The organism is Ornithinibacillus halotolerans (genome assembly GCF_014637405.1).
GTDB classification, from domain to species: Bacteria; Bacillota; Bacilli; order Bacillales; family Amphibacillaceae; genus Ornithinibacillus; species Ornithinibacillus halotolerans.
Window position 1 is genome coordinate 57226 of the sequence record NZ_BMEY01000001.1, and the last position, 230686, is coordinate 287911.

A 230686-nucleotide genomic window follows, 5' to 3' on the forward strand; every position below is an offset into this window, starting at 1 on the left:
ACAAGGGGGAGCATGTCAATTGGAACAAACCAATACATACACCTACTTCGGTATTGAAAGTAATGGACAAATTGTTAGCAGGGGATTAGTGGCCTACGAAAGAGGGATCTTTAATCCAGAAGATATTACGAATTTACTAGGGATCCAACCGTTTCAGAGTTGGAACAAAGGAGATCGTAGTAAAAATGGGAGGGAGTATTTATTTTCTTCCTGGGATGCAGAGAAGTCTGATATCGAGAGATTGGACGTAGGGGCACAGATTTTGGATACGATTAAAAACTTAAAAAATAAGATTCCATTATTAAATCAAATTAAGGAACAATATGATGTTAATTTTGTAATTATGGTTGTTCAATATATTCGTGGTGATGAACAACCTCATATCTATATGAATAAAGAAATCATTGAATTTTGCTATTTAACAGATACGATCATAAACTTTGATACGTATATCGATCATCTGGATGATGAACTTGCGATTAGCGAATAAGGAACGGAGTGGGACAAGTAAACGTCCCACTACAATCCAGTACTTAATTTACCTTGTAAAGCTTTCAACTGTTGTAATAGCGCTTCATACTCCGCTAGTTCAATATTACAAGCTAACACTTCTTTAGCAATTACTTCAGTGATTGCATGTTTTTCATCTAGCGCTTTTGCTTCCAAAAAGATACATACCTTCCGTTCATCATTTGCGGCACGTTCTTTCCGGACCCAGCCATTCGTCTCCATCCGTTTAATCATTGGTGTCAGTGTTCCAGTACCTAATTTTAAACGTTCTCCTAACTCTTTTACAGTCATTCCATTTCTTTCCCATAGAGCAAGAAGTACTAAATATTGTGGATACGTAATGCCAAAGGGATGAAGTACATTGGAATATAATTTTGTGAATTGGCTATTTGTTTCATAAATGGCAAAGCAAAGTTGATTTTCTAATGTTAAAAAGTCTAGCAATGAACTCATCCCCAGTCCTAAAATTATAATACTTTCCGAATATCTTTATCCATCTTAGCAGGTTTTGTTGTAGGAGCATAACGTTCAACAACTTCACCGTTGCGATCGATTAGAAATTTAGTGAAATTCCATTTAATATCTTTGGAAAGGAGGCCACCTTTTGCTGATTTTAAATAAGTGAATAGAGGATCTTCATTCTTTCCGTTTACATCAATCTTGCCATACATAGGAAAGCTTACGCCATAATTTAATTGACAGAATTCCGTTGTTTCTTCAATATTATCAAATTCTTGGTTGTTAAACTGGCTACAAGGGAATCCTAAAACGACTAAATCTTTATCTTTATACTGACTGTAAATTTCTTGTAATTCTTTAAATTGGTCAACTAACCCACATTTACTAGCTGTGTTAACAATGATAAGTGGTTTTCCTTCATAATCTCTTAGTGATTGTTCTTCTCCATTTGCTTTCTTAACTGTAAAATCATAAACCGTAGTCAATGTAATTCCTCCTCAATTAAATCGTGTACGATTTAATTGTACACGATTTAATTAACAAATTCAATTTTTGTTTCGAATTCGTTTAGTATTCTCTATATTTCATTTATTTCTCCCATCCCCATAAATTAGTATGAACTTTCGAATATAGTAACGTTGAAATATTGTACAAAAGTACGATTCCTTTTTAAGAATGTTATGAGGTCCATGTGAATATGAATATAGATGTGATTTAACGACAAAAATAAACGAATATTGCGGGGGATTAAATTGACAACAGAGAATGTACTAATTAATAAAACTTATTATCAAAGTTTGTTAGATGATAACAAACAAAGTCATCCGATAAAACTATTAGGTGATAAGTTCAGAGAAGAAATGCGAACAGAACAGCCGGATTTATCTTCTATTCGCTATGCACAAGGGGAAGTCTACTTTATGAATGGGGATTATGAAGCAGCCGTTCATAAATGGCAATTTCCATTAGAGCCTTCACTCGTTCCTTGGGCACAGAAAAATATAGCTGATGCTCATATGGAAATGGGTATTTTAGATTTAGCGGAAAAATTTTATCATGAGGTAAAAACGGAATCACTCGTGTTAAAATCAGAAGTCCTATTACAGTTATTTTCTTTGTACATACAACAAGATGAAAGTAATAAAGCGGTTAATACGATTAAAGAAGCGGTTCAATTACATCCCGATTATGGCCGTATTACCGAAATTGCTCAAACGTATTTTGAAGATATTCAAGATTGGGATAGTGCAATTGAGTTAGCAGTAAATGAAGCCATTCGAACGCAAGCTTTTTCTTGGTTTGAAATCTTACAAGGGTATGCGGAGCATGGTCTTACAACAAATATTGATCCGACATACTTTAAGGATTGTTTAAAGACAGTAATACAACTCGACCCAAAACGATTTGAAAGTTTACTAGAAGTATTTTGGAAGAGTTATCGAGGAAGTACGAATTATATTGAATGGTTATCTGTATGTAACGAAATCCTTTTAGAAACATTACCAGACCAAACGTTTACTTGGGAGAAGCTTCCACAGTTATTTGCTGACACGTTCTTTGAATTAATTAGTGGACGGTTCTTAATTCGAGAGATTCGTGATGTCATGAATAGTCATGTAAGGAATTGGCTAACATTATCTTCAGCTAATGCATTATCCGTATCATCTGCCATTCTTGCTTGGGATGAAATTTTCCCAGCGGAACTGGATGCTAATTTAATAAAGGAAGCAGAACAACTTTATGCTCAATCACCAGCAGCTCATAATGGTAGGGAAGAGGGCCTTCTCATTTATGAAGCTATTAAAGTTTGGGCTGAGAAAGAAGGTTTGCTAGAACGCTTAATCGAATATATGGCGCCAATAATTGATCATGAAGTTATAACACAAGCAAATCCAACTACGATCAGAAATATGATCAAAGAAGCGATAAGTTTCTTAATGGAACAAAAGAGGGAATTGCTAGTCTCTATTAAGCAGGACATTCAATGGAATGAAGAACGACAAACTGAAATTATTGATATGGAACAGCAAATTCGTGACATGGAAAAAGAAAAAGCAACGACCATGATTACTTCGTTCCAGGAATTTAAAGAGAAATTAAAGGAAAACATGACAAGTAAAATCCCTAAAATTATTCGTTATTGTTCTGAACTAGTTCAGGAAGATAGTGACTTTACCAAACTCCATGTCGAACTAAATACAGAAATGAACAAACGTTTGAACCAATACTTAGGTAAAACCGTTATGTATGAGTATGATCGTTATCGTAAGCAATGGCTGGAGTCTTGTGAAAACGAATGGAGAGACAGTCAGGAGACAATTGATCAACTAGCATTACAAATGAATGAAACATTTGGTGAGGAAAGAGTTAAATTAAAAGGGGACTTTAAAGTATTAGAGGATTGGCAACGGGATTTAGACCGAATGTCTAGAGGATTAATATTGCGAGAAGAAGTTAATATTATGTTACGAAAAAATGCTTCCCAACTTCTTCTAAAAGGTGCTGGAAAAATTCTTGGTTCCATCACGAAAAATAAAGATATGCTTTATACTCGCTATAAAAACTACATCGAAAATGGTGATTATAGTGACATTGCAGAAGAAATTATTCGTCCATTCCTTCAGCAAATGGAGTCGTTTGAGGATTCTATTGAATGGGATGTGAATCGTTTCTTTACTAATTCCTACGATGTATTAAATGTAGTCAATGAAGAAGTACAAGATGAAATTGGAAAACTACAACATACATTAACAACCTTGCTCGAAAAACCGGAGATTTACCGAGATCCACTTACCCTATTTGAATTACGACTACATCACTATGAGTTGATGAATCGTATAAGTTAATAGAAGAAAGCCTTAGATTCTTTTTAGCAATCTAGGGCTTTTTTATTAGAATTATAATCCAGGTGAAGTGACCCAGAGTTAATATTACCTAGATTTCTAAATTTACAGCTCTAAGTTTTGTACTTATGAACTATGTTGTATGAAATAAAATTAATGTATGGTAAATAAGGGGTTTATTTTTATAATTTACACCAGTGTTCAAACAAGAACGATATTTAATAATAATAGGGGGAGTACATATGAAGTATTATCTTAATATTATGATGGTGTTATTGATATTAACTATGGGTGCTTGTAATGATAAAGAAGCAATTGAAAAAGATGAAAATAATGAAGAAGTTACGCCTGATGAAGTGAATGATGAAAATAAAGAGGAACAAGAAGAAAATGACGCTTCAGAAAGTAATAATGAAACAACCGAGAACAATGAGAACATAAGTAAGGAAGAAAACAATAATGAATTTAATCAAGAATTTAACGAGGAAATTTATGATTCTGATGATATAAGAATTGTATTGAAAGAAATTAAAAGACAGGAAGGAGGGATTATGAATAAAGGTTACTATATTGCATTAGAAGTCGAGAATAAATTAGCTAAAGATGTCGTTGTTTTTTCTACTAATGAGTCTGCAGACGATAAAATGATTGATAGTATGGCATCTTTATCCGCACCTGTAAAAGGGAATAGCGTAGAACTGATTGAAATGTCTATCAAGAGTTTTGATAAGGATTTATTATTCATCCAAGAAAAACTAGAATTTACTGTTAGTCTTTCAGATGAAGATTTTGACGTGATTGGTGAACATCCTGTAATAATTGATTTTACACCGGTTGCTATTAATGGAAATCAAGAAGAAAACGAAGGGAAAGAAGATAATTCTGGATTGAATGAAGAGAAAGAGAACGGTGATTTCGAGCGTAACTACAATGATGTTATTTATGATTCCGAACAGATAAAAGTAACATTAAAAAGAATTAAAAAGGAAACGGTTAGGGATGTGCGAGAGAAACAAACTTATTATATAAATTTGGAAATTGAGAATAAGTTAGATAAAAATATTTCATTTTGGTCTGAAAAAACGATTGCAGATGGTAAGTCTATCGATAAATATATTGCATTTATCGATAAGGTTGTCGCAAATAAAACAGTAGATGCAGTAATGAAAGTTCAAGATTTTAGTGATGATCCATTACCTATTATAGAAGATTATATTGAATCAGAAATAGTCGTTGTTGATGAAGAAAGTTCTCAACGAATAGGGGTCCACACGATAAAATTTGATTTTCAATAAGATTGATGGATAAGTTCAGAATGAATGGATGACAAAAGGGGAGAGCTTTTTATGCTTTCCCTTTTTTCTATAGATAAGTTACCTACTATGAAATTTGATGGAATCCGCTTGTTACATTAAACTAAAATAAACTAATTATTTGAGGAGAAACACGTTATGGAAAAAATCATGATTGTAGAAGATGATAACAAGATAGCCGAATATCTTTCATCTTATATTGAAAAGTACGGTTATCATGTCATAATTGCAAAAGACTTCGATAACATCATTGGTACATTTCAAGATGAACAACCAAGTCTTGTTTTACTCGATATAAATTTACCAAGCTATGATGGCTATTATTGGTGCAGACAAATCCGTAAAGAATCCATCTGTCCGGTCATCTTTATTTCCGCACGCACAGGTGAGATGGACCAGGTTATGGCGTTAGAAAATGGTGGCGATGATTTTATTACGAAACCATTCCACCCAGATATTGTTATGGCCAAAATCCGTAGCCAAATGCGTCGAGCATATGGAGAATATGCTACCAAACAAGAAGAACGGGTACTGCAAAGGGAAGGATTAAGTCTTTATCCGGAACGATTAGAATTACGGTTTGGAACGATGATGACACAATTAACAAAGAAAGAGGCAGATATTATCGAAAGTCTTTTGGAGAGATATCCTCGCGTCGCTGGAAGACAAGATTTATTAGTGAAACTGTGGGATGATGAAATGTATGTGGATGAGAACACGTTAAACGTGAACATTACACGGGTACGGAAAAAATTCCAAGAATTAGGCATTGAAGATGCGGTAGAAACTGTTCGTGGTGCAGGCTACCGATTGCGTATAACGTGGAAAGAAGGGTAACTATGAAACTATTTCTTCGTGAACATATACTACTTATCGTCATCTATGTCGTACAAAGTGTGTCCATTCCGATTCTTTTCTGGTTAGACGGATTTCGAGGCAGTGGTGTTAGTGTATATGCTGTTTTTTTATCTATATTTCTTTTAACGATTTATTTAATGTATCGTTATTTGAGTAGGAGAAAGTTTTACAAAAGATTAGTAAAACCAATGGAAACTTTAGATAGCTCTCTGGAACTTACTGGAGGATCTCCAGTCGAAAGAGCACTGGACAATCTACTACAATCCCAGTATCGCCAATATTTAATGAAAATCCAATTAGCAGAAGAAAGACAGGAGGAACATCTGTTATTTATGGACCGGTGGGTTCATCAGATGAAAACCCCACTATCTGTAATTGAACTGACAGCCCAAGACTTGGACGAGCCAGCATCTTCTAGTTTAAGAGAAGAAACGGAACGAATGAGAAATGGACTGAATACGGTACTATATATGGCAAGGCTGCGAACTATTTCGGAGGATTTTCATATAAAACCAGTTCACTTAGCTAAACTCGTCCATGAAGTTAATCAAGAAAACAAACGTTTGTACATACGAAATGAAGTATACCCACAATTGAAAGAAAAGACTAAAGGAATTACTGTAGAGACCGATGAAAAATGGCTTTTCTTTATTCTGTCTCAACTAATCCATAATGCAGTTAAATATTCAACTGGAAAATCAAATCAGATAGTTATTACATTATTTGAGCGCTCAGGCGAGGCAGTACTAGAAGTACAAGATTTTGGAGTTGGAATTCCAGTTGTCGATCAAAAGCGGGTATTTCATAAATTTTACACTGGTGAAAATGGACGGAAGTACCGGGAATCGACAGGAATGGGACTTTATTTAGTGAAAGAAGTAACAGAACGATTAGAACATGAACTTGAATTAGAGTCTGCAGTTGGAAAAGGCACCATTGTTCGAATCATTTTTACTCCTACACAAAACCTTACACAAATGTAAGATTAGTGAAAGCATAATCGATGGTTGACTGGTCTTGTAACGGGCTATACTTTGTACTAGATGAAGTATTGAGAGGAGAATGATTATGCTTAAACTTACAAAAGTTAGTAAGATTTATGAAGGAAAAGTAGCATACAGAGCGTTAACCGATATTGATTTAGAAATTGAAAAAGGTGAATTTGTCGCGATTATGGGACCATCTGGTAGTGGGAAAACGACATTATTGAATATCATCTCAACGAATGATTCACCTACGACAGGACAAGTTGAAATTGATGGGAGAGATCCCCATAAATTGAAGAAAAATGCGTTAGCAAAATTCCGACGCAATGAATTAGGCTTTATTTTCCAAGATTTTAATTTACTCCATACATTAACGGTAGAAGAAAATATCGTCTTACCATTAACATTAGATGGAACTCGTGTTAAAGAAATGAAGGAAAAAGCTCATCAGTTAGCTAAATCACTCGGTATTGAAGCCATTATGAGTAAGCGAACCTACGAAATATCTGGTGGGCAAGCACAGCGTGTAGCGATTGCTCGTGCAATGATCCATGAACCAAAGTTATTATTAGCAGATGAACCTACAGGTAACTTAGATTCGAAAGCATCCAAAGATGTGATGGGAATGCTTGTTTCTATTAATGAAAGAGAAAAAACAAGTCTATTAATGGTAACCCATGATCCGCAAGCAGCGAGTTACTCGGATCGTGTTGTCTTTATTCGAGATGGAAGACTACATTCAGAAATTCATCGTGGGGAGAGTAGGCAAGCATTTTTCCAAAAGATAATTGACATGCTCTCATTGATGGGAGGGGATGGCAATGACTTTTCGTCAGTTCGCGTTTAATAATGTCTTACGTAATAAACGACTATACATTGCCTACTTCCTAAGTAGTTTGTTTACAGTTATGGTATTTTTCACGTTTGCAATTTTCGCATTTCACCCTGCTTTTTCGGGTGGGAAAGTGAATCAAAATGCCTTAATTGGAATGGCAGTTGCTGGAGGAATCATCTATGTGTTCTCTTTCTTCTTCGTTCTTTATTCGATGAGTTCATTTTTACAATCGAGAAAGAAAGAGTTCGGTTTGCTTATTATGTTTGGTGCATCGAACAAGCAAATTCGATGGATGGTCTTTTTAGAAAATATCTTAATTGGATTTTTTGCTACGGTAGGTGGAATTTTAACGGGTTTAGTTTTTGCAAAAGCCATTTTACTTATCGCAGAAAATGTACTAATTATTGAAGAATCCTTATACTTTTATTTCCCAACATGGGCGATTATCATTACGTTTATAAGTTTTATCTTTCTATTTTTCTGTATTTCTCTATTTGTTTCGTTTATATTGCGGACAAATAAATTAGTAGATTTAATTAAAGGGGATAAGAAATCAAAAGGAGAACCGAAAGCTTCGGTCATTCTATCTGTTTTTGCAGCGTTATTAATTGCAGTAGGATATGGTGTATCCCTTTATGTAGAAGGGCTTCAAGTAGTTGCTGCATTAATACCGGTTGTTCTTGTTGTTACACTTGGAACATATCTCCTATTTACCCAATTGAGTGTCTATATCATACGTCGCTTAAAAGGAAATAAACTTGTCTTCTGGCGCAAGACGAACATGTTATTATTCTCTGATTTATCGTTTCGGATGAAAGATAATGCGCGAACATTCTTTATGGTGGCAATTATTTCGACCGTAGCATTTAGTGCAATTGGTACGTTATATGGATTTCAATCATATCTAACCAAGGGAATGAAAGAAGTTAATCAGTATACACTCTCGTATTCTCCATGGGGGAACGATTCAAATGAGACTATAGAGAATGATTTATCTATTATTAATGGGATTTTAGAAGAGGAAAAAATTGATTCAAAGATGGAAACATTGGAATTAACCTATTTTGATAATTTGATCCCAGATGCTCGAGTACTAGTTGTGAAGGCTTCAGATTATAATCGTTTTGCTGCTTTAATTGGAGAATCTGAAGTACATCCAGCCGAGCAAGAAGCGATTGTTGTGGAACAAAGTAGTGCAATGCTTTCGGAGGGACCAAAAGCTAGTGAACTATTAATGGATTCTCCTATAGCGCTAAAGGATGGTACTATTGTACTTCCTAGTCAGGTTGTTGATACGGAAGTGCTCAATATCATGACTGGCTATTATGTTGTTCATGATAACGTATTTGAAAAATTTACTTCTCCAGACTATCGTGATTTTATTGCTGTTTGGAAAGCAGAGGATGCTGGGAAAGAACAACTAATTGAAGTTGGAAGTAAAATTAACGAAGCTATCGAATATAAAGTAACTGCGATAGACTATCAATTATATGAAATTGATAAAACATTTGGACCGATTCTTTTTATTGGCTTATTTATCGGGATTGTCTTCTTTGTTTCCGCTGGTAGTTTCTTATATTTCCGTTTGTTTACTGATTTAGAAGGGGAGAAACAGAAATTCAGTTCGATTGCTAAAATTGGCTTAACCGATTCTGAGTTGAAAAAAGTGGTCAATCGACAAGTTGCCTTGTTATTTTTCTCACCAATTGTAGTGGCCTTAATCCACGGTGCAGTTGCACTTACAGCTCTATCCAATTTCTTTAATTACAATTTAACAGTAGAAGCTTCTATCGTATTAGGAAGTTTTACATTAATTCAGATTATCTATTTCTTAATTGTCCGCTATTTCTATGTGAAGCAAGTGATGCGTGCCGTCATGTAATAGAATGAAAGACCAATGCTACTTAGTAGTGTTGGTCTTTTCTTATTAGGATGGGATGAATGATTTTTTACAGCTGGAAGAAAATTTAAAAAGTTCTATTGAAACACTATCAAATAAAGTTATGGAGACTTATGCAACATGAAATATAGAATCTTATGTTTGTGCTAGTGGAACGTAAGACTTGTACTCACGTTATTTCTTTTGCTTTATCTAAGTGAAGATTATATTGTAATTAATGAGCAACTAAGTTATATAAAAAGGAAATAATTCTACAAATTGAAAACATTTTCGCTTTTATTTCGTATTACGTTAATAGAGGATTATGAATTAGGAGGAGAAGTTGATTATGTCTGATAGAAAACTAGAAAATACGTTATCACCAATATATCCGAAAATAAAACGAATTACTGCGTTAATTTCTAAATTTATACAATTTATCATACTCGGAGTTTTAATATGGATGTATAGTTATTTCGATTGGCCAACATGGATTTACTGGGTTCTAATTGGATTAATCGTGCTTAATGTTTTTATGACAATTTGGTCTATATTTGAACCGCACTACTATTATCGCAGTTGGAGTTATCAATTTGACGAAGAATATCTTCAATTAAGTTATGGCATCTTTCAGAAAGAATGGGTTACTGTTCCAATGACAAAAATACAATCCGTGACAACGACTCAAGGACCAATTATGAAACGCTATCAAATTCGTTCCATTTCTGTGGAAACCGTTGGCTCTTCTCATGTCATTCCTGCACTAGAAGAGGAAGTTGCCTTTTCATTAAGAGAAAAATTAGCAGAATTTGCGAAGTTAAAGGAAGTGGGTGAATGATGCGGTACCATCCATTGACAATGCTTTATCGGCTGTTTCATTTACTGAAAAACAGTCTATTTATCATCATTATCTTATTCGTTGTTAATCATGATTCAGATATGTGGATGATGAAGTACGGGAGATACATATTTATTGTTGTTATTATTATGATGATCTTTAATATTATCGTTTCTTGGTTTGTGGAGAAGTATGAATGGAAAGAGAAAGTTTTTTATATTCATAAAGGTATATTTGTAAAAGAAACGAGTACAATACCATTTTCTAGAATTCAAAACATAACCCGAAAGACGGAGATCTTTCATAAAATATTCGGTCTAACTTCCTTAACTTTTGAAACAGCAATGGATGGATTAGACGACTCCATTCATTTCAAAGTTATTACTAAAAAGCATGCTGATGAATTGATAGACTTAATAAAAGTAGAAAAAGATATCGTTAGTGAGAATGATGAAACTAACGAATTAAACGATGGTGAGATGATTGAACAAGTAAATACGAAAAACACTAAGCTAACAAAAGAACGCACCTTACATTTTACACCACGACAAAAAGACTTATGGAAGGCAAGTTTCACTTCGTTAAGCTTCCTTGCCATTATTCCAATCATTGCAGGTGGATTTGAATATGTACAACCATTTTTGGAGGATCGATATGAACTGGAGGGTGTCGTTCAAACGTTCTTGGATAGTTCTTGGATAATTGGAGTGGTTATTACGTTTGCAGTAATTATTTCTGTTTGCTTTGGAATTGCTACAACATTTATTCGATATGGAAAATATGAGATTTCTTCCGACACAACACATATTTATATTGAGCGTGGTGTTTTGAATGAGAGTTATTTTTCAATTGAGAAGAATAAAATCCAAGGTTTGGAAATACAACAAACCGTATTAAAACGACTATTTGGTTTAGCAGAAGTTAAAATTATTAGTTCTGCCAAAGCAGGTGAGGAAGATGGTAAGGTAAACGTCAATTCTCTTTATCCTTTCTTACCGCTCCAAGAAGCCTATGAGCTAATAGAAGAAATATTACCTAATTATCAAATACATGACCAATTAGAGAAGTTGCCACGTGTGGCTCTCTTCTTAAAGTTAATTCGACCGAGTTGGTTCTGGTTATTAGCAACTGTGGCTCTAATATACTTCAAACCTTCTTTCTTGTTTTTATCCTGGTGGGCGTTGAGTCTTATCCTTCTATTTATCATTGTAATCAATCGTGTATTAGATTATTTCCATACCCGATATATATTGGAAGGTGATCAAGTTCAATGGTGGAAGGGTGGTTTAACCAGTCGCATGTTCATCACGAAACGAAAAAATGTCGTCGAGATGAGTTATTCCCAATCACGATTACAAAAGCGATTCCAAGTATCTTCCGTAACAACTATTAATCGTTCTACACCAATTCATATGGAAACGATTCAAGACATCCCATTACCATATGCCTTAAGCATACAAGATTGGTACTACAAGCGAAGCGAAGATGTAGAAGTGATTTAAGGGGGACAGTCCCCCACACACTAAAGTGTTAAAGTTGGGCCATTACCCGGTTGACAATTATAAATGTGATAAGCTAAACTAAAATTAATTAAACAGTGGAAGGGTGAATTTATTAACATGTACAACTAATCCTATGAATTTGACATTCAATTGAAAAGCAATAAAGCAGATAGACGGGATATCTCTGTGCTTTTTTCGATTGTAATGTTCTAGAATAGGATTGGTGTATGATGTTAGTAAGCCAAGGGAGAGGTGTCTCTATTTTGGTATACACACTATTTTTATGCCTCCTATTCAGAACGAATATATAGGGGGCTTTTTTGTCTCCAAAATTTAAGATGTGGAGATGATATGATGATGTTGTTACAAGCACAAACAATTAAAGAATATATTGGCGACAGGCTTTTATTAGATATAAATCATTTAGAAATTCATCAAGGTGATCGGATTGGATTAGTTGGACTTAATGGAAGTGGGAAAACGACGTTACTAGAAATCCTCAGTGGTAAACGTAGACCAGAAGAAGGGAAGGTAAATAGATATACGACATGTGATCTAATCCCTCAATTTAAGCGAATCGATTCGGTGAAAAGTGGTGGGGAAGTAACACAAGAGTATATACGTGATGCCGTCATTGAACAAGCAGAACTGATGCTTGCTGATGAACCAACTACGAATCTTGATGCCGATCATATTGAATGGTTAGAAAATTTATTAGCTGAATGGCAAGGTGCCTATGTCCTTGTTTCCCATGACCGAAAGTTTTTGGATACACTTTGTACCACAATTTGGGAATTGGATGAAGGGAAAATTAATGTTTATTCTGGAAACTATAGTCAGTATATGGAACAAAAGAACTTAGAAGATGAACAGAAGAAGCAAGCTTATGAGCAATACGAAAAAAAGAAAAGACAACTCGAGGAAGCGTTAAAGAAAAAGGAACAAAAAGCGGAAAGAGCGACGAAGAAACCAAAACAAACAAGCAAGTCTGAAGCGAAAATCACAGGTGCTAAACCATACTTTGCTAAGAAACAAAAGAAACTTCAAAAGACCGCTAAAGCAATCGAAACTAGACTGGAGAAGTTAGAAAGTGTTGAGAAAGTAAAAGACTTAGCTCCAATTAAAATGGATTTACCAAATGAGGATACATTTAAGAACCGTATTGTTATGCGGGTGGAAGATCTAGAAGGAAAAATTGGGAAGCGGATATTATGGCATCACGTAAGTTTTCATGTACGTGGTGGCGATAAGTTAGCTATTATCGGTCCAAATGGTAGTGGTAAAACAACTTTTGTAAAAATGCTTATGAATCAAAAAAAGGAAATACATCTATCTCCTTCTGTAAAGTTAGGATATTTCAGTCAAAATTTATCGGTACTTGATTCCAAGCAAACTATATTGGAAAACGTCCAAAACAGTTCGAAGCAAAGTGAAACATTAATACGTACGGTACTAGCACGAATGCATTTTTATCGCGATGATGTCTATAAACAGGTTGACGTACTAAGTGGTGGGGAGCGAGTAAAAGTTGCTCTTGCAAAGATATTTTTAAGTGACATCAATACACTAGTATTAGATGAACCAACGAACTTTTTAGATACAGAAGCAGTAGAAGCGTTAGAATCCTTGTTAAAAGAATACGAAGGTACCGTTATTTTCGTATCCCATGACCGAAGATTAATAGAAAATGTAGCTAAAAAAATATTGGAAATTAGAGAACAACATATGCATTTCTTCGATGGAACATTTGACGAGTATAATCAAGCTCAAATGAAACATACAGAAGAAGAGTTGGATGAAGACATATTTCTAGTAGAAATGAAGATTTCTGAAGTGCTCAGTCGCCTCAGCCTAGAACCTTCAGAATCATTGGAACAAGAATTTCAGGAGCTATTAAAGAAAAAAAGAGAACTAACAGGGAGTTAATTAGAATGGAGAGGATATGTTGTAAAGGTAAAGTTACAACATATCCTTTTTTTGGATATAACAATCATCATAAGTGTTCGCAATAAAACGACAATATCGTATAATAAAAATAATTATGAAAACAATTAGTTAAATTGGAGGAAGTCATTATTGCAAACTACTAAAGGAACGATGGAAGCGTTAGGGCTAAGCATACCTTTTACATTGAATCAAAAGAATAATGATAATGAAAAGTTAGTAATTGTGCTCCCTGATAAAGAATATAGTACACAAGCACCTGTTCTTTTTTATGCAAGAAGGGTATTCTGGGAGGATAATTTTGATGTACTTGATTTTCGGTACGCCTTTCAAGAATTAGATGAAGATATATTACCTGTTGCCGTGAATGAAATGATTATATCTTTCTTACAAGAACATCATTATACAACCATTCATTTTGTATCCATGGGGTTAGGATCGAAAGTTGCAGCATATTTTCTCAAACATCAAGTGTACCCGGGAGTTCATGCAGTTTGGTTTTCTCCCCATATTACAGACGAGAAAGTACTTCAAGTCTTATTAAATAGACAAAATAAAGGGTTAATATTTTTTGGGGATGATGGGGAATTAGTATTGGAAGAAGTACAAGTATTAGAAGAAAAAGAACATTTAACTGTCGGCTATGCTAGTGGGAACGATTATCTCGATTCGTATTGGGTCGAAACTAGTCTTGATGTATTACAATCCATCATGAAGACAATGCAGCAATTTATTAAACACGGAAAAGTAGAGTTAATTGAAGACAAATCTGAAATTAAAGTTTACTTAACCCTATACGGTGATGATTTTCCTCTAGAAGAAGTAACCGAGAAACTGGGAATTGAGCCGACAAGAACTTGTAAAAAAGGCGATGAAATGGTGCCACCTCATGGTACCTACAAACCTGCTATAAAACGGTATTATCCAGATACAAGTTGGGAATTAGATAGCGGATATATTGAGTCAACGGATGTGGAAGTAGAATTTGACAAGTTAGTCGATAAACTACGAAGTAAAATATTCATTATCAATGAGCTTAGAGAGAAATATAACTTAAAATCATATATTCAAGTCGTTCCGCAGCTTTATAATGGTGACACGCCAATTCTTACTGTTAATAAAAAACTAATAAACTTTGCTTATCGGATCCAAGCAGAATTTATTGATTACGATATGTATATTTATCCTTTTGATAATACGGTTCGTTTTGAAAGAGATGGCTTTTACTTTAAGGGAAGAAAACTTTAAAGTGGAGAGTCGCTTTTCCTATTACCGAGATATCCCTTAACAACAATTTAAATTATCATGTATGATAGTCTGGTGTCATCAAGAACGAAAGCAATCAAGTAATAAAAGGAGTAAGAACTCATGCATGAATCGAGAGAATGGCTAGAACAGGAATTAATTACTATTCAAAAATGGGAGAAGGATCAAAGTGACTTATGGTTTTGGGAAAACTGGGTAGACTTCCATTTAAAATATTAGATAGATTTACACCGGCTATTATCCAACAGAAAATTGGCGAGATGCTAGATGAGACAGGGAATTATATCCAAACAGGAGGACGTTACTTAAGTTCTGTTTCTAACATAACCGAATACTATCCGGAAAAAAACATGGAAACATTAGAAGATGTACGTTATTTATCTGTAGAAGAAATGGATGGAGCTGCCGAAAACATTTCAAAAAACAGAAAAAAGATAGCAACTGCACAGGGAGCCAGTACTGGGTTCGGAGGGATTTTTACACTAGCTATTGATATTCCATTCCTACTTGGTTTACAACTGAAGACTGTGCAAGATATTGCGATTTGTTATGGCTTTGATCCAACGGATGTGAAAGAGCGTTTATTTATTGTTAAAGTACTACAATTTGTTTCTTCAGATTATGTAGGTAAACAAGCGATATTGACTACTTTATCGAAATTTGACCATCCGGATGAAGATACGAATCGGCTAGTTATGTCTGAGTTACAAGGTTGGAGGGAAGTGTTTTTCACATATCGAGACCAATTTGGTTGGAAAAAGTTATTCCAAATGATTCCGATTGCAGGTCTAATTTTTGGTGCGGTTATTAATCGATCGGCTGTTAAAGATATTGCCGAGGCAGGAAGAATGCTGTATCGAAAGCGAAGGATAAGTGAGAGGCTTTTAAATAATAATCTTATTGATCCAACTGTATAAACTGTCTATCTTCAATCTGCTAATAGCGCTATTTCATACTTTCTCCATTTCTAATAGGTTGGTTGACTTATCATTAATGGAGTTTTGAATTGGTCTTAACATGAAATCAACCTTTGAAAGACGTTTGTTTTCTACAATATAGTAATTATGAAGGGGGTATCAACCCTTACCCCTGTCTAATTTCCTAATAATTCAAATAATCTATAATTATGGATTCGATAGTGATATAATATAGACAAGTAATAATCGTGATTTCCTAAGGGGGGTCGGCGCATTCTCATCGTTGTAGTGTCTTGCGATATGCTATGACGAAAGGGGGTGTTGCCTTGTCTGTTTATGAAACATTGGTGTTAATGATTGCCTTTGCAACACTCGTTGTGACGATCTTAGACCAAAAAAAATAGACCTCCCTAAGGTTCCAGCCGTGTGAGGTCTATTCCTTGCATGCGCAGACCCCTCTTGAAGGGGAAGCGATTATTACTGACCGGAGATACGCCAATATCTTCGGTCTTTTTTATTTTATGTGTTAAATATGTTTCTATGTTTATTATAACACGAAAAGTTAGTTAGTAAACTAAAAGTTAGACTTACAAGCCGAATAATAAGTATTTTTAGATTTCTTAATAAAAGTGCGCTTTTTTCTGTGTGCAATGTTTTACTGTTTATCTTACGTAAAAAAAGTAAGTAAGTTTACTATTTTCTTTGGACAATCCGAATATAATTCTGAATATTACAAACTGGATAAGCATATAGGTAAAAAGAACGACTGTTTTTAGGTAGTACAAATGATATGAAGTCATTTATTCTACCGGGTTAAAAGGGGAAGGAGGATAGGGAGGTTACGAACTATGTAGTGATTACATAAAAAGAAAAAAGGATGGTGAATATAATGATTTGCAGTAATTGCAATCATAAGCAGCCTGGAGGTAAATTTTGTGAGTTATGTGGAGGTCAACTAGTGATTGAGCCTGAACCTACACCAATACAATCTACAAACTCACAACCAATTCAACATGAAGGAGATCGTGTACATGTTGAATCAACTGAATCACAACCACAATTAACACAATCGTATCAACAAGTTTCAACGAACAATCCAACTAAACAAGGGACGACATTACAAGAGTATAAAACGAGTTTTACTCAATTGATTAAAAATCCTACGAATGCTTTTACTTTAGGAGAAAAGGACTTTAGCGGTGGTTTAATAAGTATCGGTCTCTATATTGTTACATTTGGAATTGCTTTTTATTTAATAGCCAAGTCATTTTTAGAAATGATTGTAGACACAGCATTGAGTGCATTCACTGGATCACCTGGAATGTCTGAGTTTATGGAAATATTAGCGTATGCCATTATCTATCCTGAACAGTTTGCCAATCTTTTCAGCAATGAGGATTTACTTTACGGATTTTTGGATGGGGGAACACTTGACGTAAAAGTGGAATTTTTTGATACATTTTTACGGGGAGCATTTATTTCGATCATCTTCTTAGCAGTTGGATTAGGAAGTATGATTGTTATGTCTAAAATCGCAAAGAGCACATTAGATTTTAAAACTTTAATAACTAGATTTAGTGGTTTAGTCGTACCATTCGTCCTTTTAAATGGATTAGCATTAATAATTTCGCTTCTTGGCTCGAGCTCTTTTGCACTAATCCTATTAATGATGTCATTATTCTTTATCACGGTAATCATTCCAGTTATCCTGACATTCGTGAACACAGAAAATATCACTGTGCAACGTGTCTATATTAGTTTAGCTTCTGGAGTCGTTGCAATTGTAATTTCGTATTTTATTGTGAATAATTACTTAGATAATTATTTAAAAGCATTTGAAGAAATTATGAATATGCTTTAAGAAGATTTTATAACATAAAAGGACAGAATGAACGCCCATTCTGTCCTTTTTCTATTTAACAACATTCACCTAATCAGACGAACGATTGGTTTCTACGTATTTTACATCTACTAGTAAATATTTATCCCTGGTATAGAGTACTGTATATACTTTTTCTCGATCATAGTAAATTTCTTGATTTAGATGGTTTGTAAATGTAAATGTCTCTCTCGTTGTTACTTCAATGGTATCTTCATTAACTACTTTTATTGCTAATACTTCGTTACTTTCAAAATCGAAGTGAAAGGAGGAACCTTTTAAGTCAGCAATATATTGTTTTAAATCTTTATAGATTTGACTATTTGGTTGTAGAAAAGGTTCAATTAAGCTAAAGTTTACTTCGTTTAAAGCTTGTTCATACCTTTCTCGGAAACGCAGCACTTGATCACCAGCTAAAGTATGATCCACTTCTTTATCCGCTTCTTCCACAGTTTCTGCTTCCTGTTCTTGTTCTTCCTCTTGTTCATCTTGCTCTTCTTCTTCAACTTCTTCCGTCTCAGAAGCTACATCTAAGTCACTATTTTCAAAAAGTAATAGAATTTCTCCTCCGTTTGGATAATCATCAAGAGAAACAACATTAGATGTGATTCTTTCACCATTAGCATTGGTGGATTCGGCTTGTAAAGTAACAGCACTACTCTCAGGGAATGGACCTAATTGCTGAGAATGATCTAAAGTTATTCCAGAATGTTTATTATTTATTAATAAGGTCGATTCAGGAAGATTGGTGTTTATCGTATAAAACACAGCTGGGAATTCCAGAGAAACTTCTAAGATGTCTGTTTCAATTTCTATTGGTATTTCCAATGCAAATTCACCAAATTGACTTGTTGAATTTCCTGAAATTTCATAACTACCTGGATAAATCGATTCGATTTTCGTTAGGTTATTCGCTTGAATAACAGTATTAAAATCATTAATTGTAATTTCAGTATCATCTAAGTTTGTCGCAACATGAAGTTCAGTAGGTACAGCTCTCCAGGAAATTTTGCTATATAAACCAAATAAGACATCTTTTTGTTCTAATATAAATAATTCGTTCCCCTGGTAACTTGAAATCGATTGACTGGTTTTTAAAGATGTTTTAAGAATGGGGGTGGCTTGTTCTTTGATATGTTCCCATTCCATCTCTTTTATGTATTTGAAGTAACTTTCCTCATCAATAATCGCATTTTCTTCAAATGTTAGTGAGTCAATAAAATTTTCATAGTTATTCGTAATGATTGCTTCATCTAAAGCTTGAAAACTCTTCATTGGGTCATAATAGTTTTCAAGAAATTGATGTGCGGCAAACAATCCACATAGTATGATTGCGATTGTCCAAATTACTATTTTCTTCTGTTTCGTCATCGGTTTTCGGGTTCGTTGTTGTGGTGGTGGGGTATTACTTCTCGGGGTAGTATGAGTGTAGACAGGTGTTGTATTTTGTTCGATTGTTGTTTCTCGTTCTTGTCCACAATGAATACAGAAACGCTGGTTTGATTCCAATTTCATCCCACAATGAATACAAAAATTCATACAATCAACTCCTTCCTTTGATATATAGGTATTAGTTATTAATACCTACATAGTTATCTTATAAAATATTCAACGAGAATATGATTGAAATTGGGAACAGAAGGACAGACTAATTCCATTTAGGAGGGAATAATTGTTTGTAAAGCATTAGATTGTAGTATTTCATGTTATAGTTTCATTAGTATAATAGTTGTAGAATGTGTAAATATCTTATTAGATAAGGAGTGGAGTAATTTGAACAATTTTATAGAAGTAACTGAACAGAAGTCAAATGAAAAAATAATGATTAACACGTTGTTAATCTTAGATGTAAAAGGAAATATTATTACCGTGGCAAATGGATTCTCCATCAATAAATATAAAACGGTAGAAACGTATGATGAAATAAAGAATAAATTAAAGGCTATATAAACAAATAATGAGGGATAGAGGAGCAGTAGTAATTATTGAAAATGATAAGGTAGCTCTGATAAAACGCGAGAGAGAAAATTCCGTGTATTATGTTTTTCCAGGTGGAGGAGTAGAAAGCGAAAAGGGAGAGACTCCAATAGATGCTGCAAAGCGAGAAGCGATAGAAGAATTAGGGGTAGAAGTGAAAATAAACAAGCTTTTTTCCGAAGTACAGTTTAATGGTACACAATACTTTTTCTTAGCAGAAACTACAAATGGACTCATAGGAACTGGGAAAGGGGAAGAGTACACGAATAAAGAGCGAAATAGAGGTACATATGAGCCGATGTGGATTGAAATAAACGAATTAACGAAAATGGATGTTAGACCGAAAGAAGTGGCAGAACAAATTTATCAGCTTTATATCAAGTAAGATGAATGGAGAAGAAGGGGTAAAATCAATTACCCCTAGTTTCCGGAAATAGTAGAATTTAAGTTGCTAGCAACCCCCGACCAAACGTTATAAAATTCCTCTACCGTCGCATATCTTACTGACCTATCTTGGCTTACTGCTTTTGTAGCAATTTCATAAAGTTCCTTACCAGCATCCCATTTAGTAATGGAACGATCTGTTTCGCCGCCAAGTAATGCAAAAGCAATAGCCCCCATATTAAATACATTTGTTCGACTATCAATTTCAGCCCCTAGCTCAAATTCTTCAGGTGACATAAATCTAGATGAACCCCAAAGTCGCCCCATCTGATTAGTAAATGGTTTTTTCTTATATAAATCAATGTCACAAATCTTTATTTCATGCTGATTGAAATCATATAAAACACTGCCATCATAAAAATCTACTGCAACATAATGATTTCTTTCAACGTGGACATGAAACTCTAAAATACTTTGAAAAGCCTTTAATCGAGTGTGAGTAGGTAAGTTTTTAAACTTGAAATAAGGTGAGTCTGGATGTGTGTATTTTAGTGGTGGGGGAAAGGCCCAATGGGAGTGCAGACATTCACCTTCAAACCACTCAAATACTAGCGCATAACCATTCTCTACTTCAAAATTATCAAGTAAACGGATTAATTGTTTATGTTGCAAATCGTTATAAATATGAACTGATTTCTTTAATGTGTTGATTGCGTCCTCGGGTTTGCCATTGTATTCCTTTGTTTTTGCCCCAGCAAATTTAATAAACTTCTTCATTCCATCTTTTTCAATGCCGAAACTAATATTACCTGAATCTTGTTCATCGAAGACTTTAAACACATTGCCCATAGTTGTCAGCCAATCAAAGTTATATTTTTCTTGTAATTGGAATGATACATTATCTAAAGTAATCGTCTGTAACTTCCTCATTCAATCCCTCCACATTAACGATGGTCTTCATACCGGTTTTCTTTCGTGCTTGATTTCAATAAATGATAAACTTCTTCTGAAAGTGTCTTATCCATAGCAATGGCGGTATTTTCTTTAACTTGTTCAATGGAACTAGCACCAAATACAGCAGTTGCTACGGCAGGATGTGTTAACACGTATTGCAATGCTAACTCATTCATGTTGTTTGTGATAGAAGATAGTTTTTCATTTGTAGCTATTAAATCTTCAAATGAATAGTCTAAGAAGCCATTTTTCCCTTTATTTATGATTTGTTCTTTGGCACGATTACTCAACATTCCTTTAGCTAATGGTCCACGAACAAGTACACTTATATTATTTTTATGTAGTAAATCAAGTATTTCTTCCTCCGGTCTACGGTCTAAAAGACTGTACTGGGTCATCACCCCGTCAATGGAAGATCGCTTCACATATTCACGAATGACATTTGGTCGAATAGAAGAGATACCGTAAGCACGGATAACACCTTCTTGTTTTAATTCTTCAAATGCCTCAATCGTTTCATCGATTGGATCATCAAGTGTACCTCCGTGTAACATGTAAAAATCGATATAATCTGTTTGTAGACGACGTAAGCTTTCTTTAACTTCTGATTTAATGTATGGCTTCGATGGGTCCCAGAACCAAGCTTTAGACTCTTTATTAAAGTGATTTCCAACTTTTGTTGTTAAAACAATCTGATCACGTTTTCCTTTAATTGCCTCGCCAACTATTTCCTCATTTAAGCCAAAGTCATATAAATCTGCCGTATCTAAATGATTAATTCCTGTATCCAAGGCAAAATCGATTATATTTTTTGCTTTTTCTTTATCTGTACCAAGTGACATACACCCTAAGGTCAGTACAGAAACTTCCAAATCTGATTTACCGAGTTTTCTTTTTAACATGCTACCAACCTCCTAGTGTTAATCATATTGGAACGAATACAGATTGCCAAATAAATTTGCTTACAGTGATTGAAAAGAAATTTTAATATTAAGACAAGTTAAAAAATAAAAGGGTGGAGGGAGAAGTTTGAAAAGACCAAAAGTAATTTTAAACGTATTTTCTTCAATTGATGGCAAAATAACAACTGCACCTAATCATAATGTTTCAGAATGGACTAAATATGGGATTGATGGAGAAGCACATGACCTTACGTATCGGTTATACGATCAATTAGATTGTGATGGCTTAGTATCAGGTAGTGAAACATTAATGGTGTATGGAGGTCATTGGATAGAATTAGAACAGCCGATTTATGAACCAAAGAAATCGAAAGCATATATTGTTTTTGATGGAAGAGGGAGGATAAATTGGCAGCAAACAGAAGGTTTAATCGTTGTTACAAGAGAAGATGTACCAAAAGAATATATTGATCAACTTGAAAAGAAAGGTATTACTTATATAACATCAGGTACTGGGGAACATATTGATTTAACTTTAGCGTTACAGAAGTTATATGAAATGGGATTCCGTACACTTGGCATCAGTGGTGGTGGAGGTATAAATGGTGCTTTTTTAAGAAATGGATTAATTGATGAAATTAGCATTGTATTTGCACCTGTCGTCGTTGGTGGAAAGCTTACACCTGCTCTTTTCGATTGTGATGAACTACATTCTGTTCATGACATAACTAAATTAGAACTCAAACAGGTAAAACAATTTGATTCAGGTTCGATATGGATGCATTACAAAGTGCAGAGTGAAGATTAACTTTGTAATTTTCCTATGTTAAAATTAAAGCATAGTTTCGTACATAAAGGATGACAAACATGAAAAAATTCGAAGAAAAAACAATCAAAACAACACAAATTTTTGATGGGAAAGTAGTGAGGTTACAAGTTGATGATGTCCAACTCCCAAATGGGAACACGTCCAAACGGGAACTGATTAAACACCCCGGTGCAGTGGCCATCATTCCGATTACAAAAGATAATAAAATTGTACTTGTGGAACAATACCGAAAGCCACTAGAAAAATCAATTATCGAGATTCCAGCTGGAAAATTAGAACCAGGAGAGGATCCAGAAAAAACAGCCGTCAGGGAATTAGAAGAAGAAACGGGCTATACAACAAAAAGTATATCGAAAGTGACCTCTTTCTATACTTCTCCAGGCTTCGCAGATGAACTTATGCACATTTACTTAACAGATGATCTGGAGAAGCTAGAAAACCCTCCAGCATTAGATGAAGATGAATTTGTAGAAATACTAGAAGTCACATTAGAAGAAGCGAAACAATTGGTCCGTGAACAACGAATCCATGATGCCAAAACAAATTATGCCATTTTATATTTAGAGATGCAGGAGTTACGTTAATATGTTACAAACTTATTTTGCAGACATGCACATTCATATTGGAAGGGATATTTTTAATGGCCCAGTAAAGATAACGGCATCAAAGAATTTAACGATTACAAATATCCTGAAAGAATCAAGTAGAAATAAAGGAATCAACTTAATTGGTGTCATTGATTGCCAATCACCAAATGTGCAACTTGAATTAAAACAATTAATTGAACAAGGACAAGCTTATGAATTAGACGATGGGGGAATTAGGTTTGAGGAGGTAACTTTGCTGCTTGGTTCAGAAATAGAAGTCTATGATGAAAATTGTCAAGGACCTATCCATGTACTTTGTTTTCTACCAACTTTAGCAGAAATGGAACAATTCTCGGAATGGCTCGTATCTAAGATGAAAAATATTACTTTAAGTTCCCAGCGATACTATGGTTCAGCAAAGGAACTACAATATAAAGTAAAAGAACTTTCAGGACTTTTTATTCCAGCACATGTGTTTACACCATATAAAAGTTTATATGGAAAAGGTGTAAAGAGATCGTTAGAAGAAGTATTAGACCCAGATTTAATTGATGGTATTGAGCTAGGTCTTAGTTCTGATACGTTCATGGCTGATCAAATTTCTGAACTTCATGCTTATACATTTGTTACAAATTCAGATGCTCATTCCTTAGCTAAAATCGGTCGAGAATACCAGGAAATCGAAATGAAAGATCCATCATTTAAAGAGTTTATGTATGCACTACACCAGGTAGAAGGTAGGAAGATCGTCCGCAACTTTGGCATGAATCCTAAACTTGGCAAATATCATAATACCGTTTGTGATGCTTGCCTCCATCCAATGGATCCTGAAGCAACGATTTGTGAAAAATGTAGTTCGAAGAAGATTGTCAAAGGGGTTGCGGACAGAATTTTGGAATTGAAAGATTTTCATGGGGAAAATACATCAAGACCACCGTATTTATATCAAGTACCGTTAGAATACTTACCAAAGCTAGGACCGAAAACGTTTCAGAAATTATTAGACCATTTTCAAACAGAAATGAATATTATCCACCACGTTCCATATGAAAAATTAATAGAAGCCATTCCTGAAAAACTTGCTCATTCTATTATTCAAATGAGAGAAGGTAAGTTACAGGTTAACGCTGGTGGTGGAGGGAAGTATGGTACCGTTTCGGAAAGTTAATTTGTAAAAAGATAGATTTGATAGGAATGATTCGAGGGGATTCTTCATAACTTCTAATATAGACAAGAAGTGAATGGAGGATTCCTATGAATAGACGATCAGATCTACTAGACCATTTTCGCACATACGCAACGATATATGTATTTATGATTATATTATTTCTAACTGGGATTATTTTCGGGGCTATTATCGTTAATAGTATGCATTTCGTCCAAAAACAAGATTTATTCTTTTATTTAGAACAATTTTTCGGAACGCTATCCGCTGAGAACCCAATCGCAAGTAGTGAGATTTTAAAAGATAGTATTTTTTATCATATTCGATATTTGTTACTATTATTTGTTCTTGGTCTATCTGTTATTGGGCTACCAATCGTCTGGATATTAATATTCCTTAAAGGACTAGTTGTCGGTTTTTCGGTCGGGTTTATCGTTAATCAACTTGGTATGAATGGTTTTCTACTTGCAACATTATCGATTGCACCACAAAATATTATCGTCATACCAATTTATATTATTGCTGGTAGTTTATCGATGATTTTTTCGATTAGTCTTTTAAACAAGTTATTCACTAGAAAAGTATCATTATCACGGCCAGTACTTGCACCATTCGTTAGATATATTACTGCGTTTGCTGTATTAGTCGTTATTTCATTTATCCCGGCAATCATTGAAGCATATATATCAAATGAAGCAATGGTATCGTATATTAAATCACTTTATCCTAAAAACTAATATTACTTTATAATAATTACACTTTATGCTTTGACACTACTCTCCGGTGTGCATATAATAAAGATGGGATATGAGGAGGGAATCGCCATGGAACATCGAATTGATCGAATAAAAAAGCAACTTCATGCACAGAGTTATAAACTAACCCCACAACGTGAGGCAACTGTACGTGTGTTGTTAGAGCATGAGGCCGACCATTTAAGTGCGGAAGATATTTATTTGTTAGTAAAAGAAAAAGCTCCTGAAATTGGGCTTGCTACCGTATATCGTACGTTGGAATTATTATCCGAACTTAAAATTGTAGATAAAATTAATTTTGGCGATGGCGTCTCCAGGTATGATCTTCGTAAAGAAGGAGCCGAACACTTTCACCATCATCTCGTATGTATTGAATGTGGCTCGGTTGAAGAAATTATGGAAGATTTATTAGGTGATGTAGAAAAAATTATCGAGTCCCAATGGGGATTTCAAGTGCAAGATCACCGCTTAACATTCCATGGATTATGTAAAGTTTGTCAAACTGCAACAGTTAAATCTACGTAATACATATGCCTTTTCATCCGAGAAGGCATTATTTTATTTTTCAGGAATAATATTTTCGTGTAAAATGGAGATATGGTTGATATTATATGAGGGTTAATCAACTGATTTCTGGTTGTGATCAACCAAATTAATGGGGAATCGACCTAAAATGCGATCTAATCAACCGAAGTAGCGTGGGAATCAACCGAAATCAGGTCTAATCAACCAAACTTGAGGAGAATCAACCGAAACTCGAGTCTAATCAACCAAAGTAGCGTGAAAATCAACCAAAATCGGGTCTAATTAACCAAACTTGGGGAGAATCAACCGAAACTCGAGTCTAATCACCCAAAGTAGCGTGGAAATCAACCAAAACCAGGCCTAATCAACCAAACTTGAGGAGAATCAACCGAAACTCGAGTCTAATCACCCAAAATAGCGTGGAAATCAACCAAAACCAGGCCTAATCAACCGAAACTCGAGTCTAATCACCTAAACCTGTTACACCCGACCCTCACTATATCAACGGAGTGAGTTAGTTCAGTTAATTTTATTGGACTAGTTTTCTATTATATGTATAAAGTGATTCTTTTTAGGCATATCTTTTAATATTACTACATTTTATTAAAGGAGAAATGCCATATGAAAAAGATGGTATGGGATACGGTCAAGGTTTTTGTTATTTTCGTGGCGTGTACAAGTTTATTTTACTTTGGTTTACAAGTGATGCATTCTGAATATGAGCAATTTCATCGTTACGATACACCAGAGGGACCGTCTGTAAAAGTGTTTAATAGTGAACAAAGCTTTTTGGAACGTTTAAATATCTTTTTTCGATTAGGGGAGTAGAGAATGTTAAATCATGCCTATAATGATTTCTTTCATTATCTGCAAATTGAACGAGGGTTATCTGAAAATACGTTAAAGTCCTATAAACGTGATTTACATAGATACACAGAGAAAATGAAAAAAACGGATCATGCTTCATGGAACGAGATTACTAGAACCGATATTATTAGTTTCTTATACCAATTGAAGGATGAAGGAAAGTCATCCGCAACCATTGCAAGAACTATTTCTTCGATTAGACAATTTCATCATTTTTTACTGCGTGAAGATATTGTTAAACATGATGCCACTTTACATATTGAAACACCGAAGAAAGAACGAAAGCTGCCGGATGTTTTGTCCCTTGAAGAAGTGGACAAGCTGTTAGACATCCAGGGAACAACACCATTAGATATTCGTAATAAAGCAATGCTTGAACTTATGTATGCAACTGGCCTCCGTGTAAGCGAACTAGTTTCCTTGAAAATAGATGATTTGCATTTAACAATGGGATTCGTTCGTTGTACAGGAAAGGGATCGAAAGAGAGAATTGTTCCTCTAGGAGAAGTTGCGGAACAAGCATTAGAAACGTACTTAAAAAAATCTCGAACTATATTAATTAAAAAGAATAAAGAAGAAAGAAGTTTATTTGTCAATCAACATGGACGACCTTTATCGAGACAAGGCTTCTGGAAGATATTGAAAAAGCTTACAGATGAGGCGAATATTAGTAAAGATATAACGCCACATACGTTAAGACATTCATTTGCAACACATTTATTAGAAAACGGAGCAGACCTCAGGGCAGTACAAGAAATGCTCGGGCATTCTGATATCTCCACTACACAAATCTATACCCACGTCTCAAAAAGTAGATTAAAAGATATGTACAAAGCATATCATCCAAGGGCGTAGGGGGAAGTAATTAGTATAAATATTATTTGTAACTCCGGGAAGAAACAAAGACTCCATCTAATAGAAGTCAATGTTAATTCGGATGTCGCTCCTTTGCTTGAAGTAGAGAGGATAATTTTCCCGGAGCCATTTCTATGTACAAATAAATTTTGACAAGGTACTATTTTAGTTATAGTTGTCTGACATCCTACAACCTAACAAATAAACATATTAATAATAAAATAAGACAACATAAGTTTGGGAGGTTTTTATATTATGAGTAAATTTAAGCGAGTATTTTTAATTGTTATGGATTCTGTTGGTATTGGTGAAGCGCCAGATGCGGAAAAATACAATGACAAAGGTGCCGATACGTTAGGACATATTGCCGAACATATGGGTGGTTTACATATGCCAAATATGGGTGAATTAGGTTTGAGTAATATTCGTGAAATTAAAGGAATCGAAAAAGCAGTTAAACCAAAAGCCCACTTTACAAAAATGCAGGAAGCTTCTACTGGGAAAGATACAATGACAGGACATTGGGAAATAATGGGACTACATATTGATCAACCATTCCAAACATTCCCGGATGGTTTTCCAAAAGAATTGATTGATGAGTTAGAAAGTCGTACCGGCCGTAAAGTTATCGGAAATAAGCCTGCATCTGGAACAGCTATTCTAGATGAACTAGGTAAAGAACATATGGAAACTGGTGCGCTCATTGTTTATACGTCAGCAGATTCCGTTCTTCAAATTGCAGCACATGAAGAAATCATACCAATTGAAGAACAATACCGTATTTGTGAAGTAGCTAGAGAATTGACATTAGATGAAAAATATATGGTCGGTCGTGTTATTGCTCGTCCATTCATTGGAGAACCAGGAGCATTTGAACGTACATCAAATCGCCATGACTATGCGTTGAAACCATTTGGTAAAACAGTGATGAATACGTTAGAAGAAGAAAAATATGATGTGATTGCTATTGGGAAGATCTCTGATATTTATGATGGTGAAGGGGTTACGAAAGCTATTCGTACGAAAGACAATGATGACGGAATGACAAAAATTGTAGAGTCATTAGACATGAATTTCCACGGAATTAGTTTCTTAAACCTCGTTGATTTTGATGCGAAATATGGACATAGAAGAGATCCAGAAGGCTATGGTAAAGCACTTGAAGAATATGATGCAAGACTTCCTGAAGTATTAAATAAAATGAAAGATGATGATTTATTAATTATTACGGCTGATCACGGAAATGACCCTATTCACCATGGAACAGACCATACGCGTGAATATGTTCCTCTTCTTGTTTTCCATAAAGGAATAGAAGAAGGAACAGAACTACCTTTAAGAAAAACATTCGCAGATATTGGAGCAACAATCGCAGATAACTTTAATGTAAAGCTACCAGAACACGGAACAAGCTTTTTAAACGAAATTTAATTGGGAGAGAATGATTATGAATTATTCAAACATAAAAGAAGCAAGCGAGTTTATTCAAAGTAAATTAACAACACAACCGGAATTAGGATTAGTTTTAGGATCTGGCCTAGGTGTATTAGCAGATGAAATTGAAAATCCTACGATTATTTCTTACAATGAAATCCCATATTTCCCAGAATCAACTGTTTCTGGCCATAAAGGGCAACTAGTTGTTGGGGAATTAGAAGGAAAACAAGTATTAGTCATGCAAGGTCGTTTCCATTTTTATGAAGGGTATACGATGCAGCAAGTAACGTTCCCGATTCGTGTTATGAAAGAACTTGGCATCCAATCTTTAATCGTTACGAATGCAGCAGGTGGTATTAACGAAAGTTTTGAACCCGGAGATTTAATGGTTATTACCGATCAAATTAATAATATGGGAACAAGTCCATTAATCGGACCAAATGATGAACAGTTAGGTGCACGTTTCCCTGATATGTCATCTGCATATGATAAAGAATATGTACAGCTTGCTTTGCAAGCTGCAGAACAACTGAATATAAAGGTACAAACTGGGGTATATGTTGGTAACACTGGTCCTGCTTATGAGACACCTGCTGAAGTTCGTATGTTACGAACTTGGGGTGGAGATGCAGTCGGAATGTCAACCGTGCCAGAGGTAACAGTTGCTAATCACTCTAGCATGCGTGTGCTTGGAATTTCTTGTATTTCCAACATGGCTGCAGGAATTTTAGACCAACCATTAACACATGATGAAGTTATTGAGACAACGAATAAAGTAAAACAAGACTTTTTACAATTTGTAAGAAAAATAATTCAAACTTTACCATTATAAACGGGGTGATACGATGAGAATGTACGACATAATTGAGAAAAAACGTGATGGTAATGAACTATCTGAAGAAGAAATTCGATTTTTTATTAATGGATATACAAACGGGGATATCCCAGATTATCAAGTTAGTGCGTTAATGATGGCGATTTACTTCCAAGATATGACTGAAAAGGAACGAGCAACATTAACGATGGCAATGGTAGAGTCTGGAGATCAAATTGACCTAGCTGCGATTGAAGGTATTAAAGTGGATAAACACTCAACAGGTGGTGTAGGGGATACAACAACACTTGTCCTTGCTCCACTAGTTGCTTCAGTTGGCGCACCGGTTGCGAAAATGAGTGGTAGAGGGTTAGGTCATACTGGTGGAACAATAGATAAATTAGAGGCTGTCTCTGGATTTCATACTGAGATTTCCAATGAAGAATTTATTAACCTTGTAAATGAAAATAAAGTGTCTGTAATTGGTCAAACAGGGAACTTAACACCAGCTGATAAGAAACTTTATAGTTTACGTGATGTAACGGCAACAGTGAATTCTATTCCGTTAATTGCAAGTTCAATCATGAGTAAGAAAATCGCATCTGGTGCAGATGCCATTGTATTAGACGTAAAAACTGGTGCAGGTGCATTTATGAAAGACTTAGATGATGCAAAAGCATTAGCACACGCAATGGTATCGATTGGTAAACAAGTTGGTCGTAACACGATGGCGGTTATTTCTGATATGAGTCAACCACTTGGATTTGCAATTGGAAATGCTTTAGAAGTAAAAGAAGCGATTGATACATTACAAGGTAAAGGTCCAGAAGATTTAACAGAACTTTGCCTCGTATTGGGTAGCCAAATGGTCGTATTAGCAGAAAAAACAAATACGATTGAAGAGGCTAGAAAAATGTTAGAAGAAAATATGGCAAATGGTAAAGCTCTAGAACAGTTCAAAGTTTTCCTTGCATCACAAGGTGGCGATGCTTCTGTTGTTGATAATCCTGAACGACTTCCGAAAGCAACATATCAAATTGATGTAGCTGCTGATCAGTCTGGATTTATTGATACAATCGTAGCTGATGAAATCGGAACTGCAGCAATGATGCTTGGTGCTGGAAGAGCGACGAAGGAATCTGAAATTGATCTATCTGTCGGTATTGTCCTACATAAAAAAGTAGGCGATAAAGTAGAAGCAGGTGAAACGTTATTAACTTTACACGCTAATACAGAAAATGTAGATAATGTGATTCAGCTAATTAAAGAAAACATTCTTATTAGTGACAAGGCTGTAAAAGAACCGAAGTTAATATATGAAATGATTACAGAATAAAGAAATGAGAAGGGAATATCTAGTGGAATAACTAGATATTCTCTTTTTATAGGGTGGGCTTTTCATTTGTCATTTTAACCGTGATTCGAGTTCAAAATGAATAATGAGAATCACCCTCTACTAAACCGCATTGCAAATTTACAATTAAATCTCTATAAACTACTTATATAATTGTTTAAATTTGGCAATCCTAACATTATATTGATTGCTGGAGGTAAAACAAGATGAAAAAGTATGTTCTAATGATTAGTTTACTATTTTTCACATTTTCTATGTTCACTATACCAATAGTGGCAGAAGAAAAGAGTCAGTCAAATCAACAAGAATCACGTGATATTGCTCCCGATGCAAAATCCGGCATTTTAATAGAACGGGATACAGGAAAGATTTTATTTGAAAAAGGGGCTCATGAAAAGTTACCACCTGCTAGTATGACAAAGATTATGACCCTTCTATTAATAATGGAAGAATTAGATAATGGTAACTTAAAGAAAGATGAAATGATTCGAATTAGTGAGAATGCAGCCTCTATGGGTGGATCTCAGATTTTCCTAGAAGCAGGGGAAGAAATGAAGGTTGATGATTTGTTGAAGGCGATTGCCGTTGCATCTGCTAATGATGCTAGTGTCGCACTTGCAGAACGAATTTCAGGAAGTGAAGAAGCATTTGTGGATAAAATGAATCAACGTGCAAAAGAATTAGGTTTAAAGAATACGAACTTCCAAAATACAACCGGATTACCTGCGAAAGATCATTATAGTACTTCTTACGATATGGCAATGATGGCAAAAGAATTATTAAGCTATGAATCCATTACAGACTATACATCTATTTATGAAGATTATTTACGAAAAGGAACTGAAGATGAGTTCTGGTTAGTCAATACAAATAAATTAGTTCGATTTTATCCTGGTGTAGATGGGTTGAAAACAGGATTTACGAATGAAGCAAAGTATTGTTTAACTGCTACAGCTAAAAAAGGCGATATGCGTGTAATTGCAGTTGTGATGGGTGTCGATACACCAAAAGAGAGAAATGCAACTGTTTCTAGCATGCTTGATTTTGCATTTAATACGTATGAAACGAAAAAGTTATTTGATCAGAAACAACCGATTACGACATTAAAGCTATTAAAAGCAGAAAAAAATAAAGTCGATGTTGTCGCTTCTCAATCAATTAGTACCGTGTACAAAAAAGGGGAGTCAATTGATGATTTAACAACATCTGTTAAGCTAAATGATGTAACATTACCACTGAAAAAAGGTACACAAGTGGGTACATTGCAAGTGAAAAATGGGGAAAAGTTACTATCGGAGACACCTTTAATCGTTACAGAAGATGTAGAAAAAGCATCTATTTTTACACTATTTAAACGTTCACTTCAAAAGGTGTCGAAAAACGACTGATTTCATCTAGTTTAGGAGAATTTCTTCTTCTTTTGTCTATTGAGAAGGAGTTTACCCATTTCATCACGAATAGTACTTACATAAGCCATGTAAGGAGGATTAAAATGGGTCTACAATCAACATTTGAAGTAAAAGAAGATGTTCTTATTGTTCGACTGTCAGGAGAATTAGATCATCATGAAGCAGAGAAATTACGAGATGAATGGAAGAACATGTTATATCATCATCCAGTTAAACATGTGGTCCTGAATTTAGAGCAAGTTAGTTTTATGGACAGCTCTGGACTTGGAGTAGTCTTAGGTCGATATAAAGAAGTTTTACAATTGGGTGGGCAAATGGTTGTTTGTTCTATACCACATTCAATCAAACGTTTGTTTGAAATGTCTGGGATGTTCAAAATAATAAGGCTTGAGGAGAATGAAATGTTTGCTCTAGAAACTTTGGGGGTGGCTTCATGAGAAATGAAATGCATGTCGAGTTTTCGAGCGTAAGTCAAAATGAATCGTTCGCTCGTGTTACTGTCGCATCATTTGTAGCACAACTCGACCCAACGATGGATGAATTAACCGAAATTAAGACTGTTGTGTCAGAGGCAGTTACAAATGCGATTATTCACGGCTATAACAATGAACCTGATCATAAAGTTTCCATTACCTGCCGATATGATGAAGAAGGGGAAGTGGAGATTGTTATTCGTGATTATGGGGTAGGTATTGAAGATGTCGATGAAGCAAGACAGCCTCTTTACACGTCTAAGCCAGAATTAGAACGTTCTGGAATGGGCTTTACCATTATTGAAAATTTCATGGATTCTGTCGAAGTCATTTCTAAGCATGGAGAAGGTACTTCTGTTTATATGAAAAAGCAGTTAACTAAAAGTAAAACGGTTTATAATTAAGGATGTATGCCAATGGTTAATGTAAAGCAGGATAAACGGAATGAAGCATTAACAGATGAACAAGTAAAAGCGTATATTCTTAAAAGTCAGCAAGGCGATAAAGAAGCCAGAGATTTTCTAGTCGAAAAAAATATACGCCTCGTTTGGTCCGTTGTACAACGGTTTATGAACAGAGGATATGATCCAGATGATTTATTTCAAATAGGAAGTATCGGGTTGATTAAGTCTATTGATAAATTCGATTTATCTTATGATGTACGATTTTCAACGTATGCTGTACCAATGATTATCGGTGAAATTCAACGATTTCTTCGTGATGATGGAAGTGTGAAAGTTAGTCGTTCACTTAAAGAAATAGGGAACAAGATTCGAAAGAAAAAAGATGAACTGACAAAGGAATATGGTAGATCTCCAACGATTAATGAAATCGCCGAAGCATTAGAAATTTCACCTGAGGAAGTCGTTCATGCGCAAGAGGCTGCGAAAACTCCACATTCCATTCATGAAACAGTATTTGAAAATGATGGGGATCCGATTACATTATTAGATCAAATCGCTGACCAAGATTCGAATTGGTTTGATAAGCTTTCCTTAGAAGAAGCAATTCGTGGCTTGAATGAGCGGGAGCGGTTAATTCTCTATTTACGTTACTATAAAGATCAAACCCAATCCGAAGTAGCCGAACGACTCGGTATCTCTCAAGTACAAGTATCACGATTAGAAAAAAAAATACTATTTGAAATGAAAAGTAAAATCGATCCATAGAGCTATTAGGGGGAAAGTCCCCCTAGTAGCTCTTTTTAATTTATCAAGAGAAACTAATAATTTTCTTGTTTCAACAGATAATAAGTACTATCGAATGATTCCTCTCGAGGTGAAGAAGAATGGATGGAATTATTTACTTACGCATGAAAAGACATTTAGAAATTAGAAATCCGATGGAGATTAAATTAAAAGATGTAGCACATCTTACATCAAATTCTCCTCAAACAGCTACGAATCTAGAAGAGTTACGAATTTATCGTATTACCGAAAAAGATAAAGAAATTGTCATTATTGATAGCTTTTTAATTATTAAGCATCTCAGCGAACGTTTTCCAAATGTCGAGATTCAATTATTAGGTCCAGAACAGACAATCATCCGAATCAATAGATATAAGAAAAGACCGAGTGTTTTTATTGTCGCTTTAGTTTGGCTTCTATTATTCATTGGTACAGCAATGACCATCATCAATTTCCACTATGATGTTAGTATGCAAGCTGTTCAGCAAAAACTCCATTTTTTACTAACCGGTGAAGAAAATGAATATCCACTTTGGATTCAAATTCCTTATTCATTCGGATTAGGGGTTGGAATGATATTATTTTTTAACCATTGGTTTAAAAAGAGATTTAATGAAGAGCCAAGTCCATTAGAAGTTGAAATCCACAATTACCAGAAGTCATTAGACGATTATATGAACTATCATGAGAATAAATTAAATGATCCCAAGTATCCTAATTAATGTTATAGAAATTTTTATTGGATTTGCTGGTGGACTTGCGGTAGGTTGTGGCTTTGTTGCGTTTCTCACGGTACTTGGCATTATTCCTAGATTAATACAATTAACAAAAACATTACATCTCATTAAAGTGTACACAGGTTGTGTCATTCTAGGAACAATGATGGGGTCCTATTTATCCTTTGCTAATGTTTCTTGGAATCACCCAGTTATCTTGCTTGTCTTATGGGGAGCTTTTCATGGCATCTTTAATGGAATGCTTGCAGCGGCATTAACGGAAGTTCTTAATGTATTTCCGTTATTGTCGAAACGAATAAGATTAGATAATAAATTAATTACCTTAATGATGGCTGTTGTATTAGGCAAAATTGTCGGGTCATTGTTTCAATGGATTATTTTAGTAAGGTAAGAGAATGGAGGTAATATTTTGACAAATCATCCTGTATCACCAATGTTACGAGAAAATGAAGCCTATTTAAAAGAGCGAGTTGGAGTAGGTACGTCATTTGATGTAGGATTTAGGTCGATTACATTAATCAAAACAGATATTCAGTTATATTATGTTACAGGCTTAATTGATAGTTTAATCATTCAAGATATTATAGAAGAATTAGTTAACCTAAATGAAAAAGAGAAAGAAAGAAAAAAAGTAGCAGAAATTATTAAAAATCGTTTACTACACCAACAAGTGGATAACGTAAAAACAATGGATGAAGCAGTTGACCAAATGTTATCCGGATTAATTGTTATCTTCATTGATGGGGAACGATTTGCTTATGTTGTTGATGTCCGAAGCTATCCAGGAAGAAGCCCACAAGAACCAGATACAGAACGGGTTATTCGTGGTTCACGGGATGGCTTTACGGAAAATATTATTGAGAATACAGCCTTAACACGTAGAAGAATCCGTGATGAGAGACTTCGTAATGAAATGATGAAAGTAGGAGAACGTTCCAAAACAGATATCTGTATTTCCTACATAAAAGATATTGCTGATGAAGGACTAATAAAATTATTAAAAGAAAAAATTGAAAAGATCGATATCGATGGAATTACAATGGCGGAAAAATCATTAGAAGAATATATCGTCGAAAGGAGATGGAATCCGTATCCTTTAGTACGATTTACAGAAAGACCAGATGTAGCAGCAAATCATTTATTAGAAGGACATGTGCTACTTATCGTAGATACTTCACCAAGTGTCATCATTGTTCCAACAACATTTTTCCATCATTCACAGCATGCAGAAGAACATAGACAAGCACCGATGATTGGTACATTCATTCGTTGGATTCGCTTTTTAGCGATCTTTCTGTCTATTTTCTTATTGCCGACATGGCTATTATTTGTCATGGATCCTTCATTGTTACCGAAGGAATTATCCTTCATTGGGCCAAATGAAGAAGGGAATATTCCTATTTCAATTCAGCTCTTGCTCGCAGTAATAGGGATTGAGTTTTTACGAATGGCAGCTATTCATACACCGACCGCTTTATCTACTGCGATGGGTTTAATTGCAGCGGTATTAATTGGACAAATTGCCATTGATGTTGGTTTATTAAGTCCAGAAGTTATTCTATATGCTTCTATTAGTGCCATTGGTTCCTACGTGACATCCAGCTATGAACTCAGTGTTGCCAATAAGGCAGTAACTGTTGCCTTGTTAGTCATAACAGCACTGTTTGGATTAATTGGGTATGTCATTGCAACAACGATATTCATCTTGTTTTTAGCAAGTTTAAAATCGATGCGAACACCGTATTTATGGCCATTACTTCCATTTAATGGGAAGGCGTTGTTAACGACATTCATTCGAATCCCAACACCATTTGCTAATACTCGACCAAGTATCGTACACCCTAAAAATATTTACCGTCAACCTAAAAATAATTAAGAAAGGATAAAAGCCTTGTTCAAAATACTCCATTGAACAGGGTTTTATCCTTTTGTTTTTCGAGGGATTGTGATAAATTTTTTATAAGTATTTTTTGAATTGACAATAAATAGTAGAATAGGTGTGGTACAGATGGTATTAAATAATTACCCATTTACGATGAATGAACGTGGTCATTTAGAAATTGGTGGAATAGATACAGTAGAACTTGCAAGCAAATATGGTACACCCCTATATGTTTATGATGTCTCGTTAATTCGCCAGCGTTGTCGCGCGTTTGTGAAAACGTTTCAAAACTTAGGCGTAAAAGCGCAAGTAGCCTATGCTAGTAAAGCTTTCTCATCAATCGCAATCTTACAAGTGATGAAGCAAGAAGGACTATCTGTTGATGTTGTGTCAGAGGGTGAATTATATACAGCATTACAAGCTGGAGTAGACCCGAAAAAAATCCATATGCACGGAAATAATAAAAGCCGTCGTGAACTTGAAATGGCAGTAGAAAATAATATTGGTTGCATTGTTGTAGATAATTTTTATGAAATTGAATTACTTACAGAAGTTTTAGAACAAGCCGAGAAAAAGATAGACTGTATTCTTCGAGTGACCCCAGGTATCCACTCGGAGACACATCAATATATTATAACTGGTAATGAAGACTCCAAGTTTGGATTTGATTTACAAAATGGACAAGCTGACCAAGCATTTCAGTTAGTAAAAGATCATCCTTATTTAAATATGAAGGGCCTACATTGCCACATTGGGTCACAAATCTTTGATACGGAAGGCTTTGTTCAAGCAACTAAAATATTATTTAATAAATTAAGAGATTGGAACGAAGGGTTTGCCTATGCTCCAGAAGTACTAAATTTAGGTGGTGGCTTTGGGATCCGTTATACAGAGGAGGATAAACCGTTACCACTAGAAAATTATGTTGAGAGATTAGTAGATACGGTAAAACAAGAAAGTGATGCCCTTCAAATTCCAATGCCAGAAATATGGATAGAACCAGGACGTTCGATTGTTGGAGATGCAGGATTAACATTGTACACAATCGGTTCTAAAAAACATATCCCAGGCATTCGCGATTATATATCGGTTGACGGTGGCATGACGGATAATATCCGACCAGCTTTATACCAAGCAAAGTATCATGGAGTGCTTGCAAACCGAGTAAGGGAGAAATGTGAAGAAATTGTATCTGTCGCAGGGAAATGTTGTGAATCAGGCGATATGTTAATTTGGGATTTACCAGTTCCGAACGTTAATAGCGGAGATATACTTGCTATACTTTCTACAGGAGCATATGGGTATTCCATGGCTAGTAATTATAATCGTATTCAACGAGCTGCTGTTGTCTTCGTAGAAAATGGCGAGGACAAACTTGTCATTCGACGTGAATCTTATGAAGATATTATTAGTCACGATCTTTCCTATGAATAATAGGACATTTGGAGTAGAAACTTTAATTTAAAACATTAAAATGGTATCATGAGTTAGGTAATAAACATTTTTTACTTATTAGGAGATGAAATAATGGCTAAAAAAGGTTATATCTTAATGGAAAATGGAAATAAGATAGAATTTGAATTATATCCAAATGAAGCACCAGGAACAGTAGAAAACTTCGAGAAGTTAGTAAATGACAACTTCTATAATGGATTAACATTCCACCGAGTTATCCCTGGTTTTGTCAGCCAAGGTGGTTGCCCGGTAGGAAATGGTACAGGTGGTCCTGGTTACACAATTAAATGTGAAACAGATAATAATCCACATAAACACGAAGTAGGAACGCTATCAATGGCACATGCAGGTAGAGATACTGGAGGTTCTCAATTCTTTATCGTACATGAACCACAACCACATTTAAACGGTGTTCACACTGTATTTGGAAAAGTGACATCAGGTATGGAGTATGTTTTAGACATGCGTAATGGAGATGTAATGAAAGAAGTTAAAGTTATTTCAGAATAAGTAATTGTTAATTTAGGAAGGTTTAGATGAATACTTTCATTTTATTTGTTTATCTCTTATTTGTCGTTGCGCCACTAAGTAATTTAGTGCATGAATTAGGCCATCTAATTGGTGCGAAATTAGCCAAGGCAGATTCTATTACATTACTGCATGGTCGAGGGAGAACTGTTCAACAGTTTTCTTTCAAAAATATTAATATCCAATTTGGATGGTTATTCTTCACAACTGGTTTAACGAAAAGTAATAGAGAACAAGCCTATCATCCAAACGAGAAGATTTATATTTCGTTTATGGGTCCATTTTTTAATGGGATAATTGTATTCATCTTTTACTTCCTTTATCAACTATTACCGAATGCATACATTAGTTTAGTTGTTTTATATAATAGTTGGCTATTCATTATGAATATCATTCCATTTAAAATTGGTAAACAACGATCGGATGGATATATAATTATCCGTGAAATATTTAGAAAAATGTATACAAGTAGGTAATAATTGGCAATAATAGGGATAAAGGGATGAGTCATTTGAACCAACGAAAGAAAAATATCCTACTATTTATAACATTACTTGTAATTGGCATCATTTGGGGATTTGCTTACTGGATAATATTCGTTTTTTAATAAAGACAATTGACAAATATAGATTAATAGGTCAATATATATAACGAACTCCAACTTGTGATGTGAGAAAAAACAAGGATTGTAAACATATTTACATAATGAGGGGTAGCTATGTTAAATCGCTATAAAAAAAATTCGGAAAAGATTGCAATGGGTTTATTATCTTTTATGCCTGAGGAAAAAGATGTAAAGAAATTGCAGGCTACGATAAAAGAATATGAATCAAATGCTGATTGGCATCTTTATCTATGGAAAGAAGATGTTGATATTGTTGGTGCAATCGGTTTACGAGTTGATGGTGATCGTGCAATTATTCAACATATTTCTGTAAATCCTTCTCACAGAAATGTTGGTATTGGCAAGAAGATGATAAAAGAAGTGAAGAATTTATATGGTAAAAACTATGTAATTCTAGCAGAAGCATCTATTCAAAGTTATTTTGAGCATTGTAACCAATTAGATAAAACGGCAGAATAAGCTATTCATAGCAATTATTCCAAAAAAAGTGTGGCCGACCCAATTGGTGGGGTCAGCCACATTTTTATCACTAAATTAAGATGTGAATCTTATATATTGCTTGATTCTATAACCAAGCAGCACCAACGATGATTAAAAGAATAAATAATACTACGATTAACGCAAATCCTCCGCTGTTGTTATATCCGTGACCCATAAATAATTCCTCCTTATTATGTTCTTTTCATAAATGTTTTTGGTGAACATTTATCTTACGTTATAACTTATGTAGATACCTACCCCATTGTATAGGCGTTTGAAACAAGTAACATTAATTTTTTTAGTTTACATTAGAAAGGGCGAGTCGTATGAATCAAGCATATCAAGTTAAATTAGATACATTCGAAGGACCGCTTGATTTACTATTACATTTAATTAATCAATATGAGATAGATATTTACGACATTCCTGTAGCCCAAATTACCGAGCAGTACATGAATTATATTCATGCGATGCAACATTTGGAACTCAACATTGCTAGTGAATATTTAGTCATGGCTGCAACTCTTCTTGCAATTAAAAGTCAAATGTTGTTACCTAAACAAGAGATTGACGAAATAGAAGAGGAATATGCAGAAGATCCTAGAGAAGAATTAATGCAACGATTAATTGAATACCGGAAATTTAAAGAAGCTGCTGAAGCATTTAAAGAAAAAGAATTGGAAGCCCAGCAGACATATACAAGACCTCCTGTCATTTTTGAAAGTCTTGGTATTAAAAAGACTGTCGTTCAAGGGGATATTTCAATTTATGACATGATTGGTGCGTTAGGTAGAGTGCTAGAAAGAAAGAAATGGAAGGAACCATTAGATACTCGTATTCATAAAGCTGAAATACCTATTGAAGAACGGATGGACGAAGTACTTGAGGTTGTGAAACGAAACCAACGAAAGGCAATTGCCTTTGATGATTTGTTTACGTATCGTACGAAATCCTTTGTTGTGGTTACTTTTATGGCTATTCTAGAACTGATGAAAACAAATCAAGTTACGTGCAGACAAACGAAGCATTTTGATACGATTTATGTATACTATTCAGGGGATGACCGATAAATGAAAAATGTGAAAGCAATATTAGAAGGTTTGTTGTTTGCTAGTGGCGATGACGGTATTACTGTTAAAGAACTGGCGAAAATAATGGAAATATCAGTAAAAGCAATTGAACATCTTATTGAAGAATTAAAATATGATTATGAACATGCAAGCCGCGGAATTATGATCATGGAAGCAAAAGGGGTATACTATTTAACTACAAAACCAGAACATAGTGAATATTATAAAAAACTAGTAGAAGAACCACAATCCGGCAGAATGTCACAAGCTGCCTTAGAGACATTAGCTATAATCGCATACCGCCAACCGATTACTCGTACAGAAATTGATGAAATTCGTGGAGTGAAAAGTGATCGACCAGTTCAAACTTTGTTAGCTCGTTTACTAATAGAAGAAGTTGGACGAAAAGAAGGGATTGGAAGACCAGTATTATTTGGTACGACGAAAGAATTTTTAACGTTCTTTGGATTAACTTCATTAGAAGAATTGCCACCATTACCTGATAACTTTGATGAAAATGAGTTGGAAGAAGAAGCAGATTTATTTTTTGATCGATTTAGTGAGTTAGAGGATCCAACGAATTAGAAGAAAGTACTAGTACGTGAAGCAAATATTGATTTGACAATCTAATTAGTCTTCTTTTTATTTTTATACACATTTTGCCTTTATATTTAACAAAGCAATCTACAACACGTAGATTGCTTTTTTTATATGAATAATGGAAAAGATTTACTCCATAAATCCGCATTTGTTTAAAATTCTCAGCCATGTTTTATTCATATCAAAGGACAAGTTGCATAAAATGTATAGACATATTTTTGGGGAGGACAAATCATGCGTTATCTATCATTATTGCTTATTTTTATCTTGTGTTTTACCTTCTTTATCCCAATGAATGGACATGCTGCGCCTGGTGTTTCCGCTCATAATGCTGTGTTAATTGAGCAGTCAACAGGGAGAATTCTATATGAGAAAGATGCACATGAGAAACAAAATATAGCAAGTATTACAAAAATCATGACTGCAATTATCGCCATTGAGTCTGGAAAAATGGATGAGATTGCAACAGCTAGTAGAAAGGCTGTCTATACAGAAGGCTCATCTATTTACTTAGAACAAGGGGAAAAAATGCCTCTTGAAGATTTAGTATATGGACTCATGCTTCGCTCTGGTAATGATGCAGCTGTTACAATTGCAGAACATGTTGGTGGAAGTGAAGAAGGGTTCGTTTACTTGATGAACGAGAAGGCAGACTGGCTTGGAATGACCAATACACATTTTGATAATCCACATGGTCTAGATTCTGATACCCATTATTCATCCGCATATGATATGGCGCTGTTAATGCGATACGCAATGGATAATGACATATTTAAAACGATTAGTTCTACTAAAATGTATAAATCTGAGAAGAGGACATACAGTTGGAAAAATAAAAATAAATTATTAACTGCATATTACAAATATTGTACAGGCGGTAAAACTGGATTCACGAAGAAAACAGGCAGAACTTTAGTATCAACTGCTTCTAAAGATGGGATGGATTTAATTGCCGTCACCTTAAACGCACCTGATGATTGGCGTGATCATATGCAAATGTATGAATGGGGATTTGATAATTATAAAATGGAATCGATTGGCGAAGAAGGAATCATCAATATTCCATTTGGACAAGAAGGAATGAAACAAGGCTCCATCCAAGAGAATATTGTCTTTCCATTGAATAATAGTGAACAAGCTGCCATCCGATCAGAAATAACACCTTTTACAGAAACCCTCCCTGGCAATCAACATATTATCGGAAAACAAATCTATTATTTAAATGATGAACCAATCTATGAGGTTGCCATTTTTCAAGAGGAAAAAATAGAACAAGAGGATAGTTTTCTCTCACAATTAGCATTTATCGTAAAGCAAATTTTTAGGATGGATTAAAATGGTTAATATAATATGGGCATTTATGGCAATTGTTGGGATTGTATATGCGATGTTTAATGAAACGATGGATGAAGTAAACAAGGCAGTTTTTGAAAGTGCAAACGAAGCAGTAACATTATCTATCGGTTTAATTAGTGTATTGGTATTTTGGTTAGGTATTATGAAAATTGCAGAAGAAGCAGGAATACTAAGAGGACTAGCTAAACTATTCAGGCCCATCGTTGTTAGATTATTCCCTGAAATACCAAAGGACCACCCAGCCATCGGCTATATATTATCTAATATTACGGCTAATATGTTCGGTCTCGGAAACGCAGCAACACCGATGGGAATTAAAGCAATGGAAGAAATGAAGAAAATTAGTGGAACAGATGAGGCATCCAGATCGATGATTACTTTTCTTGCGATCAATACATCGAGTCTAACTCTAATTCCTACAACTGTCATTGCAATTCGAATGCAATACGAATCAGCATCTCCAACAGAAATCGTTGGGACTACTATTCTTGCAACGATAATTGGGACGATGAGTGCAATCCTAATCGATCGATTCTTTTATTACCGGAGTACATGGAGGAAATAATATGGTATTTATTACACAAGTCAGTTTATGGATTATCCCATTATTTATAATGTTTGTCTTATTAGTAGGAACGTGGAAAAGGGTGCCATCATATGAATTGTTTGTGGAAGGAGGAAAAGAAGGGGTTAAAATGGCCTTTTCTTTACTTCCTTTTTTAGTAGGGATGATCGTAGCAATTTCGATTTTTCGAGCATCGGGAGCTTTAGAAGCAATCATTGGTCTCATTTCCCCAGTCCTATTATTTTTAGGAGTACCGCCTGAAATCGTCCCACTCGCCCTTATTAAGCCAATCTCCGGTTCTGCGGCGCTAGGAGTAACGACAGAACTAATTGCAACACATGGGCCAGATTCGTTTATTGGTAGACTTGCTTCCACGATGCAGGGGAGTACGGATACAACACTTTATATTTTAACGGTCTATTTTGGAGCTGTCGGTATTCGGAAGATGGGTTATGCGCTAAAGGTTGGACTTTTAGCAGATTTAGTTGCTATAATAGCAGCTATAGTGATTGTTACATTAGTATTTGCCTAAGTGACCAATACATGGATAAAATCATTTATGTAGCGTTAACATAAGGTTAACGCTTTTACTATGCTAAAATTAGGGAGAAATTGGTGATAAAATGTCGAATACATACGAACGCCTGCAAAAGGTAATTTCCCAAAGTGGAGTAACTTCAAGAAGAAAAGCTGAAAAGCTAATTCAAGAAGGTAAGGTAAAAGTAAACGGAAAAACTGTTACAGAATTAGGAACAAAGGTAAGCTCTGATGACACTATTGAAGTAGAAGGTATTGAACTAGTGAAGGAGCCTAAAGTTTACTATATGTTGTACAAGCCTAGAGGAGTTATTTCTAGTGTAAGTGATGATAAGGATAGGAAAGTCGTGATGGACTTTTTCCCAGAATTAGAAGAACGTATTTACCCAATTGGAAGGCTTGATTACGATACTTCAGGTATTCTATTACTTACAAATGATGGCGATTTTGCCAATCTGGTCATGCACCCGAAATATGGGGTAGAAAAAGTCTATGTTGCCAAAATTAAAGGGATCCCGTCAAAAATGGATTTAGCCCGTCTTCGTAAAGGGGTAAAAGATAAAGGGGATCTATTAAAAGCAATCAACTATCGAATTCTTTCTACCGATAAGAAAAAGGATACGATGATTTTAGAAATCACATTATGTGAAGGTAAAAATAGACATGTACGTCGGATGATGGAGCAATTAGGCTTTCCTGTTATTAAATTAAAAAGAGAACGATATGGAATGCTAAACCTGGATGGATTACGGGTTGGCGAACATCGAAAACTCACTCCAAAAGAAGTTAAGCAATTGAGAAATTTAGCTTCTCAAAATGTTGAAGAATAGACATAATTTCAATTACCCTATAGTGGTATAATGAAACAGGGAGTGGTGACTTTGAGTATAGAACAGGCTAAAGTAAATAAGAAAAACAAACGAAGAAACCGGTTAATTTTCCGTTCTGTCATATTAGCTGTATTATTATTAGCTGTTGTGTATGCATTAGTTACAAATATAACAGGTGACAGCACAATTTATAAAGTGGGGGATAAGGCTCCTGATTTTCAGTTATCACAAGTTAATAAACAGAATGATTTAGAAACATTCCGTTTAAGTGATTATGAAGGTAAAGGAGTTATGTTGAATTTTTGGGGAACATGGTGTGAGCCTTGTGAAGCAGAAATGCCTTATATGCAAGAACTTTACCCTGAGTATAAAGTAAAAGGGGTAGAAATTATTGCTGTAAGTTTAGACGCAACAGAATTTGTTATTCATAAATTTATTGACAAGCATCAATTAACTTTCCCAATTCCTCATGACACGAAAGACCAAGTTCGAGACTTATATAAAATTGGACCAATTCCAAGTACATTTTTTATTAGTCCCGAAGGAGTTATCGTTGAAAAAGTAGAAGGAGCTCTAACGCTTGAACGATTAGAGGGCTACCTAAAACAAATCCAACCAACGGAATCATAGATCAGAGAGGGATTATTATGAATTCGATAAAATGTGAATGTGGCCATGTGAATCCAGAGGGAACGGTCCTTTGTGAAGCATGTGGAAAACCTATTGAAGGAAATCAACATATTGATGGTAATGACAAAAAGAAATTATTGAACATGCGCTATGAAGGTAGTGCGAGACGATCCAATACATACAACAAGACAATTATTGATAAGATCTGGAATTTCTTCTCTTCCGTAAAGATTGCGGTTTGGTTAATCGTAATTGCATTAATTGCATCAAGCATTGGTACGATTTTCCCTTTAGAACAATATATTCCAGCAGATGCTGTTTCTAGAGATCCTAGCGTATTTTATGAAGCAACGTATGGATTAGCAGGGAAGATTTTTTATCAACTTGGCTTCCATCAACTATATAGTTCTTGGTGGTATCTTTTATTAATTGCTTCAATCGGAGTATCTCTTGTTATTTGTAGTATTGACCGTTTTGTTCCTTTGTATCGTGCGTTAAAACGCCAAAAGGCAAAGCGTCACGAATCATTCTTAAGTAGACTACGCTTTTATAGTGAAACAGAAAGTGTACAAGAAGAAGAAATTAAACAAGTGAAAGAACAGTTAGCGAAACAACGCTATAACGTAAAAGAAGAAGATGGACATATCGTTGCAGAAAAAGGTAGATTTTCGCGATGGGGTCCATATGTCAATCATATCGGTCTTATTATTATTTTAATTGCTGCGATGCTCAGACTTTCTCCAATCTTCTTTTTTGAAGAATATGTTTGGGTTAGAGAAGGGGAATTACGAGTAATCCCTGGCACAGATAACGAATATTTTATTGAAAATAAACAGTTTATATTAGATACATATGATGCAGATGATGAACGTTTTAAGGATGCATTACAAAAAGAGGGTAGAGTAGTCCCTAGTAACTTCCAAACGAATGCCATAATCTATCGAGCAATAGAATCTGAAGTAGTTGGGGCAGAACAAGAATTAGAAAAAGTAGATGAATTTGAAATTCGTATGAATGAACCAGCTAAATTTGGAGGCTACACGCTTTATCAACAAGGTTATCAATTAAATGAGTTCTCCGAGATGACATTTAAATTATATGAAATGAATGATCCGGATACAGAACCATTAGGAGAATTTACCGTTGATTTATTTGACCCTGATTTAGAATATGAACTAGATAATGGGTTTAAAGTGGAGATCGCTGAGTTTTATCCAGACTATACTATTTCAGAAGAAGGAGTTCGTTCTAAAACGAACAGTTCCAATAATCCAGCTTTCGTATTCAAATTATATCCACCTAACAGTGAAGACGCTGAAATTAGTTTCGTAGGTGATGTAATCGGGACAGCAGAGCAAATGGGAATTGACCCAGAAGTGGTTGATCTAAGTCCAATGGGACAAGTAATTGGGACATTTACACCTTCTATTGATCCAACTGGTGGAGAAAATAACTATCGTATTTTAATTGACTCCATTGATTTTGATAGAAAAAGTGGGTTAAATGTGAAGCGAGATTACACCCTGCCTATCTTTATTATAGGTGCGATTATTTTCATGGCTGGAGTACTTCAAGGAATGTATTGGCAGCACCGTAGAATTTGGATACATCCGAAAAATAATGGAATTCTTTTAGCTGCACATACAAATAAAAACTGGTTTGGGCTGAAAAAAGATATAGAAAAAGCAATTGAAGGTACATCTATTAATATTGTTAATGATCAAAAGGAAGATTAGGGGTTTAAAGGAGGACACTCATGCAGAGTTTGATACAGACAAGTAGTACGATGCTTTTCACAGCATTTATTATCTACTTAGTTGCTACATTATTCTTTGGATTTACAATTAAAGATAAGTTAACAGATAAAAGAAATTCTAAATTAGCTGGAAAAATTGCTATTACGTTAACGATCATTGGATTTATTGCACATTTAATTTACTTCGTAACGAGATGGCTAGCATCTGGACATGCACCGGTTAGTAACATGTTTGAATTTGTTACGTTCTTAGGGATGTGTCTAGTGCTTGCATTCATCATCATTTGGTTTATTTATAAATTTAATTTACTAGGATTATTTGCTTTACCAATTGCGATGCTTTTTATAGCTTATGCAAGTATGTTCCCAACAGAGGTAGCACCTTTAGTACCATCTCTTAAAAGTCATTGGCTATATATTCACGTAACAACTGTAGCAGTGGGTTCTGGTATTCTATTTATTAGTTTTGTAGCTGGTCTTATTTATCTACTTCGTAATGTAGACCAGACAGAACGTAATAAACGTTCAATTTCATTAGAAGTTGTCATGTATTTAATCTTCCTATTAATTGGATTCATCGTTGCAAGTACGGCTTTTGGTGCAATGGATTATCATGCAAGCTTTGAGTACACGAATAATGATAAAGTACAAACTACTGATTATACATTACCGCCAATTGCAGCACCTCATAACGGGACTTTACTCACAGAAGATGTGATGAAACCATGGTTTGAATCACCATCATGGATGCGTGGAGCAGATGCTGGAAGGAAGTTTAATAGTGTTATTTGGTCATTTATTGTTGGTACGATTCTTTATGGCATCGTTCGTTTAATTCTTCGAAAGCGTGTTGCAGCAGCTATTCAACCATTGCTTCAACATGTTAAACCTGATTTATTAGATGAAATTAACTATCGTTCTGTTGCTATTGGTTTTCCAGTGTATACACTAGGAGGACTAATCTTTGCCGCAATCTGGGCTCAAGAAGCTTGGGGACGATTCTGGGGTTGGGATCCAAAAGAAGTTTGGGCCTTAATCACTTGGTTCTTCTATGCAGCATATTTACATTTACGTTTATCACGTGGATGGCACGGGGAACGTTCTGCTTGGCTAGCTGTAATTGGATTTGGAATCATTTTATTCAATCTAATCGTAGTAAATTTAGTTCTTGCAGGTTTACATTCTTACGCATAAGAATGAATCAAGAGTAAAAACTATAGAACGAAGTAATTATTAGTTTGATAAATTAAATATCAAATTTGGCGAAAACATGACATTTCATATAAATGTCATGTTTTCTTATACAATTATGAGTTGCATGGTTTATACTTAAAGTATATAGAAGTGTTAGGGGGACTTATCATGGAAAAAGAGAAAAAAGTTCTAGTTGTAGATGATGAGGAGCGTATCCGCCGCTTAATCCGTATGTATTTAGAACGGGAGGATTTCGTTGTAGAAGAGGCTGAAAACGGTACAGATGGACTAGAGATGGCATTAGAAAACGAATATGATGTCATTCTTTTAGATATAATGATGCCAGAAATGGATGGTATTGAAGTATGTAAAGAGCTTCGCAAAGAGAAGAACACACCTGTCATTATGCTTACCGCAAAAGGGGAAGAAGCAAACCGTGTTCAAGGCTTTGAAGTAGGTACAGATGATTATATCGTAAAACCATTCAGTCCAAGAGAAGTAGTTCTTCGTGTGAAAGCGTTATTACGTAGAACAAGTAATTCTCAATATCAAGACGTTAATGCTCAAGCAAAAGATTTATTAGTATTTCCACATTTAACGATTGACCATGATGCACATCGAGTAACTGCAGATGGACAAGAAGTCGCATTAACACCAAAAGAATACGAATTACTTTGTTATTTAGCAAAATCCCCCGATAAAGTATTTAATCGTGAACAGTTATTAAAAGATGTTTGGCAGTATGAATTTTTTGGAGACTTACGTACCGTTGATACCCATGTTAAACGTTTACGTGAAAAATTGAACAGCGTATCTAAAAAAGCTGCAAAAATGATTGTAACTGTTTGGGGTGTTGGATATAAATTTGAGGTAGATGATGAATAATGTTTTGGCGTAGTGTAGTAGGGAAACTAGCAGTAACAATTATGTTGCTAGTTTCTTTTGTCTTATTCGTATTAACTATATTTTTATTAGAGTTCTTTGAGAATTTTCACATCCAAGAAGCAGAAGCTGATTTATTACAAACCGCTACAAAAATCTCTGTGATGTTGGAATATCATGAAGAAGAATCTTATATTTTTGAAACAACAGAACGGGTAAAGGATCCGTCTAGTAAAGTGGTCATCGTCTTTCCGGATGGGGATGTTTGGAGTTCTGATACTAATGATGAACATTTATTAAGCATCCAAGGAAGTTGGTTTACAAGTCAATCAAACTTATCAAGAGTATTGACTTCTAGTGAACCTGTACATGATGAACTTGTCATTTCTGAAAAAGAACCTGGTGTTATGTTAGTTGGGACATCGGTGGAAGATACAGGTGCTGCTGTACTAGTGTATCAATCACTAAGTATAGTAGATAAAACAAAATCCGAGACAACGAAAATTATTCTTGGAGCAGCTGCTATTTCCATTATTCTTACAACAATTTTTGCATTCTTCTTGTCCACTAGGATCACTTCTCCGTTAATTAAAATGAGAGAAGCAGCCTTTGATTTAACACGAGGAGAATTTAATACAAAAGTTCCTATTTTAACACATGATGAAATTGGAGAATTAGCGATGGCATTTAATCATATGGGCCGTCAGCTTAAATTCCATATTAATGCGTTAAGACAAGAGAAGGAACAAGTAGCTAGTATCGTAAACTCAATGGCAGATGGTGTCATTACGTTAAGTAGAACAGGGGATATCATTGCCATAAACAACCCAGCTGAATTGTTTATTGAAGACTGGTACTTTGAAGAAAATAGTTCCCTTCAAAAAGGGACTTTAAAATTACCTAATGAGTTACACGGCTTCCTACAACAAGTTGTTGAAGGAAAAACCGAGGTTATTGAGGAATTTACAGTCCAAGGTCGCACTTGGGTAATGATTATGACGCCATTATATGATCAATCTTATATACGTGGTGCCGTTGCAGTTGTCCGTGATATGACAGAAGAGCGACGATTAGACAAACTTCGGAAAGACTTTATTGCTAATGTTTCTCATGAGTTAAGAACACCTATTTCAATGCTTCAAGGGTATTCAGAAGCAATTGTCGATGATATTGCGGAATCGAAAGAAGAAAAAAATGAGTTAGCTCAAATAATCTATGAGGAATCATTACGATTAAGTCGATTAGTGAATGAACTACTTGATTTAGCTAGCATGGAAGCTGGCCACTTAACATTAAATAAAGAAACTGTCCAACTTAACCCTTATGTCGACCGGATTTACCGGAAGTTTAAAGGGGTTGCTGATGATAATGAAATTAAACTAACGTTAACGAAAAACTTAACAGAATCCCATGCCTATTTTGATCCAGACCGAATTGAACAAGTATTAACGAACTTAATTGACAATGCGATACGTCATACTAACTCTGGTGGCTATGTGAATGTAACAGTTACAAATGACGAAAAGATGCTTTCCGTCTCTGTTGAAGATAGTGGTAGTGGTATTCCTGAAGAAGACTTACCATTTGTATTTGAACGATTTTATAAAGCTGATAAATCGCGTACACGAACAAAGCATGTTAAAGGTACTGGACTTGGTTTATCTATTGCAAAAAATATTATTACTGGTCATAAAGGTACAATATCAGCAAAAAGTAAACTAAATATCGGAACAACGTTTAATTTTACAATACCACGTCATAAAGAATAAAAATATTGTAAAAAAACAATATTGTGTTAATATAATTAGTAGAATTGAATACAAAGTTAATGAAATTGGTGTATGTAATACTTAAAAGGGAATCTAGTGAAAATCTAGAGCTGTCCTCGCAACTGTAAGTGATGACGAAATAAGCATATCCACTGTAGGAAACTATGGGAAGGGCTTAGAGTAGGATGAATCACAAAGCCAGTAGACCTACCAATTATCATTTGTATCAATGATCCCGAGGATAGGACAATTGAGACATTCTAGAATAAAAGGGCTTTTTATGCTTTTTTTATCATTTCAGACTGTCGAAAGAGTTAACTAGTTACGGGGTTAACTCTTTTTTTGTGCTCCCTGTTCTCAAATTTACATAATTTGGAGGAGAGAATATGAAGTCAATCTTATTGAAATTATTTGCAGTATTAACCGTATTCACATTATTAGTAGCCTGTGGAAATGAGGATGCTACTAATAATAATCAACAAAACCAAGAAAATAACAACACAACAAACGAAGCAAATGAACCACAAGAAGAAGCTGTCATAACTGTTACATTAACGAAAGATAAAGAAGCAGAAACTCTAGCAGAAAAGGAAATCGTCATCGAAGAAGGCGACATTTTACTAGATGTTATGAAAGACAACTTTGACATTGAAGAAAAAGAACCAGGCTATATCCTTGGTATTGATGGAACAGTAGCAGACGAATCAGAATCAATGTTTTGGGCTCTTACGATTAATGGGGAAATGGCCATGGTTGGTGCAGGGGAAGTAGAACTGCAAGATGGAGACACTGTCAATTTTGATTTACAATCATGGGAATGAGTTAAGTGAATATATATAAAATCACGTTACTAGCCTTACTAGCAACAATAGCTGTAGTTGGACGTATTGCAACAGGATATATTCCAAACTTCCAACCCGTAACCTCAGTAATTATTATTGGTGGTCTATACTTAGGCCCCATAGCAGGAATTATTTTAGCATTATTAATAACTTTTATAACGAATATGGTATTTGGCACAGGAATATGGACAATTTGGCAAATTGTCTCATGGGGATTAATTGGAGTAATCAGTGGATTAATAGGGATGAAGGTTAAAAAAGTACCGTTCTTCGTTCTAATTATCTTATCGATATTTAGTGGCTATTTATTCGGATTTATAATGTCCCTAACAAGCTACCAAATAACCGGACACAGTTTCCTAGCCTATTACCTCGTCGGCCTCCCATTCGACACCAGCCACGCCATAGGGAATGCATTATTTATGATTTTATTATATCCAGTGGTCGCAAGAGTGTTTGAGAGGTATATTAAAATTCATTTGAGTGACTAATGGTGGCAGTTTGTAAGAAGGCGTTATACCATTTTACACTTTACTAGCCCCGGAAATATACGGAGACTCCAATGGGAGGATAGGCATAGGTAAGACCCAGCAAGAGCGTTAGCTCTGAGGAGGCTTACCAGCCGCCCATGGAAAGCGAAGTATATTTCCGGGGCGGGTTATATGCACACACACAAAGCTAATCCTCAAACTTCAACGGATCACCATGAAACGGATCTTCACTTATTTTAATCGAATCACTTGGACAACCTTCATACGCATCCAACACATCATCTTCCAATTCCTCACGTATTTCTTTCGTACCTGTGTTATCATCTATTAAAACAAAGGCCAGGCCTTCATCATCATAATCAAAAATAGAAGGACAAGTCACACCACAAGCACCACATGCAATACAAGTTTCTTTATCTACAATTGTATATTTTACTCTCATTTATCGTATCCCCTAATTAAAAAATATTCGGTGCTCTATACTATTTTAATATATTCCTTTACCATCTATCAATGGTATGATAATAGATAAGGTAATGAGGTGGCAAACATGTATATCGAAGGCATCATTCTTGATGGATTAAATAAATTAAACATGAACCGTTCGATATTTGGAATCTATCATATTCTATTTGGAAAAAAGTCTGTACAATCTGTTCAAGATGCAAGTCTATTCCAACTGGAAACATATTACGGAATTTACCCGACTCTTTCAAGAGAGCATTATGTACGTATTATTAGTAAAATGAAAGAAGATGGATTAATCGAACAAGCTAGCAAAGATAATCATTTTACTATTACAAATAAAGGATTTAATTACTTAAAATCATTCCACAAGACTTCCATCTATCAATATATAAATGGGTTAATTTTTCAAGGGAAAGATGATTTATTTTTACTAAGGCTGTACTTATTAATTCAAACTTATTCCAATCTCCATAGGAATAACAATACATTTATCCCAATTGTCGATAACCAAGAAGTGATGAATTGGGTGAAACAATTTTATCGAAACCATCCAAAAACAACAACGAATGAACGATTATATGCTGAAATGCATCAATTATTATTATGCTTGACCGAGAAGGAAGCAGAATTTTTTGTCGACCGTTTAACAGGGTACAAATATTATGGGATGAGTATGGATCAATTAGCTGTGAAATATCTTCTAACACGAGATGATGCACACATCTTCTTACGTGGAATCACACACCAATTAATGACACAAATAGTAGGTCGAAAAGAAGATTATCCTATTCTTTCCCAATTAATAGTAGAACAGAAGCAAAGAAAGTTTATTACAGATACAGCAGCTAAAACATATCAATTGCTACGGGAAAACTACTCCATTCGACAAATAGCACAAATGAGAAAATTAAAAGAGAATACCATTTATGATCACATTATTGAAATTGCGCTTTATGATGAAAACTTTTCCATTCAATCATTTGTAAGCCCAAACGAACAGGTAGAAATAATTTCTATCATTCAACGACTGAAAACATATAAGTTGAAACAAATTAAAGAACATTGTCGGGATTCAATAACTTATTTTCAAATAAGACTTGTACTAGCAAGATGGAAAGAACTTTTACCGGAGGAAGCGCGTCATGATTAAGACAGGTACATTAGAAAACCAATTGGAATTCTATTTTGGCTATAAAACGTTTAGAACTGGACAGAAGGAAATTATCTCACGTGTTTTACAAGGGAAAGATGTTCTTGGGATTCTCCCGACAGGTACGGGTAAATCAATCTGTTATCAGTTACCAGCTCGACTCCAGAAAGGGTTAACTATCGTTGTATCACCTTTAATTTCCCTTATGATGGACCAAGTAAAGGAATTACGAGCAACGAATTTTAAAGAAGTAGTCGCATTGAATAGCTTTCTCGATTTCAATCAAAGAAAACGGATATACCGTTCTTTACACCAGTATAAGTTACTATATGTATCACCTGAAATCTTACAACAAAAGGAATTACAACATTATCTTGCAAAACAACATATTTCCTTATTTGTTGTTGATGAGGCCCATTGCATTTCACAATGGGGTCATGAATTCCGACCAGATTACCAGAAGCTAAATCAAGTCATCCAACTATTAGGTCATCCACCTATTTTGGCACTTAGTGCAACAGCAACGAAGGATGTTCAACAAGATATTATCGATTCTCTCAAGCGTCCCGAGATGGAAAAATTAATCTATCCAATGGATCGTAGTAATATTGCACTATCCATTCAAGAAGTGAGTAATAATGAAGAAAAGCTTGAGCGTATTACTTCGATATTATCTAAATATCAAGTACCTACATTAATTTATTTTTCCAGTAAGCTAGCTGCTGAAAATGTTTCTATATTTCTTGCGGAGAGGTTACCTAATCATCGGATTGCATTTTATCACGGTGGAATGGAACAAATGGACAGGATAGCTATCCAACAACAATTTATGAATAATCAAATTGATGTAATCTGTTGTACAAGTGCATTTGGCATGGGAATTAATAAAAATAATATTCGACTTGTGTTTCATTATCATTTTCCAAGTCAAATTGAATCTTATATACAAGAAATAGGAAGAGCTGGACGAGATGGAGAACAAAGTATTAGTATCCTACTATACAATCGGCAAGATGAATTTCTCCCGAGACAATTAATGGATAGTGAACTGCCTTCAGATGAAGACCTATCACGGGTCTATCGCATCATCGGTCAGTCTATCGCTTCGAAAAAAGCATTCCCTACAGATTTGACAGAGTTCCCATTATTTTTTGAAATAAGTGAAACTCAATGGAGATTTATTCAAGCACAGTTAGAAAAACATGGTCTGATCCTCGAAAATAGTTTACAATATGAACAAAGCAAACTAACTAAAATATTTCAACTAATTCGAACAATTCGGGATGAGCGTTTATTTTTTAAGCAACGTAAATTACATGAAATGATAAACTGGATACAATCAGAATCTTGTTTAAGAGAGGCGTTATATACGAAATTTCAAGAAGGATATACAAGTGTAGATGACCAATGTTGCAGTATTTGTGGAATTAACTTACAAAACTTTCAACCTGAAGAGATTCAACCACATAAAGTATTAGCATCTTGGGAGATGAAATTAAGACAACTACTAGTAGTAGGAGAGCAGCATGAAACAAAGTGATTTAATTAAACAAATTACGGATCAAGAATTAAGAAGAGCAGTGGTGTACTCCCAACTTTTATTTTTAGCAATTACAATCGTCTTAAGTTGGATACTATTTGATAGTTTTCTTGATTGGACAAGCTTGTTTGCATGGAATGTAAAAGAAATAGTTTATTATGGAGTAATACCGGGTATCGTAATAGTTGTTATTGACTTAATTTTAATTCGATTCGTTCCCGAAACGTATTATGATGATGGTGGAGCTAATAAACGAATTTTTTCTAACTTACAAGTCCATCATATTTTTTTCCTAACCCTATTAATTGCTATTTCTGAGGAGTTTTTATTCCGTGGTGTGATTCAAACGACCTTTGGTTTTATTATCGCAAGTATTGTATTTGCACTCGTCCATGTACGTTATTTACAAAAACCAGTATTATTAATTTCAGTTCTTTTTGTCAGCTTTCTTATTGGGTATATGTATGAATTAACCGGAAATTTACTTGTTACGGTTACTGCACATTTTATTGTCGACTTTTTATTAGGGTTAGCCATTCGTTACAAAATATGGGGTGATGTAGATGAAAGAGTTGACACCAGAAAATCATAAAGATGATTTAGAAAAACTTATTGAAGATATTAATGAAGGAACATCTCAATCTAACAAAGAGAGCAACGAAGAATTGGAAGAGATAAACAAAAAAGATGTTGAGCCTAAGCTTAACAATGAACTGGTTGAGATAAGTGAAGAAATAAATGAGCAAAAAAATGAAGTAGTTAATCTAGATGAAGAATTAATTCAGGAAAATATTGATAGGGTTGAGTCTGATGATGAAATCATTGAACTCAATGATAAAGTACTTCATCCAGAAATAAATGTATTAAATCTTCCCCCAAGAAGGGAAGTACATAGCCAAAACAACCAAAAAGTCCATTTCAAAATTAGTAAACCGTTCATACGACTAGCATTCGTCATAATTTTATTAGCCGTTGTACTTGGTATTTCATTTTATTTTAATCCAAATTTATTGGGTCTTTAAGATCAAAGTAGAATTCATTTTAAAATAACTTGTCTATCGTTCAACAAAAAGTAATTCGGCATATAATGATAAAAAGAGTTACTGAAAGCATATTTTTAGGCAGTATAGGCTCTTTCCTTATCTATATGGAAAGACATATCATTGTTATTTTGAGGAGGATGCTATGTGCGAATTGAAAGGGTGTCCAGTAGTCAATTTACAATATTTTTGACGTTTGATGACCTGGTGGAACGGGGATTTAATAAAGAGGAGTTTTTACACGATGCAACAAGCATCCAAAATTTATTTACTGATGTAATGTATGAAGCAAGCTCCGAATTAGGTTTTGAATTAGAGGGAAAACTAAATGTGCAAGTATTATTAATGCAAGCACAAGGTATGCATGTCATCGTCACGCAAAATTGCGATACTATAGATTGGGATGAGGACGTCATTGAAATGAAAGTTACACTGGATGAAAGCAAAGAGCTCATTTTTTCATTTGATGACTTTGAAGATGTTATTCAAGTATCTTCTTATTTGAGTAAACTAGCCGTTAGTGGCGGCCAAGTTTTTCATATGGGTAGTCGTTATTATATGTTGTTAAATCAAAACGAACTAAATGGCAACCATAAAGAAAATATCATCGCTTTAATGTCTGAGTTTGCAAATCCTAGTATTGTAACCTCTTATAGACTAAAAGAATATGGTAAAATTATTATCCAATCCAATGCAATCGAAACAATTGTTAATACATTTGATTCGTAAAAATGGATGAAATAAAAGTACTTACTAATACTAAAAAATGTTCGTTAAGATAGCGTTTTCATTTTTGTGTGGATTTAATCGCAAAAACTAAGTTTATTTATTGCATATTTATATTTAAAGTGTATACTAATCTCTGAGAATAGCTATTATTTTTACTATTTATTAGTTTCCTTAGGAGGTAAATTCATGGTAGCCGAAAAAGCAGCAGATTCTACCAAAGAGAAAAATAACAATAATGATGTATTAAGTTCGACACAAACTGTTATCAAAACCGCACTGGAGAAACTGGGTTACCCTGATGAAGTTTATGAGTTGTTAAAAGAACCACTTCGTATGATGGAAGTAAGAATTCCTGTGCGAATGGATGATGGTTCAACTAAAATCTTCACTGGATATCGAGCACAACATAATGATTCCGTAGGACCGACTAAAGGTGGAATCAGATTCCATCCAGATGTAACGGATAGAGAAGTAAAAGCTTTATCGATTTGGATGAGTTTAAAAGCTGGTATTGTCGATCTTCCTTATGGAGGAGGAAAAGGTGGTATCATCTGTGATCCTCGTGAAATGTCATTCCGTGAATTGGAAGCATTAAGTCGTGGATATGTAAGAGCAGTTAGTCAAATTGTAGGACCTACAAAAGATATTCCTGCCCCAGATGTGTTTACTAATTCACAAATTATGGCTTGGATGATGGATGAATATAGTAGAATGGATGAATTTAATAGCCCTGGCTTCATCACTGGTAAACCAATTGTATTAGGCGGTTCCCATGGTAGAGAATCTGCAACAGCAAAAGGGGTTACAATCTGTATTAATGAGGCAGCTAAGAAGCGAAATATTGATGTAAAAGGTGCAAAAGTAATTGTACAAGGATTTGGTAATGCAGGAAGTTTCCTATCTAAATTCTTACACGATCAAGGCGCTACCGTTGTCGGTATATCTGATGCTTATGGTGCATTATATGATCCAGAAGGCCTAGACATTGAATATCTTCTTGATCGTCGAGATAGCTTTGGTACGGTAACTAAACTATTTAATAACACCATTACAAACAAAGAGTTATTAGAAAGTGAATGTGACATTCTTGTTCCAGCAGCAGTAGAGAACCAAATAACGAAAGATAATGCACATAATATTAAAGCAAGTATTGTAGTAGAGGCAGCTAATGGTCCGACAACAATGGAAGCAACTAAAATTTTAACGGAACGAGGAATCCTACTTGTTCCAGATGTACTTGCTTCAGCTGGTGGGGTAACTGTTTCCTACTTTGAATGGGTACAAAACAACCAAGGATTTTATTGGACAGAAGAGGAAGTTGAAGAAAGATTACACGAAAATATGGTAAAAGCTTTTAATACAATATATGAAACCTCTCAGACAAGAAAAGTTGACATGAGACTAGCAGCCTATATGGTTGGTGTAAGAAAGATGGCAGAAGCTTCTCGTTTCCGCGGTTGGGTATAATTTTATCGATAATACATTGTTCAAAAGCTCTTATCCTAATGGTAAGAGCTTTTCATTTGTTATAATACATATATACAAAGTGTGAAGGCAAAAGGAAGTGTAGGGAAATGAATCAAAGAGAAAAGGTTATTATTATTGGTGCTGGCCCATGTGGAATGGCAACTGCTATACGTTTAAAAGAACAAGGAATTAACGCATTAATTATTGAAAAAGGAAATATTGTTAATTCCATTTATAATTATCCGACTCATCAAACATTTTTTAGCTCTAGCGAAAAATTAGAAATCGGAGATATACCGTTTATTACAGAAAGACAAAAGCCTGTTCGAAATCAGGCACTTGCCTACTACCGCAATGTTGCAGAACGAACAAATCTTCGTATTCATTCTTTTGAAAAAGTAACAACTTTAAAACAATCGAATAATGAATTTATTGTGAAAACAGTAAAAGATTCTGGGGAAGCGAATAGCTATCAAGCAGAACATGTCGTTATCGCTACAGGTTATTATGATCAACCAAACTGGATGAATGTGCCAGGAGAAGAATTACCAAAAGTTATGCATTACTTCAAGGAAGGGCACCCGTATTACAAGAAGGACGTTGTAATTATCGGAGGTAAAAACTCCGCTGTTGATGCTGCACTTGAATTAAATAAAGCAGGGGCAAATATTACTGTTTTGTACCGCGGAGAAACGTATTCTAAAAGTATAAAACCATGGATATTACCTGACTTCGATTCTTTAGTTCGTAAAGGTATAGTTAATATGGTTTTCAATGCACATGTTACAAAAATTACGAATGAAAAAGTATTCTACCGTGTTGGCAACGAAGATTATGAAGTCAAAAATGATTTTGTTTTTGCCATGACTGGTTATCGCCCTAACTATACTCTTTTAAAAGAAGTAGGGGTACAAATTAATCCTGAGAACGGGAAGCCAATTTATAATGAAGAAACATATGAGACTAACATTAAAGGTATTTTTGTATCTGGAGTAGTTGCAGCCGGAAATAATAATAACGAAATATTTATTGAAAATGGAAGATTTCATGGGGAAAAGATTGCCAAGGTAATAGCTGGCAGATAGTTGAGGAGTGAAGGAAATGGAATTAGGTATAACTACTTTTGTGGAAACAACTCCAGATGTTCATACGGGGCAAACAATCAGTCATGCAGAGAGAATTAGAGAAGTTGTTGAAGAAATAGTACTTGCAGATGAAGTCGGTCTAGATGTCTTCGGAGTAGGGGAACATCATCGGAAAGATTATGCATGTTCTAAACCTGCTGTCCTTTTAGCAGCGGCCGCTTCTCGTACGAAAAATATTCGATTAAGTAGTGCAGTAACGGTACTATCTTCGGATGATCCGGTTCGAGTTTTTCAAGAATTTGCTACTGTCGATGCTATTTCAAACGGACGAGCAGAAATTATGGCAGGACGTGGTTCATTTATTGAATCCTTTCCTTTGTTCGGCTATGATTTACAAGATTATCATGAGTTATTTGATGAGAAGTTGGATTTACTATTAAAAATCCGTGAATCTGAAATTGTCTCTTGGAAGGGGAAACACCGTGCAAGTATCCAGAACCGAGGAATATATCCAAGACCAGTTCAAGAGCCGATACCAGTTTGGATAGCAAGTGGAGGTACTCCAGAATCTGTAGTACGAGCTGGTGTGTTAGGATTACCACTTGTACTAGCAATTATTGGCGGAAGTCCATTACAATTTGCTCCACTAGTTGATTTATATAAACGTGCCGCTACACAAGCTGGTCATGATGCAACAAAATTAACGGTTGCATCTCATTCTCATGGTTTTGTTGCTAATAATTTAGATGAGGCAGTTGAACAATTCTTTCCTCCAACACAGCAAGCAATGAATGTATTAGCGAAAGAACGTGGGTGGGCACCTTATACGAAACAAACGTTTGATCATGCAAGGAGCCTTGAAGGCGCATTATATGTTGGTGATGTGGATACGGTTGCAGAAAAAATTATCTTCCTTCGTAAAAATGTAGGTATTACTCGCTTTATGCTTCACGTTCCAGTTGGATCTATGCCTCACGAACAAGTCATGCATGCTATTGAATTATTTGGGACAAAAGTAGCACCAATTGTTCGAAAGGAAATTGAAGAGTGGGAGCAGGAGAATAAGTAATTGTGAAGTGTAGAGTAGAAGAGTTAAATAATATAAACATAAGCACTAAAAAAGCCCTAGAAATATATTGGATAATTTCTGGGGCTTGTTAATTTCGTTTTAATAATTAATAAATATCATTTTCAAAAATATCTCGTATTACTTGTAAGTCAGATGTGTTTTCTAATGCAATTAGCAATTTGATTCTTGCTTTTGGACCAGTCAAGCCATTCGTAAATATAACTCCTAGTTCTTTTAGTTTTTTGCCACCACCTTCATAGGAATAGGTTGGTTGCACGTTTCCTCGAAAACTTCTCGACACTAATATAATAGGAATATCTTTAGCCAATATTCTTTTAATTGCAGGAATGGTCTGTTTTGGTAAATTACCTTGTCCTAATCCTTCAATTATAAGTCCATCTGGATTGCCATTCGCTATTAAATCAATAATAGTACTATCCATACCAGCGTAAGCCTTTAGTAATGGTACATTTTTTGTTATATTTTCAACTGGATAAGTAGTTCGTGAAATAAGTTGGTGGTGAAAGATAATCGTTTCCTTTGTAATAATTCCTATTGGTCCATATTGTGGACTCTGAAATGTTGCAACATTACTAGTTGATGTTTTAGTCACATTAACTGCACTATGAATCTCATCGTTCATCACAACTAATACCCCTTTAGAGTACGCAGCAGGACTTAACACAACTCGTATAGAACTGATTAAATTATATAATGCGTCCGAACCAATTTCATTACTAGAACGCATTGCTCCTGTAAGAATCACTGGTTTTTCTGTATCTAGAACTAAGTCCAATAAATAGGCCGTTTCTTCTAGTGTATCGGTACCATGAGTTATAACGACGCCTTCATATTCTGTTAATAACTTTTCAACGGTTTTTGCTAACTGTAACATATGATTCGGAGTAATATGGGGTGATGGTAATGAAAATTCAATATGTTCATCAATCACAACATCCTCTCCAAAGTTATACGTAATATTAGCTAGTGGGTGATCATTAGTCGTATTCACTTCCCCAGTCTCTTTATTTTCTAGCATCGATATTGTACCGCCAGTATGAACAATAATAATCTTTTTCATGTAACACACCTTACTTTCTCGTAAATTAGTATTCTCAATAGCACTTTTCCATGATACGATTAAATGAGTTGAGAGGAGAAGAGCTTTATCATGCTAGGTATTATTTCGGCAGGTGTTGCCCCTGCATTAGCATTAATGTCTTTTATATATTTAAAAGATAGAATTACGGAACCAATTCCATTAATAATGCGGACATTTGTCTTTGGCTGTTTGTTGGTTTTTCCTATCATGTTTATTCAATATGCATTTATTAGTGATGAGATAGGAAATGCGTTCGTTCAGTCTTTTTTTGTCGTAGCATTTTTAGAAGAATTTTTTAAATGGTTTATTTTTATGTATGTCATATATCAACATACCGAATTTGATGCCCATTATGATGGGATTGTCTATGCGGTTGCTATTAGTTTAGGATTTGCTACCGTAGAAAATATTCTGTACTTATTTGTAAATGGAATTGAATATGCATTATCGCGGGCCATTTTTCCTGTATCCTCCCATGCATTATTCGGTGTCATCATGGGATATTATTTTGGCAAAGCGAAAATGAATGCTAATCATCGAATTCGTAGCATTGTATTAGCTTTAATTCTTCCAATTGTTTTACATGGAATTTATAATTTTATATTAATTACTTTTGAAACAAACTGGATATTCTATGTTGTGCCATTTATGATTTTACTATGGATGTTCGGCCTACGTCGAATGAAAATGGCCATCGCTAGTTATTAATATTTATCATTTATTGAGGTTGAAACAAAAAGTAGGTAATTTGAACAAGTTGGTAGAGCATCTACCCCGGTGGAAAGATACTCCGCTTTCACTTCGAGCGCATGTTCGACAACTGCTCGGAAGTACCATCGCGGTGTCTTCTTTGACGCAGGTGTTGATGTAATTTGTTCATTTATAATTCCCTTACTTTTTTGTCTCAACCTTTATTTTTTATGACTACTATTTATAATCAACAATCTATAATCGACTATATTCAATGTTTAACAGTAAAAACCACATTTTTACATAGAAAAAATAATACTACTATTACTTTTCTTCAAGACAAATATAGTTTGTGATGCATAAATTACTTGATTCATCGAAAAATAGATATTACCAGACAAAAGAAAGTGAGAGGTAATGATATGACATTAAGAAAAGTAATCTTATTCATTATTATATGTCTATTTGCGATTGGACTTCAAGAAACAGTACAACCGAAAGAAGTAGATGCCTTTACGAATCAAGTGATACAACGTGGGGCGATGGGTGACGATGTAATTGAATTACAAGCAAGGCTTCAATATATTGGTTACTACAATGGTAAGATTGATGGAGTGTTTGGTTGGGGAACCTATTGGGCACTACGTAACTTTCAGAAAGATTATGGATTAGATATTGATGGATTAGCAGGATTAAAAACGAGGCAAAAACTTGTCGATGTAAGTAAATTCGATGGCAAATGGGTTCACACGCAAATTGCCCAAGGGAATGATTTTACGTACTATGGTGGCCAGCCATTATCCGAGCAAACCCGTTCTAAAAAAGGGTCGTCTGGAGGATCGAAATCGAAATCTGCTGCACCAAAAGGAACAACCAATACCAATAATAATACTGGAGGAAATAATGCCGGTACTACTAATAATACCGCAGATACTAGTAGTGAGCGAAAAACCACTGCAGTTAATGTTCCTCAAGGATTTTCCCAAAACGATATCGATTTAATGGCAAATGCTGTTTATGGTGAAGCTCGTGGTGAACCGTATGAAGGACAAGTTGCTGTTGCTGCGGTTATTTTAAATCGTGTAGAAAGTCCTACTTTTCCAAATACAGTAGCAGGGGTTATTTTTGAACCAAGGGCATTTACTGCAGTTGCTGACGGACAAATATGGTTAACACCTAATGATAAAGCAAGAGAAGCAGTTCTTGATGCAATAAATGGTTGGGATCCAACTGGAAATGCTATTTATTATTTCAATCCAGATACTGCAACATCAAGTTGGATATGGGGTAGACCACAAATTAAGCGAATTGGTAAACATATCTTTTGTAAATAAGGGGTGACGAATTATGTTGCGATGGATAACAATTGTTGTCCTTGCAGTAGGAGTAGCTGGTACTGCTGCATGGGGCTATAAAGAACATCAAGATAAGAATGCGATACTTATTCAAGCGGAAAATACGTATCAACGTGCTTTCCACGAACTGACATATAATCTCGATATGATGCACGATAAAATCGGAACTGCGATTGCGATGAATTCTAGGGAAAGACTTTCTCCTCAGTTAGCTGACATTTGGCGTCTAACTTCCGAATCACTGTCGAATGTTGGTCAACTTCCATTGTCTTTATTACCGTTTAATAAGACAGAGGAATTTTTATCAGATATTGGAGACTTTACGTATCGAACAGCGATTAGAGATTTAGAGAAAGACCCTCTTTCCGATGAAGAACTAAATACTTTAAAAGACTTATATGCACAAGCTGGCGATATTAAAGATGAACTACGTCAAGTACAACACACAGCACTAGAAAATAACTTGCGTTGGATGGATGTTCAACTTGCCTTAGCTACAGAAGATGAGCAAGCTGATAATACGATTATTGATGGGTTTAAAACAGTAGAGAAAAAGATAGAAGGATATGCTGAAGGAAATGTAGATTCGTCCATATCTGGAACTTCTTCTGAAAAACATAAATATGAAAATATTAGTGGCAAAGATATTAGTGAAAAAGAAGCATTAGTTTATAGTAGAGACTTATTTAATGTGAAAGAGGAAAAAAATTTACGAATAACAGGTACAGGTGATGGAGCGGATATTCCACTTTATAGTGTTTCCTACAATGATGGAAATAAAAATGCCTACCTTGATCTAACACAAAAAGGTGGACATCCTATTACCTTATTAGTCGATAGAGAAGTGAAAGAAAAGAAAATAAGTTTAAATGAAGGTTATAAAATTGCCGAACAATATATACAGGAACATGATTTTGAAAGTATGGAACTATTAAACAGTAGTGAATATGGAAATATTGGAATTTATTCCTTTATTTACAATCAAGATGGGGTTAGAGTTTTTGCGGATGCCATTGAAGTAAAAGTTGCTCTAGATAATGGCGATATTCTTGGATTAACTGCGAATAATTACTTCTTAAATCATCATGTACGTGATATACCTAAACCTAAATTATCTTCGGAGGAAGCAAGAAATTATGTTAATCCAAACGTCGATATTCAAGAAGAATATTTAGCAGTTATAACAAATGAATTAGGTGAAGAAGTTGTTACGTATGAATTTTTAGGAATTTTAGGGGATGACACTTACCGTATATTCATTAATGCTATGAATGGTGCTGAAGAAATGGTCGAAAAGCTTAACGGCAAAGAAATAAATTATGCTGGAATTTAAAATTTTTACTGGGAAAGGTCTTTGCCCTTTCCCTTTTTTTATTTTTTTGTGATAATAAGTAGCAGTGAGTTCTTTTTAAACAGATAGACTATATGGGGGTTTAAGTTGAAAATAGGCGATTTTATTACACTCATAATAAAAGATAAAGACAGCAAGGAAGAAGAAAAGTTTCGAAGTAAGATCATTGATCAAAATAATAATCATATATACATTGATTATCCTATCCATATGAAAACAAGACGAACAAAACACTACATAGAAATTGGAACTCCAGTTACAGCCGAATTTATAGGCCAAGATCAATTGTTATATCAATTTAAGACAACAATAGTTGACCGAATTCGTGGTAACATACCGGCATATTTACTGTTACTACCTAATGAGGATCAATTTCTTCGGATCCAACGACGACAATATGTACGTGTGAATGCTTCTTTAGATATTGCAGTACAAAGTAATGAATTTAATTTCTTACCATTTACTACAGTAACAATGGATATTAGTGGTGGAGGACTCTCGATTATCATACCCGAAGGAATACCTATGACAGAAAGTGAACGAATTAATCTTACGTTAGTTCTTCCGTTACATTCTGGGGAATATCATTATTTAGAATTAATAGGGGAAGTTGTTCGCGTCATTCATAAACAAGATTCCTTACGTACAGCGTCGATTAAATTTATATCACCTGAAAAACAAGATCAACAAGTGATTATTCATTATTGTTTTGAAGTACAACGAGAAGAAAGACAAAAAGAACTTATGTAAACATTTATATTGAATAGAAATTTTTTGAGAGGAATGAATAAACAACATGACAAAAAAAATCGCAATTGCAATTGATGGTCCAGCAGCAGCAGGGAAAAGTACGGTTGCTAAAATAGTTGCAAAAAAACTTTCTTATGTTTATATCGACACAGGAGCTATGTATCGTGCCCTAACATTAAAGGCTTTGAATGAATCGGTAGATGTAAACGATGAACAGGCATTAGTATCTTTATTAGATTCAACAACAATTAAATTAGTTCAAAGTGAGGAAGGGCAGCGAGTATTACTAGATGAAGAGGATGTTACAGTTTCCATTCGTACAAATGATGTAACAAATAACGTATCCTATGTTGCTCAACATTCAGAGGTTCGAATAGAAATGGTACGAAGACAACAACAATTAGCCCAAGAACGAGGCGTTGTGATGGACGGAAGAGATATAGGTACGAAAGTAATCCCTGATGCTGAAGTAAAAATATTCTTAATCGCTACGGTAGAAGAACGGGCAAAACGACGTCATAGTGAAAATCTTTCCAAGGGATTCCCATCTGATCTAGAATTATTAAAAAAAGAAATTGAAAAAAGAGATGAAATTGATTCCAAACGAGAAGCATCTCCTCTCGTAAAAGCAGTTGATGCTGTCGAAATAGATACAACTTCTTTATCTATCGAACAAGTAGCTGAAGCGATTTTAGAACAAGCGTATAAAATCATTTAATTTATGAAGGATAAGAAGACAATACTTGACAAATAAAAGTAAATATTAGAAGTTATAAAAGAAGGTTTATTCTGAGATTATAGTTTATTTTGGTGGTCCATAAGGAGGAATTGGAATGAGTGAAGTAAATCAAGAAAACTTAAATGTACAAGTTGGGGATAGGGTAACAGGTGTTGTCGTTAAAATTGAAGATAAGCATGTGTTAGTAGACTTTGGTTATAAAACAGAAGGGATTATTCCAATTAGTGAATTGTCTAACTTACATATCGAAACTCCAAATGACGTTGTCAAAGTTGGCGATGAATTATCACTTTCTATTAAAAAGATAGAAGATGATGAAGTAATTCTTTCCAAAAAATTGGTAGACCGTGAACTTGCATGGGGAGATTTGGAAGCAAAATTCCAATCTGGTGAAGTGTTTGATGTACAAGTTAAAGAAGTAGTTAAAGGTGGACTTGTAGCAGACGTTGGATTACGTGGATTTATTCCAGCATCTCTAGTAGAGGCTCACTATGTAGATGATTTTTCTGACTATCAAGATAAAGTACTTTCTGTGAAAATAGTAGAATTAGATCAAGAACAAAATCGTGTTATTCTTTCACACCGAGCAGTTGTAGAGGAAGAATTAGCAACTCAAAAAGCAAAAGCAATCCAGTCAATAGAACCAGGACAAGTTATCGAAGGAACAGTACAGCGCATTGCTGATTTTGGTGTATTTGTTGATATTGGTGGGGTTGATGGATTAGTTCATATCTCACAACTATCACATGAACATGTTACAAATCCTTCTCAAGTTGTTTCTGAAGGAGATAAAATTACAGTAGAAGTATTATCTATAGATCGTGATAATGAACGTATAGCACTATCACGCAAAAAAGTACTACCTGGACCATGGGCTAACATTGAAGAATCTATTAAACCTGGTCAAGTCGTAGAAGGTACTGTGAAACGATTAGTTAATTTCGGTGCATTTGTGGAAGTATTACCAAATGTAGAAGGGTTAATTCACATTTCACAAATTGCAAACCGTCACATCGGAAATCCAAATGAAGTATTAGAAGTTGGACAAACAGTAAAAGCAAAAGTATTAGATATTAATGCAAAAGAAGAAAGAATGTCTTTAAGTATTCGTGAATTGGAAGCTGAAGAAGAGGCAAAAGATTATAAACAATACCAAAAAGATGAAGAAACATCTAGTTTTCAATTTGGTGATTTAATTGGCGATAAATTGAATAAATTCAAGCAATAATATTAATTAATCATAAAGAAGTTGATCTGTATGACAGATCAACTTCTTTTTTGTTTAAAAATACTCCTTCATTGTAATAATAATGATGATGGTGGGTGAACATAAATGGACGGATTATTATTTTATTGGATTGCTTGGTTTCTTTGGATTATCGTGACGTTTTTATTGCCTAAAACGACATTTCGCACGATATGTGCCGTGTGGATATTATGCGCCATCATTGTAACTAATCTATACATAACGATTGGTTATTTAGAAATATCCATAACCTATTTGGCGCTTTTATTAGGTGGGTTTGTCTATATTGCATCACTTGAACGAAAGTATTTTCACATCTTCACGGCAATTACGGTTATGGTAGGATACACAAGTTTATTAATATGGGAAGCTAATGCACCAGTGTGGATCTTTTTACCAAGAATATTACTTATTCCTTTTATCTGCATTCTATTAATTTCTTTCGTTAGCAAACATCTCCATCATCGATTGGCAATCGCGTTAACTGGTATTAGTGCTGGTGAATGTCTATATAGTGTTTTACTTGCCAATTATTCGATAAGCCAGACTGTAGGGAGTTTTAAGTTTCTAGACACGATTTCCGTCATTCTTTTCATCGTAATACTCATTGAACTAGTTAAAGTTGGAAAAGAGTATTTACTTTCATTAATTTTAAAAAATAAGAACAGCATATGAGGTGGCAAAAATGAACGAATACATTATGCCAATTGTTTTTGGTATTATTTTAGGAACGATTGCAAGAGTGATGATGTTGCGCACGGATTATCGACAATACCCAACTTATTTACACGGAAAAATTATTCATGTAGCACTCGGGTTTATTGCAGCATCACTAGGAGCTGTCGCAGTACCAGCTATGCTTGAAATGAATTTTACTGCGGTAACGTTTTTAACTGTTGCAGCAACACAATTTAGGGAAGTTAGAAATATGGAACGAAATACGTTAAGTGAAATTGATGGGGATGAACTTGTGTCACGTGGAAAGGCGTATATTGAAGGAATTGCCATTTCATTTGAAAGTCGTAATTACTTAGTTATCTTAACAGCCTTTATTGGCACACTCTTTTATATTTTGTGGAATATTTATATCGCCTTTTTCGGTGCAATTATTTGCCTAATTATAAGTAAGGTATTACAAAGTGGAAGTACGATAAAAGATATTGTAGATATTGAATATTCACCACCTCATTTTGATGGTGCCGGACTTTATATAGACAATATTTATATAATGAATATTGGGCTTCCTGCAAGACAAGAAGAAATCTTAAAGTATGGAATGGGGTTTATTTTAAAACCAAAAAATATTAATGTCGTCAATACAATTGCACACCTCGGTCAGAGACAAGCTATTTTGCATGATGTATCTGTTTCGTTAGGAGTTTTCCGAGATTCAGGAACACCTGCATTAGTCCCATTAATAAAGCGTGATCTTGATGATGGACGGATTGGAGTGTTTATCCTTCCACAAATAAGGGACAAAGAAAAGGCTATGAAAGTAATTGGTGCGGTTCCAGTTCTAGAAACAGCGATTCGAATGCCTTCACGTGCTAATCAACGGAAGGAGGTTGAATAATCATGGTTATTGAAAAAGCCATACTCGCAATTGTAACAACTAATAAAGAACAAGTATCAGGTGGAGCACCTATTTTTATTTGTGAAACTCTCGAAGAAGTACATAAAATATCTGCTAATTTAGAAGCGATGTTAGACGGAATTGCCCATGCTTTAGGGGAGGATTTATTTGTCATCGTAAAACATTAAAGATTGTTAAGATTTATTTCTTTTGCTAGAATAGATAAAGTTATGTGGATGTCGATATTATAAAAAACTTTCCAGCCTTACCTCAAGTCTGAATAATGCGTTTTTCTATCTCAAAAAGTTCTATCTATTCGGACCGCTTCGCGCATCTCAAAATTTATACAAATCTATTTCGAAACAAAAAATAAACTTAATTGAAGAGAGGATGTTCCTTTCGTGAGGAAAGCTACTGTAGCTATTGTCGGACGACCGAATGTCGGTAAGTCTACGATTTTTAATAGATTAGTTGGAGAAAGAATATCAATTGTAGAAGATATACCAGGTGTAACAAGAGACCGGATTTATTCTCAAGCAGAATGGTTAAATACGAATTTTAATTTAATTGATACTGGTGGTATTGAAATTGGGGATGAGCCATTATTAATGCAAATGCGTCAACAGGCAGAAATTGCAATTGACGAAGCAGATGTCATTATCTTTATTGTAAATGGTAAAGAAGGCATCACAGCTGCTGATGAAGAAGTTGCCAAATTATTATTTAAATCTAATAAGCCGATTATTTTAGCCGTTAATAAAGTTGATAATCCAGAAATGAAACATGAAATCTATGAATATTATTCGTTAGGATTTGGTGAACCATTTCCAATCTCTGGTGCACATGGACTTGGGCTAGGTGATTTATTAGATGAAGTTGTTAAACATTTTCCAACATTAGAACAAGACCAAGATGATGAAGATACGATCTATTTTAGTTTAATAGGACGTCCAAATGTTGGGAAATCGTCACTAGTTAATGCGTTATTAAATGAAGAACGTGTTATCGTTAGTGACATAGAAGGTACGACTAGAGATGCTATCGATACGAAACTACATAAAGATGGACAAGATTATGTCATTATTGATACCGCTGGAATGCGTAAACGCGGTAAAGTATATGAATCAACAGAAAAGTATAGTGTATTACGTGCATTAAGAGCGATAGAACGATCTGATGTTGTCCTTGTTTTAATTGATGCAGAAACGGGTATCCGAGAACAAGATAAGAAGATAGCTGGATATGCACATGATGCTGGCCGTGGAATTGTTATTGTCGTTAATAAATGGGATACGTTGGAGACAAATGATAAAACGATGAAAGAATACGAAGAAAAAATTCGTGCTCATTTCCAATTTTTAGATTATGCACCTATTGTTTTCTTATCTGCCAAAACGAAGAAGCGATTACATACACTTCTTCCAATGGTTAAAATTGCTAGTGAAAATCATGCAAAACGTATACCTACCAATGTCCTTAATGATGTAATAATGGATGCTATTGCAATGAATCCAACACCTACTGTTAAAGGACAACGATTAAAAGTGTTGTACGCAACGCAAGTAGCGGTTAAACCACCAGCATTCGTTATATTTGTTAACGATCCAGAGTTGATGCACTTTTCATATAAACGCTTCTTAGAGAACAAAATAAGAGATGCATTTGGATTTGAAGGTACACCAATTAAAATATTAGCAAGAAAGCGGTCATAGGGGGAGTTAACATGACAAAAGTTGCAGTATTAGGTGCTGGAAGTTGGGGAACGGCTTTAAGTATTGTTCTAGCTGATAATGGTCATGATGTTCGACTTTGGACTCATCGAAAAGAACAAGCCGACCACATTAATTCCACACATAAAAATGAACAATATTTAGAAATTATGATTCCAGACTCGATTAGAGCCTATTATGAGTTGAAAGACGCACTTCAAGGTGTAGAAGTCATCTTGTTAGTTGTCCCAACAAAAGCAATTCGTGAAGTATGTCAACAAGTCAATGCTATCATTTCCCATAAACCTGTCATTATTCATGCTACAAAAGGAATTGAACCCGGCTCGTTAAAACGAGTATCTCAGCTGATTGATGAAGAAATGACTCAAGTGACTTATGAAGATATTGTTGTTTTATCCGGCCCGAGTCATGCAGAGGAAGTTGCTCAAAGACAACCAACAACAGTCACTGTCGCTTCGATTAATGAAAATAATGCAAAGGTCGCTCAAGACTTATTCTTCAATGAAGTCTTTCGAGTGTATACAAGTAATGATGTGATTGGGATCGAATTAGGTGGAGCATTAAAAAATATTATTGCTCTAGGTGCAGGTATATCCGATGGTTTAGGCTATGGTGATAATGCGAAAGCAGCATTAATAACAAGAGGTCTAGCTGAAATAACTCGACTTGGTACACATCTTGGAGCTAATCCATTAAGTTTTCTTGGTTTGCCAGGAGTTGGAGACTTAATTGTAACTTGTACAAGTGTACACAGTCGGAACTGGAGAGCTGGAAACTTATTAGGTAAAGGAAACGATCTACAAGATGTATTAGAACGAATGGGTATGGTTGTTGAAGGGGTACGAACAGTTCAAGCAGCATATCAATTTGCTAAAAAAGAAAATATTGAAATGCCCATAACAGAAGGTATATATGAAATTATTAATAGTGTTAAAAAACCAAAAGATGTAGTCGAACAATTAATGAATCGTGATAAACGAGAAGAAATGGATGACTTAGCATCACTACTTAGAAACCGAAATACTCGCTAACACATCGCTAGAAAACCTTGCATATACTATGTTGAAGTAATATAGCAGCAAGGAGGCGAGCGTGTGAGCAATAAAGGTAACAATAATCCTTTCGACAAAATACAACAAGGCGCAGGCATTAGTCCAGGTGAGGTTTATAAAGTTGCTGATTCGGTTAAAAATGCTGATTTTTCGGATGAAAAGACTGTTCGAAAACTCGTTCGGCAGTTAGCGAAAATGGCTAATAAACCGCTATCGAAAGAAAAGGAAGACATGTTAGTTAAGACAATAACAAATAATAATATGCCATCAGATCTTAACTCGCTAAGCCAGTTATTTAAAAAATAACTTAAAGCTGGGCAAGTGAGGATACAACCTCGTGTCTAATCGCATAAAATAATACGCAGAAGCATTCATAGATAGAGCTAGCTTGGGTGTTATTTAGTCATAACCAGGATGAAGAAGGCCCCTCTTTGTCCTGGCTATTTTTATTTCTTTTAAGATTATGTTTTTTTAAAAAAACAATCAGCATTTTATCCCTATTACTTAAACGATGGACAGGCCTTAGAATTTGACCTCTTAAAACATGCTCATTCTTATGGTTTGTGGTATAATAGCGGTTGCACGTAGGTGGACAAACAGAGTTAGAGGTGAAATTATGTCAGAGTCAATGCTTAAAATGTGGATATCGATTGCTGGGATGGTTTTTTTAATATTAGCAATTGGACTAATTGTATTAAGTAGACATAAACTAAAAGGGATTTTTGCAATTATCGTATCCTTTTTTGCATATGTTAGCTTGTTCTTAGGTGGTATTATTATCCTTTATATTGTTTTCAGTGGGCCAACTATATAAGCTAACGGAGGTTTATTTAAATGCGAAATACATACAGAGTTATTATGGTTTCTATCATTATGGTTGTTTTAAGCGGTTGTATGTATCCTAATAGTCAATTAGAGAAGAATCAAACACCAAATCAAGCACAATTGGATATGGTTCAATCAGCTGTAGATGATTACCGGGAACGAACAAATGGTTTAGTTCCAATCCGTACAAAACCAAATGAAACACCAATCTTTGAGAAATATTTAATTGATTTTACGATGTTAAAAGAAAAAGGTAGTATTGCAGAATTGCCTGGCAACGCATATGAAAATGGTGGATACTATCAATACGCACTACTATATCCTGATACAGATGCTTTCGTTAAATTAATTGATTTACGAATTACTGAAGAACTAAGAAGTGTTAATTTGCGTATAAATACGTATCGAAATCAAAATCTTTACCCTCCGTTTGGTGAAGTAATTGATAAAGAGGCAGGTTTATTTACAATTGATCATGAAAAACTAAAATTAGATGCTAGACCGACAATCAAAAGTCCTTATTCCGACAATCTATTACCCATTATTATGGATACGAATGGAAAAACTTATATTGATTACCGAATTGATTTAAACAATGCATTAAAAGAATATGAGCATAGTTACAAAGAAGGAGATGACATTCGTTATCTTCTTGCGGAAAACACACCATTTTTACCAGCATATTCTTTACCATATACCATAAAAGATGGAGAACCTGTTTTTATGGTCGAATAATTTTTCATAAAAATTCCCTTGCAGCATATATTTGTTGCAGGGGTTTTTTAATGCTTAAAGTTAGAAGATTAAAAAATACCGAACTACGAATAACAAATATTCATTAATTTTAATTCTTTTGCATAGATTAAGTCATAAATTGATAGGACAACATCATAGAATTGTAGTGTCAATTATTCGTAGTTTGTTCATTTAATAATGTTGTGATCGGGAGGGGATCGTTTGAAAAAGGTAGATATTTTTAAAGATATTTCAAAACGTACGAACGGTGATATATACCTAGGTATTGTTGGAGCTGTTCGGACAGGAAAATCAACATTCATAAAACGATTTATGGAACTTGTTGTGCTTCCAAACATTGAAGAAGAGAGTGAACGAGCAAGGGCACAAGATGAACTACCACAAAGCGCAGCTGGTAAGACGATTATGACTACTGAACCGAAGTTTATCCCTAATCAAGCAGTCAACGTAACCGTTGAGGAAGGGTTAGATGTCAACATACGTTTAGTAGACTGTGTAGGGTATGCAGTAGAAGGTGCAAAAGGATTTGAAGATGAGAATGGACCAAGAATGATTAACACCCCTTGGTATGAAGAACCAATTCCATTTCACGATGCTGCAGAAATTGGTACAAGAAAAGTTATCCAAGAACATTCTACAATTGGAGTAGTTGTAACTACAGACGGTTCCATCGGAGATATATCTCGAGGAGATTATGTAGAAGCAGAATCAAAAGTAGTTGAAGAATTAAAAGAAGTAGGGAAACCGTTTATTATGGTGATCAACTCTGTTAATCCTACAAGCCAAGAGACAGAGTTGCTTAGACAGGAACTTTCAGAAACACATGATATCCCTGTCCTTGCTATGAGTGTGGAGTCCATGACAGAACATGATGTATATAATGTTCTTCGTGAAGCATTATTTGAATTCCCAGTACTTGAAGTTAATGTTAATCTTCCAAGTTGGGTAATGGTCTTAAAAGAAGATCATTGGTTAAGAGAAAGCTATCAAGAAGCTATTCAATCAACTGTAAAGAACATCAAGAGACTACGTGATGTAGATTCCATTGTTGGTGATTTTGCAGACTATGATTATATTGACAAAGCGAACTTAGCTGGTATGGAAATGGGTGAAGGAATAGCGGAGATTGATTTACATGCTCCAGACTATTTGTATGACCAAGTTCTAAAAGAGATTGTCGGCGTCGAAATTCGAGGCAAAGATCATCTATTAGAGTTAATGCAAGACTTCTCCTACGCAAAAAGACAGTATGACCAGGTTGCTAGTGCATTACAGATGGTGAAGCAAACTGGATATGGAATTGCTGCTCCTACATTAGAAGATATGGAGCTTGATGAACCTGAAATTATTCGTCAAGGTTCCAGATTTGGTGTCAGACTAAAAGCAGTTGCACCTTCTATCCACATGATTAAAGTTGAAGTAGAATCTGAGTTTGCACCAATTATCGGAACGGAAAAGCAAAGTGAAGAATTAGTGAGATACTTAATGCAAGATTTTGAAGAAGACCCTCTATCTATTTGGGAGTCAGACATATTCGGTAGATCACTAAGTTCTATCGTAAGAGAAGGAATCCAAGCAAAAATCTCCTTAATGCCAGAAAATGCTCGCTATAAACTAAAAGAAACTTTGGAAAGAATTATCAATGAAGGATCTGGCGGTTTAATCGCTATCATCCTATAAGAAGTGAATAGTAAAAATGGGAATAACATATCAAATTCTGATGGATTTGGTATGTTATTTTTTTATGGGTTTGTTTGCTGCGTGGAGCGAGAGGGAGGTTTTGGATAATGGGTGCCTTTTGTTAGCTGGAATTGACGACAATCGTAGTTCTTCAAGTGAATGAGTGCTGTTGTTGTCGTATACAGGTAATAACGTTTCTCATCAAGGCAAATGAGTGAGAGTGGGTACTGCGGATGCGGATAAATGGTACTCATCAAAGCTATGAGTGACAATTGCAAGCGGAAACTAGGTATTAACGGCACTCATCCACGCTATGAGTGACCGTTACATGCTGAAACTAGGTACAATCGGCACTCATCCACGCTATGAGTGACCGTTACATGCGGAAACTAGATACAAACGTCACTCATCCACCTTATGAGTGACCGTTACATGCTGAAACTAGCTACAAACGTCACTCATCCACGCTATGAGTGACCGTTGCAACCACAAACTAGATACAAACGTCACTCATCCACCTTATGAGTGACCGTTACCAGCAGAAACTAGCTACAAACGTCATTCATCCACCTTATGAGTGACCGTTGCAAGCAAAAAATAGCTACAAACGTCGCTCATCCACGCTATGAGTGACCGTTGCAAGCAAAAAATAGCTACAAACGTCGCTCATCCACGCTATGAGTGACCGTTACCAGCAGAAAATAGCTACAAACGTCACTCATCCACGCTATGAGTGACCGTTGCAAGCGGAAACTAAGAACAAACGTCATTCATCCAAGCTATGAGTGACCGTTGCAAGCAAAAATTAATAACAAACGGCACTCATCTACCTTATGAGTGACCGTTGCAAGCGGAAACTAAGAACAAACGTCATTCATCCAAGCTATGAGTGACCGTTGCAAGCAAAAATTAAGAACAACCGTCACTCACCTACCTTATGAGAGACCGTTACTAGCAGAAACTAAGAACAAACGACACTCATCTACCTTATGAGTGACCGTTGCAACCAGAAACTAAGATCAATCGGCACTCACCACATTACTATTATAGAATCAAACTTCACCATCCACCCCAAATGCATTTCCAGGATATCCCATTACAATCCACTAACACCATAAACTTCTAATTCCATCTCCCAATTCCAACTTCTACAAAAAAGATTAATTTCTAAGAAGGATTTTTGAAAAGTGTAGCGAATACTTATAAACAAAGGGTTTGTTGAGATTAACGAAAATTACCTTTTATTACCAATAAAATTGCTAATTTCGGTAAAAATCATGATAAATTACAAAAAAATAGTAATAAATTGTTGAATTTTAAAAGAATCTCGTTTATTATTAGCCATGTCGCTATTGATTATAGGGGCTTATAAGTATAAAAGTAGGTAAATTGGTTAACAAATGATGAAAGAGAAATAATTTGTACCAATGTGACCCGATTTTTTTTGGGAGGAGGTGAATGTCATGAATAAAACAGATCTAGTAAATGCTGTTGCTGAAAAGAGCGAACTTTCTAAGAAAGATGCTACTAAAGCTGTTGATGCAGTTTTCGAAGCTGTCATGGATTCACTAAGTAAAGGTGAAAAAGTACAATTAATCGGTTTCGGTAACTTCGAAGTACGTGAGCGTTCTGCACGTAAAGGTCGTAACCCACAAACTGGAGAAGAAATCGAAATCCCTGCAAGCAAAGTTCCTGCTTTCAAGCCGGGTAAAGCCCTTAAAGACATCGTAAAATAATACGTACATAGGGTTAAAGGGTGCGTTCTATCGCACCCTTTTTTATTTTACATAATTATTCTTTTCATATTCCAAATAAATGCGATAATAATAAAGAGTAACAAAAGGGAGGAATCATGATGAGTCAAAATACGGACTTTTTCGTTATTAAAGCGTTAGAAGATGGCGTTAATGTAATTGGTTTAACTCGTGGGTCTGATACGAAATTCCATCATTCCGAGAAATTGGATAAAGGGGAAATAATGATTGCTCAGTTTACAGAACATACTTCTGCTGTAAAAGTTAGAGGAAAAGCAGTCATACAAACAAGTCATGGAGAAATTACTAACAATTAACGTGACATTCCATATATATTATAACTTTTGGACTACCCGTATAAGTTAAATATGTTATAATGACAAAGGCAACTAAATGGCTTGAAAGTAAGGTGAATATTCTTGCAGACAATGGAGAGGGAATTACAGAGACTAAATATAGAAATTGAGAAAAAAATTCATCATTCTTTCCTATTACAGCACATCAATAAGCCAAAAATTGATGAATATAAGCTATACTTTTTAATTTATATAGTAAATAAATCTTCACTTCCTCAACATGTAAAAGACCAATTAATTATTACTACAATGCTTGTTCAAGTAGCATTAGATATACATGAAGAGATACCAGATGATAACGGGGACAGTATCGACGTTAAAAATCAACTCTCCATACTAGCCGGAGATTATTATAGCGGACTTTATTATTCCATGTTAGCTGAAATAGAAGAACGGTCATTAATTTCCTTACTTGCTTCAGCAATTAAACAAATTAATGAACTAAAAATGAAAAACTATTATTTACAATCTGATTCAGTAGAAATGTATTGGAGTCTTAAGAAACAGATTACTTCGAGATTGATTCAATCAATTGCAGAGCATTTCCATTTGATTGATGAAATTCCGGTTATGTCTGAAATATTACTTACATGTGATATGATTAATCATATAAACAGTGACCCTGTCGATAGAGACGTAATAATAGATAAACAAGTAACTAAAACAAAAGGTATGATCGATGAGCTTCCTACTGATTGGGAGTTTAAACAGGATGCAGAACAAATACTTCATCGAATAGTTTATCAACATACCTCGTCGGAGATGGATTAACATGCAGGAAAAATCAAAAGAAGAACGTGTACACCACGTATTTGAAAAAATATACGACAAATATGATACGATGAATTCCATCATATCCTTCCAACGTCATAAAGCTTGGCGTAAAGATGTGATGAAGCAGATGAATGTACCAAAAGGGGCTTCAGCCTTAGATGTATGCTGTGGTACTGGTGATTGGTCTATAGCTTTAGCAGAATCAGTGGGGCCTACAGGAAAGATAGTTGGCTTAGATTTTAGTAAAAATATGCTTTCTGTAGCCACTCAAAAAAACGAATCACTAAACTACAAACAATTAGATTTTATCCATGGGAATGCAATGGAGTTACCATTTGAAGATAATACATTTGACTTTGTAACGATTGGGTTTGGTCTCAGAAATGTACCAGACTATATGACTGTTTTAAAAGAAATGTATAGAGTAGTAAAACCAGGTGGGAAGGTTGTTTGTTTAGAAACGTCGCAACCAACAATGATCGGTTTTAAGCAATTATACTTCTTTTATTTCCGCTTTATAATGCCATTGTTTGGTAGAATCTTCGCAAAAAGTTATAATGAATACGCATGGTTAAATGAATCTACTAGAGACTTTCCTGATAAACAAACATTAAAGAAAATGTTTAGTGATGCAGGATTTTCATCAGTTAAAGTGAAAAGTTATACTGGTGGAGTTGCTGCTATGCATATGGGAATAAAATAAAACGATTAGCGTTCTAACAAAAGGTGAATCACATGAAATTACCAAAGACATATAACTATCTAAAGAAAGACATAGACAAAATTGAATCTTCTTTAATCGATGCGATTCAAGCGGACCATCCCATTTTAAGGGAAGCATCTACTCATTTGCTAAAGGCAGGGGGAAAACGAATTCGACCTGTCTTTGTTTTGTTATCTAGTCAATTTGGTAAGATTGATATAGATCAAGTAATCCATGTTGCTGTTTCCTTAGAACTTATACATATGGCTACCTTAGTTCATGATGATGTCATAGACGATGCAGAACTACGAAGAGGACAGCCCACAATTAAAAAACAATATGGTAATCGAGTTGCTATGTATACGGGTGACTACATTCTTGCTCGTGCACTAGAAACGATTACAAAACTAGAAAATCCTGAATTACATAAAACATTATCAGAAGCTTTAGTTGAAGTGAGCTTAGGTGAGATTGAACAAATTAGAGATAAGTTTAACTTTGATCAAGATGTACGTAATTACTTTAGAAGAATCAAACGGAAGACCGCATTACTAATTGCACTTAGCTGTAAACTCGGTGCAATGACTTCAGGCTTATCCCAAAAAGAAATTAACAAATTATACCAATACGGCCATTATATCGGGATGAGCTATCAAATAATCGATGATATCTTGGACTTTACTTCTTCTAGTGAAGAATTGGGTAAACCTGCTGGAAATGATTTGTACCAAGGTAATATTACGTTACCAGTTCTATTTGCCATGCAAGATGAACAATTTAATTCTTTGTTGCGAAACACTTTTGAAACACCAAATGATGTAACAAAGGAACAAATGGACGAAATTATTCAAGCATTAAAAGCTACCGATGCTATTGAAAAGTCTTACATAGTAAGTGAACGATATTTAAGAAAAGCTTTTGACGCTTTGAAGGGATTTCCCAATAGTAAAGCAAAAATTACACTTGAACAAATCGCTAAATATATTGGAAAACGAAAACGATAGTAGTTTATATTGTTATTTTCCCTATTATTTGATAGAATTTATACGGTTAATAAGCCGAGACATACATAGAAGAGGTGTAAATTATGGAAAAAACATTTTTAATGGTTAAACCAGACGGAGTACAAAGAAATCTAGTAGGTGAAATTGTAAATCGTTTCGAGAGAAAAGGCTTTAAATTAGTTGGAGCTAAATTAATGCAAATCTCTGACGAACTAGCTAGCGAACATTATGGTGAACATAAAGAAAGACCATTCTTCGGTGAGTTAGTTGACTTCATTACTTCTGGACCAGTATTTGCAATGGTTTGGGAAGGTGAAAACGTTATTAAAACTGCACGTGAAATGATGGGTAAAACAAACCCCGCAGAAGCTCTACCAGGAACTGTACGTGGAGATTTTGGAGTAACAGTTGGTAAGAACGTGATCCACGGCTCTGATTCACCAGAAAGCGCAGAAAGAGAAATCAACCTATTCTTTAACGAAACTGAACTAGTTTCTTACGAAAAACAAGATAGCGCTTGGATTTATTAATAATAAAGATTGGTCAATCTAATCTGATAGCATTTTAAAAGAAATATGTACAATATCTGCCCCGGAAATATATGGAGACTCCTTAAAAAAGGAAAGCGAAGTATATTTCCGGGGTGGATTATATACAGTGATAATATGTTAGGTTCCATTCATTTTCCAATGTAACAGTAAAGGTAGAGGATCATGAGAGACGATTATAAGGAATTTACAGAGAAAGTCTATTTAAAACTGGGGATTGATCTACAGCAATACAAAGAAGCCCAAATGAAACGTAGACTAACAACATTACGTGACAAAAGAGGCTATTCTAACTTCACATCTTACTTTCATGCCATCAGTAAAGACACTGACTTATTAAATGAATTTCTCGACCGAATTACAATTAATGTTTCCGAGTTTTATCGAAATCCTAAACGATGGGAAACATTACAAAACATTGTTCTTCCTGCTTTAACAAAAAACAAGAAACATATAACAATTTGGAGTGCTGCATGTTCAACTGGGGAAGAGCCATACAGTATTGCAATAATGTTAAATGAGTATTTTCCTGATGTAAAAGCGACGATACTTGCTACCGATATAGATGAAATCGTATTAGAAAAAGCAAGGAAAGGTGTTTACCACGAACAATCATTAAAAGACTTACCCCACAATTTAAAAAAGAAATACTTTAAACAAGTTGGAACATTTCAAGCAATCGACGCTAACATTAAACGAAAAATTACCTTTAGAAAACATAACTTACTGGAAGATACATATCCATCAAATATTGATTTGATCATTTGTAGAAACGTACTGATCTATTTTACAGATGTAGCTAAAGAAACAATCTATCAACAATTCTCTACTTCATTATTGCCAGATGGAATATTATTTGTAGGGAGTACAGAGCAAATCTTTAGTCCAAGTAAATATAACTTGAAGTTATTAGAAACTTTTTTCTATCAGAAGAACAATGAAACATAAAATGCTCTTATCCATGAAGATAAGTAGCATTTTTTTTAATTTTTGTTTTAACTAGTTTATACTAATAGTTACAAGCAACAACTAGAGGAGGGTACATATGCGTTATTTAACAGCAGGTGAATCACATGGAAAACAATTAACAACTATATTAGAAGGACTCCCAGCTCGTATGCCATTATTAAAGGATGATATAAATGAATCATTATTAAGAAGACAAAAGGGCTATGGACGTGGAAAACGAATGCAAATTGAAAAAGATTTAGTAGAAATTACGTCCGGCGTTCGGCACGGATATACATTAGGTTCGCCAATTTCGCTCGTAATACATAATGATGACTATAAACATTGGACAGATATTATGGGGGAAGATCCGATTGATGAAGATACTTTCATTAGAAGAATTGTTACTAGGCCAAGACCTGGACATGCTGACCTAAATGGTGCACTAAAATATGGTCACCGTGACATGCGTAATGTATTAGAGCGCTCTTCAGCAAGAGAAACGGCTGCTCGAGTCGCAGCAGGTGCTGTGGCCAAGACATTGTTACGTCATCTTGGTATTGAAGTATGCGGGTATGTTAAAGAAATTGGTGGTATTGTAGCAGAAGATGTACCGAATTTAACAATACAAGAAAAAATGAGCCTAACGGAAGATTCTCCAGTTCGTACATTAGATAAAAAAGCTGAACAACAAATAATGGCGAAAATCGATGAGGCCAAAAAAAATGGCGATTCACTTGGTGGGGTAACAGAAGTTTATGTAGAAGGAATGCCGCCTGGAATTGGTTCTTATGTCCATTATGATCGAAAGCTAGATAGTAGAATTGCAGGTGCCGTTGTTAGTATTAATGCGTACAAAGGTGTCGAATTCGGAATGGGCTTTGAAGCTGCTCGGAAAAATGGAAGCCAAGTTCATGACGAAATCGGTTGGAATGAAGAACAAGGATTTTATCGAAAATCAAATCGATTAGGTGGATTTGAAGGTGGGATGACAACAGGAATGCCAATCGTTGTGAAAGGTGTTATGAAACCTATACCAACTTTAATGAAACCATTACAAAGTGTAGACATAGAAACGAAAGAAACATTCCAAGCAAGTGTTGAGCGGTCAGATGCTTGTGCTGTTCCAGCTGCAGCAGTTGTCATGGAACATGTCGTTGCATTTGAGTTAGCAAAAGCGATACTAGAACAATTTCCAAATGATCAATTCCCCAAATTGAAACAACAATTCGAGCAATATCGTGAAGATGTAAGGAGTTTCTAAATGAGAACGATCCATATCAACTCAGCTATTCAGTCCTATGACATTGTTATTGGAGAGAAGCTACGTCACCAAATTAAAGATTATCTACCAAAGAACTACTCATCCATTTTAGTTATAACGGATGAAAATGTTGTATATCTATACGGTAATGATCTGTTGCAAGCCTTAAAGGGGAATAAAGTTTTCTTAGAAGTAGTTCCACCTGGTGAAACTTCAAAAAGCATTCAAGTATACTACCAATTACTCACCAAGGCCCTTGAATATAGTTTAGATAGGCAATCCCTTATTATTGCATTTGGTGGTGGGGTAGTCGGTGATTTAGCTGGATTTGTTGCTGCAACTTATATGCGTGGGGTTGACTATATCCAAGTTCCTACAACGATTTTGGCTCATGATAGTAGTGTCGGTGGAAAAGTAGCGATCAACCATGAAAAAGGTAAAAATCTCATTGGAAGTTTTTATCCTCCAGTTCAAGTGCTCTATGACACTGAAACAATTCAAACATTGTCTTTACAAGACGTTCGTTCAGGATATGCCGAATTACTGAAAGAAGCAATGTTAGCTAACGAAAACTTTTTCACACAATTACTGTCCATTTCTCTGGAACAAATTGCAATGAAAGATTTAATAACTGCTCTTGAAACTGGTATAAATATTAAGGCAACTATTGTCGAACAAGATGAAAGAGAAGCTGGTATTCGAAAGTACTTAAACTTAGGACATACCCTTGGTCATGCTATCGAAACGAGATTAGGATATGGTAAAATAAGTCATGGTGAAGCTGTAGCAATTGGGATTTTGTTTGCTATGTATGTTAGCCAACAGGAACTACAAGTTAAACTTCCGCTAAAACAAGTAAAAGAATGGTTAACGGAAAATAATTATCCAATCGCTCTGTCATTCGAACAGATCGATGACTTAGTTGAATTTATGATGCACGATAAAAAAGTCATTAATTCAGAAATTCAAATGGTTCTACTAAAAAAAATCGGTGAACCAGTGTTGCATAATATCAATAAACAGCAAATAAAGAAATACTTACATTCATTTATTATGTCAGAAGTGAAGGGTTAGATCGTACATATGGAAATATTAAAATCATATGAATCTGTTCGTATTTATGGAGAGATAGAAGTACCTGGAGACAAATCGATTTCACATCGCTCTGTTATGTTAGGAGCTATTGCTGAAGGCATCACAAAAGTTGATAACTTTTTAGATGGGGAAGACTGTATTCGTACGGTTGAAGCTTTTCGCGCAATGGGAGTAGCAATAGAGAATCAAGGAAATACATTACTTATCGATGGAAAAGGGATTGAGGGCTTGCTAGAACCAGTTAAACCGATTTATTTTGGGAACTCTGGGACATCTGCAAGGCTAATGCTTGGTTTATTAGCAGGTCTCCCATTTTCTACATTTATGTATGGAGACGAGTCATTAACGTATCGACCTATGTCTCGTGTCATGAAACCATTAAGTGAGATGGGTGCAACATTTATTGGACGAAGTGGGGGAGATTATCTTCCAATTGCTTTAGAAGGTACATCTTTAACGGGAATTACATATCCACTGCCCGTTAAAAGTGCTCAAGTAAAATCTGCGATACTATTAGCAGGCCTTCATGCGAAAGGAAAAACTACCGTAATAGAAAAGAGCAAAACAAGAGACCATACAGAAAAGATGCTTCAAGCATTTGGAGCAAATATCCGAGTAGATGGAAATACGATTGAGATTGACTCTAGCCACCCATTAAAAGCTACAAACTTGTTCATTCCTGGCGATATTTCATCAGCAGCATTTCTATTAACAGCAGCAGCAATCATTCCTGACAGTACGTTAACGATTAAGAATGTAGGATTAAATCAAACAAGAACTGGAATCCTTAATATTTTAGAAAAAATGGGAGCATCATTAGAGTTTACTAATGAGCAAAGTATTGGCGGAGAACCGATTGGTGATATTACAATACATTATCGTCCATTACGTGCTATTACAATCGAAGGTGACATGATTCCATCATTGATCGATGAAATTCCGATAATCGCACTACTAGCAACACAAGCGAAAGGTACAACGATCATTCGTGATGCCGAAGAACTTCGTGTGAAGGAAACAGATAGAATCCATGCTGTTGTAGATGTTCTTTCCTCACTAGGAGCAACGATTGAAGAAACAAACGATGGAATGATAATTAAAGGGAAAGCAAAATTACACGGTGGAACAGTTTCTTCCTATAATGATCACCGTATCGCTATGATGGCAGTTGTTGCATCATTAATTACAGAAAACGCAGTAACAATTGATGATTTGTCATCTATTGCTATTTCTTACCCATCTTTTATGAAAGACTTATCAAAACTATTAATCAATAATTAACATGATTTTAGGCAATTGTGAAGGAGTTTTTTACGTGAATATTTTAGAAGAAGCAAATAGATTGATGGAACTTGACCAAGTTGATCAAGCAATTAATCTACTGAATAAATCTATACCGAGTGCAACAGATGATGAGTTGTATTGGTTTGCTGAGTTTTATCTTAATTGGGGATTTTTAATGGAAGCAGAATCTCTTTTGCAGCAATTGCTTGAGAAATATCCAGATGAAACCGATATTAAATTACATTTAACTGATATTTATATTGAACAAGAACAAGATGAACAAGCTATTGAATTATTGAACTCTATTCCATCAGAAGATGAGTCTTACCTTCAAGTATTGGTTGCTTTAGCCGATCTTTATCAAGCTCAAGGCTTATTTGAAGTCGCTGAACAAAAACTACTACAAGCTAAATCAATAAATCCTACAGAAACCATAATTGATTTGGCATTAGGGGAATTATATTATTCATTTGGTGATTTTAAACGAGCAATTACCGCTTATGAGAAGTCACTACAGCTAACAGATTCTGCTATTCCGATTCATGAGCGTTTAGCAGAATCATATGCAAATGTTGGCGAGTACGAGCTCGCATTAACTTACTATGAAAAAATAACAAATAAACATGTTGATGTACAATTTAAATATGGATTAACAGCCTATCAAGCCGACAGAAAAGAAATCGCCATCCAAGTATGGGAAAAATTAATTGAAGAAGATCCCTATTATCATACAGCCTATATGCAATTAGCAAAAGCTTACGAAGACGAGGAAATGATTGAAGAAGCTTATGAAACAACATTAAAAGGGCTGAAATTAGATGAGTTCAATAAGGAGCTATATTTACTTGCTGGAAGTTTAGCTCATAAATGTAATTTAGAGGATGAAAGTGAAGAGCATGTGCGACAAGCAGTTAATTTAGACATGGATTATAAAGATGCTGTGTTATTCTTAATTGAAATTCTGAAAGAAAAAAATAAACCAGAAGAGATTGTAGAATTACTGACATTAGTAAAAGAATCAAGTGGAGACGATCCAATTTACGAATGGGAATTAGCACGAGCTTGTAATGAAATTGAATCATATAAAGATGCATTAATTCACTATCAAGCTGCATATAATAGCTTACAACATGACAGCGATTTCCTAAAAGAATACGGATATTTCTTAATGGAAGAGGGTAGGACACAAGAAGCAGTTAACGTATTAACAACTTATATAGAGATAGAACCGGAGGATTTTGAAGTTTTAGAATATGTTAATCGCTTAAAAGAAATGTAAATGACTTTGTAGGGAGGAGGTATGAAACTCTATGCAAGCACCTGTTTCTGTGAAAGATAAAAAGAAATTCTTACAATGGTTTCTAAATAATTATCAGTTGAAAAAAAGGGAAAGTGTATGGATATTAAATTATTTAATTAACCATCATGAAATTTTAGAAAATGTTCATTTTGTTCATGATGCTAAATTTTGTATACGAAGTGTAATCATTACTAGTCAGTGTTCAAAAGAAGTACCATTTCGCTTTTATAAAAATCATTTAGTAACTACAGATGCTGAAAAAGCATTTCATGACATCCGATTGAATCAACATGAATCCCTTTATATTCAACTAAATTTTAATAAATCTAACCAGAATCACATGTATGCTTCCGTTTTAGAGGAAAATCCTTATGTTCCCGATGATTATTTAATTACACAACAAGACAAGGAAAATGCCACAAGTATTTTGGAATATTCTCTTTTTAAATTTAAGAAACAACAAATCCTTGCTCAAATTGACCGGACTTTAGATGAGCAAAATAGAGAAGAATTTAATAGACTTGTAAAAGAGCTGCATGCTCTTGAAAATAAAATAATTAGTCAACCTAGCTTACAAGAGCAATAGGTTGATTTTTTTTTGGTACACAAGTATATTTACGGTTGAAGTCATAAATTATTCAACTTGGTAAATACTAGAGAAAGGTGGCTGTTATATGCAGTGGACAAGCATGGACATGGAGAAATACTTAAGCGCAAAGGAATATATTGATACTGCGATCATTCCTATTATTCCATTCCAATTATCACATGAAACGACAATTGGAAAAAGCACTTCCAAGCGGGAACTCGTTTCTATTTTTGCAACCGAGATAGAAAGTGAGTTATCTGGTAGAACTCTATTAGTCCCAAACTATTATTATTTGGAGTTTGGCGATAAGGAAGAAGAAGTTAAACGATTAAATGCATGGACAAAAGAGATTCAAAGCCAACCATTTAAACATGTATTTGTTCTCACATTTGATTCTATCTGGAAACGGTACGAAAAGGATTTAGATGCAAATCTACTGTGGTTACCTGGTTTTCAAACCGAAGGCGTGAATCCACAAGAAATGATGAATATTATACGTGGACAAGTATCAGATGTTGTAGAATTAATGCGTAGTTATTGGTGATTTTGTAAATTATGAATACTTTCAGAACAAATATGGTTTTTAATTGACCGAACAAGTAGTTTGCGCTATCATGGTAATGTCCTAGTAATCTGATTAAAATTATTGTCCGTGATTATTTTGAAGAGGGGGGAAAATCATGAGCGAAGAAAAGCAACAAGTGTCCCGTCGTCAATTTTTGAATTACTCACTAATGGGTGTTGGAGGATTTATGGCTGCCGGCTTGCTTGTTTCACCGATAAGAATGGCTATTGACCCAGTATTAAAGAAAACATCAAGTGCAGGTGAATTTGTAAACGTAGGTCTTGCTGTTGAAGATATTACGACAACACCTCAACGTGTCGATTGGCAAATTGATCAAGTAGATGGATGGTATGAATCCAAACCGGGTCGCAGTGCTTGGGTTTATAAAAATGAAAAGGGTGACATTGTAGCGCTTTCCCCTGTTTGTACACACTTAGGATGTGTTGTATCTTGGGAAGGTAGTGACAAGCACCAAAATGAATTTTTCTGCCCATGTCATGATGGACGCTATACAAAAGATGGTGTAAATATTCCTGGTACACCACCACTAGCACCACTAAGTGTATATGAACACAAGGTGGAAAATGGAATGTTATTCTTAGGTAAAGAAATCTCTAGAAAGGGGGCGTAATAACTTATGCTACAGAAAATTTATGATTGGATTGATGAGCGTGTGGATATTACGCCAATCTGGCGAGATATTGCTGACCATGAAGTTCCAGAACATGTAAACCCAGCACATCACTTTTCTGCTTTTGTTTACTGTTTCGGTGGTCTAACATTCTTCGTGGTAGTCATTCAAATTCTTTCTGGTATGTTCTTAACAATGTACTATGTACCAGATATTGAAAATGCTTGGAAATCCGTTTACTATTTACAAACTGAAGTTGCACATGGACAAATTGTCCGCGGTATGCATCACTGGGGTGCAAGTATTGTTATCGTAATGCTACTATTACATACGTTAAGAGTATTCTTCCAAGGAGCTTATAAGAAACCTCGTGAACTTAACTGGATGGTTGGAGTACTGATCTTCTTCGTAATGTTAGGTCTAGGGTTCACAGGATACTTATTACCATGGGATAATAAAGCATTCTTTGCTACTCAAGTAGGTCTACAAATGGCTGAACAAGTACCGATTATTGGTGACGAACTAAAAATATTACTTGCAGGGGATGAAGAAATCGTAGGTGCGCAAACATTAACTCGTTTCTTTGCGATTCATGTATTCTTCCTACCAGCAGCATTATTTGCATTACTAGCGGCTCACTTTATTTTAATCCGTAGACAAGGTATTTCTGGACCACTATAAAAAGGAGGGGAAAGCTGTGCACAGAGGTAAAGGAATGAAATTTGTCGGAGATTCTCGTGTCTCTGCAAGTCGAACATCACAAATTCCAAAAGATTATTCTGAGTATCCTGGAAGAACAGAAGCTTTCTGGCCTAACTTTTTATTAAAAGAGTGGTTAGCAGGTGCTGTATTCTTAGTAGGATTCTTAATTTTAACATTAGCTCATCCATCTCCATTAGGTGGGTTAGCTGATCCAACGAACGCTGCTTTTATACCATTACCAGACTGGTATTTCTTATTCTTATATGAATTACTTAAATATGAATTTGCAAGTGGACAATACGTACTTCTAGGTATGTTAGGTATTCCAGGACTTGCGTTCGGGGCATTACTTCTTGCACCATTCTTAGATAATGGTCCAGGACGTCGCCCACATCAACGCCCAATTGCAGTAATTATGATGATGTTAGCATTAACTGCTACTATTTGGTTAACGTATACATCTGCTTCACATGTTGACTGGGAAGCACGTGCTGCAATGGACCAACCGGTACCTCCAGCATCTGTAGAAATTGATACATCTCATGAAGGCTATGCTGTTTATGAAGCAAACTGTATGAGCTGTCATGGTGAATCATTAGAAGGTGGAGCAGCTGGTCCTACATTAGTAGGTATTGAATATTCAGCTGAAGAAATTGCACAAATTGCACAAGAAGGTATTAATACAATGCCTGCAGACATGTTTAAAGGAACACCTGAAGAACTAGAACTACTTGTTCAATTCATTACATCTGTTAATGAACAGGCTGCAGAATAATTAAACAAAGCACCTTTGCCTATAATGGTAAAGGTGCTTTTTAAATCATGGGTATTAATTCTCGGCTGTTTCGCAAAAGTTTGTTACTAGTTGATAGAAACTGTGCGGTATCTACTGTAAAATTAACCCTAATTAATTTGGATAGTGCAACGATGCCGCTCCGGCAGAATACTCCGCTTTCCGCGGGCACGGCCTCAGCCTCCTCGAGGAAAAACCACCTCTGCGGGGTCTTCGGACTCGTGCTATTCCCGCTGGAGTCTCCGTATTCTGCCTGCGCTAGGTTGGATTTTCTAAATATAGTTAGTTTTCTATAAATGTTTAATAATTCGATACGGGTTAATCATTTATTTAATCCCTTTTAGCGTAGGAAATACACGGAGACTCCAGCGGGAGGAAATGCATCGGTGAGACCCCGTTGATGCACCTGCGTCTGCAAGTCACGCTACGAAGAAAGCTTCCTCGGTGCAAGGCAGCGAAGAAGCTTATTCAAGTAGTAGCCTGGCTCACCAGCAGCTCAGCGAGTGCGGAGTGTATTTCCGTAGCGGGTATAATGCTCCAAACCATAATACTCGCCGCTCAGTTTCTATCAACTATTTATTAGATTAAATTATTCAAACTAACAACAATCTTGTAGAAAACAGCCTAATTTTTAGATAGGAGGGATTACTATTCACCTTATAAGAGCAACCTTGGCAGATAAGCGATTTCTTGTTTTACTTTTTATTATTAATTTGTTAGGGACGATCTATGGTTATTATTGGTATCGACATCAATTAGCAACAACACCTGATATTTTTTTGATTTTTGTACCGGATAGTCCAACAGCTAGTCTGTTTTTTACCATTTTCCTCTTATTTTTCATATTTAAGAAAAATGTCCCACTCATTGAGGCACTTGCGATCATTACTTTATTTAAATATGGCATATGGGCAGTTGTCATGAACTTCCTAACATTATGGGAAACAGGCTATTTACACCCAAGTGGATATATGTTAATCGCCTCCCATGCGGGTATGGCTATTCAGGGCCTTCTATATGCACCGTTTTATAAAATTAGATTCATACATATTGTAATTGCAGCAGTTTGGACTTTACATAATGATGTCATTGACTATGTATTCGGTATGATGCCGACATACGGAAGCCTGAACAAATATATGAATGAGATCGGCTACTTTACTTTCTGGTTAAGTATTATATCCATTTTAATTGCTTACGTATTGACGGTTCATCAAAAAAATAAGCAAAGTCTATAAGTAATATAGTTACTTACAGACACATACATTATAGAGATTATACCTTAAGTGAGGTGGAATCTCTATGAAACACAAGGCACCATTAAAGTTACTCATATGGATTGTCATAGGGATTATTGTATATTTTTCACTCGAATTTTTTATTGGAGAAGTGGTAATAGCTACTACAAAGGAAACTGAAACAGAAGTTGATATGTCATCCTTCATTTGGTTAATCATTGTTATTGGTGGCATTATCGCTAGTACATTAAGTTACGTTAGTTGGAGAAAATATAAAGGAGAGAAAGAACAAAAACAACTCTCGAATGACGACAAATAAATTGACTGAATCCCCATTTTTGACTAAAATTGACTATAGAAATGAGAATTATTCACAATATGGAGGAATGAAAAAATGGGACTTGGTTCGTATTTAATTTATATTGCCTTGCTGATGATCATCCCATTATGGGCCCAATCAAAAGTAAAGAGTACCTATAAAAAATATTCACAAGTAGGTACATCATCAATGATGACAGGAGCACAAGTTGCTCGTAAAATATTGGACGATAATGGTTTGTACGATATAGAGATTCAAGAAACAAAAGGAATGCTTACAGACCATTATGACCCACGCAAAAAGGTTGTTCGACTATCATCTGGTATTTATCATGGTCAATCGATGGCTTCTTCAGCTGTTGCTGCACATGAAGTTGGACATGCTATTCAAGATGCAGAAGAGTATGCATTTTTACGCTTCAGAAGTGCATTAGTTCCTGTAGCAAACTTTGGTTCAAATATTTCCATCTTTTTAATCATTGCAGGATTTATTTTTCATATGACTGAACTAGCTGTTCTAGGTGTTGTATTCTTTGGTGCAGCTGTTTTATTCCAACTAGTTACATTACCAGTTGAGTTTGACGCTTCGAATCGTGCGATGGCACAGCTTGTCTCTACTGGGGTTATTAGGAATAATGAAGAGAGAGATACGAAGAAAGTGTTAAATGCTGCTGCAATGACATATGTAGCTGCTGCATTAGTAGCAGTTGCGGAATTAATCCGCTTTATCTTAATGATTGTAGCGAGTAATCAGGAATAAGATAAAAAGAAGCTTGGAGATAATCTTTCTATTACGTGTAATTAGCAATTTATGTATAATGTACATGAGTGGCTAGTTACATCAATAGATAAGGCTAAATCTAAGCTTCTTTATTTTTTTGTTGCTATCAATCATTAATCGGTTTTTTATTTTCGTCCAGGGTAAAGCCTTCTCCTAGTACGTCGTGTACAGAGCCTACTGCTACAAATGCGTGTGGGTCAATTGTGTTTAGAATGTTTTTAAGTTTGACAATTTCGTTTCTCCCAATAACACAGAAGAGGACATCTCTTTTTTCTCCTGTATAGCTTCCACGTCCATTCAGTACTGTAACTCCACGATCCATGTCTTTCATAATTTTTTTAGCAATTTCATCACTTTTCGATGAGATTATTGTCGCACCTCTAGCTGCATAGGCACCTTCTTGGATAAAGTCAATTACCCGCGCGCCTACATATACTGCTACTAGTGTATACATCCCTTGATCCAGAGCCAGTATCGTAAAAATTGATGTCGCAATTACGATAAAATCAAAGATAAACATCGTTTTTCCCATACTCCAGCCAACATACTTATGTACAATTCGTGCAATGATGTCTACTCCACCTGTTGTTCCACCGTAGCGGAATACAATACCTAGGCCAACTCCAATGAAGACACCAGCAAATAAGGCAACTAACAATAAATCATCTTCTATATGGAAATTAAATGCGTATCTTTGAAAAACACTTAGAAATAGTGACACCGATAATGTACCTATTATCGTATATAGGAATGTATTTCTACCGAGAAACTTCCAACCTATAAGTAATATTGGAACATTTAGAATGATGTTTGTAATAGCAGGATCCCAGTTAAATGCAAAATATAATATTAATGTTATTCCGGTAAATCCACCTTCTCCTAGATTATGCTGCATATTAAAATTAACAATACCAAATGAAAAAATAGCAGCACCTACTAAGATAAAAATAATGTTTTTAAATTTAAGTCCAAAAATCATTGTTGTACCTCCGTCATTTTTTCAAGCGAGAAATTATTGCTTCGTTTATTATAATCAATAAAAACAGCAAGAACAATGTTTTGGATAGCTAAATAATTTGTCAAACGAACGGTGATTCGCTAACATAATAGAATATAATATGTAAAAAGGAGTCGAAACGATTAGGATGATTACAACTAAAGAAATTCAAGAGCGTGTTGATACATATATTGGTCAATTTAAAGAAGGTTATTTTTCTCCTTTAGCTTTAATGGCAAGATTAACTGAAGAAGTTGGTGAACTAGCAAGAGAAGTTAATCATTATCATGGTGAAAAACCGAAAAAAGCAACAGAAAAAGAAAATACGATAGAAGATGAATTAGGTGATATTCTATTTGTTATTGCTTGTATGGCAAATTCATTAAATATCGATCTGTCAGAATCATTTAATCGTTCGATGAACAAATTTGAAACTAGAGATAAGGATAGATGGACAAGAAAAGAAGCTGTTGAGGAGGAATAATCATGATAAACATTGTAATCGCTGGGCCACGTGGCCGCATGGGCTCCGAAGCAGTTAACATGGTCTTAGATGAACCTGCATTTAACCTAGTTGGTTGTATTGATCGAAAAGAACATCAAATACCTGCATTAGCTGAAAGAGGCATTCCTGTATATCAAAGTGCGGAGGAATGTTTTTATGCAGTTCAAGCCGATGTATTAATTGATTTAACCGTTCAAGAAGCTAGTTATCAACATTTATTAATGGCATTACGTAAAAAAATTCGTTGTGTTGTTGGCACAACAGGTTTTACAGATGAGCAATTAGAAAAAATTAAGAGCTTAGCAGAGGACACTAACACTGGTTGTATAATCGCTCCGAATTTTGCTATCGGTGCGATATTGATGATGTATTTTTCAAAAGTCGCTGCCAAGTATTTCCCTGATATCGAAATTATTGAGAAGCATCATGATCAGAAAATAGATGCGCCTTCAGGAACAGCTGTGAAAACAGCTGAGATGATACGAAGCGTTCGAGAGTCGAAGCAACAAGGTCATCCAAATGAAGTAGAAGTTCTTGAAGGAGCAAGAGGGGCAGACAGTGACGGAATTCATATCCATAGTGTCCGCCTACCAGGACTAGTTGCGCATCAAGAAGTTATTTTTGGTGGAGAAGGACAACTACTCTCTATTAAGCATGATTCTATGAATAGAAAGTCTTTTATGGATGGAATTAAATTTTCCGTGAATCAAGTAATGAATATTAGTGGATTTGTTTATGGTTTAGAAAATGTACTTGAATTAGAATAATCTTTTGGAGGCTAACTTTCTATGAATATTGCTCTAATTGCCCACGATAAGAAGAAACCTACAATTATTAATTTTGCTCTTGCATATAGTGAAATACTTAAAGAGCATACATTATATGCTACAGGTACTACTGGTAAAAAAATAAGTGAAGAAACAGGATTAACAATTCACAGATTCCTATCAGGACCACTGGGTGGAGATCAACAGATTGGTGCGATGATTGCCAGTGGGGAGATGGATATGGTGATCTTTTTTAAAGATCCACTAACTGCTCAACCACATGAGCCAGATGTAAGTGCATTAATTAGATTATGTGATGTACATCAAATCCCGTTAGCGACTAATCTAAGTTCAGCTGAACTATTTGCACACGCATTGGCCCGTGGAGATATGGATTGGAGAAAAGTTTTAAAAGAGAAAAGAGATTAACGTATATGAAAAAAATTGGAATTACTTGTTATCCTTCTGTTGGGGGATCTGGTGTTATAGCAACGGAACTAGGCATGTTACTAGCAAAACAAGGACATGAAATCCATTTTATTACTTCTAGCTTGCCGTTTCGACTTAATCGTATTTATTCAAATATTTATTATCATGAAGTGGATGTCAGTCACTATCCGGTCTTTCAATATCCACCATATGACTTGGCATTAGCAACTAAAATGGCAGAAGTAATTGATCGTGAAGAATTAGATGTTTTACATGTCCACTATGCGATGCCACATGCTATCTGTGCTATTTTAGCTAGGGATATGGCTAAACGAGATGTAAAGATTGTAACTACATTACACGGAACAGATATTACTGTATTAGGGATTGATCAAACTTTTAAACGAATGATTAAATATGGTATTGAAAAATCAAATGCAGTAACAGCAGTATCGGCAGATTTAGTGAAACAAACAAAATCAGTTATTGATGTTGATAAGAACATTCAAGTTATTTATAACTTCATTAATGAAGAGGAATATTTTAAAAAAGATCTACAACAAATTAAAGAAGAATATGGTATCCAAGAGCATGAAAAAGTTGTCATTCATATTTCTAATTTTCGTAAAGTAAAGCGACTGAAAGATATCGTCCATACGTTTCAGCTGATACGTAACGATGTAAAGGCAAAATTGCTACTTGTTGGGGATGGACCCGAATATTCGAAAACATTAAACTTAGTTGAAGAACTTGGAATGGAACAAGATGTTCTATTCTTAGGAAAACAAAAAAATATTAGTGATTTATTATCAATCGCTGACTTAAATTTGCTAATGTCGGAAAAAGAGAGTTTTGGTCTTGTTCTACTAGAAGCAATGGCGTGCGAAGTCCCGTGTATCGGTACCAATATCGGCGGAATACCGGAAGTAATTGTCCATGGAGAGACAGGCTATATTGTAGAATTAGGTGATGTAGAAAATGCAGCATCATATGCCATTCAATTATTGTCAAATGAACAATTACTACGCCAATTTTCGAAAAATGCATTGGAACATGTAAGAAAACATTTTCACTCCTCCAAAATATTAAAGCAATATGAGGACTTATATACATACGTGTTATCCGATGAATAATGTTTGGAGTTAATAATGATGATCCCATTAACAGGACCTTTTCAAGAAGCATTATCTATAATTAATACAATTGAAGATAACGGGTATGAAGCTTATTTTGTTGGTGGTTGTATTCGTGACTATCTTCTTCAACGTCCAATCGGCGACATAGATATTACAACTTCTGCCAAACCAGAAGAAATTCAATCCATTTTTACGAATGTTATACCAGTTGGAATCGAACACGGTACAGTTATCGTCAGACATAATCATATAAATTATGAAGTGACAACGTTTCGATTAGAAGGGGAGTATTCTGACCATCGCCACCCAGATTATGTCGAGTTTGTTGATAAGATTGATATGGATTTAGCTAGACGTGACTTTACAATAAATGCTTTAGCAATGAATAAACATGGAGAGATTATTGATTTATTTGGCGGACAACAAGATTTAACAGATCAAGTCATCCGTACTGTTGGAAATGGACACGAGAGATTTAAGGAAGATCCTTTACGAATATTGCGTGCCATCCGTTTCTCTAGCCAACTCGGATTTACACTAGCAGATGATACGATAACAGCTATACGAGATGAACGACATCATATTCAAGGACTTGCTGTTGAACGAATTACTGTAGAAATTACAAAACTATTCGCAGGTAAGCATGTTGATAAAGGCTTACGTTATTTAGACGAATTGGAGTTAAGTCCCTATATCCCTGTGTTTAAAGATTTCAGCTCAATGACATCATTCATTCAAACGATTAAACCCGTCTTTTCACTTGCAGAGATTATTTGTCTTATCCATCAACTACAAACAAATATAGCTATCTCAGACATCGTAAAACAGTGGAAGTGCTCTAATCGAACTAGGAAAGAAGCACTCTTATTAAATGATGCTATTAACTACTACAAGGAAAATGGAATAGATAATCTGTTAGTCTATAAACTGCTTCCTAATTACATCGATGCGTTTGGGAGAATTGTTTCGATATTATTTATTTCATCAATTGAAATTAAGCAACTTTATCAATTGAAGGAACAATTGCCTATTCATACAAAAAACGAACTAAAAATCAATGGTCATGATATACTAGATATGTTTCCTACAGTAAAAAAAGGGCCATGGATACATGAACTATTAATGACCTTGGAAAAACTAGTAGTTATAGGAGACATTCCAAACGAAAAAACAATGTTAAAGGAGTGGATAAAATGGAATCCACCCGTACAAAAATAATCCATTTGCTGTCTAGCAATGAGAAGACTTATGTGTCTGGTCAAGAATTATCGGATCGACTCCATATATCCCGAAGTGCCATTTGGAAACATATGAAAGAATTAGAGAAAGACGGCTATCTCATTGAAGCGATTCGTAATAAAGGCTACCGTATCGTTAAGTCTCCAAATAAATTAAGTGAAAATACGGTTCAATGGGGATTACATACAGATTGGTTAGGAAAGAACGTCGTGCATAAAGAATCTACTCCATCGACGCAACAGATTGCTCACCAATTAGCAAGGGATCATGCATCACATGGAACAGTCGTCATTGCAGATGAACAAACAGCTGGAAAAGGAAGACTAAATAGGGAGTGGCATAGTGCCAAGAATAAAGGGATTTGGACTAGCCTTATATTAAGACCCGCAATCTTACCTTATTTAGCACCGCAAATTACATTATTAACGGCTACGGTGTTAGCAGATGTGTTCAAGAAGGAATTAAACTTAGATCCGAAAATAAAGTGGCCGAACGATATTATGATAAACGATAGAAAAGTAGCTGGAATTCTAACAGAAATGCAAGCAGAACAAGACCAAATACAATATATAATTATCGGTATTGGTATAAACGTCAACCAAGAAATGAATGAATTGCCAGAGGATATCCAACAAAAAGCAACATCATTACGAGCAACAAGTGAAAAAGAATATGATATTACGTCATTAATTCAGCGTATTTTTGTTCATTTTGAGAAAGTATATGCAGAATATGAAACATATGGATTTCCAATTATTAAGGAACGTTGGGAAAGTTACGGATACCGTTTAGGTGAAAGAACTACAATTAAAACAATGAAAGAAACGAGTGAGGCAGTATTAGTTGGTATTGCTGAAGATGGGGCATTACTTGCTCAGTATGATAATGACTCGATTAAAAAGGTATATTCCGGTGAGATTGATTGGTTTCCTAACAGATGAAGTTGTAACAGATAGAAGGGTGGTGAGGTAATGAAACGTTTTGTTGTTTTAGATCTTGAAACAACCGGGAACTCTGCTGCAAACAAAGATAAAATTATGGAAGTAGGCATGGTTGTTATTGAAAATGACCAAATCGTTGACGAGTTTTCAACGATGCTCTACCCAGAAAAACCCATACCACCTTTTATTACTAAACTGACTGGAATTACAGATGATGACGTTAAAGATGCGCCATCCTTTTCAGAAATGGCGGATACAATCGTTGACATATTAAAAGATAGTTATTTAATTGCGCACAATGTACCGTTTGATATGGGGTTTTTAAATGCTGAGTTATCAGCTATTGGAAAAGAACGTTTATACAATCCTGTTATCGATACCGTTGAACTAACGAGAATATTTTTCCCACAAGCACCAGGATTTAAGCTTGGAATATTAGCAGAATACTTACATATAGAACATGAAAATCCTCATCGAGCATTATCGGATGCATATGTGACTGCTAAATTATTCCTTAAGTTAAAAGCAAAAGTTAGTTCTTTACCGTACGAAACATTAGCTCAATTACTTAAGATAGAAAAGGTATTAAAATCTGATTTATATGTACTTTTACAGGAAGAAATGGATAGGCTAGCTTTCCAAATTGACGAGTCACCATATACATCTTATCGAGGCTTAGCATTTAAGGATCATTCTATACGTAAACGTGAAAAATTAACGATCGAATCTTCTTTCGGAGAATATTTGGACAGTATTTATGAAGAAAATGGTTCGATGCAATCTGAAATGAAACGATACGAAAAACGAGATGGCCAACGTACCATGTCTGAAGAAGTTTATGATGCTTTCCAAGCAAAAAAACATGCTCTAATAGAAGCAGAAACTGGAACAGGGAAGTCTGTTGCGTATTTATTACCAACTATTTTTGAAGCGGTGAAAAAAAATAAAAAAATCTTAGTTAGTACTTATACTACACAGTTACAATCACAACTGTTAGAGGAAGAAATCCCTTTAATCCAAAAGCTTGTACCATTTCCTTTCCAAGTAGCCTTACTAAAAGGAAAGCAACACTATATTAGTATTGAAAAATTTGCTAATGAATTGGAGTCAACTAGTCAAGATAACTACGACATTGCCTTAACGAAAGCAATGATTCTTATTTGGTTATTAGAAACAGATACAGGAGATATAGATGAGCTTCATTTGCCATCACATGGTAAAGTGTTTTATAAACGTATTTCTGCCGAGTCAGAAGGTCAGATTGATCCATCATCACCATGGTTTAAATATTCCTTTTACCAAAAAGCAAGAAAAAGAGCGCAACAAGCCGATGTTATTATTACGAATCATGCCTTATTATGTACTGATATTTTTAATGATTATCAATTTTTACCGAAATATGAAAAGGTCATTATTGATGAAGCCCATCATCTTGAAGAGACAGCTTCCAAACATTATGGGCTAAAACTGGATTATGTAAATATTCAACAAGTGATTAACCAACTGGGGCTTCTAGGTGAAGGAAAATGGATAGATAGTATCGTTACAAGTAATTCTGCTATCGTAGATACTATATCACCTGATCGTTGGAATGACCTTCTTACATTAACACGTTATGAATTAGATGATTTATTCCGGACAATTTTTCAATTTGTATTAAATCAAGAGGGCTCTCAAAAAGGATTAAGTGATGTCGGGCGTATACAGTATCGATATGAAGCAAAAGCCGAAACGAAGAAGTGGGAAACCGTTAAAGAAATGGCTATGCGGATGATATTTTATCTACGTGATTTGATTCATCTACTAACTATTGTTCATCAACAATTAACGGATAAAGAATTGGTGGAGGAAACTGAATGGAAAACGGACATACTTCAATCTTATATCGATAGTTTAGAACAACTTTTCCTATTAGAAAACGATGCAGAATTTGTTAAGTGGATAGAAATTGAAGCCTATGGTGCAAAAAATGCTGTTTATTTATATTGTGAACCTGTTGATATTTCCAATGTACTTAAAGAGAGTTTCTTTGATGTAAAAGAAAGTGTCATCCTAACTAGTGCGACATTAACGATGAAAAATTCATTTACATTCATACAGAAAAGACTTGGAATACCAAAAGACCGTTTAGAAACGAAAAAGATACCATCACCATTTTCTTATGAAAAACAAGTATGTACACTCATACCAAGTGATTTTCCAGACATAGGTTATGGAAAAACGGATGATTTTATTGCAGCTACATGTGAATCTATTTTATCCCTAGCTGAGATAACTAATGGAAGAATGCTCGTATTATTTACTTCCTATGATATGTTAAAAAAATCATACTATTTATTAAAAGAATTAATGGAAAATGAGAAATTTGTTTTAATTGCACAAGGGATTTCAAGTGGAAGTAGAGAACGATTAAAGAAGAACTTTCAAACATTCGAACAATCAATTCTACTAGGAACAAGTTCTTTTTGGGAAGGTGTAGATATTCCTGGTGATGATTTATCTTGTTTAGTAATTGTACGTCTTCCATTTCAACCTCCAAACCATCCGGTATATGAAGCCAAATCACTTAATATGAAACGAAACGGTGGGAATGCTTTCTATGACTTAGCATTGCCCAATGCCGTCATACGGTTTAAACAAGGATTTGGAAGGTTAATCCGTTCCAATAGTGATAGAGGGATTGTCTTTATTTGTGATGCACGGATAATGAAATCCTCTTATGGCAAGTATTTTACCGAATCTATACCGAAAGTGCCGATTACATTTGATACAACAAGAACTTTAATGGAAAAAGCACAGGAATGGTTTTGATTAATAATAAAAAAAGGGCTAGGTATAGTCCTAGCCTAAGCTGGTATGGAGTTTAAGATTTTTTGGTTGAAATAAATAAAAACAAAACAAAAATTCGAAAATGCTTGGTATAATGTAGGTGTTTCATCTTATTTAAGTTCAACGTAGTAATAGTATAAACATGAATATTGGAACTATGATTAGTAAATATTGATAAGAATAGTAGCAATTAGACACGTATATTTGGGGGGATCTAGTGTTGAAATATCAGTCAGAACAGCTAATTTGTACAAAAAAGATTAATTTAAAGACTATGGTTGGTAAAATGCCAGCAGATTTCTATGCGTAACAATGAGAAAGTCCTACCCTCCTGGACAAAATGGATTATTGTTGCCATTATTCTTATCTTAATCGCTAGCACAATCTTTCTAACGATTCTCTACAATGATATTCAAGACACGAAAACAGAAGGTTATCAACAAGTTGAAGAGAGGGTATTAAATAATACCGATTTGAGTTCTGTTACAACTATTGAAACCTTCCAAAGCGAAGCATTCTTTTGGATTGCAAGAGGAACAACAGAAGCAGATGAACGTCTCATTGTCTTTGTACCGGAAGATCAAGAATCAGATTTAATCATTGTGAATGAAGCAGAAGTATTACTTGAAGAAACAATTAAAAATGGTTGGAAAGAGAACTGTAATAACTGTGATCTCGTAGAAATTAATCCAGCCATTGTTAACAATAAATTGCTTTGGGAAATAATCTATTACGATGAATCTGATCGATACGTATTAGAATATGTATCCATGTCGGATGGGGAGAAATATGAGGAACTTCGTTTTAAAAAAATGTTTGATTAAGTGAGGGAATAGGAATGGATATAGCGAAAAGAGTAAAGACGTTAACACCTTCTTCGACATTGGCCATTACAGCTAAAGCGAAGGAATTAAAAGAACAAGGCTATGACGTGATTGGATTAGGTGCTGGAGAACCAGATTTTAATACACCAGAACACATTATTGAAGCAGCTAAAGAAGCAATGGACCAAGGGAGAACGAAATACACACCAACAGGTGGTGTTGTCGATTTAAAGAAGGCCATTATTCATAAATTTAAAAACGATAATGATCTAGACTATAACTTAAATGAAATTATCGTTACTTCTGGTGCTAAACATGCATTATATACACTATTTCAAGTAATTTTAGATGAAGGCGATGACGTCATTGTTCCAGCTCCATACTGGGTCAGTTACCCAGAGCAAATAAAACTGGCAGGTGGTAACCCTGTTTTTATAGAAGCTAAGGAAGAACATGATTTTAAAATTACGATCGACCAGTTACAAAAAGCGATAACGGATAAAACAAAAGCGATTATTATTAATTCACCAAGTAACCCAACAGGAATGATGTATACAAAAGAAGAACTCCAAGCAATTGGTGAACTTTGTTTACAACATAACTTATTAATTGTTTCCGATGAGATCTACGAAAAACTTATCTATACAAGTGAGCAACATATATCGATCGCTTCTTTATCAAATGCATTGAAAGAGCAAACGGTTGTTATTAATGGTGTGTCAAAATCTCATGCTATGACTGGTTGGCGAATTGGCTATGCAGCAGGACCAGAAACAATTATTAAAGCAATGACTAATCTAGCATCTCATTCTACGTCAAATCCAACGTCAATTGCGCAATATGGTGCACTAGCAGCATATCAATCAAAAGTGGACCCAACAATCGAAATGCGTAAAGTATTTGCAGAAAGATTAGATGCGTTATATGATTTAATAGTTGCGATTCCAGGAGTCACATGTAAAAAGCCACAAGGTGCATTTTATTTATTTCCAAATGTATCTGAAGCAGTGAAATTAAATGGCTTCGATAATGTCGATGACTGGGTAAAATCATTATTGGAAAAAGAGAAAGTGGCTGTAGTCCCTGGATCTGGATTTGGTGCACCAGACAATATACGACTATCTTATGCCATTTCAAAAGACCAATTAGAAGAAGCTGCAAACCGAATAAAACGTTTTGTAGAACAACACAAACAATAATTCCAGCAATATATTTTTACAATGGAGGTAATAGAAGTGAAAACAACGATCGCACAAGTGTCGAAACACGAGGGAGAAAAAGTAACCATTGGAGCTTGGCTTGCTAACAAACGCTCTAGTGGTAAAATTGCATTTTTACAATTACGAGACGGTTCAGGATTTATGCAAGCAGTAGTTGCAAAAAGTGATGTAAGTGAAGAAGTTTTCCAAACGGCAAAAAACATGAGCCAAGAAACATCTATGTACATTACTGGTACAATTGTCGAGGATACTCGTTCCCCTCTAGGTTATGAAATGCATGTAACAGATTTAGAAGTTATCCATGAAGCAGTGGATTATCCTATCACACCAAAAGAACATGGAACAGAATTTTTAATGGACCATCGTCATCTTTGGTTACGTTCTAAAAAGCAGCATGCAGTAATGAAGGTCAGAAATGAAATTATTCGTGCTACATATGAATTTTTCAATGACAATGGATTTGTAAAAATTGATCCACCAATCTTAACAGGATCTTCAGCAGAAGGAACAACAGAACTATTCCATACAAAATATTTTGATGAAGATGCCTATTTATCACAAAGTGGGCAATTATACTTGGAAGCTGCTGCAATGGCGCTAGGAAAAGTATTTTCATTCGGCCCAACATTCCGTGCTGAGAAATCAAAAACACGTAGACATTTAATTGAGTTCTGGATGATGGAACCTGAAATGGCTTTTGTGGAACATGATGAAAGCTTAGAAATTCAAGAAAACTATGTAAGTCATCTCGTTCAATCCGTACTTAAAAACTGTAAATTAGAATTAGATGTTTTAGGTAGAGATACATCAAAATTAGAAAAAGTGAAAGCGCCATTCCCACGAGTGACCTATGAAGAAGCAATCGCTTTATTAAAAGAAAAAGGATTTACAGATATCGACTGGGGAGACGATTTCGGAGCTCCACACGAAACTGCTATCGCAGAACACTTTGATATGCCAGTATTTATCACTCACTGGCCAAAAGATATAAAAGCATTCTACATGAAACCAGATCCAAATAGGGAAGAAGTCGTTCTCTGTGCAGACTTAATTGCTCCAGAAGGTTATGGAGAAATTATTGGAGGTTCACAACGAATTGATGATTTAGATTTAATGAAACAACGTTATGAGGAACATGGACTAACTGGACCAGCATATAAGTGGTACCTAGAACTTTGTCAATATGGAAGTGTTCCACATTCAGGATTTGGTCTTGGATTAGAACGTACTGTTGCTTGGTTATCCGGTGTTGAACACGTACGTGAAACAATTCCATTCCCAAGATTGTTAAATCGTTTATATCCTTAATAATAATTAATAGCTGTCTTTGTGAAGACAGCTATTATTTTTATTAGACAGGCTATATAAGCAACTTTGAAAATATAGTACCATTCTATATGACCTTTTTCGTTGTTTTATTGCCAAAAGGGGACATAGAGCCGTTCTATATGACCTTGATCGTTGTTTTATCATCAAAAGGGGAACATAGAGCCGTTCTATATGACCTTTTTCATTATTATATTGCCAAAAGGGGACATAGAGCTGTTCTATATGACCTTCTTCGTTGTTTTATTGCCAAAAGGGAACATAGAGCCGTTCTATATGACCTTGATCGTTGTTTTATCATCAAAAGGGGAACATAGAGCCGTTCTATATGACCTTCTTCGTAGTTTTTATTGCAAAAAGGAACATAGACATTCTATATTAACATTTTCAGTCGAAATCAGAATTAGAGTTGATTCCATTCTTTAGCATTGGAGTACAAAACCCAACTCTTTAGCATTAATTTTAATATCTGCTATACTAGATATGAGGTGCAACTACATGAAAAAAACGATAAATTATCAAGAAATTCTACAACATCAAACAACAATCCCTACTCAATTTCTACTTTCCTACAAAAAGCTCGGATTAAATGAATCAGAGGCAATGGTTGTATTACAAATATATCGTTCCATTATTCAGGGAAACTTTTTTCCAACATTACAGGAATTGACGGTGATTCTCACGTTGGACGAAAATGATTGTTCAAAAATATTAAGAAAGTTAATTCAGAAAAACTTATTAAAAATAGAACAAACAAAAAACAGTCAACAACAATTGAGTGAAGCTTATTCACTAGAACCTTTGTGGGAAAAACTTTTTACTCCTGAGAAGAAACAAGAAGTGGAATCATCTGATGAAGGTACATTATTCATATTATTTGAACAAGAATTTGGTCGACCATTATCTCCGTTTGAAATTGAGACGATTAGTGTTTGGTTAGATGAGGATCAACTTTCTCCAGCTTTAATTAAAGCAGCACTAAGAGAAGCAGTCTTAATGGCAAAATTAAACTTTAAGTACATAGATAGAATTCTAAGAGAATGGAAGAAAAAGGGGATACACACTGTCGAGCAAGCAAGAGAAGCTTCAAAACGATTTCGAGACAATCAAGTGACCAGACAGGCGAACACCCCTACGCAAAAACGTGATACTTCATTTTATTATAATTGGCTAGAGGGAGAAGACTAATGTTAAATAAGAAACAAATTCGATTTTGTTTAGATGAGATTGGTAAGATGTTTCCGGATGCTGATTGCGAATTAACACATTCTAATCCATTTGAACTTGTTATTGCTGTTTTATTATCAGCTCAATGTACAGATGCGCTAGTAAATAAGGTGACAAAAGGTTTATTTGAGAAGTACAAGACACCGGAAGATTATTTAGCGGTTAGTTTGGAAGAATTACAGCATGATATTCGTTCTATTGGATTATATCGGAATAAAGCTAAAAACATCCAAAAACTATGTAAAGTATTGATTGAAGAATATGGTGGGGAAGTACCAAGCAGTAAGGAAGAACTAGTAAAATTAGCAGGAGTGGGGAGAAAGACTGCAAATGTAGTTGCTTCTGTTGCTTTTGGTGAACCGGCTATTGCTGTAGATACACATGTGGAACGTGTTTCAAAACGACTTGGTATATGCCGATGGAAAGATTCTGTAATTGAAGTAGAAGAGACATTAATGCGAAAAATCCCACGAGATGAGTGGAGTGTAACACACCACCGGTTAATTTTCTTTGGGAGATATCATTGCAAAGCAAGAAATCCTAATTGTCCGGAATGTCCATTACTTGAAATTTGTCGTGAAGGACAAAAACGAATGAAAAAAAGAGATGCAATATAAAAGGCTGACCTTGAATGGTCAGCCTTTTATATTATGATTCTTCATCCTCACCTGGGTCTGGATCCGCGTTGGTTTCATCGGATTCTTCTTGTGGAATCTCGATTGTTGTTGTAACTGTTTCACTACGTACTCCATTATTGGCACCTCTTTGGCCAGTTGCTGTTACATGTATCGTATATACATCACCAGGATTGAAATTACCGCTTATTTCAATTGATTGAGAACGAATAACATCTGTACCACCTTGAGGGCCTTCCACTATTACTTCAAATTGAGCTGGGGGACCATTGTATGCCCAAGAAACATCGATTACAGATTGTTCTGCGTTGTAGATTGCAGTCAAGCCACTGACAGCATTAATTGAAGAATTTTCTTCTTCATTTTCATCCTCGGGCTCATCTTCCTCTTCTTCTTCAACATTAACTGTAACAGTTTTAGGTTCGCTTCGACTTTCTTCATTCTCTTTATTAAATACAACAACTTGAATTGTATATTCTGCGCCAGGGCTTATTTCGGAGATTTCCATTTCCGTATCCTCTATCGTAGAGAGTACTTTCATTTCTCCGCCATTTATACTTGCAGATATCTCAAACCCAACTTCATTTTCTGATTCATAATCCCATGTCGCAAGGATGGAGCCTTTTTCTTCATTATATTTCGCTTTTAAGTTTTTCACTGGATCAATTTGATCATATTTTTCGGATACTTTTTTAGGTTCTGTTCCTTTTACAAATAATTCTCTTATAATCTCATCTTTTGGCGTGTACTCACTTGGTAGAGCTGCAGGATTTGTACCTTTTTCCACTTCAACTTCAACTACACTATCAGGCTTAACAAAGTCTGGAGTATCAATATTTTCATGTAGTTTAGTCATTAACTGTTTAAATATTGTATGAGCCATCCATTTTTCTTGATCCATTGTTCGCTTACTTTCGTCATAGCCGACCCATATTGCAGTTGTATATTTTGTCGTATATCCAGCAATCCAAGAGTCTAATGCACCCTCAACATCTTCTAAGTTTGTAGTTCCTGTTTTAGCTGCTACTGGTAGACCTGGAATTCGAGCTGGACCACCTGAAGAACCTTGAGCTAAAGCTTGCTTAAGCATATCGGAAACCATATAAGCCGTATAGTCAGACATAGCAAGTTCAGGTTCACTTGCTAATTCCACCGTCTCATCCGGGAACACTACTTTAGTAACGGCATACGGTTCATAGCGAATACCTTCTTTACCGAATGGTTGATATGCACTAGCTAATTGTAGCGGGTTCACTTCTGTTTGATGTCCGCCAATTGCATCTGTTAATTGCGGATTACCTAGAGGAAATTCAATCCCCAAGTTATTTCCAAACTTTCTCGCATTTTCAGCACCAACTTCTAAAAACAGTTTAACAGTTGGTACATTGAGTGATTCAACGAGTGCATGACGGGCAGTCATCCAACCTTGGTATTTTCTATTCCAATTTCGGACCGCTTTTCCTTCAGAACCTGTTATTTCAAATGGTTTATCATCATTAATTTGATGATAAGTTGAGATTTTATTGTATTCAATAGCAGGTCCATAGGCAACAATTGGTTTGAATGCGGAGCCTGGTTGACTACCACCTTGTATAGCATAGTTAAATCCATTCTGATAATTCCTATCTCCACCAATTGCTCGAATAGCACCTGTTTCTGTATCTAACACAACTAAACCAGCATGTAGGTCTTCGTTAGGGAAGGTGATAGGGTTATTTTCAGAATCGGATAATAATAGTTCTACATAGTCTTGGGCATTTTTATCTAATGTTGTATGAATTTCTAACCCATCTGTGTAAATATTGGCACCATCTAGTTTTTCTTTTACTTCTTTTTCAACTTGCGTGATAAAAGCATCATAAGGTGTAGTTTCGGGACGATTTTCCACTAATAGTGACGTAATGTCTACTTCTAATGCTTCATCCATTTCTTCTTGTGAGATTTTCTCATGACGCACCATTAACTGTAGAACGGTTTTCATTCTTGCTTTCGTTGCATCCGGGTTATTAAATGGGTTATACGCTGTTGGACGTTGTGGTAAACCAGCTAGAATAGCCGCTTCCGGTAAAGTTAATTCATGTAAATCCGTTTTCCCAAAATACGTTTCAGCCGCTTTTGCAACTCCGTAAGCATTCGCCCCATAGAATATTTTGTTTAAGTACATCTCTAGAATTTCATCTTTTTCAAATTCACGTTCTAGTTTTAATGCAAGCCATTGTTCTTGTACTTTTAATTTTAGTTTTTTCTCATGAGATAAGAAGGATTTCTCAACTAATTGTTGTGTAATCGTACTTGCACCTTCAGAACCAAATCCATTACGAATATTACCGATAATTGCTCCACCAATACGTCTAAGATCAATACCAGGATGTTCAAAGAATCTTACATCCTCGGTTGCAGTAACGGCATCAATTAACACTTGTGGCAGATCATCAATGGTAATTTTTGTACGCTTATATTGACCTAAATCAGCAATCAATTCACCATCTTTATCATACACCTTGGAAGAGAATGGATCTGCCAACTGAGATGTATCGATTTCTGGCGCGGTGGCAACATAATAGATAAATAATCCTGCAACACCTATGCCAACTACTATAAATAAAAGTAATGCACTTAATAATATTTTTTTCCATATCGGTTTCTTTTTCGATTTTTTCTGTTGTCTTCTTGCAGTTCGAGACTGACCATTATTTGCCATATCTCACTACCTCCAATCATAAGAAACTAACTGTTACCAACTTGTTGGATTAATTAGTTCGTTTCTAACTCTAATGGTTATTAAAATATAGTTGATCAATAATAGAAAGGTAATCAACTCTTGTTTGGTACTTAAAGGGAATTAAGTATCCAGTTTGTTTAATTTCTTTATATGGTATTGATTTTCTACCACTCGCTTGCTTTTCATACCAATAGGGAAATAATTTCTCTGCTTCTAATAAATATGTTTCATTATGAACAGTAAAACGAATGATAATGAATGCAATACCACCATGTTTAACAATAGATTCCATATGTTTAATTTGGTGCTCATGGACATTTGCTAAAGGAAAGGAAGTTTTATTCTTCGTTTCTTTTGCTTCAAAATCCAAGTAATAATTACGATATAAGCCATTATAATCGGTCGTCGAAGCTTGTTTAAAATATGCTTCTGTTATAACTGCTGCACTTCGTTTTGGATAGTTTACTTTAACAATTTGTATTGGTGTCGGTTTTTTGTGGATGACTGCTTTATCCACGTCTAAATAATATTGATTTGTTTGGTTAATATCATCTTCAAGTGTCATCCCACGGTTAGAAAATGTTTGGTTTGTCTGATTACTTAGCGGTTGTGCTTTTTTCCCATTTGGATAATTCATGGGTTTCCCCCCTTAGCATAATCAGTATCATAGCAGAAAAAATAAAAAAGTGTTACTTTTACCTCAAAAAGTTACTAAATTTATCACAGATTTAAGGTTGGGTTGCCTAAGTGAAGAATCTACAACAATACCAAGAATACCTATATTATATAATAAAACAAACAGAGAAGTATAATATAGACAACATTGCGCGGACGAAAGCTTATCAAGATTTTTACTTTAAACACCCAGAAATACAATGGGCACTAGTTGCAACTGTTGTATCTAGAAATGCTGGTTGGAATATGACGGATTTAGAATTACCACCATATAAACACATGCTAAATAAGAATGAGCGGCAACAACTATTCATGACTTATGAACGAGCGAATTGGTTAATCTTTTCAGATGCATATCCGCAATTACTATTATATGAACTATCTAAAAGTGTTCCTATACCTTGGGAAACTTGTTTAAAAGAATTACGTGTCTCTTCTTTTATGATTAAGGAATGGAAACATTTTAAGAAGACAAATAATAAAAAACGACTCATGGCTGCTTTAATAATAAATGAACAGAATGTCATTCAGCGTCCAGTTATTATGCAACCTTTTTTTAAGCAACATATATTTTTAAGGGCTCCTTATTTACTTCAGAATTATCTCATGTTAAATGCTGTATTACTTCCGACTTCTAACGGAAATTTATATGGTGAATTTGTACATGGGTTTACCAAAGTGACTAACCGTATCACTCTTGGAAAGAAACTTGCGTCACAAATTTTTCACCCTCAAATTCATACTAGTTTAATCGAATTTCTCCTCCAAGTAGAACATACTGGTTCAAGGAGGGATTATGAACAATTATTTTCTATTAACCTTCCGAAAAGTCCAATGCTACGACTTTTATACCCTATAGTTGATCATCAAGATAATATTCGAAATGATTGGTATAAATTGGGGGGTATAAGAAAGAAATGGTATACTTGGCAAACTTTTGAAATCAAAGAGGTAGGACAATCATTCTACCAAAAACGAAATCTTCTTTTTGCTTACCATTATGTTAAAAAAGCGTTAAATAAAGTGGATGACTAAAAGAAACAAATTTTCTCTTAGCCATCCACTTTTCTAAGTTATGTTGACGGACGGTTTGGTCCATTTAATTTTTTATCACCTGTTTTGAGTGATTTACCATTTAAATTCTCTTTTTGCTTATTTTTTAATTTATCCTTCATTGTAAAACCTCCTTTATATGTTTAGTTTGTCTAATTTCCAATAAAAGATGAGTAAAAACACTAGTTTTGTATCATCCCTTCTAGTTTTGTCGAACAGGAAGGAGAGAGAGGAAGGGGTGGCGAATTAGTTAATTAACTGATGAAATACGAATTTTTTTAGAAGGAGGATCATGATGGGATTACCTAAACTAGTAGAGAGCATAGAATACGGCCTTCCTCGTAAAGATTTTGAAGAAGCGTTGTTAAAGTTAAGCGATATGGCCCGAATTTCGGAACAAAAATTAATACTAAAAATTGATCACACCGTCCAAGAAAAATATGAGCGCCAATTAAATAAAATCGAATATTTATCAGAGTATTTAGGTACGATGAAAGTATAAAATTAGAAGCATAATCTCTTAAAAACCAAGGAAATTACCTTGGTTTTTTCTATTTTAATTTTTATTGATGTTGGATAATTATGGTATTATAGAAATAGATAGGACACATTTTACACACTATACTACCAAAATAGTGATAAAATAATGTTAGTACATCCAGAATTGAGGCGTTATCATGCAAATAGTCAATTACACGAACCAGTTAAAAATAGAATTAGATCGATTAAAGGAATTATTCAATCAAGGGAATCCACCTACTGATAGAAGAGATAAAGACTTCTTTGAAATGGTAAAGAATAATACCGACCCAATCTATGAGCTTCTTGCAAAGTGGGAAGAACTTGCATTAAGTATTATTAAAGAGAGCAAGATAAGTGTACATCCAAATCAAATTGTATCAACAAGAGAAAATATGGAATTATTATTAATGCATAGTTATTATATTGATGTAAGAAGACGTAGATATATGGAATTATATAAATCAGTTCTCTATGTTTTTGACCAATTATTACGAGCAGTAGAGGATATGAATTAATTCCATCATTCTTTACATTATCGATACCATTAACTATAATTAGCTTCCACACATTACAAGATTAAGGGGAGATGGGTTATTATGAAACATGAGTTGATTGAAAAAGCAAGAGGTATTAGAGAACGTGCTTATGTACCGTATTCTAATTTTCCTGTAGGTGCAGCACTCTTAACAAAATCCGGGAAAATTTATACAGGATGTAATATAGAAAATGCAGCTTACCCAGTTTCTTTATGTGCAGAAAGAGTAGCTATCTTTAAAGCGATCTCAGATGGAGAAACGGAATTCGTAGAAATGGCTGTTGCTGCGGACACTGATCGACCAGTACCACCATGTGGTTCATGTCGACAAGTAATGAGTGAATTCTTTGACGCAGATATGACTGTCCATTTAACGAACTTAGACTCTAACACGATGTCAGTAACGGTAGACGAACTACTACCATTCTCATTCCAAAAAACAGACATGGAGAAGTAGTACATAAAATAGGAGAAGCAGATTGTCCTGCTTCTTGTTTTTTTGCTATAATAAATAATAGAGCACGTACATATAGTAAAGTATCTATTTATTAATACAACTATGGATTTAAAAATATGAGAGGTGATAAACATGCAAGCAAGAGTACAATTAAGCGGAAAAGATATTCTTGAAAAAGACTTTAAAACAGCTATGCGAGGCTATAACCAAGAAGAAGTAGATGAATTCCTAGATATTGTTATTCAAGATTATGAAGCATTTGGACAAGAAATTGACCGACTAAAACAAGAAATTGCACGACTTAAAAAATCAAATGAAGGGCAAGCACGTACTAGATCAACAAATGCTGTTCCACATCAAGTGAATTATGATGTGTTAAAACGTCTATCTAATTTAGAGAAGGCTGTATTTGGTGGAAGCAAGTATGTTAATGCGGATTCTTAAATTTTAACTATTTTTTCCAATGATTTCTGAAACAAAATATGTTATGATAACTATTAGCAAAGGCTTGAATGCTCATGTAATCGCTGCTTAATTGCAGAGGAAAGTCCATGCTCACACAAACTGCGATGTTTGTAGTGTTCGTGCTTGACGAATTCATAAGTCAAGGTAGCGCATGCGCTAACGGCAGGTGAAGTTCCTAAGTCCATATGGATATGGAATTCTATCCTTGAAAGTGCCACAGTGACGGAGCTAAAGTGGAAACACTTTAGGTGGAACGAGGTAAACCCCACGAGTGAGCAACCCAAATTATGGTAGGGGCATCCTTTATTAGGGAAATGAACCGAACGAGGGACAGGTATTTTACCTGTAGATAGATGATTACAACCTGGGTACGAGGCTGACCACCGTTTGAAGTACAATGGTACAGAACATGGCTTATCGAGCATTCAGCGGTCTACATATGATTAGGATATAACCTTTCTGTTAAATTAGCAGAAAGGTTATTTTATTTTTATCTTCCTTTTGTGGTACACTAACGATATTGCATAAAAAGTGGAAGGGAATTTATTCATGGCTAAAAAAATTAAACTTATAGCAACTGCTGCAATGGGATTAGAATCTGTTGTAGCTGATGAAGTTCGAGAATTAGGATATGACGTACAAGTTGATAATGGAAAGGTTATCTTTGAAGCACCTATCTCAGCAATTCCAAGATGTAATCTCTGGTTACGCACAGCAGATCGAGTAAGAGTTGTAGTAGGGGAATTTAAAGCAACGACATTTGATGAGTTGTTCGAAGGGACAAAAGCACTCGACTGGGAAAATTACATAAGTGAAGATGGTCAATTTCCTGTCACAGGAAAATCTGTTAAATCAACTTTATTTAGCGTTCCTGACTGTCAAAAAATTGTTAAAAAAGCTATTGCTGAACGTTTAAAAAGAAAGTATGGAATGGTATCTAAAATGCCTGAAACAGGGGCAATGTATAAAGTTGAAGTTTCTTTATTAAAAGATGTGGCCTTACTAACGCTCGATTCTTCAGGGGTTGGGTTACATAAACGAGGTTATCGTATTGGACAAGGGGAAGCACCTTTAAAGGAAACGATGGCAGCAGCTCTTGTTCTACTAACTAATTGGCGTTCTGAATTTCCATTAATTGACCCGTTTTGCGGTTCTGGTACAATTCCAATTGAAGCTGCATTAATTGGCCAAAATATAGCTCCTGGCTTTAATCGAGAGTTTGCCTCAGAGGATTGGCATTTTATTCGTTCGAAACATTGGGACGATGCTTTTCAAGAAGCAGAAGATCTAGCAAAATACGATGTGAAATTAGAAATTATAGGTAGTGATATCGACCATAAAATGATTGATATCGCTAAGAATAATAGCTTGGAAGCCGGACTAGGTGATTTAATAACGTATAAGCAAATGCAAGTGAGTGATTTAACGATTCGAAAAGATAATGGTTATATTATTACAAATCCTCCTTATGGACAACGATTAGGTGAGGAAGAAGATGTTAAAGAAATGTACCGAGACTTAGGTAATATTATGAAAAACCATCCATCTTGGAGTGTTTATCTATTAACAGCCTATGAAGCATTTGAAAACGTGTATGGCCAACAAGCAACGAAAAAACGGAAATTATTTAATGGCTTTATTAAGACAGATTATTATCAGTACTTTGGTAAGAAAATCAAGGGGGATATATAATGGGGAATATTAAAGAAATGGAAGACGCTTTTCTGGAATATTTAAATGAACAGAATGCTTTACGTGAAGCAATTACATTAATTCATTGGGATTTACGGACGAATATTCCGAAAAAAGGAGTAGAACAACGCTCTGAAGTTGTCGGCTATTTATCTCAAAAATTACATCAAATGCAAGTATCTGATCAAATGAAGCATTTCATTGATGAATTAAATGGAAAAACAGAAAATGAGATTATACAAAAATCTGTAGAGGAATGTTTAGAAACATATGAGAAGAACCGAAAGATTCCAGAGGCAGAGTATAAAGAGTTTGTAATGCTTCAATCTAAATCCGAGGCAGTATGGCAAGAAGCTCGTGAGAAAGCAGACTTCTCACTATTCCAACCATATTTAGAGAAACTAGTAGATTTTAATAAGAAGTTTGCAAATTACTGGGGATATGAAGAGAATATTTATGACGCGTTATTAAATAATTATGAACCTGGTGTTACTGTTAAAACTTTAGATGATGTCTTTCCTAAAGTACGTCAAGCATTAACGGATTTACTTCAAAAGATTCAACAGAGCCAAGTGAAGCCAAGCACAGATTTGTTACAAACAACATTTCCTAAAAAAGATCAGGAAGCTCTATCCATTGAAGTAATTAAACGTATGGGCTATGATTTTGATGCAGGTAGACTAGATGATACGATCCATCCATTTGAAATAACTATTAATTTAAACGATGTACGGATAACTACCCGTTATGATGAAGAAGATTTTCGAACCGCCGTATTTGGAATTATCCATGAAGCAGGTCATGCGCTATATGAACAGAATATCAATAAAGATTTGGAAGGAACTCCACTTGCAACTGGAACATCTATGGGGATCCATGAATCCCAATCGTTATTCTGGGAGAATTTCCTAGGTCGAAATAAAGAATTTTGGGAATCTCATTTTGAGTTATTTAAAGAACATGCACCGAGTTATTTTAATGAAGTTGATTTAAAAGATTTTTACCATGCTGTAAATGTAGTTCAACCATCACTGATAAGAATTGAAGCAGATGAATTAACATATCCTCTTCATATTATGGTACGTTATGAACTAGAGAAAGCATTAATTAATGGCGAAATAGAAGTGAAGGATTTACCTCAGCTTTGGAATGAAAAAATGGAACAATATCTTGGAGTGAAACCATCTAATGATAGGGAAGGGGTACTGCAAGATATACACTGGGCAGGAGGAGACTTCGGTTACTTTCCGTCCTATGCTCTAGGTTATATGTATGCCGCTCAGTTTAATAATAAATTGAGAGAGACTGTTGATGTCGATGAAGTCATTCGTTCCGGAGACTTCTCAGCCATCCGCGAGTGGTTTACAAACCATATCCACCAATACGGAAAAATGAAAAAGCCACTGGAAATTATCAAAGACGTCACCGGCGAAGGACTCAACCCAGATTATTTAATCCAGTACTTAACAGAGAAGTATAAGGATATTTATAAATTTTAACCATAAAAAAAGTTGGGACAAAACTCAATCAAAGGGATAACATAAGCACGAACACCACATCAGCCCCGGAAATATACGGAGACTCCTCGAAAAAGGAGAACGCTTTTTCTTCGTGCGATGTATCGCTGCCGAAGCATTCCTTGTCCTGTGGGAGGATAGGCATCGGTAAGACCCCGCAAGAGCTTTAGCTCTGAGGAGGCTTACCAGCCGCCCACGGCAAAGAAGACACCGCGATGGTACTTTCGAGCGGTTGTCGCACTTGTACTCGAAAGTGAAAGCGAAGTATATTTCCGGAGCGGGTGATATGCACTAAATCAATGTTTGAATTTGCCCTTGATAGAATTATTGTCTCAACTTCTAACTAATTTTATCTTCCAATAGGGAAGTCAAATGGTTTTGAACCTAGTGGAGAATGTTGTATAATATCGATTACTGGGATTGTATATGCTGCTAAAATTAATACAATAGTAATACCAATCCACATTTTCCAGTTTTCAAACCAAGCTGGAGTTGGTTCTGCATCTTCTTCTTCCTCTGCAATAGGGAATTCTTCTTCACCTTTAGGTGCAAAGAATGTAAGTTTGATAAAGATGTAAACCATTAGGATAATACCAATGAACAAGATTGTGCCACCAATTGCTTGTGCCATTTGGTAACCGATCCATTCTGTAACTTGGTCACCACCAGCATATTCTGAGTAACTAGAACGACGTGGTGCACCGAGAAGACCAGCGATATGCATTGCACCGGACATAATTGTCATACCAACCGTCCAAATAATTGCTTGAATAATACCAAGACGGTTAATTTGTGGTGTTAATTTACGTCCACGTAAATGTGGAATTAGCCAATAACTAATACCAAAGAATGTTAACATTACTGTTGTTGCCACTGTTAAGTGGAAGTGACCTGTAACCCAGATTGTATTATGAATTAAAGAGTTCATTTGGTGTGATGCGTTAATAATACCGCCAATACCACCAGGAATGAATGCTAACATACCAATAAATGGTGCAAGGAAACGAACATCTTTCCAAGGTAATTTCTTGAACCAACCGAATAATCCTTTAGCACCTTTTCTGCGACCTGTAATTTCAAATGTTGCAAATAAAGAGAAGGCAGTCATTAAGCTCGGAATAACAACCATCATTGTTAACGTAACTTGAATAAACTTCCAAGTAGGATCAATACCAGGTTCTGTTAATTGGTGGTGGAATCCTACAGGTATGGAGAAGAATAAGAACAATACAAATGACATTCTTGCTAATGAATCACTAAAGATTTTACCACCGATAATTTTTGGAATCATGACATACCATGCCATATAAGCAGGTAACAACCAGAAATACACTAATGGATGTCCAAAATACCAGAATAATGTTCTACTTAATAGTACGTTGATTGTTTCAGCATAGCCAAGTGACCATGGAATAAATTGAACAAGTACAGCAACAGCAACACCTAACGATGCAATAAACCACATTAATGTATTAATTGTAACCATGAATGCAAGTAGTGGTGATTTTTTACCTGGGTGTGCTTTTTTCCAAACAGCTAATTGATGCCAGTTTACAAAGCCGACAATCCAGCTACCAACAATTACTAATGCAAGTCCGATATAGAATACAGGATGAGCACGTAATGGTGCATAGAATGTATAAAGTACACTTGCTTCACCAAGTAGAATAGTAGTAGCAGCCATAGCCGTACCAAAGAACATCATCCAGAAACCAATCCATGCTACTCGTAGTTGTTGTTCTGAGATACCAACCGTTTTACCCATTGCTGCTAAATGGAAACCAACAATAAAGAAAGTAGTAAGTACAAGTCCAAGAATAACACCGTGAACTGTTAATACTTGATAATAATCAATTCCAAATGGTAGGGTGAATTTTCCCGAGCGTACTAGAGTTTGGAGTAATCCCATTAATCCACCAATTAATAATGATATAAATGCTACTGAAATAAATGACATATAAAGTCTTGATTCAGGCTTCGAAATAGGTAATGATTGTGTTACTTTCGTAGGATCTAATTTTTTTGCTAATGCCATTATTCATACACCTCCACAGTTGCATACATTAAGTGATGCCCAAGACCACAGTATTCGTTACATACGACGGTGTATGTACCAGGTTTATCCATTACCGTTTCAAGGCTACTTACATAGCCAGGTTCAACCATCATATTAACGTTTGTTCCTGCTACATGAAATCCGTGTACAACGTCTTTTGTAGCAACTTGGAATAACACTGTTGATCCTTTAGGGATTCTAATATGATTAACTGTTTTTCCTTCTTCATCTTTACCAAAGTCATAGAAGAAAGCACTAGCAGCAATGTTAACAATATACTTATCATCGCTTACTTTTGTTAATCCTAAATTTTCTGGTTTGAATGCTTCATTTGATTCAATGTTATTCGGATCAATGGTAACTCCATGACTTTGTGGATGAGTACCTTGCCAGAAAGCTCCATATCCTAGTACAACTAGGAATACGATTAAGGAACCAATCCCAAAAATTAACCAAATTTTTTCATACTTATGCAGATGCATAATCATACACACTCCTTTTGACTAGTTTACCTTGATAGAAATAATGCGAAAGCACCAATCCAACTTACTACAATCAAAATTCCTAAAATCATGACCGAAACAAAAGTACCTTTTAGATCGGGCTTCTCTTTCTCAGATGCATTGTTTTTTTGTAAATTTTGCATTCGAGATTTCCTCCCTTTTTCATTTGTAATTGTTATTGCACTTTCATCATACACAACTTTCCAGTGAAAAAAATACCAAAATTCAAACGTTCAATTTTTGTTCAATTGTCGCTTAGAACCATTGATACGCCTGAATTTTAGGCAAAAAGGCCTAAAATAATTGTGGCAGAAATATGTAAAAATAAGTAATAAATTTTGAAAACAGCCACAAACTAACCTTATTAACGACATTGAAAAGGTGAGATTATGGCGATTGTATGTTCTGTTGGTCAGGGGATATTAGAATACGAACTTACACAAGATAGAGTAAAAGATTTAGTAAAAGATTTATTTCACTATAATGAGAGAGAAGTAAAACGTTTATTGCCTGTTTTTGATCATGCTGCAATTCATAAAAGGCAATTTGTTGTCCCTGAACAGTGGTTTCTAAAAGACCATAGCTTTGAAGATAGAAACCACCTTTTCCAACAACATGCCATCACTTATTCGCTACAAGCAATGGACAATTGCATCAACTCTTCACCATTACAAGACCATATTTCGTATGAAGATATCGATTTGCTTGTCTTTGTAACTAGTACTGGTATTTCAACTCCATCTATTGATGCGTATCTAATGAATGAAAGACCTTTTCGACGAGATGTCGAGAGAATGCCGCTTTGGGGTCTTGGTTGTGCAGGGGGAGCGATTGGCTTATCAAGAGTATATAACTGGTTAAAAGCTAATCCTGAAAAGAATGCCCTTATTGTGAATTGTGAATTTTGTAGCTTAACTTTCCAAAAAACGGACCAAACAAAGAGTAATCTAATTGGAACAGCATTATTTGGTGATGGAGTAAGTGCAGTCTTACTGCTTGGAGAGCAATCACCGTTCAGAAAATCATTAACGAGACCTTCACCTTTTATTAAAAGTTATAGTTCTTACACTGAAAAAGAGAGTACCGATGTCATGGGCTGGAAGGTTATTAATACTGGGTTTGAAGTTATTTTTTCAAAAAGTATTCCTGTTCTAGTTCATAAGATTTGGAAAAAGCATATGGAGGAATTTTTACATCAAGTTAACTTAACTTCGGACAAGTTAAGTGCTTTTATTGCTCATCCTGGTGGAAAAAAAGTACTTGAAGCAATGATGGAAGCATTACATATACAAGCTAGTAAGATTCGTTATTCCAAAGAAGTATTAAAAGAACATGGAAATATGTCTTCTGTTACGGTTCAATATGTTTTAGGAAAATGGCTTGAAGAAAAGATGAACATAGGGGATAAGGGAGTACTAACCGCACTTGGTCCAGGATTTAGTTCAGAAATATTATTGTTGGAGTGGGATAGATAATGGAATTATGGATGTGGCTATTAATTCTTTTTATTATTGGTCAACGGTTGGTAGAGCTTGTCATCGCCAAAAATAATGAAAAGTGGATGAAGGCAAGAGGTGGGGTAGAGAAAGGTGCAACCCATTATAAATGGTTTATTTACCTTCACACATTATTTTTTATTAGTATTTTGTTAGAAACGATGATGAAATTAGGGCAACAAGAAGTTGTTTTTCACTACTTTTATTTTTGCGTTTTCTTTCTTGCCCAACTTGCCAGGTTTTGGTGTATTTATTCATTAGGCAGATTTTGGAATACAAAAATTATCGTATTACCAAGAGTTGCACTCATTAAAAAAGGGCCGTACAAATATGTAAAACACCCAAATTATATTATTGTTGCTGTGGAATTATTTGTTATTCCGATGTTATTTGGGGCTTATGTCACTGCAGTTATTTTTCCTATTCTTCATATTATGTTGCTACGAATTCGAATTCCTGCAGAAGAAAAGGCGCTGGCAACTGTTCAGAAGGTTTAACTTATCACATTACACCCAAAAAAGGAGGCTGATTATATTCAGCCTCCTTATCATTTATTATTTAGGTTTATTTTTTTTCTACGTTAGCAGCTTGTGGACCACGTTCACCTTCGACAATTTCGAATGTCACTTCTTGGCCTTCTTCTAATGATTTGAAACCTTCACCTTGAATTGCTGAATAGTGAACGAATACATCATTTCCACCTTCAACAGAAATGAACCCATAACCTTTTTCTGCGTTAAACCATTTTACTACACCGTTTTCCATGTAACTTAATCCTCCTAAAAACTTTCACGTAATACGTGTTAATACAAAGTCGAAGCATGAGTATCAAAAAAGGCAGCTAGGATAGAAAGATTGGATCATTGAACCCACTTCTTTCATATCGAAGCTACCATTTTTTAATGATCCATAAATCTTCTTTGCTTGTGTCAACTATAGCTTACTTTGATTAGTCAGTCAAGTTCAATTAACTGAAAAATGCAGAATCATCTAAGCACTCTGTTATTTGACTGATAATCATTGTATAATCTTATTGTATTAACTTTTTCTGATTTTATGTATGATATAGTATGGTTTAACTATTTTTTTATGAAGGGATGATGACGATTGAAAACAGATATTGAAATAGCACAAGAAGCAACATTGAAGCCTATTGCACATATAGCCCAATCATTAAACTTAACAACTGATGACTGGGAGCCTTATGGTCATACAAAAGCAAAACTATCCGATAAATTATTAACAAAATACGAAAATAAACCAGATGGTAAAGTGATATTAGTTACCGCTATTAGTCCTACACCAGCTGGAGAGGGAAAATCAACGGTAACAGTTGGATTAGGACAAGCATTAAATAAAATTGGTAAAAAAGCTATCATTGCACTACGAGAACCTTCCTTAGGTCCAGTAATGGGTATTAAAGGTGGTGCAGCTGGTGGAGGTTACTCACAAGTATTACCAATGGAAGAAATAAACCTTCACTTCACAGGAGATTTACACGCGATTACTAGTGCAAATAATGTCCTTGCTGCCATGATCGATAATCATATCCATCAAGGCAACAAACTTCAAATCGACCCTCGTCGGATTGAATTTAAACGAGTAATGGATGTGAATGACCGTGCTTTACGTGAAATTGTAGTCGGACTTGGTGGACCATTAAAAGGAATCCCTAGACAAGATGGATTCAACATAACAGTCGCATCAGAGATAATGGCAATCCTATGCCTTGCTAATGATTTAGAGGATCTAAAGAAACGAATTTCTAATATTGTAATCGGATATACATACAACGAAGAGCCAGTTTATGTTCGTGATTTAGAAGTGGAGGGGGCATTAACCCTTTTATTAAAAGATGCCATTAAACCAAATCTCGTCCAAACGATTGAAAATACACCCGCAATTATTCACGGTGGCCCTTTTGCAAATATTGCCCACGGTTGTAATAGTATTATTGCAACAAAAACAGCAGCTAAACTAGGAGATTATGTCGTTACGGAAGCAGGATTTGGGGCAGACTTAGGAGCAGAAAAATTCCTGGATATTAAAACAAGAGCAGGCGATTTTGAGCCTGATGCGGTTGTTATTGTGGCTACAATACGAGCATTAAAAATGAATGGCGGCATTTCTAAAGAACAATTAACGGAAGAAAATATTGATGCTCTAAAGGCTGGAATGGAAAATCTCCAAAAACACGTAGAGACCATCCAACACTTTGGATTACCATTTGTTGTGGCCATTAACAAATTTCCGACGGATACAAAGAATGAGGTAGAATATTTGAAAGCTTGGTGTGATGAGAACAACTACCAAGTAGCATTGACGGATGTTTGGGCTAAAGGTGGAGAAGGCGGAGTCGAATTAGCGGAGAAAATCGTTCAGACAATTGATACGAGTGAGAAGAACTTTAAACATGTCTATGAATTAGAAGATTCCTTAGAAACGAAAATTGAAAAAATCGTTCATAATGTATACGGAGGAAAGGGAGTCGAATTCTCTACTCAAGCAAAAAAGCAGCTAGAATTCTATAAGCAACAAGGTTGGGATCAGTTACCAGTTTGTATGGCTAAGACGCAATACTCGTTATCAGATAACCCAACCCTTCTAGGTCGTCCTAGAGATTTTACAATTACCATTCGTGAATTTCGTCCTTCCATAGGTGCAGGATTCATCGTCGCCTTAACCGGAGACATTATGACCATGCCTGGGCTTCCAAAGAAACCAGCCGCTTTAAATATGGATGTAACAGACGATGGGAAGATTGTAGGTTTATTCTAATGAACAAACCAGAACAATTATTAGCAATCCAAGCGTATTGTCAGGAAATCTTCGGAAAAGATGCCACTGGTCATGACTTCTTTCATTTGAAGCGTGTTGCACATATAGCTGGGAAGATTGCTCTTCACGAAGGAGCAGATGAATTTATTTGTACAGCAGGCGCTTGGCTTCATGACGTAGGGGACCATAAGTTATTTTCTGATCCAGCTCAAGCTTTAGTAAAAATGAATAATTTTCTAAAAGAAATTCACTTAACTACCGAACAAATTACGAACATCCGGTTAGCTATTGAAAATATATCCTTTAGTAAAGGTAAAGTTCCTACTACACTTGAAGGTAAAATTATTCAAGATGCTGATCGAATTGATGCGATTGGAGCAATTGGAATAGCAAGAACGTTTGCGTATGGTGGAGCAAAGGGACAATTAATTTATCATGATGAGCAGAAAGAAGGAACATCTGTTCAACATTTTTACGATAAAATATTAACCTTAAAAGATACATTACACACAGAATCCGCAAAGAGATTAGCTGAGAAAAGGCATCAATTTGTCAAAGTGTATTTGGAACAGTTTTTTGAAGAATGGGGTTAACATAGAGAAAGCAAGTGGTGCAGTGCATGCATCTCTTGCTTTTTTTAATTATTAATTACTATTAATGCTTTTTAAGAACTAATATATTACCTTTTATGCTGTAATAGCAGTGAAAGGTAACATAGAACGCTTATATGCGCCCGTGTTTTCTTATAGCATCCTGAAAGGGTACATAGACCGCTTCTATATGACCAAATTAGCTCGTCTCTCCTTAGAAGGTCACATATACCGCTTCTATAAGCCCGAACTTGCTTATGTCAGCTTGAAAGGGCACATAGACCATTTCTATATAACCAAACACATTCGCAACAGCACTAAAAGGTCACATAGAACACTTCTATGTGACCGAACTAATGAGATATTTGGTAAAAGGAATTATAACATTAGCTAAATCATTGTATATTGACAAGCGGCATAGATTAATCATTACCATTTACCAAATCAATTACCACCAATCCGCTTTGCACCTAAATAACGATTTTGCCAATAAGCTTCACTCATATCACTTACTTCCACACCATTATTTCCTGCATGTATAAACTGACCATTTCCTAAATAAATACCTGCATGAGATGGTCCTGGTTTGTATGTCGTATAAAAGACGATATCCCCTACAGAAAGCGAATCTACTGGTGCTCCAAAGTTCCATAAATCACCGACTGTTCTTGGTACGGTTATACCATTCACATTATAAACATATTGTAAGAAACCACTACAATCAAATCCACTAGGGCTAGTTCCCCCCCACACGTATGGAGTTCCTACATGTGCATATGCAGTTTGAATAATATTGGAGTAATTGGCATCTACTTTCACATTTTTTACATTGGATGGTTTCGATTGCACATTTGTTTGGGAAACTTGCTCTTTTTCCGTGTTGTACATCGTATATAACGACTGTCTCGGTGCTTCATCTAGAAAATCAATATCATGTTGTTCTTCCGCTATTTCCACAGCTTTTTTAGTCATTGGTCCATACATTCCATCTATTTCTCCGTCATAATAACCAAAGTATTGAAGGGATTCTTGAACAATCTTTACTTCCTCACTTTGAAGGCCTGGGTATACTGTGTCTGATAGATTTTCAAGCCTTTTAATATGGCGATCAATATCTATTTCTATAAGTGCAATAATTGTTTCTTTATCTGCTTGACCAGTAATGGTGATATTATGGTCTCGTTGAAATTTTTTTATCGCATGTTCTGTTAAAACACCTAATTCTCCGTCAATTTCATCTTCATAATAGGACAATTCATTTAATTTATATTGAAGGATCCGTACTGATTCACCATGTGCACCATATTCTAGTTCATCCGCTTCTAGTAATGTTTTATTTTCCATTACAGGATATGCTCCAGCATATATAGCAAAAGGTTGACTTAATACGAAACTAAATAGTAGAGAATTTTTTGCTATACTTTCAACCGTACCATTTAACATGCACATCTACCCCTCTTTTGTTTTACTCTTGTTAACTAGATTACTTCTAAAAATTAGTATTTATGAATTACGATTATGTTACAAGAATATGTTACAATGATTAAAAACAAGTGTAGAATTGGGGGAAAACATGATGGTAACAGGAGAACAAGCATACTTAAATTTATGTCAAACAATCCTAACTAATGGTATAAAAAAAGAAGACCGAACAAATACAGGTACTTATTCTATTTTTGGTCATCAAATGCGTTTTAATTTACAAGAGGGATTTCCTTTATTAACAACAAAACGAGTTCCTTTCCGTTTAATTGTTAGTGAACTTTTATGGTTTATTAAAGGAGATACAAATATCCGTTACTTATTAGAAAATAATAATAATATTTGGAATGAATGGGCATTTAAAAAGTGGGTAGAAAGTGATGAATATGAAGGCCCAGATATGACAGATTTTGGAAATCGCAGTCAAATTGATGAAGAATTTAATAAGCAATACGAAGAACAATTAGAATTATTTAAGAAAAAAATTGTAGAAGATGCGGACTTTGCAAAGAAATATGGTGATCTTGGTTCTGTGTATGGAAAGCAATGGCGAGCATGGAAGACTTCGCAAAATGAAACGATAGACCAGTTAAAAGAAGTGATAGAGTCTATTCGAACAAATCCAAATTCTCGTAGACATATTGTATCTGCTTGGAACCCGGAAGATGTACCAAATATGGCATTACCACCATGTCACACATTATTTCAATTTTATGTAGCAGATGGAAAACTATCCTGCCAATTATATCAACGTAGTGCAGATGTATTTCTTGGTGTACCATTTAATATTGCTAGCTACGCATTACTGACTCATTTGATCGCACATGAGACAGGCCTTGAAGTAGGAGAATTTGTTCATACGTTAGGGGATGCTCATATTTATTCTAATCATGTGGAACAAGTAAACATTCAATTAGGAAGAGAAATAAGAAAGAGTCCTAAACTTCTTCTAAATGAAGAAAAACAGTCTATCTTTGATTTTGAAGTTAGCGATTTTGAATTGGTTGATTATGAGCCACATCCATCGATTAAAGCTCCTATCGCTGTTTAAGGGGGGGTGGTAAACATGATATCTTTATTATTCGCAATGGATCGTAATCAAGTAATAGGTGCCAATAACGACCTACCGTGGCATCTTCCAAATGATTTAAAATTCTTTAAAGAAAAAACGACAGGAAATACGATTATTATGGGGAGAAAAACATTTGATTCGATTGGTAGAGCATTACCAAATCGAAGGAATGTTGTATTAAGTAGACAAGAAGTGGAGCTTCCTGAAGGGGTTGAGTTAATCCGGGATATTAAAACTATTCTAGATTGGAACGAACAAAATCCCAAAGAAGAGTATTTTGTTATCGGCGGTGGAGAATTATTCACTCAAATTCTTCCTTATGCCGATCGAATGTATATTACACTCATTGATGAAGAATTTACTGGAGATATTTATTTTCCACCGTTTGAAATGGCTGAATGGAGAGAAACATCAAAAGTAAAAGGGGAGAAGAATGAAAATAACCCTTATGATTATTACTTTATCCAGTACGATCGAATGTAGTGAATCGCTTGATAGTTGTATTATCTAGTATTAACTGCTAAAATAAAGATGGTTATTTTGTAGCCATCTTTATTTTTATGAACTTTTTGTGATAGTTTAGGTGAGTACATAGGATTTCATCTATTTTTAAACTATAATAATATTATTAGACAAAAGAAGGTGTACATATGCCAAATATTGGAATTGGTGGATTAATACTAATCCTTATTATTGCTTTAATTGTGTTTGGTCCGAAGAAACTGCCTGAAATCGGAAAAGCAGCTGGTCAAACATTACGTGAATTCAAGAAATCAACTAAAGGGTTAACTGACGATGATGACTTGAATGATACAAAAGGAAACGAAACGAAATAATCTTTTGGAGTGAACGACTATGGGTAATATTGGTGCTGGAGGGTTAATTTTAATTCTCATTGTTGCATTACTAGTTTTTGGACCTTCCAAAATGCCAGAAATAGGACGGGCATTTGGTAACACATTACGTGAATTTCGTAATGCTGCAAAAGATATCGTTTCAGAAGACAACGAGGACAACAGTCCAGAAAAAAATGTTCGTGAAATAAAACCGATGATAAAAAATGATTAGGAAAGGTGTAAGGTTCTTAACCTTGCATCTTCTTTGTTTTAAGGGAATAAATACTTGGGGTGTAACGTATGGCACGTAAGAATAAAGAGAAAGATATGCATTTTACCGACCATTTGTCGGAACTGCGAAATCGGTTAATAGTTACCGCGATCTTCTTTATCGCATGTTTTATTGCAAGCTATGTATATGTAAAAGATATTTATCGCTTTTTTGAAAGCCATATCGATTTTCAATTAGCTATTATAGGAATTGCTGATGTATTTTGGGTCTATTTCACGATTGCAGGTGTTGTAGCTCTTGCAGCAACATTACCAGTTCTCGCATTACAGATTTGGTTATTTATTAAACCAGGCCTAACTCCACGAGAAAAAAGAGCATCACTTTCTTACATACCAGCGATTTTCCTGTTATTTATAGCAGGACTAGTTGCTGGATATATTATGTTTATCCATCTAATCCTTCCATTCTTATTATCGTTAAATGATGGAACATTTATTGAGATGTTTACAGTTGATCGCTACTTTAATTTCTTATTCCGTATAACATTGCCATTTGCAATCATTTTTGAAATACCTATTATTTCTATGTTCTTAACGAGTGTTGGTATTTTATCACCTAGCTTTATGCGGAGGACAAGAAAATACGCATATTTTATATTAGTAGTTGTTGCAACAATGGTGACACCGCCAGACTTTTTCTTACCAATTATCGTATCAATTCCTTTCTTCCTATTGTATGAAGTCAGCGTTTATCTTTCTGCAATGGTTTATCGGAAAAAGGAAAGAAAGCATAAAGAATTTATGGAAGGTTAAATCTATAGGTTGAGGTGGACGTAATGCGTTCTTTTTATCATTTTATGATGACGTATCGTGGAAAAAAGAAAGCTGATGATGAAAGTAAATTAGCCGACTGGATGTTTAGTGATCATAATTTCCCAAAACACTCCGATAACTATCAAGAAATTAGTGATTATTTGGAATGGAATAGTCCATTTCCGAATGCATTATCGGTTTATGATGCTTTATGGGATGTGTACGTCATAAAAGAAAAAGAATAGTTAATAAAAAGTAGAGGCTTCTTTTCTTTAGAAAAGGAGCCTCTACTATTAATTTACACTACAAATATCATAAAAATTAATAGCTATTAAATCTCCACCTGGTTTTTTAATGAAGACTTTGCTATTATGTTGTTCTAACTTTTTTATAATTCCTTTTGCTTCTACTAGTTGAGCATGTTTGTAATAGGTAATTTGAATAGGCTGTTTATGCTGGTATGCCTCCATTAGGCGACTATTTATTAATTCCAATTCTTGCTCATCTAATAATGGTTTCTTTACTTTAGTATCTTCGGTCCAAATTGATTTCAATAGTTCAACATGCTCCGGAAGCATTAATGATGTCCATTTAATGGAACCTCTGTCTTGTACCATATCTTTCTCACCTCATATACATTATATACGAACATACGTTTGTTATTCAAGAGATTACGAATGACAAAATAAGGTGGATTCCAAACCAAAAACTGTCTCATTTCGTCATATTTCGAACAATTGAGCAAGAAAGATGTTGTATCTTGCGGTTACCTGGGAAATAACAATAAAATCATTTCTTTATGTTGTTCGTTCGCCTACACTTTTCTATGGGGAATACGTACAATAAACTAGAACTAATCAATAATGAAATGAGGGATTGTTCGATGCTATTCCCACAAGAAAGACGTTATAGAAACCAAATGCCAAGAAATGATTTTATGTTTCCAAATAGAGCAAATAGACAAATGCCACAAAGGAATAATCATATAACCGGAATGTTACAACAGTTTATGGGGCAACATCAAAACATGGGACAAATGGCTTCAAGAGGAGTTGAAGGTTTGTCAAAAACATTAAATGGCGTGCAACAAGTTCTTCGCGTAGTCGATACAGCAGCACCAATAGTAAAACAATATGGTCCTCTTGTAAGAAATTTACCTGCTATGTATCGATTGATGAAAGCATTTAAAAGTATGGAGACTACTGAAGAAGAAAGCACGAGTTTAGAGAGCTTAGAATCGCTAACTAGTAGTACAGAATCTGAGGAAGAAATCCTTATTGATAGAACAAAAGACGGGCAATCTAGACCGAAATTATTTATATAAAAAATGCACCAGACTTGATTTTTCTCTGCAAAAGATAAAAAATGGATGATAGTAGGAATTGATGGAGGTAATAAACATGACAAAAACTTTTGAAAAAGCAACGTTTGCTGGTGGTTGCTTTTGGTGCATGGTCGAACCTTTTGATACTCGTCCAGGGGTCGAAAGTGTAATTTCTGGTTATACGGGTGGACATGTTGAAAACCCAACCTATGAACAAGTATGCTCAAATACAACAGGACATGTAGAAGCAGTGCAGATTACGTTTGACCCAGACATTATGCCTTATGAACAGTTGCTCGAAACATTTTGGCAACAAATCGATCCAACTGATCCAGGTGGACAATTTAATGATCGAGGCGAATCGTATGAAACAGCAATATTTTACCATAATGAAGAGCAAAAACTACTTGCAGAGAAATCCAAGCAAGCATTACAAGATAGCGGAAAATTTAACAAGCCAATCGTAACCAAAATCCTCCCTGCGAAGCCTTTTTATGAAGCGGAAGAAAAACACCAAGACTATTATAAAAAACAGTCATTCCACTATCGCTTATATAAAAAAGGCTCAGGAAGGGAGGACTTTATTAAAAACAACTGGAAACTCGATAAATCTGATTTAAAGCAAAAACTAACACCACTACAGTATCAGGTTACCCAAGAAAGCGGCACAGAACCTCCTTTTCAGAATGAATATTGGGATAATGAAGAAGATGGTATATATGTTGATATTGTTTCAGGTAAACCGTTATTTGCTTCCCTAGATCAATATGATGCTGGTTGTGGTTGGCCAAGTTTTACAAAGCCAATTGACGCATATGAAATCGTTGAAGAACTCGATACAACACACGGTATGATCCGGACAGAAATCCGTAGTAGAACGGCAGATTCTCATTTAGGACATGTCTTTGAAGATGGACCGAAAGATCGTGGTGGACTCCGTTATTGTATGAATTCTGCCGCCATGCGCTTCATTCCAAAGGAAAAAATGGAAGAAGAAGGGTATGGACATTTATTAAAATTATTTAATTAATAACATTCTTATTTACCATAATGTTATTATGTAAACTAAGGGGGATATACTAAAAATGATGCATTTAAAATGGGAAAACAATCCAACAATTAAACAAATCAAATGTGTACATGCTAATGCGAAAAAGTTTGTCGTAGATAACAAACTTACACCAGGTAAAGTGTACGATGTAAAAAATGAAACAGATGAATTTTATTTTATTTTCGATGACAGTAATCGAATTGCTGGATTTAGAAAAGATTATTTTGAAGAGGTTAAATAACTGATCTTATATTTTCAAAGAAACAAATAAGCACCAAACTAGCCCTGGAATTATACATAGCCTCCTTGAAATAGGGAATGCTTTTTCTTCGTACGATGCATTACTATCTAAGGGTTCTATCCTATGGAAGAAAAGGCATCGGTAAGACTCCCTCGATGCACCTAGCGCAGTTTATATTTCCAGGGCTAGTATGGTCATTCTACGTATTTTCATCTTCTTCTATATAACTTAACACGTCTGCATATACCAAAAACATTATTTAATTTGTCGTAATATTGTGGTACAATTTTACTTATGACTACATACGAACAAATACAAGCCTTCTAAACTTTCTTCAAATATATATTTCTACAACGCTATTCTAAAGAATTCAATTGATATAAGTACGATATATAGGAGTTGATAACTTTGCATGTTATGAATCTTGAAACAGAAAATGTTAAAAATTATGTCGATCATCTATATGAAATGGTTAAATTAAGAAACCCTAGTGAAACAGAATTTCACCAAGCTGTTAAAGAGGTTTTCCATTCTTTAATACCAGTGCTTGTGAAAGACCCTACATATATTAAACAAAAAGTACTTGATCGAATTGTTGAACCTGAACGTTTTATTACATTTCGAGTACCATGGGTGGACGATGAGGGAGAGATCCAAGTCAATCGCGGCTTTCGTGTTCAATTTAATAGTGCTGTAGGTCCTTATAAAGGTGGAATACGATTCCATCCATCCGTTAATCCAAGTATTATAAAGTTTTTAGGTTTTGAACAAATTTTTAAAAATGCATTGACTGGACAATTCATTGGTGGCGCAAAAGGCGGAGCTGACTTTGACCCAAAAGGGAAATCAGACATGGAAATTATGCGATTTTGTCAAAGTTTCATGACCGAATTAGTGAATCATATTGGCCCAGACGTAGACGTTCCTGCAGGGGATATTGGTGTAGGTGCAAAAGAAATTGGATATTTATTTGGACAATACAAGCGTTTAAGAGGTGCATATGAAGCTGGTGTACTAACAGGAAAATCAATAGATTCTGGTGGGAGCTTAGGGAGAAAAGAAGCTACAGGATATGGAACAGTTTATTTTGTAGAAGAAATGCTTAATGAAAAAGACCTGAGCTTTAAAGGTAGTACGGTTATTGTTTCGGGTTCTGGAAATGTTTCTATTTATGCAATGGAAAAAGCGATAGAACTTGGGGCAACTATTGTTGCATGTAGTGATTCTGGTGGCTATATTTATGATCCAAATGGTATTAATTTAGACACAGTAAAATATATAAAAGAAGTTCAGAAAAAACGAATAAAAGAATACGTTCGTTCCCATCCAGAAGCACGTTATTACGAAGGATATAAAGGCATCTGGACAATCCCTTGTGATATAGCATTACCATGTGCAACGCAAAATGAACTTGATTTAGAATCGAGTAAAAAGTTAATTGCAAACGGGGTCAAAGCAGTTGGAGAGGGAGCCAATATGCCATCGACTCTAGATGCCATTGATGAATTTATTAATCATGGTGTATTATTTGCCCCGGCTAAAGCAGCTAATGCAGGAGGTGTTGCTGTATCCTCATTAGAAATGGCACAAAATAGTGCTCGCGTATTTTGGACAGCAGAAGAAGTGGATGCTAAGCTAAGAGTAATTATGAGAAATATTTACAAAAATAGTATGGAAGCTTCAAGCGAATATGGCTATCCAGGTAATCTAGTTGTTGGAGCCAATATTGTCGGCTTTCTAAGAGTAGCTGACGCTATGATTGGTCAAGGCGTCGTTTAATATTACAGTGAGGACACTAAAATAGAAGATAAAAATAGTGCTCAGTCATTCTTATATGATTGAGCACTATTTTTTTAGCTTCATAATAATTTTTGAAGCAAAAAAGTATTAGAGCTAAAGAAATAATTTACTTTACTATTATCATTTAGAATTATGACAAAATTATAGACAATAGTTCTAAAGTATATATTAATCGTTTATGCAAGCATATAATTGAAGTAGAACTACTAATCCATTATTAAAACGTTAGAAATAAGTTTATACCTAACTATTATTTAAATTAAAGGAGGATATGTTATGGAACCGAATAGGAAAGTTGCAATAGTTACAGGTGGTGCTTCTGGTATTGGAAAGGCGATCTGTCAAGAATTAGTAACGAACTATGTCTATGTTATTATTGCTGATATTAATGAGCAAGAAGGTAAAATAGTTGAAAAGGAACTTAATAAAAAAGATAAAATGGCCAGGTTTGTTCCTTTAGATGTCACTGACTATAAAGAGGTAGAATCTGTGGTTAATCAGATTTATTCTGAGTTTGGTAGACTGGATTATCTATTTAACAATGCTGGAATTGCTATGTACGGGGAAATGTATCATATGTCAGTAGAGGACTGGAAAGAAATAATCGATATAAATGTATGGGGAGTGGTACATGGTACACAAATTGGATATAAGATAATGAAAGAACAAGGTTTCGGCCATATTGTAAATACAGCATCTGCAGCAGGACTTGGACCCTCACCTATATCTTCAGCATACGCTACAACGAAACATGCCGTTGTTGGCTTAACAACTTCCCTTCATTATGAAGCAGAGGCATTTAATATTAAAGTAAGCACCCTTTGTCCCACATTCGTTGACACTCCTATTTTTGATAAAGCAAAAACAATAAAGATTGATAAGCTAATTTTAACAAACCAATTAAAAAAGCAAAAAATGATGTCCCCAGAAAAGCTTGCTAAAATAACGATCGCCGGAGTTCATAAAAACAAAGCGGTCATCTGCCCAATGCCCTTTCGTAAAACGATGGATACCCTATTTAATATCATCCCTCCATTACACCGTTCCCTTATGAGAATGGTATGTAAAGTTAGCAGAAAAGCAAGTACACAAAAGTAAATATCGTATTTTTAATTTGCAAGGGTAGTAGTTTTTATTGAAATCATAACATTCTAATACATTTGAAAAATATGTTACTATAAATGTAATGACATAATTAGCTAGGTGATGAATGATGATTTAGTATTACATTGGCAAAAAAACTTATAAATAGAAGTTAGATTAGAAGGGGAGAGAAGCAATGAAATTTACAATTCGTAAAATGACCAACGATGATGTAAAAAAAGTGCAAGCTGTTGCTAAACAAAGTTGGAATGCAACCTATGAAGGAATTATTCCAAACAATATTCAAGAAAACTTTTTAAAAGCCGCTTATAGCGATGAAATGATGCAACGTCGGTTAGAAGGTTCATTTTTATTTGTTGTTGAAGTAGACCAAAACGTAGTAGGATTTGCTAATTTTTCACCAGTGAAAGAAGGTGGAGAAATTGAACTAGGAGCAATCTACCTTCTCCCAGAATACCAAGGTAAAGGCATAGGTTCAGCTTTATTAGAGACAGGCATTAATAAAATAAGTGGAATAAAAGACATCTACATAAACGTTGAAAAAGATAATCAAATAGGAAAAACATTTTACGAAGCAAAGGGATTTGAAGTAGTTAAAGAATTTGATGATAATTTTGATGGTCATATCCTTAAGACGATAAGAATGGTACTGCATTTAGATTAATTACTTATGTGTTTTCTTTGTCACTACACTGCAGCCAATTCTGAGCAAGTGATATTAGGCGATAATTTTCTATCCTAACTGGGATATATATTAATTTTTGCTATGTTTACAACAAGGAGACAATAAGATGTTATACAAGCTATCAGCCCATAATCATAAACAACCTTTTAAGGGGCCTTTCACCATTACCCGGGTTCAGACCACCGGAAATATTCTTCGGGATAAAGCAAAGGATACTGCTTTTGGCTCGTTGAGCTATATTGATCATGCTGTTATGAAAAAAGGCTTAACGATAAAAATGCATGAACATGTCAATGATGAGATTTTAAGCTATGTATGGAAAGGTAAGATGTATCATCGTGATTCAGCAGGCCTGGAAGTACCAATAACTCCGGGTAATTTAATGATGATGAATGCTGGGTCTAGCTTTTGGCATGAAGAAAAAGTAAAAGAAGATTATGTAGAAATGCTACAAATTTTCGTCCGCCCAAAATCAACAGATCTTGAACCTAATATACAATTTCATAAAAAGCCCATATCTAATAGCGATTGGTATTGGATGGTAGGACCTGAAGAAAGTAATGCTCCGCTTCATGTGAGGCAAAATATTTATATATATGATGCTCATCCAAAGCAAGGAGATACATTAGAAGTGCCTAGAAAAGAAGGATATCAGCCTTTTTTGTATGTTCTAAATGGCAAAATAACAGTGGGCGAGGAAGTAGTTGGAAAATATGAGGCAATAACACACGATGAGAATAAACTGCCTAACGTTAATGTGGAAGAAAATACGACTATCGTATTATTTTTAGTTGATATGGATGCCTCAATGTCGCTCACGGGGACAATCAGTGGGAGGTCTTAAGATAAAAAATATAACTCACCCTCTACCTTTATTATACCATATATTTTTCTCATTTTTCAGTCTTTTTATTCATCTTTATCTCCCGTACACTAGACAATGAGTATGTAAAACAAAGGGGGATACCTATGCAACTTGAGCAAAAACATGGCTTATCAGAAATGAATCACGAGATGCGAGAAGAAGTAATTAACCACATGGTCCAATTAGTAAAAAACTCCTATGTTTTCCCAGAAGTAGCAAACACTATTAGCGAAAGAATACTTTTAAAATTGAGTAACAAAGCATACGATTCCCTTCATGATCCTCATCAGTTTAGTAAGGTCATCACGGCCGACTTACAAGATATTAGTAACGATAAACACCTCGGCTTAAAATACCATCCCAGTCCTATCAGTCAAAACGACAGCGATAAGAAAAAAGCAGCAACCAATAGAAAACGACTATTACGTTTAGCGAACTTTGGTTTTGAAAAAGTAGAACGACTTCCTGGCAATATTGGCTATCATAAAACATTAAAATTCTTTGAACCAGAACTTGCAGGGGAACTTGCTATCGCCTCATTGAATTATTTAGCAAATACAAACGCCATTATCTTTGATCTACGGGACAATAGTGGTGGAGATGCTGGCATGGTCGCCTTGATTTGTAGTTATTTATTGGAAGGAAGAGTCCATTTAAATAATTTTCACTGGAGAAAAAATAATCGAGTAGAGCAAATTTGGACGAATTCCCATATTCAAGGTCCATCGTTAAGAGAAAAAGATGTGTACATATTAACAAGTCAACGTACTTTCTCAGGTGCAGAGGATTTCGCCTATACGTTACAAAATCTTAATCGGGCAACTTTAATAGGAGAAAAGACAAAAGGTGGCGCACATCCAGGAGGTTTCCAGCCTATAAATGCGTATTTTTCTGTAAATATCCCAATTGGTAGAGCCGTTAATCCAATCACCAATGATAATTGGGAAGGTTGTGGTGTTACTCCTCATCTCGAGGTAGCAGAAGAACATGCTTTGCTTGTTGCCCAATATCTCTGTTTAACGAAGCTGATAGAAACAAATAAAGATCGAGATATTATGCAAAATACTTGGATGACTTTAAAAGAAAAATTAGAAGTAGAATTAAAGGATGTAGGTATTCATAAAGAAGACATTCGGTTGAATTAACCAATATAAAAGTATGGTGGTAAATTTACGTAAATTACCACCATACTTTTTTTATTACATATACAAATTAGCCAGCATAATCCCTAATGTTTCTTCATAAATCTCATTAAATTGTGTGATTGGAAGTGGATTAATCCCGGTTCCCAGTTCCACTGTATAGCCCGGTCTTCGATACACTTGTATAAACCAATCTTTAAATCCAGCATAACTATCGATAAAGCGAACTGGGCGATATCCGCTTACACGTGCATATTCATTTACAATTGTTTCCGCTTCCGCTGGTTCTAATCCTTCATACCCCCAATATATGACTTCTCCTTGCGTATGAAAAGCATTCATCCGACGAAAATCCCGATTCCCTGTTAACTCCGCCATTGCAACTGCTTCTGGTTCTGTAAGCGGAGCATAACCTGGAAAATCGCGAGGCTCAGGAGTGGATGGCTTTCTTTCCGCTTCAATCTCCCAGTTTGCAGGATATTGATTATTTAAGTCAACACCGCGAATATTTGCTTTCCAGTTGGAGAAATCAGGATTGTTATTATTGATAGCTAATACTTCTTCTTGATATGCAACTGCTGCTTGTGCACCACTAATAACTAGATCAACGCCATCTGGATTAACCATTGGCACAGCAGATAATAAGGTTTGCATGAAATAAGGCATCATATATAGACCACGAATTGCTTGATGATTCGTAAGAGACAATGCATATTGGTTAATAAAACGCATAATTACAGGTGTTGTGATCCATTCATTTGCATGAAAAGACCCATTCATATGAACCTGTTTATTACCAATACCTATTTGAAGTTCAATCAAGTCTTTTCCTAAAACAGAACTACCGATGTTATTTTTCTTAATAAACGGATAAATATGGACTAGTCTATTAATATCTCGCACCATTTTTTCATACGTATAATTTGACGGGGCTGTTACGACAATATTTTGAACACGCATTGGTAGCAAAATAATCTGTCCGACTTGAAGATTATTTGGTTGTATTCCAGCGTTCGTTCTGACAATCGCATCTACAGTTATTTGATTATTGGCAGCTACTTTCCATAACGTGTCATTTGGCCGTACACGATAATTTTCAGTTACGTAACCTGGTATTTGTATTGGTTGCCCAATTTTTAATTGTGAAGGGGAGACAGTAGGGTTTGATTGGATTATTAATTCTAATGGAACATTAAATAATTGACTATAAAACCATAACGAATCACCACTACGTACATAAACTTCCATACAATCGCTCCTTTAAATCTTCTAGGTCATCGTATGAAAAAAGTGAAAAAAGGTGATTCTATTAGTAATTGCTTGAACAAATTTTCACTGTTATGTAGTATAATTACTATATTATGGCATGATATCCAGGTATTATATTGCAAAGAGGAGGGTTACAGGTGGCATTTGTTATTACATCACCTTGTAAAACAGAGAAAGCAGGAGAATGTGTAGAAGTTTGTCCTGTTGATTGTATTGAAGAAGGGGAAGATATGTTTTATATAGATCCGGATATTTGTATTGATTGTGGTGCTTGTGAAGCAGTTTGTCCGGTAGAAGCTATTTTCATGGAAGATGAAGTTCCTGAAGACGAAAATGAATATATCTTATTGAACCGTAAGTTCTTTGAAGATAGATAATGAATTAAACCGCTTATATATGAGCGGTTTTTTTATTTATAATCATGTGCATACCAAATAATTCCTTTAATATTGGAGATACTGTTTACTATTAGTACCATATTGACATGTTAAGTTTAACTATGCAGGACACAAAGGAGTGATTTCTAATGACGAATGCAAAAGAGTTACCCCAATATCCAGAACCTTTTTGGAGAGAGAATATTCAGTTCCCTAAATACCCTAAGTTAGAAGAAAAGATCAAAGTTGATGTAGCTATTGTTGGTGGTGGTATTGTAGGCGTTACAGCTGCCTATTTGCTAGCCAAACAAAATGTAAAAGTTGCTCTCATCGATGCAGGAAACATATTAAATGGAACAACTGGTCATACAACAGCAAAAATCTCTGCACAACATGATATTATTTATGATGAATTTATCAAACACTTTGGAAAAGAAAATGCAAAACTGTATCACGAAGCTCAAATGGAGGCTAAAGAATTTGTCGCGCAAACGACAAAAGAATTAAATATTGATTGTGATTACGAAGAACAAGATGCCATTATATACACGAATTCTGATGACTACATAACCCAGTTAGAAAATGAAAAAGCAGCCTATGATGAATTAGAAATTGAAAATGAACTAACGGAAACAATTCCATTGCCAGTACCTCATAAAAAAGCATTAATTATGAAGAATCAAGCACAGTTTCATCCGTTAAAATTCCTCTCTGTATTAGCAGATGAAGCGGTGAAGAATGGGGCACAATTTTATGAAAATACAACTGCGGTTGATGTAGAATACAATAAACATCCTGCCGTTATCACAAGAGATGGTCATCGTGTCATATGTAAATTTGTTTTCGTTGCAACTCATTTTCCTTTCTATGATGGAAAAGGTTTTTATCCAACTAGAATGTACGCTGAACGGTCGTATGTTTTAGCAATTAAGTCAAAGAAAAGCTATCCTGGTGGAATGTATATCACAGCTGAGCAGCCTACTCGCTCTTTACGATCCGTAAAAATAAATGGAGAAGAGGCATGGTTAGTAGTTGGAGACAGCCATAAAACAGGACAAGGCAAATCAACGATAGAACACTATGAAGCATTACAAAACTTTGCAGAAGCGCATATTGGTGTAGAAGAGATACTCTATCGATGGTCTGCTCAAGATTTAACGACACTAGATAAAATGCCGTATATCGGCCGAATTGCGGAAAGTGAAGAGTCTGTATTTGTTGCGACTGGATTTAGAAAATGGGGGATGACAAACGGAATTATCGCTGCCAAAATCATTTCTGACAAAATATTAGGTCATGAAAACAGGTACAGTGGATTATATTCTCCATCTCGATTCCAGGCAGATCCTTCCCTTAGAAAATTCATACGAAATAATGCAGATGTTGCTAAACATTTGATTAAAGGAAAATTAGAGTTTACAGATAACAATTTATCATCGTTATCTTCCGATGATGCAACAGTTACTCGAATCAACGGGAAACGAGCAGGGGTATATAAAGATAAGGAAGATAAATTACATGTAGTCGACACGACTTGTACACATATGGGATGTGAAGTAGAGTGGAACTCAGGTGAAAGAACATGGGATTGTCCATGCCATGGTTCCAGATTTACGTATACCGGTGAAGTTGTTGAAGGTCCTGCAAAGCGGCCATTAGAACGAATTGAATTAGAATAGAAGAAGGTTTTAAAAAACTGATCTCCATGTTTAATTTGGAGTTCAGTTTTTTGTTTTGATGAAATAGAATGTTTAAAATTATAGTTAGTGAACAGCTAGTTATTGCATATATCACACTTATAAACTATGATTAACTTATACATAGTAATTCTAGGTATAAGAAAATGAGGTGACGAAATGGCAATGAAGTATAACCATTGCTCTTTCTATATCATACTGTTATGTATAGGCTTAGCCGCTTATTCAGTTTATTCACAGATCAATCATACATGGATAGCGACTCCACCAACATATATCTTACTCATCTTAAGTATTATGGCTTTTATTTATGCTATTAAAGGGCGAAAAGATAAAACGAGTTGGGTAAGTACTTTCAGAAGTTGGCTCACGATTACTTTATCCGTATTACTATCAATTGTACTTTTATTAGTTATTTTTCTTCAATTACTTGGATCCCTTTTAGGAGGAAATGAGCATTTGAAAACGATACATTCGCCAGATGAAACATATACGATTGATTTCTATCAATGGGATGCTGGAGCAGCAGGTACATTTGGGATTAGAGGAGAATTAAATGGTCCACTCTGGTTTAAGAAGAGTATTTACTTGGAAAGAAGAGTAGAGGATGTTTCCATAGAATGGATTTCTAATACAGTCGTTTCTATTAATAATCATAAATTAGATTTAGCTCAAGGGGAGACATTTGGTTATGAATAGCATTGTGAAAAGGAATAGAATACTAATTTTCTATTCCTTTTCTAATGGATTTACGATTCTTTTCGTCTCACCATAAATAACATAATGAATGAAATGATCATAATAGCTATAACCCATAACCAGGCAAGCGTCATCTTGCCAGAATCCATTGCAATATAAATGGCTGTTGGCACGGTTTGCGTAACCCCTGGGATGTTTCCTGCAAACATTAATGTCGCTCCAAATTCTCCTAAAGCTCTAGCAAAGCTCAATATACATCCTGAAATTAGCATCTTTGACGCAAGTGGGATAGAAATAGAAAGAAACACCTTTCTTTCATTTGCACCATCTACTCTGGCAGCATCCTCAATATCTTGATCAATTCCACTAAACGCCGATTTTGCGGATTGATACATAAGAGGAAATGCTACTACTGTAGAAGCAATAATAGCAGCATACGTCGTAAACATAATTGGCTGGCTAAATAACCACTCAAATAATCTTCCAACAATACTATTTCTCCCAAATACGACAATTAATAGAAAACCTACGACAGTAGGAGGAAGAACTAAAGGGAGCATCAACAGTGTCTCAACAACTGATTTTCCTGAAAATGTTTTTCTAGATAGAAATCTACCGACTAACGTCCCTAAAACAATAACAATGATGCTCGAAATGGTAGCGACCTTAATAGATAAAAAAATGGGATGTAAAAATTCTTCCGATAATAAATTATTTAATAAGGAATCCATGATATTTAAATACCTCTATTGTAGTTGATTCTTGTAAATAATGATAAAATTGCTCGGCTGCTTCAGCATGTTTTGTTCCATTAATAATTCCAACTGGATAGATTATGGAAGAATGGTCATTGCTATTAGCAGTCTCCATAATGGACACTTTATCCGACTGCATTGCATCTGTTCGATACACGACTCCGGCAGCAACATTCCCTGTTTCAACATAAGACAATACTTGACGAACATCCTTTGCATAAACTAATTTGTCTTCTACTTTATTCCATATCCCTAAAGACTTAAATACTTCTTTTGCATACATTCCTGCTGGTACGGTCTCAGGAGTTCCTATCGAGACATAATCAATTCTATTATGTATTAAATCTTGAAAACTAGTGACTTTCAGTGGATTATCTTTTGGAACAATTAATACAAGTTCATTTTCTAAGAAGGATATATTAAATTCGTTCATAATTAATTCTTCATCTATTAATATCTCAAATTTATCTTCAGCTGCGGAAAAGAATAGATCAGCTGGTGCTCCTTGTGATATTTGCTGTTGCAAGGAACCTGATCCACCAAAATTAAATCGTAGCTTAATATGAGGGTATTCCCGCTCAAATCCTTCTTTTATTATTTCTAATGGTTCTTTTAAACTGACAGCGGCTGAAATCGTTAGTTCAGTATTTGATTCACTATTTGCTGAACATGCGGAAAGTAAAATGATTACTAAAGTAATGATAACGAAAACTCTTATTCTACGAACCATAAAGTCACCTCATGTTTTACTAAGAAACTAGTTATAGTTTACTACAATTTATTAAAATATTCTGTAGTAAGGTACCGATGATTACAATTTAACCTCTACATTGCTAGAAAAACTTCAAAAGAATCGAATAATCTCCTACTGATAGGAGGATATTAATGACAATAATATATAAATAGAATGTGGAGTGAAAAGCATGTATAGACGATTTTTTAGGAACACGTTTACTTGTTTAGTGGCATTCGTTCTATTAGTACCCATACATATCTTGGAGGTACAAGCTCAAAAAGAAGTAGAAGTAGAGACAAGAACAAAAAACATTTTAACGATTGACGGGAAACGTTATCGAGATTTAAATGATAATGGTAAGTTAGATCCATATGAGAATTGGGAGTTGCCAACGGAAGAACGAGTAAGTGATCTTTTGTCACAGATGACGATAGAGGAGAAGGTAGGTTTACTCACCATTAATGAGTTTCCAGAGATTAAAGATAACAAATTAGTTTTTCCAAATAAATTCCTTAATCAGAATACCCGTTATTTTATTTATCGAGAAATGCCTACTGCAAATATTGTTGCTGACCATATGAATCAATTACAAATCGAAGCGGAAAAATCTCGTCTAGGAATTCCTGCCATTGTGATTTCTAATCCAAGAAATCATCCGTTAGGTTTTCCTGTCATTGAAGAAACTGGACAGTTTTCTCATTGGCCAGATACATTAGGTTTAGCGGCTGGTCGTGACTCACGATTAATAAGACGGTTTGGTGAAATTGCACGAAAAGAATGGAGAGCTGCCGGTATTCATAAGTTGTACGGGTATTCAGCAGATCTTGTGACAGACCCGCTATGGGCAAGAAACCAAGAAACATTTGGAGAGCATCCAGACTTAGTATCTGGAATGGTATACAATGTGATTAAAGGGCTCCAAGGAGATGTATTGGACAATACGAGTGTCTCCGTTACGACGAAACATTTTCCAGGTGGCGGAGCCCGTGCCGAGGGAAGAGATCCTCATTTTGAAGAGGGACAATATAATATTTATCCAACACCTGGTAGTTTGTTAAAATATCATATTCCACCATTTAAAGCAGCAATAGAAGCGGAGACAACTTCTATTATGCCGTATTATGCATACCCAAGTAATGAGAGCGCTGAGCAGGGGCTTCCGCCATTTAGTGAAAACGAGCAATTTGAGGAAGTTGCTTTTGCGTTGAATGAGTCCTTTATAAATGGTTATTTACGAGATGAATTGAATTTCTTAGGTTATGTTAACTCGGATACGAGTGCAGTTATTGACCGTGCTTGGGGAGCACAGGATCTTTCCTTAGAAGAACGATTCGCCAAAGCATTGAATGCTGGAACAAATATTTTTTCTGGGGTGCCAAATCCAGAGCCAATTTTAAATGCTGTTAATCAAGGTTTAGTAGAAGAAGAAAAGATTAACCGTTCTGCACGGTATGCCTTAACAGAAATGATGAATTTAGGGTTATTCGATAACCCTTATGTTAATCCTGATCAAGCTTTAACGATCGCAAATGATCCGAAGTCCCAAGAGGTGGCAGATGATGCCCATCGCAGGTCCGTAGTGCTCTTGCGCAATGACAATAATTTACTACCACTACAGGATGACACTATTTCTGACATTAAACTATACGTAGAAGTGTTTTCCGGTGCGGATGTTAGTCCAGACACTGAACAAGTGAAGCAAAGAATAAGGGACCATGATGAACAAATTACCATCGTTGATAATATAGAGGATGCAACCCATGCCTTTGTTTGGGTAAAACCATGGCAAGACCTGTTTGCCAATAAACCGTCGATTGAAATCGGTCCTGATACCGGGGTGGAGCAAGTAGATCAAATTGTAGAAATACAAAAAGCAGTCCCAACAATTACAGCAATCGATTTCTCCAATCCTTGGCTAATCAATAAGATTGAACCAAACGCGCAAAGCTTGATAGCAACATTTGGTACGAAAACAGAAGCGATAATAGAAATGATACGTGGGGAATTTAATCCCGTTGGAAAACTTCCGATTACAATCCCTGCAAGTCAAGAAGCTGTAAATAACGAAGCTGGTGATGTACCAGGCTATGACGAAGCCCCAACATATCCATATCAAGATAAAGCAGGGAATAGATACCAGTATAATTTTGGATTAACTTATTAATGTAAAAAGGCATATTTAGCGGAGACTTCTGCTCACTATGCCTTTTTTTGCGTTGTAGTAATTTAACTAAAATGAAAAGAAGCAATAAACGGAATTAGATCCATTTCTACGTGCTTGTTATTTTTATATACAAAATACATATTTGCTCTTGGTATATGAATGGCTGGAGTTGGCACCTCTAGCAGTCTACCTTCTGCTAATTCTTTATTCACACTTGATCGTGGTAAGAAACTAACTCCCATACCTTCTAAAATAAACCGTTTCGTTACATAGGATTGATTAACTTTCATCGTTCTCACAGTAGGGAACATATGTTTTAGTTGCTCTGATAAGTCATTCCAATAGAAGGGGTGATTATCCGTAAAAATAATATTGTTTTCAATAATCTCACTTGCATCTAAAATAGGTCCAGACTCCGCATCATATCCATCATGACGAACAACTAAGATAACTTCTTCTTCATGAAAAATGGTTGTTTGAACTAAACTACTACCAGGTAAACATGATAAACCAAGATCTGCATTTCCTTTTTCAATACATGCAGAAATTTCATGAGACTCCATCACTTGAATGGATAATTCAACAGTAGGATTAGCCTTCATATAACGATTAAAGATGGAAGGTAGAATCGTATCAGCAAGAAAAGGAGACATGGCAATTCGAATATGTTGATGGAATCCTTGCTTATATTGGTTCATACGATGAACACTTTTCTCATATTGAGATAATAAGTCTAATGCTTCCTCATAAAACATTCTTCCGAAATCCGATAAAACAATGTTTCTACCTTCCTTAATAAACAATTGCCCACCTAACTCCTTTTCTAACTGCTTCATTTGAAAGGTAATTGCAGGTTGAGTCATATACAATTTTTCTGCAACTTCACGATAATTTTCAAGTTTAGCAGCAAGAATAAACGTTTTCAACATCCGAATATCCATGAATTTCCCCCATTAATAAACTTTATTTATTATTATATTAAAAATTATTAAATTTTAATAATCTTTTAACTACAGTATAATCAAACCAAAGAGGAAAGGGGAGTGGGGGAGTTGTTCCAACCAGGATTGAAGGGAATAACAGCGGTTGAAACGAAATTAAGTAATATTGACGGTGCTCGTGGTCTGTTAACTTATCGAGGCATACCAGTGGAGAGATTAGTAGAAAAATATACTTTCGAAGAAGTTGCTTACTTTTTACTTTATGGAGATTTTCCTGACGAAAGCCAATTGGAAACATTTATTAATCAATTGAAAAGGACTCGGCAACTTCCATTATACATCGAAAATATTTTAAATCTGTTTCCAAAGGAAATGCAGTTAATGGACGTATTGAGAACAGTCATTTCTGCTTTTTGTAAGGACTTAGGTGAAACAGAAGATAGTATGGCTACTAAGCTAATTGCCACGATACCAACAATTATTGCTTATCGCTATCGTCAAATGAATTCTCTTACATTCATTGCACCAAATCAGTCTTTAACCCATGTTGAAAATATTGTATATATGTTAACTGGTGAAATTAATAAAGAACATGCAAAAATACTCGAAACTTATCTACTATTAACAATGGAACATGGATTAAATGCATCCACATTTGCAGCCAGAGTGACAATTTCAACGGAAAGTGATTTAATCTCTGCCATTACGAGTGCACTTGGTACGATGAAGGGGCCATTACATGGCGGCGCACCGTCTGGTGTGATTGATTTATTAGAAGAAATTGAAACAAGCGATAACATTAGAGAAGTCATTCACAAGAAATTGCAAAAAAAAGAAAGAATTATGGGTTTTGGTCATCGGGTTTATAAGACTTATGATCCGAGAGCTGAAGCATTAAAAAAGAGAATTGTGGAAATGGAGGATTTACCAAATTGGATCCAATTAGCATTGGAAACGGAACAAGAAACAATCCGAATTCTACAACGTCTCAAACCAAATCATAGACTATATACGAATGTAGAATACTATGCGGCAGCCATTATGAAGACATTAAATATCGACGTTGCATTATTTACAGCAATATTTAGTTCTAGTCGAATTGTTGGCTGGTGTGCCCACGCCTTGGAACAACTAGAGAATAATACGATCTTTAGACCAAATGCTTTGTATGTAGGTCAATAGAGAGGAAAACAGCTATAAATCTAATTTATAGCTGTTTTTAGTTTACATAATGTTGCAGCCACGATTTAGAAAAAACGAGAAATATCTTTATTCCTCATCGCATCTTGTTTTTGTTTATTATTTACATGGGTATAAATTTGCGTTGTATTTAAACTTGAGTGACCCATTAATTCTTGTATTGTTACTAAATCAACACCATTTTTAACTAGACTAGTACCAAATGTATGCCTTAACTTATGAGCAGAAAGCTTCTTTTCCCGTAAATATTTCGTTCCTGTTAAATTCTTCAATCGAGCAAAAGTCTCCTCAGCAATTTCTTGAATTCTTCTTCTCGAAATTCTAGTTCCTCTTCTAGATAAGAAAAAGGCATTGCTATGATCTGCCTTTGGCACTGGTCGATAATTCCATTCATAGTCTAATAGAAGTTCAAACAAGGGAGGGGGTAGTGGGATATACCGTTCTTTATTTCCTTTACCAAACACCCGAATTCCAGGGTCTTCTTGATCTCGGATTAAATCTGTTACATTTAAGTGATGAACTTCAATTACTCGAAGGCCTGCGAGACTCATTAACATTAACATGCATTTATTGCGAATATAAAATTCATCCTCATTAATGGAATTGAAAAATGCTACTAACTCTTCCTCATTCAAATAAGTAGGTAATGAATTTCTCTCTGTTCTTGCCATATCCACTTCTTGCGCTGGATTAAAAGGTAGCATTTCTGACTTAACTAATGATTTATAAAATGTCCTAAGTGCCATTAACCTGCGATTTCTGGTAGTTTTTGCTTTTCCTTTTTGGGTTTTCCTTAAGAACTCTTGAATATGTTTCGGTTTAATGTCAGAAAGAGAAGGAAAACCTTGCCATTTTTTATGTAAGTATTCTAGAAAGATAGATATATCATCTTTATACGAGCGAATGGTAAAATCTGAATAACCTAAGTCTTCCATATACGTTTCAAAAATATCAATTTCATCCTCATAGTTAGAAAGGACGTTAGCTAATAGATCTTTTTCCATTAATTTCACCTTCTTTCGAATAAAACCTAATATTATTGTCAATTATATACTAAAAAATCACTTACCGCACATAATAATCATTATGCGGGGTAGAAAAGTGCATAAAATGGATAGAAATAGCTAAGAGATAAAAAACAAAAATAAAGCCGCATTAAAAATAACGCGTTTAAATGAAATTAGTCGATTAACTATACATAAGAATGAAACTCATTTCGTCTGAGAGCGCATGTTCAAACGTAAAAAAGCACAATAAACCCAGTAACATCAATATATTAAAGCTGTTTATTATGTCTAAAAAAACACGAACAAGAAGTGAAATAATCAATTTTTGTATAGATTTAACACTAATAATAGCAAATTAAGTCTTAATTTAACTAATAACAGATCTGGTAGCAACAACGGATTAATAAAATACAGTATTTATAAAAAACTAGCTAACGGATATTAATCAGAACAAAGATCCGTATTTAAGATGACAAAACAAATAGTCAAAGTGGTTAAATATAGATCACATAAATTTTCCAAACTAAAACATGAACAAAATATTTTAACAAAGAATTAAAATTAATATGAATTCATTAATTGACTAAAATACATTTAAATGGATTTTGAGCTGTTTTATAAATTTTTCCCAATTCTGTCTCACTATCAAGAGTAAACTTCTATTATGAGACCGACTTTAAATCTTTTCCATTTACTTCTCATAATAAGTATTATGTTAACTAGGAAAAAAATTATTTTATAACTTTTGTGTTCCCTTCTCATAATAAACAAAATTAGGAATTAAAGGTTTTCATTCAACAATATTCAGTTATACCCGGTTAGATCAAACCTGGTATGTCCTTACCACTCTCTAGTTCAGATTAGAATATGTTGATGTATCTATATATGGTAACTTAATTGAACTCATTTGAATGGAATTATAACAATCTGCCTTGTTCGACGATTTATACAAGTTGAGATGAAACATCTTCCTGTCAGTCCTCATACGATACAGCTTCGGACCTCTTCTGTTAAAGTCATTCAGTAAGTACAATCTAAAAATCATAGTGTTCTCTCGTAATGATATTCTTTAGGTTACTTATTTTAACGATGGTACAAATGCAAAATATACTCAATATCAGCTACTACTTCAATACATAATCCCTATCGAAATATGTGACCTGTTGTACCTAGTGTTCCTGCAAGAATGACCTTTTGACCTTCATATTTTTTTACAAGATATGGTAAAAACTTGGCAATAATAATGACTATTAATATTTAAGAAGTTATAATCAGATAATATATGATCTAGCTAATGGAGGTAATAAAATGGAAAAAGTTAAGGTTTGTTACATATCCTCATTTGATAAAGTAATTAATGGGAAATATATACAGGAAAGGATTGCCTATAAATTGGATAATCATCATGTAGTGGAATTTGTTGATGGATATATTGCAATCAATCAAATTACAGGTAATACAGATGATGGTGTGGTTATTGACATTTCAAAACAAACAACTCTGCCAATTTTAATAACAATTGAGAACACACAGGAATTCACAATTAATCATCCAACCGTATCCAATTTTCTTAGCTATTTAGTAGAGCATAAAGAAATCATACATAAATAATTATATGTTCCATTTCGCTTTATACTTATTTGACTCGAATTTAATTTCTCTTCAGCAAAAATAAAATAGAACCATAATCTTCATTAACTTGAGGATTATGGTTCTATTTGTTCACTTTGCAAAGAATATTCTGATTAATCACTTACAGCAAAATGCATAAATAAACTCAGTTTATTTTAAACTGAGTTTAAAAATGAATAATATATAACCTGTAAGTTAAAATTAACCCATACTTACCTTAACCGCCCTAGTCGCAATAAACGTCTTAATGTGCTTATCTATTATCCTCGTTCCACCGAAATCATCTTCATAAAAACCTGTAATAACAAATCCTGCATCAATTTGCCCTTGTATTTGCTCTTCTAAAGTATGTGCATATTCGATCGTCTGGCTAGAATCAATATACTCTTGCACTTGATCTTTTGGCAAATAGTCTAACGTAGATGACGGAATGGAATGTTTTACATCAAGAATCCCTTTTCTCTCTTGTTCATCATCAAAAATCCATAATAATGGATTCGCGAAACCAGCTATCAATACACCATTATCCTTTAATACCCTGGAGATCTCATTCCAAACAGGGCGAACATCTTCAACAAATAAATTAGAAACCGGATGTACAACCATATCAAATGATTCATTATCGAAAAGGCTTAAATCAGTCATATCCCCTTGCATTGTTTTCAAGGTTAACCCATCTCGATTTGCTACCATTTCATCTTGTTCTAATTGTTTTATCGAAATATCAATAATGGTTACATCCGCTCCCGCAGCTGCTAATACAGGACCTTGTTGACCACCACCAGAAGCAAGACAAAGAATCTTTACTCCATCCAGTGACTCTGGAAACCAATTTCTAGGAACTGTCTTTTCAGTCGTAACCGTAATACCCCATTCACCAGATCTACTCTTCTCAATAACTTCACTACTTACTGGTTGTGTATATCGAGAACTTTCTTCTACTTTTTTATCCCATGCTATACTGTTTTGTTTAGTAATATCCATTATAACTCCCCCTTAATTTCTATTCGATTGATCAATTGGAAATGGTAAAGTGCTCTCCCACCAGACACTAGATGAACCCTGTATATAATTACTGATTAATTCTCGAAACGGATATGGTTGTAAATTATGTTTATCAAGTTCTTTCCATGTAGACCAAAAGAATGTTAAATGTTCCTCCATAGATTCTGGATTGATGTTAGGCTGCAAGTTCCTAGTACTCACAGCAAAAGCTTGATTAATTTCACAATTTAATTTTCCTTTTTTCTCCCATTTATGCTCTACTAACCCTAAAAAATTACCAACTTCACAATTGATTCCTAGTTCCTCTTCTATCTCTCTTTTTAGTGCTTCTTTCGCACTTTCCCCAAATTCTATATGCCCACCTGGTAGGAACGTATTTGAATAACCCTTTGCCTGTGCAAGTAACACTTTGTTTTCCATTACAATAATCCCTCTAGCTAAATGATGAAAGTTTTGATTCATTATATCCCCCTTTTCAACAAGCTATAGTCATATTTTAAATTAATAGGACTACGTGTATGCCTTACGAACGATAATATGAGAGACGTTTTGTCGTTGATCCGAAGTAATGGTATCTAATATACCTTCAGGATATGTAGGTTTTATTCTTAATTGTTCAATCGTACGCCAAGTTAGTTTAATATGAGGATTTTCTTTATGAATTAAATCGGTACTTATCTCCTCTCTTTCTACGTTACCCCAATGGATTAATGTACATTGATGCACATTTTCCCCGTCATATTTCAGAATACTTTCATTTATACTAGCTAAATTTCCTAGCTTTACAGATAGATTATATTCCTCTAACAGCTCCCTTTTTATAGCTTCGATTGCTGTTTCTCCGAATTCAATTTCACCACCTGGTAGACGACTTTCTTCTAAATCACATTGGACGAGTACTTCTGTATGCTCTGGATTCGTTATTAATGCCTCTCCCCTTAGAACTGGTCTTTTTTCAAACTATCACCTACTACTATAGCATTCTTTCATACTTGTATATTGATAGTTTACCATAAAATACTATAAATTTAATTTATTCATAATAATAGAAAAAACAGTGCTAGGATTATACCTACCACTGTTTTAAAGTAACGGAATTACTTAGACTTCCCTGAACGATCCCTGGCTCTTTGTGTATCCCTTATGTTCTTTTGTATCGTAATAGCTGCAAAAAGACTAAGGACATATGCCATACCATAGAATCCTTTTTCACTTAACGTTATACTACCTGCATTATAAAGTCCAATTCCCATTAAGGAAATCGCAATTGCGATTGCTAGCCAACTTACACCATAATAAATATTGGTAACTGGAACACCCTCTTCTTTATCTCGTACTGTTTTTTGTAAAGAGATGGCTGCATACAACCCAAATACTAATACTGCAAAATAATACCCCTTTTCATTCAATTGCATTGTCGCATTAAATAAACCAATTAAATATGCAGTAACTCCTATTAACAATGCCGCCCAAGATGCTCCTTTAAATGCTGATGTGGGCTCACCCTCCACTCTTTCGTATTCTGGTTTTGGTTTTTCAAATTCTTCACTTTCTATTACAAATTCCTTTTGTTCTGACACAATATTGCCCCCTTGTTTTTATGAGGAAATCAACTTCCTTCACGATATTACTAAATTCAAGCATGCACTTGAGCCTAGGTAATTGTCAATATTCCGAAATAACTAATTATCTCAGGATAATTAGGTCTTAATTACCAATAATTAAAAATCTCGTCTAAAAGACACTAGCCTTTTAGACGAGAACGATTATTTCCTATTTATTTTTCCTGTTTTTTGCTTCTAACAACCGCTTCATACGGTCCTCTACATTCTCTTTATTATTATGTTGATCCACTTGCTGTTCCTTTTTTCTTTCAATTTTATGTTCTTTTTCCTGCTTTACTTGTTTAACCATTGGAGCTGGCTCTGTATTAATAAACTTTCCTTTTTCCTTCGAAGTGGCCTTTTTCAGCCTAGAGAACGTTTGTTCCACTTCTTGTTTTCTCTCATTCTCCTTATTACTAGTTTGATTTAATTTCCGCTTCACTTTTTCTGCTAAACTTACTAAGCCAAATCTCCTAATGTAAATTTCGATAAAGAACAGGAGAAAAGCAATTAATAAAATTTCAGAAAAAATTGGTTGACGTTCAGTCGGATAATATTCCAACTCTCGAAAAACATCTTCCGGATTTTCAACTATTATCCCACCACTAAGATAAGTTATTTCCTTCAGTAACGAATCATTCTGTACCGTTAATTCAAATTCCTTTGAATATGGAACGACAATTCCTGTTTGATACGTACTAGTAATTTGATCATCCTCTATTTTTGAAAGCTGTAAAAAGTAAATTCCTGTATCTGCTTGGAATGTTACCTCATGTTCTCCTGGTGCTGTAGGGCGTATCTGTGCTTCAATCTCCTTTCCTTTTTCATCAACAATTCTTGCTTCTAGTGGGAGAATATCTATATTTTCAGAAGTAACTTGTAACGTTATTTCTTTACCATTGATTCTTTGCTGAATATTAAACATTTCCTGTTGATAGGTAGGTAGACTCCATGTGAGCATTTCATTCCATAGTTCTACCCATTTTTCCCATAGTGGCCAATCACCTGCCCATTCACCACGTACATCTGATGTCCATGCTATCGTGTTTCCTAAGCCATATTGCCACCTGACTAGAACTGGGTCTCCCTTATCACTAATTAATATTTCTTCTGCTCTAGACTTAGGATCTGTGGCAACATAAACATTCATTTGTGGTACCCCATTATTGAATATACGGCTCCATTCTGTCGATTCCACATATGTAGGATAAAACGGATTATCCTCGATATATGTTCTTGTAGTTAGGATAGTTTCTCTTGAGAGAATACTTGGTATTGTAGATGCATCTTGAACATCATAATAACGACCAGTCCCTTCTGTTGCTAGTTCTTCAAGTAGCAGACGGTCAGCATCATTACCAATAGCAACAGTGGACAGTGTAATATTTGATTCCAATCCCTCTTCAATCATTGAAAGATAATCATTGTTAGTAGCAGATTGTCCATCTGTTAATAGTATAATGTGTTTTCTTTTCAAATCTAATGGTTTCAATTGTTCATAAGCTAGTTGTAAAGCTGGAAAGATGTTCGTGCCGCCACCTTCTGTCACCGAACGAATATTGTTTGCTGCTTCTTCCTTGTCACTTAGTGGAGCTGTTTCTATAATTTGCCAAGGCTGGTCATCAAATGCAATAAATCCTAATGTATCTTTTTCTCTTAGTAATTCTACCGACCTTGCAGCCGCTTCCTTCGCTAAATCCATCTTATAACCAGCCATACTACCAGAACGGTCTAAAACAATAATCAATCCTAAGGACGGTAACTCTTTTTTCCCTTTTAAATCCATCTCCACGGGTAGAACAGTCTCAATTGGTGTTTTGAAATATCCCCCTAGACCATAACTCTGATTCCCCCCGGTCATAATAAAGCCAACACCAAAATCTCTTACAGCACTTTCAATTAATTCCATCTGTTCTAGTGTAACATCGGTAGCTGAAACATTACTAAAAATGATTGTTTCATAATCTAATAACCCACTTAATGAAGTTGGTAATGTAACTGGATTGATACGATCCACCTGCAATCCACTTGCTTCCAATATTGGAGAAATATTATTCGCTTCTCCTTCTGCTCCTTCTACAATTAAGACACTTGGAGTTCCTTGTACATTGGATATAGCATAACCAACATTATTTTGCGAGAGACTATCCGCTTCTGAACTTATTTCTGCGTGAAAACTATGAATTCCAGGTGAATGAACAACATAGTCGAAAGTGTAGACATTCGTGCCTTCTTTTACGGATACTTCTTCATCTACGATTACTTCATTATTTTTACTAATACGAATACGTGAAGTAGTATCCACTGTACTAGATATCGTTGATTGAATTGTTGTCATTTCTCCATTAAATAAGTTCTTCGGTACAATGAATTCTTCCAGAGCTACATCTTGACTAATCGACGTTGTAAAGGGCATAACGTCTAATTCGATTCCTTTTTCTTTTATTACATTCACTTGATCTTTGACATTTCCTATATTTTCATTTCCATCCGTCAATAACACGATTCGTCCATTCGTTTTCAGTAAACTTGATGCAACTTGTAAGCCTTCCTCCAAATTTGTAAAGGATGTCTTAGTTGGTACCGAAGTTGAAACAATCGATTTTTCACGGGTAGAAACACTTTGCGAAATTTGCGCCTCTTCTGCCACGGTAATTATTGCATACGTATCATTTTCTCCCATCCCCTCAATTGCAACCTCGATAGCATCGTACATTTTGTTTTGTTCATTTCGTACACTTTCTGAATGATCGACGACAAATACTGTTGTCACACCTTGAACAGAAAAATGTAAGTAAGGACTACAAAGGGCGATGATAATCAGTGAAAATATGAAAAAACGTACAACTAATATTGTTCTTTTTTCCAGTTTGGAACGGAGGGTGATAGTTTTCCAATATAGATATAATACAGCGAGTACCGGAATAAACAGTAGGAGGAATATAGGATTATCTATTTGAAATCCCACGGCGATACACCTCCCATTCAATAAATAAAATGAGGAGTGCAAAAAGTGCAATCCAAGGCCATATTTCATTCGGCCTTTCTTGACTGCTATTCTTACTATCCTCTACTTCCAATGTAAAACTAGTTTTTGGTTGTATGTATTTTTCTTGTGGATCAATAGTTACTGCAAACAGTTTTTCAGATAATACTTCATTATTTTCTGAAATAATACGATACAATCCAGGGGAGCTTGGTGCCTTGAAATCCGCTTCATCCAAACTTAAGCTCAATATTTCATCACCATGTTCATTTACAATGGTGCTTTTCGTTGTACCGATTGGATGGGCAAAAGTAAATTGTTGCATGGGCTTTAAATAACCTAATGTATCTTGTGTTTCATAAAGGAAAGTGATGGCATTATATAAGAATATTGGAAAACTAGCATGTAATGGCCAATCGGTATCCGCAATATCAAAGCCGATAAAAACGATAGGATGCCCCTTATAATACCCCTTGCTAATAAGCGGCGTGTCTCCGCTAGTTAACAGTGTTTCTAATTCGGACTGTACATATGGAAAACTAGATTGGATATAAACTTCACTCATATCTACATATTGGAATAGTGGATCATCTTTTAGCTTTTCCACCGCTTCTGTTAATGTCTTTTTCTCTTTTACTTGAAACGCCCCATTCAATTCTGGTTCAAATATAATAGAAGGTCCATCTGGCCATTCTTTCTCTGGAACTCCTTCTAAGACGTATACTGCATTGGACTGTGTGACAGTTGTATTTTTATCATATTGAACAATATCTTCACTAAAATAACTCAATGCTTTTGTCGTAAAAGGATTGATGTCTCCAATTAAATGAATGGAAGGAGTTGTATTTTGTCCTAAAAATGCGACAAGATGGTTATCCGCTTTATAATCATCTGGTGTCGTTAACCGAGCATTGTAATAAGTATGTGAAGGTAGATTAGAAATTGGCAACTGAACGAGCTTTCTCGGTTCGATTAATTCTTCCAAAGTATAAAGGATATCATTTTCATTTTCGATGGAAATTGTGACAAGTCTTTCTTCATCTGATTCATTGTAGACCGTAACAATACCACTAATTCCTTCGTTGTTCTGTACGACACCAAACGTATGTAATGCAATATTGTCATTAGACGTACCGATATTATGAACAACCAATTTATTCGTTAATAACGTTTGATCTATCTGTTCTTTTTTTACCGCATCAGAAAAGACATGTATCTCACCCGTTGTACCAGATAAAATCTGTATCGCTAGTGGAATCGTCTTTTTCATATTTGCATGTTGGAAAGATGGTTGAACTTGCTCTATTTCTGTTATAGTTTCTTGATTCACGGGTTCATTGGAAAAGAGAATCGTAGGCGTTTCTTCTGCTAATATAACGGTTAGTAATTGGTTATCTAGCTTGTCTACCAATTCAATTGCTTGTTCCTTCGCTAACTCAAGTCTAGTAGTATTTTCACTTTCTTCAGTTGTCATTGATGCAGATGTATCCAGTATAAGGACAATATGTTCCCCGGAAAGTTCGTTCAATCCAATATATGGTCTTACTAAAGCAAGCATGAGCAAGAATAAGATAATTAATTGCAAATAGAGTAGTAGATGATGTTGTAACTTTCTCCACCATTTTGTCGCTTGCCATTCGTTCATCACTTGTTGCCATAAAAGGGTTGAGGGGATTACTTGAGACTCATATTGTTTACGGAAAAGATAAAATAATAAAACCGCGACTAAAAATATTGATAATATAAAAAAGCTAGGTGTCATAAAATTCATAACATCACCCCTGTTATATCCACCCTTTGGAAGCAATTTGGTTAAACAATACATCCTCAATAGGTTTTGTAACGGAACATTGGATAAACCCTATTCCTCTTTCAAAACAAAACCTCTCTAATTTCTCTGTATGATTGTTAAGTCGTTCATAATAATTAGACTTTACACTCCGACTCATCGTAACATTTACTTTTTCATTTGTTTCACTATCTACTAGCTCTAGATCCCCTTGATAAAATGGATCAATTTCATCTTGTGATAACAGTTGAATGATGTAGAGTTCTTGTTTTTGTGCTTGTAATTTCTTAATCGCAGATTCTATTAATTCAATAGGTTCCAGTAAATCACTAATTAAAATAGAAAGGCTAGATTTCGGCTGAATATAAGTATGAACTTTCTCAGAGAAAGTACCTTCTATAGGTTCAGAAGTAATAGAGTCTACATATTGCACCATTCTTCCCATAAATGCTTTTCCTTTTTTATATGTAAAGGGATGTGTTGCCGCTCCGATAGGGAATATACCTACTCGATCATCAGCATGTAATGCCATATAACCAAACGAGGCTGCCAATTGTTTCGCAAATCTCCATTTTTCTGATAGGATAGCCATGGAATTCGTGCAATCTAGATAGATAGATACAACAATTTCTTGCTCATCTAAAAATCGTTTTATATAATGCTTCTTCGTTCTAGCATAAATATTCCAATCGATCTGACGTAAATCATCACCTGGTTGGTACATTCTGTAATCAGAGAACTCTATAGAAGATCCTTGTCTTGTTGAACGCCTAGAACCTTTATGATGACCACGTTTTGAATTGCGTGATTGTATTCGATAGTTTGCAAGTTGATACATGATTTTACTAGATAGTAACGGTTCACTCATTGAGAATCACCAGTTGATTCGATAATTTGCTGAATGATTTCATCACTTGTTATACCTGCAGCCTCTCCTTCAAAATTAAGGAATAAACGGTGCCTTAACACGGGCATTGCTGTTTTTTTAATATCTCCTTTGGAAACATGAAAACGTCCCATTGTTAGTGCACGGACTTTTGCGATACGAACTAGAGCTTGCAATCCACGCGGGCCTGATCCATAACGAACATATTTCTTTACAAGCTCTGGACTTTCTACTTGATCCGGATGGCTAGCCATAATAAGACTTACTGCATAATCAAGAATTTCATCCGAAATAAGAATCTCCTTCGCTATACGTTGAATCATTTGAAGTCTATTCCCATCAATCACTTTCTGAAGAACAGGTGTCTCTACTCCAGTCGTATGATTAATGATTTGTTTTAATTCGTCCTTAGAAGGATATTCTACATTAATTTTTAAAAGAAAACGGTCCATCTGTGCCTCTGGTAATGGGTACGTCCCTTCTAAATCAAGTGGGTTTTGCGTTGCTAACACAAAAAACGGTTCTGGAAGCTGTTTTGTTTCACCCATTACTGATACCGTTTGTTCGCCCATCGCTTCCAAGAGAGCACTTTGTGTTTTTGGTGTAGCACGGTTAATTTCATCAGCTAGGACAATATTAGAAAAAATGGGACCTTCATGAAAAGTAAACGCTTGTCTTTTCCCATCTTCACTCGGCTCGATTAACATCGTACCAGTAATATCAGATGGCATCAGATCGGGAGTAAATTGGATTCTTGAAAACTTCAACTCCATGACATTAGAGATTGTTCGAATAAGCATTGTTTTTCCTAAACCAGGAAGCCCTTCTAATAGTGCATGCCCACCTGAAAAAATAGTCCACAGCACTTGGTCAATCGTATCATTTTGACCAACAATAAATGATTGAATTTCAATTTTTACGTTTGTAATTTCTTCAGCTACTTGTTGTAATTCCTTTTCTTTCGCTTCTACACTTAACAAGAGTCATTCTCCTTCCGGGGCTAAATCACTAAAATAATCCCTAATTACATCTTCTAAATAACTTGGCAATTCTAGTCTATCAACACTATTCCTGTACGATTTCTCATAATCACCATAAACGTCCTCATAGGATCGCACAGTTCCTTTTAATACTAATCCATCCGGTGAAAGTTGGAATTCACTATCTCCTTCTCCCATTTCCCCAAAGTCTTCTTCAATGGATTCCTGACCATCAATAATCTCAGGAATGGTTAATTCTCTAGATCCTTGGCCGAACCCAGCACCTGAGCCACCACTACCATTTCCAGTTCCACCGTTTCCACTCCCTGAACCTGATCCTGTTCCACTTCCGCCATTTCCAGAACTATTATTACCTTCATTACCAGACCCTTGACCTGCTCCAGTTCCTTCATTATTCCCATTTCCCTCTGAAGCTCCATTACTTTCCCCATCTTCATTTGAGTTACCATTGGAACTAGAATTGGAACCATTTTCTTGTTGGTTTTGTTCATTTGGATTTCCAAAGGCAAGATTTTCTTGATCGCTTAAACCATTCTGAGCCATATTTTGTTGAAGGGAAGTAGCTAGATTTTGTAATTGATCCTGTAGTGCAAGTATTTGATCTAATGATTGAACGGATTCAATCATATTTTGAAGTTGCTCTTCCAATGAAGCTAACATCTCTTCCAACTGGTCTTTTGATAAGGAAGATAAATCCGGGTTATCCATGTTTAACATATCTGAAAATAACTTCTCCAGAGTTTCTTGTTCATCTTCAGTTAATGAAGCTAAATCCTTTTCCATTAACTTATCCATTGCTTCACTAAGCTTATTAGTATCTAATGAGTCCAATGCCTCGGAAAGCTCTTGCATAGACTTTGTTTTTTCTGCAAGCTCTTCTAACTGCTGTTCGTTCTTTTCCGCTTTCGCCTTTTGTTCAGCAAGTTTCTTTTCTTGTTTCAGTAATTCCTCCAATAATTCTTTGCTTTCTTTTATTGAATCTGTTTGTTCCATTAATTCCTCTAATTCTTTTGTAAGATCTTTCTCTTCAACTAGCTTATTGATTTCTTCTTTCGTTTCTTTTGCAATCTCTTGATCGACTTCCTTTTGTTTCGCCAATCTCATAGTTTCGTTAGGTAGAAAATATAAAGTGGTCGATAGAACTAGCAATAGACTTACCCACATAACGTTTTTCCATCGAAAAATGAAAATTTTATCAGCTTGAATCAGTGAAAGAGATTGTTTCATTTGTTGAATTGTATTCTTGAGTTGGAGTTCAATCATAACTCCAGTATCGTTACGATAATGGTACGCTGTTGTAACATGATTATCCGCTACAAACTGGTCAAAGTAAGTAGCTGCTTCCTTTTCAGTTGGCCTTTTAAGTATTGTTAGAACAATAGTGCCAATGAAAACCAAGACACCAAACATACAGATTTTTTCTAATAAATGTGGAATAACGAAAAATCTTGCGAGCAATAGAAGGAATACACTTCCAAGTCCCAGAACAAATAAACCAACATAAAAATGGTTCATTAGGCGTTTCTTTCCTATTTTTTGTTTAGCAACCTTTAATAGCTTCTGAAATTGCTCGCGTTCATTCATGTTAAGCCCTTCCTTTATTTGCCGTCATTTTCGGTCGTAATTTTTTAATACTAATCCATAAGGATAGTATCGTTATTAATAGGTAAGTAATATAAAAACTAGTAACAATAGGAATACCAATTCCTGATCTTCGTTGTATTTCTTCCACCATATAAGGCTCAAACGATGATATTAAAATAATAAATGGATTTACCATTGCCGTAAAATACGGTACTGTCGTTGCACTGTTTTGATAGAAGAACATTTCACCTATGATAATCGTTAGAAATCCAGTCCCTGCAGTTAAGAATAATGCTACGCCATATGTCGTAATGGATGCAATAATCGTTTTCCTAATTAAAGTAGAAAATAACACGCCAAGGCTACCTATTGTAATCATCACAACTAAGTACAGTAAAAATGTCGAGAGCAGTAGATTTGGATGAACCCCACCGAATAAAAAAACAATACTGTACAGTGGTAATGATGAGATCATCATTAATAATAAGTACGAAATAGACGAAAATAATTTACTTAATATGATGCTTGTGGATGACTGAGGTGTTGTTAATAATATATTTAATGTTTGGCGTTCACGTTCTCCACTAACAACACCGGATGTTAAGCCAGGTGTCATAAAAAGGATTAATGCTAGTTGAACAAAAGACAATACGATAAACATAATTCTACTTTGATCAGGACTAAAGACAGAGGCAGTTGTATAGACCGTATTGACAATAATAAAGCCAATTGCAATTAATCCTAAAGCAAATAAATAGAAAAACACACCTAGAAATCCTTTAAACGAACGAAAGCGGAGTTTTATTTCTTTGTTCAAAACTGGATTAATCAATAATGATTTCAAGAAAAATCGACTCCTTTCGTAATTTCTAAAAAGACATCTTCTAAGTCCGTTTCTTCTTCATTAAAACTAACTATTTGTATATCTTTCAAAATGGCCTTTTTCAGTAATTGACCCTGTTCTTCATCAGTACCGGTATATGAAAAAATAATTGTATTTTCATTTTTATCATGTCTAGTTATTGCTGATACTTTAGGTTCATCTTCCAAAAAGGAAATTGCTTCTTCAAGATTAGATGATAATCGCACATGGATGACTTTATTTGCTTGCAGTTGCTTTTGAATCGTTCCAACCGAACCGGAAGCTACTAATTTTCCATTTGTAATAACACCTATCTCATCACACATTTCTGCTAGTTCCGGCAAGATATGGGAAGAAATGATGAGCGTTTTTCCCATCTTCTTTAATTCTTTTAATATTTCTCTCATTTCAATTCGTGCCCTTGGGTCTAGACCAGATGCAGGCTCATCTAAAATAAGCACTTCTGGATCATGGATGAGGGAACGTGCCAGACATAGTCTTTGTTTCATTCCTCTAGAAAGTACATCAACATACTCCTCTTCTTTATGTGACAGATTTACTAGTTCAAGCAACTGTGGAATTAACAGATCACGTTCATTTTTAGGTATCCCATAACTAGCACCATAGAAATGAAGATACTCTACGGTTTTAAATTGGTCATACACGCCGAAGAAGTCTGGCATATAGCCGATATGATTTCTCACTTTTTTAGGTTCTTTCGTTACATCATAGCCGTTCACAAAAGCTGTACCAGATGTGGGTGCAAGTAGCGTCGCTAATATGGAAAAGGTAGTCGATTTTCCCGCACCATTATGTCCAACAAATCCATAGACTGTACCTTTCTCAATCTTTAAGTTAAGTGAGTCAAGAGCAGTAAAAGAACCATATTTTTTTGTTAAATTTACTGTTTCAATCATTGGTTATATACTCCTTCCACCTCAAGCATTGGAATGGTTACATCTGGATTCGTCATTCCTGTTTTAACAAATGTAATAATAATTTTACCTTCTTCCGAAATATATGATGATACATCCTCTTCTAATGTTGTTTGACTACCATCTAACAGAACAAATTCACCGGTCTCTGGTTGATAAATACTAAATTCGGTATCAGCAGATATCGGATGTGTCACTCTTAATTTAGTAATTGTTATATGATCTAGGTTCATCTCTACAGGTAATTGATACACAAGTTGGTATTCGCCTTGATCCACAGAGGCAAAGTTATCGTCATACATCAGTCCATTATGATGAATGAATCCTTGATTATTAGAAAGTATACTTAATTCTGGTCGCATTTCATCTCTAGAAAGTTTAAACTCCCCACCTTGAAGCGAACGTATATCTACATGAACCCCTTGCGTTACAACAGAGAGTGAATTATACTTCTTTAATGATTTGTCTAGTGTAATATCGACCAATTTGTCTTTTGTAAATCCTGCAATTATTGGTTGTTTCTTATCTGTTGGTTGAAGATCAAAATAAAGGGACGAATCAAGTAATTCATATTTCTTCCACTCCTCTATGGAGTTTTTTCCTTTTGGCTCAGACATTCCACCATAACCTTGGTTGTAATAACCAGGAATAACTTTATTAGCTAAATTAGAGCGTGGTGCACCAATAATATCTTGAACATTATTTGAATCTAATTTTATATCAACTGAAATAGTCTCACCTGCTTGTATGGGACCTAATTCATATGCCTTCGATCCACTTAGTAAGTAAGCATCTTCTAAATCAAACGATAAATTGCTCGTAACTGACCCAATTAGTTGATTATTTTCTACCCATAAATCCGTATCTAACTCTCCAGTTTCTAATGATTTAATTGGACCCAATGCAGAACGAATGGACCAATACTCAACATCCTGATAAGTAATGAGTGTTTGTTGTCTTCCTTTTTCAACCATCGGTAATTGACGCATCGACTCACTTTCATAAGAACTGTATTGATTAATAGGAAAAGCATCAAAAGAGTTTGATTTTATCGTTAATGGATAGTCTCCTCCGCTACTAGTAAGTACTGAGAACGCCCCGAATCCATTTCCTTTTCCATTTTCATCAATTGCTATAAGATTGACATGATTTATTTGTGATCCTCCAATTCGATCTTTTGCACCAACGATAAAGATAGCAATACTTGAGAGAACAGCAACTGCAGGAATGATAATCCATGCTATTTCACGCTTATCCAATTTCTTTAATAAAAAATAAAGAGCAGGAATCAAAACAATTAAATAAATGATAAATAAGATGACTAATGGTTGTACCGGAATAAATAAAGAAGGATACATTTGGGCAACATTCTGAAAACGATATGTTAAATCATCTCTCATATAATTGTTATGACCATAGTAATTAACATCAACAGTTTGCTGAAATACTTGTGATAACCAATTAGAATAATTTTCCCATTTAGTTATTGACTCACTACTTAAGTTAAATGCAAATTGTGTTACCTCTCCAAGTCCAAACGTTTTATTTAGAACCATTGGTAAGGAATGGTCGCTATAGATTACATGTACATCATCGACAATATCTCCACTATGTATCTCGAGATTCTCAAAATTAGGTAGTTCTTCGTCTTCACTTAGTTTTAAAAAATTCAAATCGCTAAAGGACGCCTGTTCCTTAATTTCCATTAATAACATGTCTTTCAATCGATTATGTTGTTGTAAAAAAGGATCACTACCAATCATGAGATGTCCACCAGACGTTGTCCAATTATAAATTGCATCTATTTGTTCATCTGATAAACTTGCTATTTGATAATTATTAAGGACAATCACATCAAATAATCCTAATCCCATCGCATCATTTGCTACATTATCTTTCGTGATATGAAAAAATTCAACCGATTCTCCTTTGTAACGAAGCGTCTTTAATGCATTTAATGAATCTGGATCATTTGTTAATGCACCTATAACAATTCGTTGCTCTGGAAGGAATGAAGGTCGTGTTTTTGTATTCCCTTTTAGTGTGACCTCTTTTCCTTCTTCCCAGCTACCTTCATAAAAACGAACGTACGTTTGAGTAGTACCTTGACTACCAAAGTAATAATCATTTAACCCAGGTATGGAGACAGCTACAGTCGTCTCTTCCCCTTTCGGAAACTCTACTGGTACAACAACATTTCCAACTGAGTCGTACGAAGGACTAGAATAAAATACAAGATCCCCTGATACACTCTCTCCATTATTCTGTACTTTAACAGTGACGGGAAAACCTTTTCCCTTCTTTACCTTCCCATCTATGCCGTAAGTAATATGTACTTCTAACTGCTCTTCAGCTGTAACCACAATTGGTAATATAACTAGACATATACAAAACAAAATGAGAACAAGTAAGCTCTTTCGCAACAAGACCCCTCCTTCTAAACGGTAAACCAATAAATAAGTATAAAAATAATTCAAATTGTAAATTAACTATAACATAGTAAATTTAAATTTTATATTCTATTTCGAAGTTTCCCAATATAGACATATAACAGGAACAATTAAACAACAACAAGCATTCTATTTATTAATAAGACGAATTTTCATACAGAAAAGATTCATTTCCGTGAAGTTAATAGTATATAGGAGGTTTACAATTTGTGGCTTATTTAAACAAATTGGAAGACAACTTTCAGAATCTAACAAACAATTCGATGTCTTTTGAAGAAGTATTTCAGCACATTGTTCAATTTATAAAAAAAGATCCAACTGGGCAGTATCGATTAATATTTGGTACAGATTCACAAGTACACACAACATATACTAGATTTATTACTGGAATTGTTATTCAGTGTGAAACGAAAGGTGCATGGGCTTGTATAAGAAGGGTGGATGTTCCGCGTAAGATGCTTAATCTTCACGAACGCATATCATATGAAACTTCCTTAACAGAAGAGGTGGTTTCCTTATTTACAAAAGAAAAAAAGAACCGACTAATCGATATTGTGTTACCCAACATATATAAAGGTTCTTCCTTTATCATTGAAGGGCATATCGATATTGGTTCTTCCCAAAAAAATAAAACAAGAATATTTGTTAATGAGATGGTCAGTAGAATGGAATCATTAGGAATCGAGCCAAAAATAAAGCCAGACTCATTTGTCGCAAGTTCTTATGCAAATCGATTTACAAAATAAATAAGTTATAGATATTTGCTTCCTTCACGAATACTAAGTTTAGCTAGCTTAGTGTTTTCAATAAAATAACGGACAGAAGTTGGATTGATTTTTGAATATTCCCGTAATGCCCAACCAATTGCCTTTTGTATAAAAAATTCCTTACTTTCTGCATTACGTATTATATATGTATATAAAATATCTTCATTTGTCTTTTCTTTATATTTTAATTGAAATAAAATGGCTGTTCTTATTAACCACAAATTATCATGAACAGACCAGCTATCAATGGTGTCACTGATTACTCTAGAATCAATAGAAGCTATTTTACCTACTGGTTTCTGAGCAAGCATGTCCACTGTATCCCACCAAGATTTTGTTACAATTAATTCTTCAAATAGAGCTAGGTCTTCTACGTTTATTTTTCGTAGCATTTTGTCTATATAATCAAGAGCAATATATTGATATTCTCGTTCATCCATCGCCCACAGTTGTAAGATAAAATCTCTATCAAAGGCTTCTTTAATAATACCTGTATCCTTGAAAAACTGATTTGTTATCTTTTTTCTTTCCGGTGTTTTTATCCCTAAAAAAGTAAAATGATCTTTCATATACTTTTCCATTGGAATAGCATTTTCTAAATTTCTATTTGCTTCAAGTTCCTTGACTAACTTATGTATCATCATAATCCCCCATATATAAATAAAGTAATAGAGGCTGGGGATTAACACTTTTCAGGAATGGAAATTACGAACTAGCACAACATAAGCCCCGGCAATATACGGAGACTCCTGTGGGAGGAAAGGCATCGGTGAGACCCCGGAGTGCGTAAGCACGAGGAGGCTCATCAGCCGCCCACGGAAAGCGAAGTATATTGCCGGGGCGGGATAGATGCACTAGTCTGAACTGTTCAGATTTACCTTTCTAGAAATAATTAAACCCCAGCCTCTCTAATCTCTATGAACCAGTAAACATCTGTACCCATGCTCCATTATAATAGCCAACACCAATAGAATCGAAATTTGCATTCAATATATTCGCTCTATGACCAGATGAGTTCATCCAGGCATTCATTACTTCTTGTGGAGTTTTTTGTCCTTTAGCAATATTTTCACCCGCTGTTCGATACTTAATCCCAAAAGTCTTAAGCATATCAAAAGGGGAGCCATAGTTTGGACTTGTATGAGAGAAGTAATTGGAATTAATCATATCCGCAGCTTTTCTCTCTGCTACACTCTTAATATCCGCTCTATGTTTCAATGGACTTAATCCATGTTTAGCTCTTTCCTGATTAACAAGCTGAGCAACTTGTTCCTCAAATGTAGTCGGACTTGGAGCAGTTGCTCGTAGTCTTATAACAGAACCGACTTGCATATTTGTGGGAACCACACTAGGGTTTAAACGCATTAACTGCTTATAATCTAAACCATATCGTTTAGCTATAAACCAAAATGTATCCCCTTTTGATACTTTATAAAAATCAAAAGGTGGTTCCTTAAACATCTTGATCTGTGCACTTGCACCGATCGGAAACGCCAATAGTAACGCGAGTAGTAAGGGAATTAATCGTTTCTTCATTTGTTTTCACCTCAGATGATTTTATTGTTATCCCCTTCCTATTTTCTAACAACCCAACATAGTAATGCATGGGTTTTCTTGGCACTTGTTGTTAATAAAATAATGTTAATCCAATCAATACAATAACTATATCTGCACAAATATGAATCATCCAAGAAGCCCATATCGTTTGATTTTTTTCATTTACTTTATGAAATATTAGACCAATGATCCACAGCCCAATAAAACATAATCCAATTATTGTCGGGCTAAACCATAAAATAATCATCGGAATATGATAACTGGCAAATAATAATGGACTATATATGTATCCTAACTTCCTAGGTAGTTGAAAAAAAATAAATCCTCTAAAAAAATATTCCTCTAAGAACGAATTTCCAAACGTAATATACAATCCAACTATTATATATGTAGTTGTCGTTATTCCAAGTCTTTCTGTTAAATCACCTTTTATTGCACTTAAGTCAATAAAAGGTAAACAAATTACATATGCAATAAATACGATTGTTGCGGAAAGAAACCCAAGTAAAAAAATCCGTCTCCATTCTTTTCTTGAAATCTTTTCTAAACTTACTGGATCCTTGAATCGGAATTTGTTAAAACTTCGTTGGTACCACCAAATCGTTAAAAAGAAAATGGTAACCTTTAATGTAGTTTTTATTAAATAATTAATTTCTAACCCATGCTCGACAAAAGCGAGTATGCCACATGTAATTAACGTGCTCGTAATAATAAAAACAGATTGTCTTCTCACCCATATACCCCTTAATTAGGAAATATTTTTAATTTTTTTATTCTATAATGTATTATGTCACATCCATAATTGACCTGTAAACGAACAAAAAAAGAAAATAGGATAATTTTGTAAAAAATAATGCATTAGAATAAAATAACGGGGTATCATACTGTTTGTAAGGTGAATATGAATTATTTACTTCAAATTCACTAAAAAAACATAGGAGGGTCAACATGGCGAATAACAAGAATCGCAACAACAATAACAACAACAATAATAACAACAATAACGATAATGTTGAATTTGCGAATGAGTTTCTAAATGAAAATTTAGACAACAACAACAACAATAATAACAACAATAAAAATCGCAACAAAAATCGCAATAACAACAATCGTAATAACTAGTTCGTAATTACTAGTACACAAGAAAAGAGGCTAGACGTTAAGTCAAGCCTCTTTTCTTTATTATGAAAGTAATTTAATTAGATTCCCTACACGAAGTTCAAGCATACGTTGTTCAACTTTGTCTTTATCATACTCCCACTTAGCTGAAGGTAATGTAACATCCACGGGTACGTCACATTTTATCTCCGCAAGGTTACGAGATAGATGAAGCATATCTAGATTAGCCTTTATTTTTGTCTGTACCCCTTTCGGAAGATTGTCAATATTCTCTAATAATCCTTCAATCGTTTCATGTTCTTGTATTAGTTTCAGTGCTGTCTTCTCACCAATACCTTTTACACCCGGATAATTATCAGAAGTATCCCCCATTAATCCTTTTAAATCAATGATTTGACTAGGAGAAAGTCCTTTTTTCTCATAAAAATTTTCATCAGTGAATACTTCGTAATTACCCATGCCCTTTTTCATAATAGCAACATCCACACTTGGTTTTACTAACTGTAATATATCTTGATCACCAGTTAATATAATAACTTGATGCTCTTTAGAGAATTTGTTTGCAAGCGTTCCAATACAATCATCCGCTTCAAAATTCTCTAAGCCAACGTTAGGCATCTCAAATGCATCGACTACTTCCTTAACTAAATCAAATTGTGGAATTAGTTCTTCCGGTGGTGCAGAACGATTTGCTTTATAATCTTCATACATTGTTGTACGAAATGTTTTGCTCCCCATATCCCAACAACAAACAACATGTGTAGGCTGGAACGTATCAACTGCATCTAATAAATATCGTAAAAATTGATACACTCCATTTGTCGGAACTCCATCTTCATTTTTCATAAAGTTCCCTGGAAATGATGTTGCAAAAAATCCTCTAAATAATAAAGCCATTCCATCGACTAATAGGATGGACTGTTTCATCTATAACACATCCTCTATAATAAAATATCTAGTAATTCTGTTAGTTTGTCTTCTTTTTCTTTTAGTACATGTAAGTCCATTGAATGCTCTAACATATCCAAGCTATTTTTGACGTATTGATTAATCTCTTTTTCAATAGAAATAATTGTAGACTCAAATACATTGTTCCATTCCATATGATATTGATTATCCATCACTTGCTCTACATGCTTCAAATATACTTGGATTTCTGGTAGAAGTATATTATACATGATTTCCTTCATTTTTTCTTTGTCATTTTTTACAAAGAAAGATTTTGTCCCTTTAAATACTGCAAATGCTTTTTGAAATAAATTAACATCCATATCTTGAAGCGGCTGAACATACTCAGGTGTATTTAAATTAATCGTTTTAAGAGCTGGGATACTAAAGTCTCGGTCAATTTCTGTAAGCCGGGTACGGTTCGTTTCCGAAACATCTTCATATTGTTCTTTTAAATATGCTTCTATTCGTAGGGATACTGCCCTTACTTCTTGTAATAACTCATAGCCTGTGTAATCTAACAAATCAAGTAAGTTCTTCTCTAACTGCCTGTTTGCTTTACGACCAGATTCGGTTACCGTCGTAGGGTTGTAAAAATCTTTATAAATATCATGAAAACGAATACCAATTCGTTCCATTACATAGTGAAGTTGTTTGGAAATTCGTTGCTTAATTCGATCATAATAAATAGAACTGTCACTTAAACGAACGGAATCTAGTAATTGTCGCTGTCTAGTTTGTAATTCTATCTTATAATTATCTTTTTCTTGTTCATCTAAATCAGCCTTTTGGATAAAGTGTTCTAATAATTGCTTCGTTCGATATAATTCATGAACAGCAGATTTCACAGCAATTTTAGAAAGTTCATTTTCTAAGAAGTCATAAAAACGCTCTTCAAATTGCGCTATTTGTTCATTGATTGGCAATTTAGCCAATTTCTCTTCTAAAGATCGCTTACTAGACACTGGAAATAATCTTGGATTTCTTATTCCTAATTTTAATAATTGATCTTTCACATAATTAGTAACCAATTGTAATTCCTCATCATCATGTGCCAAATCAGATGCATTTATAATGAAAAACATTTTATCCATTTCAAATGATTCTTTAACACGCCCAAGCTGTGTCACAAAATCTTTGTCTGCCTTTGTAATCGCATGATTATAATAGGTAACGTAAAGAATTGCATCAGCACTTTTAATATAGTCAAACGCTACATTAGTATGGCGAGCATTTACAGAATCTGCACCAGGTGTATCAACTAAGGTTATTCCTTTTTGGGTAATAGAGCAATCATAATAAAGGTCAATTGATTCAACATAACATGCTTTTGATTCATCAGTAACATAACTTTCGAAATCATCGATACGTATTATTTTACTCTGGCCAATCATTCCTTTATGATCTTCGAATCCTTTTAATATTGCTTGTAAATAGCTCTTATACATATGGCTTAGTTCATCACTATATTGGACTCGATGTTGGCTAATCCAACTGACAACACTCTCTAAACTTTCAAATGAAGGTGGAGAAAAATGTTTAACAATGTTGGAGAGATCACTTACTAATGTTTTCTCATCCTTTAAATGAATCGCTACTGTCCCATGTTCATACCTTGGTGTGACAGGAGTAATTCGGTTAATCACTGCTGTTGTAGGATTAGGGGATGACGGTAATATCCCTTCTCCGATTAAAGCATTCGCAAATGAGGATTTTCCAGCACTAAATGCACCGAATAAAGCAATAGTTAGTTCACGATTTTCCAGTTTTTCTTTTCTGGCTTTAAGTTCATTTATAATAGAAGCAAAAGCGGGAATATCTTCTACTAATTGAACTGTGTTTTCAATCGCTTGAATTACTCGATAAGCGGTTGGTGTATTTTCTGCATTAGTTTCTATTTTTTCAAAGTTTTCATTTGGTAAAGTAGATTCTACTATTTTTTCCAATTTAGAAACACCTTTTTTGAATTCGATGTTCCTTAATTTAGCCAATATTTCATTCTCAGTTTCTTCCGTAAATTCTGGATGATGAAGTTGTTCCTCAAGAAGGGATAATTGCTTGTTTAACTCCGTTTCCAAACGTTGGATTTTTTCCTGTATCTTTAATATATCCTTATATTGGGACAATTCCTCTTCATAGTGAGGAATCTTTTGATTCGTATCTTTCTCGAGTAATTCAGTTCCTTTATTTAATATTACTCGTGCAACGTCTCGATATTTCTTCTTAATAGAATTGGCAAGATCATTCGTGTAATTTAATACATAATCCCCGTTAACTTGTGCCCCTTTTTTAATCTGTTCTCCTAAATGTTCGTTTGTTAGTGTAACCGTACAACTTTGAATGGTAGTTAGCAGTTCTTCTTCTAGAATACCGTATGTTCTTACTACTTCCGTCATTTTTTCTCGAAGTTTCCATTCTAAATTCTTCTCTATACTTTCTTGTACACTAGCTAAAAATAAATTAGTACGACGTTCTCTCTCTTCTTCTGTTTTTTTCTTTGCACCAATAAACCCTATTTTGAAATCCTTTTGTTGTGATTGTAAATAACTTAACGCAAGGTCTCGAGTTGTTGCTGGCATCAAATAGGCATTTTTCATTGTTTGGTCTATTGTTTGATTAAAGTCCTGATGAAAAGATGATACTTTTCCCTGTAATTCCTCTATAGATTGTTGTAGCGATTGAATAATGTCTAATAAGCCTTCTTCACTTGCTTCTTCATCATAAAGATTGGCTTTTTTTTCTTCATATTTATCTTCTAGAAACTGTTTATGTGAGTCCATAATATTTTGAACAGCCGAATCTAAACGTTGTATCCGTTCTTCTCGAAATAAACTATCAATTTTTTGTTTAATTTCATCAAATTGATTATGTTTCACAGTTGGATCTTTCATAGAAGAATAGTAAATTGCTTCTGGGGAGAGTCCCCACTCATCAAACGTTTGTTTTACACTAGTTTCAAAAGAAGTAAAGGTTAACTCAGTTTCATTATGTTTATCGATTTGATTAATAATAATGTAGAAAGGTATTTTCATAGATTGAATGCTTTGGAGAAACATTAAGTTTACTTCAGATTGAACATGATTATAGTCCATTACATAAACCAGCACGTCTACTAGATGTAGCGATGATTCCGTAATCATTCGATCGGTATCATCCGCAGCATCTATTCCAGGTGTATCAAAAATGGAACAGTTGGCTGGAATAAGTGGTTGACTAGAGTTAATTTCTATTTTTTTAATAGTATCTTTATCTTTTGCAAAATCCTTAATCATATCTATATCATATGGCTCATTATATTCAACCGGCTGCTCATGGTGGAAAAACACACGGGCAACCCCTTCACCCGATGTAAGTTTGACAATATTCGCACTAGTTGGGATGGGACTTTTTGGTAATAAATCCGATCCTATTAATGCATTAATTAACGAAGATTTTCCAGCTGAAAAGTGACCAGTAAAACCAATTGTATATTCATCTTTTTGTTTTTTCTCAAAAAGATCGATGATTTTTTCTGCATTAATGTCATCTCCGTGTTGTTTTAGAACATGATACAAGCCAACTAAGTTTTCATTTGAAATAATTGATGTATTTTGTTTTGTTGCCCTCACGTGAAATAAACCCCTTTATTTTGTCATCATGTCATTATTATAACGTATTCTTCTTTGCTTTGACACATTTATCAGTCAAATGAAAAGAGGCTCAACATGCTTGAGCCTCTACTGTTTTTGAATAATCGTATTGGTAACGTGTCGGAGTAAATCTCCTCTACTAATAACTCCGACAACTCGCTTATTCTCATCTGTAATTGGGATTTTCTTAAAATGGTATTTAGCAAATATACTAAATGCATCCTCTAATTTATTATCTGGATGAAGTGTGATAATATCTCGAGTTTTCATCATGTTTGAAACTGACTTTGATAAAGTATAGGATAGTTTTTCTAATAAATTTTCCTGCTCATTAACCATAATAATCGCAAACATATCGAAAACAGCCCTACTATTAGGTTTTAAATATCGAATTACATCACCATCGCTTATTACACCAACTAATGTATTGTCCTCATTAACAACCGGGACACCACCAATTTTTTTCTCAACTAATAATTCCAGTAACTCTTTAACCGTCGTTTGTTCCTTTACACTAATAACATCTGGAATCATAAAATCTTTAATTTTCATCTTTTCACCATCTTGTTGTTTATTAGGAAGTTATGTTTTGCTTGAAAGAAAATAAGAATATTATCATTCTTTGCCATTATTATATCGATATATTCATTGGAAATACAGTAATTACCGTTTTAGTTTACATAATATTATTATGGTTAATTAATTGATTTTGTTCATTAAATAATAATAGCCTTAGAGGAAGACCCCTAAGGCTATTATTATACTGGGTATACACCGTGTTTACGTTCTGTAAATACTGTATTCTTTGCATCATAGATTGCGTAGCGTTTTGCTAATTCATCTCTTAATTTATTTGGTTCAATGACTGCATCAATAACCATTTCACTCGCTAGTCGATATATATCAATATCGTCTCTATATTCATCTTGTTTTTGTTTAATAAATGCTTGTCGTTCTTCTTCTGGCAATTCTGCTATTTTATTCGCATACACCGCATTCACAGCCGCTTCCGGTCCCATTACAGCGATAGACGCTGTAGGTAATGCAAGAACTGCATCTGGTTCAAATGCAGGTCCTGCCATAGCATAAAGTCCTGCTCCATACGCTTTACGTACAATAACCGAAATTTTAGGAACGGTAGCTTCACTCATTGAAGCTAACATTTTTGCACCATGACGGATTATACCAGCTCGTTCCACCTTCGTACCAATCATAAACCCTGGGACATCCATTAAGAATAATAATGGAATATTAAAAGCATCACATAATTGAATGAACTTCGCTGCTTTATCTGCCGAATCAGGGAATAATACGCCACCTTTCATACGTGGTTGGTTCGCAATAATACCTACAGACCTGCCATCAATTCTTGATAGACCAGTAATTAATTCTGGAGCGAATTTCTTTTTAATTTCACAAAAACTGTCCTCATCAATGATTCGATTAATAAAATCATACATGTTGAAAGGTGCGTTTTGATTTTCTGGAATAATCTCCGTAATTGATTTTTCAAATTCTTTCACTTCTTTTGCTTCTCTTACACGAGGCTTCTCTCTGAAGCTCTTAGGAAAGTAAGATAAATAACGACGTGCATAACTAATTGCATCTGGTTCTGTTTTAACTAATACATCACCAACCCCAGAAACAGAGCAATGCATCTTTGCTCCACCCATTTCCTCGAGAGTCACTTTTTCACCAATGACTTTCTCTGCCATACGTGGAGAACCAAGATACATGGACGCATTACCATCAACCATCACAACGACATCACAAAAGGCTGGGATATACGCTCCACCTGCTGCAGACGGACCAAATAGCAAGCAAATTTGTGGTACTCGACCGGATAATTTAATTTGGTTATGAAAAATCCGGCCTGCTCCTCTTCTGCCAGGGAACATTTCTATTTGATCGGTTATTCTTGCACCAGCAGAATCAACTAAATAAATCATCGGTAATTCTAATGTCATAGCTGTTTCCTGAATTCGTAAAATCTTTTCTACCGTTCTTTTTCCCCAAGAACCAGCTTTTACGGTAGAATCATTTGCCATAACACAAACGTCTTGCCCGTTAATTTTACCAATTCCGGTCACTACTCCGTCAGACGGAAGGGAGTCATCCATACAATTAGCAAAAAACGCATCCTCAATATCCATTCCATCATCAAAAAGTAACTCTAATCTTTTGCGAACGAAAAGTTTCCCTTTTTCCTCGTTTTTTATATGATATTTCTCATGACCGCCTTTTTTAATATGTTCGATTCGTTTATTAAGTTCATCTATATATGACATGTTAAAACCTCCTTGCTCCTTATTTTCCTCGATATACCGGTGTACGTTTTTCTTGGAACGCAGCTAAACCTTCTAGCCGATCCTCCGTTGGAATTGTTTTTTTATAGCAAGTATGCTCGATTTGGAGTGCATACGATAAATCAAATTGCATTCCTTGATTAATAGATATCTTAGCTTGTCGTAGAGCTATTGGACCATTTTGGGTAATTACGTTGGCCATTTCTATAGCCACTTGTAAAAGCTCATTCTTAGGAGCTACTTCTTCTACTAAATTCCAAGCAAGTGCCTCAGCTGCTGTAATTCTCTTGGCAGTAAATATCAACTGTTTGGCACGGCCTATACCTATTAATCTTGGTAATCGCTGGGTTCCACCTGCCCCTGGAATAATTGCTAACGATGTTTCCGTTAACCCCATACTTGCTGTATCTGCTGCAATCCGAATATCACATGCAAGTGCAAGTTCTAATCCGCCTCCAAAAGCCACACCATTTATGGCAGCGATAACTGGAACCTCAATAGATTCGATGTTAGTTACGGTTTTACCGATATACCTTACTGCTTCAACTACTTCTTCGTCATTCATTCCACGTCGTTCTTTTAAATCCGCTCCTGCGCAAAAGGCCTTTTCTCCGGCACCTGTTATAATGGCACAGGAAATTATTTCATTTCGATTAATTTCATGTATAACACGATTTAAGTCGTCTAATAATGCTTTTGACATGGCATTTGCAGCCTCAGGTCGATTTAGCGTAATGAGAGCAACTTTTTCATCAAGTATCTCTAACTCTACTAAAGCCATAGTTTCCTCCTTTTAAGATTCAATGATTGCTATAATATCTCCTTCGTTTACAAAGTCACCTTCTTGAACTTTAATTTCTTTAACAACGCCGCTTTCTTCTGCTGCAATAGGTATTTCCATTTTCATCGATTCTAAGATAACAATATCTTGATCCTCTTCAACTGTATCGCCAACCGCTACAACTATTTTCCAAACATTACCTGCCATCATTGCTTTTACTTCGTTCATCTTAACTTCCTCCTAGATAGATTATTTCTTTTTTATTGGACTAAAATGCTCTTCAATAAATGTTGTCGTCGTATTCCCACTTAGAAATTGCTCATGGTTAATAATTTCAAGAAGTAGTGGAATATTCGTTTTGATACCTTTTATGCTTGTATGTTCTAAAGTCTCTTTCAGTAATGAAATTGCATCTTCTCTTGTTTGCCCTGTCACAATTAGTTTACTAATCATCGGGTCATAGAACGGAGTAACTTGATAATTACTTTTCACTGCTGTTTCTAATCGAATATTTCTCCCTTTTGGAACATCAAATTCTTTAATATGACCTGGAGACGGGAAAAATGTTTTCGGATCTTCCGCATAAATTCGTGCTTCAATGGCATGCCCGTTATATGAAAGATCTTCTTGTTTCCAAGCTAATTCCTTTCCATTTGCAATATTAATTTGTTCTTTCACAATATCAATACCAGTAATTTCTTCTGTGACAGGATGTTCCACTTGAATTCTTGTATTCATTTCTAGAAAATAAAAATTTTCCTCTCTATCTACTAAAAATTCAACTGTGCCCGCATTCGTATATCCTATTGATTTAGCTGCATCTACTGCTGCCTGACCCATTTTTAATCTAGTTTCATCAGAAATATATGGAGATGGTGCTTCTTCCAACACCTTTTGATTTCTACGTTGAATCGAACATTCTCGTTCAAATAGATGCACGACATTACCATGTCTATCAGCTAATAATTGAATTTCAACATGTCTTGCCTGTTCAATTTTTTTCTCTAAAAACATCGATCCATCGCCAAAAAACATCTCTGCTCGCTTTGCATTACTTTGGAATGCTTTTTGTAATTCTTCATCATTATTTACTACTTGCATTCCAATTCCACCACCACCAGCAGAAGCTTTTAACATTATTGGATAACCGATATGTTTTGCAATCTCTACCGCTTCTTCAGCCGTAGGTATAGCATCTTCTGTACCTGGAACAATAGGGACATTTGCTGCTTTCATAGCTTTTCTTGCTTCTATTTTATTCCCCATCATATCCATCACATGGCTAGTTGGACCGATAAATCTAATTCCTATTTTTTCACATTCTTTTGCAAACTTACCATTCTCACTGAAAAAACCATAGCCAGGGTGAATCGCATCCACATTGGATTCTGTAGCGGTCTCTATTATTTTATCTACATTCAAATAACTCTCTTTTACTTGTGGTGGACCGATTAGATAAGCTTCATCAGCCATTTCTACATATGGGGCATCTTTGTCCGCCTCGGAATAGATGGCAACTGTTTGAATACCCATCTCCTTACAAGTTCGGATAATTCTCGCTGCTATTTCACCCCGATTTGCTATTAGTATTTTAGAAATCATATTGCCACTCCTTTAGTTAGCATATTTCAAACTATTTTTCCATCTAGCAACCTAGTTGTCTTGCAATAACTAATCGTTGGACCTCTGATGTACCTTCTCCAATCTCTAGTAGTTTTGCATCCCGTAAATAGCGCTCAACTTCATATTCACGCATATATCCATACCCACCATGGATTTGAATTGCTTGATTAGCAGCACGAAATGCCGTCTCCGTTGCAAATAATTTGGCATAAGCAGATTCTTTCGTAAATGGTTTATTCTGATCTTTTAACCATGCTGCTTTATATACCATATTTCGAGATAATTCTACTTCCATTGCCATATCTGCGAGTTTAAATTGAATCGCTTGGAAATTAGAGATGGACTTGCCGAACTGCTTTCTTTCTTTGGCATATTTCAATGCCTTATCTAAAGAGGCCTGAGCAATACCTAACCCAAGTGCTGCAATAGAAATCCTACCACCATCTAATGTATATAGAAATTGACTAAAGCCTTTTTTCTCATCACCCAAAAGATTTTTTCTAGGTACACGAACATTGTCTAAGACAATTTCCGCTGTATCAGAACCACGGACACCCATTTTGTCATAATTACTTGTAATGGTTACTCCTTCTGCATTTGTCGGAACAATAATGGCCGATATAATATTTCTACCTTTCTCGTTCTTTCCTGTTACCGCTGTGACAATCAACGTCTTGGCGTAACTAGCATTCGTAATAAAACATTTTTCACCATTAATAATATAATCATCACCATCAATAACAGCGGTTGTTTTTGTACCACCTGCATCAGACCCTGCATTTGGCTCTGTTAATCCAAATGAACCAAGTGCTTTACCTGATGCTAACGGTGTTAAAAATTCTTTCTTTTGCTCTTCTGTACCGAAGTAATAAATGGGGCTTGCTCCTAGAGAAACTGCTGCTGCATAGCTTAGTCCCGTACTTCCACATACTCGACCAATTTCCTCCACTGCTATTGCATAAGAAAGGGTATCCCCACCAGAACCACCATATTCTTCTGGAAAAGGAATCCCTAAAAAACCAAGTTCACCCATTTGTTCAAATATGTCGACTGGAAATTTTGCCTCCGTATCAATCTCAATCGTTCGAGGCTTGATTACTTTCTCTGCAAAATCGCGAACCATTTTTCGAATCATTTCTTGCTCTTTTGTTAAATTAAAATCCATTTGCTCTCCTCCTGTACAAGACCGACTGGTTGGTCGGTAATCGTCTTAAAAATATAGCTTTCTATGAAGCTATTAAGGTTATAATAACGCTTACATTTTTTCGTTTAAAATAGAGCGCATAATTAGATCTACATAAATATCTCCAATTTCATCAATTGATTTTTCCCCTGTTGTCTTATACCATTTATAAGTCCAGTTAACCATCCCAAGAATCGCCATTCCGGTTATATCTTCTGATAAATCTTCTCGAAAATCACCGATCCGTTTTCCTTCAGAGAGTGTTTCAATAATAATGTTCTTAAATTGGTCTCGTTTCTTTTTGATAAGTTCTGCGTAATTCGCTTTTAAGTATATATTTTCTTGATAAAATACAGAAATATGAGGTTTATACAAATCAAAAACTTGGACAAAGCTTTTAATAATTGCACGTAATTTCAAAGTTGGAGAGTCATAGGTGTTTTTTGCTATGTATGCTTTTTCAAGCACATACGTAATAAACGTATCGTGGATTACAAAAAGTAGTTCATCTTTAGATGTAAAATGGTGGTAAAACCCGCCTTTTGATGTTCCAATATCTTGAACAATCTGATTTACTGTTACACCATGGTAGCCATGTTTTTCAAATAAATGCAAGGCAGAATGGATAATTTTATCTCGTAATTTCGTCAGAAGCCCTCCTCTCATTTATATCCAATATTAGCTTATCACAATTTTCTTTATTCATAAAGAAGATTCTAACTTTTTAGTAATTCAATTGTTCCATAATGAAATAGAGCTGTTTTTCTTTTAAGCTGGTTAAATCCAAATTTATCAAAACGATCACTTTTCCAGTGATCCTTTAAAATAACTCGCTGACGGGCAACTCTTTTTGCCTCGGTAATAACTTTTTCAGTCATATCCGTCATTATTGCTTGTTCACGAATAATGTTAATTCCAGTTGATGTTTCTATTCCATTTTGAAACATCGGATCGAAATAAACGACATCATAAGCGTTCGTTTCTAAAGACAATAAGTACGTTAAGTAATCATTGTGAACAACGTGTATGGATTGCATCGCTTTGTTGAAGTATTTATTCTTACTTTTAAATGTCGTTAATCCTTCTTTTACTATAAAATAGATTAACTCATTACCTTCAATTCCAGTTACTTTTCCCGATGTACCAACCACAAAACTCGCAAGAATACTATCTGATGCTAAACCAAGTGTACAATCCAGAAGTGACATCCCTTCCTTTAATTTAGCAATCTCTATAAATGGATCACGTTCACCTCGTAAAATCCGCTTTGCCCGAATATAAGCTAGGTTAGGATGGAAGAACAACTCCTTGTCACTGGATAATGGGGAAATAACTAATTTCTCACTTCCTACAATAATTACATCCTGTTTGTACTCATTCTTTAACGTTTGTATTGAGACGCCTAGCCTTTCGATATAAGGAAGGTTATATCTTTTTGAAAGCTGTTTTGCTTTTGACACAATATTAATGGAAGGTTTCCCGCTAGTTGTAATAATCATAATATCGTCCTAACCTTTTTTTGATTTTTTATCGTACTTCACATTCTAAAAATTCCGCTTGAAAATATTTAAGAATAAAAGAGGCCGGGACAAAACTAAAACAAAGGTAATAAAAAACGAACAATCACCACATTAGCCCCGGAAATATACGGAGACTCCTGTGGGAGGAAAGGCATCGGTGAGACCCCGCAAGAGCGTTAGCTCTGAGGAGGCTCACCAGCCGCCCACGGAAAGCGCAGTATATTTCCGGGGCGGGTTTGATGCTCTAACTTTAATGTTCGGTTTTTCTTATGTTAGAAATAGTTTTGTCTCAGCCTCTTAAATCATTCTACTTGTTGATCAAATGGTTTTTCATACGTTACTTTCTTCCAAACTTCCACAACTTCCCCTTGATTATCTGTATCAATAATAAACGATCCGTTACTACTTCGGTCACTATTTGGTAATTCTAATGGGAAGATTTCATGTGTTTCCCCTTTGGAAGTTGTAAACTTAATCGTATCTTTTTCATATGTTGCATAGAAGCCGACAATACGATGTGGTTTACTCTTGAGTTCCCGTAACATGAGCAAGCCTCGTTTTGCTCGGGAAGATTTTTCAAATTCTCTTAATTTCATTCGCTTACAAGCACCACGTTGTGTTACAACTACTAAAAATGGATCTGATAGGTCATCAAACACTTGACCACCAACAACAAATTCTCCGTCTTTTAATTGAATAGCTTTAACACCACTTGCACGTTGACCAACTGCCGGTACTTCTGATTCATGATACCATAATCCATAACCTCTATTAGAAGCAATAAATATATCAGAATATCCATTTGTTTGGCAAACTTGAACTACCTCATCGTCTTTCTTTAAATTTAGAGCAATGAGTGGTTTAGAGTATCGCTGTGCCTCATATAATTTTAATTCACTACGTTTGACCATGCCATTTTTAGTGAAGAAAATTAAGTATTCATCCTCTTTAAATTCTCTAATAGGCACACAATGAACAATATATTCGTCTTTTTCAATTTGGACAATATTAGAAACATGTTGACCAATATCTTTCCAACGAATATCTGGTAATTCATGAACAGGGATATATAAATACTTACCCTTGTTTGTAAATAAGAGCACCTTATCTGTTGTATTTGCCTCAATTAATCCAACTAAGTGGTCATCATCTTTTATGGCAAAATCTTCACTATTTGAAGCTGCATAAGATCTGAGGCTAGTACGTTTTACATAACCTTCTTTAGTTACTGAAACTAAGACATCTTCACTCGCAACAGTTACTTCAATATCAATTTTTAGTTCTTCAATTTCAGCTTCAATAATGGTTCTTCTACGCTCAGAGAATTGTTTTTTCATTTGTTTAAGATCATTTTTAATCGTTTGAAGTAATTTTTTCTCGCTTGCTAAAATTGACTCTAACTCTTCAATCTGAGCCTTTAATTCTTTAGCTTCTTGTTGCAGTAATGTTACATCAGTATTTGTCAATCTGTACAATTGTAACATGACAATTGCTTCTGCTTGTTTTTCAGTAAAACCATACTTTTCCATAATTTGCTTCTTCGCGTCCTGTTTATCTTTTGAGGCACGAATCGTTGCTACTAGCTCATCTAAAATAGAAATTGCCTTAATTAGCCCTTCTACAATGTGGGCACGAGCTTTCGCATGTTTCAGATCATATTTTGTTGATCTCGTTACGACATCTTTTTGGTGTTCAATATATGCATCCAACATTTGAGTTAGTGATAACCATTTCGGTGTTCTATCTTGGATAGCAACCATATTGAAATGATACGTTACTTGTAAATCGGTGTTTTTATATAAATAATTTAAGACACCTTCACCATTTCCATCTTTTTTCAACTCTATGACGATACGAAGTCCAGTTCGATCTGTTTCGTCTCTTACTTCAGAAATCCCTTCTACTTTACGATCTAAACGTAATTCATCAATTTTTTTAACGAGGTTAGCTTTGTTCACATCGTATGGAATTTCATCAATGACTATTTGTTCACGATTCCCTCGAATCGATTCAATTTGTGCTCTTCCACGAAGAACAATTTTTCCTCTACCAGTTTCATAGGCTTTTTTAATACCTTCCACACCTTGGATAATTCCCCCGGTTGGGAAATCAGGTCCTTTAATAAACTTCATTAGTTCGTCTACAGTACTGTTAGGCTTATCAATACGTTCAATAACCCCATCAATAACTTCTCCCAAATTATGAGGGGGAATATCGGTAGCATACCCTGCCGATATTCCAGTTGAACCATTTACTAATAGATTAGGAAATTTAGCAGGTAAAACAACTGGCTCTTCATCTGTATCATCAAAGTTTGGCATTAGATCAACGGTGTCTTTATTTATATCTCGCAGCAATTCAGAGGCAATACTAGATAATCTTGCTTCTGTATAACGCATCGCTGCGGCTGGATCTCCATCCATACTTCCGTTGTTTCCATGCATTTCAATCAGCACATTACGCATCTTCCAATCTTGACTAAGGCGAACCATTGCTTCATACACAGAGCTATCACCATGCGGGTGATAATTACCGATTACGGTACCTACTGTTTTAGCTGATTTGCGGAATTGCTTATCATGTGTATTCTTTTCTTTAAACATTGCATAAAGAATTCTGCGTTGAACAGGTTTTAATCCATCTCGTACATCCGGTAATGCACGGTCTTGAATTATATACTTACTATACCTTCCAAATCGATCACCGATTACTTCTTCTAAAGGAAGATCGAGAAATTTTTCTGACTGTGGCAAGTCATTTCCCCCTTATCTAACATTTAAACTAGCTAATATTTATGAATGAATTTTATCGTTTTCTAATATGTTTGTGTCGTCGTCCAATCCAAATGCAACATTGGACTCGATCCATTTACGTCTAGGTTCAACTTTATCACCCATTAATGTTGTAACTCGTCTTTCAGCTCTTGCAATATCTTCAATTGTGACACGAATTAGCGTTCTTGTTTCTGGATTCATCGTTGTATCCCACAATTGGTCTGCGTTCATTTCACCAAGACCTTTGTAACGCTGAATCATATACCCATTTTTAAATTTCTTAACTGCATCTTTCATTCCTTCATCGTCCCAAGCATAAATGACTTGTTCTTTCTTACCTGTACCTTTGGAGATTTTATATAAAGGAGGTAATGCAATATAAATCTTTCCAGCTTCAATTAAAGGTCTCATGTAGCGGTAGAAGAAAGTTAGTAGCAATACTTGAATATGTGCTCCGTCTGTATCCGCATCAGTCATAATAATGATTTTGTCATAATTTGCATCCTCTAAAACAAAATCAGTTCCAATGCCTGCACCAATTGTATGAATAATCGTGGAAATTTCTTCATTTTTAAATACATCTTGAAGTTTTGCTTTTTCGGTATTGATTACTTTTCCTCGTAGTGGCAATACCGCTTGGAATTTACGATCTCTTCCTTGCTTAGCCGACCCACCAGCTGAATCACCCTCTACTAAGTACAATTCATTTTTATCGGGATTTTTTGACTGAGCAGGCGTCAGTTTTCCGCTAAGTAACGTGTCTTTACGACGTTTTTTCTTCCCAGTTCTTGCATCTTCACGAGCTTTTCTCGCTGCTTCCCGAGCCTCTTTTGCTTTAATTGCTTTTTTTACTAATAATCCGGATATATCCGGGTTTTCTTCTAAAAAGAAATTTAGTTTCTCCGATACGACAGAATCAACTGCAGATCTTGCCTCCGAAGTTCCTAATTTTCCTTTTGTTTGTCCTTCAAATTGTAATTTTTCCTCAGGAATACGAACAGATACGATAGCCGTTAATCCTTCTCGAATGTCCGCACCTTCTAAGTTTTTATCTTTCTCTTTTAACGCACCTGTTCTTCTAGCATAATCATTAAAACATCTCGTAATAGCAGTTCGCGCACCTGATTCATGGGTTCCCCCATCTTTCGTACGGACATGGTTAACAAAGGATAACATATTCTCTGAGTATCCATCATTAAATTGGAACGAAAATTCAACTTCAATATCTTGATTTTCTCCTTCAAAAAACACAATCTCATGAAGAGAATCTTTATCTTCATTTAAGTATTGTACAAAAGATTTCAGACCATCCGGATATTCATAAATCTCCTGTTCTTCCGTTCTTTCGTCTACTAATTCAATACGTAAACCTTTTAATAAAAATGCTGCTTCTCGTAAACGCTCAGAAATAGTTTCAAAGCTAAATACAGTAGTAGAGAAAATGGAAGCGTCCGGTTTGAAATGGATTATTGAACCATTTTTTCTTGTTTTGCCAAGTTTCTGTACGTTGCCAACTGGAATTCCACCATTTTCAAATCGTAAAAAGGAAATTTCTCCATCACGATGGGACGTTACTTCTAACCATTCCGATAATGCATTTACTACTGATGCCCCAACACCGTGTAATCCACCACTCGTTTTATAGCCACCTTGTCCAAATTTTCCACCAGCATGGAGAACTGTAAAAATAACTTCTAAAGTAGATTTACCTGTACTATGTTTTCCGCTTGGGATTCCCCGTCCAAAGTCTTCGATGGAAACACTATTATCATTATGTATTTTTACTTTTATTACGTTCCCATATCCTGCTAAAGCTTCATCAACAGCATTATCTACTATTTCAAATACTAGATGATGCAATCCACGGTGATCCGTACTTCCAATATACATACCAGGTCTTTTACGAACAGCTTCTAAACCTTCTAATACTTGGATCGAATCATCAGAGTAATGTATAGATGTCTTGTCCATTGCTGAATCTCCCTTCCATGAATGTATCTATTTATTCTATATTATATCGTAGAACGTGTGTTTGATTTTGTAAAGGAAAACTCTTGTCATCAACACAATATCTTACTAAGTATACTACAATCTATTTTAAAAAGTATAGAAGTTATCGATTGGAATATAGTTAGATGTAAGTATTAAATTAAATAAAGACTAAAAAAAGGATGACATATGCCATCCATGTTATCATTATTTTTTCACTAGTACAGCGTGGGCCACTTTAATACATAAATCCATAATTACAGTGAAACCTCGCTCTGTTAGATAATCATAAGCATCTTCGTTAGTAATACCTTGTTGCGCCCAAAATACTTTACAATTAGTTTGGGCAGCTTCCTGAGCTAAACTAGGCAAATATTCTGGTCTTCTGAATACATTAATAATATCTATTGGTTCATTAATTTCTAATAGGGATGCATACGATTTTTCACCTAACACTTCATCAACCGTTGGATTTACAGGAATTATCTTGTATCCTAAGTCTTGCATGATTTTAGATATTTGATAGGATGTTCTTTCAGGATTATCCGAAAGACCTACTACAGCAATCGTTTTAGATGTTTCTAGTATCTCTCTAATCTGTTCGTTTGATGGGTTTTCCATTTTTCAACCATTCCTTTCAAAAAATATATCTTACATATAATTTATAGTTTAACATGTAAAAAGATAATTTATCAGTAAATGCATGTTATACTGAGTATCTCTTATATTTTACATTAAATTCGTTGATTCTAATAATACTAGTACCTTCTATTAATAGTTCATGATAAAATATAAACTAAAGAAGGATAACTTGAAAAATTTATGAAAGTAGGAAATGACATGGAATACGTATTATTTGCTATCATTGCATATTTATTAGGGTCTATTCCCTCAGCTCTAATTGTAGGAAAAGTTGGTTATAACATTGATATTCGAGAACACGGTAGCGGTAACCTCGGCGGTACAAACACTTTCCGAGTTCTAGGGATAAAAGCAGGGATTATTGTAACGTTAGCAGATATTTTAAAAGGTACTGTAGCAACGGTTATTCCCTTATTATTTGATGCGGATGTATATCGATTAGCAATTGGTATTTTCGCAGTAATCGGCCACACATACCCGGTTTTCGCACGTTTTAAAGGTGGAAAAGCAGTTGCAACTTCAGGCGGGATTATTTTAGGTGTAAACCCTATTCTGTTTGGTATCATGGTATTAACGTTTCTACTAACACTTAAAATCTCTAAGTATGTGTCCTTATCATCAATGATTACCGGTGTTGTTTCATTTATTGTTTCGATATTTATTGGTGATATTGGGTTAATGATTGTTATTGGAGTACTTACTCTGTTTGTGATCTATCGTCATCTAGCGAATATTAAGAGAATCATTAATAAAACTGAGCCTAAAATTAAGTGGATGTAGTAAAGCGATATAATTGATAACAGCCATCTAAATTGATTATACTTTAGGAAGAGTAAAGTCTTGCATAACAGAAAGGAAATCACTATGCATTTGAATAATACACCTCATAAAGTATTACCTATAAAAGAAGAAAGACATAAATTATTTGGATCGGTTGAACCCGGTCCAAAGCATAAACCAGTTGAAAAAGACAAAATGGCTGATTTGCAAAATCAAAAGAAAGATTTCTTGTTTGAACTTGATGCAGTGGGTATTACTAATGTTAAGCATCCCATCATCATTAATAGTAAAACTCAACCGGAACAACAAACTAGTATTGCTTCATTTACCTTCACATCTACAATTCAACAATCGAATAAAGGAACAAATATGAGTCGATTTATGGAGCAGTTGGCTTTATATAGTCAACAAGGATTTCAAACGGAATTATCCTTACTAAAAGAATTCACAAAAGAATTAGCTGAACGACTTGGTCAAAAAGATGCATCCATTGAGCTAACATTCCCTTGGTTCTATGAAAGAAAAGGACCTAGTTCAGGAATTGCTGGGTTAAACCATGCAGATTTAACCATTAAAGTAACTTATCACGAAACTACTGGTTATCAAGTAAACGTTGGAATATCTGTACTAATTACAACATTATGCCCTTGTTCCAAAGAAATTAGTGAATATAGTGCCCATAACCAACGTGGAAATGTCAAAGTTGAGGTAAGCCTATCAGATGATTACGATGAAGCAATCGTTGATTGGAAGCTCGCTTTACTTGAAGCTGCAGAAAGCAATGCTAGTGCTAGATTACACCCGATATTGAAGCGCCCTGATGAAAAGATGGTTACGGAAGAAGCATATGAAAACCCACGCTTCGTGGAAGATATGGCAAGATTAGTAGCTGCAGACCTATATGAAATGCCATTTGTTACTAGTTTTACAGTAACATGTCAGAATGAAGAATCCATTCATATGCATGATGCAATCGCAACAATACATTTTGAAAAATAATAATTAAAGCTCATATTATAAAGAAGGTCTCTTAATGAAGTATATATTTATTGGATTAATTAAATTTTATCGCAATGCAATCAGTCCATTTACTCCTTCTACATGTCGTTTTCACCCTACTTGCTCACAATATGGTCTTGAAGCTATACAAAAATTTGGAGCAATTAAGGGTGTTTATCTAACGATAAAAAGAATTAGTAAGTGCCATCCGTTTCATCCAGGCGGTGTTGATTATGTACCAGAGAAAAAAGAAAAAAACAAAAGCTCAAACATATTTTGAGCTTTTGTTCATAGATTAAACCTCTTAATTTGCTCCCATTTACCTTCCTTTTGTAAAATCTCAAGTTGCTTTTCTCCAAATAAGTCAAAATGTGGATACTTACCATCATAATGAATCCACTTTGGATCTAAATTATATTGTTCTCCCCACGATATTAACTTTTCAATATGGCTACAGCCTACTTTTGTAACTGAAGTACTATTGGGAAAACGGTCATCTAACCAATAATGGGTTAAGATTGCAACTCTTCCATTCTCCACATCTTCTTTCCATCTTTTAACCTCTTCACGCTTAAGACCAAATGCCATTATTCTTCATCCTCTAATTGTTTCAAATACAGTTCATGCCAACGTGGATAGGCTCTTTTTAAAGAAAGAGGTCTAAAACTATCTTTGTTTACAATTACATGTTTCGTAGAACCGGTAACTTTAATTTCCCCTTCATCATTTAATACTTCGTAGTTATAGACTGTTCTTAAACCATCATACTTCTCTATCCATGTTTCTACAAATACCTTTTCTCCATATTTAGTAGGTTTCTTATAAGATATTTGTGCATCTATAACTGGAGAAACGATATTATTCTTTTCCATTTCTGTATATTGAAGCCCTAAATTTTCTATAAATTTCGTACGTCCAATTTCGAACCAAACTAAGTAATTGGCATGATAAACAACGCCCATTTGATCTGTTTCTTGATATCTAACTTCGATAGGTGTTCTAACACGTTTCATGTTTCTTCCTCCTCTTACTTCTCCCCCAATAGTTTATCATAAATAAAAAAAGACTGGGACAAAGTGCACATAATAAAAAGCGAACATCGTAAATGGTATTGTATACCTGTTACGAAAATACACTACGTTACATAGGTTTTGTTCATGTTTTTATTAATACACTTTAAATAGTCCCAGTCTTCATATAATCTATTATTGTTCACGCACTTCGTCTTTTATTTCGCTACGAAATCCCTCTATTGCTTCTTCACGTCGTTTGTTTTTATCAGCAATCTTTTGTTTTTCTTCACCTGATGCAAATTGCATCGTTTCATGGGATGCTTCAATATTTTCAATTGTATCTTGGATCATATTTTGAAGTTTATCAACATTATCACTTCGATCATCGGGCTTTGGTGTATGTTGATGTTTGTCAGTCATTATGAATCCCTCCTTTAAATCTTAGTTCGACACTTCATTGTTATTCTTTCAAATTAGAGTATTAGTATACTGAAAAATGGTATGAAAAAAGAGAAAAACCTCTTTATTAAATGATAACGATAAACTTATCATTAATAAGAGGTTAACTGAATGTTATGACGATATTTATGCTTCTTTTTTCTTCTCGAGTAGTTCTTTCGCTCTTCTTTCTAAATTATCTTCAAAGCGATCCAAGAAATCTCTATCTTCTAATATTTGTTGACGATTGGCTTGAACCAGCTCTTCAAATGAATGTCTTTTCTTCAAAGAAATGGTAATCACCCCTTTTATTTTACAGTATTACCATTTCTTCGCATTTTTATAATAATTTTTGAAAAATTGTTGCGGATTAATTCATGGCGTTTATTGTATCCATCATAAAATCATATGTCATCGGACCAATGAACCGCGTATTAATTTTTCCTTCTGTATCAATAAAATAAGATGTAGGAATCGATATTACCTTATACATCTCATCAGTAACACTCATGTCCCTATCTAAAGCAACTGGAAAAGTGTAATTATTTTCTTGAATATAATCCAATACAACCTCTTCATTTCTTTCCGAATCTGTTGCATTTATTGCCAAAATTGCAATCTCATCCCCATGTTCTTTATATAGTTGTTCAATTTCTGGCATTTCCTTTTTACACGGGCCACACCAAGAAGCCCAAAAATTAATTAGAACTTTCTTTCCTTTTAGATCAGAAAGTTTTACTGTCTCGCCATTTATTAATGGTAATTCAAATTCTGGTGCTTGGTCACCTTCTTTTATTCCTATATCACCTGGTGAAAAAATAGCAACTCCTTCAACCGATGGATCTCCTGTTACATCAACGAAATTAGGTCCTGAAGCCTTTTCCTCTTTGTTATGATCTAGTACATTCATCACTAAAATCGCCCCAAGAACAACAAGTAGACCAATTCCTAAAGTATTTTTCAGCATGTTTATAACTCCCTAATGTGATGTGGTATGTTCTTAATATTAATAGTACACAATCTTTTAGGGATAAAAAAGCAATCAACTCAAAAGTCAAAGAGAATTCACAATTGAAATTTCTTATACAAGCTTCGTGATAGGTTTTAATGGATGGGATGAGGGACGGTTCGTGCTAATTCCCGGTTGCTACGGGCACTCATAATGCAGATGAGTGACGGTTGGTACTAATTCCTGCTTGGAACGGGCACTCATTACTGCGATGAGTTACCGTTGATGCTAAATTCTGTTTACAACGGGCACTCATAATGCGGATGAGTGACGGTTGAGCTAATATTCTGCTTGGAACGGGCACTCATAACGGCGATGAGTTACCGTTAAACTATTTTTCTGCTTACAACGGGCACTCATTACTGCGATGAGTGACGGTTGAGCTAATATTCTGCTTGGAACGGGCACTCATAACGGCGATGAGTTACCGTTAAACTATTTTTCTGCTTACAACGGGCACTCATAAAACGAATGAGTGACGATTGGCCTAATTTTCTTCTTGCAACATGCACTCCCAAAACGAATCTGTGACGCACGATGCTATATCTCACTTACAACGGACACTCATGACCTAAATATGCAACCGTCGATTAAAATAATGCGTCCATAGAAAAAAGAGCCCCTTATCTAGGAGCCCTTTTCGTATATTTATGCTAATTTATTACGCAATACCATTTGTAGGATACCACCATGACGGTAATAGTCAATTTCAACTTCACTGTCAAAGCGAACTACTGCTTTGAATTCTGTTGTTTTACCATTTTCGTCTGTAGCTGTTACTTTAACAAGGTCATGAGGCTTAACATCTTCGCCAATTTCAAGGTTAAATGTTTCTTTACCAGTTAATCCTAGTTTTTCAGCATTTTGACCTTTTTCAAATTCTAATGGAAGAACACCCATCATAACAAGGTTTGAACGGTGGATACGCTCAAAGCTTTCAGCAATAACCATCTTAATTCCAAGAAGGTTTGTACCTTTTGCAGCCCAGTCACGAGAAGATCCCATTCCATAATCTTTACCAGCAAGAACAACTAAACCAGTGCCTTCTTCTTGATACTTCATTGCAGCATCATAAATAGGCATTACTTCACCAGTTGGCCAGTAAGTAGTATAACCACCTTCAGTACCTGGTGCAATTTGGTTACGAATGCGGATATTTGCAAATGTACCACGCATCATTACTTCATGGTTACCACGACGAGATCCGTATGAGTTGAAGTTTCTAGGTGATACACCTTTATCTTGAAGATAAAGACCCGCTGGCATATCTTTAGCAATTGCACCTGCTGGTGAGATATGGTCAGTCGTTACAGAATCTCCGAATTTACCAATAACACGTAGGTTATTTAACGCTTCTACTTTACCAGCATCTTTTGATAGTCCTTCAAAGAATGGTGGGTTTTGAATATATGTTGAATCTTCATCCCATTCGAATAATGGTTCGTCTGTTGTATTGATCTCATTCCATTTTTCGTTAGAGTTAAATACATTTTCATACTCTTTACGGAAGATTTCAGGATTTACAACACTTGCTACTTCCTTCTTCACTTCTTCCATAGAAGGCCAGATATCTTTTAAGTAAACTGGTTCTCCATCAGCATCTGTACCTAGAGCATCATTTTGCAAATCAAAATCAACCGATCCAGCTAATGCGTAAGCAACAACTAGTGGTGGTGATGCTAAGTAGTTAGCTTTCACTAATGGATGAATACGTCCTTCAAAGTTACGGTTACCAGATAGAACAGATGCAACTGTTAAATCATTATTAGAGATTGCCTCTTCAATTTCAGGTAATAATGGACCAGAGTTACCGATACAAGTTGTACAACCGTACCCTACTAAGCTAAATCCTAGTTTATCAAGATATGGCATAAGGCCAGCATCTTCTAAATAGCGTGTAACAACTTTTGAACCTGGTGCTAATGAAGTTTTCACATAAGCTGGTACTTCCAATCCTTTTTCTACTGCTTTCTTAGCAAGTAATCCTGCACCTAACATAACATATGGGTTAGATGTATTCGTACAAGATGTAATTGCAGCGATTGCAAGAGAACCTGTCTTCATAACTGTTTCTGTACCATTGGATAATGTAACAGTTACTTCTTTATCAAATTCAGACTTGTCTAAACCAAAGCCTTGGTTTCCTTGAGGAGCAGTAATTGCTTTGTTAAACTCCTTCTTCATTTGAGAAAGTGGAATCAAGTCCTGTGGACGTTTTGGTCCAGATAGGTTTGGTTCAAGTTCAGATAAGTTAATCTCAATAACTTCTGTGTATTCTGGATCTTTCACATCAGAAGAATACCAAAGATCGTTTGCTTTACAATATTGTTCAACTAAGTTGATTTGGTCTTCACTACGTCCTGTTAAACGTAAGTAATTTAGCGCCTCTTCATCAACCGGGAAGAATCCACAAGTAGCACCATATTCAGGAGCCATGTTTGAAATAGTTGCACGGTCAGCTAGTGGCATATCTGCAAGTCCAGGACCGAAGTATTCAACAAATTTACCAACTACATTACGCTCACGTAGTACTTGAGTAACTTTTAGTGCTAAGTCTGTTGCAGTAGTTCCTTGTGGGAAGCTACCTGTAAATTTAACACCGATTACTTCTGGTTGAGGGAAATATGAAGGTTGACCAAGCATACCTGCTTCTGCTTCAATTCCTCCTACACCCCATCCAAGTACACCTAAACCGTTAATCATTGTAGTATGAGAGTCTGTTCCTACTAACGTATCTGGGAATGCATCGTATTCTCCGTTCTCATTTTCATTTCCATGAACGACATTTGCTAAATATTCTAAGTTAACTTGGTGAACGATACCTGTTGCTGGTGGTACAGCACGATAGTTGTCAAATGCTTTTTGAGCCCAGTGTAAGAACTCATAACGTTCACCATTACGTTTAAACTCTAAATCCATATTCGCTTTAAGCGCGTTTGGTGTACCATATTGGTCAACTTGAACCGAGTGGTCGATTACTAAGTCAACTGGTACTTCTGGATTAATTTGTTCAGGTTTTCCGCCTAAGTCAACCATTGCTTTACGTAAAGAGGCAAGGTCTACTACCGCTGGAACTCCTGTAAAGTCTTGTAAAATTACACGGGATGGTTTAAAAGGAATGTCTACCCCTTTTCCTTCTTTAGTACCCCAATTTACTAACCCTTTTACATGTTCATCACTAATTACACGACCATCGTATTGACGAATTAAAGATTCTAATAGTACACGTATGGAGAATGGTAATCTATCAATTTTTCCTAATCCTGCTTCTTCTAAAGCTTTTAATTCATAATAGTTGTACGTTTTACCATTAAGGTCAAACTTCTTTTTTGCATTAAAAACATTGTTCTCTCCCATTGCACAATCCCCTTTCTGCTGTTATCAAGAATTGGAAAGAATGTTAAATAATCAATTAATACAAAATCTGATAAGCGTTTCCAATTTCTATCACACAACTTCATATTAAATGAAAATCGAGTATAAAACAAATGTTTCATACTCGATTTTCTATAGAAAAAACTTATTCAAGGTGATAACTTTTACTTATCACTATGTTATTAATTTTTTATTAGGTATTATATATAAGATAATGAGTTCAATTAGTGCTTAGGAAAGATAATACGAAAAGTACTTCCTTTTATTTCATTTTGTAAGATCTCTAGCTTTGCTCTATGTCTGTCTAATAATTGTTTAGTAATCATTAGCCCTAAACCAGTTCCCTGTTGCTTAGTAGTAAAAAATGGCTCACCAAGTTTATGTATAACCGCTTCATCAATACCTGGTCCCTCATCAGAGATATCGATGAAAATGTCGTTATCTACTTCTCTAATTGTAATGACAATTTTCCCCGCTTCTTCCATAGCTTCTATTGCATTTTTTATAATATTAATAAATACTTGCTTCATTTGCGATTTATCACAAAATATATCCTGTTCTTCACCATTAATTTCAAGTAATACATTTTTCAATTTTGCCTGAGGTTTTAATAGTTCCAACACATCTTGCAACATAGTTAAAAGGGATTCCTGTTGTTTATTCTCAGTTAAAGGTTTTGATACAAACAACATCTCAGAAGTAATCGTTTCCATTTTTTCTATTTCATCAATCATTATTTTATAGTACACATCTTTACGATTAACCCCAGCTTGGAGAAGCTGTAAAAATCCTTTTATAGAGGTTAATGGATTCCTTATCTCATGTGCGATACCTGCTGCTAATTGACCAGCAATAGACATTTTTTCACTTCGAATCATCATTTCCTCTGTTTCTTTTTTTTCTGTAATATCACGTATGGACGCAACATAGTACACTGTACTTGTTGTAGGTTCCAATAGTTTTGCGATCTTACATTCACACCATATAAAGTTTTGCTCTATATTCGGTAGTTTCATATGAAAAGTTTGATTTGTCTTCGAGTCTCTATCAAATTCTTTTATTAAGTAACGGATATCTTCTTGTAAAAGTACTTGTTTAAAAGATTTACCGAGTAGGTCTTCTGGTTCAAAGCCTAAAACATTTTTAATTGCTTTAGAAAAGTATAAACCTACTCCCCTTTCACTCCAAACAGAAAAGAAACCATTACTATGTTCTTCAATCCAATTAAGAATAAAATCAGGTAACTTTGATAAAGAACCTTCCCCGTCAGGATATATGTACATGTTTAAAGGGCTGATTGTTGATTCACCATTTTTATTTACATTACTATTCTTTGGTATTTTCTCCATAAAATCCGCCCCTTTTCATCAAATTCATACGATTAAACCTATCTATATTTATATATGTTGAAATTTATCCAAATATGAAAGTTGTTTATTATGGAAACTATATTTATAATAATATTAGCATACATAAAAATTAAAAGTAACATGTATATCTGAATTATTTAACTCTTCAGTAGTAAAATTACAGTATTATTACGAATAATTCAACTAAAAAATGATTTTATATGATTGATTTAAAGGAAAAAGGTGAAAAAACATGTCGTTTCTTGTCGTATTTTGGGGATTTTTTATGATAGTGTTTATGGGAATTGGTGGTTACTTTATGTTTCGTAAATTCCTAAAACAAATTCCAAAACAAGACGGTAAATCAATAATGGATTGGGAACTCTATTATATTGAACAGTCTAAACATATGTGGAAAGAGAATGAAAAATTGTTATTAGATGAATTAGTTTCACCCGTACCGGAACTATTCCGTGATGTTGCTAAACAAAAAATAGCAAGTAAAATTGGTAAAGTTGCCATTGATAAAGGCATCAATTATATTAATCAAGAAACTGTAATAGAAGGATATATTCTAGCAACCCCAAAAAGAGATCATAAATTTCTTAGAAAAAAATTAAAAGAAAAGAAAATTGATGTTAAGCCTTTCGAACCATTATTTAAACTATCTAAAGAGGATTATCGTTCAAATTGGCAAGCTGATTACAAACAAAACTAACAAAAGGTGCCCTCTTTAATGAGAAGGCACCTTAATTTGTTTTTCTAATTGTTTATATTTATAAAGCATTACTATTCTCCAGGTTGCTAACATTCCAAACGCTAGTAGAAAAAATACTCCACTAGTTTCCCCTAATGAAATAGTATTTCCTACAATCAATTTCAATATTGTCCTTATAATTAATAACCCTATTAGAACAAACGCGAATACTTTGGAAGGAATTAAATAAATTTCATTTCTACGAATCTCAAATTTAGACGTTTTTATTAATAGAAATGAAAATACAATCCCAATTATTAACGATTCAAAAACAGTAATCCAGTCTAATTGAAATTGCGGAAAGACAAACATTAATGCACCTGTACTCATAAATACAGGGGGCAAAATTATACTTTTAACAGACGCTGGTTTTTTGGATGCTTTTAATCGTACAACTATCATAACAGAAGCCATAAAAAGGGCTACAATTGTACTTGCTATTAACCAAAACATGTCTAACACTCTTTTCAGATTTAACTAGTAGTAGTGTATGATAATACACGATTAATCGTTTCTAAAACTCGTTGTTCATCAAATGGTTTTACAATAAAATCTTTGGCACCTGATTCTATAGCTTCCACAACTACTTTTTGTTGTCCCATCGCTGAACAAACAATAATCTTAGTTTGACTATTTATTTTTATAATTTCCTTAATGGCATCAATACCATTCATGATAGGCATCGTGATGTCCATAATAACTAAGTCTGGGTTAGTTTTAAGATATGTCGAGATTGCCTCTTTACCATTTTCAGCTTCTCCAACAATTTCATGGTTATCTTTTGTTAAAATTGCATGTAATGTTGTTCGCATAAATTTTGCATCATCAACAATCAGAATTCTTGCCATTTAACTGGTCATCCCCCATAATTTTAATATCAATTTTCAACTTCTTTTCTATCATTCGCAATATTAACAATAATAGTTACTGTTACCCCTACTACAGTAAGGTATACCCCTAAGTCAAATAACATCGCTGTAGCAAGTTCAACTTCACCAAAGATCGGAAATTCAAAATATCCATATGTATGAGATAAGAATGGAACATTAAATAAAAATGATCCCATGCTCGTTAATAAAGCAACTAACAACCCAATTGGAATTAACACACGGAAATTAATTGGCAATATTCTAGTTACAAATTTAATACCATATGCCATATATAAAAGGACAACAGCCGCTGCAGTTACAAGTCCTCCGATAAATCCACCGCCAGGAGAATTATGTCCTGCCATAAACAAATAAACGGAAAACCCTAATAATAGAAAGGCAATAAGTGACGTTGCTGTCTGTAAGATTAAATTATTAGGTTTATTCAATAGCTACACTTCCTTTGTATCTTCTATACTTAATATAATAGTATAGATTAACATTAAAATCCATAGAAACCTATCCAGCCAGCTAGGAATGCTGTCAGCTTAGTCATCCAATCAAAGAATAAAGCAACCCCTATAAAAATCATAATATAACCGCCAATTTTCACTAATTTTTGGCTGTTTCGCTTTATCCAGTTTAGTTTTCCTACAAAGAATGATAATACTAAGAATGGAATAGAGAAACCTAATACATAAGCAATCATCATGATCATACCTGCACCTGGATCTGTTGCTGCAAGTGATAATACTACTGCCAAAATAGGACCAGTACAAGGTGTCCACCCCATAGAGAAAGCCATCCCAATTAACACCGATCCAATATAACCAGAAGGTCTATTTTTAAATGTTATTTTTTTATCCTTCATTAGAAACTTGAAATTGAAAATACCGACTATAACCAAACCAAAGAAAATAACTAATAATGCTCCAACTTGTCTTATGATATCCTGATATGTTAAAAGGAATTCAGAAACTGCGCTGGCAGTAAAGCCGATCATAATAAAGATACTAGAAAAACCTATTAAAAATGACACTGTATGTAGAATACTTTTTCTATTTAACATCATATTTTCGTCTCTAATTTCACTAACACTCATCCCAGTAATATATGATAAGAATGCAGGAAACAGAGGTAATACACATGGTGATACAAATGATAAAAACCCTGCACCAAATGCAAGAAAAATATTAATTTCAGACATAATTAGCCTCCTGATACGACGTAGTACTTTCATTATAACAAAATGAAACCGTTATATTTAATGTGAATATGACAATTACATGAAATGAAAAAACCCCTACTATTATTAGTACGGGGTATTCCTGTGCAATGTATTTTTATGATAGTAATAATTATAGCAGTATACTATTTATCCATTTGGTTATTCATTGCACGCATCATTTGATTGATTTTCTTCTGCGAAGGCTTTTGACCCATCTGCATCATTAGTGTACGAAGCATTTGCTCATTAATTGGTGGATTCTTTTTCAAGTAATTCATCATATATTTTCTTGCAATAAAAAATCCAAGAGCAACACCAGCTATTAAAGCTGCTATAGCAATAAGTACGACCCAAAGTGTTCCCATCTATCGATTTCCTCCTTCGTGTTGTCTCTTATACAGTATAGTAAAACAGGCCTAAGAATACAATACTTGTTCACTATTATATCCAACATTTGTCTTTACAGGTGAAATCCAACCAAAATTTTCATAACTATTACCTGTTATAAAAAGATATGGATGAAATTTTCTTAACGTAGGAAATAATAAGGATTCTGCATCTTGTAATGTTTCACAACGAAATTTTATCTGTTTTTCATCAATAAGTAAAGAAATAAAGTTATAGTTGTTTTCTATCTCAATGTGTCCATTATTCTTTTTTATCGTAATATTTGGTTGTTTCGTTAATTGATAGATAATCGAATCCTTAGGGAAGCCTTTTGTAATGAAATGAAACTGTGTTACTAAATCCGTCCGAAATTGTTTCTGATCATATTCTTTTATAAATCGATATAAAATATCACTTTTGTAATAATAATGTCTAGCAAACTCCTCTTTAATCCAGTAAACTCTATATTCCTTCATCAAAACACCCTCCCCTTCTCCTATATTATACGGATTCTATTAGAAAAATATGTCATACCGTGAAGGAAAATAGCACTAGTTTTGTCGAAAGTGAATATAACTAGAATTAGTAGAAACAAATTGGATAAAAAAAGTAGACTGAACTTTTCCAAGTCAGTCTACTTTTTATTTGCCTTACTAAACTAAATCCTTAACGTTTTTGATTACATTCTCAACAGTAAATCCATATTCTTTAATCAGCTTCTCCCCATCTGCTGAAGCACCAAATGTAGGAATACCCATAATTTTACCATCTAGACCTACGTAGCGTTCCCAGCCTAATGGTGAACCCATTTCAATTGCTAATCGACTTTTCACCGTTTTAGGAAGTACGCTTTCTTTATAACTTGCATCCTGCGCTTCGAAACGGTCCCAAGAAGGTAAGCTAATAACGCGAACATCGATATTATCTTCTTTCAGAGCCTTTTGAGCTTCCATAGCGAGCTGCACTTCAGAACCTGTAGCAATTAGGATTGCGTCTGGAGTTTCTTTTTCTGAATCACTTAAAATATAACCCCCGCGTTTTACTCCTTCATATGCTTTTTCATTTGTACCTGGTAAAGTAGGCAAGTTCTGTCTCGTTAAAACAAGCATAGTTGGTTGATCTGTTGACTCAACTGCAAGTCTCCATGCAGCAGCAGTTTCATTTCCGTCTGCTGGACGAATGACAGATAAATTCGGTACACCTCTAAATGAGGATAGATGTTCAATTGGTTCGTGAGTAGGACCATCTTCTCCTACAGCAATAGAATCATGAGTAAATACGTAAGTAACTGGTGTTTTCATAATTGCCGATAATCGTATTGCAGGACGTAGATAATCACTGAATACAAAGAATGTACCACCGTAAACTTTTACTCCTCCATGTAATGCCATTCCATTTAAGGCTGCACCCATTGCATGTTCACGTACACCGAACCAAATATTTCTACCAGCATAGTGATTTCTAGTAAGATCTTCTTCCCCATTAATTGTTGTTTTATTTGAACCAGCTAAATCAGCACTACCTCCTAGGAAAAATGGAACAGATTTAGCAATTGCATTTAATACTTCCCCAGAGGATGAACGAGTCGCAATCGATTTTCCGGTTTCATATGTTGGTAAATTATTATCCCAACCTTCTGGTAAATTGCCATTGATTGCTGCTTCTAAGGCGTTTGCCTCTTCTGGATATTTTTCTTTATATGTTTCAAGTAATTGCTTCCATTCTGATTCTAGCTTCTCTCCACGAACAATGATTTTTTCATTAAAATCATTATATACTTCTTCAGGTACATGGAAGTCTTCATGCCCCCATTGATAGTTCTCTTTTGTTAAGACAACTTCATCTTTTCCTAATGGTGCACCATGAGAAGCGGAAGAAGCAGATTTGTTTGGAGAACCGTAACCGATAACGGTTTTGATTTCAATTAATGTAGGTTCGTCCAAGTTTTCTTTTGCAGATTTGATTGCAGAACGAATCTGTGTCAAATCATTTCCATCTTCCACACGAATAACTTGCCATCCATAAGATTTAAAACGTTGTTCAGTGTTATCAGAGAACGAACGATTTAATTCTCCATCTAAAGAAATATCGTTTGAATCATATAAAACAATCAATTTCCCAAGTCGTAAGTGTCCAGCTAAAGAAGCCGCTTCATGGGATATACCCTCCATTAAGTCTCCATCACCTACTAGGGCGTATGTATAATGGTCTATGATATTTAAATCATCTTTATTATATGTAGCTGCTAAATGCGCTTCTGCCATAGCCATTCCTACTGCCATAGAAATCCCTTGACCAAGTGGACCAGTTGTTGCTTCTACACCATCCGTATGATGAACTTCTGGATGACCAGGAGTTCTTGAATTCCACTGACGGAAGTTTTTAATATCATCCATTGTTACATCGTAACCTGAAAGGTGTAATAGGCTATACAATAGCATGGAACCATGTCCTGCCGATAACACAAAACGGTCACGATTAAACCATTTCGAATGTTTTGGATTGTGTTTCATAAAATCAGTCCATAAAGTATATGCCATTGGAGCAGCTCCCATAGGAAGACCTGGGTGCCCTGAATTAGCATGTTCAATTGCATCAATAGATAATGTACGTATTGTATTAATTGATAATTGCTCTACATTATTTACCATGTAATATAACCCCTTTCATTTTCTGTTAGTTTTACCATGTTTTATCTTATAATTTATTTGTTTGTATAACAAGTATTAGTATGCTACTAACTATGGTTATTTAATGGTTTTTATTTCTTTCTTGCATGTCACGTACTTTTTTAGGAGTTACATCATTACCTGCTGGATCAATGACAGTCATTGTTTTAAATTGATTCTTAAACGATTTTCGAACATTTTGCAAATATTCTTGACGGAGTTTCTGTTGCTCTACCTTTTCATCCTCTGATAAACCGGTTGTAGTTTTTGCTTTTTTAGCTAATTCGTTTATTCTTTCTAATTTTTGTTTTGATAACATTGTTTACCTCCACTATATTTTAAACATTACTTTTCCAATTACAAAAAGCAAGAACAATTAATCGTCCTTGCTTACTAATATTACCCTTTGGATTTATTTGAATCAATTATTTGATATTCTTTGTATCGTCTATGTACAGTAGCTTTAGAGATATTGAATCCTAGTCCATTTAATGTTGCAGCAATTTCTTTAAATGTAAGATTATTTTGTCTTAATCGTACAATCTCTTCAATCGGGACTTCTTTCCGTTCTCTACCAGGGGCTAAACCATTATTACGAAGATTATTCGTCGGATTATATCCATTGGCAACAGCTTTTTTCATCCCTCTTCTAATTTTAGCATTATGAATCTTACGTTGATATTCTTCTACAATTCCAACTATTTGGAGCACCATCGAATCTGATTCCGAGACTTCTAGCTTTCCATCATGAATAACTGTATATATTGGAATGCTCTTTTTATCCAATTGATGAAATAAAGCTATCTTTGTATTTCCACGCCCAAGTCGCGTTTCATCTTGAATAAGCAGTGCTTCTGCTTGTCCATTTTCAAACATTTCTAGCATTTGAAAAATGCCTTCCCGCTCTATTTCATAACCACTAGCTTGTTCTTCAATACACGCGACTACATGGAAAGAATAACGGTCCGCTAATTGATATAATTCTTCCTTTTGTCTAGCTAATGATGATTCTTGCGCTTTCTTATCTGTACTTACTCTGCAGTATATAATGACATCCATCTAAAAACTCCTATTTATGCACTAATTAATGAAAGGTATAAAAATGCTAATGTTAAAACAAAAGTAACAATATAAAATAAATCTATTTTGTTTATTTTACCAAACATTCCTAAGCACCCTTTCTTTTTTAAATAATCCAGAACCTCTGTTCGCTAATTTCATTATAGCAGAACATACGCTCTTGTCAACAAGTTTTCGAACGAATGTTTGCTTTTTCAATAAAACGATGATAAACTAGCATTAATAATATATGCGCGAGGTGATTAGTAGATGACTAAATTATCAACTAGACAACAAGCAATTCTTAATTACATAAAAGAACAAGTTAAAATAAAAGGCTATCCACCTTCTGTACGTGAAATAGCGGAAGCAGTTGGTCTTGCATCCAGTTCAACGGTTCATGGCCACTTATCTCGATTAGAAAGTAAAGGATTTATTCGTAGAGATCCTACTAAACCGAGAGCCATTGAAATACTAGATTTAGATGAAGAAAGTAATATTCCTAAAGATGAAGCTCGTTACGCACCAGTTATTGGGAAAGTAACAGCAGGTCTTCCAATCACTGCTGTAGAAAATATTGAAGAATTTGTTCCAATCCCTAGCTCTACTGCAGGTCCAGATGAAAATCTATTTGTTCTTGTAATTGATGGAGAAAGTATGATAGAAGCAGGTATTTTAGACGGAGATATGGTAATTGTCAAACAGCAAAACACTGCACAAAATGGAGAAATCGTCGTTGCAATGACGGAAGATGATGAAGCTACCGTTAAGCGGTTCTTTAAAGAAAAAGACCATATTCGCCTACAACCTGAAAACTCAACAATGGAACCATTAATTTATAAAAATGTATCCATACTTGGAAAAGTAGTAGGTCTGTATCGTCATATTCACTAAGTAGTTACATAGAATATCATTTAATTGAATGTCTAGAGACTGGATATTTGACACATGTATCAAAACAAAAAAATACTGCCCAACAATTAGTTGGGCAGTATTTTTTGTGGAAGTATTCCATTCATAGTCACGTAAATTAATACATGGTTAAATATTGCTCTCTCTCCCACGGATGAACAGTAGTGCGGAATCTGTACAATGATTTTAAATGCTATTTTATTTTATTAAAAACCCTATATTATTGGAAGTTTTTATTTTAAACTTTTCATAGTTTATCAAACTCTTTCAAAAAAAGGGTGTTTTTGGGCATTTTGGGGGTGCCCCTTTTAAGCCCAGGAAAATATATAATCATAATTGTCTTAGAGGGGGTATAGGAAGAATTTTTACAATTGAAATTCTTCCTAAAAAACCCCTGCTTAAAATAAGAAGAATTATATGAATAAAGCATTTGCACCACTTGAATCTTATGTTAGAGTTAGACAACACGACCCGCCTTTTGACGGAACTATGAGCTTTCAAATGTATATGTTCCATGATGATGAGCCTTTAATTGTATTTGGTTTAACTAGGTTATATTTTAGAAGTTTCACTCAGCTTCTTTAATTTTGAGATTTCTTCTTCTAGAATATTTATTTTTCTGTGCATTCTAAACAATATAGGAGTATATCCTACTATTAATAAGAGTGCCCATCCCATAATTTACAACCACCTTTTTTACGTTTTATAAATTCTTCTTTTATCTTCATTTTCAATTATCTTGAACTGTTTATTTACTTTTCCAATTTGTCACTTTGTTATAGATTAGCAAAAGTTTATGCTTTTTGCTATATTATTATATTTTTTATTTCCGTCTAAAACAAGTTTTTTATTAAAGAAAAATAAATTTTATCGTTGACCTCTATCAGACTTTTCTTACCATAGTAGTTTAATTTGGAGGGCGATAGTATGTGTTCCTTTTGATTTAGCAGTAACTCCTGCTAACCAACCTGCCAGTCCTACAATTAATCCTCCAACAAAAGCTAGCTGCAAAAGGCTGAATTTTAGAACATTAGTATGAAAAAGGTGAAAATCATAACATATAGGGAATTTCTACTATTTTTTTATAATATCCTCCAAAATTTATTGCGTTTTCAAAAAAGTATATATATATTAGAATTGTCTAATAAAATATAAGGAGGAAATTAGTTGTGATTTCAGAAAAGAAAAAGTATTTACTTGTGTTCACTATTTCGCTATTTATTGGTTTGATTTTCGGAACTACCGCTGGAGCAGCCAATTTCACCAACATTTGTAGCGTCTTTGTTGGACAAACTTCAACATGTGGTAATACGGGCAACTTCACGAATAGTATGACAGACTTCACGAATACTTTATATGATAATTTCTCTGGGCCAAATGCATATCAAATAAAATTCAACAATGCGAAAACTATACCCGATGTAGATCGGGGTGCGCCTGTATATGGACTATATAAGATTCGGGACAACAAAAACGGTACCGTAAAAACCTACTACGGATTTGATGGGAAATACCTTACTGATAAAGCATCCTTCAGTATTACAACTAATCATACAGCATCGTATTACCCATCAACGCACCAGAGACCTAACACAGAATTGTTTATAAAAACTGGAGATATCGCAGACTGCTTGGCAGAACCCTTTTCTTGTAAAACACTAGAACATCTATCTCAGTTTAGTATAAGATAAATTAGGAGGGAAATTATGACGTTTAAAAAATCAGCAATTTTATCTATTTCAGGTCTTTGTTTAGGTATAGTAATTGTATTTATATTCTCTTTTATTACAGAAACTAATAGCTCTGCATATGCGAACACTGGGCAATTAAAAGTCGTTTCTGAAAAATTAATTGAAAGAAGTAATGATAGTAACCTTTCAAAAGAAAAACTTACTAAGGTTCCTTTTCATGCTAAAGTGAAAACCCCAACTTCCCTACCTTTTGAGGCAGATAAAATATTTGATGAAGTCCAAGCCTATACTGGTGAAAGTGTTGAAAGTATTACTCACTACTACAATACTAATAAAAACTCATATATTTCTATAGGTGTAACTGATGAAAATGTTATTCCAGCTGATGAAGGTATTGTGGACTTACAAACAAAAAAAGGCACTGTACAATACTTCGATAATGGCGTTTTCCAGTTTATTTTTATAAATGAAGATGGTCTATTTTACACAATTAAAGCACAGAAGAATATTAAAAAACCTGAATTAAAGTTTTCTAAGGATGAATTAATTTCTATTGTAACAGGACTCAAAGCTCACTAAGAATAAATAACCAAGCGAGAATCACTTAATGCATTAAACTATCCTTAGCTTTTCAACAGCTGGGGATTTTAATGCCAGATTATTATTATCTATTTATCATAAAAATTACATCTAAGAGTATAGGGTAAAAAGACATTTCAATTTATTATTATTCTTTTCATTTTTAATGTTTCTTCCAAAATTCCAGTAGACTAAAATGGCCACATTACAAGTGTTTAGGACCTGTAAAGGATTAAGTAGGTATATTATGAATTAGTTTTTGTATGGGGATAGCCGGATTCAAAGGAACAGAAAGAATATAGAAGAATAAAATCCGGCTGTTTTTCGCAACAGGCTTTAGTATTTTAAATTCTAACTAGAATTAAAGATTTGTTTTTTATTTTTTTCATACTTAGCTTTGATAACGTGTATATCCCAACCGGTGGCATCTCTAAATTGTTTTGCCCATTTTCGGCTTCACTCTTAGTTCCGAAAAGTCCAGTGTAGATGCGATAATAAGGATCAAAATCAGTAGTATCCTCTCTTTCATGGATGTTCCACCCTAATTTACTACTAGCTAACTTCAAAGCGTTAGCTAGTTCTTCTGCCGTTTTAAATAGACCAGTCATTAAAAGGTGGCAATCCTTTTTATTTCCCACTTTTTTTGCACCTCCACTTGATTTTTCCACTCAAAGTGCCAGTAATAGCTACAACAAGTGCCTTAGCATATTCCTCTACATTTTCAGTCTTATTTTGGCATCATTCTTATTGGTACCAAAACCTAATTCAATCAAACGATAAGTTAGACCGGCACTTGCAGATCATTATCGAGCCAAAATACTTCGGGATGTGGAGAAGTATTGGACGGGAATGCACGATACTACCATGAGTGCGGTTGTACCTCCACCTTTTACAAGGATGGTTTATAAGATCCTTGGTGGCAGAATAACCAACAATATCAAGTAGCTGCAACTACAGACATAAAGGATGATGATTTACCATTTTAGAAAGGAGTTAATAACTTATGTCAGAAATAGACGTAATATTTATGACAGACAACATGAAAATAAGAAATGGGAGTACCGATTAAGATTCATAGTTCCTTTTTCAGACAAACCTGCAGAATGTTATAAAGCGGGTTCCGAACTAAACCCATAAGCCAAACATGCTGCAGAAAAAAGACAACAAGAACTTAAACAAGGATACTTCACACGGATATTTTCTTAAAAGACTTCCTAGATTTTTGGTTAAGAGAATACAAGATAGGTTACACCAGGAAGAACTCCTATTCATCCTTGAACAACAGTATAGAGAATCATATTAAACCATACTTCAAAAATAGTATCTTAATCATCTTGCGAACGAGAAAAAATTAGCACGTAATACAGTTCTCAAAATCCATAACTGTATGTATGGTGCTATGACACGCGCAGATTAATAAATCTATAATGGACAACCTAGTGAGGGTGCTATTATCCCGGGAGAAAAGAAAGAGGAAGAATTAAAGTTTATAGACTCTTCCCAAGTGGGAGATTTCCTAGCCCAAGCGTTTGAGTATGGAGATACCTACTGAATATTTTTTAAAATGTTAATTAAGACTGGTATGCGTAAAGGAGAAGCAGCTGCACTAGAATGATCTGATATTGATTTCAAAAATAGAACCATTAATATTAATAAAACATTAGATTTTCAACCAGAAAATAGGGACTAGTCTCTCGAAAATCCTAAAACATTCAACGCACACAGGGTAATATAGATAAGCGAATCTCTTACATCTAATCTCCGCTTTCAATTGAACTGGCAGAACCAAAACAAAAAGAATCTAAGCGACATTTACCATCATGACATCAATTTAGTGCTTTGTAGGAAAGACGGGAACTTTATGCCTAAAAAATAGTTTATTTAATGCCAATGAACGGGTTCTACATCATTCAGGAACAGCTGGGGCATGGTAGTTATCAAATCACTGCAGATGTATATTCTCACGTTTCCTAGAAAATCAAACCAAAAAATACTGCCCGTTTCAAAGAATACATGGACAGTATTTTAAAATAATTTTTTTTGCGTTTTTTCTGGGGTGATTTCGGGGCATTACAACAAATTAACCCTAATTATTAATAACCACCCCAGCAACAAAACCTTATATATCAAGGTTTAATACATTGTTAAATATTGCTCTCTTTCCCACGGATGTACAGTAGTACGGAACATATCCCATTCAATTCCTTTTGCTTCAAGGAAATGTTCATATAAATGTTCCCCTAATGATTCAACAATTACTTCATTTTTACTCAATTGTGTAAGAGCATCCATTAACGTTGCTGGCAAATCATCAATTTGATTCTCAACACGTTCTTCTTTTGTCATGACGTAGATATTGCGATCAACTGCTGGAGGAGGAGTTAATTGGTTCTTAATCCCATCTAGTCCTGCTGCCAACAACACCGATAGCGCCATATACGGATTTGCAGCTGGATCGACACTTCTTACTTCCACACGAGTACTTAGACCACGTGAATTTGGAATACGAAGTAAAGGACTTCGGTTGGAAGCAGACCAGGCAACATAACTAGGTGCTTCATATCCAGGAACTAAACGCTTATAAGAGTTTACAGTTGGATTAGTAACAGCTGTAAAACTAGTTGCATGTTTCATAATTCCAGCGATAAACTGATATGCTGTCTCACTTAAGCCTAATTTCCCATTGGAATTAAAGAACGCATTTTCTCCTTCTTTAAACAAGGACATATTAACGTGCATACCAGAGCCATTTACCCCGAATAACGGTTTTGGCATAAATGTAGCATGTAAATTATGTTTTCTAGCAATAGTTTTAACAACAAGTTTAAATGTTTGAATATCGTCTGCATGTTTAACTGCATCAGAATATTTAAAGTCAATTTCATGTTGTCCTGGTGCAACTTCATGGTGGGATGCTTCAATTTCAAATCCCATTTCCTCTAGTTCTAGAACAATGTCACGACGGCAATTTTCACCAAGGTCTGTTGGCGCAAGGTCAAAATATCCACCATGGTCATTTAGTTCTAAAGAAGGATCTCCCTTTTCATCGAGTTTAAATAGGAAAAATTCTGGTTCCGTTCCAATATTAAATGCATCAAATCCAAATTCTTCCATCTTTTTCAAATTACGCTTTAAGTTATAGCGCGGACAGCCTTCAAATGGAGTTCCGTCTGGATTATAAATATCACAAATAAATCTAGCTACTTTCCCTTTTTCGGATGTCCAAGGAAATACAACAAAGGTGTCTAAATCAGGATATAAATACATATCTGATTCTTCAATTCTTACAAAACCTTCGATAGATGAGCCATCGAACATCATTTTATTATCCAATGCTTTTTCTAATTGACTTAACGGAATTTCTACATTTTTAATTGTACCTAAAAGATCTGTGAACTGCAGACGAATAAATCTAACGTTTTCCTCTTTTATTTTTCTCTCGATTTCTTCTCTTGAATAACTCATAAATCTCCTCCTAATTTTGTCAATTTACTTACCGATTAATAAAGAATCTAGATAGTTCTCCTTGGCGAAGACTTGTTTTCCCAAACCTACCTACCTCATTAATTTCTTGTCGTAATCTTTCTCTCAGTTCTTTCTTTGAAATGGTAGTCTGTTCCTTCTCAGCTGACTTTCCAACGTTCTTTACCGTAACTTTTTCTTCGAGTAATAGTTTTATACCAGCTAGATTCAAGCCATTATCCAAGTAGTTTTTAATATCTAGCAGTCGATCCACATCATTGAATGAAAACAATCGTTGATTTCCAGATGTACGTTCTGGTGCGATTAACCCTTGATCCTCATAGTAACGGATCTGCCTAGCTGTTAATTCTGTCAGTTTCATTACAATTCCAATTCCAAATAAAGGCATCGAACGACGATCCTGATCATTCATGACACGACCTCCCTTTTCATATGTTCATTATATTCTAATGTAAGGTTTCCTGTCAATTGAACGTTAGGTTTTCTTACAAAAAAATAAAGAGCTCAAATAACTCTTTATTTTTGGTTGTTTAACATAGCATGAACTGCTTCAATTAAAGCAATTTTGACGTGAGCATAGGTTAATCCACCTTGTACAAAAGCGGTATATGGTGCTCTAATTGGTCCATCTGCTGACAATTCAATACTTGACCCTTGAATAAACGTACCTGCTGCCATAATTACTTCATCCTCATAACCTGGCATTTCACTAGGAACTGGCGTAACAAAAGAATTTACTGGTGAATTCTTTTGTATAGCCTGACAAAATGCAATCATTTGTTCAGCAGTTTCGAAAGTCACGGATTGAATTAAATCAGTTCTCTTTACGTTGTAAGCAGGCTTTGTCACAAATCCTAACAATTCTAACAATCTAGATGTAAATACAGCACCTTTTAACGCTTCACCAACAATATGAGGTGCTAGGAAAAATCCTTGATACATTTCTTGTAATAAATGAAAGGTCGCACCTAACTCTTTCCCTAATCCAGGTGCAGTTAAACGGTAAGAACATAATTCCACTAAATCCTCACGACCAACAATATATCCACCAGCTCGTACAATTCCACCGCCTGGGTTTTTAATTAATGATCCGGCAATGATATCTACGCCAACATGGAGTGGTTCATTTCTCTCTACAAATTCTCCATAACAATTATCTACAAATACAATTAGATCATTGCGAATAGCTTTTACAAAGCGAACCATTTCACCAATCTCTTCAATTGTAAAAGATGGACGATCTGCATATCCTTTTGATCGTTGAATAGCAATAACTTTTGTACGGTCATGAATGGCTTCACGTATTCCTTCATAATTTACTTGCCCATCTTCTTTCAATGCAACTTCATTATATGTAATTTGATAATCTCTTAATGAACCGGTATCTATCCCTTTAGATCCGATAACTTCTTCAAGGGTGTCATAAGGCTTACCAGTTATATAAAGTAATTCATCTCCAGGTCTTAATAACCCAAATAAAGCAGTTGTTATTGCATGAGTTCCAGAAACTAATTGTGGGCGAACTAGCGCAGACTCCCCGCCAAACACTTCAGCATAAACCGCTTCTAAAGTATCTCTACCCATGTCATCATAACCATATCCTGTTGTTGAATTAAAATGGCTATCACTTACTCGATTGTTCCGAAATGCGTCTAATACTCGCTTTTGATTATATTCAACTATTTTATTAATCTCTTGATGTATACTTGCTATATCTTTTTCTGTTTGTTCGATGACTTTCTCTAACATATCGCTAACTTTTCTCCTTTACAATTCCTTGAAGTGGATGATACTGGCGAATATATCCACTTATTTTAAATGTTTCTCTTTCTTCATCAAATTCATTTTCATAAAGAATGGTCTCATGCTCAAAACGATTAAGCAAATCACCTTCATGTAAATCTAAATGAATCTGATATCGCTCCCAATGTAATATTAACACCTCTTCAATTTTACCCACTAATTTAGTTAAATCCTCGTATTCTAATGCACTTATCATAATAGATGGTTGGTGTAATGGAATAAACTCATCATTAATTCGATCTTTCTTATTATAAACCGTTAACACCGGAATCGAACTACTACCCAATTCATCTAATAATTTTAAAACTGTATCTTGATGTTGCTCGTTATCTGGATGAGAGCTATCTACAACATGTAAAATAAAATCAGCTTCACTTACTTCTTCTAATGTAGAACGAAATGCAGCTATTAAGGTAGTTGGTAATTTTTGAATAAATCCAACTGTATCGGTTAATAAAATTTGAAATCCAGACGGCAATTGAATTTTTCTTGTTAATGGATCTAGCGTAGCAAATAATTTATTCTCTTCTAATGAGTCACTTCCAGTTAATCGATTAAATAAAGTAGATTTGCCTGCATTTGTGTATCCTACAATTGCAATTTGAAATACTTCATTATGTTTTCTCCGTTTTCTATATTGATCACGTTGTTTGACCACTTGTTTTAGACGTCTTTTTATATCATCTATACGGTTTCGGATATGTCGTTGATCGGTTTCTAGTTTTGTTTCACCGGGTCCTCTTGTTCCTATTCCCGCTCCTAAACGAGACAATTGTACCCCTTGGCCACGTAACCTCGGTAATAAATACTGGAGCTGTGCTAACTCTACTTGTAGTTTACCTTCTTTTGTTTTCGCTCTTGCTGCAAAAATATCAAGTATTAACTGACTACGATCAATTACTCTTCTATCAAAAAAATCACTTAAGTTCCTCGATTGTCCAGCTGAGAGTTCATCATTAGAAATTACTAAGTCCACATCTAATTCATCAATCTTTTCTTTTATTTCTTCCATTTTACCTTCACCAATATAGAAAGCAGGATGAATACGATTTCTATTTTGTGTAATAGTAGCAACTACTTTTCCACCAGCAGTATCTGCTAGGGATATAAGCTCTTCTAAAGAAGAAGTAAAATACTCATCCTGCTCATCTGGCTTTTTTACGGCAATTACAATAATTTTTTCTTCGGCCATTTATATATGCTCTCCTTAATATAAGCTTTAACTTATTGTTACGATTATTATAGTTTTACCAAATTGATTCGATATCTTCTAATTTCAAATCATTACCAGTTAATAACATTAATTCATCTGGTGTTATAATCTCCTTATATAGAAGCCTGACAGCCTGCATTCTAATTGAATGCTCAATCACATTTCGAATGAATCTTGCATTGGAAAAATTGTCGTTTAACATAGATTCTTGCTTATATAAAAAATTCCTTAATTTCCATTCTGCATCTTTCGAGAGTTGGTATTCTCTTTCCGAAGCCATTTGTCTAGCAATTTCAAGCAATTGGTCGACATCATAATCTGGAAAGTCTAAAATAAATGGAAACCTTGATTTTAACCCTGGGTTCAAAGTTAAAAATCGCTCCATTTCATAAGGATATCCAGCTAATATTAACACAAAGTCATCACCACTGTCTTCCATATGCTTTACAAGTGTATCAATCGCTTCCTTCCCAAAATCACGTTCTCCACCTCGAGCTAATGAGTATGCTTCATCGATGAACAATATGCCACCCATTGCTTTTTGTATTAAGCTCCTAGTCTTTTGTGCTGTTTGCCCGATATACTCTCCTACTAAGTCTGCTCTTTCTGCTTCAATAAAGTGTCCTTTGGATAATAATTTCATATCAAAATATATTTTTGCCAGTTTCCTAGCAACTGTTGTTTTACCTGTGCCAGGGTTTCCCTTAAATAGCATATGCAAGACTTGATTTGTATTAGAAAGTCCCATTTGACTTCTTTTTTCATTAATGATAATAGTTGCATAGATTTCTTTAATTTTTCGTTTTAAATTGTTCATCCCGACAAAAGTGGAAAGTTCCTTATCGATATGAGCAAATGGATCTTTACCGGCATGTTCAGCATGATTATGACTATTTAGATTGGTAGCATTATTGTCATGTAACACAATATTAATTTTACCATTTTTATGATGAATTCTTTGTGTGCTCAACTTTATCACTCCTTAGTCATGAATAGTATACGTAGAAAATAACTAAGTTGTGACAAACGCCTAGATAAATTAAATACTTTGACATAAAAAGGTCTATCTTCTTATAACCAGATTGACGGTTATGAGAGACAGACCCTTTAAACACTATATATCGGATGAAGAATAAATCTTCATTACTCCTTATCTAAATTTACATTTCTTGATGGTGCAAACGTAGATATTGCATGTTTAAATATTAGTTGTTGCTTTCCTTCTGTTTCTAATAATACGGTAAAGTTATCAAAAGCTTTAATAATACCTCTTAACTGAAAACCGTTTGTAAGAAATACAGTAACCGAAATATGTTCTTTTCTCAATTGATTTAAATATTGGTCTTGAATATTCACAGATTGTGCCACTTGAATTTCCTCCTCTTTTCTCTCTATACTATATATTTCTACTTAGGATTCGATAAATCCTGCTAAATCAACTAAAATATCATCAAAACTTTCATTAATTGTAAATGGAGCTAAATTATACCAATTAACATCCATTTTATTTTTAAACCAAGTGTACTGTCTTTTTGCATATCTTCTCGAATTTCTTTTTAAAAGCTCAATGGATTCCTCTAAAGGCATTTCACCTTTTACATAAGGAATTAATTCCTTATAGCCAATAGCTTTCATTGATTGATAGTTTTCATATCCATTATTTACTAAATCGTTAACCTCTTTCAACAAACCTTCCTCAATCATGAGGTCAATACGTTCATTAATTCTATTATATAACAATTCTCTTTCCATTTCCAAACCTATTAAAATACTGTCATAGGGACTCTCGTCTGACTGTTCTTTTTGATATTCGGTCATTGTTAGTCCTGTATTCTCATAAATTTCAAGTGCTCGAATAACCCTTCGATAATTATTAGGATGTATTTTTTGGGCTTGAATCGGATCAATCTTTTGAAGGCGGTTAAATAAATGTTCTATACCGAACTGTTTCATTTCTGCTTCTAATTTTTTAGTTAACGTATCATCTCTTTTCTCTTTTGAAAAATTATAATCATTAAGGACTGCCTGTATGTAAAGTCCACTTCCGCCTACAATAATTGGTATATGATTTCTTTCTGTAATTTCATTTATGTATTTTTGCACATAGTATTGAAAGTCCGCTACTGAGAATTCTTCATCAGGATTTTTAATATCAATCATATGATGAGGTATACCCTGCATTTCTTCCTTTTTAATCTTTGCTGTACCGATATCCATGCCTTTATACACTTGCATGGAGTCACCACTAATGATCTCTCCATTATACTTTTTTGCAACTTCAATACTTAACTTTGTTTTTCCAACTGCTGTTGGTCCAACAATAGCAATTACTTTTTGCTTCATTCGTCTTCCCCTATAATGTAAAATATTTTATTTATATGCACGATAAGCAGATAACATCCAAACATATTTTTCATAGCTACCTAAAAGAGAAATTAACAAATCTTTCGTTGGTTCATCATTCCGTTCATCCGCTAGTTTAAAACCAACGTCGCGAAGTTCCTCAATCAATTGCTTAAAATCAGCATGTAATTGATCGATAATTTCATCTTCTTCATCGTCAGCACTTGCCTCTACGAGCGTCGTTTCTTTTAAGTATTTGGACATCGTTGCGAGCGGTTTGCCATCAATCATCAAAATCCGCTCAGCAACGGCATCAAGGTCTTCTGCGAACTTATTGTACATCTCCTCAAATAATGCATGAAGGTTAAAAAAATGCTTCCCTTGTACAAACCAATGATATCTGTGTAATTTTACATACATAACAAATTGATTAGATAATAATTGGTTTAGAAAGTTTATTAATTTTTGATTTTCCACATGTACTCCACCTTTTTGCAATCATTAAGCACTTATTATTCCTTGTACAATGTACTTATTTATTAGGATTATCGAAGTACAGTGGAAATATACCTCTTACATCACACGTTTAAACATTTTTTCAAGTTCATAAGTTGAAAAGTGAATAATAATTGGCCTACCATGTGGACAGGTAAAAGGGTCAGTCGTTTTTCTTAAATCCTCTAATAAACGAAACATATCATCATTATTTAGATGATGGTTAGCCTTAATCGACCGTTTACATGACATTAGAATAGCAGCCTCTTCCCGAATGGATTCAATATTGATTCGTTCATCTTGCATAATTTGTTCTACCATTTCCCTAATAACTTCTTCTTCAAACCCTTGTGGGAACCAATTCGGATAAGAACGGATTATATATGTTTGTTGACCAAAGCTTTCAAAAAAGATGCCAACTTTCTCGAACTCTTCTTTATAATGCTCAATAAAAATAGATTCTTGTTTAGAAAATTCAAACGTCAAAGGAATGAGTAACTGTTGCAACTCATTTGTTGGTTGTCCTAATTTTTCCTTAAAGAATTCATATTTAATCCGTTCTTGTGCAGCGTGTTGATCAATCATATAAAAACCATTTTCATTTTGGGCAAGAATATAAGTTCCATGTAATTGTCCAATCGGATACATAGTTGGAACACGTTCACCAGACGAAAACTGTTCAACGACTGGTTTTTCTTCTGGTTCAAACGTTTGTTTGAATTGTTGATTCGATTGATGTTCGGTAACAGCTTCCGGTGCTAATCCTTCTTCCATTGTCTTAAAATTAGCTAATTCAGGTTGATAGTTTGGTTGCTCTATTTTATCAACAAATGCTTGTTCTATTTTAGGCTCCCTATATCGACCTTCATCAAAGTTTAACGTTGGTTGTATACTTTGCTTCGGCTTTTCAGTCGGTTTATGACTGATTTCAGGTATGAGTCTCGTTTGTCTAAATGTATTACGAATAAGTTCCTCGACTAATAAATATAATTCTTTATCTTTACTAAATCTTGCTTCTAATTTTGTTGGGTGGACATTGACATCTACTAGAATTGGATCCATATCAATTTTCAAAATTGCAATTGGTGAACGCCCAATAGGAAGTAGGGTGTGATATCCACGAATAATCGCTTGTGTAATTGGGATGCTTTTAATATACCGCCCATTGAGAATAATAGAAATATAGGCCCTTGAAGCTCTGGTAACTTCAGGCTTTGCAATATATCCACTGATCTTAAAGTCCAATGTCTTACCCTCAATAGGTAACATCTTCCTAGCTACACCCATTCCATAAATTTGGGCAATGACTTGTAATAAGTCACCAGTTCCAGGTGTTTGAAATAATATCTTTCCGTTATGCATTACTTCAAAACGTATCTCTGGATGAGATAAAGCTAACCTATTCAGTAAATCTGTAATATGACCCAATTCTGTGTGAATTGTTTTCATATATTTTAACCTGGCAGGTGTATTATAAAATAAATTAGAAACAGTTATTTCTGTTCCTCTCCGAGCATCACTTTTACCTTTTTCTTTTACTTCTCCGCCTTCAAGGGAAAGGTACGTTCCGGCATGTTCTCCTTGAGAAGTTTTAATTGTTAGCCTACTAACTGATGCAATACTTGCTAATGCTTCCCCACGGAAACCTAATGTCTGAACATGAAATAAATCAGATTCATTACGGATTTTACTTGTTGCATGTCTTAAAAATGCTCGTTCTACATCCTCTTGAGATATTCCTTCTCCATTATCCGTTATTTTGATTTCTTCTAACCCTGCTTCAGATACTTCAATTTTTATCCAAGTGCTTTTCGCATCAATACTATTTTCAACTAATTCCTTTACTACAGAGGCAGGCCTTTCCACGACCTCTCCTGCTGCTATTTTATTTGCTAAAGCCTCTGACATTTGGATTATTTTCATTAGAAAGAATCCTTTCTATTTCATTACTAAATTTTTATTTTTTCTTTTGCTAGTTTTTGTAATCGATACAATGTATTCATCGCATCTAACGGTGTCATAGCAAATAAGTCTAATTCGTTTAACTCCGTGATTAAAGTAGAGTCTTCCTCTTGCTTTTCTTTCTTCTTAGTTTCTTTTACTCCATCTTCAATAAAGAAAGACAATTGATTCGACTCCACCTCTGTTGCGGGGTTAATTACTTTCTTCTCTTGCGATTGATCCGTACTTTCTAGGTGCTCAAGAATCACACTCGCTCTATCAATTAGCTTATCAGGAAGGTTTGCTAATCTAGCTACATGAATTCCATAGCTCTTATCTGCTGCACCTTCCTTAATTTGATGAAGGAAAACAACGTTCCCTTCATATTCTTCCGCTCGAACATGAATATTTTTAAGTCGAGATAGACTATCTTCCAATTCTGTTAGTTCATGATAATGTGTAGAAAATAATGTTTTTGCATGGATATGATTATGAATATATTCAACAATAGCCTGTGCAAGTGCCATTCCATCATAAGTACTTGTACCACGCCCGATTTCATCCAATAAAATTAAACTACGATTCGTTGCATTACTTATTGCATGATTCGCTTCTAACATTTCAACCATAAATGTGCTCTGACCAGATACTAAATCATCAGCAGCACCAATTCGAGTAAATATTTGATCAAAAATTAGCAGTTCCGCTTTATCACATGGTACAAAACATCCAATTTGACCCATTATAGAGATTAATGCCAATTGTCTCATATACGTACTTTTACCAGACATATTTGGCCCTGTAATTAACAGAACATCCTTTTCTTCATCTAATTCAATATCATTTGGCACAAAAGTACCATCATCCATCACTTTTTCAATTACTGGATGTCGTCCATTTTTAATAGTTAATTGACTCTCTGAAAAGGTAGGTCTTGTATAATTATTAGCTTCACTTACTGTTGCAAAAGCTTGCAAACAATCAATTTCACTAATAACGTTAGCTAGTTGCTGGATGTCTGGTATAAATGATTTTATCTTCTCTCTAATTTCAACAAATAAGTTATATTCTAATTCAACACTTTTTTCTTCCGCTTCAAGAATTAACTGTTCTTTTTCTTTTAATTCTGGTGTAATAAATCGTTCGGCATTCGTTAACGTTTGTTTTCTCTCGTACTTACCCTCTGGTAACAAATGTAAGTTAGCTTTCGTAACTTCAATGTAATATCCAAATACACGATTATATCCAATTTTTAATGACTTAATATTAGTTTCTTGTTTCTCTCTTTGTTCTAATTGAGCAATCCATTTCTTCCCATTTCTAGAGGCATCTCGATACGTGTCTAGCTGTTCGTGATACCCATCTTTAATAATTGATCCTTCTTTTATGGAAATGGGTGGATCTTCAATAATACTGGATTCTAAAATATCTACTACTTCAGTTGGCACATGAAGTCTATTTGCTAAGTCATTGATTTGTTTATTTGTAAAAGAAGAAAGGTGCTCTTTAATTTCTGGTAGCCGTTGTAAAGATTTTTTCAATTGAATTAGGTCTCGAGCGTTAACATTACCGAAAGCGATTCTTCCAGCTAGTCGTTCTAAGTCATAGACAGATTTTAGACTTTCGCGTAAAGAGTCCCGCTCCATAAATGCCTTATAAAAACCTTCAACTGCCTCTAATCGATTTTCTATTTGCACCTGATTTAATAAAGGTCGTTCCAGCCATTTTTTTAACATTCTTGAACCCATTGCTGTAACGGTTTTATCCAGCACCCATAACAGACTACCGTGTTTCCCTTTTCTTAAAATAGTCTCCGTTAATTCCAAATTTCTTTTAGAATACATATCAAGCGATAAATAGTTCGTTAGCTCAAGAATCTCTGCTTGTTTCAAATGATCTAAGGAGCGCTTTTGTGTAAATTGAACATAGTTTAGTAACCGACTAAATGCTTTTACCATTTTTTCATCATTTAAATTCTCAAAGATAGCTCGATATTCTCCATTAAATGAAATTTCATCCTGATAAGACAATGTAACTCGTAAACGATCTGTTAATTGTTTTTGGAGTTCTTCTGGTAAGTTAGATGATATAACAATCTCTTTAATCGGTTGATTGTAAAGCTCATGAATAACTTGATCGAAACCTGCTTCAATCACAGCAATTCTACTTTCACCTGTAGAAAGATCACTATAAACGATGACAAAGCTTCCATCCTCAAAATGGCTTAAACTAGCAATATAATTGTTATTTCGCTCATTTAACATCGTACTTTCCATAACCGTACCTGGTGTGACTAACTGTACTACTTCCCGTTTTACAACACCTTTTGCTGTTTTGGGATCTTCCACTTGCTCACATATTGCCACTTTATATCCTTTATCAACTAAATTTTTTATATATCCTTCAGCAGAATGGTATGGGACCCCACACATTGGAATCTTATCATCCTGACCTGCATCTCGTTTTGTTAACGTAATCTCTAGTTCTCTTGCTGCTTTAATTGCATCTTCAAAGAACATTTCATAAAAATCCCCTAATCGGAAAAACAAAAAAGCATCCTGGTAGTCTGCTTTTATTCTTAAATATTGTTCCATCATCGGTGTATACTTTGCCATGACAAAATCCTCCAAAAAACATCATATTATTCTATAATTATAGCATAAAATTTAACATAACTAAGGTCAAAAAAAAACTTACGAGGAACATCCCCCGTAAGTTCTTTTAATCTTTTTCTCTAGAAGCTGAACTGCTTTCTAAGAAATCCGGATTTAAGTTACCCAATTCGTCTTCTGTTACAGCATAATCCCAGCTCTCATCATCATCATGATGTTTATAGCCTCTTGGTTTAACTTTAACGAAGATTTTAGTTTCTCCAACTACTTGCACCATGAATTCTCTTTCAATGTCTACTAGGATTTTATTACCTTTATTGGAGATTCTACACTCCAGGCAATTTGGTTGCTGTAACACCTTACAAATCACATCATAATCATCATTAATGCAATTATCATCTAATACCCCTAATGGAATATAATCACAGTATGTTACTCTCTCCGTAACTACCTCTGTTTTTGTATTATCATTGTACGAATACCAAATGTTAATGTCGTAACTCCCATTAACTTCAATCGTATCTTCTGATTTTTTCTTTGCATTATATAGATGATTGATTACCCAGCATCCAAGGATACTAGTAGGTCTATGTGATGGTGTAATGGTATGGGTATCTTGAGTGAATTTTTTTCCTTTGCCGATAACAGCTTTTGTTATAATTTCGCGGTAGTCTTTATCTAAAAAGCTCATATAACCTTTACCTCCTCTTTTTTCATAGTCATTTTATGCAAGACAAATACCTAATGTTCTTAATGAAACGAGGAAAGGTAAATAAATATTATGTTTTATAGGCATAAACCGTTACATATCAATTGTTAACGGGCTTTATAATAAAAAATGCTAAACAAGAAAAATCTTGCTTAGCACGCATTTTTATATTTAATTAATGGTGATCACAGCCAGGTTCGTTCTTATCACCTGAGGCAGTTTTCCCTGAAAGAGGGTCCCCTCCAGTTGATTCAATAACACGATTAGTTACTTCTCTAGCAATTGTACCAGATACTAATTGTAATACATCATTGACGACAATTTGAGTCTCTTTAAATTCCTGCACAATTGGAATCTCATCAATTTCGGCTTGAAGACGATCGATTTCTTCTTCAATACGCTTCAATGCTTCCCTTTTTTCATATGCTTGGAAATTAACCGCTTGCTTTTGTAATGTCTTTATTTTTTGTATTAATTTTTGTACTTTATTATTTTCATTTAAACGTGATTCAACTTGCTTGAAACGATCAATTTCTTCTGTATTTGCAAGCATTTCTGCTAGTTTTTTAGCTTCTTGTAGTATATCTGTGCGAGTATATTGTGTCATTTATTTCACCTCTACCATATTTTCAACCAAAACTCCATCTAAGGACCATGTTTTTGCTTCCGTTATCTTTACATCTACAATTGTACCAATTATTGATTTTGGACCAACAAAGTTTACTACTTTATTTTTCTCTGTATATCCCGCTAACACGTTAGGATCTTTTTTACTTTCACCCTCAACGAGAACTTTCACAACCTTATTTTCATAAGATTTCATTGATTGAGCAGCTTGTTTGTTTACTAGCTCATTTAAACGATATAGACGCTGTTTTTTCACTTCTTCAGGTACATCATCTTTCTTCATTGCTGCAGGTGTACCTTCCCTTGGGGAATAAATAAATGTATATGCTGCTTCAAAGCCTACTTCTTCCACTAAGGTCATTGTTTCCTCAAATTGTTCTTCTGTCTCATTTGGGAATCCAACGATAATATCTGTAGTTAATGTGACATTAGGAATAGCCTTTCTTATTTTACGTACCAATTCCAAGTAATCCTCACGTGTATACTTACGGTTCATACGTTTTAATACTTCACTACTACCAGATTGAACAGGTAAGTGTATATGATCTAGTAAATTACCACCTTTAGCAAGAACTTCAATTAAGTGGTCATCAAAATCTCTTGGATGAGAAGTCGTAAAGCGGACTCTTGGAATATCTATCTTGCGAATATCATCCATTAAATCGCCAAAACGATAATCCAAATCATCAAAATCTTTACCATACGCATTTACATTTTGTCCTAATAACGTAATCTCCTGATAGCCTTGTGCAGCTAAGTGGCGAACTTCTTGTATAATGTCTTCTGGTCTACGACTTCTTTCTTTTCCTCGGGTCATTGGAACGATACAATATGTACAGAATTTATCACAACCGTACATAATATTTACCCAAGCTTTTATTTTACCTTTACGTACTTTTGGAAGGTTCTCAATAATGTCTCCTTCTTTAGACCATACTTCGACCACTTGTGCTTTACTAAACATTGCTTCTTTAACTAAGTGTGGTAAACGATGGATATTATGAGTTCCGAAAACTAAATCGATATGTTGGTGTTTCTTCATAATTCGATCAACAACAGACTCTTCTTGAGACATACAACCACACACACCCAGAATTAAGTCTGGTTTTTCTGTTTTTAAAGGTTTTAAGTGTCCGATTTCACCGAATACTTTATTTTCCGCATTTTCACGAATTGCACAAGTATTTAATAGAATTAAATCTGCATCATTTGTTTCTGTAGTAGACTCATATCCCATTTCCGTTAGTATACCAGCCATTACTTCGGTGTCATGCTCGTTCATTTGACAACCATATGTACGAATAAGAAACTTCTTCCCTTGGCCAATTGTTTGCATCTCTTCAGGAATTTTAAAGTCATAATGGAACTGGACTTCTTCCCTACGTCGTTTTCTTGCCTTTTTCAAATCTGGTGGTTGGTAATTCGATTGAAAATATTTAGCAATCATGTCATCACTCGACATTTGTTTAATTCGTTCAATATTGTCTTTTTCAGAAAGTTTGTTTTCTGACTGAACTGGATTAATTTGTGATTGTTCGAGACGTTGCTCTTCGTTCATCAGTCAATCTCCTTTCTAGTATTTGAATATGTTATGTATAGTTGTTCATTCTTACAGTATAAAGGCTTTTATTGAATTTAACAATAAATGTGAAAAAACGACACAGAAATAGCATAAACTTCAATTTAGACATGTCCTTTTAATGTTTATTAAATGAAAAAAGTGTTACGCGTAAAGCGTAACACAAGATTAAGTAACATAATAACGTTTAGCGAGGCTCAACAATTAACTTAATTGCTGTCCTTTCCTCATTATCAATCATAATGTCTGTAAAAGCTGGAATACAAATTAAGTCAACTCCACTAGGTGCTACAAACCCTCTGGCGATCGCAACTGCTTTTACGGCCTGGTTTAGTGCTCCAGCGCCAATAGCTTGAATTTCCGCTGTGCCACGTTCTCGTAGTACGTTCGCAAGTGCTCCCGCTACTGAATTTGGATTTGATTTTGCTGAGACTTTTAATATTTCCATTACTAGTACCTCCTTCATTTGCTATTATAGTTCTACTTTCACTATATTCTTGGAGACGTTAGCTTATAACCATATTATGCCTCAACAATTCAAAAAATTCAAATTACCATTGACAGCTTTACTTCTCTAATACATAAATGGGTGATCATCATTGATCATAATTCTCTCAATCTTAATTCCTTTACCAGACTTTGGATCTACAGTTATAAGGACACCATTTAACTGATTTCTACCTTTTTTGTCTGGTTCAAAACGTACCGGCAAACTTGTTAAAAACTTCTGAATAACGGCTTCCCTTTCTACACCAAGAATACCATCGTACGGACCTGTCATTCCTACATCTGTAATGTATGCTGTACCTTTTGGTAATATGCGGTTATCTGCTGTCTGTGTATGCGTATGAGTACCAACAACCGCACTAACTCTGCCATCAACATACCAAGCCATTGCCTGTTTCTCACTAGTTGCTTCAGCATGAAAATCAAGAAAAATAATATTCGTTCTTTTCTTAGCTTCGTTAATCAATTCATCCACTTTCTTAAACGGATCATCAATAGGAGGTAAAAAAGTTCTCCCCTGTAAATTTAATATAGCAATTTCCAACCCGTTAATATTAACAAACGTTAACCCCTTACCAGGAATTCCCTCTGGAAAATTTGCAGGTCGTATTAAATTTTTTGCATCATCTATAAATTCAAAAATATCTTTTTTATCCCATGTATGATTTCCCATTGTTACAACATGCGCTCCAAGTCCCATGAATTGTTTATAAATTTTTTCTGTAATCCCTTTTCCTGAAGCAGCATTTTCTCCATTAATAATGATAACATTTGGCTTATGTTTATCTTTTAATTGAGGTAAGTACTCCTGTACCATATCTCTGCCTGGTGAGCCAAATACATCTCCAATAAATAATATTTTCATCATTTCTTCATCCTATCATTTGTATATAAATTTTTACTTGCTAATAGATTCTTTTCATAATCGAACTTATCATTCTATGTATATATAATAATTCATATAGTGTAACATAAAAAAATTCAAATTAAAAAGTGGGGGATTAACTCCCCCACTTTGCAGTATATTATTTAGCATATTCCACTGCTCTAGTTTCACGAATAACAGTCACTTTTATATGACCTGGGTAATCAAGTTCACTTTCAATACGTTTACGAATATCACGTGCGATACGCGCAGAATCAATATCATCTATTTCATCAGGCTTCACCATAATGCGAATCTCTCTTCCAGCTTGAATCGCAAATGATTTTTCAACACCTGCAAATGATTCCGAAATTTCTTCAAGCTTTTCTAAACGTTTGATATAGTTTTCTAACGTTTCACTACGAGCTCCAGGACGAGCAGCAGATAATGCGTCCGCTGCAGCTACCAGAACCGAAATAATGGAAGTAGGTTCTTCATCACCATGGTGTGAAGCGATTGCGTTAATGACAACTTCGTGTTCTTTGTATTTTATAGCTAACTCTTTCCCAATTTCAACGTGGCTTCCTTCAACTTCATGATCAATTGCTTTTCCGATATCATGAAGCAATCCAGCTCTTCTTGCTAATCTTACATCTTCACCTAATTCAGCAGCAAGTAAACCTGATAAATATGCAACTTCTGTAGAATGCTTTAATACATTCTGACCATAGCTTGTTCGGTATTTTAGACGACCTAAAATTTTAATTAAATCAGGATGTAGACCATGTACACCAACTTCAAATGTTGTTTCTTCACCGATTTCTCGAATATAATCATCCACTTCACGTCTAGCTTTATCAACCATTTCCTCGATACGAGCAGGATGGATTCTTCCATCTTGAACTAGTTTTTCTAAAGCAAGTCGTGCAGTTTCTCTTCGAATTGGATCAAAACCAGATAAAATAACTGCTTCTGGAGTATCATCAATAATTAAATCGATTCCTGTTAAAGTTTCTAATGTACGAATGTTTCGACCCTCACGTCCGATGATCCGACCTTTCATTTCATCGTTTGGAAGATTAACAACAGATACAGTAGTCTCGGCAACGTGGTCAGCAGCACAGCGTTGTAAAGCAAGAGACAAAATATTTTTTGCTTTCTTATCCGCCTCTTCCTTCGTTCGATTTTCAACTTCTTTTATCCTAATAGCTGATTCATGTGCTAATTCCTTTTCTAATCGCTCTAAAATGATACTTCTTGCCTGATCAGTAGTATATCCAGAAATGCGCTCAAGCTCGGTTTGCTGCTCATGTAGCATTGCTTCCACTTTGCTTTCCATTTCTTCAATTTGTTGTTGTTTTTCAACAAGCGATTGTTCACGTTTCTCTAAACTAAGCTCTCGCTTGTCCAAAGTTTCACTTTTTCTATCCAGATTTTCTTCTTTTTGCATCAGGCGATTTTCTTGCTTTTGTACTTCAGAACGACGTTCACGTAACTCTTGCTCTGTCTGCTGGCGAAGCTTATGATTTTCATCCTTCGCCTCAAGAAGCGCCTCTTTTTTGGCGGCATCTGCATTTCGATGTGCTTCTTCAACTATTTGCTTTGCTAGATTCTCCGCACTGGAAATTTTAGCTTCAGCTATAGATTTACGAATCCAATAACCAACAACCAAACCGACTATTATAGAAATTACGACAAGCAAAATGGAGATGAGTAGATCTGAGAGTTCCACGTTTTCACCTCCTCTTGCTATAAAATTGTTTTCGATTCTTTCATTCATTTAAACTGTCGGCATGTACCATATTCAATGAATAATTTAAGCAATGTATAATCAAAAATATAAAATTATACAAATTAATTTTATATGTCTAGAAAAATAATGTCAAGGAATCGACAATAAATATTTTAATTTGCGAAAAGCTATTACCTAGAAAAGAAAAAAGGATTTATCCTACCACACTATATAATTAAAAGTGTGATGGATAAATCCCATTAAAACATTATACATCTAGCGTTTCTTGTGTTCCTTCTGCTGCATCTGGATCTACTACAACTTCATCTAATTTGTAATAGTCTCGAATTGCCTGATGAATCTCATCCATAATATCTTTGTTTTCTTTTAGGAAAGTTTTTGCATTTTCTCTACCTTGACCTAGTCGCTCACCTTGATATGCATACCATGCACCACTTTTTTGAACGATATCTAAATCCGCACCAATATCTAGTATTTCTCCTTCAATGGAAATACCTTCACCATACATAATATCAATCTCAGCAGTTTTAAATGGTGGTGCTACTTTATTTTTTACTACTTTTACTCTTGTTCTGTTACCGATCATTTCATTACCTTGTTTCAATGTTTCTGCACGACGAACTTCTAATCGAACGGAAGAATAGAACTTCAATGCACGTCCACCTGGAGTCGTTTCTGGATTTCCAAACATTACACCAATTTTCTCACGTACTTGGTTAATGAAAATTGCGGTTGTTTTGGACTTGTTAATTGCACCAGAAAGTTTTCTCAATGCTTGGGACATTAGTCTTGCTTGAAGACCCATATGGGAATCTCCCATTTCACCTTCAATTTCTGCTTTTGGAACTAATGCTGCTACAGAGTCAACTACTAAAATATCTACTGCACCACTACGTACTAACGCTTCTGCTATTTCAAGTGCTTGTTCCCCTGTATCCGGTTGAGATAATAATAGTTCGTCTATATTAACTCCTAGAGCTTTAGCATACGTAGGATCTAATGCATGCTCAGCATCAATAAAAGCAGCTTGTCCACCACTTGCTTGCGCTTCTGCAATAGCATGTAGTGCAACTGTTGTTTTACCAGATGATTCAGGTCCATAGATTTCAATAATTCTTCCTTTTGGATATCCACCAATACCAAGTGCTATATCTAAAGCTAACGAACCACTTGAAGTAGTTGCTATTTTATGGTCAGTTTGTTCCCCTAATTTCATAATGGAACCTTTACCAAATTGTTTCTCTATCTGTTTCAAAGCCATATCTAATGCTTGTTTTCTATCACTCAACGAAACTACCTCCTTAAATTAACTATATCTATCATACATCGTTTTATACTTTTTGCCAAGTAAAAAAACGAATAAACGTTCTGTTATTTTTTAATCTAAATCCATTAAAAAATTCAATTTTTGGTGATGAAAACCAACCAAAAATTGAATTTTAATAGAATATCAAGCGTTAATATTAGTTTTTAATAGATTTAATAATATTTCATAACCTTTCATAACTGCCAAGTTACGAATTCTATCACGGTCACCAGCAAATTCATACCCCTCTACAACATGCATTTTATCCTTAACATATACAGATATAAAGACTGTTCCAACCGGTTTACCCTCTATTGGTTCTGGTCCTGCAATGCCTGTAAAGCTAATCCCAATATCCGAGTTTAATAGCTGAGCTACATTCTTGGCCAATTCTAATGCACATTCACGACTTACTGTCCCTTGTTGGTGTAGAATATTTTCCGAGACATTTAATATGTCCCGTTTAACCGATGAATCATAGCAAACGATGGAGCCTTTACAAGCTGCTGATGCTCCTGGAACTGAAATCAGTCTTTCAATAAATTTACCACCAGTCAAACTCTCCGCAGATGCAACAGTATAATTTATTTCCTTTAATAGTTGAGTGATTACTTGTTCAATGGTTTGATCATCCATTCCAAAATAATAATCACCAACTTTAGATAGGATTTCTTCTTTTGTTTGACTTAACAAGTTTATTGCTTTTTCTTCCGTATCAGCTTTAGCTGTTAAACGGATTACAATTCCATTACTCTGAGCTAATGGTGCAATCGTTGGATTTGTTTGTCTTTGAATAATATCCTGAATTTCATGTTCAAGTTTAGATTCACCAATTCCGATAAAACGTAGAACATAAGACTTGATGATTTCCGATAATTTTAATTCATTCTTTAAATATGGAATTACTCCCTCATTAATAATTGTTTTCATTTCACGAGGAACACCTGGCAAGAACACCCAAATCTTACCATCCTTTTTAACAATCATCCCAGGCGCCATACCTGTTCGATTCTCTAAAACGATTGCTCCTTCAAAAACTCTAGCTTGTTTACGATTGTTTGGTGTCATCACTGATTTTTGTTTCGTAAAAAAGGCTTCAATTTTATCCATTGAAGGCTCATGTTCATACATCTTTAAATCAGTGATAGACTGGAAAGCTTCCCTCGTTAAATCGTCCTCCGTTGGACCTAAACCACCGGAAATGATAATAAGATCAGAACGACTTTCAGCAAGCTTAAATGTCTCTTTAACTCGGTTCAGATTATCCCCAACAACACTATGGTAAAATACATTGATTCCAAGTTTCGCTAGCTGTACTGAAATCCACTGTGCATTCGTGTTTGCAATCTGACCTAATAACAGTTCAGTACCGACCGCAATTATTTCAGCCTTATATTGTTTCATTATTTAGAATCCCTCATTACATGCCAGTTTTTCGCAAAGTAATCATATCCTGAAAGAACGGTAAAGAATAAAGCAAGATATAGCATGATTGTTCCAAATGGGAAACTAATAAATGAGAATGGGAAGTTATGTAATAATAAGCTTGCGATAGCAATCATTTGAGTAGCTGTCTTTAATTTTCCCATTTTCCCTGCTGCTAGCACTATCCCCTCACCAGCTGCCACTAAGCGTAGTCCAGTTACTGCAAACTCCCTACTAATTATGACAATTACAATCCAAGCTGGTGCTAATTCTATTTCTACTAATAAAATCAAAGCAGATGATACTAATAATTTGTCAGCAAGTGGGTCTAGAAATTTCCCTAAATTTGTAACAAGATTATGTTTACGTGCGTAATGCCCATCAATCCAATCTGTTGCTGAAGCAATAATAAAAATTAAGGCAGCAACGAAGTGAGTAATTGGCAATGTTGTATTACCAATATCCCACTCACCCCAATTAAATGGAATACTCATAATAACAATAAAAATTGGAATTAAAAAAATTCGTGATAGTGTAATTCTGTTAGGTATATTCATTAATAACTCCTCCTACATAAGGGCAAAACCCTTCTGGAACATCATTGCTCCAAGAAGGGTTTTATTCTATTCATTTGTATTAGTTTCCGTATCAGTAATATTTAACCATATTTGTTGGTGATCTGCACCTCTTTCGTTTGGATCAACAGGGTACTCTAATTCGACATCATTAATCTTAACAGTCAAATTAGGAGCAGAACCGATATTTAAAAAGATTCGTGTAGTACCAGTTACATCAAGTTCAATTGGTTCATTTGGTCTTGCAAAACCAGTAAAGAATACTTGACTCCCATCATCTTTCACATCAAGCCATACATCATTTTCTGCATTAAATTCTAATTTTAAAGACTCACCAACATTAGAAACTTCTAATTCAGAAAGATATTGTGGAGCAGTTCCCAATTCTACAACTTCTATAGTTAGTTCTGGCTCAGGTTCCTCTTGCTCTTCCTCTTCCTCAGATTCTGTATCTTCAGGCTGCTCTGTCTCATTCTCTTCTTCATTCACATCAGTACCTACATTGTCTTCTGGATCATCATTACGGTAAATTTCATCATTATCCCCGGTTTGTCCGATAGAATTAGTATCTTCCCCTTCTTCATTGGCTTTAGTAGTGATAAACCACCAAGCAAGGAAAACAATTCCAAGAATTAATATAATTACAATTAATGTAGGGATGAAAGAAAATATTGCATTACTTTTTGTAGGCATATTATCTTTTCTTGACCGATGAATTCTCGTATATTGAGTCGTAACATCTTCATCCTCAGGAGATGGAATATCTTGCTTATATTCTTCCATCAACTCATTAGGATCAAGCCCAACAGCGATTGCATACTCCTTTATAAAAGCTTTTGCATAAAATTTTCCAGGTAAAACAGAAAAGTTTTCTTCCTCAATGGCAACAAGATATCTTTTCTGAATTTTTGTTGTATCTTGAAGTTCATCAAGAGAGATACCTTTTATTTCTCTTGCATCTTTTAATCTTGCTCCTAGTCCCATATATTTAACACCATCCACTTTAATAGTCAAACATCGAAAAGCTATTTCCCTGGTTAAATTGATTGTTTTCAACTACTTCATAAGTAATTTCTTCATCTTCATGACTGCGTAGTTCTATAATATAATCAAAATCCTCTATATTATACTCTGTAGATTGAACAAAGATATCCGGATGTTCAATCACTTTAATCGCAGGTAATTGCATTATTTCTCTAATTAATTGCCAATGTTTTTCACTTGCTTTCCTTTTTGAAACAACACCATCAATGATAAACACATTTTCATTACTATACTCACCGGCTATTAATTGATTTCTTACGGTCTGCTTAATTAGTGTACTGGATACAAAAAGCCATTTTTTGTTTGCACAAACACTTGCTGCTACAATAGATTCAGTTTTTCCGACTCTAGGCATGCCTCGTATCCCAATTAATTTATGACCTTCTTGTTTATACAATTCCGCCATAAAATCTACGAGTATCCCTAGTTCATTCCGAACAAATCGAATAGTTTTTCTGTCATCGGCATCTGTATGTATATATTTCCCGTGTCTTACTGCTAAGCGATCACGTAATTTTGATTTTCGGAGTTTCGTTAATCTAATGGTATCCATTGTTTGTAGAATGAGTTTTAGACGAGTAATCTGTTCATTACTATGTGCAATTATTAGCATACCTCTTCGTCCATTTTCTACACCATTTATCGTGATAATATTTATTGACAACATACCGAGTAAAGATGAGATTTCTCCCAATAACCCAGGACGATCAATTTGAATTTCATACTCCAGATACCATTCCGTCTTCTCCACCTAAAACTCTCCTTTTACCAAAATACCCAAAATGTTCCTATATCCTTATAATATATGATTTTTACTTATGTTTAAAGTTATTAATAATAAATATTTTAGTAAAGTTTGTTTTCAGAATATAAAAGAAGCTACGTACTTTACCCGTAGCTTCTTTTATATAGCTTATCATTAATGATTCGCTTGATTTTGGACTAGTTTTACCATGGAATTTGCAATAGCTTGTTGTTCTTCTTTTGAAGCGGCATTCCACAGTTCTCTTAGTACAGCTTCTTCGCTATTTTTAGCTTCTACACTCTTAGCAAGATAATCCCCAACTTCATAGGCAACTTGGGAAATTGTTTGCTGTGACATCCCTTGTGATTGAGCTTGCTCTAATCTATTTGCCAAAAATTGCTTCCATGAATCAAAATTATCAAGAACAGACATATTTATTCCTCCTTCTCATGTTACATGCTTAGTATTTGAAACTGAATTGAAGTTTATGCATTTGTTTATGAAGGAGAATAAATAAATTTGAACAAAAAATTAGATTTAAGACCAACCACCGGAAATGGTTAAAATTTCACCATGGATATAGGATGCTTTTTCACTTAATAAAAAACTAACAGCATTCGCTACATCTTTTGTTGTTCCTGCACGATTTAATGGAATTTCATCGACGATAGCGTTAATCTCTTCCATAGAAAAGGGGTTCATTTTTGTTCGGATAAATCCCGGGCTCACCGCATTTACTGTTATTCCACTAGGACCGACTTCTTTAGCTAATGACTTAACAAAACTATTTTGCGCACCTTTTACTGCAGAATATAGCACTTCATAACTTGCTCCCATTTCTCCCCATATAGAAGAAACCAGGATGACTTTCCCTGATTTTCTTTTGACCATTTCAGGCAATAAACTTTTGACAATTAACATTGGAGCCTTTACGTGAATGGAAATCATTTCATCCATCACTTTATTTGGAGTTTCTTGAAATAAACCGTAATATGCGATTCCACTTGCAAATACAATGGCATCCACCGAATAAAGGATGTTAGACAAGAACTGTTCAATACCTTCTGAAGTGGATAAATCTGCTTGAATAACATCCATTATCGATTCTTCAGGTAAACGGTTGATCACGTGACCGATCATATTCCTATTTTGATTATAATGTAAAAGTAAAGAATATCCTTCCTTGCCTAGTTGTACAGCAATTTCGCTACCAATATCTCCACTAGCTCCAATCACTAAAACTGTTTTCCCCATATGTTACTCCTATTCAGCAGATATCGTACAAACACTTAATCTTTCTTTAGAAATCCAATTTTTCAAGTAATCATTCGCATCATCAACAGTTAACTCTTGAATAATTGGTATTAAATCAAAATAATCAACTTGAACGGTATGATAATGAATAAATTTACTGGCAATATTTTCTAATGAATTCATAGAACGAAGTAATTGTCCAATTCTTTTCCGTTTCATCCGTTCAAATTCTTCTTCTGTAATCTTCATATTATTAGTTGATAATAACAATTCCGTTATTTTAGTTGAAAATTGTTCTGGATTATTAGTGTTACCACC

Annotated in this window: 236 protein-coding genes, 1 other RNA gene, 1 pseudogene and 1 riboswitch (1 of these 239 cut by a window edge); of the genes and pseudogenes, 145 read left to right on the forward strand and 93 right to left on the reverse strand. The window is 34.8% G+C overall.

All coding sequences use genetic code 11. The annotated features are described in order from the left end of the window. The first annotated feature begins 19 nt into the window (after positions 1-19). On the forward strand, positions 20-490 hold the full coding sequence (locus IEV35_RS00380; RefSeq protein WP_188382698.1) for a DUF4279 domain-containing protein: 471 nt from the start codon (positions 20-22) through the stop codon (positions 488-490). Positions 491-519: 29 nt separating this feature from the next. Here IEV35_RS00380 and IEV35_RS00385 read toward each other — a convergent pair whose 3' ends face one another. Both IEV35_RS00385 and IEV35_RS00390 read right to left on the reverse strand, forming a co-directional pair. After that, positions 520-963, reverse strand: coding sequence for a MarR family winged helix-turn-helix transcriptional regulator (locus IEV35_RS00385; RefSeq protein ID WP_229740594.1), 444 nt, complete (start codon positions 961-963; stop codon positions 520-522). 14 nt (positions 964-977) lie between these two features. Beyond that, positions 978-1454 (reverse strand): glutathione peroxidase, encoded by a 477-nt coding sequence (locus IEV35_RS00390; RefSeq protein WP_188382700.1) that lies wholly within the window; start codon positions 1452-1454, stop codon positions 978-980. A 267-nt stretch (positions 1455-1721) separates the two neighbouring features. Here IEV35_RS00390 and IEV35_RS00395 point away from each other — a divergent pair, with 267 nt between their 5' ends. The 13 genes and pseudogenes from IEV35_RS00395 (at position 1722) to IEV35_RS00450 (ending at position 18011) form a co-directional block, all read left to right on the forward strand. Continuing rightward, positions 1722-3815 carry a tetratricopeptide repeat protein gene (locus IEV35_RS00395; RefSeq protein WP_188382701.1) on the forward strand — a complete coding sequence of 698 codons (2094 nt, stop codon included), beginning with the start codon at positions 1722-1724 and terminating at the stop codon, positions 3813-3815. Between the two features lie 239 nt (positions 3816-4054). Then, on the forward strand, positions 4055-5107 hold the full coding sequence (locus tag IEV35_RS00400; protein ID WP_188382702.1) for a hypothetical protein: 1053 nt from the start codon (positions 4055-4057) through the stop codon (positions 5105-5107). Between the two features lie 156 nt (positions 5108-5263). Next, positions 5264-5962, forward strand: a complete 699-nt coding sequence (locus IEV35_RS00405) for a response regulator transcription factor (RefSeq protein WP_188382703.1) — start codon at positions 5264-5266, stop codon at positions 5960-5962. A 2-nt stretch (positions 5963-5964) separates the two neighbouring features. Continuing rightward, positions 5965-6966 (forward strand): sensor histidine kinase, encoded by a 1002-nt coding sequence (locus IEV35_RS00410; protein WP_188382704.1) that lies wholly within the window; start codon positions 5965-5967, stop codon positions 6964-6966. 85 nt (positions 6967-7051) lie between these two features. Beyond that, positions 7052-7816 (forward strand): ABC transporter ATP-binding protein, encoded by a 765-nt coding sequence (locus IEV35_RS00415; RefSeq protein ID WP_308419749.1) that lies wholly within the window; start codon positions 7052-7054, stop codon positions 7814-7816. Further along, a complete protein-coding gene (locus tag IEV35_RS00420; RefSeq protein ID WP_188382706.1) occupies positions 7791-9686 on the forward strand; it encodes an FtsX-like permease family protein in 1896 nt (631 codons plus the stop codon). The genes IEV35_RS00415 and IEV35_RS00420 overlap by 26 nt, the downstream gene beginning before the upstream one ends. Before the next feature lie 346 nt (positions 9687-10032). After that, a complete protein-coding gene (locus IEV35_RS00425; RefSeq protein ID WP_188382707.1) occupies positions 10033-10521 on the forward strand; it encodes a PH domain-containing protein in 489 nt (162 codons plus the stop codon). Further along, a complete protein-coding gene (locus tag IEV35_RS00430) occupies positions 10518-12023 on the forward strand; it encodes a PH domain-containing protein (RefSeq protein WP_229740595.1) in 1506 nt (501 codons plus the stop codon). Before IEV35_RS00425 ends, IEV35_RS00430 begins: the two co-directional genes overlap by 4 nt. 354 nt (positions 12024-12377) lie before the next feature. Beyond that, the gene (locus tag IEV35_RS00435) at positions 12378-13949 is read left to right on the forward strand and encodes a Vga family ABC-F type ribosomal protection protein (RefSeq protein WP_188382708.1); all 1572 of its coding nucleotides are present in this window, start codon (positions 12378-12380) and stop codon (positions 13947-13949) included. 150 nt (positions 13950-14099) lie between these two features. Continuing rightward, on the forward strand, positions 14100-15215 hold the full coding sequence (locus tag IEV35_RS00440; protein WP_188382709.1) for a DUF4279 domain-containing protein: 1116 nt from the start codon (positions 14100-14102) through the stop codon (positions 15213-15215). A 120-nt stretch (positions 15216-15335) separates the two neighbouring features. Further along, positions 15336-16150 (forward strand): annotated as a pseudogene (locus IEV35_RS00445) (EcsC family protein). A gap of 305 nt (positions 16151-16455) precedes the next feature. Next, positions 16456-16554 carry a putative holin-like toxin gene (locus IEV35_RS20040; RefSeq protein WP_229740596.1) on the forward strand — a complete coding sequence of 33 codons (99 nt, stop codon included), beginning with the start codon at positions 16456-16458 and terminating at the stop codon, positions 16552-16554. 554 nt (positions 16555-17108) lie between these two features. Beyond that, positions 17109-18011, forward strand: coding sequence for a hypothetical protein (locus IEV35_RS00450; protein ID WP_188382710.1), 903 nt, complete (start codon positions 17109-17111; stop codon positions 18009-18011). 69 nt (positions 18012-18080) lie between these two features. On the opposite strand, the gene IEV35_RS00455 is transcribed toward IEV35_RS00450, so the two are convergent. Beyond that, on the reverse strand, positions 18081-19568 hold the full coding sequence (locus IEV35_RS00455) for a TcaA NTF2-like domain-containing protein (RefSeq protein WP_188382711.1): 1488 nt from the start codon (positions 19566-19568) through the stop codon (positions 18081-18083). 234 nt (positions 19569-19802) lie between these two features. Between IEV35_RS00455 and IEV35_RS00460 the strand changes: the two genes are divergently transcribed. Together IEV35_RS00460 and IEV35_RS00465 are read left to right on the forward strand one after the other, a co-directional pair. Then, the gene (locus tag IEV35_RS00460) at positions 19803-19979 is read left to right on the forward strand and encodes a hypothetical protein (RefSeq protein WP_188382712.1); all 177 of its coding nucleotides are present in this window, start codon (positions 19803-19805) and stop codon (positions 19977-19979) included. A gap of 7 nt (positions 19980-19986) precedes the next feature. Continuing rightward, positions 19987-20391, forward strand: a complete 405-nt coding sequence (locus IEV35_RS00465) for an NUDIX hydrolase (protein WP_188382713.1) — start codon at positions 19987-19989, stop codon at positions 20389-20391. A 35-nt stretch (positions 20392-20426) separates the two neighbouring features. On the opposite strand, the gene IEV35_RS00470 is transcribed toward IEV35_RS00465, so the two are convergent. Together IEV35_RS00470 and IEV35_RS00475 are read right to left on the reverse strand one after the other, a co-directional pair. Next, a complete protein-coding gene (locus IEV35_RS00470; RefSeq protein ID WP_188382714.1) occupies positions 20427-21320 on the reverse strand; it encodes a protein kinase domain-containing protein in 894 nt (297 codons plus the stop codon). Positions 21321-21334: 14 nt separating this feature from the next. Continuing rightward, a complete protein-coding gene (locus IEV35_RS00475) occupies positions 21335-22246 on the reverse strand; it encodes an aldo/keto reductase (RefSeq protein ID WP_188382715.1) in 912 nt (303 codons plus the stop codon). Positions 22247-22373: 127 nt separating this feature from the next. Between IEV35_RS00475 and IEV35_RS00480 the strand changes: the two genes are divergently transcribed. The 21 genes from IEV35_RS00480 to IEV35_RS00580 all read left to right on the forward strand — a co-directional run bounded on the left by IEV35_RS00480 (position 22374) and on the right by IEV35_RS00580 (position 40189). Next, entirely contained in the window at positions 22374-23054 is a 681-nt protein-coding gene (locus IEV35_RS00480; RefSeq protein WP_188382716.1) for a RibD family protein, read from the forward strand. A 59-nt stretch (positions 23055-23113) separates the two neighbouring features. Beyond that, on the forward strand, positions 23114-23659 hold the full coding sequence (locus IEV35_RS00485) for an NUDIX domain-containing protein (RefSeq protein ID WP_188382717.1): 546 nt from the start codon (positions 23114-23116) through the stop codon (positions 23657-23659). A gap of 1 nt (position 23660) precedes the next feature. Further along, complete coding sequence (locus tag IEV35_RS00490) at positions 23661-24830, forward strand: endonuclease Q family protein (RefSeq protein WP_188382718.1); 1170 nt, start codon at positions 23661-23663, stop codon at positions 24828-24830. Positions 24831-24916: 86 nt separating this feature from the next. Beyond that, positions 24917-25564 (forward strand): stage II sporulation protein M, encoded by a 648-nt coding sequence (gene spoIIM, locus IEV35_RS00495; protein WP_188382719.1) that lies wholly within the window; start codon positions 24917-24919, stop codon positions 25562-25564. A gap of 87 nt (positions 25565-25651) precedes the next feature. Next, positions 25652-26107 carry a ferric iron uptake transcriptional regulator gene (fur, locus tag IEV35_RS00500; protein WP_188382720.1) on the forward strand — a complete coding sequence of 152 codons (456 nt, stop codon included), beginning with the start codon at positions 25652-25654 and terminating at the stop codon, positions 26105-26107. Between the two features lie 621 nt (positions 26108-26728). Then, positions 26729-26935 carry a DUF4227 family protein gene (locus IEV35_RS00505; RefSeq protein WP_188382721.1) on the forward strand — a complete coding sequence of 69 codons (207 nt, stop codon included), beginning with the start codon at positions 26729-26731 and terminating at the stop codon, positions 26933-26935. 3 nt (positions 26936-26938) lie between these two features. Beyond that, positions 26939-27829, forward strand: coding sequence for a site-specific tyrosine recombinase XerD (xerD, locus tag IEV35_RS00510; protein WP_188382722.1), 891 nt, complete (start codon positions 26939-26941; stop codon positions 27827-27829). Between the two features lie 255 nt (positions 27830-28084). Then, positions 28085-29260, forward strand: coding sequence for a phosphopentomutase (gene deoB, locus IEV35_RS00515; RefSeq protein ID WP_188382723.1), 1176 nt, complete (start codon positions 28085-28087; stop codon positions 29258-29260). Between the two features lie 16 nt (positions 29261-29276). After that, on the forward strand, positions 29277-30098 hold the full coding sequence (locus tag IEV35_RS00520) for a purine-nucleoside phosphorylase (protein WP_188382724.1): 822 nt from the start codon (positions 29277-29279) through the stop codon (positions 30096-30098). Between the two features lie 13 nt (positions 30099-30111). Then, positions 30112-31416, forward strand: coding sequence for a pyrimidine-nucleoside phosphorylase (locus IEV35_RS00525; RefSeq protein ID WP_188382725.1), 1305 nt, complete (start codon positions 30112-30114; stop codon positions 31414-31416). Positions 31417-31640: 224 nt separating this feature from the next. Next, positions 31641-32822, forward strand: coding sequence for a D-alanyl-D-alanine carboxypeptidase family protein (locus IEV35_RS00530; protein ID WP_188382726.1), 1182 nt, complete (start codon positions 31641-31643; stop codon positions 32820-32822). A gap of 104 nt (positions 32823-32926) precedes the next feature. Beyond that, positions 32927-33280: an anti-sigma F factor antagonist gene (spoIIAA, locus tag IEV35_RS00535; RefSeq protein ID WP_188382727.1), complete on the forward strand. Its 354-nt coding sequence runs from the start codon at positions 32927-32929 to the stop codon at positions 33278-33280. Next, the gene (spoIIAB, locus tag IEV35_RS00540) at positions 33277-33720 is read left to right on the forward strand and encodes an anti-sigma F factor (protein WP_188382728.1); all 444 of its coding nucleotides are present in this window, start codon (positions 33277-33279) and stop codon (positions 33718-33720) included. The genes spoIIAA and spoIIAB overlap by 4 nt, the downstream gene beginning before the upstream one ends. A gap of 12 nt (positions 33721-33732) precedes the next feature. Then, the gene (gene sigF / locus IEV35_RS00545) at positions 33733-34485 is read left to right on the forward strand and encodes an RNA polymerase sporulation sigma factor SigF (RefSeq protein ID WP_188382729.1); all 753 of its coding nucleotides are present in this window, start codon (positions 33733-33735) and stop codon (positions 34483-34485) included. 119 nt (positions 34486-34604) lie between these two features. Then, the gene (locus IEV35_RS00550; RefSeq protein WP_188382730.1) at positions 34605-35225 is read left to right on the forward strand and encodes a stage V sporulation protein AA; all 621 of its coding nucleotides are present in this window, start codon (positions 34605-34607) and stop codon (positions 35223-35225) included. Beyond that, positions 35203-35631, forward strand: coding sequence for a stage V sporulation protein AB (locus tag IEV35_RS00555; RefSeq protein WP_188382731.1), 429 nt, complete (start codon positions 35203-35205; stop codon positions 35629-35631). Before IEV35_RS00550 ends, IEV35_RS00555 begins: the two co-directional genes overlap by 23 nt. 42 nt (positions 35632-35673) lie before the next feature. Then, on the forward strand, positions 35674-37116 hold the full coding sequence (locus tag IEV35_RS00560; RefSeq protein WP_188383000.1) for a spore germination protein: 1443 nt from the start codon (positions 35674-35676) through the stop codon (positions 37114-37116). A gap of 132 nt (positions 37117-37248) precedes the next feature. Beyond that, entirely contained in the window at positions 37249-38556 is a 1308-nt protein-coding gene (gene lysA / locus IEV35_RS00565; protein ID WP_188382732.1) for a diaminopimelate decarboxylase, read from the forward strand. A 93-nt stretch (positions 38557-38649) separates the two neighbouring features. Then, a complete protein-coding gene (locus IEV35_RS00570; RefSeq protein ID WP_188382733.1) occupies positions 38650-39087 on the forward strand; it encodes a peptidylprolyl isomerase in 438 nt (145 codons plus the stop codon). Positions 39088-39113: 26 nt separating this feature from the next. Continuing rightward, the gene (locus IEV35_RS00575) at positions 39114-39581 is read left to right on the forward strand and encodes a site-2 protease family protein (RefSeq protein ID WP_188382734.1); all 468 of its coding nucleotides are present in this window, start codon (positions 39114-39116) and stop codon (positions 39579-39581) included. Between the two features lie 242 nt (positions 39582-39823). Further along, positions 39824-40189 carry a GNAT family N-acetyltransferase gene (locus IEV35_RS00580; protein ID WP_188382735.1) on the forward strand — a complete coding sequence of 122 codons (366 nt, stop codon included), beginning with the start codon at positions 39824-39826 and terminating at the stop codon, positions 40187-40189. A 106-nt stretch (positions 40190-40295) separates the two neighbouring features. Here the strand turns inward: IEV35_RS00580 and IEV35_RS00585 are convergent, their stop codons facing one another. Continuing rightward, entirely contained in the window at positions 40296-40385 is a 90-nt protein-coding gene (locus tag IEV35_RS00585) for a YjcZ family sporulation protein (protein ID WP_188382736.1), read from the reverse strand. A 151-nt stretch (positions 40386-40536) separates the two neighbouring features. Between IEV35_RS00585 and IEV35_RS00590 the strand changes: the two genes are divergently transcribed. From IEV35_RS00590 to IEV35_RS00650, 13 genes are all read left to right on the forward strand, one after another. Beyond that, positions 40537-41280, forward strand: coding sequence for a segregation/condensation protein A (locus IEV35_RS00590; protein WP_188382737.1), 744 nt, complete (start codon positions 40537-40539; stop codon positions 41278-41280). Next, positions 41281-41865 carry an SMC-Scp complex subunit ScpB gene (gene scpB / locus IEV35_RS00595; protein WP_188382738.1) on the forward strand — a complete coding sequence of 195 codons (585 nt, stop codon included), beginning with the start codon at positions 41281-41283 and terminating at the stop codon, positions 41863-41865. It abuts the gene before it with no gap. 249 nt (positions 41866-42114) lie between these two features. Next, the gene (locus IEV35_RS00600) at positions 42115-43215 is read left to right on the forward strand and encodes a D-alanyl-D-alanine carboxypeptidase family protein (protein ID WP_188382739.1); all 1101 of its coding nucleotides are present in this window, start codon (positions 42115-42117) and stop codon (positions 43213-43215) included. A 1-nt stretch (position 43216) separates the two neighbouring features. Next, positions 43217-43801, forward strand: coding sequence for a nucleoside recognition domain-containing protein (locus IEV35_RS00605; RefSeq protein ID WP_188382740.1), 585 nt, complete (start codon positions 43217-43219; stop codon positions 43799-43801). 1 nt (position 43802) lies between these two features. After that, positions 43803-44333 carry a spore maturation protein gene (locus IEV35_RS00610; protein ID WP_188382741.1) on the forward strand — a complete coding sequence of 177 codons (531 nt, stop codon included), beginning with the start codon at positions 43803-43805 and terminating at the stop codon, positions 44331-44333. Positions 44334-44424: 91 nt separating this feature from the next. After that, positions 44425-45168: a pseudouridine synthase gene (locus tag IEV35_RS00615; RefSeq protein WP_188382742.1), complete on the forward strand. Its 744-nt coding sequence runs from the start codon at positions 44425-44427 to the stop codon at positions 45166-45168. A gap of 51 nt (positions 45169-45219) precedes the next feature. Further along, positions 45220-45798 (forward strand): thiol-disulfide oxidoreductase ResA, encoded by a 579-nt coding sequence (gene resA, locus IEV35_RS00620; RefSeq protein WP_188382743.1) that lies wholly within the window; start codon positions 45220-45222, stop codon positions 45796-45798. A gap of 17 nt (positions 45799-45815) precedes the next feature. Next, positions 45816-47534 carry a cytochrome c biogenesis protein ResB gene (gene resB, locus IEV35_RS00625; RefSeq protein WP_308419750.1) on the forward strand — a complete coding sequence of 573 codons (1719 nt, stop codon included), beginning with the start codon at positions 45816-45818 and terminating at the stop codon, positions 47532-47534. Positions 47535-47554: 20 nt separating this feature from the next. After that, positions 47555-48748, forward strand: a complete 1194-nt coding sequence (gene ccsB / locus IEV35_RS00630; protein ID WP_188382744.1) for a c-type cytochrome biogenesis protein CcsB — start codon at positions 47555-47557, stop codon at positions 48746-48748. 168 nt (positions 48749-48916) lie between these two features. Then, positions 48917-49633 carry a response regulator transcription factor gene (locus tag IEV35_RS00635; RefSeq protein WP_188382745.1) on the forward strand — a complete coding sequence of 239 codons (717 nt, stop codon included), beginning with the start codon at positions 48917-48919 and terminating at the stop codon, positions 49631-49633. Then, positions 49633-51399 carry an ATP-binding protein gene (locus IEV35_RS00640; protein ID WP_188382746.1) on the forward strand — a complete coding sequence of 589 codons (1767 nt, stop codon included), beginning with the start codon at positions 49633-49635 and terminating at the stop codon, positions 51397-51399. Before IEV35_RS00635 ends, IEV35_RS00640 begins: the two co-directional genes overlap by 1 nt. A gap of 50 nt (positions 51400-51449) precedes the next feature. Continuing rightward, positions 51450-51628, forward strand: a riboswitch (cobalamin riboswitch). 157 nt (positions 51629-51785) lie between these two features. Beyond that, on the forward strand, positions 51786-52220 hold the full coding sequence (locus IEV35_RS00645; RefSeq protein ID WP_188382747.1) for a DUF4430 domain-containing protein: 435 nt from the start codon (positions 51786-51788) through the stop codon (positions 52218-52220). 5 nt (positions 52221-52225) lie between these two features. Continuing rightward, positions 52226-52732, forward strand: coding sequence for an ECF transporter S component (locus IEV35_RS00650; RefSeq protein WP_188382748.1), 507 nt, complete (start codon positions 52226-52228; stop codon positions 52730-52732). Positions 52733-52919: 187 nt separating this feature from the next. Here the strand turns inward: IEV35_RS00650 and IEV35_RS00655 are convergent, their stop codons facing one another. After that, the gene (locus tag IEV35_RS00655) at positions 52920-53174 is read right to left on the reverse strand and encodes a ferredoxin (RefSeq protein ID WP_188382749.1); all 255 of its coding nucleotides are present in this window, start codon (positions 53172-53174) and stop codon (positions 52920-52922) included. A 108-nt stretch (positions 53175-53282) separates the two neighbouring features. Here IEV35_RS00655 and IEV35_RS00660 point away from each other — a divergent pair, with 108 nt between their 5' ends. The 8 genes from IEV35_RS00660 to IEV35_RS00695 all read left to right on the forward strand — a co-directional run bounded on the left by IEV35_RS00660 (position 53283) and on the right by IEV35_RS00695 (position 61280). Next, positions 53283-54350 carry a YpbB family protein gene (locus IEV35_RS00660; RefSeq protein WP_188382750.1) on the forward strand — a complete coding sequence of 356 codons (1068 nt, stop codon included), beginning with the start codon at positions 53283-53285 and terminating at the stop codon, positions 54348-54350. After that, complete coding sequence (locus IEV35_RS00665; protein WP_188382751.1) at positions 54343-55890, forward strand: RecQ family ATP-dependent DNA helicase; 1548 nt, start codon at positions 54343-54345, stop codon at positions 55888-55890. Before IEV35_RS00660 ends, IEV35_RS00665 begins: the two co-directional genes overlap by 8 nt. Further along, positions 55877-56482: a CPBP family intramembrane glutamic endopeptidase gene (locus IEV35_RS00670; RefSeq protein ID WP_188382752.1), complete on the forward strand. Its 606-nt coding sequence runs from the start codon at positions 55877-55879 to the stop codon at positions 56480-56482. Before IEV35_RS00665 ends, IEV35_RS00670 begins: the two co-directional genes overlap by 14 nt. Then, positions 56454-56912, forward strand: a complete 459-nt coding sequence (locus tag IEV35_RS00675; protein ID WP_188382753.1) for a hypothetical protein — start codon at positions 56454-56456, stop codon at positions 56910-56912. The genes IEV35_RS00670 and IEV35_RS00675 overlap by 29 nt, the downstream gene beginning before the upstream one ends. A 165-nt stretch (positions 56913-57077) precedes the next feature. Continuing rightward, the gene (locus IEV35_RS00680) at positions 57078-57659 is read left to right on the forward strand and encodes a genetic competence negative regulator (protein ID WP_188382754.1); all 582 of its coding nucleotides are present in this window, start codon (positions 57078-57080) and stop codon (positions 57657-57659) included. Between the two features lie 186 nt (positions 57660-57845). Beyond that, positions 57846-59126, forward strand: coding sequence for a Glu/Leu/Phe/Val family dehydrogenase (locus IEV35_RS00685; RefSeq protein WP_188382755.1), 1281 nt, complete (start codon positions 57846-57848; stop codon positions 59124-59126). A 107-nt stretch (positions 59127-59233) separates the two neighbouring features. Further along, on the forward strand, positions 59234-60211 hold the full coding sequence (locus IEV35_RS00690; RefSeq protein ID WP_188382756.1) for a YpdA family putative bacillithiol disulfide reductase: 978 nt from the start codon (positions 59234-59236) through the stop codon (positions 60209-60211). Between the two features lie 16 nt (positions 60212-60227). Beyond that, the gene (locus IEV35_RS00695) at positions 60228-61280 is read left to right on the forward strand and encodes an LLM class flavin-dependent oxidoreductase (protein ID WP_188382757.1); all 1053 of its coding nucleotides are present in this window, start codon (positions 60228-60230) and stop codon (positions 61278-61280) included. A 106-nt stretch (positions 61281-61386) separates the two neighbouring features. Here IEV35_RS00695 and IEV35_RS00700 read toward each other — a convergent pair whose 3' ends face one another. Continuing rightward, positions 61387-62361 carry an asparaginase gene (locus IEV35_RS00700; protein ID WP_188382758.1) on the reverse strand — a complete coding sequence of 325 codons (975 nt, stop codon included), beginning with the start codon at positions 62359-62361 and terminating at the stop codon, positions 61387-61389. A gap of 90 nt (positions 62362-62451) precedes the next feature. Between IEV35_RS00700 and prsW the strand changes: the two genes are divergently transcribed. From prsW to IEV35_RS00870, 34 genes are all read left to right on the forward strand, one after another. Next, entirely contained in the window at positions 62452-63090 is a 639-nt protein-coding gene (gene prsW, locus IEV35_RS00705) for a glutamic-type intramembrane protease PrsW (RefSeq protein WP_188382759.1), read from the forward strand. A 404-nt stretch (positions 63091-63494) separates the two neighbouring features. Then, positions 63495-64406 (forward strand): spore cortex-lytic enzyme, encoded by a 912-nt coding sequence (gene sleB / locus IEV35_RS00710; RefSeq protein WP_188382760.1) that lies wholly within the window; start codon positions 63495-63497, stop codon positions 64404-64406. A gap of 13 nt (positions 64407-64419) precedes the next feature. Continuing rightward, complete coding sequence (gene ypeB / locus IEV35_RS00715; RefSeq protein WP_188382761.1) at positions 64420-65760, forward strand: germination protein YpeB; 1341 nt, start codon at positions 64420-64422, stop codon at positions 65758-65760. Between the two features lie 105 nt (positions 65761-65865). Next, on the forward strand, positions 65866-66528 hold the full coding sequence (locus IEV35_RS00720) for a flagellar brake protein (RefSeq protein WP_188382762.1): 663 nt from the start codon (positions 65866-65868) through the stop codon (positions 66526-66528). A 46-nt stretch (positions 66529-66574) separates the two neighbouring features. Continuing rightward, positions 66575-67246, forward strand: coding sequence for a (d)CMP kinase (gene cmk, locus IEV35_RS00725; protein WP_188382763.1), 672 nt, complete (start codon positions 66575-66577; stop codon positions 67244-67246). A gap of 115 nt (positions 67247-67361) precedes the next feature. After that, positions 67362-68495: a 30S ribosomal protein S1 gene (gene rpsA, locus IEV35_RS00730; RefSeq protein WP_188382764.1), complete on the forward strand. Its 1134-nt coding sequence runs from the start codon at positions 67362-67364 to the stop codon at positions 68493-68495. A 105-nt stretch (positions 68496-68600) separates the two neighbouring features. Then, positions 68601-69188 carry a YphA family membrane protein gene (locus tag IEV35_RS00735; protein WP_188382765.1) on the forward strand — a complete coding sequence of 196 codons (588 nt, stop codon included), beginning with the start codon at positions 68601-68603 and terminating at the stop codon, positions 69186-69188. A gap of 10 nt (positions 69189-69198) precedes the next feature. Further along, positions 69199-70086, forward strand: a complete 888-nt coding sequence (locus IEV35_RS00740; protein WP_188382766.1) for a YIEGIA family protein — start codon at positions 69199-69201, stop codon at positions 70084-70086. Positions 70087-70088: 2 nt separating this feature from the next. Continuing rightward, complete coding sequence (locus IEV35_RS00745) at positions 70089-70274, forward strand: capping complex subunit for YIEGIA (RefSeq protein ID WP_188382767.1); 186 nt, start codon at positions 70089-70091, stop codon at positions 70272-70274. A 213-nt stretch (positions 70275-70487) separates the two neighbouring features. Continuing rightward, on the forward strand, positions 70488-71798 hold the full coding sequence (der, locus tag IEV35_RS00750) for a ribosome biogenesis GTPase Der (protein ID WP_188382768.1): 1311 nt from the start codon (positions 70488-70490) through the stop codon (positions 71796-71798). A gap of 11 nt (positions 71799-71809) precedes the next feature. Then, a complete protein-coding gene (locus tag IEV35_RS00755; RefSeq protein ID WP_188382769.1) occupies positions 71810-72847 on the forward strand; it encodes an NAD(P)H-dependent glycerol-3-phosphate dehydrogenase in 1038 nt (345 codons plus the stop codon). Between the two features lie 63 nt (positions 72848-72910). Continuing rightward, positions 72911-73174 (forward strand): stage VI sporulation protein F, encoded by a 264-nt coding sequence (locus tag IEV35_RS00760; protein ID WP_188382770.1) that lies wholly within the window; start codon positions 72911-72913, stop codon positions 73172-73174. A 310-nt stretch (positions 73175-73484) separates the two neighbouring features. Then, on the forward strand, positions 73485-73682 hold the full coding sequence (locus IEV35_RS00765) for a DUF2768 domain-containing protein (protein ID WP_188382771.1): 198 nt from the start codon (positions 73485-73487) through the stop codon (positions 73680-73682). A gap of 20 nt (positions 73683-73702) precedes the next feature. Then, complete coding sequence (locus IEV35_RS00770) at positions 73703-74428, forward strand: YphF family lipoprotein (protein WP_188382772.1); 726 nt, start codon at positions 73703-73705, stop codon at positions 74426-74428. A 222-nt stretch (positions 74429-74650) separates the two neighbouring features. Further along, positions 74651-76129, forward strand: a complete 1479-nt coding sequence (gene spoIVA, locus IEV35_RS00775; protein ID WP_188382773.1) for a stage IV sporulation protein A — start codon at positions 74651-74653, stop codon at positions 76127-76129. A 1463-nt stretch (positions 76130-77592) separates the two neighbouring features. Continuing rightward, the gene (gene hbs / locus IEV35_RS00780; protein ID WP_188382774.1) at positions 77593-77865 is read left to right on the forward strand and encodes a non-specific DNA-binding protein Hbs; all 273 of its coding nucleotides are present in this window, start codon (positions 77593-77595) and stop codon (positions 77863-77865) included. 119 nt (positions 77866-77984) lie between these two features. After that, complete coding sequence (gene mtrB, locus IEV35_RS00785) at positions 77985-78200, forward strand: trp RNA-binding attenuation protein MtrB (RefSeq protein WP_188382775.1); 216 nt, start codon at positions 77985-77987, stop codon at positions 78198-78200. Between the two features lie 111 nt (positions 78201-78311). Next, positions 78312-79010 (forward strand): heptaprenyl diphosphate synthase component 1, encoded by a 699-nt coding sequence (locus IEV35_RS00790; RefSeq protein ID WP_229740605.1) that lies wholly within the window; start codon positions 78312-78314, stop codon positions 79008-79010. Between the two features lies 1 nt (position 79011). After that, entirely contained in the window at positions 79012-79716 is a 705-nt protein-coding gene (locus tag IEV35_RS00795; protein WP_188382777.1) for a demethylmenaquinone methyltransferase, read from the forward strand. 32 nt (positions 79717-79748) lie between these two features. Then, entirely contained in the window at positions 79749-80720 is a 972-nt protein-coding gene (gene hepT, locus IEV35_RS00800; protein ID WP_188382778.1) for a heptaprenyl diphosphate synthase component II, read from the forward strand. Positions 80721-80803: 83 nt separating this feature from the next. Beyond that, on the forward strand, positions 80804-81250 hold the full coding sequence (ndk, locus tag IEV35_RS00805; RefSeq protein WP_188382779.1) for a nucleoside-diphosphate kinase: 447 nt from the start codon (positions 80804-80806) through the stop codon (positions 81248-81250). A 183-nt stretch (positions 81251-81433) separates the two neighbouring features. Beyond that, the gene (locus IEV35_RS00810; protein WP_188382780.1) at positions 81434-82216 is read left to right on the forward strand and encodes a CheR family methyltransferase; all 783 of its coding nucleotides are present in this window, start codon (positions 81434-81436) and stop codon (positions 82214-82216) included. Between the two features lie 97 nt (positions 82217-82313). After that, positions 82314-83480, forward strand: coding sequence for a chorismate synthase (gene aroC, locus IEV35_RS00815; protein WP_188382781.1), 1167 nt, complete (start codon positions 82314-82316; stop codon positions 83478-83480). Then, positions 83481-84554, forward strand: a complete 1074-nt coding sequence (aroB, locus tag IEV35_RS00820) for a 3-dehydroquinate synthase (protein WP_188382782.1) — start codon at positions 83481-83483, stop codon at positions 84552-84554. It begins immediately after the preceding gene. A 9-nt stretch (positions 84555-84563) separates the two neighbouring features. Then, entirely contained in the window at positions 84564-85856 is a 1293-nt protein-coding gene (gene aroA / locus IEV35_RS00825) for a 3-phosphoshikimate 1-carboxyvinyltransferase (protein ID WP_188382783.1), read from the forward strand. A 34-nt stretch (positions 85857-85890) separates the two neighbouring features. Next, positions 85891-87138 carry a tetratricopeptide repeat protein gene (locus tag IEV35_RS00830; protein ID WP_229740597.1) on the forward strand — a complete coding sequence of 416 codons (1248 nt, stop codon included), beginning with the start codon at positions 85891-85893 and terminating at the stop codon, positions 87136-87138. 31 nt (positions 87139-87169) lie between these two features. After that, a complete protein-coding gene (locus IEV35_RS00835; protein ID WP_188382785.1) occupies positions 87170-87745 on the forward strand; it encodes a ReoY family proteolytic degradation factor in 576 nt (191 codons plus the stop codon). Positions 87746-87833: 88 nt separating this feature from the next. Next, complete coding sequence (locus IEV35_RS00840; RefSeq protein ID WP_188382786.1) at positions 87834-88292, forward strand: DUF2487 family protein; 459 nt, start codon at positions 87834-87836, stop codon at positions 88290-88292. Between the two features lie 136 nt (positions 88293-88428). Beyond that, the gene (locus tag IEV35_RS00845) at positions 88429-88944 is read left to right on the forward strand and encodes a QcrA and Rieske domain-containing protein (protein WP_188382787.1); all 516 of its coding nucleotides are present in this window, start codon (positions 88429-88431) and stop codon (positions 88942-88944) included. 6 nt (positions 88945-88950) lie between these two features. Beyond that, entirely contained in the window at positions 88951-89625 is a 675-nt protein-coding gene (gene qcrB, locus IEV35_RS00850; RefSeq protein WP_188382788.1) for a menaquinol-cytochrome c reductase cytochrome b subunit, read from the forward strand. A 16-nt stretch (positions 89626-89641) separates the two neighbouring features. After that, positions 89642-90421, forward strand: a complete 780-nt coding sequence (locus IEV35_RS00855) for a menaquinol-cytochrome c reductase cytochrome b/c subunit (RefSeq protein WP_188382789.1) — start codon at positions 89642-89644, stop codon at positions 90419-90421. Between the two features lie 668 nt (positions 90422-91089). Further along, on the forward strand, positions 91090-91677 hold the full coding sequence (lhaT, locus tag IEV35_RS00860) for a lipoprotein heptaprenylglyceryl N-acetyltransferase LhaT (RefSeq protein ID WP_188383002.1): 588 nt from the start codon (positions 91090-91092) through the stop codon (positions 91675-91677). Between the two features lie 64 nt (positions 91678-91741). Next, complete coding sequence (locus IEV35_RS20370; protein ID WP_188382790.1) at positions 91742-91996, forward strand: sporulation protein YpjB; 255 nt, start codon at positions 91742-91744, stop codon at positions 91994-91996. Positions 91997-92071: 75 nt separating this feature from the next. Beyond that, positions 92072-92755 carry a zinc metallopeptidase gene (locus IEV35_RS00870; RefSeq protein ID WP_188382791.1) on the forward strand — a complete coding sequence of 228 codons (684 nt, stop codon included), beginning with the start codon at positions 92072-92074 and terminating at the stop codon, positions 92753-92755. Positions 92756-92882: 127 nt separating this feature from the next. On the opposite strand, the gene IEV35_RS00875 is transcribed toward IEV35_RS00870, so the two are convergent. Next, positions 92883-93755: a YitT family protein gene (locus tag IEV35_RS00875; RefSeq protein ID WP_188382792.1), complete on the reverse strand. Its 873-nt coding sequence runs from the start codon at positions 93753-93755 to the stop codon at positions 92883-92885. Between the two features lie 166 nt (positions 93756-93921). Here IEV35_RS00875 and IEV35_RS00880 point away from each other — a divergent pair, with 166 nt between their 5' ends. The 12 genes from IEV35_RS00880 to nth all read left to right on the forward strand — a co-directional run bounded on the left by IEV35_RS00880 (position 93922) and on the right by nth (position 106833). Further along, entirely contained in the window at positions 93922-94257 is a 336-nt protein-coding gene (locus IEV35_RS00880) for a nucleotide pyrophosphohydrolase (protein WP_188382793.1), read from the forward strand. Further along, positions 94257-95045, forward strand: a complete 789-nt coding sequence (dapB, locus tag IEV35_RS00885; RefSeq protein ID WP_188383003.1) for a 4-hydroxy-tetrahydrodipicolinate reductase — start codon at positions 94257-94259, stop codon at positions 95043-95045. The genes IEV35_RS00880 and dapB overlap by 1 nt, the downstream gene beginning before the upstream one ends. Before the next feature lie 21 nt (positions 95046-95066). Continuing rightward, on the forward strand, positions 95067-95474 hold the full coding sequence (mgsA, locus tag IEV35_RS00890) for a methylglyoxal synthase (RefSeq protein ID WP_188382794.1): 408 nt from the start codon (positions 95067-95069) through the stop codon (positions 95472-95474). Between the two features lie 5 nt (positions 95475-95479). Continuing rightward, entirely contained in the window at positions 95480-96607 is a 1128-nt protein-coding gene (gene bshA, locus IEV35_RS00895; RefSeq protein ID WP_188382795.1) for an N-acetyl-alpha-D-glucosaminyl L-malate synthase BshA, read from the forward strand. A gap of 18 nt (positions 96608-96625) precedes the next feature. Then, a complete protein-coding gene (locus IEV35_RS00900; RefSeq protein ID WP_188382796.1) occupies positions 96626-97828 on the forward strand; it encodes a CCA tRNA nucleotidyltransferase in 1203 nt (400 codons plus the stop codon). After that, positions 97804-98790, forward strand: a complete 987-nt coding sequence (locus tag IEV35_RS00905; RefSeq protein ID WP_188382797.1) for a biotin--[acetyl-CoA-carboxylase] ligase — start codon at positions 97804-97806, stop codon at positions 98788-98790. Before IEV35_RS00900 ends, IEV35_RS00905 begins: the two co-directional genes overlap by 25 nt. Before the next feature lie 30 nt (positions 98791-98820). Continuing rightward, complete coding sequence (gene dinG, locus IEV35_RS00910) at positions 98821-101601, forward strand: ATP-dependent DNA helicase DinG (protein ID WP_188382798.1); 2781 nt, start codon at positions 98821-98823, stop codon at positions 101599-101601. Positions 101602-101921: 320 nt separating this feature from the next. Next, positions 101922-102443 (forward strand): hypothetical protein, encoded by a 522-nt coding sequence (locus IEV35_RS00915; protein ID WP_188382799.1) that lies wholly within the window; start codon positions 101922-101924, stop codon positions 102441-102443. 14 nt (positions 102444-102457) lie between these two features. Further along, positions 102458-103642 (forward strand): pyridoxal phosphate-dependent aminotransferase, encoded by a 1185-nt coding sequence (locus IEV35_RS00920; RefSeq protein ID WP_188382800.1) that lies wholly within the window; start codon positions 102458-102460, stop codon positions 103640-103642. Between the two features lie 36 nt (positions 103643-103678). Continuing rightward, a complete protein-coding gene (gene asnS, locus IEV35_RS00925; protein WP_188382801.1) occupies positions 103679-104971 on the forward strand; it encodes an asparagine--tRNA ligase in 1293 nt (430 codons plus the stop codon). Between the two features lie 516 nt (positions 104972-105487). After that, the gene (locus IEV35_RS00930; protein WP_188382802.1) at positions 105488-106177 is read left to right on the forward strand and encodes a DnaD domain-containing protein; all 690 of its coding nucleotides are present in this window, start codon (positions 105488-105490) and stop codon (positions 106175-106177) included. After that, the gene (gene nth, locus IEV35_RS00935; RefSeq protein WP_188382803.1) at positions 106177-106833 is read left to right on the forward strand and encodes an endonuclease III; all 657 of its coding nucleotides are present in this window, start codon (positions 106177-106179) and stop codon (positions 106831-106833) included. Before IEV35_RS00930 ends, nth begins: the two co-directional genes overlap by 1 nt. Before the next feature lie 31 nt (positions 106834-106864). On the opposite strand, the gene IEV35_RS00940 is transcribed toward nth, so the two are convergent. Continuing rightward, positions 106865-109552: a PBP1A family penicillin-binding protein gene (locus IEV35_RS00940; protein WP_188382804.1), complete on the reverse strand. Its 2688-nt coding sequence runs from the start codon at positions 109550-109552 to the stop codon at positions 106865-106867. Positions 109553-109622: 70 nt separating this feature from the next. After that, a complete protein-coding gene (gene recU / locus IEV35_RS00945) occupies positions 109623-110210 on the reverse strand; it encodes a Holliday junction resolvase RecU (RefSeq protein ID WP_188382805.1) in 588 nt (195 codons plus the stop codon). Between the two features lie 110 nt (positions 110211-110320). Here recU and IEV35_RS00950 point away from each other — a divergent pair, with 110 nt between their 5' ends. Continuing rightward, positions 110321-111283: a DUF2515 family protein gene (locus IEV35_RS00950; protein WP_188382806.1), complete on the forward strand. Its 963-nt coding sequence runs from the start codon at positions 110321-110323 to the stop codon at positions 111281-111283. 38 nt (positions 111284-111321) lie between these two features. Here the strand turns inward: IEV35_RS00950 and IEV35_RS00955 are convergent, their stop codons facing one another. Continuing rightward, complete coding sequence (locus IEV35_RS00955) at positions 111322-111423, reverse strand: spore protein (RefSeq protein ID WP_188382807.1); 102 nt, start codon at positions 111421-111423, stop codon at positions 111322-111324. A gap of 173 nt (positions 111424-111596) precedes the next feature. Between IEV35_RS00955 and IEV35_RS00960 the strand changes: the two genes are divergently transcribed. The 7 genes from IEV35_RS00960 to IEV35_RS00990 all read left to right on the forward strand — a co-directional run bounded on the left by IEV35_RS00960 (position 111597) and on the right by IEV35_RS00990 (position 116471). Beyond that, positions 111597-111803: a hypothetical protein gene (locus IEV35_RS00960; protein WP_188382808.1), complete on the forward strand. Its 207-nt coding sequence runs from the start codon at positions 111597-111599 to the stop codon at positions 111801-111803. A 175-nt stretch (positions 111804-111978) separates the two neighbouring features. Further along, positions 111979-112338 (forward strand): YppE family protein, encoded by a 360-nt coding sequence (locus tag IEV35_RS00965; protein ID WP_188382809.1) that lies wholly within the window; start codon positions 111979-111981, stop codon positions 112336-112338. Positions 112339-112419: 81 nt separating this feature from the next. Further along, positions 112420-112815 carry a cytidine deaminase gene (locus IEV35_RS00970; protein WP_373284674.1) on the forward strand — a complete coding sequence of 132 codons (396 nt, stop codon included), beginning with the start codon at positions 112420-112422 and terminating at the stop codon, positions 112813-112815. Positions 112816-112947: 132 nt separating this feature from the next. Continuing rightward, a complete protein-coding gene (gene gpsB / locus IEV35_RS00975; protein WP_188382810.1) occupies positions 112948-113259 on the forward strand; it encodes a cell division regulator GpsB in 312 nt (103 codons plus the stop codon). A 68-nt stretch (positions 113260-113327) separates the two neighbouring features. Then, an RNA gene (gene rnpB / locus IEV35_RS00980) (RNase P RNA component class B) lies at positions 113328-113702 on the forward strand. Positions 113703-113829: 127 nt separating this feature from the next. Then, positions 113830-114972 (forward strand): THUMP domain-containing class I SAM-dependent RNA methyltransferase, encoded by a 1143-nt coding sequence (locus IEV35_RS00985; protein ID WP_188382811.1) that lies wholly within the window; start codon positions 113830-113832, stop codon positions 114970-114972. After that, on the forward strand, positions 114972-116471 hold the full coding sequence (locus tag IEV35_RS00990) for a carboxypeptidase M32 (RefSeq protein ID WP_188382812.1): 1500 nt from the start codon (positions 114972-114974) through the stop codon (positions 116469-116471). The genes IEV35_RS00985 and IEV35_RS00990 overlap by 1 nt, the downstream gene beginning before the upstream one ends. A 367-nt stretch (positions 116472-116838) precedes the next feature. Here IEV35_RS00990 and IEV35_RS00995 read toward each other — a convergent pair whose 3' ends face one another. Genes IEV35_RS00995 through IEV35_RS01005 form a run of 3 tightly spaced genes read right to left on the reverse strand, consistent with a single transcriptional unit; the run spans position 116839 to position 119191 of the window. After that, positions 116839-118524: a b(o/a)3-type cytochrome-c oxidase subunit 1 gene (locus IEV35_RS00995; protein WP_188382813.1), complete on the reverse strand. Its 1686-nt coding sequence runs from the start codon at positions 118522-118524 to the stop codon at positions 116839-116841. Beyond that, positions 118524-119027, reverse strand: coding sequence for a cytochrome c oxidase subunit II (locus IEV35_RS01000; protein ID WP_188382814.1), 504 nt, complete (start codon positions 119025-119027; stop codon positions 118524-118526). Before IEV35_RS01000 ends, IEV35_RS00995 begins: the two co-directional genes overlap by 1 nt. A 26-nt stretch (positions 119028-119053) precedes the next feature. Further along, the gene (locus tag IEV35_RS01005) at positions 119054-119191 is read right to left on the reverse strand and encodes a cytochrome c oxidase subunit 2A (RefSeq protein ID WP_188382815.1); all 138 of its coding nucleotides are present in this window, start codon (positions 119189-119191) and stop codon (positions 119054-119056) included. A 246-nt stretch (positions 119192-119437) separates the two neighbouring features. Between IEV35_RS01005 and IEV35_RS01010 the strand changes: the two genes are divergently transcribed. After that, positions 119438-120523: a type III polyketide synthase gene (locus IEV35_RS01010; protein WP_188382816.1), complete on the forward strand. Its 1086-nt coding sequence runs from the start codon at positions 119438-119440 to the stop codon at positions 120521-120523. Beyond that, positions 120523-121041 (forward strand): isoprenylcysteine carboxyl methyltransferase family protein, encoded by a 519-nt coding sequence (locus IEV35_RS01015; protein WP_188382817.1) that lies wholly within the window; start codon positions 120523-120525, stop codon positions 121039-121041. The genes IEV35_RS01010 and IEV35_RS01015 overlap by 1 nt, the downstream gene beginning before the upstream one ends. A 67-nt stretch (positions 121042-121108) precedes the next feature. On the opposite strand, the gene IEV35_RS01020 is transcribed toward IEV35_RS01015, so the two are convergent. Then, positions 121109-121309 (reverse strand): cold-shock protein, encoded by a 201-nt coding sequence (locus IEV35_RS01020; protein ID WP_188382818.1) that lies wholly within the window; start codon positions 121307-121309, stop codon positions 121109-121111. 342 nt (positions 121310-121651) lie between these two features. Between IEV35_RS01020 and IEV35_RS01025 the strand changes: the two genes are divergently transcribed. Together IEV35_RS01025 and IEV35_RS01030 are read left to right on the forward strand one after the other, a co-directional pair. Next, on the forward strand, positions 121652-123322 hold the full coding sequence (locus tag IEV35_RS01025; RefSeq protein WP_188382819.1) for a formate--tetrahydrofolate ligase: 1671 nt from the start codon (positions 121652-121654) through the stop codon (positions 123320-123322). Next, positions 123322-123915 carry an HD domain-containing protein gene (locus IEV35_RS01030; protein ID WP_188382820.1) on the forward strand — a complete coding sequence of 198 codons (594 nt, stop codon included), beginning with the start codon at positions 123322-123324 and terminating at the stop codon, positions 123913-123915. Before IEV35_RS01025 ends, IEV35_RS01030 begins: the two co-directional genes overlap by 1 nt. A gap of 441 nt (positions 123916-124356) precedes the next feature. Here the strand turns inward: IEV35_RS01030 and IEV35_RS01035 are convergent, their stop codons facing one another. Then, positions 124357-125355, reverse strand: a complete 999-nt coding sequence (locus IEV35_RS01035) for a C40 family peptidase (protein WP_188382821.1) — start codon at positions 125353-125355, stop codon at positions 124357-124359. A gap of 133 nt (positions 125356-125488) precedes the next feature. On the opposite strand from IEV35_RS01035, the gene IEV35_RS01040 reads away from it, so the two are divergent. The 6 genes from IEV35_RS01040 (at position 125489) to IEV35_RS01065 (ending at position 128591) form a co-directional block, all read left to right on the forward strand. After that, complete coding sequence (locus IEV35_RS01040; protein ID WP_188382822.1) at positions 125489-126445, forward strand: thymidylate synthase; 957 nt, start codon at positions 125489-125491, stop codon at positions 126443-126445. Between the two features lie 15 nt (positions 126446-126460). Next, the gene (locus IEV35_RS01045; RefSeq protein WP_188382823.1) at positions 126461-126949 is read left to right on the forward strand and encodes a dihydrofolate reductase; all 489 of its coding nucleotides are present in this window, start codon (positions 126461-126463) and stop codon (positions 126947-126949) included. A 167-nt stretch (positions 126950-127116) separates the two neighbouring features. Beyond that, complete coding sequence (tatA, locus tag IEV35_RS01050; protein WP_188382824.1) at positions 127117-127302, forward strand: twin-arginine translocase TatA/TatE family subunit; 186 nt, start codon at positions 127117-127119, stop codon at positions 127300-127302. Positions 127303-127321: 19 nt separating this feature from the next. Next, entirely contained in the window at positions 127322-127534 is a 213-nt protein-coding gene (tatA, locus tag IEV35_RS01055; RefSeq protein ID WP_188382825.1) for a twin-arginine translocase TatA/TatE family subunit, read from the forward strand. 68 nt (positions 127535-127602) lie between these two features. Then, positions 127603-128346 (forward strand): twin-arginine translocase subunit TatC, encoded by a 744-nt coding sequence (gene tatC / locus IEV35_RS01060; RefSeq protein ID WP_188382826.1) that lies wholly within the window; start codon positions 127603-127605, stop codon positions 128344-128346. 23 nt (positions 128347-128369) lie between these two features. Next, positions 128370-128591, forward strand: a complete 222-nt coding sequence (locus IEV35_RS01065) for a YozE family protein (protein WP_188382827.1) — start codon at positions 128370-128372, stop codon at positions 128589-128591. A 48-nt stretch (positions 128592-128639) separates the two neighbouring features. Here the strand turns inward: IEV35_RS01065 and IEV35_RS01070 are convergent, their stop codons facing one another. Continuing rightward, positions 128640-128963 (reverse strand): YolD-like family protein, encoded by a 324-nt coding sequence (locus tag IEV35_RS01070; RefSeq protein ID WP_188382828.1) that lies wholly within the window; start codon positions 128961-128963, stop codon positions 128640-128642. Between the two features lie 266 nt (positions 128964-129229). Here IEV35_RS01070 and vrrA point away from each other — a divergent pair, with 266 nt between their 5' ends. The 8 genes from vrrA to IEV35_RS01110 all read left to right on the forward strand — a co-directional run bounded on the left by vrrA (position 129230) and on the right by IEV35_RS01110 (position 136561). Then, the gene (gene vrrA, locus IEV35_RS01075; protein WP_188382829.1) at positions 129230-129670 is read left to right on the forward strand and encodes a VrrA/YqfQ family protein; all 441 of its coding nucleotides are present in this window, start codon (positions 129230-129232) and stop codon (positions 129668-129670) included. Positions 129671-129746: 76 nt separating this feature from the next. Next, entirely contained in the window at positions 129747-130700 is a 954-nt protein-coding gene (gene msrA / locus IEV35_RS01080; RefSeq protein ID WP_188382830.1) for a peptide-methionine (S)-S-oxide reductase MsrA, read from the forward strand. 55 nt (positions 130701-130755) lie between these two features. Further along, on the forward strand, positions 130756-130962 hold the full coding sequence (locus tag IEV35_RS01085) for a DUF6501 family protein (protein WP_188382831.1): 207 nt from the start codon (positions 130756-130758) through the stop codon (positions 130960-130962). 417 nt (positions 130963-131379) lie between these two features. Next, positions 131380-132741, forward strand: coding sequence for an NADP-specific glutamate dehydrogenase (gdhA, locus tag IEV35_RS01090; protein ID WP_188383005.1), 1362 nt, complete (start codon positions 131380-131382; stop codon positions 132739-132741). A 297-nt stretch (positions 132742-133038) separates the two neighbouring features. After that, complete coding sequence (locus IEV35_RS01095; protein WP_188382832.1) at positions 133039-133860, forward strand: SDR family NAD(P)-dependent oxidoreductase; 822 nt, start codon at positions 133039-133041, stop codon at positions 133858-133860. Between the two features lie 181 nt (positions 133861-134041). After that, positions 134042-134530 carry a GNAT family N-acetyltransferase gene (locus IEV35_RS01100; protein WP_188382833.1) on the forward strand — a complete coding sequence of 163 codons (489 nt, stop codon included), beginning with the start codon at positions 134042-134044 and terminating at the stop codon, positions 134528-134530. A 127-nt stretch (positions 134531-134657) separates the two neighbouring features. Continuing rightward, the gene (locus tag IEV35_RS01105) at positions 134658-135395 is read left to right on the forward strand and encodes a pirin family protein (RefSeq protein WP_188382834.1); all 738 of its coding nucleotides are present in this window, start codon (positions 134658-134660) and stop codon (positions 135393-135395) included. A 125-nt stretch (positions 135396-135520) separates the two neighbouring features. Beyond that, the gene (locus IEV35_RS01110; protein WP_188382835.1) at positions 135521-136561 is read left to right on the forward strand and encodes a S41 family peptidase; all 1041 of its coding nucleotides are present in this window, start codon (positions 135521-135523) and stop codon (positions 136559-136561) included. 54 nt (positions 136562-136615) lie between these two features. Here the strand turns inward: IEV35_RS01110 and IEV35_RS01115 are convergent, their stop codons facing one another. After that, positions 136616-137806: a M14 family zinc carboxypeptidase gene (locus IEV35_RS01115; RefSeq protein WP_188382836.1), complete on the reverse strand. Its 1191-nt coding sequence runs from the start codon at positions 137804-137806 to the stop codon at positions 136616-136618. Between the two features lie 158 nt (positions 137807-137964). Here IEV35_RS01115 and IEV35_RS01120 point away from each other — a divergent pair, with 158 nt between their 5' ends. The 3 genes from IEV35_RS01120 to IEV35_RS01130 all read left to right on the forward strand — a co-directional run bounded on the left by IEV35_RS01120 (position 137965) and on the right by IEV35_RS01130 (position 140600). Continuing rightward, positions 137965-138204, forward strand: coding sequence for a ferredoxin family protein (locus IEV35_RS01120; RefSeq protein WP_188382837.1), 240 nt, complete (start codon positions 137965-137967; stop codon positions 138202-138204). Positions 138205-138353: 149 nt separating this feature from the next. Continuing rightward, complete coding sequence (locus tag IEV35_RS01125; protein ID WP_188382838.1) at positions 138354-139883, forward strand: FAD-dependent oxidoreductase; 1530 nt, start codon at positions 138354-138356, stop codon at positions 139881-139883. 177 nt (positions 139884-140060) lie between these two features. Next, complete coding sequence (locus IEV35_RS01130) at positions 140061-140600, forward strand: DUF5412 family protein (protein ID WP_188382839.1); 540 nt, start codon at positions 140061-140063, stop codon at positions 140598-140600. A 50-nt stretch (positions 140601-140650) separates the two neighbouring features. Here the strand turns inward: IEV35_RS01130 and modB are convergent, their stop codons facing one another. Together modB and modA are read right to left on the reverse strand one after the other, a co-directional pair. After that, positions 140651-141331, reverse strand: coding sequence for a molybdate ABC transporter permease subunit (gene modB / locus IEV35_RS01135; RefSeq protein ID WP_188382840.1), 681 nt, complete (start codon positions 141329-141331; stop codon positions 140651-140653). Further along, entirely contained in the window at positions 141312-142085 is a 774-nt protein-coding gene (gene modA, locus IEV35_RS01140; RefSeq protein WP_188382841.1) for a molybdate ABC transporter substrate-binding protein, read from the reverse strand. Before modA ends, modB begins: the two co-directional genes overlap by 20 nt. A 193-nt stretch (positions 142086-142278) precedes the next feature. Here modA and IEV35_RS01145 point away from each other — a divergent pair, with 193 nt between their 5' ends. After that, positions 142279-144255 carry a glycoside hydrolase family 3 protein gene (locus tag IEV35_RS01145; RefSeq protein ID WP_188382842.1) on the forward strand — a complete coding sequence of 659 codons (1977 nt, stop codon included), beginning with the start codon at positions 142279-142281 and terminating at the stop codon, positions 144253-144255. A gap of 62 nt (positions 144256-144317) precedes the next feature. Here the strand turns inward: IEV35_RS01145 and IEV35_RS01150 are convergent, their stop codons facing one another. Continuing rightward, the gene (locus IEV35_RS01150) at positions 144318-145196 is read right to left on the reverse strand and encodes a LysR family transcriptional regulator (RefSeq protein WP_188382843.1); all 879 of its coding nucleotides are present in this window, start codon (positions 145194-145196) and stop codon (positions 144318-144320) included. A 111-nt stretch (positions 145197-145307) separates the two neighbouring features. Here IEV35_RS01150 and IEV35_RS01155 point away from each other — a divergent pair, with 111 nt between their 5' ends. Then, entirely contained in the window at positions 145308-146378 is a 1071-nt protein-coding gene (locus IEV35_RS01155) for a citrate/2-methylcitrate synthase (RefSeq protein WP_188383006.1), read from the forward strand. Positions 146379-146443: 65 nt separating this feature from the next. Here the strand turns inward: IEV35_RS01155 and IEV35_RS01160 are convergent, their stop codons facing one another. Then, positions 146444-147400 carry a tyrosine-type recombinase/integrase gene (locus IEV35_RS01160; protein WP_188382844.1) on the reverse strand — a complete coding sequence of 319 codons (957 nt, stop codon included), beginning with the start codon at positions 147398-147400 and terminating at the stop codon, positions 146444-146446. Between the two features lie 1311 nt (positions 147401-148711). Between IEV35_RS01160 and IEV35_RS01165 the strand changes: the two genes are divergently transcribed. Next, the gene (locus IEV35_RS01165; protein WP_188382845.1) at positions 148712-149014 is read left to right on the forward strand and encodes a hypothetical protein; all 303 of its coding nucleotides are present in this window, start codon (positions 148712-148714) and stop codon (positions 149012-149014) included. 222 nt (positions 149015-149236) lie between these two features. On the opposite strand, the gene IEV35_RS01170 is transcribed toward IEV35_RS01165, so the two are convergent. The 12 genes from IEV35_RS01170 to IEV35_RS01225 all read right to left on the reverse strand — a co-directional run bounded on the left by IEV35_RS01170 (position 149237) and on the right by IEV35_RS01225 (position 164110). Then, positions 149237-150019, reverse strand: coding sequence for a class I SAM-dependent methyltransferase (locus IEV35_RS01170; RefSeq protein ID WP_188382846.1), 783 nt, complete (start codon positions 150017-150019; stop codon positions 149237-149239). A gap of 12 nt (positions 150020-150031) precedes the next feature. Then, entirely contained in the window at positions 150032-150502 is a 471-nt protein-coding gene (locus IEV35_RS01175; protein WP_188382847.1) for an NUDIX domain-containing protein, read from the reverse strand. Positions 150503-150550: 48 nt separating this feature from the next. Beyond that, a complete protein-coding gene (locus tag IEV35_RS01180) occupies positions 150551-150964 on the reverse strand; it encodes an NUDIX domain-containing protein (RefSeq protein ID WP_188383007.1) in 414 nt (137 codons plus the stop codon). 173 nt (positions 150965-151137) lie between these two features. Further along, positions 151138-151620, reverse strand: a complete 483-nt coding sequence (yiaA, locus tag IEV35_RS01185; RefSeq protein WP_188382848.1) for an inner membrane protein YiaA — start codon at positions 151618-151620, stop codon at positions 151138-151140. Between the two features lie 193 nt (positions 151621-151813). Then, the gene (locus tag IEV35_RS01190) at positions 151814-154612 is read right to left on the reverse strand and encodes a VWA domain-containing protein (RefSeq protein ID WP_188382849.1); all 2799 of its coding nucleotides are present in this window, start codon (positions 154610-154612) and stop codon (positions 151814-151816) included. Beyond that, positions 154593-156401, reverse strand: a complete 1809-nt coding sequence (locus IEV35_RS01195; protein WP_188382850.1) for a BatA domain-containing protein — start codon at positions 156399-156401, stop codon at positions 154593-154595. The genes IEV35_RS01190 and IEV35_RS01195 overlap by 20 nt, the downstream gene beginning before the upstream one ends. A gap of 13 nt (positions 156402-156414) precedes the next feature. Next, positions 156415-157287, reverse strand: a complete 873-nt coding sequence (locus IEV35_RS01200; protein ID WP_188382851.1) for a DUF58 domain-containing protein — start codon at positions 157285-157287, stop codon at positions 156415-156417. Beyond that, on the reverse strand, positions 157284-158285 hold the full coding sequence (locus IEV35_RS01205) for an AAA family ATPase (protein WP_188382852.1): 1002 nt from the start codon (positions 158283-158285) through the stop codon (positions 157284-157286). The genes IEV35_RS01200 and IEV35_RS01205 overlap by 4 nt, the downstream gene beginning before the upstream one ends. Positions 158286-158288: 3 nt before the next feature. Further along, positions 158289-159890, reverse strand: a complete 1602-nt coding sequence (locus IEV35_RS01210; protein ID WP_188382853.1) for a DUF8809 domain-containing protein — start codon at positions 159888-159890, stop codon at positions 158289-158291. Between the two features lies 1 nt (position 159891). Then, positions 159892-160734, reverse strand: coding sequence for an ABC transporter permease (locus IEV35_RS01215; RefSeq protein WP_188382854.1), 843 nt, complete (start codon positions 160732-160734; stop codon positions 159892-159894). Beyond that, on the reverse strand, positions 160731-161669 hold the full coding sequence (locus IEV35_RS01220) for an ABC transporter ATP-binding protein (protein WP_188382855.1): 939 nt from the start codon (positions 161667-161669) through the stop codon (positions 160731-160733). The genes IEV35_RS01215 and IEV35_RS01220 overlap by 4 nt, the downstream gene beginning before the upstream one ends. Continuing rightward, entirely contained in the window at positions 161666-164110 is a 2445-nt protein-coding gene (locus tag IEV35_RS01225; protein ID WP_188382856.1) for a DUF8725 domain-containing protein, read from the reverse strand. The genes IEV35_RS01220 and IEV35_RS01225 overlap by 4 nt, the downstream gene beginning before the upstream one ends. A 290-nt stretch (positions 164111-164400) precedes the next feature. Between IEV35_RS01225 and IEV35_RS01230 the strand changes: the two genes are divergently transcribed. Beyond that, a complete protein-coding gene (locus IEV35_RS01230) occupies positions 164401-164883 on the forward strand; it encodes a ribonuclease H-like YkuK family protein (protein ID WP_188383008.1) in 483 nt (160 codons plus the stop codon). A gap of 5 nt (positions 164884-164888) precedes the next feature. On the opposite strand, the gene IEV35_RS01235 is transcribed toward IEV35_RS01230, so the two are convergent. From IEV35_RS01235 to IEV35_RS01310, 16 genes are all read right to left on the reverse strand, one after another. After that, the gene (locus IEV35_RS01235) at positions 164889-165548 is read right to left on the reverse strand and encodes a DNA alkylation repair protein (protein WP_188382857.1); all 660 of its coding nucleotides are present in this window, start codon (positions 165546-165548) and stop codon (positions 164889-164891) included. A 271-nt stretch (positions 165549-165819) separates the two neighbouring features. Further along, the gene (locus tag IEV35_RS01240; protein ID WP_188382858.1) at positions 165820-166440 is read right to left on the reverse strand and encodes a CAP domain-containing protein; all 621 of its coding nucleotides are present in this window, start codon (positions 166438-166440) and stop codon (positions 165820-165822) included. 91 nt (positions 166441-166531) lie between these two features. Beyond that, complete coding sequence (locus IEV35_RS01245; RefSeq protein ID WP_188382859.1) at positions 166532-167194, reverse strand: CPBP family intramembrane glutamic endopeptidase; 663 nt, start codon at positions 167192-167194, stop codon at positions 166532-166534. 449 nt (positions 167195-167643) lie between these two features. Then, a complete protein-coding gene (locus IEV35_RS01250; RefSeq protein WP_188382860.1) occupies positions 167644-168507 on the reverse strand; it encodes a 5'-3' exonuclease in 864 nt (287 codons plus the stop codon). A gap of 14 nt (positions 168508-168521) precedes the next feature. Continuing rightward, positions 168522-172136, reverse strand: coding sequence for a dynamin family protein (locus IEV35_RS01255; RefSeq protein ID WP_188382861.1), 3615 nt, complete (start codon positions 172134-172136; stop codon positions 168522-168524). Between the two features lie 108 nt (positions 172137-172244). After that, positions 172245-172709, reverse strand: coding sequence for a CBS domain-containing protein (locus IEV35_RS01260; protein WP_188382862.1), 465 nt, complete (start codon positions 172707-172709; stop codon positions 172245-172247). Positions 172710-172915: 206 nt separating this feature from the next. After that, positions 172916-174445 (reverse strand): acyl-CoA carboxylase subunit beta, encoded by a 1530-nt coding sequence (locus tag IEV35_RS01265; RefSeq protein WP_188382863.1) that lies wholly within the window; start codon positions 174443-174445, stop codon positions 172916-172918. 19 nt (positions 174446-174464) lie between these two features. Next, the gene (locus tag IEV35_RS01270) at positions 174465-175244 is read right to left on the reverse strand and encodes an enoyl-CoA hydratase (RefSeq protein WP_188382864.1); all 780 of its coding nucleotides are present in this window, start codon (positions 175242-175244) and stop codon (positions 174465-174467) included. Between the two features lie 12 nt (positions 175245-175256). Continuing rightward, positions 175257-175472, reverse strand: coding sequence for an acetyl-CoA carboxylase biotin carboxyl carrier protein subunit (locus IEV35_RS01275; protein WP_188382865.1), 216 nt, complete (start codon positions 175470-175472; stop codon positions 175257-175259). Positions 175473-175493: 21 nt separating this feature from the next. Further along, on the reverse strand, positions 175494-176846 hold the full coding sequence (accC, locus tag IEV35_RS01280; RefSeq protein ID WP_188382866.1) for an acetyl-CoA carboxylase biotin carboxylase subunit: 1353 nt from the start codon (positions 176844-176846) through the stop codon (positions 175494-175496). 43 nt (positions 176847-176889) lie between these two features. Then, a complete protein-coding gene (locus IEV35_RS01285; RefSeq protein ID WP_188382867.1) occupies positions 176890-178032 on the reverse strand; it encodes an acyl-CoA dehydrogenase family protein in 1143 nt (380 codons plus the stop codon). A gap of 90 nt (positions 178033-178122) precedes the next feature. Then, a complete protein-coding gene (locus IEV35_RS01290) occupies positions 178123-178716 on the reverse strand; it encodes a TetR/AcrR family transcriptional regulator (protein WP_188382868.1) in 594 nt (197 codons plus the stop codon). A gap of 50 nt (positions 178717-178766) precedes the next feature. Continuing rightward, positions 178767-179549, reverse strand: a complete 783-nt coding sequence (locus IEV35_RS01295; RefSeq protein ID WP_188382869.1) for a class I SAM-dependent methyltransferase — start codon at positions 179547-179549, stop codon at positions 178767-178769. 323 nt (positions 179550-179872) lie between these two features. Next, positions 179873-182323 carry a DNA topoisomerase IV subunit A gene (gene parC / locus IEV35_RS01300; RefSeq protein ID WP_188382870.1) on the reverse strand — a complete coding sequence of 817 codons (2451 nt, stop codon included), beginning with the start codon at positions 182321-182323 and terminating at the stop codon, positions 179873-179875. 39 nt (positions 182324-182362) lie between these two features. Beyond that, complete coding sequence (parE, locus tag IEV35_RS01305; RefSeq protein ID WP_188382871.1) at positions 182363-184315, reverse strand: DNA topoisomerase IV subunit B; 1953 nt, start codon at positions 184313-184315, stop codon at positions 182363-182365. A 225-nt stretch (positions 184316-184540) separates the two neighbouring features. Further along, positions 184541-184954, reverse strand: coding sequence for a CoA-binding protein (locus tag IEV35_RS01310; protein WP_188382872.1), 414 nt, complete (start codon positions 184952-184954; stop codon positions 184541-184543). Between the two features lie 219 nt (positions 184955-185173). Between IEV35_RS01310 and plsY the strand changes: the two genes are divergently transcribed. The 3 genes from plsY to yidD all read left to right on the forward strand — a co-directional run bounded on the left by plsY (position 185174) and on the right by yidD (position 187034). Beyond that, positions 185174-185755: a glycerol-3-phosphate 1-O-acyltransferase PlsY gene (plsY, locus tag IEV35_RS01315; protein ID WP_188382873.1), complete on the forward strand. Its 582-nt coding sequence runs from the start codon at positions 185174-185176 to the stop codon at positions 185753-185755. Positions 185756-185839: 84 nt separating this feature from the next. Next, entirely contained in the window at positions 185840-186754 is a 915-nt protein-coding gene (gene folE2 / locus IEV35_RS01320) for a GTP cyclohydrolase FolE2 (protein WP_188383009.1), read from the forward strand. A 34-nt stretch (positions 186755-186788) separates the two neighbouring features. Next, positions 186789-187034 carry a membrane protein insertion efficiency factor YidD gene (gene yidD / locus IEV35_RS01325; RefSeq protein WP_188382874.1) on the forward strand — a complete coding sequence of 82 codons (246 nt, stop codon included), beginning with the start codon at positions 186789-186791 and terminating at the stop codon, positions 187032-187034. 8 nt (positions 187035-187042) lie between these two features. Here the strand turns inward: yidD and IEV35_RS01330 are convergent, their stop codons facing one another. The 8 genes from IEV35_RS01330 to IEV35_RS01360 form a co-directional block, all read right to left on the reverse strand. Beyond that, the gene (locus IEV35_RS01330) at positions 187043-187342 is read right to left on the reverse strand and encodes a hypothetical protein (RefSeq protein WP_188382875.1); all 300 of its coding nucleotides are present in this window, start codon (positions 187340-187342) and stop codon (positions 187043-187045) included. After that, on the reverse strand, positions 187342-187767 hold the full coding sequence (locus tag IEV35_RS01335; RefSeq protein WP_188382876.1) for an acyl-CoA thioesterase: 426 nt from the start codon (positions 187765-187767) through the stop codon (positions 187342-187344). Before IEV35_RS01335 ends, IEV35_RS01330 begins: the two co-directional genes overlap by 1 nt. 192 nt (positions 187768-187959) lie before the next feature. After that, on the reverse strand, positions 187960-188187 hold the full coding sequence (gene tlp, locus IEV35_RS01340; protein WP_188382877.1) for a small acid-soluble spore protein Tlp: 228 nt from the start codon (positions 188185-188187) through the stop codon (positions 187960-187962). Between the two features lie 165 nt (positions 188188-188352). Further along, on the reverse strand, positions 188353-188499 hold the full coding sequence (locus IEV35_RS01345; RefSeq protein ID WP_373284679.1) for an FbpB family small basic protein: 147 nt from the start codon (positions 188497-188499) through the stop codon (positions 188353-188355). Positions 188500-188575: 76 nt separating this feature from the next. Further along, complete coding sequence (locus IEV35_RS01350; RefSeq protein ID WP_188382879.1) at positions 188576-189172, reverse strand: TlpA family protein disulfide reductase; 597 nt, start codon at positions 189170-189172, stop codon at positions 188576-188578. A gap of 425 nt (positions 189173-189597) precedes the next feature. Further along, entirely contained in the window at positions 189598-189732 is a 135-nt protein-coding gene (locus tag IEV35_RS20270; protein ID WP_268237903.1) for a hypothetical protein, read from the reverse strand. 130 nt (positions 189733-189862) lie between these two features. After that, positions 189863-192571, reverse strand: a complete 2709-nt coding sequence (gene acnA, locus IEV35_RS01355; RefSeq protein WP_188382880.1) for an aconitate hydratase AcnA — start codon at positions 192569-192571, stop codon at positions 189863-189865. Between the two features lie 242 nt (positions 192572-192813). Next, positions 192814-193938, reverse strand: coding sequence for an ATP-binding protein (locus IEV35_RS01360; RefSeq protein ID WP_188382881.1), 1125 nt, complete (start codon positions 193936-193938; stop codon positions 192814-192816). Positions 193939-194191: 253 nt separating this feature from the next. On the opposite strand from IEV35_RS01360, the gene IEV35_RS01365 reads away from it, so the two are divergent. Next, positions 194192-194656, forward strand: coding sequence for a DUF2621 family protein (locus IEV35_RS01365; protein ID WP_188382882.1), 465 nt, complete (start codon positions 194192-194194; stop codon positions 194654-194656). A gap of 15 nt (positions 194657-194671) precedes the next feature. Here IEV35_RS01365 and IEV35_RS01370 read toward each other — a convergent pair whose 3' ends face one another. The 9 genes from IEV35_RS01370 to IEV35_RS01410 form a co-directional block, all read right to left on the reverse strand. Beyond that, positions 194672-195148 (reverse strand): CcdC family protein, encoded by a 477-nt coding sequence (locus tag IEV35_RS01370; RefSeq protein WP_188382883.1) that lies wholly within the window; start codon positions 195146-195148, stop codon positions 194672-194674. Between the two features lie 20 nt (positions 195149-195168). Then, the gene (locus tag IEV35_RS01375; protein ID WP_188382884.1) at positions 195169-195543 is read right to left on the reverse strand and encodes a response regulator; all 375 of its coding nucleotides are present in this window, start codon (positions 195541-195543) and stop codon (positions 195169-195171) included. Between the two features lie 29 nt (positions 195544-195572). Further along, positions 195573-196013, reverse strand: coding sequence for a Na(+)/H(+) antiporter subunit B (locus tag IEV35_RS01380; protein ID WP_188382885.1), 441 nt, complete (start codon positions 196011-196013; stop codon positions 195573-195575). Between the two features lie 53 nt (positions 196014-196066). After that, the gene (locus IEV35_RS01385) at positions 196067-196771 is read right to left on the reverse strand and encodes a cytochrome c biogenesis CcdA family protein (protein WP_188382886.1); all 705 of its coding nucleotides are present in this window, start codon (positions 196769-196771) and stop codon (positions 196067-196069) included. Between the two features lie 164 nt (positions 196772-196935). After that, on the reverse strand, positions 196936-197157 hold the full coding sequence (locus IEV35_RS01390) for a YneF family protein (protein ID WP_188382887.1): 222 nt from the start codon (positions 197155-197157) through the stop codon (positions 196936-196938). A gap of 51 nt (positions 197158-197208) precedes the next feature. Further along, the gene (sirA, locus tag IEV35_RS01395; RefSeq protein ID WP_188382888.1) at positions 197209-197655 is read right to left on the reverse strand and encodes a sporulation inhibitor of replication protein SirA; all 447 of its coding nucleotides are present in this window, start codon (positions 197653-197655) and stop codon (positions 197209-197211) included. A 177-nt stretch (positions 197656-197832) separates the two neighbouring features. Further along, entirely contained in the window at positions 197833-199830 is a 1998-nt protein-coding gene (gene tkt, locus IEV35_RS01400) for a transketolase (RefSeq protein ID WP_188382889.1), read from the reverse strand. A gap of 100 nt (positions 199831-199930) precedes the next feature. Beyond that, a complete protein-coding gene (locus IEV35_RS01405; RefSeq protein WP_188382890.1) occupies positions 199931-200167 on the reverse strand; it encodes a DUF896 domain-containing protein in 237 nt (78 codons plus the stop codon). A gap of 80 nt (positions 200168-200247) precedes the next feature. Then, positions 200248-200907, reverse strand: a complete 660-nt coding sequence (locus IEV35_RS01410) for a YneB family resolvase-like protein (protein ID WP_188382891.1) — start codon at positions 200905-200907, stop codon at positions 200248-200250. A gap of 270 nt (positions 200908-201177) precedes the next feature. Between IEV35_RS01410 and lexA the strand changes: the two genes are divergently transcribed. From lexA to IEV35_RS01425, 3 genes are all read left to right on the forward strand, one after another. Further along, entirely contained in the window at positions 201178-201801 is a 624-nt protein-coding gene (gene lexA / locus IEV35_RS01415) for a transcriptional repressor LexA (protein ID WP_188382892.1), read from the forward strand. A gap of 1187 nt (positions 201802-202988) precedes the next feature. Continuing rightward, the gene (locus IEV35_RS01420; protein WP_188382893.1) at positions 202989-203510 is read left to right on the forward strand and encodes a hypothetical protein; all 522 of its coding nucleotides are present in this window, start codon (positions 202989-202991) and stop codon (positions 203508-203510) included. A 15-nt stretch (positions 203511-203525) separates the two neighbouring features. Beyond that, positions 203526-204089 carry a hypothetical protein gene (locus IEV35_RS01425; RefSeq protein ID WP_188382894.1) on the forward strand — a complete coding sequence of 188 codons (564 nt, stop codon included), beginning with the start codon at positions 203526-203528 and terminating at the stop codon, positions 204087-204089. Between the two features lie 344 nt (positions 204090-204433). Here the strand turns inward: IEV35_RS01425 and IEV35_RS01430 are convergent, their stop codons facing one another. Continuing rightward, a complete protein-coding gene (locus IEV35_RS01430) occupies positions 204434-204757 on the reverse strand; it encodes a hypothetical protein (protein ID WP_188382895.1) in 324 nt (107 codons plus the stop codon). A gap of 528 nt (positions 204758-205285) precedes the next feature. Here IEV35_RS01430 and IEV35_RS20415 point away from each other — a divergent pair. Further along, positions 205286-205444: a tyrosine-type recombinase/integrase gene (locus IEV35_RS20415; protein ID WP_373284680.1), complete on the forward strand. Its 159-nt coding sequence runs from the start codon at positions 205286-205288 to the stop codon at positions 205442-205444. A gap of 778 nt (positions 205445-206222) precedes the next feature. Here the strand turns inward: IEV35_RS20415 and glnA are convergent. The 24 genes from glnA to yfmH all read right to left on the reverse strand — a co-directional run. Further along, entirely contained in the window at positions 206223-207554 is a 1332-nt protein-coding gene (gene glnA, locus IEV35_RS01440) for a type I glutamate--ammonia ligase (protein ID WP_188382896.1), read from the reverse strand. Positions 207555-207582: 28 nt separating this feature from the next. Beyond that, positions 207583-207984 (reverse strand): MerR family transcriptional regulator, encoded by a 402-nt coding sequence (locus tag IEV35_RS01445; protein WP_188382897.1) that lies wholly within the window; start codon positions 207982-207984, stop codon positions 207583-207585. A 104-nt stretch (positions 207985-208088) separates the two neighbouring features. Continuing rightward, positions 208089-209321 carry a methionine gamma-lyase family protein gene (locus IEV35_RS01450; protein ID WP_188382898.1) on the reverse strand — a complete coding sequence of 411 codons (1233 nt, stop codon included), beginning with the start codon at positions 209319-209321 and terminating at the stop codon, positions 208089-208091. 4 nt (positions 209322-209325) lie between these two features. Then, positions 209326-210567, reverse strand: coding sequence for a GTPase HflX (gene hflX / locus IEV35_RS01455; protein WP_188382899.1), 1242 nt, complete (start codon positions 210565-210567; stop codon positions 209326-209328). Between the two features lie 55 nt (positions 210568-210622). Further along, on the reverse strand, positions 210623-211558 hold the full coding sequence (gene spoVK / locus IEV35_RS01460) for a stage V sporulation protein K (protein WP_188382900.1): 936 nt from the start codon (positions 211556-211558) through the stop codon (positions 210623-210625). 173 nt (positions 211559-211731) lie between these two features. After that, positions 211732-211956 (reverse strand): RNA chaperone Hfq, encoded by a 225-nt coding sequence (hfq, locus tag IEV35_RS01465; RefSeq protein WP_188382901.1) that lies wholly within the window; start codon positions 211954-211956, stop codon positions 211732-211734. Between the two features lie 42 nt (positions 211957-211998). After that, complete coding sequence (miaA, locus tag IEV35_RS01470; RefSeq protein WP_188382902.1) at positions 211999-212931, reverse strand: tRNA (adenosine(37)-N6)-dimethylallyltransferase MiaA; 933 nt, start codon at positions 212929-212931, stop codon at positions 211999-212001. Between the two features lie 27 nt (positions 212932-212958). After that, on the reverse strand, positions 212959-213408 hold the full coding sequence (locus IEV35_RS01475) for a Dps family protein (protein ID WP_188382903.1): 450 nt from the start codon (positions 213406-213408) through the stop codon (positions 212959-212961). Positions 213409-213504: 96 nt separating this feature from the next. Continuing rightward, entirely contained in the window at positions 213505-215349 is a 1845-nt protein-coding gene (mutL, locus tag IEV35_RS01480) for a DNA mismatch repair endonuclease MutL (RefSeq protein ID WP_188382904.1), read from the reverse strand. A gap of 26 nt (positions 215350-215375) precedes the next feature. Continuing rightward, positions 215376-217982, reverse strand: a complete 2607-nt coding sequence (gene mutS, locus IEV35_RS01485; RefSeq protein ID WP_188382905.1) for a DNA mismatch repair protein MutS — start codon at positions 217980-217982, stop codon at positions 215376-215378. A gap of 106 nt (positions 217983-218088) precedes the next feature. Then, positions 218089-218670, reverse strand: coding sequence for an outer spore coat protein CotE (gene cotE, locus IEV35_RS01490; protein ID WP_188382906.1), 582 nt, complete (start codon positions 218668-218670; stop codon positions 218089-218091). 193 nt (positions 218671-218863) lie between these two features. Next, a complete protein-coding gene (locus IEV35_RS01495) occupies positions 218864-219295 on the reverse strand; it encodes a YlbF/YmcA family competence regulator (protein ID WP_188382907.1) in 432 nt (143 codons plus the stop codon). Then, complete coding sequence (gene miaB / locus IEV35_RS01500; RefSeq protein ID WP_188382908.1) at positions 219296-220873, reverse strand: tRNA (N6-isopentenyl adenosine(37)-C2)-methylthiotransferase MiaB; 1578 nt, start codon at positions 220871-220873, stop codon at positions 219296-219298. It abuts the gene before it with no gap. 208 nt (positions 220874-221081) lie between these two features. Continuing rightward, positions 221082-221342, reverse strand: coding sequence for a stage V sporulation protein SpoVS (gene spoVS, locus IEV35_RS01505; protein ID WP_010093295.1), 261 nt, complete (start codon positions 221340-221342; stop codon positions 221082-221084). A gap of 126 nt (positions 221343-221468) precedes the next feature. Next, positions 221469-222266: a 2',3'-cyclic-nucleotide 2'-phosphodiesterase gene (gene ymdB / locus IEV35_RS01510; RefSeq protein WP_188382909.1), complete on the reverse strand. Its 798-nt coding sequence runs from the start codon at positions 222264-222266 to the stop codon at positions 221469-221471. A 160-nt stretch (positions 222267-222426) separates the two neighbouring features. After that, positions 222427-223998: a ribonuclease Y gene (gene rny / locus IEV35_RS01515; protein ID WP_188382910.1), complete on the reverse strand. Its 1572-nt coding sequence runs from the start codon at positions 223996-223998 to the stop codon at positions 222427-222429. 268 nt (positions 223999-224266) lie between these two features. Next, entirely contained in the window at positions 224267-225307 is a 1041-nt protein-coding gene (gene recA, locus IEV35_RS01520) for a recombinase RecA (RefSeq protein ID WP_188382911.1), read from the reverse strand. Between the two features lie 162 nt (positions 225308-225469). Continuing rightward, positions 225470-226729, reverse strand: coding sequence for a competence/damage-inducible protein A (locus IEV35_RS01525; protein ID WP_188382912.1), 1260 nt, complete (start codon positions 226727-226729; stop codon positions 225470-225472). After that, positions 226729-227307 carry a CDP-diacylglycerol--glycerol-3-phosphate 3-phosphatidyltransferase gene (gene pgsA, locus IEV35_RS01530; protein WP_188382913.1) on the reverse strand — a complete coding sequence of 193 codons (579 nt, stop codon included), beginning with the start codon at positions 227305-227307 and terminating at the stop codon, positions 226729-226731. The genes IEV35_RS01525 and pgsA overlap by 1 nt, the downstream gene beginning before the upstream one ends. Positions 227308-227373: 66 nt before the next feature. Then, positions 227374-228327 (reverse strand): helix-turn-helix domain-containing protein, encoded by a 954-nt coding sequence (locus IEV35_RS01535; protein WP_188382914.1) that lies wholly within the window; start codon positions 228325-228327, stop codon positions 227374-227376. A 1-nt stretch (position 228328) separates the two neighbouring features. Continuing rightward, positions 228329-229120, reverse strand: a complete 792-nt coding sequence (locus IEV35_RS01540; RefSeq protein WP_188382915.1) for a DUF3388 domain-containing protein — start codon at positions 229118-229120, stop codon at positions 228329-228331. Positions 229121-229288: 168 nt separating this feature from the next. Then, positions 229289-229546 (reverse strand): DUF3243 domain-containing protein, encoded by a 258-nt coding sequence (locus tag IEV35_RS01545; protein ID WP_188382916.1) that lies wholly within the window; start codon positions 229544-229546, stop codon positions 229289-229291. A gap of 105 nt (positions 229547-229651) precedes the next feature. Then, positions 229652-230368, reverse strand: a complete 717-nt coding sequence (gene ymfI, locus IEV35_RS01550) for an elongation factor P 5-aminopentanone reductase (protein WP_188382917.1) — start codon at positions 230366-230368, stop codon at positions 229652-229654. A 9-nt stretch (positions 230369-230377) separates the two neighbouring features. Further along, positions 230378-230686 carry the 3' end of an EF-P 5-aminopentanol modification-associated protein YfmH gene (gene yfmH / locus IEV35_RS01555; RefSeq protein WP_188382918.1) on the reverse strand. 975 nt of this gene lie beyond the right edge of the window, so only the last 309 of its 1284 coding nucleotides appear in the window; the start codon falls outside the window, past its right edge; it ends in the stop codon at positions 230378-230380.

What these genes read in the sequence shown, in the direction of transcription:
- ymfI (WP_188382917.1), bottom strand. Translation starts at nt 230,368, where the DNA reads ATGGGGAAAACAGTTTTAGTGATTGGAGCTAGTGGAGATATTGGTAGC.
- IEV35_RS00675 (WP_188382753.1), top strand. Translation starts at nt 56,454, where the DNA reads ATGAAAGAGTTGACACCAGAAAATCATAAAGATGATTTAGAAAAACTT.
- IEV35_RS01335 (WP_188382876.1), bottom strand. Translation starts at nt 187,767, where the DNA reads ATGAAACGTGTTAGAACACCTATCGAAGTTAGATATCAAGAAACAGAT.
- IEV35_RS00580 (WP_188382735.1), top strand. Translation starts at nt 39,824, where the DNA reads ATGTTAAATCGCTATAAAAAAAATTCGGAAAAGATTGCAATGGGTTTA.
- IEV35_RS01095 (WP_188382832.1), top strand. Translation starts at nt 133,039, where the DNA reads ATGGAACCGAATAGGAAAGTTGCAATAGTTACAGGTGGTGCTTCTGGT.
- IEV35_RS00795 (WP_188382777.1), top strand. Translation starts at nt 79,012, where the DNA reads ATGCAGGAAAAATCAAAAGAAGAACGTGTACACCACGTATTTGAAAAA.
- cotE (WP_188382906.1), bottom strand. Translation starts at nt 218,670, where the DNA reads ATGAGCTTTTTAGATAAAGACTACCGCGAAATTATAACAAAAGCTGTT.
- IEV35_RS00475 (WP_188382715.1), bottom strand. Translation starts at nt 22,246, where the DNA reads ATGTTAAAAAGAAAACTCGGTAAATCAGATTTGGAAGTTTCTGTACTG.
- IEV35_RS00655 (WP_188382749.1), bottom strand. Translation starts at nt 53,174, where the DNA reads ATGAGAGTAAAATATACAATTGTAGATAAAGAAACTTGTATTGCATGT.
- IEV35_RS00550 (WP_188382730.1), top strand. Translation starts at nt 34,605, where the DNA reads ATGGATGGAATTATTTACTTACGCATGAAAAGACATTTAGAAATTAGA.
- IEV35_RS00560 (WP_188383000.1), top strand. Translation starts at nt 35,674, where the DNA reads ATGTTACGAGAAAATGAAGCCTATTTAAAAGAGCGAGTTGGAGTAGGT.
- prsW (WP_188382759.1), top strand. Translation starts at nt 62,452, where the DNA reads ATGCTAGGTATTATTTCGGCAGGTGTTGCCCCTGCATTAGCATTAATG.
- sirA (WP_188382888.1), bottom strand. Translation starts at nt 197,655, where the DNA reads ATGAAGGAATATAGAGTTTACTGGATTAAAGAGGAGTTTGCTAGACAT.
- mtrB (WP_188382775.1), top strand. Translation starts at nt 77,985, where the DNA reads ATGAGTCAAAATACGGACTTTTTCGTTATTAAAGCGTTAGAAGATGGC.
- plsY (WP_188382873.1), top strand. Translation starts at nt 185,174, where the DNA reads ATGGAATACGTATTATTTGCTATCATTGCATATTTATTAGGGTCTATT.
- IEV35_RS00615 (WP_188382742.1), top strand. Translation starts at nt 44,425, where the DNA reads ATGTCGAATACATACGAACGCCTGCAAAAGGTAATTTCCCAAAGTGGA.
- accC (WP_188382866.1), bottom strand. Translation starts at nt 176,846, where the DNA reads ATGATTTCTAAAATACTAATAGCAAATCGGGGTGAAATAGCAGCGAGA.
- IEV35_RS00600 (WP_188382739.1), top strand. Translation starts at nt 42,115, where the DNA reads ATGCGTTATCTATCATTATTGCTTATTTTTATCTTGTGTTTTACCTTC.
- IEV35_RS01360 (WP_188382881.1), bottom strand. Translation starts at nt 193,938, where the DNA reads ATGGAGAAAATACCAAAGAATAGTAATGTAAATAAAAATGGTGAATCA.
- IEV35_RS01310 (WP_188382872.1), bottom strand. Translation starts at nt 184,954, where the DNA reads ATGGAAAACCCATCAAACGAACAGATTAGAGAGATACTAGAAACATCT.
- dinG (WP_188382798.1), top strand. Translation starts at nt 98,821, where the DNA reads ATGAAACGTTTTGTTGTTTTAGATCTTGAAACAACCGGGAACTCTGCT.
- IEV35_RS01445 (WP_188382897.1), bottom strand. Translation starts at nt 207,984, where the DNA reads ATGAATGATCAGGATCGTCGTTCGATGCCTTTATTTGGAATTGGAATT.
- IEV35_RS00525 (WP_188382725.1), top strand. Translation starts at nt 30,112, where the DNA reads ATGAGAATGTACGACATAATTGAGAAAAAACGTGATGGTAATGAACTA.
- IEV35_RS00920 (WP_188382800.1), top strand. Translation starts at nt 102,458, where the DNA reads ATGGATATAGCGAAAAGAGTAAAGACGTTAACACCTTCTTCGACATTG.
- glnA (WP_188382896.1), bottom strand. Translation starts at nt 207,554, where the DNA reads ATGAGTTATTCAAGAGAAGAAATCGAGAGAAAAATAAAAGAGGAAAAC.
- hepT (WP_188382778.1), top strand. Translation starts at nt 79,749, where the DNA reads ATGAAATTACCAAAGACATATAACTATCTAAAGAAAGACATAGACAAA.
- sleB (WP_188382760.1), top strand. Translation starts at nt 63,495, where the DNA reads ATGACATTAAGAAAAGTAATCTTATTCATTATTATATGTCTATTTGCG.
- IEV35_RS01130 (WP_188382839.1), top strand. Translation starts at nt 140,061, where the DNA reads ATGGCAATGAAGTATAACCATTGCTCTTTCTATATCATACTGTTATGT.
- modB (WP_188382840.1), bottom strand. Translation starts at nt 141,331, where the DNA reads ATGGATTCCTTATTAAATAATTTATTATCGGAAGAATTTTTACATCCC.
- IEV35_RS00900 (WP_188382796.1), top strand. Translation starts at nt 96,626, where the DNA reads ATGATCCCATTAACAGGACCTTTTCAAGAAGCATTATCTATAATTAAT.
- IEV35_RS00425 (WP_188382707.1), top strand. Translation starts at nt 10,033, where the DNA reads ATGTCTGATAGAAAACTAGAAAATACGTTATCACCAATATATCCGAAA.
- yidD (WP_188382874.1), top strand. Translation starts at nt 186,789, where the DNA reads ATGAAGTATATATTTATTGGATTAATTAAATTTTATCGCAATGCAATC.
- IEV35_RS00755 (WP_188382769.1), top strand. Translation starts at nt 71,810, where the DNA reads ATGACAAAAGTTGCAGTATTAGGTGCTGGAAGTTGGGGAACGGCTTTA.
- IEV35_RS00455 (WP_188382711.1), bottom strand. Translation starts at nt 19,568, where the DNA reads ATGAATTTTTGTATTCATTGTGGGATGAAATTGGAATCAAACCAGCGT.
- IEV35_RS01250 (WP_188382860.1), bottom strand. Translation starts at nt 168,507, where the DNA reads ATGAAACAGTCCATCCTATTAGTCGATGGAATGGCTTTATTATTTAGA.
- IEV35_RS00960 (WP_188382808.1), top strand. Translation starts at nt 111,597, where the DNA reads ATGGGATTACCTAAACTAGTAGAGAGCATAGAATACGGCCTTCCTCGT.
- IEV35_RS00405 (WP_188382703.1), top strand. Translation starts at nt 5,264, where the DNA reads ATGGAAAAAATCATGATTGTAGAAGATGATAACAAGATAGCCGAATAT.
- IEV35_RS00875 (WP_188382792.1), bottom strand. Translation starts at nt 93,755, where the DNA reads ATGATTTTTGGACTTAAATTTAAAAACATTATTTTTATCTTAGTAGGT.
- IEV35_RS00690 (WP_188382756.1), top strand. Translation starts at nt 59,234, where the DNA reads ATGAATCAAAGAGAAAAGGTTATTATTATTGGTGCTGGCCCATGTGGA.
- qcrB (WP_188382788.1), top strand. Translation starts at nt 88,951, where the DNA reads ATGCTACAGAAAATTTATGATTGGATTGATGAGCGTGTGGATATTACG.
- deoB (WP_188382723.1), top strand. Translation starts at nt 28,085, where the DNA reads ATGAGTAAATTTAAGCGAGTATTTTTAATTGTTATGGATTCTGTTGGT.
- bshA (WP_188382795.1), top strand. Translation starts at nt 95,480, where the DNA reads ATGAAAAAAATTGGAATTACTTGTTATCCTTCTGTTGGGGGATCTGGT.
- IEV35_RS01015 (WP_188382817.1), top strand. Translation starts at nt 120,523, where the DNA reads ATGGAATTATGGATGTGGCTATTAATTCTTTTTATTATTGGTCAACGG.
- IEV35_RS00590 (WP_188382737.1), top strand. Translation starts at nt 40,537, where the DNA reads ATGAATCAAGCATATCAAGTTAAATTAGATACATTCGAAGGACCGCTT.
- IEV35_RS01405 (WP_188382890.1), bottom strand. Translation starts at nt 200,167, where the DNA reads ATGTTATCAAAACAAAAATTAGAAAGAATAAACGAATTAGCTAAAAAA.
- IEV35_RS00735 (WP_188382765.1), top strand. Translation starts at nt 68,601, where the DNA reads ATGGACGGATTATTATTTTATTGGATTGCTTGGTTTCTTTGGATTATC.
- IEV35_RS00845 (WP_188382787.1), top strand. Translation starts at nt 88,429, where the DNA reads ATGAGCGAAGAAAAGCAACAAGTGTCCCGTCGTCAATTTTTGAATTAC.
- IEV35_RS00685 (WP_188382755.1), top strand. Translation starts at nt 57,846, where the DNA reads ATGGTAGCCGAAAAAGCAGCAGATTCTACCAAAGAGAAAAATAACAAT.
- pgsA (WP_188382913.1), bottom strand. Translation starts at nt 227,307, where the DNA reads ATGAATATACCTAACAGAATTACACTATCACGAATTTTTTTAATTCCA.
- ymdB (WP_188382909.1), bottom strand. Translation starts at nt 222,266, where the DNA reads ATGAAAATATTATTTATTGGAGATGTATTTGGCTCACCAGGCAGAGAT.
- IEV35_RS01525 (WP_188382912.1), bottom strand. Translation starts at nt 226,729, where the DNA reads ATGAAACAATATAAGGCTGAAATAATTGCGGTCGGTACTGAACTGTTA.
- IEV35_RS01115 (WP_188382836.1), bottom strand. Translation starts at nt 137,806, where the DNA reads ATGGAAGTTTATGTACGTAGTGGTGATTCGTTATGGTTTTATAGTCAA.
- cmk (WP_188382763.1), top strand. Translation starts at nt 66,575, where the DNA reads ATGACAAAAAAAATCGCAATTGCAATTGATGGTCCAGCAGCAGCAGGG.
- IEV35_RS01330 (WP_188382875.1), bottom strand. Translation starts at nt 187,342, where the DNA reads ATGGCATTTGGTCTTAAGCGTGAAGAGGTTAAAAGATGGAAAGAAGAT.
- mutL (WP_188382904.1), bottom strand. Translation starts at nt 215,349, where the DNA reads ATGAAAATAATCCAAATGTCAGAGGCTTTAGCAAATAAAATAGCAGCA.
- IEV35_RS00955 (WP_188382807.1), bottom strand. Translation starts at nt 111,423, where the DNA reads ATGAAGGATAAATTAAAAAATAAGCAAAAAGAGAATTTAAATGGTAAA.
- IEV35_RS01105 (WP_188382834.1), top strand. Translation starts at nt 134,658, where the DNA reads ATGTTATACAAGCTATCAGCCCATAATCATAAACAACCTTTTAAGGGG.
- IEV35_RS01230 (WP_188383008.1), top strand. Translation starts at nt 164,401, where the DNA reads ATGTCTTTTGAAGAAGTATTTCAGCACATTGTTCAATTTATAAAAAAA.
- IEV35_RS00430 (WP_229740595.1), top strand. Translation starts at nt 10,518, where the DNA reads ATGATGCGGTACCATCCATTGACAATGCTTTATCGGCTGTTTCATTTA.
- IEV35_RS01125 (WP_188382838.1), top strand. Translation starts at nt 138,354, where the DNA reads ATGACGAATGCAAAAGAGTTACCCCAATATCCAGAACCTTTTTGGAGA.
- tkt (WP_188382889.1), bottom strand. Translation starts at nt 199,830, where the DNA reads ATGGTAAATAATGTAGAGCAATTATCAATTAATACAATACGTACATTA.
- tatA (WP_188382824.1), top strand. Translation starts at nt 127,117, where the DNA reads ATGCCAAATATTGGAATTGGTGGATTAATACTAATCCTTATTATTGCT.
- IEV35_RS00765 (WP_188382771.1), top strand. Translation starts at nt 73,485, where the DNA reads ATGTCAGAGTCAATGCTTAAAATGTGGATATCGATTGCTGGGATGGTT.
- IEV35_RS01260 (WP_188382862.1), bottom strand. Translation starts at nt 172,709, where the DNA reads ATGAAAATTAAAGATTTTATGATTCCAGATGTTATTAGTGTAAAGGAA.
- ccsB (WP_188382744.1), top strand. Translation starts at nt 47,555, where the DNA reads ATGCAGAGTTTGATACAGACAAGTAGTACGATGCTTTTCACAGCATTT.
- IEV35_RS00840 (WP_188382786.1), top strand. Translation starts at nt 87,834, where the DNA reads ATGCAGTGGACAAGCATGGACATGGAGAAATACTTAAGCGCAAAGGAA.
- miaA (WP_188382902.1), bottom strand. Translation starts at nt 212,931, where the DNA reads ATGAAGCAAAAAGTAATTGCTATTGTTGGACCAACAGCAGTTGGAAAA.
- IEV35_RS01010 (WP_188382816.1), top strand. Translation starts at nt 119,438, where the DNA reads ATGGCGATTGTATGTTCTGTTGGTCAGGGGATATTAGAATACGAACTT.
- IEV35_RS01375 (WP_188382884.1), bottom strand. Translation starts at nt 195,543, where the DNA reads ATGGCAAGAATTCTGATTGTTGATGATGCAAAATTTATGCGAACAACA.
- IEV35_RS01165 (WP_188382845.1), top strand. Translation starts at nt 148,712, where the DNA reads ATGGAAAAAGTTAAGGTTTGTTACATATCCTCATTTGATAAAGTAATT.
- IEV35_RS01045 (WP_188382823.1), top strand. Translation starts at nt 126,461, where the DNA reads ATGATATCTTTATTATTCGCAATGGATCGTAATCAAGTAATAGGTGCC.
- aroC (WP_188382781.1), top strand. Translation starts at nt 82,314, where the DNA reads ATGCGTTATTTAACAGCAGGTGAATCACATGGAAAACAATTAACAACT.
- IEV35_RS01275 (WP_188382865.1), bottom strand. Translation starts at nt 175,472, where the DNA reads ATGAACGAAGTAAAAGCAATGATGGCAGGTAATGTTTGGAAAATAGTT.
- aroA (WP_188382783.1), top strand. Translation starts at nt 84,564, where the DNA reads ATGGAAATATTAAAATCATATGAATCTGTTCGTATTTATGGAGAGATA.
- IEV35_RS00870 (WP_188382791.1), top strand. Translation starts at nt 92,072, where the DNA reads ATGGGACTTGGTTCGTATTTAATTTATATTGCCTTGCTGATGATCATC.
- IEV35_RS00575 (WP_188382734.1), top strand. Translation starts at nt 39,114, where the DNA reads ATGAATACTTTCATTTTATTTGTTTATCTCTTATTTGTCGTTGCGCCA.
- IEV35_RS01000 (WP_188382814.1), bottom strand. Translation starts at nt 119,027, where the DNA reads ATGCATCTGCATAAGTATGAAAAAATTTGGTTAATTTTTGGGATTGGT.
- IEV35_RS01365 (WP_188382882.1), top strand. Translation starts at nt 194,192, where the DNA reads ATGTCGTTTCTTGTCGTATTTTGGGGATTTTTTATGATAGTGTTTATG.
- msrA (WP_188382830.1), top strand. Translation starts at nt 129,747, where the DNA reads ATGACAAAAACTTTTGAAAAAGCAACGTTTGCTGGTGGTTGCTTTTGG.
- IEV35_RS01005 (WP_188382815.1), bottom strand. Translation starts at nt 119,191, where the DNA reads ATGCAAAATTTACAAAAAAACAATGCATCTGAGAAAGAGAAGCCCGAT.
- IEV35_RS01175 (WP_188382847.1), bottom strand. Translation starts at nt 150,502, where the DNA reads ATGAATCAAAACTTTCATCATTTAGCTAGAGGGATTATTGTAATGGAA.
- IEV35_RS01265 (WP_188382863.1), bottom strand. Translation starts at nt 174,445, where the DNA reads ATGTCATATATAGATGAACTTAATAAACGAATCGAACATATTAAAAAA.
- IEV35_RS00905 (WP_188382797.1), top strand. Translation starts at nt 97,804, where the DNA reads ATGGAATCCACCCGTACAAAAATAATCCATTTGCTGTCTAGCAATGAG.
- IEV35_RS00770 (WP_188382772.1), top strand. Translation starts at nt 73,703, where the DNA reads ATGCGAAATACATACAGAGTTATTATGGTTTCTATCATTATGGTTGTT.
- IEV35_RS00695 (WP_188382757.1), top strand. Translation starts at nt 60,228, where the DNA reads ATGGAATTAGGTATAACTACTTTTGTGGAAACAACTCCAGATGTTCAT.
- ndk (WP_188382779.1), top strand. Translation starts at nt 80,804, where the DNA reads ATGGAAAAAACATTTTTAATGGTTAAACCAGACGGAGTACAAAGAAAT.
- IEV35_RS01545 (WP_188382916.1), bottom strand. Translation starts at nt 229,546, where the DNA reads ATGTCTGTTCTTGATAATTTTGATTCATGGAAGCAATTTTTGGCAAAT.
- IEV35_RS00415 (WP_308419749.1), top strand. Translation starts at nt 7,052, where the DNA reads ATGCTTAAACTTACAAAAGTTAGTAAGATTTATGAAGGAAAAGTAGCA.
- IEV35_RS01065 (WP_188382827.1), top strand. Translation starts at nt 128,370, where the DNA reads ATGCGTTCTTTTTATCATTTTATGATGACGTATCGTGGAAAAAAGAAA.
- spoIIAA (WP_188382727.1), top strand. Translation starts at nt 32,927, where the DNA reads ATGGGTCTACAATCAACATTTGAAGTAAAAGAAGATGTTCTTATTGTT.
- IEV35_RS00635 (WP_188382745.1), top strand. Translation starts at nt 48,917, where the DNA reads ATGGAAAAAGAGAAAAAAGTTCTAGTTGTAGATGATGAGGAGCGTATC.
- IEV35_RS01150 (WP_188382843.1), bottom strand. Translation starts at nt 145,196, where the DNA reads ATGGATATTCGGATGTTGAAAACGTTTATTCTTGCTGCTAAACTTGAA.
- IEV35_RS01035 (WP_188382821.1), bottom strand. Translation starts at nt 125,355, where the DNA reads ATGTTAAATGGTACGGTTGAAAGTATAGCAAAAAATTCTCTACTATTT.
- IEV35_RS01450 (WP_188382898.1), bottom strand. Translation starts at nt 209,321, where the DNA reads ATGTTAGAGAAAGTCATCGAACAAACAGAAAAAGATATAGCAAGTATA.
- IEV35_RS01020 (WP_188382818.1), bottom strand. Translation starts at nt 121,309, where the DNA reads ATGGAAAACGGTGTAGTAAAATGGTTTAACGCAGAAAAAGGTTATGGG.
- IEV35_RS00400 (WP_188382702.1), top strand. Translation starts at nt 4,055, where the DNA reads ATGAAGTATTATCTTAATATTATGATGGTGTTATTGATATTAACTATG.
- IEV35_RS00645 (WP_188382747.1), top strand. Translation starts at nt 51,786, where the DNA reads ATGAAGTCAATCTTATTGAAATTATTTGCAGTATTAACCGTATTCACA.
- IEV35_RS00640 (WP_188382746.1), top strand. Translation starts at nt 49,633, where the DNA reads ATGTTTTGGCGTAGTGTAGTAGGGAAACTAGCAGTAACAATTATGTTG.
- IEV35_RS01030 (WP_188382820.1), top strand. Translation starts at nt 123,322, where the DNA reads ATGAACAAACCAGAACAATTATTAGCAATCCAAGCGTATTGTCAGGAA.
- aroB (WP_188382782.1), top strand. Translation starts at nt 83,481, where the DNA reads ATGAGAACGATCCATATCAACTCAGCTATTCAGTCCTATGACATTGTT.
- IEV35_RS00915 (WP_188382799.1), top strand. Translation starts at nt 101,922, where the DNA reads ATGCGTAACAATGAGAAAGTCCTACCCTCCTGGACAAAATGGATTATT.
- lysA (WP_188382732.1), top strand. Translation starts at nt 37,249, where the DNA reads ATGGTATTAAATAATTACCCATTTACGATGAATGAACGTGGTCATTTA.
- IEV35_RS01070 (WP_188382828.1), bottom strand. Translation starts at nt 128,963, where the DNA reads ATGGTACAAGACAGAGGTTCCATTAAATGGACATCATTAATGCTTCCG.
- scpB (WP_188382738.1), top strand. Translation starts at nt 41,281, where the DNA reads ATGAAAAATGTGAAAGCAATATTAGAAGGTTTGTTGTTTGCTAGTGGC.
- IEV35_RS01370 (WP_188382883.1), bottom strand. Translation starts at nt 195,148, where the DNA reads ATGTTTTGGTTAATAGCAAGTACAATTGTAGCCCTTTTTATGGCTTCT.
- IEV35_RS01220 (WP_188382855.1), bottom strand. Translation starts at nt 161,669, where the DNA reads ATGATTGAAACAGTAAATTTAACAAAAAAATATGGTTCTTTTACTGCT.
- IEV35_RS00465 (WP_188382713.1), top strand. Translation starts at nt 19,987, where the DNA reads ATGAGGGATAGAGGAGCAGTAGTAATTATTGAAAATGATAAGGTAGCT.
- mutS (WP_188382905.1), bottom strand. Translation starts at nt 217,982, where the DNA reads ATGGCAAAGTATACACCGATGATGGAACAATATTTAAGAATAAAAGCA.
- IEV35_RS00420 (WP_188382706.1), top strand. Translation starts at nt 7,791, where the DNA reads ATGACTTTTCGTCAGTTCGCGTTTAATAATGTCTTACGTAATAAACGA.
- IEV35_RS00485 (WP_188382717.1), top strand. Translation starts at nt 23,114, where the DNA reads ATGAAAAAATTCGAAGAAAAAACAATCAAAACAACACAAATTTTTGAT.
- IEV35_RS01040 (WP_188382822.1), top strand. Translation starts at nt 125,489, where the DNA reads ATGGTAACAGGAGAACAAGCATACTTAAATTTATGTCAAACAATCCTA.
- xerD (WP_188382722.1), top strand. Translation starts at nt 26,939, where the DNA reads ATGTTAAATCATGCCTATAATGATTTCTTTCATTATCTGCAAATTGAA.
- IEV35_RS01390 (WP_188382887.1), bottom strand. Translation starts at nt 197,157, where the DNA reads ATGGGAACACTTTGGGTCGTACTTATTGCTATAGCAGCTTTAATAGCT.
- IEV35_RS00605 (WP_188382740.1), top strand. Translation starts at nt 43,217, where the DNA reads ATGGTTAATATAATATGGGCATTTATGGCAATTGTTGGGATTGTATAT.
- vrrA (WP_188382829.1), top strand. Translation starts at nt 129,230, where the DNA reads ATGCTATTCCCACAAGAAAGACGTTATAGAAACCAAATGCCAAGAAAT.
- IEV35_RS00965 (WP_188382809.1), top strand. Translation starts at nt 111,979, where the DNA reads ATGCAAATAGTCAATTACACGAACCAGTTAAAAATAGAATTAGATCGA.
- IEV35_RS01350 (WP_188382879.1), bottom strand. Translation starts at nt 189,172, where the DNA reads ATGCTGAAAAATACTTTAGGAATTGGTCTACTTGTTGTTCTTGGGGCG.
- IEV35_RS00745 (WP_188382767.1), top strand. Translation starts at nt 70,089, where the DNA reads ATGGTTATTGAAAAAGCCATACTCGCAATTGTAACAACTAATAAAGAA.
- IEV35_RS01160 (WP_188382844.1), bottom strand. Translation starts at nt 147,400, where the DNA reads ATGGAAAAAGATCTATTAGCTAACGTCCTTTCTAACTATGAGGATGAA.
- IEV35_RS00990 (WP_188382812.1), top strand. Translation starts at nt 114,972, where the DNA reads ATGGGGAATATTAAAGAAATGGAAGACGCTTTTCTGGAATATTTAAAT.
- IEV35_RS20040 (WP_229740596.1), top strand. Translation starts at nt 16,456, where the DNA reads ATGACGAAAGGGGGTGTTGCCTTGTCTGTTTATGAAACATTGGTGTTA.
- IEV35_RS01170 (WP_188382846.1), bottom strand. Translation starts at nt 150,019, where the DNA reads ATGGATATTACTAAACAAAACAGTATAGCATGGGATAAAAAAGTAGAA.
- IEV35_RS01290 (WP_188382868.1), bottom strand. Translation starts at nt 178,716, where the DNA reads ATGAGAGGAGGGCTTCTGACGAAATTACGAGATAAAATTATCCATTCT.
- ypeB (WP_188382761.1), top strand. Translation starts at nt 64,420, where the DNA reads ATGTTGCGATGGATAACAATTGTTGTCCTTGCAGTAGGAGTAGCTGGT.
- IEV35_RS00970 (WP_373284674.1), top strand. Translation starts at nt 112,420, where the DNA reads ATGAAACATGAGTTGATTGAAAAAGCAAGAGGTATTAGAGAACGTGCT.
- IEV35_RS01195 (WP_188382850.1), bottom strand. Translation starts at nt 156,401, where the DNA reads ATGAATTTTATGACACCTAGCTTTTTTATATTATCAATATTTTTAGTC.
- IEV35_RS00700 (WP_188382758.1), bottom strand. Translation starts at nt 62,361, where the DNA reads ATGAAAAAGATTATTATTGTTCATACTGGCGGTACAATATCGATGCTA.
- IEV35_RS00410 (WP_188382704.1), top strand. Translation starts at nt 5,965, where the DNA reads ATGAAACTATTTCTTCGTGAACATATACTACTTATCGTCATCTATGTC.
- IEV35_RS01410 (WP_188382891.1), bottom strand. Translation starts at nt 200,907, where the DNA reads ATGGATGTCATTATATACTGCAGAGTAAGTACAGATAAGAAAGCGCAA.
- IEV35_RS00505 (WP_188382721.1), top strand. Translation starts at nt 26,729, where the DNA reads ATGAAAAAGATGGTATGGGATACGGTCAAGGTTTTTGTTATTTTCGTG.
- IEV35_RS01110 (WP_188382835.1), top strand. Translation starts at nt 135,521, where the DNA reads ATGCAACTTGAGCAAAAACATGGCTTATCAGAAATGAATCACGAGATG.
- IEV35_RS00470 (WP_188382714.1), bottom strand. Translation starts at nt 21,320, where the DNA reads ATGAGGAAGTTACAGACGATTACTTTAGATAATGTATCATTCCAATTA.
- tatC (WP_188382826.1), top strand. Translation starts at nt 127,603, where the DNA reads ATGGCACGTAAGAATAAAGAGAAAGATATGCATTTTACCGACCATTTG.
- tlp (WP_188382877.1), bottom strand. Translation starts at nt 188,187, where the DNA reads ATGACTGACAAACATCAACATACACCAAAGCCCGATGATCGAAGTGAT.
- IEV35_RS00385 (WP_229740594.1), bottom strand. Translation starts at nt 963, where the DNA reads ATGAGTTCATTGCTAGACTTTTTAACATTAGAAAATCAACTTTGCTTT.
- IEV35_RS01425 (WP_188382894.1), top strand. Translation starts at nt 203,526, where the DNA reads ATGACGTTTAAAAAATCAGCAATTTTATCTATTTCAGGTCTTTGTTTA.
- IEV35_RS00790 (WP_229740605.1), top strand. Translation starts at nt 78,312, where the DNA reads ATGGAGAGGGAATTACAGAGACTAAATATAGAAATTGAGAAAAAAATT.
- IEV35_RS00660 (WP_188382750.1), top strand. Translation starts at nt 53,283, where the DNA reads ATGTATATCGAAGGCATCATTCTTGATGGATTAAATAAATTAAACATG.
- hbs (WP_188382774.1), top strand. Translation starts at nt 77,593, where the DNA reads ATGAATAAAACAGATCTAGTAAATGCTGTTGCTGAAAAGAGCGAACTT.
- parE (WP_188382871.1), bottom strand. Translation starts at nt 184,315, where the DNA reads ATGGACAAGACATCTATACATTACTCTGATGATTCGATCCAAGTATTA.
- resB (WP_308419750.1), top strand. Translation starts at nt 45,816, where the DNA reads ATGAATTCGATAAAATGTGAATGTGGCCATGTGAATCCAGAGGGAACG.
- IEV35_RS00490 (WP_188382718.1), top strand. Translation starts at nt 23,661, where the DNA reads ATGTTACAAACTTATTTTGCAGACATGCACATTCATATTGGAAGGGAT.
- modA (WP_188382841.1), bottom strand. Translation starts at nt 142,085, where the DNA reads ATGGTTCGTAGAATAAGAGTTTTCGTTATCATTACTTTAGTAATCATT.
- IEV35_RS00610 (WP_188382741.1), top strand. Translation starts at nt 43,803, where the DNA reads ATGGTATTTATTACACAAGTCAGTTTATGGATTATCCCATTATTTATA.
- IEV35_RS01385 (WP_188382886.1), bottom strand. Translation starts at nt 196,771, where the DNA reads ATGTCTGAAATTAATATTTTTCTTGCATTTGGTGCAGGGTTTTTATCA.
- IEV35_RS01200 (WP_188382851.1), bottom strand. Translation starts at nt 157,287, where the DNA reads ATGAGTGAACCGTTACTATCTAGTAAAATCATGTATCAACTTGCAAAC.
- IEV35_RS01240 (WP_188382858.1), bottom strand. Translation starts at nt 166,440, where the DNA reads ATGAAGAAACGATTAATTCCCTTACTACTCGCGTTACTATTGGCGTTT.
- IEV35_RS00985 (WP_188382811.1), top strand. Translation starts at nt 113,830, where the DNA reads ATGGCTAAAAAAATTAAACTTATAGCAACTGCTGCAATGGGATTAGAA.
- miaB (WP_188382908.1), bottom strand. Translation starts at nt 220,873, where the DNA reads ATGAACGAAGAGCAACGTCTCGAACAATCACAAATTAATCCAGTTCAG.
- spoIIAB (WP_188382728.1), top strand. Translation starts at nt 33,277, where the DNA reads ATGAGAAATGAAATGCATGTCGAGTTTTCGAGCGTAAGTCAAAATGAA.
- recU (WP_188382805.1), bottom strand. Translation starts at nt 110,210, where the DNA reads ATGAATTATCCAAATGGGAAAAAAGCACAACCGCTAAGTAATCAGACA.
- tatA (WP_188382825.1), top strand. Translation starts at nt 127,322, where the DNA reads ATGGGTAATATTGGTGCTGGAGGGTTAATTTTAATTCTCATTGTTGCA.
- IEV35_RS01235 (WP_188382857.1), bottom strand. Translation starts at nt 165,548, where the DNA reads ATGATGATACATAAGTTAGTCAAGGAACTTGAAGCAAATAGAAATTTA.
- IEV35_RS00670 (WP_188382752.1), top strand. Translation starts at nt 55,877, where the DNA reads ATGAAACAAAGTGATTTAATTAAACAAATTACGGATCAAGAATTAAGA.
- gpsB (WP_188382810.1), top strand. Translation starts at nt 112,948, where the DNA reads ATGCAAGCAAGAGTACAATTAAGCGGAAAAGATATTCTTGAAAAAGAC.
- IEV35_RS01295 (WP_188382869.1), bottom strand. Translation starts at nt 179,549, where the DNA reads ATGATTATTACAACTAGCGGGAAACCTTCCATTAATATTGTGTCAAAA.
- IEV35_RS00930 (WP_188382802.1), top strand. Translation starts at nt 105,488, where the DNA reads ATGAAAAAAACGATAAATTATCAAGAAATTCTACAACATCAAACAACA.
- IEV35_RS00940 (WP_188382804.1), bottom strand. Translation starts at nt 109,552, where the DNA reads ATGGCAAATAATGGTCAGTCTCGAACTGCAAGAAGACAACAGAAAAAA.
- sigF (WP_188382729.1), top strand. Translation starts at nt 33,733, where the DNA reads ATGGTTAATGTAAAGCAGGATAAACGGAATGAAGCATTAACAGATGAA.
- IEV35_RS01270 (WP_188382864.1), bottom strand. Translation starts at nt 175,244, where the DNA reads ATGGCTTTAGTAGAGTTAGAGATACTTGATGAAAAAGTTGCTCTCATT.
- IEV35_RS00520 (WP_188382724.1), top strand. Translation starts at nt 29,277, where the DNA reads ATGAATTATTCAAACATAAAAGAAGCAAGCGAGTTTATTCAAAGTAAA.
- lexA (WP_188382892.1), top strand. Translation starts at nt 201,178, where the DNA reads ATGACTAAATTATCAACTAGACAACAAGCAATTCTTAATTACATAAAA.
- IEV35_RS01210 (WP_188382853.1), bottom strand. Translation starts at nt 159,890, where the DNA reads ATGAATGAACGCGAGCAATTTCAGAAGCTATTAAAGGTTGCTAAACAA.
- IEV35_RS00740 (WP_188382766.1), top strand. Translation starts at nt 69,199, where the DNA reads ATGAACGAATACATTATGCCAATTGTTTTTGGTATTATTTTAGGAACG.
- fur (WP_188382720.1), top strand. Translation starts at nt 25,652, where the DNA reads ATGGAACATCGAATTGATCGAATAAAAAAGCAACTTCATGCACAGAGT.
- folE2 (WP_188383009.1), top strand. Translation starts at nt 185,840, where the DNA reads ATGCATTTGAATAATACACCTCATAAAGTATTACCTATAAAAGAAGAA.
- IEV35_RS00585 (WP_188382736.1), bottom strand. Translation starts at nt 40,385, where the DNA reads ATGGGTCACGGATATAACAACAGCGGAGGATTTGCGTTAATCGTAGTA.
- IEV35_RS00995 (WP_188382813.1), bottom strand. Translation starts at nt 118,524, where the DNA reads ATGGCATTAGCAAAAAAATTAGATCCTACGAAAGTAACACAATCATTA.
- nth (WP_188382803.1), top strand. Translation starts at nt 106,177, where the DNA reads ATGTTAAATAAGAAACAAATTCGATTTTGTTTAGATGAGATTGGTAAG.
- IEV35_RS00835 (WP_188382785.1), top strand. Translation starts at nt 87,170, where the DNA reads ATGCAAGCACCTGTTTCTGTGAAAGATAAAAAGAAATTCTTACAATGG.
- IEV35_RS00880 (WP_188382793.1), top strand. Translation starts at nt 93,922, where the DNA reads ATGATTACAACTAAAGAAATTCAAGAGCGTGTTGATACATATATTGGT.
- hflX (WP_188382899.1), bottom strand. Translation starts at nt 210,567, where the DNA reads ATGGCCGAAGAAAAAATTATTGTAATTGCCGTAAAAAAGCCAGATGAG.
- rpsA (WP_188382764.1), top strand. Translation starts at nt 67,362, where the DNA reads ATGAGTGAAGTAAATCAAGAAAACTTAAATGTACAAGTTGGGGATAGG.
- spoIIM (WP_188382719.1), top strand. Translation starts at nt 24,917, where the DNA reads ATGAATAGACGATCAGATCTACTAGACCATTTTCGCACATACGCAACG.
- IEV35_RS00570 (WP_188382733.1), top strand. Translation starts at nt 38,650, where the DNA reads ATGGCTAAAAAAGGTTATATCTTAATGGAAAATGGAAATAAGATAGAA.
- IEV35_RS20370 (WP_188382790.1), top strand. Translation starts at nt 91,742, where the DNA reads ATGAAACACAAGGCACCATTAAAGTTACTCATATGGATTGTCATAGGG.
- IEV35_RS01085 (WP_188382831.1), top strand. Translation starts at nt 130,756, where the DNA reads ATGATGCATTTAAAATGGGAAAACAATCCAACAATTAAACAAATCAAA.
- IEV35_RS00810 (WP_188382780.1), top strand. Translation starts at nt 81,434, where the DNA reads ATGAGAGACGATTATAAGGAATTTACAGAGAAAGTCTATTTAAAACTG.
- IEV35_RS00435 (WP_188382708.1), top strand. Translation starts at nt 12,378, where the DNA reads ATGATGTTGTTACAAGCACAAACAATTAAAGAATATATTGGCGACAGG.
- IEV35_RS01285 (WP_188382867.1), bottom strand. Translation starts at nt 178,032, where the DNA reads ATGGATTTTAATTTAACAAAAGAGCAAGAAATGATTCGAAAAATGGTT.
- spoVS (WP_010093295.1), bottom strand. Translation starts at nt 221,342, where the DNA reads ATGGAAATATTAAAAGTCTCAGCAAAATCAAATCCAAATTCAGTAGCG.
- IEV35_RS01100 (WP_188382833.1), top strand. Translation starts at nt 134,042, where the DNA reads ATGAAATTTACAATTCGTAAAATGACCAACGATGATGTAAAAAAAGTG.
- IEV35_RS00555 (WP_188382731.1), top strand. Translation starts at nt 35,203, where the DNA reads ATGATCCCAAGTATCCTAATTAATGTTATAGAAATTTTTATTGGATTT.
- IEV35_RS00665 (WP_188382751.1), top strand. Translation starts at nt 54,343, where the DNA reads ATGATTAAGACAGGTACATTAGAAAACCAATTGGAATTCTATTTTGGC.
- mgsA (WP_188382794.1), top strand. Translation starts at nt 95,067, where the DNA reads ATGAATATTGCTCTAATTGCCCACGATAAGAAGAAACCTACAATTATT.
- IEV35_RS01145 (WP_188382842.1), top strand. Translation starts at nt 142,279, where the DNA reads ATGTATAGACGATTTTTTAGGAACACGTTTACTTGTTTAGTGGCATTC.
- IEV35_RS01495 (WP_188382907.1), bottom strand. Translation starts at nt 219,295, where the DNA reads ATGACACAATATACTCGCACAGATATACTACAAGAAGCTAAAAAACTA.
- acnA (WP_188382880.1), bottom strand. Translation starts at nt 192,571, where the DNA reads ATGGGAGAGAACAATGTTTTTAATGCAAAAAAGAAGTTTGACCTTAAT.
- IEV35_RS00530 (WP_188382726.1), top strand. Translation starts at nt 31,641, where the DNA reads ATGAAAAAGTATGTTCTAATGATTAGTTTACTATTTTTCACATTTTCT.
- gdhA (WP_188383005.1), top strand. Translation starts at nt 131,380, where the DNA reads ATGAATCTTGAAACAGAAAATGTTAAAAATTATGTCGATCATCTATAT.